Origin of the sequence: Wenzhouxiangella indolica (assembly GCF_042310355.1) — a bacterium.
GTDB lineage: Bacteria > Pseudomonadota > Gammaproteobacteria > Xanthomonadales > Wenzhouxiangellaceae > Wenzhouxiangella.
This window is the reverse complement of sequence record NZ_JBHJMR010000002.1, coordinates 230,686-461,371: the sequence shown is the minus strand read 5'-3', so window position 1 is coordinate 461,371 and position 230,686 is coordinate 230,686. Positions and strand designations below refer to the sequence as shown.

The following is a 230,686-nucleotide window of genomic DNA, read 5'->3' as shown; positions in this document are numbered from 1 at the left end:
CGATGGCTCACTACCGTTCCTCGAGCCGGATCAGCTGGCTGTTCGAACAGGCCCGCATGCAGTCCGCGCTCGAGCTGCACCACCTGCGGATGCCGCCCGGCGAAGTGCCGTTGGCCATGCAGTTGATGTCGGCCATGCTCGAACCGCAAGCGGAATGGCGGTGGAAGGGCGAACGGCCCGACGAGGCGCTGCAGTCGCTGCTGTGGTCGCGCGGCATCTCCGGCGACTGGCCCATCATTGCCGGCCTGGTGAACAACCGCGGCCACCTCGAACAGATCGAGCGCCTGGTGCGGGCGCACACCCTGATTTCGGGTCGGCAGCTGCGCTCGGACCTGCTGCTGATCGACGAGATGGCCGGTGGCTACGAACAGACCGGTCGGGACCGGCTGCAGGAACTGGTCGAATCCGTACGAGCGCGCACCCAGCGTGTGCTGCTGGGCCAGGTGACGGTCATTCCCGGTCGCGAACTCTCCGCCGACCAGCGCCGCGCGTTGCTGGCCGCTGCCAGCGTGGTGCTCGATCTCGACCGGCCCGACCTGCACAGCCAGCTTGTGGCGCCGCAGCCGGCCCGGCTGCCGCCGCTGGTGCCGTCGCGTGACGCCCGCGATGTCGACCAGGCGCTCCAACCGCTGGCGCGACCCGGCAACCTGCTCCAGGACAACGGCATCGGCGGTTTCAGCACCGACGGCCGCGAGTACATTATTCATCTCCAGCCGGGACAGCACACCCCGGCGCCCTGGTCGAACGTGTTGTCCAACCCCGATTTCGGCACCCTGGTGACCGAATCCGGCAGCAGCTTCTCCTGGGGGGGCAACAGCAGCGAGTACCGCCTGACCGCCTGGCCCGACGACCCGGTCACCGATCCTTCGGGCGAGGTCATCTACCTGCGCGACGAAGAGACCGGCCGGGTCTGGACGCCGACACCGGGGCCTCGACCGGGCCCCGGTGCCTGCCAGGTGCACCACGGCCTTGGCTACAGCCGATTCCTGCGTCACGACAGCGGTCTCGAGCAGGCACTGGATATCGATGTCGACAAGTCCGACCCGGTCAAGATCTGCCGGCTGGCGCTGACCAATCGCTGCGACTGGACGCGTCGGATCACGGCGACCTGTTACCTCGAATGGGTGCTCGGCAACCGACGCGGCGATACCGCGCTGCATCTCGACTGCGAGCTGGATCTCGAGCGCCATGCACTGCTGGCCTGCAACGGCTACGACCGCTTTGCCGGCCGGGGCCATGCCTTCGTCGCCAGCGATCACCCGGTGCACGGCTTCACCACCGACCGAAGGGAATTCCTGGGGCAGGGCGGCAGTATCGATCAGCCCGCGGCGTTGTGGCGAATCGGCCTGAGTGGCTCCCTGGGCGCGGGCTGCGATCCCTGCGCCGCACTCCAGGTTCACCTCGATATTCCGCCCGGCGAGACGCGTGTCGTGCACTTCGTGATCGGACACGGCGCCACGCGCGAGGCGGCCCTGGCGCTGGCCGAGCGATATATCGCCGCAGGGCAGGGCGAGAACAGCCGCAGGCAAAGCCGGAAGCACTGGCAACGGTTGCTTTCATCGGTGGAGATGGAAACACCGGACGAGACTTTCAACCTGCTCTACAACCGCTGGCTGCCTTACCAGGCGATCACCTCCAGGCTCTGGGGACGAACCGGTTACTACCAGTCCAGTGGCGGTTTCGGGTTCCGCGATCAGCTGCAGGACGTCATGGCCATGACCTGGCTGGCGCCGGATAGCGCCAGGGCGCATATCCTGCGCGCGGCTTCCAGGCAGTTTGCCGAAGGGGACGTGCTGCACTGGTGGCACGAGGGCCCGCTTCGCGGCGTGAGGACGCGTTGTTCCGACGACCTGCTGTGGTTGCCATTCGTGACCGCGCAGTACATCGAGGCAACGGGCGATCACGAGATCCTGGACGAGGAGGTGGCCTGGCTCGACGGCGCACCGCTGGTCGCCGCCGAAGCGGAACGCTATGCCGAGTTCGGCCAGAGCGAACGACGGGCCAGCCTGTTCGAGCACTGCTGCCGCGCGATCGACCGGGCCAGCATCGTCGGACCACACGGCCTGCCGGTGATCGGCAGCGGTGACTGGAACGACGGCTTCAACCGCGTCAGCACCACCGGCCGGGGCGAGAGCGTGTGGCTGGCCTGGTTCCTGGTCAGCGTCCTCGAGGCTTTCGCGCCGATCTGCGCATCCCGCGGCGAGAGCGAAAGCGCCACGCAGTACCGGCACCTGGCGAAACTCCTTCTCGGCCGGGTCGAGAACCATGCCTGGGACGGCCGCTGGTACCTGCGCGCCTGGTTCGACGACGGCACGCCGCTGGGCTCGGAAGAAAGCGAGGAATGCCGCATCGACCTGATCGCCCAGGCCTGGGCGGTGATCGGGCCGGCGCAGCCGCCCGAGCGTGCGGCGACCGCCATGGCATCGGCCCTGGAACAGCTCGTCGACGACGACGCCCGGCTGATTCAGCTACTTCGTCCGCCGTTCAATCGAATTCTGCATGATCCCGGCTATATCCGCGGCTATCCGCCCGGCATTCGCGAAAACGGCGCGCAGTACACGCACGCCGCCACCTGGGCACTTTGGGCGGCGGCCCGCCTGGGATGGTCGGGCGAGGTCGAACGACTGCTTGCGATTCTCGATCCGGTCAAACGCAGTTCGAGCGAGGAAGCGGCCCATCGCTACCGCCTGGAGCCCTACGTGCTGGCCGGAGATATTTACAGCCAGGGCGACAACCGCGGCCGGGGGGGGTGGAGCTGGTACACGGGCGCGGCCGCCTGGGCCTGGCGCGGGGCCGTGGAGGCCGTATTCGGTCTCCGGCGGCAGGGCGGCAAGCTGCGTATCGAGCCTTGCCTGCCGCCGGCCTGGAATCGCTGCCGCGTCACGCTCAGCGCCGGCGCCTCGCCCTATGTGATCGAATACAGGCAGGATGCCGTTCAGGCGCAGGGGCCGCGCCAGGCAAGCATCGAGGTCGACGGTCGGCAAATTGAAGGCACGCTGATCGACTTCACCGACGACGGCGACGCTCATCACGTCATCGTGACCATTCGTCGCCGCTGAGTCCGGAACCACTTAGTTGTCGGAAAGTCATAGACTTACGGGCATTTCCTCAGGCTACGGTAACCAGACCCGGGGCGTGCGCGGCGACCTTGGTGCTGACGCTGCCCATCAGCAGGGACTTGATTTTCGACAGGCCGCGTCGGCCCATCACCAGGTGCGTACCCAGGTTATCTTCCATGAAGGCGATGATCTCCTCGGCCGGATCGCCGCTCAGCACATGCTTGTTCGCAAACGGCTGTCCCAGGCGCTGTTCAGCCGCCTCGAAGATCTTCCGCGCTTCGCTGTCGCGCGCCTTCTCCAGGTTCTCTTTCGAAGTCTGTTCGTCCAGGCCCGACGGCGTGGCCGAAAAGCCCCGGTGGTGAGGGAAGACATAAAGCGCCGAGAGCTCGCGGCCCATGGCCCTGGCCAGGTCGCGGGCGGCATCGAGCGCCTCGAACGCGGGCTTTGACCCGTCCAGGGCGATGACCAGTTCCTTGGATTTGCTCATGGAATTCTCCTTGCGCGTCGTCAGAGTGTCCGACGAGGATTGCACAGGCCGAGGCTCAGGTTCTTGACCTTGATCAGAGCCGCTGCAGCGCCAGCGGTTGCGGCCTGTACATAACGAGAAATAGTCTCAGGAAGTAACTGTAACCAACGGATAATAAAGTGCTTCATAGAAGTGGTGGTCGGGGGCCCTGGAATTCACTTGCTGGGGCGGCCTGATCGCGAACTTTACATAATATACATTATGCGAACTACTGGCTCTCAAGTTGGAGGGCCCATAAGATTCCCCTCTCGACCAAATCCGCCCCTCCGAGTCTCATGAACCGCTTTTGGCAGCCTCGTCCAGGCCCACCGTTCGCGTCGGATACGTGAGCAGATAAAGCAACACCAGAATCCCGCCAACCGGCGCCAGGCTGATGAGCTGCCACCAGGGACTCAGGCCCGCATCACGCAGACGCCGTGTGCACGCGGCGATCCACGGCAGCAGAACCACGATGCCGGCCAGCTGCAACGGCAGCGCGCCCACGTACTCGGCCAGGATCTGAGCCAGCCCCAGGAACATCACCACGGCGAGCACGAACCACCAGAACTCCCCGCGCGGCGTGACGCCAGTGAAGTCCAGGCCGCGCATCACGCCCGCGCGAATGGCTCTGAGCGCAGGTTCGCTGGGCCCCGGTTCGCTTGCCAGCAGGCTTTCGGCCGGCACCTCGAACACGGCACAAAGCGCTCGCAGGGATTCCTGGGAGATCCTTGCACCCGATTCAAGGCGCTGGATCGTGCGCAGGTTCAAACCACTCAATGTGGCCAGCTGCTCCTGCGACCATTGCCGCGCAAGGCGCAGCTCTCGCAGTCGAACACTGTTGACGTGCATGGACATTCCTCATCGTGGGCTCCAAGGATTGGAATTATCGGCCCGGACGACGTCAATGCGTTACGACAGGGGCCTGACAGGTACGCGACAGCCGGCCGACTTCTATCGCTCTACGCGCCCAACATGACCATCATAACGAACCAAAGACAAAAGCATCCATGGGCAACACCCGGTATCGCATGCCGCCCTCCAAAACGCTGGTCGCCCCGGAACCTGCCGCGGCCGCAGCTACGACCAACGGCCAGAAGTGTTCGGGTGTCGGATGAGCTCGCTGCGCATGCGGCGCCTCTTCCAGGCCTGCCATCAGGCGCTCCAGCTGACCTGACCGAACCACTCGGCGAATCCACTCAACAAACTCCTGGGCGTAGCCCACGTCCTCGGCGCCCCGGAAAACTTCGTAGAGATTGTGTGTGAGACTCCCGGAGCCGATGACCAGCACGCCAAGCTCGGAAAGCGGCGCCAGCGACCGTCCCAATTGCCAGGCCCGCTCTCCGTCCAGGTCGCCCGGCAGGGAAACCTGCACCACCGGCACCGCCGCATCGGGAAACATGTGCAAGAGCGGCACCCACGCACCGTGATCCAGACCGCGCTGCCGTTCCGCCTGTGCCGTCCACCCTGCCCCATTGAGCTGCTCCAGGATCCGCTCGGCCAGAACGGGATCGCCCGGCGCAGGATACTGAAGTTCGTTCAGGGCCGGATCGAACCCGCCGAAGTCATGCATGGTCTCCGGTCTGGAACCGGCGGTGACGCCGATGACGCCCTCGCTGATCCAGTGTGGCGAGACAATCACGATCGCCTTGACCGGCGGCAATTGTCGACCCAGCGCATTGAGTTTCTCGCCAATGACACCGGGTTCGAGCGCGAAGGTCGGTGCACCGTGAGAGACGAAGAGACAGGGCAGACTTGAGCCACCTGCTATGTGCTCTTCTTTGCGATATGTCATAGCGCGTGAGCAAGCCAGTAAGTCATGATGGCTATGAAACCGCAGAGCAAGACGAATTGGGGCATTACTGTCTTGCACTTCAACGACCAGGCTGAACAAATTGCGCCTAGGATTCCCAGCGGGGCGAACATATTGACGCCGAAGATCGCTTGGCTTTCACAGTCAAGCCCCATGAATCTGCCGGAGCAATAGCCAGTGAACGGCCAGGCAGCCAAGGCGAGCAGAATGATCGATGCCACGACTTCGATCCAAGCTAATACTCTCAGCATTTTTAGTCAAAAAATTCAGAGCGGTGATTCGGTGTGGAAAGAGTCCTCATAGACCCAGAATCTGACATTTGTGCTTCTAGCGCGCATGGGATTCAAAGCTCTCGTGCTCAGGTACCGATCTACTGCTTAAGCCTCACAGGATCGGCCTGAACCCATCCAGTCAGGAATCAGGGATTTCGCCATACCGCCTCCCTTTTTACCCGGCCCTTTAGGTATGCATTCGCGCCAGTTCCCCCCTTTTACCGCGACAGGAACGACCATTGCAATCCCTGCCGCTGATCGTCTTCGAGTCCGATGGAATCGCGACCTGCATGCCCTCGCCTGGCACCCCCATCACCGACGTTTCAGATGCCGCGCCTGCGACACGCTGAACTCTTCCGGATCGAAATCATCCCCGCACTCTTCAGTCGGGCGGCGCCGGGCGCCGTCGCGTAGCCAGTGAATCCAGCCGGGATCGGCTGACACGTCGAAATCTTCGTCGTCTATCCGGTGGATCCAGTTGTCGCCGAGATCGTAGACCTATTGGAAAACCTCCCCGGGCACGGTGATTAGTTTCGACAGTCTTCTGGCCCTGGTCGAGTCCTCGCCTTCTACCCCTTCGTCCGGCTCTTCAATGCGCCTGTCGTCGATGTCGAATCCGCCGCCGTTTCCGCTATCCCGCCGACATCGGAAAGCCCGCTCTAACCCCCCTGATTCCTTGAAAATATCCCAGTTAAACTGTAAAATAATATAGTATTTTACGGAGGGCGAAATCATGGCGTTTACCACCCCGATCATCCCTGCCCTGCGCGATGATGAAATCCGGGCGCTGGAGGATCAGATCACCGAACTGGCGGCGCATATTCATGCCGCGAACTACCGCTTTCTGACCCTGATTCGGCGCTTTGACGAGACGGCCGGCTGGGCCGACCCCGGTATTCGATCGTGTGCCCACTGGCTCAACTGGAAATGCGGAATCGGGCTGAATGCCGCGCGCGAGAAGCTGCGAGTGGCGCATGCGCTGGCGGACCTGCCGAGGATCAGTGCGTCGTTTTCGAAGGGCGAGATCAGCTATTCCAAGGTCCGGGCGATGACCCGGGTGGCGACGGACGACAACGAGGAGTTTCTGCTGATGATCGCCCTGCACGGCACGGCCTCGCACATGGAGCGAGCGGTTCGTCAGTTCAGGCGGGCCAAGCGCAATGAGGCGCTGGATGCCGAGAACGAGCGGTACGAGCGTCGCCGGGTGGTCTGGCGCATGGACGAGGATGGTTGCCTGTCCCTGCATGCCCGCTTCACGCCGGAACAGGGCGAGCGCATCATGAAGGCGATCGATGTGGCCGTGGACGAGATCGAGGCCGAGCAGCGCAACGTTTCCGCGGAAACGTCGGCCGAGCCGGATTTCGACAAGCCGATGCCCTGCCCCATGGCTCAGAAGCGGGCGGACGCCATGGAGCGGCTGGCCGATGGTTTCCTGTCCGGGGAAGGCGGAAGCGTGAATGGTGGGGATCGGTGCACGGTGAATGTGCACACGGATCTGGATACCCTGCGTGCCGATGGCGAGGGGGCGGAATCGACGTTGGAGCGTGGCGGAAACGTTTCAGCGGAAACGTCCCGGCGCTTGGGGTGTGATTGTGGCGTGGTGCCGTGGGAGGAGTCCGAAAGGGGTGCAACCCTGGATGTGGGTCGCAGGACCCGCTCGATTCCGCCATCGATTCGGCGAGCATTGCAGCGGCGGGACCAGGGTTGCCGCTTTCCCGGCTGCACGGCGCACAAGCATGTCGATGCGCATCATGTGGTGCACTGGGCCGATGGCGGCGAGACGAAGCTCGATAACCTGGCCACCCTTTGCCGGCACCATCATCGCGCGGTGCACGAGGGCGGATTCGATGTGCAGATGGGGGCTGACGGCGTGCCGAAGTTCTACGATCGCCGCGGCAGGCTGATTCCCGAAGCGCCGCAGATGCGTTTCCGCGGTAACGTTTTTGCCCTGATGACCGCCAACCGCCGCGCCGGCGTGGACGTTTCAGCGGAAACGTGCATTCCGGACTGGCATGGCGAGCGCATGGATGATGATCTGGTGGTGGAGAGTTTGTACCAACTGCAGCGCTAGCGCGCCATTGTCCGTCTGAAGCAGTCTGGGCAGCCCTATTCTTTGAGCTGCCGTGCCCATTCCAGCGCGCCCAGCCGCTGCCACAGCGGCCTATACTCCTCGCGATAGATCCAGGCCTCGTCGTCGCCGCCGAGCTGGATGCTGGTCGGATCGATCTTCGGGCGGCGCATGCGGGACTTCAGGAGCGCCTCCAGGATTTTCGGGTAGGCTTCTGCAGCGCTGTCCAGCACTCCGCGCGCTTTTTCGGATCTATCAAGCGCGAACAGGGCCAGGGCATGGTTGTACTGCATCTCGGGCAGGTCGTCGGGATAGCGCTCGGCCAGGGCCAGGGCATCCTCGAATCGGCCCGTCTCGAGGTAACGTCGCGACAGGGGCATTCGCATGCCCTGATTGTCATGGGGGTTGAGTTGCAGCAGTCGCTCCAGGCGCTGAACATGTTCGGGGGTGGCCGGTCGATCGAGCTCGATGCCGATCCGCCAGGCCAGCAGATCCAGCGCGGGTCGATTCTCCCAGAACCCCCACTCAAGCCGGCACGCCGCCGCCCCGTTTGCCTCCAGCACGATTTCCAGCAGCGACTCGGCGCGCTGGAGCAGCGGCAGGATGACGGTTTCCTCGACGCCCGGGAAATCGAGGGCCCGTGCGGAATAGGCTATTTCCGCCAAGGCCTCGAAGCTGTGCCACAGTTCCGGATAGTCCTCGAGCAGCGCGATCATACGGTCGAGATCCGCGGCGGGGTCACTTCGACCGCGGCCGGCGCCGGGCGAATAGTTGACCGGATCAATTCGCTGTCGCCATGCGTCCATGGCACGCACCAGTCGCGCTTTGGGCGTGAGTGGACCGGTATCGCCATCGACGGGATCAAGGTCATACATGGACTTAGGTGCCGGCATGTCCTGCATGGCTGGCAGCAGATCGGCAGCCCCGGAACTCTCCGCCATGATCTCGCCGATGGCGGCCGAGCCGCGTTGCGCCACGTCGCGCAACCAGTCAACCAGGCCGGACAGTTCGGGGTGCCCTGCCCGGGCCAGGCGGCGGGACCAGAAATCGGCTCGCGTGCGCGCCTCCTGTTCGCGACCCTGTACCATCAGCGTGGCCACTTCCAGATGGGCCAGGCCGGGCGAGTCGGGATCGATCTGCTGCGCCTTGTTGAACATGGACCAGGCTTCATTGAACTTGCCCCGATCGGCCAGCACGCTGACCTGGCGTTGCATCGCGGCAGCGCGAATCGTGCGATCACCCTGCTCGATCGCCCGTTCAAGCAGCTTCGATTTTTTGCGCGGGTTGCCCAGTTCGGAGTAGGCATCGAGCAGAGCATCGAGCAGAAACTCATGTTGCCCCACGAACGCCGAGTCGCTGGCGAACCACGGCTCGAGCAGGCTCACCACGATCTCGAACTCGCCTTCCTCGAGCCACTGCTCGACGGTATGCGCCACCATGGACGGGTCGATCCGGCTGCCGGCCAGCTCTTTCCAGTACTTGCGCGGCATTACAGCGAGCAGGCTGGGCAGGAAATTGACGTCGCGAATCGGCACCTCGCGCGCCAGAGCCTGGCAGCAGACCTTGTACTTTCGTCCCGAACCGCAGTGGCAGCGCTCATTGCGTCCCGGTTCGGGCAGCTTCGGCAATGCGAATTCGAGCTCCGGATTGGGAATGCCCTGCCAGATGGCGCGCACCATCACCCGGAGAAGGCGTCGGCGCAGATCGCGGTCTTCGTGCAGCGCTCCGTGTGGAAGCGGCGGGAAGAAGACATCCAGACTGGATTCGATCCGGGTCAGCAGATCATCGAGCGGTTCACCTTGCACGATGGAGCGGCTGCACCGTTCAGCCAGGTGAGAAAGGTCTGGCCCTTGCGGGTTCGCGGTTTGGGTCGTCATGGGGCTATTCTACTCAGTAGCAACCGCAGCGCGCCGAAGAGATCCCGTCGGTTGGAAGGCCAGATAGCCGAGCTGTCTGCAAGGAGGGGCTTGTCTTAATTGTCCGTAATCATTAATATACTGACATACAGGACATGGGCTGGATCACCATGACTCACCGAACGAAGGAAGCTGGCGCGCAGTACATGGGCTACGGTGGGAAGAGCCGTCAGCAACTTTACGAGCGAGTCCGGCGCATTCTCGACCGATTGCCGGATTCCGAACTGGAAGATTTGCCGGCGCTTGACGATCTTGGGTTGCTCGGAGAAATGGAGAGCCGTTTGGCCGCACAGGCGGCCAGCGAGAGCGCAATTGGCAGAGCCCTTCTTCGCGGCCGCAAGGCGCGAACCCGACTAATGCGCACTACCGAGATGCTGCCGATCGAGCAAGTCGCAGATTTGCTGGATATTCGACCGGATTCGGTGCGCAAGCGCATTCAGCGCGGTGGGCTGTTGGCGGTCAAACAAGGGCAATCCATCCTGTTGCCGGCCTTTCAGTTCCGTGATGACCGGGTTGTCGATGGAATGAGCGATTGCCTGTCCGCGCTGGAAAGCGTCGGCGACTGGACGCGGCTGGACTGGTTCATGATGCCCCACCCGGATCTTGCAGAAAAGACACCGGCCGAATGTCTTGCGAGGTGCACTGAGCAGGTTATCGCCGCCGCAGAGCGTTTTGGACGACAGGGTGGTACCTGAAGAACTTGCAATTCGTGAGGTTGCTGTTGGCACGTTGTTGTACCGATGCCATGCAATCCAGCACGGCGTGCTTCATTTTGGCCGTTACGGTCGACACCGATTCGATGACCCGCGGAGAAAGTTTGGCGTTTGCTATCTATCGCTCTCGCCAAGCGGCGCATTTGCCGAGACCCTGATCCGAACGCCGACCGGCCAGATCCTTCAAAAATCGGACCTGCGCAACTATTGCCTAACTCGCATACAGACCCGAAAGACGCTGCGACTGGCACATTGCCATGGTGAGGGCCTTAAGCGAAACGGGCTGGATAGCCAAATATCATCGTACGTGGACCGAAGTTTGACTCAATCGATCGCACGTGAATTTCACGACCACAACGACAAACCCGATGGATTGGTCTATCGAGCCCGCCATGACGACGACCAGATGTCGATCGCCTTATTCGAGCGCGCGTCAGCGAAGCTCGCCGAGCCCGAACAACCCGTTTCCTGGATGAACGCAGGCTCAAATCTTGACGAAGTGCTGAACCGATACGGCATTGCCCTGATTGATGGTTGAATCAACCCATCCAGGCAACTGAGAAGCAGAGGTTGTCGCCCAGTACTCAAGCTACTGATTTATTCGGGTGTTCGTCCTTTTGCCACAGCCCGAAACCAGCGGCACGAGCGTCGCCGGGTGGTCTGGCGCATGCGCGAGGACGGTTGCTGGTCCTTGCATGCCCGCGTCACGCCGGGGAAGTGCGACCGTCAAGAGCGGCTCCGATACCCCGGGCAATCGATCGTGTTGTTGGTCTAGCGAGACGCCGCTTCGAAAGCGTCTCGGAAGACATCGTCCTCGGGCTTGCCGACGACCTCGACGGTTTCGGTCGCGGAGTCATTGTCGGCGACCGGATCGGTGACCGTGCTCGATGCTTGTGCCGTGGCCGCTATCAGGCCCGGGGTGGCCGATGCGGCAACGGTGGTTTCAACTTCCAGGGACGGGGCCATTTCCGATGCGGCGATGCTGGCCGAGAGTTCGCATTCGACGGTGCCGGCGCTCTCGCTGCATGTCCATTCCGGCACGGTGCCGCCCAGGGTGCGGTGATTGACGTACGCGGCCTCGGGTGGGAGGGAGAGCGTGATGCTCGGTTCGAGCGCGGTATCGGGGCCGAAGTTGGCGACCTGGGCGACCCAGGTGGCGGTCTCGCCCGGTTCCACGGTGGCGGGGACGGCGGTCAGGCCGATGCCCAGGTCGGCGCCGTCGGTGCCCGTGGTGCAGTTGACGCAAGCCAGCGCGAAGTCCTGGCTGTTGTCTTCGCCCGCGTTGGGCAAGGCGTTGGAGTTGATGTCGGCGGCCAGGATTTCCACCGTGATGCTGCCTTTGTGTTGCGCGGGTTGCAGGTACGCGCCTTCGGTATTGTTGCGGCCGTCGGCGCTGCCGCCGGTGGCCGACCAGCCGCTCTCGAAGACGTTGCCGAGGTATAGATCGGCGCCGGCGGTGACGCGCAGGTCGAGATCGTTGTTCCATGCCGGCGTGCTGCCGCCCAGGCCATGGCCGGGGGCGTCGGTCCAGACCAGCATCAGCTTCATCGGTTCCTGGGGATCGGCGGCATGGAAGGTCTGCTGCCAGGTCTGACCGGTATCGGTGAAGACATGGGACTGGTCGAGGTAGAACACCGGCAGCGTCGGTGCGAGCAACGGGCCCAGATGCATCCGGCCCCAGCCCTGCGTGCTGGTCGGACGCGCATCGATGGGGTTGTCGTCGGCGTCGTTGTTGCCCTCCAGGTCGCGCGTCTGCGCCAGGAACGCGGCCTTGATCAGGGCCGGGCTGGGCTCGCTTTTCCAGACATTGCGGTAGTGCTCGGTAAACAGCGCGGCCGCACCGGCGACGTGCGGGGCGGCCTGGCTTGTGCCGCCCTGCATGCCGTAGCCGCTGCTGCCGAGCGTCGAATCGGTAAAGCGGCTGTTGGCGATCATGTGCGGGATGAAGCGGCCATCCAGCGCGGGGCCGTGTGCGCTGTTGGCCGAGATGTCGTCGTTACGCATGTCCTGGGTATCGGCGTTGACCTGGGCCCAGGCCGAACCGATGGTGAAGACGTTCTTGGCCTCGTCCGGCGAGCCCTGGCTGCTGGTTCCGCCGAAACCGTTCATGAAAGCCAGCACGTAGGTCAGCGGCTGGTCGCCGGGCTCGTCGGCATCGGCGTCGCGCGCGCCCACGTCGACCTGGCGGGTGAGATTGTCGTAGCCCTGCGGCGTGCCCGAGGGGCCCCAGCTATTGTTCGAAATGCTGGCGCCGTTACGGACCGAGTCGCGCATCAGGTTCAGCAGCCAGGGCGTGCCGACCGAGTTGTTGCGCTGCTCGACGAGCCCGGCACCCGGCGCCATGCCCAGCCCACGCAGGAATCCGTCGGCATTTTCGGTACCCGAAGCGCCGTCGGCGACCATGATGCCGGCCACGTGCGTGCCGTGGCCGTCGGTCTGGGTGCCGTCGCCGCAGCTCGGCGCGCTGCACGGCAGCATCCGGTCGGCGATATCGGGGTGGTTGATCTGCGTGCCGTTGTCGACCACGGCCAGGGTGACGCCGCTGCCGTCGAGTCCCAGCGTGTCGAGAAAGTCGAGATAGCCCGGGAGGGCCGCGCCGCTGCCGTCGACGTTCTCGTGATTGATCTGGACGCTCATCTCGCTACGCGTGCCGCCGTCGGTGGGCACGGGTTGCACGCTGTAGACGCCGGGAATGCGAGCCAGCTCGGCCAGTCGGTCCTCGCGTGCCCACACGGTGGCCACATCGAAATGCCGGTCGAGCGCGCCCGAATCGATCACTTCGGCGCCGGCGCGGGCGGCAGCGGAAAGCGCGGCGTCCATACCCGAGCGGAACATCAGCGTGACTTCGATCGTTTCCCTGCCCTGCCGGTGAAAGATCGGCGGGTGACGGAACTCGGGTGCGAAGTCGCCCTGCCAGCGCACGGCATTCTGGCGCGACAAGGCCTGCATGGCGGCGGCATCCGACCACACCACGTAGGCATGGGGGTGGATGTACTGAACGGGCTCGACGCCTTGTGCGCGGAGTCCGGCCAGCCATTCGGCGCGAATCGGGCCCTGGAACTGCACCAGGCGCCAGTCCGGGCCGTCGGTGGTTTGCCGGCCGGCAGCCATCGAACTTGCCGGCAGGCCGTCGACCAGCGGATCGAATCGCGTACCACCCAGCTCGAGCTCGAAGGCCTTCTCGTGCAACTCGTACGGCTCAGCGCCGGTGTGTAGCATGGCGCGGGCTTGATCGTTCACCGGTGCCCAGAAGAAGGCACCGTAGTCGATCGCCCGCTCTTCATCGAGCCATTCGGGGAGGGATTCGGCGTGGATGCGCGCCCATGCCTCGCGCTCGTTGGCCTGTGCGTCGGGCCCGATTGCGAGCAGCAGCCCGCCGATGAGCACGGTCAGCAGCGCCGCGCGACAGTTCTTGATGGTCATTTGTGGATCGATCCCTCTGGTGAATGATTTCAGGACGGCTCAACTGTCGCCTTCGTCAATCTCTTCTATGGCGCGTTCTTTACGCTCGGCGGCCTCACGTGCTTGGTCCTCCACTTCACGGGCGCGCTCTAGCGACTGCTCGTATCCGGTCTTGGTGCGGTTCGATTCTTCGGTTACGCCATTCTCAGGCGCTGTTGATGGGTCGCTGCAGGCGCAGCAGATCATTGCTACCAGTATGACGGTGGGTGACCTCGGCATGATTTCTTGTCCTGTGATGACTCGGGCGCCTCGATTGTCGCCGGTCCGTGAATCGAGAGCAATTCCTTCCTGATGGGTCGCTAGGACTCGCCGCTTTTCCCGGCTGACTCGGCTGGCGCACTCAAGGGGTCAGCATTGGTCATCACCAATGCCGGGATTTCTCCGGGTGGGCGTGGACGCGAGAACAGGAATCCCTGCACCAGGTCGAATCCGATGTCGCGGGCGATGGCGAGTTGCTCGCGTGTTTCGATGCCTTCGGCGATGGTCAGCTTCTCCAGCGAGCTCGACAGCGCGATCATGCCGCGCGCCAGGCTCTGGCTGGACGGATCGGGCCCCAGGTTGGAAATCAGGGAGCGGTCGATCTTGATGATGTCGAAGGGGAAGCGGTCGAGATACGACAGCGATGAGTAGCCGGTGCCGAAATCATCGATGGACAGCGTGATCCCGAGCTTCTTGAGCTGGCGCAGCTGGAATCCGGTGCCCTCGAATGCCAATACGCTCTCGGTCAGCTCCAGGTGCACGAGTTCCGGCGGCAGTTGATGTCTTGCCAGGATGCTCTCGACGGTTCGGGCCAGATCCGGTCGCTCCATGTCACGCGCGGACAGGTTGACGGCGACGTGGAGCGGCTCCTGTCCCCGCGCCAGCGCGGTACTGCGCCACTCGGATGCGGCGCGGCAGGCCTGGTCGAGCACGAAGTCGGTGATGTCGTGGATCAGGTCGGTTTCCTCGGCCACGCCCATAAACTCGTCGGGCGGGATGTTGCCATGTACGGGATGCTCCCAGCGGATCAGGGCTTCCACGCCGACAAAGCGGCCGCTGGATATGGAATAGATCGGTTGGTACACCATGTGGAATTCGTTGCGGTCGAGTGCATTTCGAATGCGGTGTTCGATCTGCAGGGCATGCAGTTCGTCGGTAATGGGGCGGATCGAAGGCGCCAGCAGCCAGGCGGACAACTGCCCTATTCCGACAAAGAACGCCCCGCGGGTCAGCCACTGGAAGGTCTCCTGCGCCTCGCCCGTTGCGACGACTTCCGGCGTCATCGGTCCCGCCAGAAGCGTTGCTGAAATGCCGGTGATCAGGGCGATGAAAGGCCCGAATCGGGTGGCTGCGAACAGGATCGGCAGGTAGTAGAGATGCGGAACCAGCGCTCCCGCGCCCCCGGCCGCGTAGACGCAAAGCCAGGACGCCAGAAGCCCGAGTCCGATGATCGCCAGCGAGGTCAGCCGGGGTAAGCCGACGGAGGCGCGCAATGTTCTGTAGGCGAGCAGGTCGGCGGCATGGCCGCCGTTCACTACTCGCAACGAGAGATCGTGCTTGGTCACGATCGTTCTCCTTGCGATTTGTCAGATCATCCGGTTTACCCCTTCCCAAGAATTCAACCGGATGACCGAAACCGTATCACATCATCCGAAACCTTTCTTTCAGGGCGCGACGCGCTCGACTTCTCCGCCGATTTCCCCTTCGATGATCAACTCAACGCGGCTGTCGACGCGCACGTCGCCGGACACCACGCTGCCCGAAGCAATTTCGACCACGGGCAGTTCTTCGTCGTAGTCCGCGGCGAGGAGGAGGATGACGCTGCCGTCGACCTCGCTGCCGGCCAGGATCCGGATATCGCCGGCTTCCGGCCAGGAGGTGCTGCCGCCGAATCCGAAGAAGCCGCCATTGCGTCTGGCGTTCTCCTCGGTAATCTCGATGAGCAGGTCACCGCCCGAGCGGCTGGCGTTCTCGAGGATGATGTCGCCGGCGAGGGTCTGGATGCCTCTCTCCGCAGTCGCGCCATCGAGCATGACGCTGCCGTTGCGCGTCGTGATGCGGCCGGTGACGCGGCTGCCCGACGCCATCGAGACACTGCCATTGCGCGTACTGACCGCGCCGTCGACGACGGCGTCGGCGCCGATGGCGATGCCGCCGTTGCGCGAGTCTAGCGCGGCCGTGCGGCTTGACGCGCCGATCCGAATGCTGCCGTTTCTGGACTCGATGGTTTCGACACTGGAACCGTCGCCCAGCTGGATCCGGCCGTTGCGCGACTCGATCCGCCCGTAGCGGCCGTCGCCGCCCAGCTCGATGGCGCCGTTGCGGGTACGGACATCGCCGGCGGTGACCGACGAACCGGTCTCGATGCGGCCGTTGCGGCTGTCGAGCGAGCCCTCGATCGTGGCGTTGTCCTCGACGTGGATCGAGCCGTTGCGGGTTTCCAGATGGCCATCGTGCGAGGTACCGGCCGGGATGCGGATATTGTCGCTGGCCGCCGCCAGCGACGTCAGACCCAGAAGAAGCACGCTCGCCGTGTCCGTGAAAAATCGAATCGACATGTCTGCGTCTCGTGTGTGTGGAGTTGATTGCAATTCAATCACACAGGGCTCGGGAAAGCACAGTGCCAGAGGTAACGAGAGTCGGATCGTCGGCTTGCTTGTTCATTGACGCGGGTCAATGCGTCCGCGCGTGCGTAGGCGTAGTTTGGGTACGCAGTGTTCACTCGATATCGAGGAGGATGGACAATGACACTTCCCCGCAAGCGCCAGCGCGCGCAAGCTTCCAGCGGTAACGCCCTTCGTCGCCTGATGTCACTTGCCGACTGGCCCTTCGAAGACCTTCCCGATGACACGTTCTTCGGCGAATCCTGGGCGCCGGCCGTCGATCTCAAGGAGACCGGGAAGGCCTATATCGTCAAGGCCGATCTTCCCGGCGTCGATCCGGAGCACATTGATATCACGATGGACAACGGCATACTGACCGTGCGCGGCGAGCGCAAGGAGGAACATCGGGAAGAGGGTGAAAATCTCCACCGGGTCGAGCGCTTCTACGGCAGCTTTGCCCGCCAGTTCTCCCTGCCCGACGCGACTGACGACGGTATCGAGGCGAAGATGAAGGACGGCGTACTCGAAGTACATATCCCGAAATCCGAGAAAGCCGTGGCCAGAAAGATCGAAATCAAGCGTTGATATACACGACTCGAACCCATCGAACCGGAGAAGCAGTATGAGTGTCGCCAAGGTCGTAGAGATCACATCGGATTCCACCGAAAGCTTCGAAGACGCCATCCGCCGAGGCATCGAACGTTCGGAAAAATCGCTCAAGAACGTGCGCGGCGCATGGATTGCCGAACAGAAGGTTATTGTCGAAGACGGCAACATCATGCGTTATCGCGTGACCATGCGGGTAAGCTTCATCCTCGAGTAAGGCGCCTGGCCGTGTGGCGATGGACACCGGGAGCGAACAGACATGAGTGATTGCTGGGTCATCGTGGCCGACAGTGCCCGGGTTCGCCTGTTTCAGAAGGGCGAGGGGCAGTCGATCGAGGAGTTCGATGTCATGCTCAACCCGGACGTCAGGCTGCGTGAGCAGGATCTCGTTTCGGATGAGCCCGGGCGGGGGCTGAACCGTTCTCGCTCCTCACGGTTTTCCATGTCCGAGGTGGAGGGCCATCGCGAGCACGCCGAGAAGACCATGGCCATCGAGCTTGCCCGGCGGCTACGCCAGGCGCGCCTCGACGGCAGTCTTTCACGACTGCATGTCCTGGCGGCGCCGCACTTTCTCGGGCAATTGCGCAACAGCCTGGATGAAGAGACGCGCGAGTTAGTTTGCAGCGAGACGGCCAAGAACGTCTCGAGGCTGGATGCCCCGGATATTCGCAAGCAGTTGCCTGAATACCTTTGAGCTCGAGGTTGTCTGCAAGGGGGCGACCACACTGAGCGATCCCTCAATTCTTTCTACGTTGCCACCACTGGTCAGACAAGTTGCCGTTCCATTGACGCGCGTCATCGCATGCAGCATCCGGGGTCTCTAGTATTCACGGCATCGATTGCTGAAAAGGGCTTCTCGAAATGTGGCGCTCAATCCTGATTCTCCTGATCGTGCCGTTCTTCATGCTTTCCGGCTGTGCTACGGGTCCAAAAGAGGAAGCCGGCATGGTCATCGGCGGCATTATCGGTGGCGTGCTGGGCAGCCAGGTTGGCAGTGGACGAGGACGTACCACGGCGACCGTCATCGGCGCCCTGGCGGGCAGTGCCATCGGCAGTTCGATTGGACGCAATATGGACGAGCTCGACCGCATGAAGATGTCGGCCACGCTCGAAACCACTCGCACGGGCGTGGCGACGACCTGGACCAACCCCGATACCGGATACGACTACCGCATGGAGCCCACCCGCACCTACGAGTCCACAGAAGGCCCCTGCCGGGAATACGTCCTGGACGCCGAGATCGGCGGCCGGAGCGAACAGATCTACGGAACCGCATGCCGCCAGGCCGATGGTAGCTGGCGCGTCATCGATTAACCCAATCCCGAACGACCTCAGAGAGGAAGCGCCAATGTCTGGAAGTACAGAACCCTCAGGTCGGGCATCAGTGCCCGCTGGAAAAATGCTTGCCGGATTCCTGACCTGCCTTGTGGCCAGTAGTCTATCGGCACAGGACCCTGAGCCCGAGACTTACGTCGATGTACCCGTGCCACGGTTGACCCAGTGGAACAACGTCAACGCCAGAACGGTCATCGAGGACGCGGCATCGACTACGTCGGTCATACGTCACTCGCTGCAAAGCGAGGCAGCTCTCGGGCGCACCTACATCTATCCGGACCAGGATACCAAGGAAGCCGATACCGAGGGCACGGGCGTGGGTAGCGTGGCCTTCATTGCCTGGGCGCTCGACGACGGTAGTGGCCGCCCGCCGGGTATCCAGGCGATTACCGACGACTACGAGTTCCCGACGCACAACTGCATCATGGCTGCAGGCGAGCGCATTGACGAAGATTTCGGCGAACTCCTGCCCAAGACCTGCAGCGATCCGCAGGGCAGTTCGAAGCGCTACTTCCTGGAAGTCACCCAGGCGGATGTTCCGATCGACCTGGTCTTCGACACCGGTATGAAGGATATCCGCTACAAGGGCGTCAAGGACCCGGAAGATGACGGCGGCGCAGCGCTGGAAGCGTTTCGCGCCGAGTACGGAATCGGTCGGATTTATCGGGTCATACAGAAGTTCATCAACAACACCGACGAACGTATTGCCAGTCTGCGCGTGGAGCTCGGAACCGGCGTCGGTGACGAATTCCTGCCCTTGTCTTTCGAAGACGATGGCGTGGCCTTCGAGTTGCGCTCGACGGTGCCGCGCGAGTTCTTCGAGGGCGAAACCGGTGCCCCCGACCGTGTCGTGTGGCAGGAGAATCGCTACGCGACGTTTGCACCGAAGCTGTTCGACGACGGCTTGCGCCCCCGCTTTGACCCGGGCTTCTTCAGTGATCTTGCCGCCGGCTTCTTTCCCCCGCAGGATGTGGCGGGTCCCGAGAAAAGCCAGTATATCGACAGCGGTCTGGCACTGGCCGACGGTCGCCTGGGCGCCATAACCCTCAACTACTTCGACATGACGACCCAGCAAGCGGCCGGGGCCGGGCTGACCGGCAACCTGTTCGGCTACATGTTGCCCGACCTGCTGGTGCCCACCGTGATCGCCCTGCATGAGGACGGCAACCCCGAAACGGAATCGGACGCGGTCGTTGCCTGGTGGGACGGCAGCACCTGGCGCTACGGGCAGGAGGGGGATCCGGACGCCGAGCCCCCGATTGCGCCCTTTTCCGAAGTTTCGCAAAGCCAGCTGCAGCAATGGGCTTCCCAACTGCTCGGCCAGAACATCCCCGGCTTCCCTGACGAAGCGCGCTACGAAAGCTTGCTCAGCGACGATCTCAGCGGGTCCAACATGGACACATACATCTATATCGGCGAACAGATCGTCGACGAGGCCACGGGTCAGCCGCGTTACGACAGCCTCACCCTGCGCCTGATTCCCACGTCCGTCAGCAGCCTGGGGCTCGGTGAGATTGCCGGCAGCGAGGATCCGGAATGGGTACTGCCCGGAAACGAAGCGCCGCCTCTGAAAAGCTACATGCCCGAAACCGGAGTGCCGGTTGCCATCAACGACATTCAAGTCACCGAGTTCAATCAGCCGGTCAACATTGCTATTCTCGCCAATGACCTGCTCGACGGCGAGCTGGTCGATCCTGACCCGGCTGTCTCTACGGTCTCGATCACCAGCCAGCCGGTCAACGGGACGGCAACGCTGGATCCGGCGGACAACACCGTGGACTATATCCCGGATACGGATTTCTCGGGCGTGAACACGTTCACCTACACGCTGGAAATCGGCGGCGAGGTCTCGCAGGAAGCGACGGTGAGGGTCACGGTCAATCCCGAGCCGCAGCCGGATGCCCCGGTGGCCGAGAATGACTTCACGGTGACCTTCCGCGACATTCCGGTCACTATTGACGTTCTGGCCAACGATAGCTACCAGGGCGGTCCGATCCCCGAAGGCTCGAGCATCACCATTGTCGATGGCCCGCTTGCGGGTACGGCCTCGGTTGAAAGCGACGCCATCGTCTACACGCCGAGTGAAGGCTTCCTGGGTTTCGAACGATTCACCTATCGTGTGACCACTGAAGGAAACGATTCCAACCTGGCCCTCATCACGGTTCGTGTCGACGAGTGGCCCGAAGATCTCGACTTCATCTTCAGCGATCGTTTCGAGTTCACTACCGAGTGATTGAACGCAGCCTCCCGTCCTTGCCGGCGGGAGGTTTGCATATCCGGCCGCGGGAGTTACTGGCATGCGACTGATCAGGTTCATTGTGCTCTGCGCCCTTGTGCTTCCCGCCCCGGTGGCCCATGCCTGGTCCTACGGGGTGATCAACACCACCCAACGCCCCGGGGATTCGGGCAATGGCTGCGCCAGTTGCCACGGCTCGGTGCCCGGCGTCGTCGATGTGCGGGTTGAGGGCTCCAGCGCCGTGCTTCCGGGCGCCAGCGCTCGCTATGCCGTCATCATCGACGCAATCGGCAATGCAATGGCGCGGGGCGGCTTTACCGCAGCGATCACCAGGGATTCCGCAGGCCAGCCGGTCTTCACCAACGTGCCGGGCGAGCCGACGGCGACTGCCGACAGCGGCACGCAGATCGTCAACAACAACAGCAGTGTTCCCCTGCGCCTTCCCGACAACGGCCGGGTCACCTACTTGATCGATCTGTCCGTGCCTGCCGGTATCACCCTCGGAAACGAATACACGATTCACGCGGTCGGCGATGCCGGACACGGCACCAACCAGGTCGGCTGGAGCTTCGCGTCCCCGGTTACCATTGCCATCGGGCCGCCAGCACCGGACGCCCTGAGCGCGGATCAGGAAAACGCGAGCACCACCGAAATTGCGCTGGCCTGGACTGGATCGAGCCAGGGTGAGCACTTCCGGGTCTTGCGCAAGACTGGTGGTTATGCCGAGAGTCCAGGCGACGCTTCGGCCGAGCTTGTCTACGAAGGACCGGATGCCAGCGCCACTGCGATCGGCCTGACACCAGGTACGCAGTACTTTTTTTCCGCCTGGGGCAAGGTCCCGGACGAGGCGTTCTACTCCGGCGACTCGGCCCGTGCCGATGCCGCAAGCCTTCCGGACAACCCCGGTTCATTGACGATCCATCCGGTCTCGGGTAGCGAGATCGTGCTCGATTGGAGTGGGAACAGCAGCGCGTATCGCCTTTTGCGCAAAGTCGGCGAGTTCCCCTCTTCTCCGGAAGATGGCGATGCGACGCTGGTCTTCGAAGGTGATGGCAGCACGGCCAACGATTCCGGGCTGTCTTCCCATCTGGCATATCACTATCGCATCTGGAGCCAGGTCCCGGGAATGGACGTTTTCTCGGCGCAAAGCGCTCAAGCTGTCTGGATCGAAAGCATCCATCGCGATCGCTTCGAGACATGGCGCTGAAAGCCTGAATGGCCCTCCAGGCTCAGCGGGGTTGCACGCGGCGGCTCTGTCTATTCCCCAGCCGCTTTCTTCAGGGCATCATGGTCATTGACTCGAATCGCCCGGTTTTCCACCGACAGAGTGCCTTGATCCTGTAGTCGACCGAAGGCGCGCGAAAGCGTCTCTGGCGCCAGGCCGAGGAAACATGCAAGGTCACGGCGATTGAAAGGTAGCATCAGATCGGTGCAGCTTCGGCCCCGCAGAGCCTCGCTTCGAGAAAAGTCCATAAGAAACTCGGCCAGGCGCCGGTCGGCCGGATGACGATCGATGTACAGCAGCCTGCTCTGCCGCAGCATTTCTTCATACATGCCTTCGACAAGGCCGGCTATGCCGGCGGCGCTCAGCATCGCGGACAAGGCGGAATGATCCAGCGCGATGGATTCCACGCTAGCGATCTCCAGCGCCACCACGCTGCAGCCCGCGGGCTTGCCGATCAGCGCGTCGAAACCGATGGCATCGCCGGGTCCGTGCATTCCGAGGACCTGCTCCTCGCCGTCGCGATGCAGGCGATAGCTCTTGAGACGGCCGCTTCTAATCACGAAGGCCTCACAATGGAATTCGCCAGCTTGAAACAGGTGTTCTCCGGCCTGGAGAATGCGGCGCCCTGCTCCACTGCCCCATGTCCTCGCCTTGCGGAAAACCGATCGTCCCGCGGTGCCCCGTGCGTCTTCTTGCAGACTGCCCAATTGCCGGGCCATCCCTGCCTCCTCTCGAACCAAGACTGGATACTGCCAAATCAAACTCCGGCAGTCTGTACGCAATCGCACTGACGCCAGGTTTTAATCTAGCCGCTTCGAGCCGAACCGGCAATAAGGGGACCCCCTTATGAAAGTGCGGATCGGTCGGCGGGAGAAAGTGTCTCCTCGACCGCGCGCAGCCAGTCTCCGGGCGCGAAGGGTTTGGGCACGATTCGGATGGCACCGGCATCCAGGGCCCGCCGGGCCAGGTTGCTGTCGGGCCAGGCAGTCAGGACAATGGTGGCAATGTGCCATCCCGAGGCTGTCAGCGCTTCAAGCAGTTGCGCACCGTTCATGTCCGGCAACTGCAGGTCAAGAACCAGGCATTCCGGCCGCCCGGCCGGGGATGGTCTTTCGGCGAGAAAAGCGCGAGCGCTGGCATATGGCCTTACCTGCCAGCCGCGGGCTTCTCCGAGTCGCGCCAGGCTGCTGCGAATGGCTTCGTCATCGTCGACGACATGGATCAATGCCTGCTCCAACTGAATGCTCATGGGCCATTCCCGTGTGGTGGGTCTCACCAGCAGGAACAAGGCTCAATTGGAGCACGAAATTCGGAAATCCCTGATGATACGGATCAATGATTCGATAATGGGCATTGAGCTGCTTCCCTCGAGGCGAGCTCGTCGAATAGCGATTTCAGGCGGGCCAGATCGGCTGCCGTGCGCAAGCCCAACTTCTTCATGGCACGTCCGCGGTGAATCTCGACCGTGCGCTCGCTGATGCCGAGTTCCAGCCCGATCACCTTGTTGGTCATGCCGGCCGATGCCCGGTTCGCCACCTCGAGTTCTCGCCCGGTCAGGTGATCGAAACGTCGCCGCAGCCTCAGCCGAGATTCCCGTTTGGTGATCGCTTCTCGGTGTTGCTTGATGCACTGCTCGACCCTTTCCAGCAGCTCGGACGGCTGAAGCTGGTCTTTCTCAAGAAAATCCACCGCACCGTTCTTCAGGGCCTTGACGGCCGCGGCGACATCGCCGCGGCCGGTCAGGAAGATGATCGGGATTTCCCAGTGGGCATCGGCAAGCCTTTGCTGCAGCTCACACCCGTTCATGCCGGGCATTTCAAGGTCAAGCACCAGGCAGGCCGGGCCGCCCGGAGGCCCGCAATCGAGCAGGTGCTGGCCGCAGTCATGGCAACGCGTCGCGAAGCCCGCCGAGCTGAGCAGGAACGCCAGCGACTCCCGCACTGGCCCGTCGTCGTCGACGATCAAGACGGTTCCCTTGGGGTCGCATGCCTCATTCATCGCAGTGATCACCCAGGGGGAGCGTAAAGCTGAAGATCGCGCCGCCCTCCGGAGCGTTTGCGGCCTCGAGTTCACCGCCGTGGTGATCGATGATCGAGCGGCAGATTGAAAGCCCCTGCCCCAGTCCTTCGGTCTTGGTGGTGTAGAAAGGATGGAACAGCCTCGGGATGACCGCTTCGTCCAGGCCCGGCCCCGAGTCCCGCACTTCGATCCGACAGCGGCCGAGGTCGGGGAGGTGTCTGCTGCGGATTACGATACGACGGTCGCCGTGCACGCCGGCCAGGGCCTCGATGGCATTGCGGAGCAGATTGAACAGCACCTGCTCGACCTGAACCCGGTTGACCCGCAGCAGACAAAGGTCCGAGTCGAGGTCGCGCTCGATCGCGATGCACTCGGTTTCGAGATCGGCCCGCAGAAGACACAGAACGTCTTCGAGCAGTTCACCCACGTCGCAGCCGCTTCGACTGTCCTCCGGATCCTTGCGCATGAAGCTGCGCAGCTGCTGGATGATGCTGCGCGCGCGCCTTCCTTGCTCGGAAATTTCTTTCAGCGCCGGTTGCAGCAGAGCATCGCAAGATCCCGGATCGCGGGATAGCCGCATGAGGCAGGCTTCGGCCGACGCGGCGATTGCCGTCAACGGCTGGCTGATCTCGTGCGCCAGGCCCGCGGTCACCTCGCTGAGCGCTGCCACGCGTGTGACATGAGAGAGTTCAAGCAGGTGTGCCTGTGCCTCTCGCTGCGCTTCGAGGCGCTCCTCCACGAGCTTCTCGCGCAGGCGCTGCTGCTCGCTGAGGTCCACTGTAACGATGTAGAAGCCGTCGATTCCGGACGTTTCATCGAAGGCCGGAATGTAGGTGCCGTGAATGAAGCGCCGGGGACCGTGCCGGTAATCGATCTCTCCGTGATAAATGGCCCGGCGCCCCGACAAGGCTGCCCGGAAGTGCGGCTGCAGTCGCTCGAAGGCTGCCTCGCCGATGACATCGGCGATGGCGTGACCGATCAAGCCGCCGGGTTCGAGGTCGAACCACTGACGGTAGCCGTCGTTGGCGAATCGAATACGGAAGTCTTCGTCGACGTGTGCGATCAACATCGGCAGGGCATCGAGCAGGTAATGCCGCTCGTGCTCCCAATGCCAGCGTGCCTGAAGGGCACGCTCGCGTTCGGTGATGTCGATGCCGGTGCCTACGAGGCCGCACAGCTCGCCGTCGTCATCGCGCAGTGAGGCATTGCGCCACTGAATTAACCGCTTGTCGCCGTTCTTGGTCAGCCAATGGTTGATATGGGTATTGCTCGGCTCGCTCTCGCGCACCCGGCAGAAAACAGCCTGCACATCCGAGCGTTCATCTTCCGGAATCAGGCAGGCCCAAACGGGCCGCCCCAGTACATCGGCGGCTCGAAAGCCGGTCAATTCTTCACAGGCGCGATTGAAGCGCTGAATATTTCCGGACTCGTCAAGCACCACGACGAGCAGTCCGGAGACCTCCAGCAAGGTGTCCAGCAATGCCCCGTCGTACGCAAAATCAATCTCCATCTCGCCAGTCTGGTCGTTCATCCGCCAAGCCTCCTGGCCACCGTGCCAGTAACCTTAATCTAACCACGTAGTGTATGTGCATCTTTTGACTTCGATCAGATGCCCGCGAGCCGGCGGATGGGACGCTTGCGGCTCACAGGACGCGCCGCGGGCTCGAAGGGATGCCATGTATCCAGCCGCCTCGATTTCCGCTAACGTAGCGACAGGTAAGCAATTGGACTTGCAGCGTGTACACAGTGCGTATCGGCCTGTCGGCTTTGACCCTGCTGCTTTCGGCGCTCGCCGTCGGCGCGGATGGCGAGCGCCTCCACATGCTGGTGTTCGTCAGCGATTCGTGTCCGCACTGCCAGGCGCAGAAGCCGTTCATCGAGCGCCTTGACCAGGCCCACGATGGCCTCGAGGTGCAGGCGTTCGAGGTCCGGCGCAACGAGGACAACCGCAAACTGTTCCAGGAAGTCGCCCGGGCTCACGGCGTCGGAGCCGATTCGGTTCCGGCGGTGTTTGTCGGGGGCGGCGCATGGGTTGGCGACAGCGACCTGGTCCGTCGGCAGATTTCGGCTCGAGTACAGCTCTGCCTGGAGCGAGGCGATTGTCCCGATTCGCGCGCAAACCAAGGGCAAATCGAGCAGACCACCAGCGCGCGCGACCCGGCCCTGCTCGAGCTGCCCCTGGTCGGTCCCGTTGACCTGATGCTGCAGCCGGTCATGCTTTCTACCGCGCTGATCGCGCTGATCGACGGATTCAATCCCTGCTCGCTGTGGGTGCTGACCATCCTGCTGGCGCTGGTTATCCATTCCGGATCGCGCAAGCGAGTCTTGCTGGTCGGTTCGACCTTCCTGCTGGTGACGGCCACGATCTACGGCCTGTTCATCGCCGGGGTGTTCGGGGCACTCAATTTCATGCTGATGAGCGGCTGGATCCACTGGGTGGTCGCCTTGTTCGCACTGGTGTTCGCGGTGGTCAACATCAAGGATTACTTCTGGTTCCAGCGTGGCGTTTCGTTCACTATCGACGAAAGGCACAAGCCGGGGATCTACCGGCGCATGCGGGGGCTGCTGGCCGACGGGCGCTCGACGGCCGCACTGATCGCGGGAACCGCGCTGATGGCCGCCGGGGTTGCGTTGATCGAATTGCCCTGCACGGCCGGATTCCCCGTTATCTGGAGCGGCATCGTCGCCAGCCACGATGTCGGCTGGGCCTTCTTCGCAGTCTTGCTGTTGCTTTACCTGTTCATCTACCTGGCGATCGAACTGGTGATCTTCATCATTGCGCTGACCACCCTGCGCGTCGACCGCTTCGAGGAGAAGCATGGACGTGTGCTCAAACTGGTCGGGGGCGTCATCATGCTGGCTCTGGCGCTGGTTCTGATCATCGCGCCCGAGTTGATGCATGACGTGTCAGGCGCGCTCGGTGTATTCGCCGTCGCCCTGGGTGTCACCCTGCTACTCCTGGTGCTGCACCGGTATGTCCTGCCGAAATTCGGCGTGCACCTGGGAGACGAATCGCGATGAGGTCGACACGGCCTGATATGCTCCGCTTGGGTCTCATTGGTTGAAGGCAAGCATGGCGAGACTGGACAAGCTCGACCCCGGCGCTGCGATCGAGCGCGATCAGTACAAGAAGCTGCTCCGGCAGTGGCAGTTCGACCTGCTGACCCTGCAGCAGACCGTGCTGCGCAGCGGCGGGCGCATGATCGTCAACATCGAGGGGATGGACGCCGCCGGAAAAGGGGGTGCCATACGGCGCATGGTGGCGCGGCTCGATCCACGCAGCTACAAGGTCTACCGCATCGGCGCGCCCGAGCCCTGGGAACAGGATCGGCACTATCTCTACCGTTTCTGGACCCGGCTGCCCGCGCCCGGCGAGCTGGTGATCTTCGACCGGTCCTGGTACGGGCGGGTGCTCGTCGAGCGCGTCGAGGGCCTGGCGTCGGAAGCGCAGTGGCGGCGCGCCTACCGGGAGATCAACGAGTTCGAGCGCATGCTGGTCGACGACGGCGTGGTCGTGCGCTCGCTGTGGTTCCAGATCGACGCGGATGAGCAGCTGGCGCGCTTCGAACGGCGGCTGGCCGATCCGTTCAAGGCCTGGAAGATGACCGACGAAGACTGGCGTAACCGGGCGCGCTGGAACGATTACATCGAAGCCGCCGAAGAAATGTTCGACAAGACCGACACTGCGGAATCGCCCTGGACCGTGATCGCGGCCAACGAGAAGCGCCATGCGCGCCTGGCCGCCTTGCGGGCGGTGACCACGGCACTGGCCGAGTCGGTAGCGCCGGCGGATCTGCCCTCGAGGCTGCACATGCCGGCCTTCTGATTGTCCGTCTACCGGAGGCGCCATCCGGTATCCTGTGGCGCATGAGTGAAGCAGCAGTATCGGCCGCCCGACTGGCCCTGCGACTGATGGACCTGACACGCCTGGAAGCCGACGAGAACGACTCGGCGGTCCGGGCCCTGTGCCGTCGTGCCCGAACACCGTTCGGGTCGGTGGCGGCGGTCTGCGTCTACCCTCGCTTTGTCCGCGCCGCTCGAGAGGCGTTGGAAGCGGCGACCCCGGCCGCCCCCGTGCGGGTTGCCACCGTCGTCAATTTTCCGCAAGGCCAGAGCTCGCCCGACCAGGTGGTTTCGGAGATTCGGGACGCCCGCCAGGCGGGGGCCGACGAGATCGATCTGGTCTTTCCCTGGCAGTCGCTGCGCCAAGGCGACGCAAAGGCCGGGCGCAGCCTGGTAACCGCTGCCCGGGACGCTTGCGGTGATCACCTTCTCAAGGTAATCCTGGAAACCGGTGAACTGGCCGATCCCCCGCTGATCCGGGAGGCCGCTGAAATCGCCATCGACGCCGGGGGCGATTTCCTCAAGACCTCCACCGGCAAGGTGCCGGTCAACGCCACGCCCGAAGCCGCGCGCATCCTGCTCGAGTCCATCCGCGACAGCGAGAAAGTCGTCGGCTGCAAGGTCTCCGGTGGCATACGGACCACGGCGCAGGCGCGCGAGTATCTCGACCTGGCCGCGGAGCTCATGGGCGAGGACTGGATCACGCCGAGTCACTTCCGCTTCGGCGCATCGGGCCTGCTCGACGATCTCCTGGTCACGCTCGGCGGTAGCGAGCGAAACGATCCCGAGGCGGATTTCTACTGATGACCATTAGCGAGATCCTGCGGCGCAAGCGCGACGGCGAAGAACTCGATCGGGCGGCCATCGAAGAGCTCATTACCGGAATTGCCGACGGGACGGTCGGCGACGAGCAGCTCGGGGCCTTTGCCATGGCCGTTTTCCTCAACGGCATGGCGGACGACGAGTGCGCGGCGCTGACCGAAGCCATGCGCGATTCGGGTACGGTCATGCGCTGGCACGATCCCGCCCTGCCCGGCCCGGTGCTCGACAAGCATTCCACTGGCGGCCTCGGCGATGTCACCTCGCTGCTGGTCGCTCCCATCGTGGCGGCATGCGGCGGCTACGTGCCGATGATCGCCGGGCGCGGCCTGGGACACACCGGCGGCACGGTCGACAAGCTGGCCGCCATACCCGGCTATGACGTATCCCCCGCGCCGGCGGAATTTCGCCGCATCGTGCGCGAAACCGGCTGCGCCATCATCGGCCAGACGGCCGAACTGGCGCCGGCCGACCGGCGGCTGTATGCGGTGCGCGACGTCACCGCGACGGTCGAGTCGATACCGCTGATCGTCGCCTCGATCCTGTCGAAGAAGCTGGCCGAAGGCCTCGACGCGCTCGTGCTCGACGTCAAGATCGGCAACGGCGCGGTCATGACCGACTACGAGCAGGCTCGTCACCTGGCGCGCCGGTTGAGCGAAGTCGGCACGCGCGCCGGCGTTGCCACCCACGTGTTGCTCAGCGACATGAGCCAGCCGCTGGCCGACAGCGCCGGCAATGCCCTGGAGATCGCCGAAGTCCTGGACTGCCTTCGGGGTCGTCCGCGCCGCGATAGCCTGACGGCGCTCAGCTGCGAGCTGGCGGCCGAGATGCTCCTGGCCGGCGGACTGGCCGAAGGCCGTGATGCGGCGCGGCAACAGGTGGGCAAAGCGCTCGACAGTGGCCGCGCCGCCGAGAAGTTCGCCGCCATGGTGCGCGCGCTCGGCGGCCCGGCCGATCTCGTCGAGCACTCCGAAAATCATCTGCCGACGGCCCCGGTTGTCGAAGATGTGTTCGCCGATGGCGACGGTTACGTGGAATCGATCGACGTTCGCGCGATCGGCATGGCGGTCGTCGATCTCGGTGGCGGGCGCCGCCGCGCCGACGACCGCATCGACCCGGCCGTGGGGCTGACCGGCCTGGTCCAGATCGGCGACAGGATCGGCCCGAGTCGTCCCCTCGCAAGAATCCACGCGCGCAGCGATGACGAGGCCGCTCGCGCCGCCGAGGCCCTGCGACGCGCCTGCCGCGTCGGTGAACTACCGCCCGAAAGGCCGGAACTGATCACGCAACGACTGACGCCCGGAGTTCAATGACATGCCGCGCGCTGTTGTCATCGTGCTCGACTCCTTCGGCATCGGCGCGGCCGCCGACGCGGACCGTTTCGGCGATGCCGGTGCCGACACCCTGGGCCATATCGCCGAGTACCGGCAGCAGGCGGGCCGACCGCTGGCGCTGCCCAATATGGCGCGCCTGGGCCTGTTCCACGCCCACCAGTCCAGCACGGGACGGCTGGCCGCCGGCGTTGCCCTGCCCGATCGGGTCGACGGCGCCTGGGGCTATGCGAAGGAAGTCTCAAGCGGCAAGGACACGCCCTCGGGTCACTGGGAGATCGCCGGCGTGCCGGTGCGGTTCGAGTGGGGTTATTTTCGTGAAAAAGAGAACAGCTTCCCGCCGGAACTGCTTGCCGCCCTGATCGAGCGCGCCGACCTGCCGGGCGTGCTCGGCAACTGCCAGGCTTCGGGCACCGAGATCATCGGCCGCCTGGGCGTCGAGCATATCGAGACGGGCAAGCCGATCGTCTACACCTCGGCCGACTCAGTTTTCCAGATCGCCGTCCACGAGCAGTTCTTCGGGCGCAAGCGCTTGTATCGGCTGTGCGAGATCGCGCGCGAGCTGCTCGACGACCATTGCGGCGACCATCCGATCGGCCGGGTCATCGCCCGGCCCTTCGTCGGCAATCACGCCGGCGACTTCAAGCGCACGGGCAACCGCCGCGACTACAGCGTGCCGCCGCCGGAACCGACGCTGCTCGAGCGCCTGGTCGACGACGGCGGCGAGGTCGTCGCGATCGGCAAGATCGCCGATATCTATGCTCATCGCGGCATCAGCCAGTCGATCAAGGCCGACGGCAACGACGCGCTCGTCAATGCCACCCTGGTCGCCATGGACACGGCGAGCGAACGCAGCCTGGTCATGACCAACCTGGTCGATTTCGACATGGTTCACGGCCACCGGCGCGACCCGGAGGGCTATGCCCAGGCCCTCGAGCAGTTTGACAAGAAACTTCCTTGTCTCATTGAAAAGCTTGCGGATAATGATCTGATTATCCTGACGGCCGACCACGGCTGTGATCCCACCTTCCGGGGCAGCGACCATACGCGCGAGCACGTGCCGATCCTGGTGCTCGGCGGCGGACTCGCGGCCGGCGAGCTGGGAGCGCGCGAGAGCTTTGCCGATATCGGCCAGAGCCTGGCGGCGTTCTTCGGTCTGCCGGCCTTCGAAGACGGCCTGAGCTTCCTTCCCCCCAAACACGCCAGCGGAGAATCCGCATGACCGACAGCATCGGCCCTGAGCTGCTCACCGAACTTCGCCGATTGCGCGACTGCGCCTACGCCCCCTACTCCCGCCACCCGGTGGCCGTCGTGCTGGAGACGACGTCCGGGCGGCAATTTGGCGGCAGCAATGTCGAAGTCGCGCATTTCAAGAGCATCTGCGCCGAGGCCTCGGCGATTTCGGCCATGATCGCCGCCGGCGAGACGACGATCGCACGCCTGTGGGTGCTCGGACCGAGCGACCGACCCTGTCCGCCCTGCGGCGATTGCCGGCAGCGCATCCGCGAGTTCGGCCGCGGCAGTACGCAGTGCCTGGCCGTCGGCGATGGCGGTCGCGTCCTGCTGGTCCGAAGCCTCGATCAGTTGCTTCCCGATTCCTTCGGGCCGGATCACGTCGCGAGCTGAAGCCCGCTGCTGGCGGTCGCCCGCGATCCGGGTTAGTCTGACGGCAGGCGACCCAGGGAGGGTTGGTGTTGCTGCCAGCATTCACCCGCATGGCGCGGGCTTCAATCATTGCGATCTGGCTCGGCGCAGCGGGATACGCGCCGGCGGCCGACACCATCGTCGTGGGGGGCGAGGATGGCTATGAGCCCTACGAGACACTGAACGCCGACGGCGAACCGGTCGGCTTCAACATCGACTTGATGCGCGCCATCGGCAAGGCGACCGACAGCGAGGTCGAATTCCGGCTGGGCTCCTGGGAAACGATGCGCCAGGCGCTGCAATCCGGCGAGATCGACGTGCTGGGTATGTTCGTCTCCGATCGGCGCGAAGCGAGCGTCGACTTCGCCCGCCCGCACGTCATCGTGCATCACCGCATCTTCATCCCGGCCGGCGCGGAACCCATCAACCGAATCGAAGACCTGGCCGGCCGTTCGGTGATCGTCCAGCGCGAAGCCTGGAGCCACGAATTCCTGCGCCAGTCCGACCAGGAGATGGCTCTGACGCTGGTCGACTCCGATAGCGAGGGCCTGGCGCTCCTGTCCCGCGGCGGGCACGACGCTGCCCTGCTGACCGAGCATCGCAGTCGCCACACGATGCGTGAGAACCGACTCGACAACCTGACCGTTTCCGGCCCGCCCGTCCTGCCGGTGGAGTACGCGCTGGCGGTCCGGGAGGGTAACCAGGCCCTCCTGGCGCAGATCAACGTCGGTCTCGAGCGCGTGATGGCCAGCGGCGCGTTCGACCGAATCTATGCACGCTGGCTCCAGCCGCTCGACGGCAACGAAAGAGAACCCGGCGGCTACGGCGTGGCGATCTCAGCCATCATCGCGGTGGTCGTGCTCGCCGTTTTCGCCTGGTTGCTGTGGAAGTTGCTGGCGTACCGGCGTGACATGCGCCAGGCCCAACAGCAGATCGCCTATCTACGCGAGCACGACGCGCTGACCGGATTGCTGTCGCGGCACGCCCTCGAACAGCGCCTGGACAAGTTGTGCGAAGTCGACAGCGACAAGCGTCACAGCCTGCTCGAGATCAATGTCGATCAGTTCCGCGTCATCAACGAGACGGTCGGCCATGCCGCGGCCGATCGCCTGCTGCGCTCGCTGGGTACCAGGCTGCAGGAGCTGTTTCCGGCCGATGCCCTGATCGCCCGTCAGGGCGCCGACGAGTACGCCGTCTTGATGCCTGAAACGGATGAAGCAAGGGCCGCGGAACTCGGTCGTGAACTGCTCGACAGCCTCGACGAGAATCCGCTGGCGCCGCAGCGCGGCGCGGGCTCGCTGACGCTCAGCGTGGGCGTGGTCAGCTTCGATCATCGTGACGGCGGCATCGCGCGCATCCTGCGACGCGCCGACTGTGCCTGCCTGGCCGCCAAGGACGATGGTGGCAACCGGGTGCATGTCTGGCAACCGGACGACGCGCGCCTGGCCGAGAAGTTCGGCGAGCTGGGTTGGGTCGCCCGCATCCAGCAGGCGCTTGCCGAGGATCGCATGACGCTCTACTGGCAGCCCATTTCACCGACTTCCGGACCGCCCTTTCGAACCGTGGCGGTCGAAATTCTCGTGCGGATGCTGCCCGAGGTGGACGGTGAAGCGCCGATCACGGCCGCCGAGTTCATGCCGGCGGCCGAGCGTTATTTCATGACGACACAGATCGATCGCTGGGTTGTCTCGACGACACTGGAGTGGATGACGGCTCACCGCGACAGCATCGATCGACTCGATCGCGTCAATATCAACCTGTCGGGCCGCAGCCTGGGCGATCAGCGCTTCCTGGACTTTCTCGATCGGATCTTGAGGCGCCACGTCGGACTGCTGCCGCGACTGTGCCTGGAAGTAACGGAAACCGCCCTGATCAGCAACCTCGAGCAGGTCAGCCGGCTATTCCAGCGCCTCAACCGGGGCGGCTGCCGCATCGCGCTCGATGACTTCGGTACCGGCGTGTCCTCGATGAACTACCTGCGCCAGTTGCCGGTGGACTATCTCAAGGTCGACGGCAGCTTCGTCCGGGATATCGACCGGGATCCGTCGGCGTTGGAGTTCATCGCCGAGATCAATCGACTCGGTCAGTCGATGGGCAAGATCACGGTGGCCGAGTGCGTGGAGACCGAGTCGGTACAAGGCTGCCTGAAGTCGGTCGGTTTCGATCTCATGCAGGGCTACCTGGTCGGTCATCCTGCCCCGCTGGATGAGCTGATAGTCCACCTCACCCGCCCGCTACGAGTTGCCAATATCCCCTAAAAAGAAGGCCCCGCCGAAGCGGGGCCGAAAGGTGCTGCAATGGGTCTGTCTGTGAAGCTTGAAGCTTTTTCTTACTGGCCCAGCGGAGCGTTGCGGTCGAGACCGACCGTCCAGCCCTTGGTCCAGTCAGCGTCGGCACTGCGAATCGCGCCGGCGTAGTCGACGTTGTCGAAGAAGTCGTCTTCGAACGGAACCGCGCCGATGCCGATCGCCGGCGAGCTGGCGTTCGGGACGTAGTTGTTCAGGTTCGGGTCGGCTTCGACGTTGCCCGGGAAGCTGAAGAACCAGTCTGCGACGCTGAACAGGTCTTCGCCATCTTCGCTGAAGGTGGCACCGCAGCCGCCGACAACGCTGTTTTCGATGGTCAGGTTCTCTTCGTTCTGGAAGGTCGACTCGTTGTCGATGTCGAGGCAGAACTCGCCGAAGCCGGTCACGACGGTGTTGGCGATGTTGGCGCCGGTGCCTTCACGCAGCAGGATGCCGATATCGGTGTTGGACTGCCCGATGTAGGTCATGTTGGCCAGCATCGGCTTGGCGCGCGGCTCGGAGTCGTTGGCGTCGCCGTTGTTGTCGGCTTCGATGCCCTGGTCGCCGTTGTCGATGTAGTCCTTGGCCAGGACGTACTGGGCCTTGCCCTGCCAGCCCTGCGTCCAGTCGAGGCTGTCGTCGCCGATGCCGGTCAGGACCAGGTACCTGGCGTTGACCGTGCCGCCGAAGAACTCGACGCCGTCATCTTCGTTCAGGTGAACCTGGATGTACTCGACCGTGGTGCCGTCACCGACGCCCTGGAAAGCGATACCGTTGAGCTCGTTCTCTTCGCTGAACTGACGGCCGGCGTTCGAAACCACGACGTAGCGCATCACGCCACTGTTGTCGTGCGGGTCGTTGCCGCCGTAGGTGCCGGAGTTGCCTTCGCCCTGCGCGGTGCAGGGATCGGTGCCTTCCGAGCAACCGTTGATCGGGGCGAAGCCGTTGATGACCACACCGCCCCATTCGGCGCGCGTGGCGGCATCCGGGCCGCGCATGATGATCGGGTTGTTGGCCGTGCCTTCGGCGAAGACCTGACCGCCCTGCTTGACGATCAGGGTGTCGGTGTCGCCGAGCGTGCCCCCGATGAGTTCGGCGTTGGGCTGGATGGTGAGCGAAGCACCGTCGTTGATGACCAGCTGGCCCTGGATCAGCCAGGTGATCTCGTTGCTCAGCATGATGTCGTTGTTGACTTCACCGCCGACGATGCAGCTGCCTTCCAGCGGACCGGCCGAAGCAAAGCTCGGGCAGCTCGAGAATTCCTGCTCAACGACACAGTCGCCGCCCTGAATGACCGGCTGAAGGTCGAGCGAACCCGTGCCGTCGTTGCCGTTGTAGTCCAGGGAAACGGAATTGCAGCTGTTGAAGGTGAGCGTGCCCGTGCCCCAGGAAATGTTCGAGGCGTCGTCACTGACGAAGTCGGGACCGAAGGTTCCGCCTTCGACTTCCAGGAATTGCAGTTCGGCCGTGTTGGTGTTCTGGTCGATCGAGCCGGAGGCAACCAGCCACAGCGGTGCGCCGTCGCGGAAGGTGAACCACTGGGCAACGACGCCGTTGCCGAATTCCTGCTCACCGCCGTCGATGATGTCCAGGATCAGGCCGCGACCGTCTTTGCCCGCTTCGTTGTAGTTACCGGTGAACTGTTCGTTGACAACAAAGGCGTTGGCCGAGCCGATCACCATGGATCCGGCCGCCAGCGCCAGCAAGTTGCGCTTCATATTCTTGAGCATGCTTGTTTCCTCTGCTTTCGTTTAGCGAGTGAAGGACGATGAACTACCGTCATCGTGCTCATCGTATTGATCGTCGGTGTCAGTCCCATGACTCGAACATGACCGATTCTTGACAGGGATCAGAACTCCCAGCTCGCTCCCAGGCTGAACTCCCGGCCGCGCTTGTAGCGTTGCGTGATTTCTTCGCCCTGTCGCACTTCGAACTCGGAATCGAGCAGGTTGCCGAACTCCGCCTTGAAGTCGAACAGGTCGAGCCAGCGCCATCGAAGCACCAGGTCGAGTTCGGGCGCCGGCTGCTCGTACTTGTCCGGGGCACCGAGCACGCCGACTTCGACAATGCGCTCGCCCACGGTGTTGAACAGTAGGGTGGCGGACAAGTCCCGTTCCTCGTCGTCATAGCCGATCTGGAAGTTGGCCACATAGGGCGACTGGCCCTGCAAGGGGCGGGTTGCGTTGGTCAGGATGCCGAGATCCTCGATGAATATCTCGGACTCGATCCAGGAGTAGTTCCCCGCAACGTAGAGCCTGTCCCAGACCGCTTCCTTGCCGAGAAAGTCGCCAAAAAAGCCGAGACTCTTTCGCCACTCCAGTTCCGCGCCGAAGTTATCGGCCTCGTCGGCATTGGCAAAGGTCAGGCGTTGTTCGACCCCGGCTTCGACGGTCACTTCGATCGGGTCGAGGATGGACTTGTAGAAGAACCCGAGCGAAATCAACTCTGAAGGCTCGGGATAGTATTCCCAGCGCACATCCATGTGTTCGACTTGCGACGGCACCAGATTCGCGTTGCCGACCACCTCGCGGTTGAGTACCGGGTCGGTGAACGGGGCCGGCGAGAGCTCCTTGAAGTCCGGACGCACGATCGTTTCGGCATAGCTGGCACGAATCTGCTGGTTCTCGGTCATGTACCAGGTCGCCGAAAATGCCGGAAGCCGGTCTTCATCGGAAAGCTCGGCAACAACCGGGGTCGCATTCGGATTGAGTAACTCGAACGTCGTCGCGCTCTGCTCCCAGTCCTCGACGCGAACGCCGCCGGTCAGGCGCAGGCGTTCGAAGAAGGTCATGTCGAGATTGGCGTAACGGGCATCGACTTCGAGCAATGCCGTGTAGTTGTCCGTCTCGCGCGTGGCGTCCTTGATCACCAGGCCGTTCGGACCGATGAACTCCGGGTTCAGGAACGCTTCGGGGTTCTCGTCTCGGCGTATATCGAAAGGCAGACGGCTCGTGCCATCGAACTGGAAGCGTCGGATGCTGGAGTCGCGCGACTTGTCCAGGCGCCGAGCGCCGAAACTGACGTTGCCCGTCAGCCAGTCGAAGCCGAACGGCACGTTCAGGTCGATACCGTAATCGGTCGCCTCGTCCTTTAGCTTGGAGAAGCGCCGAACGAGATTGTCGGAACGACGCGAAAAGATGAAATCGGATTCGTTGTCCGGATCGTATCGATAGCGGCGCTGATCGGGCACGTCACGGCGTGCGCGCGAATCGGCGTAATCCCACTCCAGCAGGGTGTCGCCAAGAAACCCGAACGTGTGTTCCCCGCGCAGCTGGTGGGAAAGCAGATCACGCTCTTCCCACTCCAGTTCGGTAAACCGAACGATTCCGTCCTCGTCAAGGTTGAAGCCTTCCTGGATGGAGGTTTCGTCCTGGGTCTGCCTGAGGAGCATGGAGGTCAGGTCGATGCGGTGGTTATCGGCGTATTCGAGGCCGGCGGTGAGGAAACCGCTGAGTTCGATGTCCCGGGTGGAACGCTCGATCTCGTAGTCGTCATTGGATCGCAGGCTGCCGTCACCCAGAGGAATGAAGCTACGACGTTCTTCGGTGCGCGACTGGTAGGAATCCGACCACATCACCGCGGTGGTGATGCCCGCCGTCCAGTCGTCGTTGAACTCGAACAACTTGCCGCCTTCGACCGACACCCCCAGGTCCGGCCGGACCTCCTCGCGGTCCGCTTCGTAGATGACCGGGAAGGACTCGCCGAGCCTTTCGAGCTCTTCAGGCGGCAGTCCGTCAGGATTGAATGGCCCTGCAGCAGCCAGCGACCCCCCGTCGTCCAGGGCCTCGGCGAGCACCGACGGTAGCTCACGTGTTCCGTCGTCCATGCCCAGGAAGTCGCGGCCGCCGCCTTCGTAGGTCAAGCCGTCCTCGAAGGTCGTGCCGTCCCGACCGCCGAGCGACAGGCTCATCTTCAGGAAATCCTCTTCGGGGATGCCGCGGGTGCGAATCTCGACAACACCCCCGCCGAAATCCCCGGGCAGATCCGGCGAATAACTCTTCTGGACGCGGATCGATTCGATCACGCCGGTCGGAAACAGGTCGAGCGGAACGACCTTGCGCGTGGGGTCGGGGCTGGGCACGTTGGCGCCGTTGAGCAGGGTGCTCGAGTAGCGCTCGCCGAGACCGCGAATGAAGATGAACTCCCCGCCGACCAGGGTCAGGCCCGTCACGCGGGCCAACGCGCTGCCTGCATCACCGTCACCGGCGCGCGAGAACTGCTCGGTGCCGATGATATTGGAAACCCCCGAGGTTTCGCGCTGTTCCGCAATTACCGAGGTTACGCTGCCCTCGATGTAGGGCTCGACCACCACGTACTCGGCCAGTTCAAGACCGGACGGCGGCAATTCGAAGTCGCGCCGGGTCTCGTCGTCATCGCGTATGGCAACGCCGTCGACCGTGCGCGTGGCGAACTCGCTGTGCAGAACGGACACGGCGTATTCGCCGGTGGGCACTTCAACGCTGAACTGACCGTCCTCGTCGGTGCGGGCCTCGACCGGGGTTCCGCTGACGAACACCCGTGCGCCGGTCACCGGCGAGCCGTCTTCGGTCGAGACGACGCGACCGACGAGCAGACCGCTGCCCTGCTCGCCCGACGGCGCTTCCGGCGTTCCGCGCCGCGGCGCCTGCTGTCCTTCCTCGTGGGAACTCTCGATGCTGACCTGGGCCCGGCGATCGGGGCCGGTCAGGGTGATGATGTACCGGGCGACTTCGCCCTCGTGCACTTCCAGCGGCAGGGCAGCCAGGGCCAGGGCGTATTCGTAAACGGCCAGGCGTGTGCGGCCGGGTTCGACCTGGCCGCGCCAGGCACCGTCACTGTCAGTCAGGCCAAACTGCTCGCCGATTTCGATGCGAAGCCCGGGCACCGGCCGGCCGTCGGCGAACACGAGCACACTGATATCGGCCGCCGTATCGTCCTGGGCCACGGCGGATGTCGCGACGAACAGGATCAGCAGCACCGCAAGACGGGCAGCCTTGAATCGCCCAGGCGTCATCATCAATAACCTCGAAATCATTTGCGTATCAGCCGCACAGCCACGGCTCGTCGCGGCACTGTTCCATGGCTCGCCGTAGCTCGTTGGCCTTGCGGAAAAGCTCGTTCTGCGTCAGCAGGCTCAGGTGGGTCTCGGCCTGCTCGTAGCGGCCGGTCTTGAACAGCGCATAGGCCAGCGCATAGCGAATGTTTTCATCATTGAGCAACCCGGTTCGGACCAGGTCCGACTCCATGCCGGCGGCCTGGTCGAAGCGCCCCAGCTCGATGAAGATGGCCAGGCGCTGCTTGAGTTTTTTCGCCTGATCGATGACCCGGGCGTTGAGCGTGAGCGCCTGCATCAGCCAGCCGGCGCGGCGATAGAGCTCGGCTGCCTCGGACATCAGCGCCGGATCCAGGCGCGCGGCATCGTGAAGGATGTTGGCCGCCGGCAGGACGTGATCCCGATCCAGCCAGGTCTGCGCCAGTACGCGAGCCAGTCGGATGTTGTCGCCGTCTTCCAGGCGGGCAGCCTCGAGAATCCGAAGCGCCTTGTCTGTCTGCCCGGCCTCGCGCAGCGCATTGCCGATGGTCACAGCGTCGTCGACCGTCGCCTCCCCCTCGGCCAGGAAGCGCTGCCCGAGGGCGGCCGCTTCCTGATAGAGCCCTCGCTCCACCAGCAAAAAGACCTGCTGGCGCGTGAAGTCTCCGGCCCGGTCCGGGAAGCGCGCCGCGCCCTTCGAAAATACTTGCCAGGCCGACTCGAGATCACCCATCTGCCAGTGCGAGCGTGCGCGCATCTGGTAGACCGAGGCCAGCTCGGTCGTCTCGGTGCTGGCACCATCGAGTGCCTCGAGGGTGCCCGGGTAGTCCTCCTGGCCGAAGCGGGCCTGGGCCAGGTATAGCCAGATCACGTCCGGCGGCGGCTCCTCGCGTTCCTTGCCGGCCTCCAGCGCACGCTCGAAGGCGGCCTCCGCCCGGGCGAGTTCGTCCAGATTGAGGGCGACCAGGCCGTCGAGGCTGTGATACCGGACCTTGTCGAGCTCGGGGTTCTCGCGCTCGTCGACACCGGCCAATACGACGCGCGCACGCTCGTAGTTGCCGTCGCCGATCAACATGGCAGCGAGTGACAGACGATCCACCTCGTCTTCAGGCGCCGAAGCGGTCTCCTCCTGCGCCAGGGCCGTCGCCGACAGAGACAGGATCAGCAGTAGCCACAATGTGCGAAGCCCCTTCATGGATTCGGGTATCTCCTGCGAGTGCTCAGCTCAGATCGAATCGGATGCGCTGCTTGGCCCAGACCCGAACGTTGCGCCCCTGGTACTGGGCTGGATCGAAACGCCAGTTGCGCACGCCCTGAACGGCCGCTTCCTCGAACAATCCTTCGTGACTGGATTCGAGCACCTGGACCTTCTCGATCTCGCCGGCGGCGCTGATCAGCAGCGAGAGGACGACGTAGCCCTCCACGCCCTGCTTGCGCGCAGACGATGGATACGGCAGCGGCGTCTGGCGCGTCGGTCGCGGCGGCTGGTCGACCGAATCGTCGGTCATGACCACGTCCTGGGTGTCGCCGAGCAGATCGTCGCGCAGGCTGCCAAGGTCGTCGGCCGTCACACCCGGGATGCCCATGTCGATACCCGACAGCGAGGTGTCGAGGTCGACCATCGGCGGATTGACGTCGCGCGAGCGTCGCGGCTCGGGCTGTTCGCGCTTGACCACTTTCTTCGGCGGTTCGGGCTTGCGCTCGACACTGAAGCTGGTCTGCTTGGTCAGTTCCTGGGCTTCCGGTCCCTTGGCCAGGCGGTTGATCATCAGCAAGGTGCCGATGATCAGCACCGAGCCGATCACCATGAAGGCCAGGCCGTAGGTCCATTTCCTGATTTCTGAAGTCATGCGTCGTACTCCTGTGTTTAGGTCAGCCCCGGCCGGCTTCCTCGACCGTGGCCACGCCGACGTCGGCGGCGCCGGAGCGGCGCGCCTGGTCGACCACTTCGATGAGCTTCTGGGCGGGCACGTTGCTGTCGGTCACCACCAGGACCGACTGGGAAGTCGCACCCTGCAGCATGTCGCGCAGCTTGCTCTGGATTACCCAGGTGCGGATCGGCTGACCGTCGAGCCAGGTCTCGCCGCTGTTGTCGATGTAGAGGCGGATGGCCTTGGTCGATGCCTGCTCCGAACTGGTGGCGCTGGGGCGCTCGAGATCGAGCTTCATGTCCTTGACGAAGGTCGTCGAGACCATGAAAAAGATCAGCAGGATGAACACCATGTCGATCAGGGGCGAAATATCGACGGCCTGCTCGGTATTGGCGCGTTCGCGAAATCTCATGCCGGTCTACCTTTCTGCACGCTTGCGCAAAGAATGTCCTTGACCTGGGCCAGCTCGATCCGGATCACCGCGGCCCGCTTTTCGAGCAGGCCGCCGACGATCAGGCCGGGAATGGCCACGGCCAGGCCCATCTGGGTCGTGAACAGCGCCTGGGAAATGCCACCGGCGATACCGCCGGACTGGGCGAACAGCGACATGTCGCCAAGCGAATCGAAGGTTTCGATCATGCCCACGACGGTGCCGAGCAGGCCCATCAGGGGGGCGACGGCGACAATGGTCATGATCAGCTTGTGGAAACGCTTGACGTCGCGCTCGATCGGCCAGAAGGCGTCATCGAGAAGACGGCGCAGATCACCGTGATGCGAGCGCGCGATCTGCAGGCCCTGTTCGATGGCTTTCTCGATCACGCCGCGGGGCGGGTGATCGAGACCTTCGGGGTGCTTCTGGATGATTCGCCGCACCGATCGAAGGTTTCCCCGCTTGAGCGCGGCAATCCGGTAGCCGATGGCAAACCACAGCACCACCGTGGCCAGCACGAGCGGCGGCATGACGTAGCCGCCCACCTCGAAGTAGAACCGGAAGTCATTGACCAGTTCGTCGAACATCAGCCGCTGACCTGCTCGCTTTCACTTCGGGCTTCGAGATACTGGTTGGTCACGCGCAGCGTGGCCTTTTCCATGTCGTCCTTGATGCGCTCGGCCCAGCTCGAGAGCAGGTTGCCGAACAGCAGCGTGGGGATGGCCACGATCAGACCCAGTTCAGTGGTCACCAGGGCGATCGAGATGCCGCCGGAGAGCAGCTTGGGATCGCCGGTACCGAACTCGGTAATGACATCGAAGGTCGAGATCATGCCGGTGACCGTGCCGAGCAGCCCGAGCAGCGGAGAGACGGCGGCGATCACCATGATGAAGGAGCCGAAGCGATTCAGGTGGCCGCTCTCGTGCAGGATCGACTCGGACACGATGTCTTCGAGATGTTCGCGATCGCGATCGAGGTTGCGGATGGCCGAAGCCACCACCCGGGCGGTGGCACCCTGGCGCTTCTTGAGCATCGACAGCGCCGCTTCGCGGTCACCGCGACGAACCGGTGCCGAAACGTCATCGAGAATGCGGCCGGTCGAGGCGCCGGCACGCCACAGGAACACGGCCCGCAAGGCGACCAGCACGGCGGCCAGCAGGCCCAGGAAGAAGATGATCCAGCCGATCACCCCGCCGCTGGAGATGGTCTCGAATACGCCCTTGGCGCCCTTTTCTTCAACTTCCGAGCTGAGCGTTTCGTACACGAAGATCGGCAGGGGCGAGACCACCGTCCCGGCCGCCAGCGCGCGCGCGGCGTCCGCCGATTCCTCGTTCCAGAGCTTGAGTTCGCCCTCGCCGGCCGGTGCCAGTGCGCCGGCGCCGCGCTCGCTGATTCCGTAGCTGGCGATACGGCCCACGTGGATGATTTCTCCATCGACGCGCGTGCCGTCGGCCAGGAAGAACTCGCCGCTGTCGCGACGAACTTCGCCGCGGCGGGCCAGTTCTTCCCGGACGGTTTCGAACATCGCCGCCACGTCATCGGTCTGCGGCACCTCGTCGCCCTCCAGCTGCGGGGCTTCCCAGTCCTCGATGGTCGCTTCGGCCTGGAGGAACGTGTTGGCGAGCAGGTTGACGTTGTCGCGTGCCGACTCGACCGAGCGCTCGGACTCGATCACCTGTTCGTCGAGACGATCGCCGCGGCTGGTCAACTCGACCACCCGACGCTCGAGCGAGCGGATATCCGATTGAAGCTGCTGCAGGTCTTCTTCGCTGGTTGCCTCGAATTCGGCGATGCGCCGCTCGAGGTCACGCTTTTGGCCCTGCAGGAAGGCGAACTCGCGCTGGTAGGCCTGCTCAAGCGAAGGGGCCTGGGCTGCCACGGGCGGTGATTCGGGTTCGGCCTGCTCAGCCTCGGTGTCCGGCTCGTTCTGAGCGGCCGTTTCCGCAGCCTGTTCGGCCTCGGCCTGCGCCGCCTCGGACTCCTGCGCAATCGCCGGCGATGCCAGCCAGGCGGCGGCGAGCAGGATCAGGATGTAAGGAATGCGAATGCTCATTGTTCGGACTCCAGCCGGATGGCGCCGTTGGGCAGTTCGAAGTAGCCGGTGCGGATCTGCTTCTTGAGCGACTCGAACAGCTTGTCGATGCGCTGGACGGCCGCGCGGTCGTCCAGGCGAACGAAGCGCCAGTCGTCACCACTGCGTTCGGCCTGGCCGTACTCGCCATCCCGGGTCTGGAAGTACATTGCGACTGTCCCGAGCCGCGCTACGTCGGCCAGAACCTGTTCACCCTCGAGCCGGATGACCTGGCTGTAGAGCCCGTTCTCCCGCGTGAGCCGTAGCTCGTCCTCGTAGAAGCCCCAGAGACGATTGACGGCCCGTGGCGGCGCCAGTGCACCGGTTTCGAGCTGTGTCTGAATTTCGTCCAGCGCATCCATACGCTCCTGCGGCTTGAACGGCAGGGAGGTTTCGATGTGTCGCCGCAGGGAGGCGATCGCTTCTTCGGCAACGGGCACCAGCGATTCGCCGGCGATGCCCGCTTGCTCGGCGCGCTCGCGGTTGGTCTCGAGATCTTCTTCGAGCTGGTCCACGCGCAATTGCTCGCGCCGCAACGTGGCTTCCAGCTCACCCTTCTGGGCGGCCAGCGAGCTCATCTCGTTGCGGTGCCGGTCCTGCTTGCGGTTGAGCTCGGCATTCAGCGATTCAACCTCGCCGCGAATGCGCACCAGCTCTTCAGCCAGTGCTTCGAGAGAGTCGTTGTCGGTCTCGGGCTGGCCGACGGCCAGAATCGGCAACAGAAGCAAACCGGCCACCAGGCCGGCCGGGTAGAATCGCCTTTGCATGAACGCTCCAGTCGGGTGGTTGTCCACTCTTTGGTTGACGCCGCCAAAGATAACGAGCGTTCATGTCAGGTCGGTGACGCGAATGTGACGGCAAGATTTCGCCTGCATTGCGGGCCGTCATTTCGTTATCGTCCCGACATCCCGCTGCCACGGAACGGACATATGCCCTGCTACAGTCAAGCCACGTCAGCGCCCGCAAGCCACATACCTCGACCGTTCAATCTTCGGTTCGTCGTAGTCCTTCTAATACCGGCCCTGATTTTCGGCTGCGGCGGGCGGGATGATCAGGCCCAGGGCCAGGACGAATCCGAGAACAGCACGCCGGTTGCCGCCATGACCCTGACCAAACGCGATCTCTCGCGCCGCGTTCGCGTCGGTGCCCCGGTCGAGGCCCGGCAGACCATTCGCCTGGCCAGCCGAAGCGAAGGCACCCTGCTGGCCGTTCACGTCGAGGAAGGCGATGCCGTCGAGGCCGGCGAGGTTCTGGCCGAACTCGACATGTCCGAGCAGCGCGCCGAGCTGCGTCGCGCCGAGGCCCAGGCCGAGCGCGCCCGTCTGGATTACGAGCGCTTGCGCGAGCTGCTCGACCGCGACAGCATCAGCCAGGCCGACTACCAGCGAGCCCGCGCCGAACTGCGTATCGCCGAGAGCGAGCGCGACCTGTGGCAGACCCGCGTCGACTTCGGACGCGTCACCGCGCCGGTCGATACCGTCGTCACGCAGCGTCTGGTCGAACCCGGCGAAGCCGTGGATGCCCGCGACACGCTGTTTGAGCTGGCCGTACTCGAACAACTGGTCATCGAGCCGGGCCTGTCGGAGCTCGACGTGGCCCGGCTCGAGCCCGGCCGGACCCTGCCCGTGCGGCTCGACGCCCTGCCCGGCGAGACCTTCGAGGGCCGTCTGCAGCGCATCTTTCCGGCCGCCGATCCGCAGAGTCGCCTGGTGACCGTGGAGGTCGCCCTGCCCGGCGATGCCGCCGAGCGAGGCGTTCGGCCCGGCTACCTGGCTCGGCTCGAGTTCGAGGTCAACCGCCAACGCGACGTGCTGGCCCTGCCCGCCTCGATCGTCGGCAGCGACGACGAACGCGGCGGACGCTATGTTTACGTCATCGAGGACGGCCGACTGGTCCACCGGGAAGTCGCTACCGGCCTGAGCCAGGACGGCTGGATCGAAATCGCCGGCGGAATCGAACCGGGCGAGACGGTGCTGGCGAGCAATCCCATCGACATGCGCGACGGCCAGCGCGTGCGGATCGTGCAGCGCCGGGACGAACCATGAAACAAAGCGCCGAGGCGCCGGGCGGCATCACCAGTGCAGCCATCCGCCGTCCCGTCGGGACGCTGGCGATGGCATCGGTGGTGTTCGTGCTCGGCCTGTTCTTCGTCGAGCGCCTGCCCATCGATCTGCTGCCCAACGTGGTGCCGCCGCAGATCCGGGTGACCGTCAACTACCCGGGCACGGCGCCGGAGGTGATGGAAGAACAGATCACGCGGGTGCTCGAGCGCAACCTGGCCGCCACCGAGAACCTGGTCAAGATCGACAGCCGGGCCTCGGAAGGCCGCACCAACGTCAACCTGCACTTCGAGTACGGCACCAACCTCGACCTGGCCCTGCAGGATGCCTCGCGCTACCTGGAGCTGGCCAGGACGCAAATGCCCGAGGACATCGAGCCGCCGCGCCTGTACAAGTTCGACCCCGCGCAGGATCCGGTCTGGCAGGCGGGTTTCAGCTCGACCATCCGCTCGGAGGTCGAAGTGGCCGACTGGGTCGAGCATCAGCTCGCCCCGCAGCTGGTCGCCATAGCCGGGGTCTCGGGCGTGGAAACCGCCGGCGGCCTGGTGCGAGAGATGCAGGTCATCGTCGACCAGCAGCGGCTGCGATCCTACAGGCTGACCATGCAGGACCTGATCGAGGTGATCGGTTCGGAGAACGTCGACATCGCTTCGGGCTGGCTGACGTCGGAGTCTTTCGACGTGATGGCCAAGACCGACGGCCGCTTCACTTCGGCCGAGGACATCGCCAACGTACTCATCCCCCTGCCCGGACGGGCCGACCGGCGAATTCGGCTCGAGGAAGTCGCCGAGGTGCGCGACGGCCACGCCGAGCAGCGCCTGTTCGTGCGTCTCGACGGCGTGCCCGCCTCGCAGGTGTCGGTGTTCAAGCTGCCGGAAGCCAACACTGTCGAGGTGGTCGAGGCGGTGCAGGACGCCATGGCCCGGCTCGAGCGAAGCGGCTTCCTGCCCGAGGACATCCGCTACCAGGCGATCGGCGATACCGCCTACTTCATCCGCGGCGCGATCGCCAGCGTGGCCGGTGCGGCCCTGCTCGGCGGCCTGCTGGCCATGCTGCTGGTGCTCCTGTTCCTGGGCAGCCTGCGAAAGGCCCTGGTCGTCGGGGTGTCGATTCCCATTGCCATCATGGCCACCTTCGCGCTGATGGGCATCGGCGAGCTCACGCTCAATATCATCAGCCTGGGCGGCCTGGCACTGGGCGTGGGGCTGTTGCTCGACAACGGCATCGTGATGCTCGAAAACATCTACCGCCATCGCGAGGAACTCGGTCGCCCCCCCGACGAGGCTGCCATGGCCGGCGCGGCCGAGGTGCGCAGCGCCATTACCGCCGGCACGCTGACCAACCTGGCCGCGGTCCTGCCCTTCCTGCTGGTCTCGGGCATGGCGTCGCTGATCTTCACCGACCTGATCCTGACCATTTCCTTCGCCATACTGGCCACCCTGGCGGCAGCGCTGACCCTGATTCCGATGCTCGCCGCCCTGCTGTCAAAGGTGCGCTATCGCAGCGGCTTCGATCGCAGCCGCCTGCAGCGCGGATTCAATCACCTGGTCGAGCGCCTGCGCGGCGGCTACCGGAGCCTGCTCGCGCACATCCTTCGCTGGCGCTGGCTCGTGCTGGCCGCCACGGCCGCCGCCGTCGCCGGCGCGCTGCACATCGCCAGCGGCCTGGGAAACGAATTCCTGCCCCAGGTCGACGACGGCGGCACCTCGGTCTATATCCGCCTGCCCGCCGGCACGCCGCCGGCCGAGGTCGACCGCGTCACCCGCGAGGTCGAGGCGGTGATCGAGCGGATGCCGCACGTCGAGACCCGCTTCAACCTGGTCGGGGGGCACCTCGGCGGCGGCAGCATCAACGAGCGCCCCGGCACCTCGCGCATGCGCGTGCAGCTCGTCCCGGCCGGCGAACGGCCCGACATGAGCGCCGGGCGGTGGGTCGCCGAGGCCCAGGAACGTCTCGACGCGCTCGAGATCCCCGGCGCTTTCATCAGCGCATCGCCGCCGTCGATCCGCGGGCTACAGTTTTCCACCTCCGGCGATGACCTGGCCATCACCGTGGTCGGCCCGGAACTCGAGGAACTTCGGACCCTTGCGCGCGATATCGCCAATCAACTCGAGGGCATTCCCGGCCTCGAGGGCGTGGAGGTCGGGCGCGAATCGCGCAGCCCGCTGCTGCGCATCCGCGTGGATCGCGAACGGGCCGCCGACCTGGGCCTGAACGTCTCGGAAGTCGGTCAGGCCGTGCGCGATGCCGTCAACGGCGCGGTGCCGACGGAGTACATCGACGGCAGCGTTCAGTACGACCTGCGGGTCAAGCTGCCGCGCGAGGTGACCGCCTCGGCGGACACGCTGGGCAACATGCTGCTGTTTCGCGACGACGAGGGCGAACCGATCCTGCTGCGCGACGTCGCCCGCTTCGACCTGGGTACCGGGCCCTCGCATATCGTGCGCGAGAACCAGGGCCGGGTTCAGCGCGTGGTCGGCGACATCAACACCGAGGTTTCCGACGTCGGCACGATCATGCGCGAGGTCGAGGATAGGCTGCGTGGTTTCGAGCTGCCCGAGCGCTACAGCTTGATCTACGGCGGGCAGTGGGAAACCATCCAGGAAACCAACCGCGAGCTGACCAGCGTCATCGCCCTGGCGCTGTTCCTGGTCTTCGTGGTGCTGGCCGTGCAGTACGAGCGTCTGACCAATCCCCTGGTCATCCTGGCCGCCGCACCGCTGTCGCTGATCGGCGTGGTCGCCATGCTGTGGCTGACGTCAACGCCCATCTCGGCCCCGGTAATGATCGGCGTGGTGCTGCTCATCGGCATTGTGGTCAACAATGCCATCCTGCTGGTCGAGTACATCGAGCGCGAACGCGAACGGGGCGCCGAAAGCATCGAAGCGGCGATCATTAGCGCCGGCGGCATTCGCCTGCGCCCCATCCTGATGACCACCTTGACCACCGTGGTCGGCATGGTGCCGCTGGCCGCCGGGCTGGGCGAAGGCGCCGAGATCATGCAGCCGCTGGCCCTGACCGTCATCGGCGGTCTGCTCGGCGCCATGCTGCTCACGCTGGCGGTCATTCCCTGCCTGTACCTGGTCGGCAGCCGCGGCGCGCGCTGGCTCAAGCAGCGCCTGGTCGGCAGCCCGGAAGCGCCAACCAACCAGTAGTTCAGCCCGGACCGCGATCATCTCGGCTATCTTTTGCGAGGAGACAAGAATCGATGGAAAGCGAATTCTGGCACGAGCGCTGGCAGCGCGGAGAGATCGGGTTTCACCGATCCGACGTTCACTGGGCGTTGAGTGACTACTGGAAGGACATAGCCGGAGGCCGCGGCACAGGCGTGTTGGTGCCGCTGTGCGGCAAGAGCCTGGACATGCGCTGGCTGGCCGAGCGGGGCCATGCAGTAACCGGCATCGAACTCAGCAGGCAGGCCGTCGAAGCATTCTTTGACGAATGGGGCCGGCAACCGACGCGGGCGTCCGCCGGTGACCTGGTGTACCGGCGTGCCGGTGGCATTGAGCTGGTGGAGGGTGATTTCTTCGACTACGTTGCCGACCAATCCTTCGAACTCTTTTACGACCGGGCGGCCCTCATCGCGCTGCCCCAAGCAATGCGTCAGAGATATCTTGACCATTTGCGATCACTGCTGAGCAATGATGCCAGCGGCCTGCTGGTGACCTTCGAGTACGATCAGGAGCAAATGAGCGGTCCACCGTTCGCCGTCCCGGAGGAGGAGCTGCATAGCCACGCCGGATTGCGATTCCAGCTGCTGGAACGCCGCGAGGTTCTCGCCGTGCACCCTGGCTTTGCCGAACGCGGGCTGACCGTCCTGCACGAATGTGCGTGGTTGGTCAGCCCGAATCATTAAATCAGACCCAGCGATGCCGTGACGCCCAGGAACACCACGCATGCGCCGACTAAAAGGCTGTAGTGGATTCGATGCCTGCTGTTACACCAATGCTGTCTCCAGGATTGGATTGCGGCGAAGACACTCACCGCGGTCAATGCTGCGATCATCCATGGCAGGTAAAAGATCCACCCGAAGTCGCCCGACACGCCGAAAGCGGGTAGAAACGGGTTGATCGAGGCGGCATCCCGGATTGCGAACAGGAGTCCCGCGGTAAAACCCATCGCCAGGAAAGCGGCCAGAACGGCGGTCGGCCACGCAATCCGCTGCATTCCGGGCTCCTGCACAGTGCTGACACCACGAAATCGGCGGAACGCTGCGCCGATCGGCCAGCCGACAATGCCGGATAAAAGGACAAGTCCGATAAGCCCGGCGCCTGCAAGTGCTGGAATGGCCGGACCCTGCTGAATGCTTCGTGCGACCGGATAGACACCTCGGCTCACATGGACGTTGGTCACGAAGGAAAGCGACGGGAGTTCCGACACGCAACTCGTATCCAGTGCCCGGTCGGGATCTTCCAGGAACGCACTCACCAGATCACGGGTGCAGGCTGTGTGGGGTGTCACACCGTGGCCATGGGCCGGGGCCTCGACGAAAGTGCTGTTGGGGAGTGTTTCGGCGACAAGCCGACCGTACTCGGGGGGCGTGACGGGATCGAACTCGCCGCCGATAATCAGCGTCGGCAGTTCGCTTCGAACCGGCTCAAAATACGAGGAATCCGCCCGCTCGTCATGCCAGGCTGCACATTCGGCGTGACGGCTTCTCCCGTCGACGACCTCACCAATTCGCGGGTGCTCCCGTCGGGCTGCGTCAAGCAACTCCGGGGGATTGAAGGGGGCGACCTCATAACAGTTCACCGACAGGTTCAGACCCCGACTGATCTGTTCAGGGGGCCGGACCAAGCGGTCGGCCAGAACCCGCCATACATGCTCGTTTTCCGGTCCTCCCTCGTGGACCAGAAGTGGCAGAATCGAAGGAAACTGCCGGTTGTACAGTCCCTGGAAAACGCCCGATATGGCCACCGAGTGATCGACCACGAGCCGGCCCTCGGGGAAGCGGTTCGTGTCCTGCATGTTGAGTTCGACTGGATTCTGCTCCAGCCGATCGAGCCAGGCGTAGAACTTTGATTCCAATTCGGGAAAGGCGTCGCGGCAAGCCTCGTCGGACGCACATTGCGCAAACACACGCTCGATCAATTGGAGGAATATACCCGGACTCTCCACCCATATTCGAGCGTTGGGCGGAGACGTGGAGTCCAGTATCACGCTTCTGATACCTGAAGGTGACTCACGCATCGCGGTCAGCGCCAGTCTCGTACCGTAGGAGATTCCGAGCAGGTTCCACTGCTGGTAGCCCAGCGTTCGACGAAGATCATCCAGGTCACGGGCGCTGGTCTGGCTGTTGTAGGCGGAGAAATCGACTCCCTTCGCCAGCATCGCCTCTCGGCAGTCCCGCACGGCCTCAACGCGGCGGGCCTGTTCTTCTTCGGGCGGAAGCCCGAGAAACCTCGTCGTATAGAGAACCTGATCCAGCTCTTCGCAGAAATCAGGCTGGGAGTAACCGGTCCCGCGTTGATCGTAGAAAACGAGATCGCGGTCTTCCCGGTGGCGACTCCAGAAATCACTCTCGAGCCGTCTCGGCGTGTGATGCACGGAACGACCGCCGGGGCCGCCGGAGAGAAAAACCAACGGATCAGGCTCAGGCTCGTCGGCTGTACTTCGTAGAATTGCCACCGCGAGCCTCAGCGTGCCTTCCTCGTGACGCTCCCGGTTCTCCCAAACCACCAGTTCGCCGCAGTCGATGCCTTCCAGCGCCTCCTCGGTTTCGAAATGACAGTCCGCAGACTCGAAGCGCGGGACCTTGTCCTGTGCCACCGCACTGGTCAGCGCTACGAATCCGATCAGTACAAGAATGGTTCGTGCCGTCATATGAACCTCCTCAAGCACCCCGGCTCGAATTTCAGCAGTGTATCCGCAATGGGTGCCCAGCAAGAGCAGCACAATCAAGCCCTGGAGGTTTCCGGGCACAAGGACGCCCCCTAGCCAAGCCGCAGTCCGCGGGGAGCGCCCAACACCGGCCGATTCAAGTTCCGGTCTTTTCCCCCTTTAGCGGAGCAATTGTGCTATTGTTCGCCCCGCATTGGGCTGCTGCGCTTACCTGCAGCGGATGAACCGATGCCCTCTCGCGGATAGCATGTAGACCAAGGCCTCTCCCCGATTTGTAGCTCGCCCGACTGACGGGCCTTTCTTCGCCTTGGTTTACACAAGGAAATACAATGAATTTCGATTCCCTCGGCCTCAAGGCCGAATTGCTGCGTGCTGTCGGCGAACAGGGCTATACCCAGCCCACGCCCGTCCAGGTCAAGGCCATTCCGGTCATTCTCGAAGGCCGCGACATCATGGCCAGCGCCCAGACCGGCACCGGCAAGACCGCCGCGTTTACCCTGCCGCTGTTGCATCGCCTCAGCGAACGGGGTGGCCACCAGCGCCAGCCGCGTGCGCTGATCCTGGCGCCGACGCGCGAACTGGCTGCCCAGGTGAATGAAAACCTGCGCGCCTACGGCCGCCATGTCCAGCTTCGTTCGCTGGAAATCTTCGGCGGCGTGAACATCAATCCCCAGATCACCAAGCTGCAGCGCGGCATCGACGTGCTCGTCGCCACGCCGGGGCGCCTGATCGATCACATGCAGCGCGGCACCGTCGATCTGTCGAAGATCGAGTTCCTGGTGCTCGACGAAGCCGACCGCATGCTCGACATGGGCTTCCGCCCTGCTATCGATCGCATCGTCAAGGCCCTGCCGAAGCAGCGTCAGACCCTGCTATTTTCCGCCACGTTCTCGAAAGAGATCACCCAGATGGCGCACAACTTCCTCAAGAATCCCGAGCGCGTCGAGACCGCCCCACCGAACTCGACCGTCGAAGCGATCGCCCAGCAGGCCTTCCGGGTCGACCAGAAGCAAAAGCGCGAAGTGCTTTCGTTCCTGATCGGTTCCAACAACTGGCAGCAGGTGCTGGTGTTTACCCGCACCAAGCATGGGGCCAACCGCCTGGCCAAGCAGCTCGAAACCGACGGCCTGCCGAGTGCGGCCATCCACGGCAACAAGAGCCAGGGTGCGCGCACCAAGGCGCTGAGCGAGTTCAAGAAGAACAAGATCCGCGTACTGGTGGCCACCGACATCGCCGCCAGAGGCCTGGACATCGACCAGCTGCCGCACGTCGTCAACTACGACATTCCCAACGTGCCGGAAGACTACGTCCATCGTATCGGCCGCACCGGACGCGCCGGGCGCGACGGCCTGGCCGTCTCACTGGTGGCCGGTTCAGAGCATGGCCTGTTCGAAGACATCCGCAAGCTGGTCAAGACCGATATCCCCACCTACGGCGTCGACGGCTTCGAGCCGACCGAGCCCCTGTCCAGGGAAGCCGGCAAGACGCCTGCACGGCGCGGACGCGGTAATGGCGGCGGCGGCCGAGGCAACGGCAATCGCGGCGGCAACGGACCGCGCGGGCAGAAATCCGCACGCGGCAACAGCAGCGGCGGTCGTGGTCGCGGCCGGCAATCCCGCGCCGCTTGACGGAGGTATTTGCATCGACGGCGGCGACTTTTTCCGCCGTCGATGCATTGTTTGACCTGGAACAATAATCCGCCGTATTGCTGCGGTAGGATGCAGCGCTTCGCCCCACCCGAAGCACTGGTCAATGGACAAGTTTCGCCGAGAACGCGTCGTCAGCGTACGCCACTGGAACGAAGGCCTGTTCAGCTTTCGCACCACCCGCGATCCGGGCCTGCGATTCGACAGCGGTCAGTTCATCATGATCGGCCTGCTCGTCGACGGGAAGCCCCTGATGCGCGCCTACTCCTTCGCCAGCGCCTCATGGGAAGAGGAGTTGGAGTTCTTCTCGATCAAGGTGCCCGACGGGCCGCTCACCTCCCGGTTGCAGAACCTGCAGGTCGGCGACGAGATCCTGCTGTCGAAAAAGCCGACCGGAACCCTGCTGATCAGCGACCTGCACCCGGGCAAACGCCTGTACCTGCTCGGAACCGGCACCGGGCTGGCGCCTTTTCTTTCGATCATCAAGGACCCGGAAACGTACGAGCGCTTCGATACCGTGATCGTCGCACACGGGGTTCGACAGGTCGACGACCTCGCCTATCGCGCGACGATCAGCGAGGAACTGCCGCGCCACGAGTTGCTCGGCGACCTGATCAAGGGTCACCTGCTCTACTATCCGGCCGTGACCCGTGAGCCCTTCGTGCACAACGGTCGGCTCACCCATCTGTTCGACTCCGGCCAGCTCGCCCGCGACCTGGACCTGCCGCCCATCGACCCGAAGTACGACCGGGTCATGCTGTGCGGCAGCCCGGCCATGCTGAAGGACTTTCGCGAGTTGCTCGACCGGCGCGGATTCGAGGTCAGTCCATCGATCGGACGAGCGGGAGACTACGTTTTCGAGCGGGCATTCGTGGGTTGAGACGACAGCCCGCATTTCGGTTTGGATGCAATCCGGTTTAAACTCGAGATCCGCAACGCTGCTCCGAGGAACCCGGCCCATGCGCATTCTTCTGGTTCTTATCGCACTGGGTGTATCCGTCTCCTGCCCCGCCGAGGAACGTCGCATCGGTGCCGAAGACGACATCATTTCCGCGCTGCAGGGCTTGACGGCGGATTCGACCCTGACCATCGAGGGACTGCGGCTTGACTCAAGCCCGGACGCACTGTCCCTTGACCTGAAGCCAATGTCAGTTTTCAAGCCCGGCGCCCTTGTGGTCATCCACCAGGCGGACGGGACAACGCGCAGCGAGCCCCCACCGAATAGTCGCTGGTTTCAGGGCAGGATTCTCGAGTGGCCCGGATCCCGGGCGCTTGTTTCCCTGCACGCGGGTTCGGGGCTTCGCGGGCTGGTGTTCTCCCGGGACTCGAAGATCCACTTCCTGACCCGGGAAGCGCCCGATGAAGCGGGGCTGGAACGGGCGCTCACCGGCCACAGTATCGACAAGCAAGCGATCCAGCCCGACCGCCGGTTCGAATGCGGCAATTCCCATGCGCCCATCGATTTCCATTCCGCGGCACCCCAACCCGCCCTGAGGCTCGGAGCGGATGCGCTGCGACGCGCGGCGACGGCTCAGCCGGGACTGGGCGGCGGCGACCCAGGATACTGGGTCAACCTGGCGCTCGAGACCGACGCCGAGTACCTGCAGCTGTTCGGAGGCGATACCGGGGCGGCGGCGGAGTATGCGGGCGATCTGGTCGCCTACACCTCGCTGCGCTACCAGGACGAGACCGATACCGCCGTCGCGATCGGCCACCTGTCGCTCTGGTCCAGCCCGGATCCCTGGACGCAGTCGGGCGCGCTCTGCCAGATGCTCGAGTTCGGGCGCTACTGGAACGACAACAACGAGGCCGTCGAGCGCACCACGGCGCATTTTTTGAGCGGCCGCAGTCTCGAAGGCGGGATCGCCTGGGTCGGTGTATTGTGCAGCGGCTCGTTCAACTACAGCCATGGCGGCTCCTGCTCCAGCCTGTCGCCGCAGTCCGACAACTACGGCGGCGCCTACGGTGTATCGGGCTCGATTTCCGGCAATTTCGATATCGACAACCCGGATATCGTCTTCGACACCTATATCCTCGCGCACGAGCTTGGCCACAACTTCAATTCCCCGCACACACACTGCTACGCCGGTATCGGCGGCAGTTCCGAGCAAGTCGACGAATGCAGCAACGTCGAATGCGGCCAGGATGATTGCTTTTGCGGCACGCCAACCCTGCCGGACGGGCAATCACCGGGAACCGGCGCGGGCACCGTGATGAGTTACTGCCATACGCGCGTCGGTGGGCTAGGCAACATCGCCTGGAGTCTGGGCCAGAATCATCCCTACGGTGAGCAGCCCGAAAGGGTACCGAGCCGGATGATCGACCATGTCGTCAACCGGGCGGCCGCTTTCCCCGGCTGTCTGGACACACCCGTTGGCGAAGGGCTGATCTTCAGCGACCGCTTCGAGGAGCTGTTCCTTCAGGGCGTGCCTTGAGGCATTGATTCCTGGATGACCCCCTCCAGGGCTTCGAGATACCGCGCCGGCGCCTCGATATGGGGCAGGTGCCCGATGCCTTCGAAGCGCAGGACCTCGACCTCGGGAATCATTCCGGCCACCTTGTCGGTCAGGGCCGGATAATCTCCCATCCGTTGGGCGAGCTCGTCGTCGACCAGGCCGCGTCCGATGGCAGTGCGATCGCGCAGGCCGATCATCAGCACGGTGGGAACCGCAAGTCGGTCGAATTCGTAGACCACCGGCTGCGATAGCACCATGTCCGAGGTCAGTGCCATGTTCCACGCGAAGCGCTCGCCGCCCTCACCTTCATAAGCCTCGGCCAGCATGCGCGCCCAGGGCTCGTAGCGCTCTTTCCACTCCCCGTCGTAATAGCTGCTCCGCTGGTATGCCTTGATCGATTCGAAGTCCTTCTGAAGTTCGGCCTGGTAGATGCGCTCGATCGGCACATAGGGCACGCCCATCGCACGCCAGTCCTCCAGGCCGATTGGATTGAGCAACAGGAGTTGATCGACGAATTCGGGATACTGCAGGGCAAATCGCGTGGCCAGCATGCCGCCCATGGAATGGCCGATCACCCGCGCCGAGGCAACGTCCAGATGATCCAGCAGCGCACGGGTGTTGGCGGCGAGCTGGTCGAAGGTGAACTGGTAGTGCGCCGGCATGGACGAGCGACCGAAACCGACCTGGTCCGGAACCACGACGCGAAAGCCGCGCCCGACCAGAAAATCGATGGTCTGATGCCAGTAGGCCCCGTTGAAGTTCTTGCCGTGCAACAGCACGAAGGTGCTGCGCGGTTGTGTCTCGGGCATGACATCCATGTAGGCCATCGACAGCTCCTGACGCTGACTGTCGAAGTCGAAAGACTGCAGCTGGTGCGGGTAATCGCCGGCACGAGACAGGCCGCTGACGAAGAGCAGGACGACGACGGTGGCTATTCGCATGAGGTGCTCCGGGGGAATTCTTGTAGGGAGTCATCCAGTCTACAACCTGAACGGCGGCCTTCGCGTCGTTGTGCCGAAAAGGGCTGGATACCCCGACCCAGGCCGTGAAACGAACAAGAAAAGGAATTAGGTGTATATCATAACTATATGAACATAAAGACATAACTTAAACTTCCAGTAGTTTCGATTTGCGTTATATACCCCCCAGGGGTATGATGGTGTCCATGGCTCGACACCCCTCTCACCACGATCAGCTAAGGCGCCTGAACCGGGCGCGCGGGCAACTTGACGGTGTCGTGAAGATGATCAACGAGGAGCGCTACTGCATCGATATCCTCACCCAGCTTCGGGCGGCCCGGTCGGCCTTGCGTGCTGTGGAGGACGGTGTTTTGCGAACGCATGTCCAGCACTGCATCCAGGACGAGCTGGCGCGCGGTCACACCGACAAGCCCAACGAGCGCATCGACGAGCTGGTCGATGTGCTGACCCGCTACGGGCGCTGAAGCGCTCTCCCCTGTCCCCTTTCAATTTCAATTCACTCCGCGAGATCTGCGATGAGCGAACACGAGCATTCCCACGACAAGTCCGGCGAGCATCACTGCTGCCATTCCGATGACGGGTATCATCATTCCGACGGCAATCAGTCATCGGGCGACAAGGCGTACTACTGCCCGATGTGTCCGGGGGTGGAATCCGACGAGCCCGGCAACTGCCCCAAGTGCGGCATGGCGCTGGAGAAGGCGCAGTCCGGTCCGTCGACGAAGACTGAATACGTCTGCCCCATGCATCCGGAGGTCGTGCGCGACGAGCCGGGTGACTGCCCCATCTGCGGCATGGCGCTGGAACCGCGTACGGTCACGCTGGAAGAAGAAGACAATCCCGAGCTGGTCGACATGAGCCGGCGCTTCTGGGTCAGCGTGCCACTTTCGGCCATCGTGCTGTTCCTGGCCATGGGCAAGATGTTCATCCCCGGCCTGGACGAACTCATTCCACACCAGCTCGGCATCTGGCTGGAGCTGGTCTTCGCCACGCCGGTGGTCCTGTGGGCCGGCTGGCCGTTTTTCGTGCGCGGCTGGCTGTCGGTGCGCACCATGAACCTGAACATGTTCACGCTGATCGCGCTGGGCGTGGGGGTTTCGTATATCTACAGCGTGGTGGCGGCCGCGGCGCCAGGCATCTTTCCTCCGGCCATGGTCGGCGAGCACGGCACCGTGGGCGTGTATTTCGAAGCCGCGGCCGTAATCGTCACCCTGGTGTTGCTCGGCCAGGTGCTGGAACTGAAGGCGCGCTCGAAGACCAGCCAGGCGATCCGCGCCCTGCTCGGCCTGGCGCCGAAGACCGCGCGGCGTATCGACTCCGACGGCAACGAGGAAGACGTGCCGCTCGAGGACGTGCAGATCGGCGACCGACTGCGCGTGCGGCCCGGCGAGAAGATCCCCGTCGACGGCGAGGTAGTCGAAGGTCGCTCCAACGTGGACGAGTCGATGATTACCGGCGAACCGGTCAAGGTCGAGAAGTCATCGGGCGAGAAAGTCATCGGCGCGACGGTCAATGATTCGGGCACGCTGGTGATCGAGGCGAAGCAGGTCGGCAACGACACCGTGCTGTCGCAGATTGTGCAGATGGTGGCCGAGGCGCAGCGCTCGCGCGCGCCGATCCAGAACCTGGCCGATGTGGTGGCGAAGTATTTCGTGCCCGCGGTGGTCGCGGCCGCAGTTCTTGCGTTCTTTGCGTGGCTGAGTTTCGGCCCCGAGCCGAGACTGGCCTATGCCGTCGTCAACGCCGTGGCCGTGCTGATCATCGCCTGCCCCTGCGCGCTGGGCCTGGCCACGCCGATGTCGATCATGGTCGCCACCGGCCGCGGCGCGGGCATGGGCGTGCTGTTTCGCAATGCCGAGGCGATCGAAGTGTTTCGCGAGGTCGACACGCTGATCGTCGACAAGACCGGCACGCTGACCGAAGGCAGCCCGAAGCTTGCGTCCATCGAGGCCGCTGATGGCGTGGACGAGAACGAACTGCTCGGCGCCGTCGCCTCGCTCGAGCGCGCCAGCGAGCATCCGCTGGCCGAGTCGATTGTCGAGGGCGCAAAAGCGCGCGACATCGAGCTGACCGACGTATCGGATTTCGAGTCCGTCACCGGCCAGGGGGTGTACGGCCAGGTCGGCGAGCAGCAGGTCGCCCTGGGCAACCGCAAGCTGATGGAAGCGCTGGATGTCGACGTGGAAGCCTTGATCGACACCGCCGAGAAACTTCGCGCCAAGGGCCAGACCGCCATGTTCGCCGCCATCGACGGCAAGGCCGCCGGTCTGATCGGCGTGGCCGATCCGATCAAGGAGAGCACGCCCGACGCGATCAAGGCGCTGCACGCCGAAGGCCTGGAGATCGTGATGGTCACCGGCGATAGCGAAACCACGGCAAAGGCCGTCGCAAAGGAACTGGGCATCGACCAGGTCTTTGCCGACGTCGCCCCGAAGGACAAGGCCGAGAAGGTCAAGGAACTGCAGGAACAGGGCCGCACCGTGGCCATGGCCGGCGACGGCATCAACGACGCGCCTGCCCTGGCGCAGGCCCAGGTCGGCATCGCCATGGGCACGGGCACCGACGTGGCGATGGAATCGGCCGGCGTCACCCTGGTCAAGGGCAACCTCAACGGCATCGTGCGCGCCCGGCGCCTGTCGCGCGCAACGCTTGCCAACATCAAGCAGAACCTGTTCTTCGCCTTCATCTACAACAGCCTGGGCGTGCCCGTTGCCGCCGGCGTGCTCTACCCGTTCTTCGGCCTGCTGCTCAGCCCGATGATCGCGGCAGCCGCGATGAGCTTCAGCTCGGTGTCGGTGATCGGCAATGCGCTGCGGCTCAACAAGGTATCGATTTGAACGACGAATCCGCGCCATCTCCCCGGGAAGTCGCCGCACTATTGCGGCGGCCCGAGGGCGACCTGGCCGTCGAGGTCGGACTGCAGATGAACCGCGTCAATGCCGGCCTGAACCGGCAATGCATCGCTTGCCTGGATATTGCGCCCGGTCAGGAAGTGCTGGAAATCGGCCCGGGTAACGCAGCATTTGCCAACGAGATCACCGCCGGTGCCGAGGGTGTGCGCTACACCGGCCTGGACTGGTCGGCGGCGATGGTCACACAGGCGCGGATCCACCATCGTCGGGAAGTGGCCGCCGGTCGCATGCGCTTCGAGCAAGGCAGCACCCAGGCCCTGCCCTTCGAGCCGGCGTCTTTCGATCGCATCCTCGGCGTACACGTGTCCTACTTCTGGGAAGAACCGCTCGAGCACCTGCGCGAGATCCGGCGCGTCATGCGACCCGATGCCCGGCTGTGCCTGGCCATCGGTGAACGGTCTTTCATGGAAGAACTCCCGTTCACCAGCCACGGATTTCGTCTCTACAGCGAGCTCGAAGCCCGCGAAGTTCTGGTGGCGGCTGGATTCGACGTGCTCGAAGTCGAACGTTATCGCGAATCAGGCACGAGCAACGCCGGGGACTACGTCGATAAACAGGTCAACATCTACACTTGCTCCCCGGTCAGCAGAAAAGATTGATCAAGAAACCCGGCGTTGGAGATCCCGCTCGGCCATCAACCTCAGCACCGCCCAGGCCAGGCCGCTAAGGTTGTCGTCGGTCTCGAGCGCCTTGGTGGCCAGTTCCTCGTGGTCGGACATTGCGTCGAGCACGATCTGTTCGAGCAGGCGCGGGAATCGGCCGTGCATCACCTGCTCGGGGGTGTGGCTGCGGATCTGGTCGACCACGCCCTCGTCGCGGCTCATGCGGTCGGCCAGGTTGTCGGCGAACTGCAGTTGGTCACGGTCGTCGACCTCGGTTCCGAACAGGTCGTTGAGCCGGTCGATGATCTCGGCCAGGCGCTCCTTCTTCGGATCTTTCGGCTTGCCGGTGCCGACCTCCGAGACCGGGTCGAGACCGTACTCGCCCTGCTCTTCTCCCAACCGGATGCTCTGTTCGTTCTGCTTGTTGAGCCGGTAGTGGGTCAGGTCGAGCTCGGATAGATCGAGTTCCTCGTCGTCGAGCCGTTCGGTGCGAAGCAGCGGGTGCAGATGGCGTGCGAACACGCACAGTTTTTCCAGTTCGTCGTCGTCGTAGTCGACGATCTGGGCGAGAAACTCGTAGGTGCGGTAGAAGCTCTGCAGGTCGCGCCGGAACATATCGAGCGCGTCGCGCCGTTCGCCTGCCTCGGCCAGTTCGTGCTCGGCGCGCTGGCGGCCGTCGCGATCGCCGCTTTGCTCGGCACGCCGCTTTTCGGCCTGCCAGTGGCGCAGATCGGCCAGCACGTCGTTGTAGCGCTTTGTGAAACGCGCCACCGTCGGCGCGGTGTAATACGAAAGCGAAGATGACGCCACCTTCTTGTCGTGAAAGGCAAAAAAGAAGGATTCGACCTGGTGCCACTCGTAGATCCGCGCCTCATCGAGCTTGCGCTGGAGGTCAAAGACGATGTCGGGGTCGGACACGTCGGTCAGTTCGGCGGTGTTGTAGTACGGCTCGAAGGACGCGCGCACGTCCTCTGCGTCGTTGACGAAATCGAGCACGAACGGCGCTTCCTTGCCCGGAAAGCGACGATTGAGCCGCGAGAGCGTCTGCACGCAGTCGACGCCCTGCAGCTTGCGGTCGACGTACATCGCGCACAGCCGCGGCTGGTCGAAGCCGGTCTGGAACTTGTTGGCGACGATCATCACGTTGAAATCGCCGGTATTGAAGGCCTCGCGATGGTCGCGCCCCTTCAGCCCGGGATTCAGTTCGCCACTGGTCTCGGTGACTTCCGCGGGAATGTACTCGTCGGCAGCCACCGAGCCGGAAAACGCCACCAGCGGATGCACTTCTCGATAGCGTTTCTCTTCGATGTAGGCACGCATGGCCAACTGGTAGCGCACCGCTTCCTGACGGCTGCCGGTGACGACCATCGCCTTGGCCTGCTTGTCGAGCAGCGGATAGACCTTTTCGCGAAAGTGTTCGACGATGACCTCGACCTTCTGCTCGATGTTGTAGGGATGCAGCCGCACCCAGCGCGCGATGCGGGTGGAGGCGCGGCGGGCGTCGACCTGCCTCTCGTCGGCGTCGGGATGGGCCAGGCGAAAGGCGGTCTTGTAGGTCACATAGTTGTGCAGCACATCGAGAATGAAACCCTCCTCGATGGCCTGGCGCATGGAATAGACGTGGAACGCCACCGGCTTGTTGTCCTCGGCCGGCGGACGCTCCGGATCCGGACGGGTGCCGAACAGCTCCAGGGTCTTGCCCTTGGGCGTGGCGGTGAAGGCGTAGTAGCTGATCTCCTCTGAGGGCTTGCGCGCGGCGACGGCGGCGTCGAGCAGTTCCTCGGCGCTTAGGTCCTCGCCCTCGGGCCGATCGACGCCCAGCAGCGCCTTGAGTTTGGCCGCCGCCTGCCCGGTCTGGGAAGAATGGGCCTCGTCGGCAATGACGGCATAGGTGCCGGCCTTCAGATCCGGATGCTGGTCCAGCGCCTCGAACAGCGCCGGAAAGGTCTGGATGGTCACCACAATAATCCGCGTGCGCGCCTCGAGCGCTTCGGCCAGTTGATCGCGCTTGCTCTGCCCGCCTGTATCGCGGCTGATCGGACGGACCACGCCGGTAGCGTGCTCGAATTGGTAGATGGTGTCCTGCAACTGATCGTCGAGCACGGTGCGGTCGGTGACCACCACCACCGAGTCGAAGCGCTTGCTGCCGTCGTCGTTATAGAGCGCGGCGAGCTGATGCGCCGCCCAGGCAATCGAATTGGACTTGCCCGAGCCCGCACTGTGCTGCACCAGGTAGCGCTTGCCCGGGCCATCATTGCGGGTGGCATCCAGGAGCTTGTTGACCACGTCCCACTGGTGATAGCGGGGAAAGATCATTGTCTCCTTCTTGTGCCACTTGCCGTGGAAGTCCTGCTCGGACTTGACCTCCAGGTGCAGGAAGCGCGCGAGAATCTTCAGCCAGTTGTCCGGGGCGAAGACCTCGTCCCAGAGATAACCGGTGGCATAGTTGTTTTCGCTCGCCGGCGGCGGATTGCCCGAACCGCCGTCGGGCGTGCCCTGGTCGAAGGGCAGGAACACCGTGTTGTTGCCCGCCAGTTTGGTGGCCATGGCCACCTGCGCCTGGCTGACGGCAAAATGCACGAGCGCGCCGCGCTTGAAGGTCAAAAGCGGCTCGGGCTTGCGGTTGTTCGGGGCGCGCACGGGGCGGTCGCGGCGATACTGACGCTGGGCGCGTTCCAGGGCCTGCTTGAACTCGCTCTTCAATTCCAGCGTGGCGGTGGGAATGCCGTTGACGAACAGCACCATGTCCAGGCGCGGATTGTACTCACCGGCCCGTGCATGCGGTGAATACGACACCTCCGGCACCACGCGCAGGCGATTGGCGCGATAGCGCGCCAGGGTGTCCTCGTTCATCCCGTGGTCGGGCTTGAAGGTGCACAGGCTCACGCGAGCGCCAGGCACTTTGAACCCGTGACGCAGCACATTCAGCGTGCCGGCCTTGTCCAGCTCACGCGCGACCTTGTCGAGCAGCGCCGATTCGGGATCGCGCTCATTGCGCTTGCAGAACCGCTCCCACTGATCCGGATGCGCTTCTCGGTAGTAGCCGACCACGTCCTCGGCATACAAGGCCCGGGCGCGGTCATACCCCTCCGAACGGCCCACCAGCCATCCGCCGGCGGCCATGGCATCGACTATGTCCTGCTGAAATTGCGCTTCGCGCGGATCGGCCAACGTCCCGCCCCTTTCCTCATGTAGGCGAGGCCCATGCTAGCGGGCGAGAACCCGGGGCACAAGAACGACGACCCTCAAGCCCTGTAATCGGCTGCGCCTTCGCTGACCTGCTCGGGCCGGCTGTTGCGCCTCAGCCAGTCGGCCAGTTCGTCTTCACCGACCGTGCCGTCCGCCAGACCCAGAAATACCGGGTACAGGTCGGCGTCCTCGGCCAATAGAAGGTATCCGTTCAACTCCAGAAAGACTTCGCAGAGCACCGCGGCTGTTCGCTTGTTGCCGTCGACAAAGGGATGATTCCTGGCCAGTCCGAAGGCATAGGCCGCCGCCAGCGCCGGCGCATCCACTTCGCTGCCACCATAGGCGGCCAACTGCCGAGGCCGGGCCAGGGCCGACTCGAACATCCCGCGATCACGCAGCCCCGACGGCCCGCCGTGTTCGGACAACTGCCGTTCGTGAATCGCTTCGGCCAATTCTCCCGAGATCCAGATCCAGTCACTCATGGCCTACTCCGCCAACTTCTTGAGCAGATTTCGGCGACGGCGCATGACGCGCTCGGCCACGTCCATCTGGCGGGAAAACTCCGGATCGAACGCCGTCAGCGTAATGCCGTCCGGCGTCTCGAGCACCATCACTTCGTCGCCACGCTGAACGCGCAACTTCTCGAGCAACTCTTTGGGCAACACCACCCCGGTGGAGTTGCCGATGGCCGTGAGTTTCAGTTTGCGGGTCATGGAAAGTCCTCCTCGTTTCGACCAGGCCATTATAACGCCTGTAATAACGAATGTAATAACGCCGTGTCTACCTGCCTGAAAGCGCTCCAACACCCTGAAAACATGCGGTATTTCTGGACTTTCCTGGCTTTAAACTGTATACTTGTACAGTATCCAGAAGAGGGCTTCATCATGGCGTTGACAACCCCAATTACCCCCACCCTGTCGCAATCAGAAACCCGCGGACTCGAGGACCGGATCACCGAGCTGGCGGCCCATATTCACGCCGCCAGCTACCGGCTGCTGACCCTGATCCGGCAGTTCGACGAAGCCGCCGGCTGGGCCGATCCGGATATACGCTCCTGTGCACACTGGCTCAACTGGAAATGCGGCATTGGCCTGAACGCGGCGCGCGAGAAGGTCCGGGTAGCGCATTCGCTGGGGGATCTGCCGAAGATTAGTGCGTCGTTTTCCAAGGGCGAGATCAGCTATTCCAAGGTCCGCGCCATGACCCGTGTGGCGACACCGGAGAACGAGGAATTCCTCCTGATGATCGCTCTGCACGGCACCGCCTCCCACGTCGAACGCGCCGTGCGCCAGTTCCGCCGGGCAAAGCGCAACGAGGCACTCGAAGCGGAGAACGACCGGCACGAGCGCCGGCGCGTGACCTGGCGCATGGACGAGGACGGTTCCTTCCTGCTCCACGGCCGCTTCACGCCGGAACAAGGCGAGCGCATCATGAAGGCCGTCGACGCCGCCATGGACGAGATCGAGGCCGAGCAGCAGGACGTTACCGCTGAAGCGTCACCCGAACCGGATATGAGCAAGCCACTGCCCTGCCCGATCGAGCAGCGACGGGCCGATGCGCTGGAACGCCTGTCCGACGCCTTCCTGTCCGGTGACCACGGCACGGTCAGCGGCGGCGACCGCTGCACGGTGCACGTGCATACCGATGTGGACACCCTGCGCGAGAATGGCGAAGGTGCCGAATCCACGCTGGACAACGGCGGAAACGTTTCAGCGGAAACGTCCCGGCGCCTGGCCTGCGACTGCGGAATCGTGCCGTGGGCGGAATCCGACGACGGCGAGACCCTTAATGTGGGCCGCAAGACCCGCTCGATCCCGCCGGCGATTCGCCGCGTACTCCAACGACGCGACGGCGGCTGCCGATTTCCGGGCTGCACGGCGCACAAGTACGTCGACGCCCATCACATCGTCCACTGGGCCGACGGCGGCAAGACCAAGGTCGACAACCTGGTCACCCTGTGCCGCCACCATCACCGCGCCGTGCACGAAGGTGGTTTCGACGTCCGCATGGGTGCCGATGGCCAACCAGAATTCACCGATCGCCAAGGCCGGCACATTCCCGAGGCGCCGAAACCACGTTTCCGCGGTAACGCCTTTGCCCTGATGACGCAGAACCGCCGCGCCGGCGTCGACGTTTCAGCGGAAACGTGTGTGCCAGCCTGGGACGGCGAGCCGATGGATGATGATCTAGTGGTGGAGAGTTTGTACCAGATGGAATCGGCAGGGACAGGCTAGTCGTTCAAGCTCCTTTGTTGGCGGTCAGCGTGACTCGGGCCAGGAGCACGGTCCGGAGGATCGCCACACCGGCAGCCAGACCGCCGCTGATGGTCAACATCCATGCCAGGTCTGGTGCGAACAGAAATACGCCCCAGAGCGTCGTGTCATTCAAGTTGGGAAGGGCGACCAGTAAGCCATAGCAAAGCAAGAGCAGCAGACCAATGGGAACACCCACCCTCCAGAGCAATTCCCGGACATCGAACGGATATTTCAGCGCGTTCAGGGAACCCGTTGCATAGCTTCGAATGAGCTTGATCGCCCATACTGCCAGGGCACCAATCAGGATCACGAGAAACAGCAAGAACGCCAGGTCCTTCGTGCCCGGGCCGTCTTTGCCCGGCTCGCTTCCGACAATCATTTGCAACGGGCCTTGCGTCAGTGCACCGACTCTCGAAAAATGAAACCCGCCACTGCGGGCATTGGCCATGACGGCCAAAGCCGTCCTTTCCTCCGGAAAGATCGTCATGACATTCGTGGCGCCCGGGCATTGTCCGGTATGCCAGAACACTGCATTCCCATTGGGTTCCGAGTACCGCCACCCCATTTCACCCGGGCCGGATCCATTCTCACGCACGGTATCGAAGAGCAGCTCGAACGTTTCAGCGGAGAGCAATCGGGAATCCTGATTCATCCGCTCCCGCTCTACAGCTTTCCTCTGAAATACTGGGAAGGCCGCTGAGATATTCCTTGCACCTTGAGATATAAACGAATGCCTAGTTTTGTTAGCGAGAGCTCAAGATGATTGCTCCAGGCACCATCGGATCCACTTTGCCAAACATCAAAGGCATCCTGCTCTACAGAGTCATAGGACTCCCTTCTTCCCTCGGATAGATCTGTTTGGCAGATCGTTAAACCTAGCAATTCGAGGTGTGCAATTGCTTCATCGACATCCTCAAAATGCTTTAGTCCGGACATCCGCCTCAATTCACCTGGCTCAGTGAATACGGGAAGCGCCTCAACCAGATTCTCCGCTCTTGTGATCCTCCACTCACTATTATTGCAAACGTATCGAAAGATGCGCGCCTCAGCGACGGATACTTTCGACAGTATGTCGAGGTAGAAAACTCCAGCATCGACACCATCATCAAAGCAAGATGCAGCGAACAGCCCTGCCCACATTTTCTGAATATCTTCATCATCAGACCACGACCCTTCTTCATAGATCTTGTGTAAAATTCTTGGATGAATGTTTGGGTTCTGGTCCGTTCCCTGCTGCTCGACGAGTTTTTCAGCCTTCTGAGCGATTCGGACAAAGTTTTTGTTTCGCCAGTGCTTTACAGTGTCGCGTAGCATCTCCCCGAACTCTTCAGCGGCCGGGAGACAAATTCGGCTGAGGAATGCGCCCGTGCCATCAACGGCGCCCTTCGCAACGGTATTTAAGGGTTTATCGCTCGCGTTCGCCATCTCAACCTCCTCGGAAATCCAACGCTTTAGCCAAGCAACGCATGTTTTAGTGAACTATTCGAACCTCCATCATTTCATTCATACAGTCAACTTGAAGATGATAGGAACTACCGTCCTGCCAAACCTTAGCTTTAGGGCGATACTTGAACCGCCCCGGGTTTCGCGGAGGCTCGTTGGTTTAAGTCAGGCTTCAATAGCGGCCTGACTGTTTAACTGCCGGTAGTAGTTTGCCTCAACTTCTGCCGGCGGGATATATCGCAGCGGTTCCATCAGCCGCTGGTGGTTGAACCAGGATACCCATTCCAGCGTGGCCAGCTCTACAGATTCCATGGTTTTCCAGGGGCCGCGCCGATGGATCAATTCCGCTTTGTACAGACCGTTGATGGTCTCGGCCAGGGCATTATCGTAGCTGTCGCCCTTGCTGCCCACCGACGGATCGATGCCGGCCTCGCCCAAGCGTTCAGTGTAGCGGATCGACACATACTGCGAGCCTCTGTCGGTGTGGTGAATCAAGTTCTCAGAGTCGCCAGGCTGACGGGCATAGAGCGCCTGCTCCAGCGCATCCAGCACGAAGTCCGTGGTCATGGTGCGACTGACGCGCCAGCCAACGATACGCCGGGCAAAGACATCGTTAACGAAAGCCACATACAACCAGCCCTGCCAGGTGGAAACGTAGGTGAAGTCCGATACCCAGAGCTGGTTCGGACGATCTGCGGTAAACTGTCGGTTGACCCGATCCAGCGGACAGGGCACCGATCGATCGGGCACGGTGGTGCGAACCGTCTTGCCACGACGCGCGCCCTGCAGGCCCAGACGGCGCATGAGCCGCTCCACGGTACAGCGCGCCACGGGAATGACTTCGCGGTTCATCTGCTTCCAGACCTTATCGGCGCCATAGACCTGCATGTTGGCATCCCAGACACGCTCGATGTGCGGAATCAGCACTTCATCGCGCTTGGCCCGGTCACTACGCAGCTCTGGATTGCGCTGCCGGGCCGCATGGCGCCGGTAAGCGGACGGGGCAACCTGCAACACTCGGCAGATCGGCTCGACCCCGTAGGTATCCCGGTGCTGATCGATGTAGGCGTTTATGACCTCAATTTGCGGTCGAGCTCTGCCTGGGCGAAAAAAGCGCTGGCCGTTCGCAGGATGTCATTGGCGCGCCGTAATTCCTTGTTCTCGCGCTCCAGTTCCTTCATGCGCTGCGCCTCGGCCGTCGTCGTCCCGGGCCGCTCACCCGCATCGACCTCGGCACGCTTGACCCATTCCAGCAGCGTCTGTGGCATGCAGCCAATTTTTGGGGCAATCGACTCTACGGCCGCCCACAGCGACGGATACTCGCCACGGTGCTCTTGCACCATCCGCACCGCTCGCTCTCGGACCTCAGGGGAAAACTTCTTTGATTTGTTCATGGCTCCATTCTCTCAGATACTGGAGTCTCCTCAAAACCCGGGGCGGTTCAGTGCCCGGTTGAACCCTTTCCTAGGCCGATCATTCTGGTTACCGCCGAGGATCAATGCGGCGCAATGAATTATGGCGACGAGGCTTTTGCACTGCGACCTCCGTTTTTGTGATGAGTACTTCTTGAAGCGCATTCTGGGACGGATTGAAATGTATACTCACGAAGGACGTGAGGTTACGCTTAGAGTACTCTTCGACAACTCTCAGAAAATCCTCATTCAGATCGAATGCGTTTGCAATCTTTCTCGCTGCGTCTCTTGCGTCTTCGCTGGTGGCCTCGCCACTACTGAACCTCCGCAATTCTTCAACTATGGTTTCTGCGAGATTCCGCACTAAGTGTTCATTTTTCCTTAGTACTTTCTTGACCTCCTTAGTAACGCGATTGAGTTCTCGCTCATTCATACCGCTGCTCGAAGGCTGTTGTTCGCCCAACAACGGGAAACGAGCCTTCCCAGGGCTATTGTGAAGCCTCTTCTCAAGATGAACGTTTTCCCAGTTGGTGCTTTGACCATCACCCGCTTGGTGAGTGTCAAATGTCACGTCTTGCCCGTTAATTAGCCCGCCAAGCTTCGTCATTTCGCAAGATATTCCTAGCCTATATAATAATCAAGTTGTGAAGGTGTCTTATATCGACATATACAGTCATTTAGCCTCATAGTGCGAGCTTGTAATTCGACTTTCCGTTTTTGCCTGCATTCGGTGCCGGTCGAGGGTGTAGCGCAGTCGGGTTCAGTGGTGGTGACTGGTGCTGTGTGGAGTGGTGGAAACTGATGGGACCCCATGTCGGTGTCAATTCCCTGCTTGGTTCAATTTTGCCGGAAAGGGATTGTTGACGCAAATCACTTCTGTGGCGCTCCGTGGGTGGCCGGAATAGGCTGGTGGCGGGAAGTTGCGGAGTCATGTTGATGGCGCCTGGGTCATGGCTCTTGGGCCTCGTAGGTGGCGGGGGATTCGGCGGCCATGGGAAGTTCATCCCCGGTGTCGGTTTCCGGTTGCCAGTCGCGGACGTCGATCTTGCCGGTGACGGCGGCGGATATCAGGGCAGAGCGGCGTTCGTTGAGAAGCGAGATCGCGTCATTGGCTTCTTCGATTAACGCTTGGATGCCCCGGAGAGTCTTTGACGTTAGATCAAGAATTTCCCTCTGTTCAGAGACCGGCGGAACCGGTACGAGACAGGACATCACGTTGCTCGAGGAAATGGATGCTAGGTTCGTGCTCTGCTTCGAGTACAAGTAGAAATAGGCTCGCGCTGAGGTGCTCCGGGAGAAGGTTGTCACCGCCTTCGTTCATCAGGACATCCCCCCGTTGTAACGAGTACCGATCAACTTCAGTCTTCGATACCTGAACCCTCTTGAGTTCGGTCAAGTCGACATATCCATCTTGTACATTGGCAACCCTCAAATATGCGGCTTCAACCAATTGTTCTGTCGAAGGGTATCGTTTACCAATGGCGATCCCACCCCTTATCTCAGCGAAGTGGCGCAATGCTGAAACAGACCAATGCGCCGGCACTTCACCCAGCCACTCCACGCCGGAGTCTTTCATTGGAGCGTCGGAGTCGAGGCCTTTGGTGACGGCGTGGGAGTTGACGGCCTGGCGTTTTTCCTTGAGCAATTCGATCAGGCGTTGCTGTTCTCCGATCAGGGCGTCGATCTTGGCGGTTTCGTGGTCGAGGAACTTACAAATCGCCGCTTGCTCGTCCTTTGGCGGCACTGAAAGCAATATCTCACCAATCAAAGTGCCATTGAGGTTGGCCAAACCAGTCGTAGAGCTAGATAGAAAATCGAGTTGCTGACGTGCAACATCGTTGTTCATGAAATACCAGGCGAGGCGTGGCTTTAGCGAATCGGTTGTACGAATCCGCTGCATGAAGTTTCCAAAGCAGCACTGTAATTCGGCCACTTCTGAATCGACCAGTGTCGTTTTACCAATGTGCTTGGAACTTCCACTGGACTTGGTGACCAGCAAATCACCCAATTTTAGGCGACTTGAGTACATTTCTAAAGTTGTGAGACTCCGTAAAGCAGGATCTTTGATGCACCAGTGGCCATCAACTGTCTGCTCTGTCGATCTAAGAACAATGGCATCATTTTCTCCAGTTGGATCATTGCCCCATACCCCGCCGTCGTTGCTTTCTATGACCCACTTGAATGGCATTGCCTGCCAGTGACAGGGGACCTCTCCCAAGCGTGGATTACCAGATTCCTTGTACTCCGGATACCTTGAAAAACTCACACCGAAATCTCCTCGATCATCTGCTTGATGCGGTCGGTGCAGGCTTTCAGGTCGGCGTCGATCTCCTCCAGGGGGCGTGGGGGGACGAATTTGTAGAAGTGGCGGTTGAAGGGGATTTCGTAGCCGACGATGCCGGGCTGGTTGTCGTGGGGGTCGCGTTTTTCTTCGTCGATCCAGGCATCCGGGACGTGGGGTTTGACCTCGCGTTGGAAGTAGTCGTGGATGTCCTGGTCGAGCGGGACGTTTTCGTGGTCGCGCAGGTCGGTGTCGGGTTCGGGGTTGCCGTGCTTGTCGGTGCAGGTCTCGGCCGTGTCGTCGCGTTCGGACAGGGCGTTTAGGACGGCCTTCTTGACCGGGGCTCGGGGCTTGGTGCCCTGCTCTTTCAGTGCGGCTTCGAGGTCTTTGGTGAACGCCTCACGGTTCTTGTAGACGGTTTCGGGGTTGAGGCGGCGGCAGGCAGCTTCGATGGCTTGCTGCTCTTTGTCTTCGAGCTTTTCGATGGTGCGTTCACTGGCCAGGCGGGCCAGGCGTTCTTCGCTGGCCTGGAAGTTGAGCTTTAGCGGGCGTTCGACGGTGATGCGGCGGTAGCCGAAGGTTTTGGTGTCGAAGATTCTGCTTTCCTCGCCTTCGGCGAAGTCGCCGTAGCGGCGGACGATGGTCTCGATTTCGGGTTCGTCGAGCCAGCGGCGCTTGGCGCCGAGGGACTTGCGCATTTTCGAGTAGTGGTCCGTTGCGTTGATGAGCTGGACCTTGCCGCGGCGCTTTCTGGGTTTTTTGTTCGACAGGATCCACACGTAGGTGGCGATGCCGGTGTTGTAGAACATGTCGGTGGGCAGGGCCACGATGGCCTCGACGAGGTCGTGTTCGAGCAGGTAGCGACGGATTTCGGACTCGCCGCTGCCGGCCCCGCCGGTGAACAGCGGTGAACCGTTGAGGATGATGCCGATACGCGCCGGACCCTGGGCGGCGTCGTCCATCTTGCTGACCAGGTGCAGCAGGAAAAGCAGCGAGCCGTCGGACACGCGAGGCAGGCCGGGGCCGAAGCGGCCATCAAAGCCGTCGTGCTTGTGCTCACGCTCGACCTCGCGGCGCACGGCCTTCCAGTCCACGCCGAAGGGCGGATTGGCCAGCAGGAAATCGAAGCGCTCGCCTTCGTGCTGGTCGTCGGAGAGCGTGTTGCCGAGCTTGATGTTGTCGATGACCTGGCCCTTGATCAGCATGTCGGCCTTGCAGATGGCGTAGGACTCGGGGTTGAGCTCCTGGCCGTGCAGGGAGACGTCGACGTCTTCGCTGATCTGCTTGATGTAGGCCTCGGATTCCGACAGGAAACCGCCGGTGCCGGCGGCCGGGTCGTAGATGCGCACGATGGCGCCGGATTTGAGGCGCTTTTGCTGGTCGGTGAAGACCAGCGAGGTGGTCAGGTGGACCACATCGCGCGGGGTGAAGTGCTCGCCGGCGGTTTCGTTGGAGTCCTCGGCGAACTTGCGGATGAGCTCCTCGAAGACCACCCCCATGGTGAAGTTGTCGAGGCGCTCGGGACTGAGGTCGGTGGCGGCAAAGCGCTGGACGACGGGATAGAGGATGTTGGCGGCGTCGAGTCGATCGACGAATTCCTCAAACTTGAAGTATTCAAAAATCTCGCGGGCCTCGGGACTGAAGGACTCGACGTAGGCCATCAGGTCGTCATGGGTCTGGGTTTCCGACAGCGTGCCCAGGCGGAATTCGGACTCGTTGTAGAACTCGCGGCCGGCGGCGCGCTTGAGCATGCGGTGGCGGGTGCCCTCGGGCTTGCCCTCGGCCAGCGCGGCTTTCTTTAGGACCTTGTTGCGGGTGGGCTCGAGCACGCATTCCAGGCGCCGCAGCACGGTAAACGGCAGAATAACTCGACCGTACTGAGAGCGCCTGAGCGTGCCGCGCAGCAGGTCGGCGACGGTCCAGATGAAGCCGGCGAGATTTTCCTGGTTCAAGGTTTTGGTCCCCGTTAGTGCGCCCGTGATTGTTGCCGATCGTGGCGGCGGCTTGCAATGGCCGGAGCGGCTATTGTCGACCCGATGGGTGCGCTGACCGGCTCCAGGCGACCAGGCCCGCCAGGGCGAGCAATGCCGCGATGTCGAGCAGCCACCACGAATGCGGGAACAGCAGGACGGTGGAAAGCACGGCGAGCAATCCTCGCGACGGCAACGAGAGCGGACCCTCCAGCCAGCCCTCGAACACCCCGGCCATGGCGTAAAGCCCGGCCAGCGCGAATCCGGCGACGATCAGCACTTCTGGCCAGTCGCCATGAATCAGCGGGGTGTAGGCGAACAGCAGCGGAATGATGTAGAGCCCCTTGGCCAGTTTCCAGGCGGTGAATCCCGTGGCCATCGGCTTTTCGCCGGCGATGCCGGCCGCCGTGAAGGCGGCCAGGGCCACCGGCGGGGTCACGTTCGAGTCCTGGCTGAACCAGAACACGATCATGTGGGCGGCGAGCAGTGCGCCGGTCAGGACGGCCGGGTCGAGCAGGTCATCGGCGACGGCTCGCTGCAGTTCGGGTGTCAGCGCCGTGACCAGCTCGCGCGCCTGGTCGGGCGGCATGGGTGAGCCCAGCAGGCCCTCCACGCCCGGCCGGGCCATGACGATGGCCTCGCGCGCCATTGTGGTGATTTCGCCGCGAACCAGCGCCTCGACCAGGTCGGTCTGGAGCATCAATCCGTAGAGCGTCGGCGCCGAGATCGCCGCCAGCACGATGTAGGCGGCGGTCACCGGCAAGCCCATGCCGAGGATCAGCGAGGCCAGCGCCACCAGCGCCATTGCCACGAGCAGACTGGCGCCGGCCCAATCGCCGATCATGATCGAGAAGGTATTGCCGATGCCGGTGGTGGTGAGCACGTTAACGATCAGGCCTACGGCAATGAGCAGCATTGCGGTCGGCGCCATGGTGCGCGCCCCGGCGCCCAGCGCCTCGACGATGGCCAGCGGCCCCATGCGCACCGGCGTCAGCCAGGACGCGGCGATCACCGCCACGATGGCGATGCCGGCGGCATAGACTGGCGTGAATCCGGCCATCAACAGCCCGATCAGTACCGCCAGCGGTAGCAGCAACGGCCAGCCCCGGCGCATGGCCTGCCCGATCGGGACACCGTCGTCGTCGTTTTGGGGTGCGAGGTCGAGCCGGCGCGCGCGGATGCGAACGAAGAACCCGAGCGAGAGAAAGTAGAGCAAGGCCGGGACGAGTGCGGCGGCGATGATGGATAGATAGGGAATGCCGGTGAAGTTCGCCATCAGGAAGGCCCCGGCGCCCATGACCGGCGGCATCAGCTGCCCGCCGGTCGAGGCGGCTGCCTCGACCCCGCCGGCGAAGCGCGGCGAAAAGCCGGCGCGCTTCATCATCGGAATGGTAATGACGCCGGTCGAGGCGGTATTGGCCACGGCCGAGCCGGTGATCGAGCCCATCAGGCCCGAGGAAGCCACCGCCACCAGCCCCGGCCCGCCGGTGATCCGACCGGCCGCGGCGCGCGAGAGCGCGATGATGAAGTCCCCCGCCCCGGAGCGCAGCAGGAACGCGCCGAGCAGGATGAACATGAACACGTAGCTCCAGGAGATGCGGGCGATCGAGCCGAACATGCCGTCGGAGGTGTAGACCGCGCGAAACAGCATGGTTTCCAGGCTCAGGCCGGGAAACGCGAACACCCCGCCGATAAGATCGCCCCACCACACCGCATAGCTCAGCAGCAGAACGATCAGAAGCGGAATCAGCCACCCGGCCGTGCGCCGGGTCAGTTCGATGGCCAGGACGACCACGCCCAGGCAGGCCAGCCAGTGGCCCCAGTCAAAGCGGAGCCCGCGCTCGTAGAGCGGGGTCTCGAGCCACACGACGGCGACGACGCAGACCACGAGGACCAGCCCGGCCGCGATATCCAGCCAGGCGAGTCGACCGGCACGGCCGCGCACGGCTCCGCCGGCCGGAAACAGCACCAGCGCCAGCGTCCCGAAACCGACGAAGTGGAACGCCGCCACCCACAGGTCGGGCAGCATCACCACGGTGTTGATCACGATATGCAGCGCAGCGACCAGCGCGGCATATACGAACACCGCCACCGACACGGCCGGCGGCAGATCGCGCCCGCCGTCGAGCCCGCTGCGCCGCGCGCTGTCGGTCAGTGCCTGCCACCCCTTCGAGCTCACGGCCCGTCCACGGCGAGTTCCGGCGGCAGGAGCCGTTCGGGAATGTCGAGCCCGATCTCGCGGTAGAAGCGCACCGCGCCGGGATGCAGCGGCACCGGCAGGCCGTCGAGCGCCGTCTCCGGCTGCATGACGCGGGTGGCGGCATGGAAGGCGTGCAGGAACGAGAGATTGTCGTAGAGCGCGCGCAGCACGCGGTAGACGTGCTCTTCGGGCACCTCAGCGGTGGTCGCCAGCAGGTTGGCCTGGCCGATGGTGCGCACGTCGCGGTCCTGGTGCGGATAGGTGCCGGCCTCGATCTCGACGAAGCGGTAGAGCCCCGGGTAGTCACGGTTGACGGCGGCCAGGTGCGACTGGCCGAAACCGAGCAGCACGGCCTCGTCACCACTGGCGGCCATCACGCGCGTGACTGCGCCGACGGGCACGCCGGCCGGCGTGTTCATGCCGTCGATCATGCGGTTGCGAAAAGCGTCGGCGCTGGCGCCGTAACCCTGGTAGACCAGGTCGAAGCGCTGGTCGGGGTCGAGCTCCAGCGCGGACAGGATATGTCGGTTGGAGCCCTCGGTGCCCGAATAGCGCGCGCCGATGGAAAAACGCCGACCGGTCAGGTTCGCCAGGTCGGCGACCGTTTCGGTTTCGGCGAACTCGCGCCGGATGACGAAGTGTTCGACGTTGGGCCACAGGGCCGTCACGCTGCGCAAACCGTCAAACGGTTCTTCGCCGGAAAGCCGGCCGCTTCCGTTCCAGGCCCAGGCGCCGTAGAGCCCCTGGAGAATGGCGAACTGCGCCTCGCCCGAGCGCATCAGCCGCAGGTTTTCCTGCGAACCCGCGCTGCTGATCGCCGCCAGCGCCACCCCGTGAGGCTCGGCCAGCACCTGCTTCGTGAGCGTGGCGATGGCGACACCGACCGGGTAAAAGGTCCCGCCGGTCGTGGCGGTGGCCAGGATATAGGTACGCGAATCGTCGCGCTCGGCGCCACCCTGCCCGGCCAGGCCTGCCGCGATCAGCGCCCCCGCGACCACGAAGACCAGCAGAAAAACAATTCGACGTTGCATGCGGGCATTCTGTCTGGAATCTGGCGAGAAAGCACGCACGCCATCGGCCCCGACTTCAGTCCTGCCCGGCCAACTCCCGCACCCGCCGGTTAACCCAGGCCCGGGTGGCATCCGAGCAGCTTCGCGGGGCGTGGTCCGGGTTGGGCCGGTGGCGCGGGGGTGGCATCAGGTGCAACGGGGTGAGCTCCGAGGTCGATCCAGCCTCTCGGAAAAAGTGTGCGGCCCGGCCCAGATCCCGCATCAGCGAGCGGCGGCTTATCTCGCTGATCGGCAGGTCGTTGATCCGCCAGTAGAGCAGCTCGATGCCGCAATCGAGGTCTCGCCAGAAGTCGATCGCGGCCCGCCTGCGTTTGCCGTCGTCTCCGTCAAGCCAGGCATCGATACGCTCAAGCGTCGGCATGGCGCTTAGCGGCCGAATAACGCGATCGGGCGACCCGACGCGGTGGCGTTCGCGCAGGGCCAGCTCCCAGGGCTCAGTCAGGCTGCAATGGCTGGCCTTCGGCGCACCTTCATCGTTTCCCCGCGCGAACACCAGGTAGATTCGATCCATGCGGAATGGATAACCGCAGGAAGCCTGTGAAGCCATGGTCTCAAGGTCGAAGCGATCCCCTACCTCGCCCTTCCAGACAGCGTGAATTTCGAACGTATAGGTTTCGGGGGCATCGCTGCGGTAAATCCGTCGGGCTCTGCCGTTGGCGATCTGCCAGCGCGCTTCCTGCTCCTGGTAATCGACAACCCGTCCGGCAAACACTGCTACCGATCGCTCGAATTCGGCTTGCCACCCGAAGCCTTGAACGTTGGGTCGGCAGCTGCAACCGATGGCCGACCCGGCAACGAGGATCGCGGCCGATGTAACCAGGAGCCGGGCAAGAGTACGTCTTTTCATTGAAGCAGCAAAAACAGCCAATGTAAACCGACGCTACCGGCTGAGCGCGCGAGAGTCAAAACGGGCAGCGCGGGGAAGTCCGTCATGGTCGGCACGGACGGCAGCGCGTGAGTTCTCAATCGGAATACGCTTCCCCGGATTCCTGCAGTCGGGAACCGCACAAGGGATTGGCGTAGTCCACTCCCCCGAAGCGGCGGAAGTCGTGGTCGGCTGAATACAGCGTGGCGTTGTACTCGATCGCCAGGGCGGCCAGGCGGGCGTCATTGGTCAGGTTGCCGGCCGTGCCGTAGCGCCGGAGTAGTCGCGGGACTGCCCTCGCGTTCGAGCGCACCCAATGAGCCGAGCGAGGCTGGAAACCGACCCTGCGGTAGAATCCGGTCATGGAGCCCGTTATGGAAATCGGAGTGCTGTCGGCCGTGATGGCCGGCATTTGCTTGAGTGCCGCGGCCGGGCTGCGCGTGTTCATTCCCATCCTGGCGCTCGGCCTGGCCGGGCGCTTCGAGCTGCTGCCGCTGGGCGAACAGTTCGCCTGGATGACTTCCGAGCCGTTCCTGGTAATTGTCGGCGTCGCGGCATTGCTGGAGGCCGGCGCTTACTACGTACCGCTGGTCGACAACATGCTCGACCTGCTAGCCACACCTGCCGCCCTGGCCGGCGGGACGGTGATTGTGTCTTCCCTGCTGCCCGAGATGAATCCGATGGCGCAGTGGAGTGCGGCCGCGCTCCTGGGTGGGGGTACCGCCGGCATCGTGCAGGGTTCGACGGTGGTGGCCCGCGGGCTTTCGACCGCCTCGAGCGGCGGCCTGGCCAACCCGCTGCTGTCGACCGGCGAGACCGGGGGAAGCATGCTGGCCGTGGCGCTGGCGCTGCTGGTGCCGGTGTTCTTCGGTGTGGTCGTGATCATTGCCCTGGGGGCGCTGGTGGTCTGGGGCCTGAGTTGGCTCGCCGGGTCTCGATCGCGTGGCCGAGAGGGTGGCCTGGAAGATTGAACCGGGCCGTCCAGCCGAGTATCGCCGATGGCATGATTCGGGTGCTTGGCGCGTATTGGTGAGGAGAATGTGGAATCAGTCAGGAGAGTTGTTGTGATCAGGGAAATTCCAGTTCGTCGGGCGCTTGCCGCCTTGGTGATGGCCGCATGGCTGCCCATGGCAGCCCAGGCTGAACAGGGGCAGGCGGAGAAGTCCATTCTCGTGCTCGACGCCTCCGGCTCGATGTGGGGTCAGATCGAGGGCGAGCCGAAGATCGCGATCGCGCGGCAAGTCATCGACGACCTGCTCGATTCCATGCCGCCGGAACGTTACCTGGGCCTGAGCGCCTACGGGCATCGCGAGAAAGGCAACTGCGCCGATATCGAACTGCTGGTGCCGCCCGGCCCGGATACGCGCGATGCCATCCGCGAAGCGGTGGCCGGGCTGAATCCGCGCGGCAAGACGCCGCTTTCCGACGCCGTGGTCGCGGCCGCCGAGGCCTTGAAATACGAGGAGGAGAAGGCTTCCGTGATCCTGATCTCCGACGGGCGCGAGACCTGCGATCAAGACCCCTGCGAAGTGGGCCGGCGCCTGGACGAACTCGGCATTGATTTCACCGCCCACGTGGTCGGCTTCGATGTCGAGGACAGCGAGGACCAGGCCCAGTTGCGCTGCCTGGCCGAGAATACCGGCGGACGCTTTTTCAGCGCGGCCGACGCGAGCGAACTCTCCGATGCGCTCGAGGCAGTCAGCCAGCCCGAGCCCGAGCCGGCCGAAGCGAGCCTGACCGCACCGGAATCCGGCCTTGCCGGCGGCACGGTCGAGATCGAATGGACCGGCCCCGACGAGGAACGCGACTATATTGCGATCGCGCACAAGGAGGAGTCGGCCAACCGGCACATCAATTTCACCTACACCGAGGAGGGTTCGCCCCTGACGGTGACCCTTCCGCCGGAAGAAGGCGAATACGAGCTTCGCTACATCCGGCGCCAGGGGCGGCAGATCCTGGCGCGTGAGTCCATCACCGTCGAACCGGTCGAGGCCAGCGTCTCCGCGCCCGATTCCGCCCCCGCGGGTGAACACATCTCGGTCGAATGGCGGGGACCGGACTACGAGAACGACTATATCGCCATCACCCGGCCCGACGACCGGCCCGGCAAGCACATCAACTTCACCTACACCAGGGAGGGCTCACCGCTCGAGCTGGCGATGCCGCCCGAGGCCGGCGACTATGAAATCCGCTATGTCCAGCGCCAGGACCGCACCATCCTGGCACGCCGGCCCATTACCGTAGAACCGGTCGAAGCCAGCCTCACTGCGCCCGACACCGCCGCTGCCGGGGACGACATCACGGTCGAATGGCAGGGTCCGAACTACGAGCGCGACTACATCTCGATCACGCGGCCCGACGACACGGCCGGCAAGCACATCAACTTCACCTACACCGGGGAAGGCTCACCGCTCGAACTTCGGATGCCGCCGGACCCCGGCGAGTACGAGATCCGCTACATCCAGCGCCAGGACCGAACCGTGCTGGCGCAGCGCACCATCACCGTCGAGCCGGTCGAGGCGAGCCTGTCGGCGCCCGAGACCGCCGCCGCGGGCGATAGCATCACGGTCGAATGGCAGGGCCCGGACTACCAGCGCGACTACATTTCGATCGCGCGGCCCGGCGACAAGTCCGGCAGCCATATCAACTTCGGCTACACCAGCGAGGGCTCGCCGCTGGAGTTGACGATGCCGCCGGAGGCCGGCGATTACGAGATTCGCTATATCCAGCGTCAGGACCGCACCGTGCTGGCGCGACGCACCATCACCGTCGAGCCGGTCGAGGCGAGCCTGTCGGCGCCCGAGACCGCCGCCGCGGGCGATAGCATCACGGTCGAATGGCAGGGCCCGGACTACCAGCGCGACTACATTTCGATCGCGCGGCCCGGCGACAAGTCCGGCAGCCATATCAACTTCACCTACACCAACGACGGCTCACCGCTGGAACTGACGATGCCGCCGGAAGCCGGCGATTACGAGATCCGCTACATCCAGCGTCAGGACCGCATCGTGCTGGCGCGACGCGCCATCACCGTCGAGCCGGTCGAAGCGAGTCTTTCGGCGCCCGAGACCGCGGTTGCCGGGGATGACATCGCGGTCGAGTGGCAGGGCCCGGACTACCGGCGCGACTACATCGTCATCGCCAGGCCCGGCGCCGATTCCGGCGACCACATCAACTTCGCCTACACCAACAAGGGCTCGCCGCTCGAACTCGAGATGCCCTCGGAGCCTGGCGACTACGAGATTCGCTACATCCTGCGCCAGGATCGCAGCATCGTGGCGCGCCGGCCCATCACCGTTGAAGACAGCGATCAATGAGCGCAGACTGACCTTCATGAACGCAGAATCCCGGTCGGCCTGGGTCGTCTTTCTGGCCCACCTGCTGTTCGTGCTGGCCGCCTGGTCGGTGTTCATCAAGTACGTTTTTCCGGTTGCCTTCGCCCTGTCCAATGGCCTGCCCTGGCACGCGCACGTGTTCTGGGACCTTTGGCCCGTGGCTCATGTCTGGCTAGGCTGGGCGCTGCTGGCGCAGCCGTGGTACACGCGCTGGCTGGCGGCGGGCATGGCGGTGGTCGAGATCATCATCATCGTGACCCTGTTCGTGCTCTTCCTGGCGGAGCCGGAATGGTCGATCTGGCGAACGAACTGGTTCGTGAACAAGGTGTTCGTGCTCACGGCCTTCGCACTGATTCTTGCTACGGTGGTCTACAGGCCCGAACGCTTCGCCACGAGGTCGCAATGAGCATTCGCTTTTCACGTCGCAACGCAATCAAACTGCTTGGCGCCGGCATGGCGGGCGCCTGGCTCGCGCCGCAGCTGGGCCTTGCCCGCTCCAACGAACTGCTTCACAAGCCCATCCCCGGCGGCGGGAGATTGCCGGTGATCGGACTGGGCACCTGGCAGACCTTCAACGTCGGCAGCGATCCAAAGTTGCTCGATGACCGTACCGAGGTGGTGCGCGCGTTCTTCGAGCACGGCGGCGGGCTGGTCGACTCCTCGCCCATGTACGGCTCCGCCCCGGACGTGATGGGCCATGCGCTCGACAAACTCGGACGGCCCGATTCGCTATTTGCCGCCGAAAAGGTCTGGAGCCCGGCCGGCGGATCCACGCGCGAGCAGGTTGCCGAACTCGCCGAACGCTGGGGCGTCGAGCGCTTCGAGCTTGTGCAGATCCACAACCTCAGCGACTGGCGCGAGCACCTGGAAGTGCTGCAACAGATGAAGGCCGACGGCGAGATCGACCATATCGGCATCACGACCTCCCACGGCCGCCGACACGACGAGTTCGAGCGCATCATGCGCGACCACGATATCGATTTCGCGCAGTTGACCTACAACTTGACGCACCGCGAGGTCGAGAACCGGCTGCTGCCGCTGGCCCGGGAGAAAGGCATTGCCGTGATCGCCAACCGTCCCTACGACGGCGGCAGCCTGATCAAGGGTATCCAGGGCCGGCACGAAGTGCCCGACTGGGCGCGGGAGGAATTCGATTGTCGCAACTGGTCCGACTTCCTGCTGAAGTTCATCGTCAGCCACCCGGCGATCACCTGCGCCATTCCGGCCACGACGAGCGTCGACCATGTCATCGAGAACATGCGCGCCGGGCACGAGCCCATGCCGTCGCAGGAAATGCGAGAGCGCATGATTCGTCACGTCGAATCACTGTAGGGACGCGATGCCGGACTGGCAGTCCTATCGTCTCGAGGATTTCGTGCCGTTCACGGCGGAGGTCTACCTGCGCTTGATCGAACGCGCCAACGAGGCCTTCTGGCCCCTGCACTGGGCAACCCTCGCCCTGGGTGTAGTGGTTCTATTATTGAGTTTGCGTGGTCACGGTCGTCTTGCTCTCGCGCTTTTGGCGCCGGCCTGGCTGGCCAGCGCCTTCGTCTTTCACTTCGACCACTATGCCGAACTCAACTGGGCGGCATCATGGTTCGGCCGCGCCTTCGTCGTCCAGGCTATGCTTGTGCTGGTCGTGGCGGCACGCCCTGCCCTGCCCCTTGAAGAACGCAAATCCGGCTGGCCTGCAAGCATCGCTGGAACGGCGCTCGCCGCGCTGGGAACGGTCGGCTACCCGGTCGTCGCCGTGATCGCCGGATCGGGCTGGACCCAGGCCGAGTTCTTCGGTCTGCATTCCGACCCCACCGCCATCGCCACGCTCGGCATTGTCATGCTCGTTCAGCGCGGCATCGCTCAGGCTTGCCTGCTCGTGATCCCGGTTGCGGCCTGCCTGGTCGCAACCGCCACGCTGATCCCGCTCGAGCTCGCCTGGGCCCTGCTGCCGTTGAGCGCGGTCGTCGCCTGCTTCCTGGCGCTTGTGCTCGACGCCGTTATCCGGCGTCGAGCTGCCCCCGGGCGGCCGGCTTGACGTAGGTCAGCCGGACCGCCGGGTCACTTCCGAACGCGCAGGCGTTCGCTGCGAATGGCTACGATCAGCATCATCAGGGCCAGCAAGGCCATCGCCCATTGCGTCAGCGAAGGGACAGGCGCGGTGATGCCGGGCGGCTCGACGGGCGGCTCGCCGGTGGTCCCGCTTTGCACCTGCACGTTCTGCTGTGATTGGGCCGTACCGGCACCGAAGTTCAAGCCGCCGGAAGACGGCGCGGATACCGTCGCCTGATTGTCCACCGATACGACAGACGCCGGCATGATGGCCTGGTAGGTAAACTCCAGCGCGGTATTGGGGCCGAAAGTCGCGATTGTCGCCTCGAGCCCCGTCGGGTCGCTGGTGATGGACGGGCATACGGCCGTGCCCTGCGGGTTCGGAACGAAGCCCGAATTGCTGATATCGCTGCAGCTCACATTGACGTAGCCGCCGGGATTGGCCGGCAACAGCGCGGGCGGCAAGGGATCGACAAGCACCGCACCGTCGGCGGGCGCCGAACCGATATTGACCACCGTGACCGTGTAGGTAACGGTATCTCCGGGCTCGGCGATTTGCGGCGACACGGTCTTCTGGACGCTCAGTTCCGGCGCCGGCGGCGGGCAGCTGGTGGCGGAATCTTCCGCTGGAACCCAGCCATTCGGATCGTTCGGGGCGTTGAACTTGGCCTGGTTGAAGACGCAGCCGAACATGTTGGTCGGGTTGGCCAGTTGCGCGGTGATCACGAACTCGATGCTGCCCCCGGGCGGGAAGGTGTTGTCACCGACAGCACCCCACTCGTGGTCGATGTGCAGCGGGCTGGACAACGGCGACGTGGGGCCCGAGGCCGGCGTCTGTACACCCGGAACCACCGGCGTGGACGGACACTGGGCACCGCCGGAAAGCACGCTGCAGTCCACGCTGACAATCGAGGCGTTGACCCCGAAGGCATACGTCTCGTCAACGAAACGCGCGATATCCAGGGTTTCGCTGGCCGATGCATTCGTCAACGTGACGCTCCAGCTGATCTCGCCGCTGATCGGGATACTCGTGTCGGTCGCCGGCGGCAGGATGGCCTTCTCGATTTCCAGCGCGCCCGGTGTACACGGCGGCATGCCGATGTAGTGATCGACGACACTCTGCGGCGTCGACACCAGGTCGCCGGCGGCGTTGACATAGCTTGCCGTCACGTTGTTGCTGGTCAGTTCCGGGTCGTGGCAGCGGTTGAGGTGGACCGGCATGGTGAAAGGCACGATGTAGGTCAGCGTGCCTTCCGGCGCCAGCGGCACCTCGCTGTCTCCGCCGTGCAGGGCCGGATCGTAGCTGAGCGTGAACGTGTTGGTATAGCCCGTCGTGGTGAAGCTGCTTGCCACCTCATGGCAGGTCTCGCTGGCTGGCGCCGCGGTGCAGCTAATGCCCCAGTCGGACAGGTCGTTGCCGCTGTGCACGAAGCCGCTCGGTGGCGTGGTGGCCAGGCCGGGCAGGTTGAAGTTGAAGTCATTGAGGTCGCCGAGCGGAACGGCATTGACCGTGTTCGGATTGGTCACCTCGATCTTGTAAAACACCTCGGTGCCGTCGGTGATGAAGTCGACCGGCGATTGCCCGATGAGCGGCGTGCCCGCGGCCGCGTCGGCGGCGCTGGCGTAGGGGCCGGTCTTCTCGACCTCGATGAACGCCTGCGCTGAACCACCCGGACACACGTCAAGGCCGGTGACGGGCACCATGGCCTGCAGTCCGTTGTTGCCGAAGAACGGGTTACTGCCCGGGGTGAACGGCGGCGGCTCGGGTGGCGTCACCGGGCTGTAGATCGGGTCGTGCAGTGCCGGCGACGGCGACGCCTGCCCACTCAGATTAATCTCGGCGGTGTTGCTGCCCCAGCAGGTCGTGCGCGTGATGTCGACCGGCAGGGAAACGGTGACCGAGCCGCCCGGCGGCAATGAGTCGATCAGCGACGCAAAGCGGAAGTGGCTGCTGCTGGTCGAAATGATTCCATCGTTGAGCGCTGTTGGCGACGGACACAGACCGCCGGGTGAAGAGGTGCAGGAGAGCGCACCGAAGCTGTGGGCGAACGCCAGGCTGTGGTGCTCGAACTCGAAGTCCACGTCGGTGGCCGTGCCGGCCGAGGGCCCGGTGCTCAGGTTCGTGACCGTGACCTCCTGGACCCAGCTTGCATCGCCATTGCCGTCCAGGGACGGGTTTGCCGGGACTGACTCGGTGGTGAACTCGATATCGGCGACTTCACAGTTGCCGGGCACCTCGGTAACCACCGTGTCGGTATTGTCGGCCGGACCGGGTGGGACCTGGTCGGTTCCCTGCAAGCCCTGGACGCTGAACTCGAAGACCAGGTCGCGCACGCCGGACTCGGGCGCATCGACGCATACCGGGTCGCCGACGAGCACCTCGGCCCGGAAACGCATCACGCCACCGCCGGCCGGGCCGTCGAGCGTGCCGGGCAGGTTCGCCAGGAAGTCGCCGGTGGGAAAACCGGTCACCGGCGTATTGTTCTGCGGACTGGCGGGTGTCGGAATCGGGATCAGGCCGGTCGACGGACAGGTTTGCCAGGGCGCCGGCGAGGCGGGGAAAACCGAGCCTGGCGGAAAGCTGCCGAGTGACGCTGACAGACAATCAATGCTCAATAGCTCGGTATTCGGCAAGGTTGAACCGTCGGCGCCGTAGGGATTGTTGGAAACGCTCAATGGCGTCATGCTGCCGGCTTCGCCCCGGATCTCGATACCCAGGTTCAAGAGGTCGGAGGGCTGAAGGCCGAAGCTGTAGAGTTCGAACTCGTACTCGACCACCGATCCGGGCGTGGCCGTGGTCGGCGCCTCGACGATCTCGACGGCGTATTGCACGTCGGGCGGATACAGGAAGATATTGGTCGTGCTGCCGTTGGTCACATCGTTGCTGTCGGTCTCGGCTGCCGCGACATCGGCCGAAACGAGGAAATTACCGGTCGGCACCCCGACACAGATCGGCTCGCCGGCATTCGTTGAGGGACAGTGCACCTGCGTGTCGAAGTCGATCCGCGCCTGGCTGAGCGCGGGGATCTCGGGCAACGTGACGCTGAAGGTCTGTCCGTTGCGCACGAATGCCGCCGAAGGTGCAGTGCCCGATCCGGGTGGGCACACGGCCGGCCCATTCGGATTGGCGCCGGTAAGGGCCTGGCAGGTGGCGCTGTCTTCGAACGGTGTCTCGGCGATCGGGTGCTCGACCACCAGTTCCACATTGGTGGCCGTATCGGGACCGTTGTTTGAAATGGTGACCGAGAACGACTGCAGGTCCTGCGCCATGTAGGCGGGCTGGTCGCCGGTGACATTGACCACCAGGTCGACGTCCTGGGCGCGGCCTTCATCGGCGGTCAGGATACTTGCAAGAAGGACGATCGGAAGAATGACGGTCGCCTGGACCGAAAATGTTGTTGTGCGCACGTGACTCCCTCATGGTGCGACGACGAGTGCAGCATATGAAGTCCCGATGCGCCCGCCTTGCCGGTTCGAGTTGTTGGATGTTGCAATCGATACTACCCGGAACTCGGCGCACAGCCGGGTGTCTGCAGCAAGATTCGGACAAACGGTATCGGCCGTGCGACGTATGGAACCCTTCGGCCCCCCGGATACGAAAATCCCGGCGGGCGCCGGGATTCTCGATCATGCGTTTCGGTACGGAAGGGTCGAAGATCAACCGCCGCCGGTCGCGTCGTCGACTTCGTCCTCGGCCTCATCGGCCGCATCTTCCATGCTGTCGCCGGCCTCTTCCATGGCTTCGTCGATGTTCTCACCAGCTTCTTCGGCCGGACCCTGATCCTCACAGCCGGCCAGCATGCCAACCGAAAGCGCCAGCAGCAGCGCGAAGAGGACGTTGAAAATCCTGTTATTGATGAGCTTTCTCATGAGTTCATCCGCTCCTTTTATCCACAAGGGAAATTTAACAATCAACCAGTTGTTAAGTCACCAGCGTAGTCGTCCCTGCCGTCAATGTCCACAACACAGGTTAAAGACGAGGAGTCCTGTGGCATACTTTCGGGACAGTTACTCGAACCGTATTCGCTTGCATGGCAGATACCGATCAGAGCACGCCCGGTTGCACGATTTGCGGCAACGGCATCGATCCAGGGTTCAAGATCTCAATGGCGTTCCAGCCGATCGTCGACGCGAAGCAAAGAACGGTCTTCGCGCACGAGGCGCTTGTGCGGGGCCCGGCCGGCGAGCCGGCCGGCGTCGTGTTCGAAAAGGTCAACAATGGCAACCGCTACAGTTTCGACCAGGCTTGCCGCATCAAGGCTATCGAATGGGCGGCGAAGCTGGGCATGCAGTCATCCCTGAGCATCAACTTCATGCCCAACGCCGTCTACGAGCCGGAACGTTGCATCCAGACAACCCTGGAAGCCGCCAGCACGCACGATTTCCCGACCGACCGGATCATTTTCGAGATCACCGAAGGGGAGCGCATCGAGGATCCCGACCACCTCGACAAGATCATCCGCTACTACCAGGCCCAGGGCTTCCAGACGGCGATCGACGACTTCGGTGCGGGCTATGCCGGCCTGAGCCTGCTGGCCGACTTCCGCACGGATCTGGTCAAGCTCGACATGGGCTTGATACGCGACATCGACAGTCAGGCCAGCCGTCAGGCCATCGTCAAGGCAACACTATCGGTATGCGGCAGCCTCGGCATCCGGGCGATCGCCGAAGGCGTCGAAACCCGCGCGGAACTCCAGACCCTCAGGGGCATGGGCGTGGATCTGATTCAGGGATACCTGTTGGCGCGCCCGGCTTTCGAGGCCCTGCCAGAGATCGATTGGTCGGAGCTGGACTGAACCAACGGACATCGGGAATCCGTAACCCGGGCCATCCCGAACGAGGAGCGTTCCGCGAATGCTAAGACTGCTCGGCAACATCATCTGGTTCGTTCTCGGCGGTTTCTTCATGGGCCTGGCCTGGTGGTTCTACGGTCTGGTGTGCTTCATCAGCATCATCGGCATTCCCTGGGGCCGGGCCTGTTTCGTGCTCGGCAAGTTCATGTTCTGGCCGTTCGGGCGTGAAGCGGTCGATCGCAAGGCACTGACCGGCAAGGACGACCTGGGCACTGGCTGCCTGGGCGTGGCCGGCAACGTCATCTGGTTCGTGCTCGCCGGCATCTGGCTGGCCATCGGCCACCTGTTCTGGGCGCTGGTATTGTTTATCACGATAATCGGCATTCCCTTCGGCATCCAGCACGTCAAGCTAGCCGGCATCGCGCTGTTTCCGATCGGCAAGTCGGTGGTCCTGTCCGAGGTCGCCCATGCCACCCGTGCAGCAAACAGGAACTGAACCGGCTTGAACATCCTGCTCGATCTCGACGGCACCTTGACTGACCCGCGCGAAGGCATCACGCGCTGCATTCAGCATGCCTTGCGGCGGCTCGACCAACCCGTGCCTGAGCAGGAAAGGCTTCTCCACTGCATCGGCCCGCCCCTGCGCGAGAGCTTCGTGGCGCTGCTCGGCGGCGATGAATCGGCGGCCGATCGGGCCGTCGATTTGTACCGGGAGCGCTTCGGTCGGATCGGCCTGTTCGAGAACGGGCTCTACCCCGGCATTGAACAGGCCCTGGTCGCACTGCGCGACGCTGGTGCGCGCCTGTACCTGGCCACTTCCAAGCCGACGGTCTATGCGCAGCGCATCGTTTCGCACTTCGGTCTCGATGGCAGGCTCGAAGCGGTTTTCGGCAGCGAACTCGACGGCACTCGTGCCGACAAGTCCGACCTTCTGGCCTGGATTGTCAAACGCCTTTCGCTCGATCAAACCGACACCACCATGATCGGCGATCGCCGGCATGACATGATCGGGGCTCGGGCCAACGGCATTCTTCCCGTGGGCGTGACCTGGGGCTATGGCTCGCGCGGCGAGCTGCTGGAGTCCGGCGCAGCCCGCTTGCTCGACCGCCCCGGCGAACTGGCCGATCTGAATGCCGGTGAACCTGTTCGGGATCCGAGCTGGTAACCCGGCGGAGGTGACGTCATCGAGAAGTTCCTTCAATTTCTGTTCGAGCTACCGCCTGTCACCGTCTATATCCTGATCGGGATATTCTGCTGGACGGAGGCTGCGTTCTTCCTCGGTTTCGTCACGCCCGGGGAGCTTGCCGTGGTCACCGGCGGCATCCTCGCATCGCGCGGACAGATCGAACTGGGTCCCCTGCTGGCGGTCGTGACGGTTGCCACGATCACGGGCAACGCGACGGGTTTCTACGTCGGTCGACGCTGGGGCGGGAGAATGCTTGGATGGGCTCCGCTGCAGCGCCTGCTCGGACCCTCGATCCAGCGCGTGCAGGACTTCATGCGGCGACGGGGTGAATGGGCGATCGTGCTGGGTCGGGTATCGACTCCGACCCGCGTCATCGTTCCCTTCCTGGCCGGTGCTTCACAGGTTCCCTATCGCCGTTTCGTTCTGTTCGATATACCTGCGAGCCTGGTCTGGGCCGCGGTGTTCGGTACGCTCGGTTACTTGCTGGGGGAGTCCTGGGGCCTGATCAGGGAGTTGACCGGAACAGCGGCACTGCTGATCCTGATCCTGTTCATCCTGGCCCTGCTGATCCGCTGGGTTGCCGCTCGAATCGCAGCGAATCGTCGCCGGGTGCAGGCCCTGTTCCGGCTGACGCTCCGCTGGACGGGCACTCGCGGCATCGCTCGCGTGCTTGCGCCCGGATTCCGCTGGATGAGCCGCCGGCTGGATCCGCGCCTGGCCCAGGGGCTGAGCCTGACGCTCTGCTTTTTCGTGCTCCTGGCCGCGGCCGGCGGCGTCGGTCTGGTATTCAGCCAGACGCAGGCGGTTCAGGGCCTGGCCCTGATCGACTTTCCCGTGCTCGAGTGGATGGGCAATGTTCGAACGGACGAGGCCGTCTCTATCGCCCGCGGCGGACTACACGCGTTTCACTGGCCCGGCGTGCTGGCCGTGGCGATTCCGATGATGGGGTTCTTTCTGTGGCGCGCTGGATGGATCGCGGCGCTGCGGGTCGGCGTCGGGCTCGTGGGCGCTGCGGGCGGCGCCTTTCTCCTCGACCGCTTTGTGCTGGAGGGCCACGTCCCTAACGCGGAGTTCCCGTCGGTGCCGGTTGCGGTGGCAGCCGTTCTGTTGATCCACACCACGGCGTTGACGGCTCGAGCGCTGAGCTGGGCGTCAGCCGTGGGCTTTGCCGCCATCGGCACCTTCGTTCTCTGCACCGTCGCGCTGGGCACGATTGTCGCCGGCTGGGCGGCGCCATCGGGAATCGCGCTCGGGCTGGCGCTGGGACTGGCCTGGGCCGCAGCCCTGGAACTGCCCGGCACCGCGCTGAGGTCAAAGCGTGGGCCGGAACATGGGGAAATGGGCGGCCCACCCCCGCAGGATCCGGACGAAGCCTCCTCCGCCTGACGGCGGGCACGAGGCTCAGAAGCTGTACTTGCCCGTGAACTGCACGCGATCCAGGCGGCCGCTGTCGCCGGTCTCGATTTCGCGCTCGGCGGTGAGGTACTCGATGCCGAAGCTGAGCGAATCGACCGGATCGTAGAACAGGTTGATCTGGCCGCTCCAGTTACCGCTGTTGACGCCGGTTCCGGTGTACTCGACCGGATTGTCCACGTCCAGGTAACCGAACACCGCGGTCGAACGCAGGCGTTCGCTCCACCAGTGTCGGTAGGCGACGAATCCGCCCGTGGTCGAGATCGGCTCGAGCTCGCCGGTGTCGGTCAGCACCGCTGCGTTGACGAAGTTCAGGCCGATGTGGCGGCCCAGGCCGTCGCCGTGGTGCAGCATCCAGCGGATATCGTCGCGACCGATCGTAAACTTGCCCGACAGGCTCGCGCCCCAGCTCATTTCGTCGTCGTCGATGCCGGCCGCCTTGTCCTCATAGGCGAGCTGGCGCAGCATGCCGCCGAGCTGGACATGGCCCCAGTCGCCCTTCCAGGTGTAGCGGGCGGCCAGTTCGGGCAACAGGTGGTCGTCGCTGACGATTCGACCGCCACCGCCGAAGGGGGTGATCGTGGTCTCGGGGTTTTCGAGCGCAATCGCGAAGTTGCCGTTGTCGAAGCGGATCTGGGTCTGGCGGCCGAAGCTGGTGCTGCCCGCCGGGCCGATGAAGTCGACGCTTTCAGGCAGCGTGCCGACATCCATGAAGGTGTTCCAGGTCTGGCCGATCAGCCAATTGTTCCAGGTCACGAAAGCATGCCGCATCCGCGGCGAATAGGAGTTGCTGACCCGCTCGTCACCACCGGCGGTGGCCAGGAAATCGAACTCGACGAAGGCGCCCAGCTTGTTGTTTTCGTCGACCTGGTGGCGCAGGCCGAAGTTGACACGGCTCTGACGCGCATGAAGGTCGGTAACGGCGCCCTCGCCTTCGCCGCCGACGGGAATGGTGCTGGCGACGAAGAAATCGCGGCCAATGCTGCCGGGCGCAACCTCACCGTCTGAAAAGTCCGAAACGATCGCGTCGGCCTTGATGAAGCCGCCCCAGTAGAACTCGGGACCCTCGGCTGCTTCCTCGGCGGCGGCCAGTACCGGCTCGGCGCGCGATTTCATCGCTTCGACCATCTCGCGGGTTGCGCGAGATTCCTCGACCACGCGCTCGACTTCGGGGTCCGAGCCGCGTCCGTCACCGCGTTCATCGAGCAGCGTGCGCACCATGGCCTCGAGATCGGCCACGCGCTGCTCGAGTTCGGCGACCCGGTCGCCGTCGTCCGCCAGTGCCGGGCCGGCGGCACACGCCAGGGCCACGGAAAGCGCCAGCAGACTGCGACGCAGGGGCAACGAGCCTCTCGCATTCGTGGAATCGACAGTCGGTCGAAAGAACATAGGAATCTCCCTCTGGTGTCAGGCATCTTCGGTCAATGCCGAACATGTTTCGTCGAATGCCCTTCTACGACAATTAGCCTTTAGTCGTTAGACCAAAGTCGTAGCACCCGGAGGCGGCCCCCGCTTTACAAGCCCACGACCTTCGGAGACACTGAACAGCGGCACTCAAGACGCATCGGAAAAGAGGAAGAGCACCCATGTCAGAGCAGCACTCCAAGGCCCAGACTCATCCCGTTCCCGACGAGATCGCACGCAGCGCGCACCTCGACCGGGAAGGCTTCGAGCAACTCACGCGCGAAGCGGGCGAAAACCAGGATGCGTTCTGGAAGCAGATCGGCCGGCGCCTTGACTGGATCAAGCCTTTTTCGCGCATCAAGGACGTCAGCTTCAATCTCGACGACCTGCATATCCGCTGGTACGACGACGGCACGCTCAACGTCTGTGCCAACTGCGTGGACCGTCACCTCGAATCCCGCGCGGACCAGGTAGCCATCCTGTGGGAAGGCGACGACCCCGAGCGCGACGAGAAGATCACCTACCGCCAGCTGCACGAGCGCGTCTGCCGCTTCGCCAACGTGCTCAAGCACCTGGGCGTGGTCAAGGGCGATCGCGTCACCCTCTACATGCCCATGATTCCCGAAGCCGCCGTGGCGATGCTGGCCTGCGCCCGCATCGGCGCCGTTCACTCGGTGGTCTTCGGCGGCTTCTCGCCCGACGCCCTGGCCGGGCGCATCGTCGACTGCGATTCCAAGTGCGTGATCACCGCCGACGAGGGCGTGCGCGGCGGCAAGGCCACGCCGCTGAAGAAGAACGTCGACCGCGCGCTGACCAACGAAGAAGCGGCCGGGCGAGTCGAGTCGGTACTGGTGGTCAGGAACACCGGCGGCGATATCGAGTGGAACGCGGGCCGGGACCACTGGTTGCACGAGGCGGTCGAACAGGTCGATGCCGACTGCGAGCCGGAGGAGATGAATGCCGAGGATCCGCTGTTCATCCTCTATACCTCCGGCTCGACCGGCAAGCCCAAGGGCGTGCTGCATACCTCCGGCGGCTACCTGGCCTGGGCCAGCTGGACGCACGAAGTCGTGTTCGATTACCACGACGGCGACATCTACTGGTGCACTGCCGACGTCGGCTGGGTGACCGGCCACAGCTATATCGTCTACGGCCCGCTGGCCAACGGCGCGACCACCCTGATGTTCGAGGGCGTGCCCAACTACCCCGACAACAGCCGCTTCTGGCAGGTGGTCGACAAGCATCAGGTCAACATCTTCTACACCGCGCCGACGGCCATCCGGGCGCTGATGCGCGGTGGCGACGAACCGGTCACGAAAACCAGCCGCGAGTCCCTGCGCATCCTCGGGACGGTCGGCGAGCCGATCAACCCGGAAGCCTGGGAGTGGTACTACAAAGTCGTCGGCGATGGCCGCTGCCCGATCGTCGACACCTGGTGGCAGACCGAGACCGGCGGCATCCTGATCAGCCCGCTGCCCGGCGCCACCGATCTCAAGCCGGGCTCGGCGACCCGACCCCTGCCCGGCATCAAGCCGGCCCTGCTCGATGCCGACGGCAAGGAACTGACGGGCGCGACCTCCGGCAACCTGGTGCTGACCGACAGCTGGCCGGGGCAGATGCGCACCGTCTACGGCGATCACAAGCGCTTCGGTGAAACCTATTTCTCGGCCTATCCCGGACGCTACTTCACCGGCGACGGTGCCAAGCGCGACGAGGACGGCTACTACTGGATCACCGGCCGGGTCGACGACGTCATCAATGTCTCCGGTCACCGCCTGGGTACCGCCGAGGTCGAGTCGGCCCTGGTCGCCCACTCCGCCGTGGCCGAAGCGGCCGTCGTCGGCTTTCCGCACGACATCAAGGGCCAGGGTGTGTACGCCTACGTGACGCTGATGGCCGGTCGCGACGGCGACGACGAGCTGGCGAAGGAACTGATCCAGTGGGTGCGCGAGGAGATCGGACCGATTGCCACAATCGATCACCTGCAGTGGGCGCCGGGCCTGCCCAAGACGCGCTCGGGCAAGATCATGCGCCGCATTCTCAGAAAGATCGCGGCCAACGAACCCGACCAGCTGGGCGATACCTCGACCCTGGCCGATCCGGACGTGGTCGAGAACCTGATCGAGAACCGGCGCCAGGTCTGATCCGCGCATGAACCTCCAGGCGGCCGAGCACATGGTGGTGGTCGACGACCACCCCCTGTTTCGCGAAGCCCTGGCGGGTACGCTGCGACGACTTCACCCCGACTGCCGGGTATCCGAGGCGGCTTCGTTCGAACAGCTCCAGGACCTGCTGGAGGCCGATGCCGCATTCGACCTCGTCCTCCTCGACCTGCACCTGCCCGGCCGGCACGGCCTGTCGGCCCTCGCCTGGCTGCGCGGCCGCTACCCGGAAATCCCGGTACTACTGATTTCCGCCCACGACGACGCGCGCATCATTCAACGCGCTCTGGCCGACGGTGCGGCCGGCTTCCTGTCCAAGTCGGCGGACTCCGAGACCATCGAGCAGGCCATCGACCGCGTGCTCGAGGGCGATACCTGGATACCCGCCGGGCTTGCCCCCCACGAGCGATCGCGCGATGAAGCCGACCTTGTGCGCCGAATCGGGGAGCTGACGCCGCAGCAGTACCGCATCCTGCTGATGCTCGGCGACGGTCTGCTCAACAAGCAGATCGCCTGGGAACTCGAGATCACCGAGGCGACAGTGAAGGCGCACATGACCGCCATCATGCGCAAGCTCGAAGTTTCCAATCGCACCCAGGCGGTTACCCTGCTCAACCGCCTTCAGATTCCCCCGCGCGAACTGGACGACTCGGCCTGATCGCCCCGCTCAGGCGTCGTCGAGCAGGCGACGCATCACCGCCCGCAGCGCCGCCGGCTTGATCGGCTTGAGCAGCCGCCGGAACCCCAGCGCCCCGACACGCTCGAGCAGCTCTTCGCCGCGGTCGGCGGTGACCACCAGCACCGGGATGGCCCGGCCGCTTTCGGCCCGGATGGCGAGGGCCGCATCCAGGCCGTTGTCCTGACCCTCGAGGTGGTAGTCGACGATCATCAGGTCGGGGTTCCGGTGAATCTGTGCCGCCGCCGCGGCCCGGTCGGTCGCCGTGAAGACCTCGCAGCCCCATCGCTGGAGAATCGCGCGCATGCCGTCGAGCACGTCGGGATCATCGTCGAGGCAGAGCACCCGCCTGCCGGCGAACTCGCGCGGCATCTCTGCGGCCTGCGGCGCACGCTGGCCCTCGTCCCATCGGCCCGCCGGCGCGACCGGAACCGTCACGGAGAAAACGCTTCCCCGTCCGATTTTCGAGCGCAGGTTCAGGGGCGTATCGAGCATCAGGCTGATGCGCTGACAGATCGCCAGCCCCAGTCCCAGGCCCTGGTCCGCGAAATGGGGCTCGTCCTCGCCGGCGAGGCGTTCGAACTCGTCGAACACGCGCTCGCGATCGGCTTCGGCAATGCCGGGGCCTGAGTCCCATACTTCGACCGCGACCTGGTCGTCGTGCCGGCGGCAACCGACCAGCACGCCGCCTTCGCGCGTGTAGCGCAAGGCATTGCCGACCAGGTTGGCCAGGATGCGCTGTAACAGCTTCTGGTCGCTTCGTACCCAGATGCCGCTCCGACGCAGGCGCAGTTTCAGCCCCCTTCGATTGGCCAAGGCGGCGAACTGCCGTTCGAGCTTGTCGAGCAGCACCTGCACCGGAAACTCCGACCAGCGCGGCTGCAGCGCTCCCTGGTCGAGACGGCTGATATCGAGCAGGGCCGATAGAAGATCCTCGGCCACGCTCAGGCTGTGGTCGACACGCCGGCTGAGATTCGCCTCCTCGGCCGGAAGATGATCGGCGGATTGGCGCAAGGTGGAGGAAAACAGGCGTGCGGCGTTGAGCGGCTGCAGCAGGTCATGGCTGGCGGCCGCCAGGAAGCGCGACTTGCTCTCGTTTGCCGCTTCGGCTTCGCGCTTGGCCGCCGCCAGGGCTTCCATCGCCTGGTTGAGTTCGCGCGTGCGTTCAGCCACCTGCTGCTCCATCGTGCCGTAGGCCTGCTTGAGCTCGTGCTCGGTTCGCTTGAAGCTGGTGATGTCGGTGTAGGTGGTCACGTAGCCGCCCTGCGGCATCGGGTTGCCGCGGATCTCGATCACCCGGTCCTTGCTGTGCTGGCGCTCGAAGACATAAGGTGTGCGCCGCTTCATGTGGTGCATGCGGCGGTTGACGCCCGCCTCGATCTTCGAAGGCGCGCCGCCGTGCCAGCGCTCGAGGTTGAAACGGATCAGCTCCTCGACCGGGCGACCGATATAGACCATACCCGGGGGATAGTCGAACAAGTCGATATAGGCACGATTCCAGCTCACCAGTCTCAGGTCGGCATCGACCACGCTCACGCCCTGGCTGATGTGATCGAGCGTGGCGTCGAGCAGGTCGCGGTTGAACTGGATGGCGCTGGAAGTCTGCTCGAGCAAGGCGAGCGCATCGTCGGGCTGCATGCCGCTACGCCGCAGGCCCGCGGCGAGCACCGTCCGCGCCGACGCCGAGCCGATACAGCCCGACAGCAATCGCTCGGTAAAGCCGATGAGATCGTGATCGGCGGGTTCCTCCTCGTCGATGGTCCGATCATCGCTTCCGAGCGCACTGGCAAAGGCGGTATCGACCCGTTCTCGACCGATGAAGCCGGCGGCCAGCTCACGCAGTTCGCCGATGGTGACCGGCCTCGCGGTGCGGCTACCCAGCAGCCTCGGCAGAACCGGCCGGCGACGCCTCACCCACAGCGAGACCAGGACCAGCGCTGTCACGTTGCCGAGCAGGCCCAGGAGCGTGGCGCGATACAGGCCGGGTTCGAGCCAGGCTGGCCAGTCAGTGAGCATCGAGGGCATGAAGATCATCGACAGCCACACGCCGAGGCCGAACAGCAGGCCGGTCATGGCGCCCTCGCGACTGGCGCCCCGCCAGTACACGCCGATGACCAGCGCCGGGGCGAACTGGATGACGGCGGCGAACGACATCAGGCCGATCGCGGCGAGCCGGTCGGTAGCCTGAAGCACCAGATAGTAAAGCCAGGCCATGACGGCCAGCGCAATGATCGTGATGCGCCGGGCATTGAGCACCACCTGGCTGAAATCCTCGCCGCGACGGGACTTCTTCAGTCGCAGCAGCATGGGAACCAGCAGGTCGTTGCTGACCATGGTCGCCAGCGCCACCGTGGCGACGATCACCATGCCGGTCGCCGCCGAAAACCCGCCGAGAAAGCTCAGCATCGTCAGCCAGCCCTGCCCTTCGCTCATCGGCAGGGTGAGCACGAAGGTGTCGGCATTGAAGTTGCCCGCGCCCAGCCGCTCCATGCCGGCCAGCGCGATGGGAATCACCAGCAGGGTGAACGCGATCAGGTACAGCGGGAACAGCCAGCGCGCGGTGCGCAGGTCGCTCTCCTCCTCGTTCTCGACGAAGCTGACCTGGAACTGCCGCGGCAGGCAGAGGATGGCCGCCGCCGCCAGCAGGGTCTGCACCCAGAATCCCTCCGGCAGGGCCGAAGGCAGGAACAGCTCGCGGTACTCGGCCTGCGCGCCGATGCGCTCGACCATGCCGGCCGGGCCGTCGAGAACGGCGAACAGGGCCCACAGACCGACGGCGGCGAAGGCAACGAGCTTGACCAGCGACTCGAAGGCCACCGCGAGCACCATGCCGCGATGGTGCTCGCTTGCCTCCAGGCGCCGGGCGCCGAAAAGCACGGCGAACACACCCAGCCCCAGCGCCAGCAGCAAGGCCAGCGCCTGCTCGGAAAGCCCGCCGCGCCCGTCGCTGATCGCCACCAGGCCCATCGTGACGGCCTTGAGCTGAAGCGCGATGTAGGGAATGGCGCCGACCACCGCCGCCAGGGTCACGGCCACCGCCAGCGGCCGGGATCGACCGTAACGGTGGGCGATGAAATCGGCGATCGAGGTCAGCCGCTGCTGACGACTCTGGCGCAGGATGCGCTGCATGAGGTCATGGCCGAAGATCAGCACCAGCACCGGGCCGAGGTAGATGGTGGCGAACAACCAGCCGTTCTCCACTGCGCTTCCAACCGCGCCGAAGAAGGTCCAGGACGTGCAGTAGACCGCCAGTGACAGCGAATAGATCACCGCACGGGTCCGGCCACCCAACGGAACGGCGACAACCCGGTCGCCCCACCAGGCGATGGCGAACAGCAGGCCGACGTAGGCCAGGGACAGCGCGGCGATCAGGGGTGGTGAAAACATCCGGGATCAGGGCGAGAACCACGCTCATCATAGCAATTTACCCGCCTGGCCCCGCACCGTCATCGACTAAAGTCGAAAGGCAGTCGACGGGCGACGTTGCTACATTCCCCTCGTGGTCAATCCAACCAAGAGGGAAACATCGACATGTCCGATCAAGCAACCCGCGATCGCTACTGGAAGGCCAACCTCAGGCTGATGGCGATCTGCCTGATCATCTGGTTCACCGTCTCCTTCGGCTTCGGCATCCTGCTCGTCGACGTGCTCGACCGGTTCCAGTTGTTCGGCTACCCACTCGGATTCTGGTTCGCCCAGCAGGGTTCGATCTATACCTTTCTCGGTCTGATCCTGTTCTACGCCTGGCGCATGAACAAGCTCGATCGCGAACACGACTTCCACGAAGAGTAAGGAGCCGACATGGACCTGCAAACACTGACCTACATCGTCGTCGGCGCCACCTTCGTGCTCTACATCGGCATCGCGATCTGGTCGCGCGCACACTCGACCGGCGACTTCTACGTGGCCGGCAAGGGCGTCCACCCGGTAGCCAACGGCATGGCGACCGGCGCGGACTGGATGTCGGCCGCCTCGTTCATCTCGATGGCCGGCCTGATCGCCTTTCTTGGTTACGACGGCTCTGTCTACCTGATGGGCTGGACCGGCGGCTACGTGCTGCTGGCCCTGCTGCTCGCGCCCTACCTGCGCAAGTACGGCAAGTTCACCGTGCCGGAGTTCATCGGCGACCGGTACTATTCGAGGACGGCGCGCGTTGTCGCGGTCATCTGCCTGATCTTCATCTCCTTTACCTACGTGGCCGGGCAGATGCGCGGGGTCGGCATCGTCTTCTCGCGCTTTCTCGAGGTCGACATTCTCACCGGCCTGCTGGTGGGCATGGGTATCGTGTTCGTCTACGCCGTTCTCGGCGGCATGAAGGGCATTACCTATACCCAGGTCGCGCAGTACTGCGTGCTGATCTTCGCCTATACCGTGCCGGCGGTGTTCATCTCCATCCAGCTGACCGGCAACCCCCTGCCCCAGCTCGGCCTGGGGTCGACCGTCAGCGGCGCCGAATCGACCTGGCTGCTCGAGCGGCTCGACTCGGTCGTGCAGGATCTCGGCTTCGGTGCCTACACCGACGGCTCCAAGGCGAAGATCGACGTGTTCTGCATCACGCTGGCGCTGATGGTCGGCACGGCCGGGCTGCCGCACGTGATCGTGCGCTTCTTCACCGTGCCGAAGGTCAGCGATGCGCGCCGCTCCGCTTTCTGGGCCCTGTTCTTCATCGCCCTGCTCTACACGACCGCGCCGGCCGTGGGCGCCATGGCGCGCCTGAACCTGATCGAGACCATCTGGCCGGGTGGCACCAGCGAGGAAACCCAGCCCCTGGCCTACGAGGAACGCCCGGACTGGTTCCGGACCTGGGAGGAAACCGGCCTGCTCGGCTTCGAAGACAAGAACGGCGACGGCCTCATCCAGTACTACAACGACGCCAACGATCAGTTCGCCCCGGTGGCCGACTCACGCGGCTGGGATGGCAACGAACTGACGGTCGACCGCGACATCATGGTGCTGGCCAACCCCGAGATCGCCAACCTGCCCAACTGGGTCATCGCCCTGATCGCCGCCGGTGGCATTGCCGCCGCACTCTCGACGGCGGCCGGGCTATTACTGGTAATCTCCTCGGCGGTCTCGCATGACCTGGTCAAGGGGATATTCAAGCCCGACATGAGCGAGCGCGGCGAACTGTTGACCGGCCGTATCGCCGCGGCGGTCGCCATCTGCATTGCCGGTTACCTGGGCTATAACCCGCCCGGCTTCGTGGCCCAGGTGGTGGCGTTCGCGTTCGGGTTGGCAGCGGCCTCGCTGTTCCCGGCCATCATCATGGGCATCTTCTCGACCCGCATCAATCGCGAGGGCGCCATTGCCGGCATGCTGACCGGCCTGTTGTTCACCTTCGGGTACATCCTCTACTTCAAGGGCATCTTCATCACGCCCCTGGCGGAGAACATCCCCGAGAACTGGCTGTTCGGCATCTCGCCGGAAGGGATCGGTGTCGTCGGCGCCCTACTCAACGTGATCGTGGCCATGGTGGTGAGCAAGCTCACCGCACCACCGCCGGCCGAGATCCGTCACCTGGTCGAGGATATCCGGGTGCCCGGCGGAACCCCGGCCGCTCTCGACCACTGAGCGTCGGCTCTCCCCCGTTGATCCTTCTCCCTCCGGAAGGATCGTTGTGGCCGGCAGTGCGAACTGCCGGCCTTTTTTTCGAGCCGCCGAAAGGGATAATGACCGCATGACACAGGTACCCGCCGACATCACCGACTTTCTCGCCCGGGTCGTACCCTTCGACGAGCTGCCGGGCGATGCGATCGAGCGACTGGCCGGCCAGCTCCGGATCCACTATTTCCGCCGCCGTGACGAGGTCGCGCGCTTCGACCCGCCGGGACGAGCCGGCCTGTTCATCGTGCGCAAGGGCGCCGTGGCCCTGGTCGACGAACAGGGGCATGCCCTCGAGCAACGCGGCGAAGGCGAGTTGTTCGGCCACCGCATCGTCTTCGATCCGCCGGTCGATCGCTACACGGTCCGGACGATCGAGGACAGCCTGGTCTGGGAGCTGGAACAGGCGAACATCGACCGCCTGCTCGAGCAGCACGCCGGCGTCGCGCGTTTTCTGGCCGGGGGCCCGGGCGCGCGCCTGGCCGCCGGGGGCGAGTCGGCCAGCGCCGACACCATTGCCGAGCTGTCGCTGCGCCCGCCTGTCACGACCCGGACCGGACAATCGATCGGCGACTGCGCCCGGCTGATGGCCGAACACCGCATCAGCTGCCTGCCCGTGCTCGAGGACGGGCGCCTGGTCGGCATCATCACAGACCGGGATCTGCGCAACCGGGTCCTGGCCCGGGAAATACCGAGCAGCACGCCCGTCGGCGAGGTGATGACCCCAAGCCCGGCCACAATCGCGCTTGCGGCCGCCCCGGCCGCGGCAATGGTCGAGATGATGCGCCTGGGCATCCACCACCTGCCCGTTGTCGGTGACGGGGGAGAACTGGCGGCCGTGGTCAGCTCCAGCGACCTGATGCGGGCCCAGGTTCCCGATCCGCTGCGACTGGTACGCGACATCGGGCGGGCCGAAGATGTCGAGGCTGTCGCCGGCCTCGCCCGCCGCGGACCGGCGCTGCTCGCGGGCCTGGCACGCAGCGGTACCACGGCGACGGAGATCGGGCGCATGGCCGGGCGGATCACCGACGCCTGTACCGGCCGCCTTCTGGCGCTGGCCGAAGACGAGCTGGGCACCGCGCCCATGGCCTGGACCTGGCTGGCGTTCGGCTCCCAGGCGCGCCTGGAGCAAGGCCTGGTCAGCGACCAGGACAACGGGCTGCTGCTGGCCGAGGAGCCCGATCAAGCCAGCTCGGAGTACTTCCTTCGCCTGGCGGAGTTCGTCTGCGGCGGTCTCAACGACTGCGGCTACATTTTCTGCCCCGGCGGCGTCATGGCCCAGGGCGAGTGGCGAATGTCACGGCGTGCCTGGCGCAGCCGCTTCGACCGCTGGATGCGCGAACCCGAGCCGAAGTCGGTCATGCACTGCAGCATCTTCTTCGACATGCGCGCGGTTCGCGGCGACCTCGAGCTGGCAGAATCCCTGCACCGGGACGTCCTCGAACAGGCGAGCGACAGCGACATCTTCCGGCGCTTCCTGGCCGCCGAGTCGATGAGCCACCGCCCGCCGCTGGGCTTGTTTCGGCAGTTCGTGCAGGAGCGCGGCGGCAAGCAGAGCAAGGGCCTCAACCTCAAGAAGCGCGGAGTGATCCCCATCGTCGACCTGGCCCGGGTACACGCCCTGGAAGGCGCCCTGGACGCCGTGCACAGCGAGGAAAGAATACAAGCGGCCGGCCAGGCCGGCATCATGACCGCGGCAGACGCCGACGACCTGATCCACGCGCTGCGTTTCATCGGCAACGTGCGGCTGCGCCACCAGGCCCGGCAGCTCGAGCGCGGTGAACCGCCCGATCACCTGGTCGATCCCGACGAGCTCTCCAGCCTGCACCGCCGCTACCTGCGCTCGGCCTTCAGCATCGTGACCTCGGCCCAGCGCGCCATGGCCCAGCATTACATGCTGTGAACCCGGCACTCTGGCATCCGCTGCGCTGGTGGCGCTGGCAACGCGCCGCCAGGCGATCAGGCGACGATTGGCCGTTGCCCGCCCTGCGCGTGGATGCGGCGCCGCTTCTGGCCGTCGACCTGGAGATGACCGGCCTCGACCCGGCTGCCGACGAGATCATCAGCATCGCCTGGGTACCGATCGATGCCGGCGTTATCGTGCTCGCGGACGCGCGGGAAGTCCGGCTCGCCCGGCGCCGGCGCGAAACCGTCGGCAACTCGGCCACCATTCACGGTCTGCGCGATTGCGACCTGCTCGGGGCTTCCGGGCCCGCGGAAGGACTGGAGCAACTGCTTGCGGCAGTGCGCGCTCGCGTGGCGGTCTTCCACCACGCACCGCTCGACCTCGCCTTCCTCGAACGCGCACTTTGCGAGTACCTGGGCCGCAGCTGGCAGGCCCCGGTGATCGACACCCTGAGCTGGCAGCGCCGGCGCCTGGCGCTTTCCGGTCGGGGGGCTTCGAACCCGAACCCGGCAACCCTGGAAGCGTCCGTGCGCGACCATGGCCTGATCGTGCGCAGCCAGCACAATGCCCTGGCCGACGCGCTGTCATGCGCCGAGCTGGTGCTGGCGCTTTCGCGCAGCAGCCGCGCCACGCTGCTGGAGACGGCCACGCCGCCGCGTTGCTGAATCCGCCCTATTCCCCGGCCAGGGCTTCGGCGTGGTAGCGCAGGTGCTCGTCGATGAAGCTGGCGATGAAGAAATAGGAATGGTCGTAGCCCGGCTGCATGCGCAGATCGAGCTCGACGCCGCGTTCGTTGCAAGCGGCTTGCAGCGCCTCGGGCCGCAGCTGTCCGTCGGCGAGAAAATTGTCCTCCTCGCCCTGATCAACCCGGATGCGACCGTCGTAGCCGTCCCGCCGGATCAGCTCGCAGGCATCCCAGTCCAGCCACTTGGCGCGGTCGTCGCCGAGATAGCCGCTGAAGGCCTTCTCGCCCCAGGGGCAGCGCGTCGGGTTGCAGATCGGCGCAAAGGCCGAGACCGAACGGTAGCGACCCGGGTTGCCGAGCGCGCAGAGCAGCGCGCCATGGCCGCCCATGGAGTGACCGGAAATCGACTGCCGGTCGTTGAACGGAAGATGGGCAGCCACCAGGGCGGGAAGCTCGGCGGTGACGTAGTCGTACATCCGGTAGTGGCGGTTCCAGGGCGAGCGCGTGGCGTTTACGTAGAAACCCGCTCCGGAACCGAAGTCGTAACTGTCGTCCTCACCCGGCAGACCGACATTGCGCGGGCTAGTGTCGGGGCAAACGATGGCCACGCCGAGTTCGGCCGCCAGGCGATGCGCCCCGGCTTTCTGCATGAAGTTCTCGTCCGTGCAGGTCAGGCCCGACAACCACCACAATACCGGCACGCGGCCGGTTTCCGCGGCTGGCGGAAGGTAGGCTGCGAACACCATGTCGCAGCCGAGCACCTCGGAGCGATGCCGGTAGCGTCGATGCCAGCCGCCGAAGCTGCGGTTGGCCGAAACCTGCTCGATCCTGTCGCTCATATCCACGGCCTTAAGATTTCAGTAGTGCAAGACGGTGCGGATGCTCTTGCCGGCGTGCAGCAAGTCGAAGGCTTCGTTGATCTTCTCGAAGGGCATGTCCTGGGTGATGAACTCGTCGATCCGGATCTCGCCGTCCATGTAGCGCTGCACGTAGTTGGGCAGCTCGCTGCGGCCCTTGACGCCGCCGAAGGCCGAGCCACGCCACACCCGCCCGGTCACCAGCTGGAACGGCCGGGTCGAGATCTCCTCGCCGGCCCCGGCCACACCGATGATGATCGACTCGCCCCAGCCCTTGTGGCAGCACTCGAGCGCCGAACGCATGACGTTGACGTTGCCGATGCACTCGAAGGAATAGTCCACGCCGCCGTCGGTCAGCTCGACGATCACTTCCTGGATCGATTCGTCATAGTCGCGCGGATCGACGAAGTCGGTTGCGCCGAACTGCCGGGCCAGCTCGAACTTGTCGGGGTTGATGTCGATGGCGATGATGCGCTCGGCACCGGCCATGACCGCACCCTGGATCACGGCCAGGCCGATCGCGCCGAGTCCGAACACCGCCACCGTCGAGCCGGCCTCGACCCGCGCGGTGTTGAGCACCGCGCCGATGCCCGTGGTCACGCCGCAGCCGAGCAGGCAGATCTTGTCCAGCGGCGCTTCCTTCGACACCTTGGCCAGGGAAACCTCGGGCACGACGGTATAGCGACTGAAGGTCGACGTGCCCATGTAGTGATGCAGCATCCTGCCGTCGACGGAAAAACGCGAACTGCCGTCGGGCATGAGGCCCTTGCCCTGCGTGGCGCGTACGGCCTGGCAGAGATTGGTCTTGCCCGAGGTGCAGAACTTGCACTTGCCGCATTCGGCCGTGTAGAGGGGAATCACGTGGTCGCCCTCGCGAACGCTGGTCACGCCCTCGCCCACTTCGCGCACGATGCCGGCACCCTCGTGGCCGAGCACCGAGGGAAACAGGCCTTCCGGATCGGCCCCCGAAAGCGTGTAAGCGTCGGTGTGACAGACGCTGGTCGCCACGATCTCGACCAGCACTTCGCCGGCGCGAGGTCCGGCAACGTCGATCTCGGTCAGCTCGAGCGGCTTCCCGGCTTCGCGGGCGACGGCGGCGATCGATTTCATGATGATTTCTCCAGTGCCTGACTTCAAACGGCTATTAGAACATTCAAGGCTCGACAAGTCCCACGACCCGGACCGGTGAGTGGTTGCTCACGCCAGGTCGCGGTAACACTCGGGTGTGAAACGCGGTGTGCAAAGCGCCAGGAAAACCAGCTCCTCGTCACCGATATTGGCAATCCGCTGCGCCTGTCCGGGCTCGATGATCACCACGTCTCCGGCCGACACCGCCTCCGGGCCCTCGCGGCCGAGTTCGACGTGACCATGTCCCGACAGAATCACATAGCGCTCGGTGATGCCGTCGAGCGCGTGCCAGCGTGTGGTATCGCCCGGCGCGACGCGGGCGCGTGCGATGGACAGTTGCTGGTCGTCGCGATGGTTGCTCAACTCGGCAATCCAGCAGCCTTCCTCGAACCAGTATTCCGGGCAATCCTGAGCGCGTCTGATCGTCATTCTGGCTCCTTCTGTCGGGGATGCGGTACTTAGCTTCGGCCGAGATTGTCCATCTGCGCCAGGATCCAGCGCTGGCGGTCCCGAACGAAGGTGTCGGGCTGCGCTGCAGAAAGACGCCTGGGCGCGGGCAGCACGGCGGCGAGCGCGGCGGCTTCGGAGCGGGTGAGCGCGGCGGCCGGCTTGCCGAAATAGTGGCCGGCGGCGGCTTCGGCGCCGTAGATGCCCTCGTCGAACTCGGCGATGTTGAGATAGATCTCGAGCAGGCGGTGCTTGGGCACGAACAGCTCCAGCGGTACGGTCAGGCCCGCCTCGAGCCCCTTGCGAACCCAGTCGCGGCCGGGCCAGAGGTAGAGATTGCGCGCCAGCTGCTGGGTAATCGTGCTGGCGCCGCGCAAGCGACCACCGTCCAGTCGGGTGTCGACCGCCTGGCGGATCTGCTCGAGATCGAAACCGAAGTGGTGCGGAAACTTCTGGTCCTCGGCGGCGATCACGGCCAGCTTGAGATGGTCGGAGATGCGCTCGTAGGGTACCCAGGACTGGCGCACGACCCGATCGTTGCGCCAGGCGTCGAGCGCCATGTAGGCCGATGTTGCAGGATCGACCCAGCGCAGCGGCAGGGTCAGGCCGACCAGAACGATCAGCAGCAGCAAGGCCAGGCGCAGCAGCCACTTCAACATCGAGCGCAGCGGCGACTTCACCATTCGCCCCGCTGGCGCAGACGGGCGCAAAGCCGCCGAAAATCCGCACGATCCATCTGTTCGCGAAAGACCCCGAGCGAGCGCGGCAGACGCCGCCCCTTCTCGTGCCAGCGAAATCCCACGTAGACCGGTGACACGAACGGAGTGCCAACGAGGGCGCCGGAAGCACGATCTCCGCTTGCCGCGCGAACATGAACGTTGTCACCGTCGATTCCGAGACCGGCAAGGGGCGGTCGTAGAAGCCGCAGCAGCGCGAGACCGCCCAGCACGACAATCGCGAGCGCGACGGCAATCTGAACGTAGTGGGGAGCACCGTTGCCAAAAGCGGCCGCCAGGCCCAGGACAATCAATCCGGACACGACGGCGCCCGATCGTCGCGCCGGCCCGACCGGCCAGTCATTGCGCGGCTGGTCCGAAATGCCTTGCACGAATCTCCCTGACGATCTCTTCCAACCCGGATTCAGGGCACGAACGGCCCAGCAGCCAGTCCCACAAACGGTCGTCCTCGATTTCGAGCAGCCTTTCGAAGGCTTCACGGTGCGCGCTGCCGGCCGCCGGCCAGCATTGCTCCAGCCAGCCGCCCAGCATGACATCGAGCTCCTGCATCCCGCGCCGACAGCGCCAGCGCAATCTCGCCGGGGGGCTTTGTGGGTCCATGCCGCTCACTTCTCCATTACCGCGGCAACCCTGCGCAATACCTTGGCAGTACCTCGACCGTTTGGATCATTCGAATTTCCGTCATTCGAATTTGTTTGGTACTTGGTGCTTGAGATTTGAAAATTTTTAGTCTCGAGCCATCACCGCAGGGCGGGCAGCTTCCGGGCGCTTCCGGAAGGACTAAAGACCCCTCCTCGCCAACATCATCTTCTTGATCTCAGCGATCGCCTTGGCCGGATTCAGGCCCTTGGGACAGGTCTTGGTGCAGTTCATGATGGTGTGGCAGCGATACAGCCGGAACGGGTCCTCGAGATCGTCGAGGCGTTCGCCCGTGGCTTCGTCGCGCGAATCCACCAGCCAGCGGTAGGCCTGCAACAGGATGGCCGGCCCCAGGTAACGTTCGCCGCTCCACCAGTAGCTCGGACAGGCGGTCGAGCAGCAGGCGCACAGGATGCACTCGTAGAGACCGTCGATGTGCTTGCGATCCTCGGGCGACTGCAGGCGCTCCTTGTCCGGCGGCGCGGGGCTTTGCGTGCGCAGCCACGGGCGAATCGATGCGTACTGGGCGTAGAAGTGGGTGAGATCGGGCACCAGGTCCTTGACCACCGGCATGTGCGGCAGCGGGTAGATATTGACGTCACCCTTGATCTCGTCGATGCCCTTGGTACAGGCCAGCGTGTTCGTGCCGTCGATGTTGAAGGCGCAGGAACCGCAGATGCCCTCGCGACATGATCGGCGGAACGTCAGCGTCGGATCGATCTCGTTCTTGATCTTGACGACGGCATCGAGCACCATCGGACCGCAATCGTCGAGATCGATCTCGTAGGAATCGATGCGCGGGTTCTCGCCGCTGTCGGGCTCCCAGCGATAGATGCGGAAGGTCTTGACGTTCTTCGCCCCTTCCGGCGCCGAATGGTTCCTGCCCTTCTTGATCCGGGAATTCTTCGGAAGTCTGAACTCTGCCATTAGTACGTCCGTGCCTTGGGCGGAATGACCTCGCAGTCGTCGGTCAACGTGTGCATGTGAACCGGCCGGTAATCGATCTTTGTCTTGCCGGTCCCGTCCATCCAGATCAGCGTGTGCTTCATCCAGTTGTCGTCGTCGCGATCGCCGTAGTCTTCACGCGCGTGCGCACCGCGACTTTCGGTGCGGTTCTCGGCCGCAACCATGGTCGTCACGGCGTTGCCCAGCAGGTTGCGCAACTCCAGCGTCTCGACCAGGTCGGAGTTCCATACCAGCGAGCGATCGGTGACCTTGACCTGATCGAACTTGCCGGCCACATCGGCGATCTTGCCGCAGCCTTCCTCGAGCGTTTCGCCGGTACGAAAGACGGCGGCATTGTTCTGCATGACCTGCTGCATTTCGCCGCGAATCTCGGCGGTCGGAAGATCACCGTCGGAATGGCGCAGGCGATCGAACTCGTCGAGCAGCTTGTCGAGCGTGCCCTCGGGCAGCGGCTTGTGCGACTGGCCCGGTTCGATGGTCTCGCCACAACGTTGCGCAACGGCGCGTCCGAAGACGATCAGATCGAGCAGGGAATTGGAACCGAGGCGGTTGGCGCCGTGCACTGAAACGCAGGCAGCCTCGCCGATCGCGTAAAGCCCCGCTACGGGACTGTCGGGATCGCCGTCGGCCAGCGTGACCACCTCACCGTGATGATTGGTCGGAATCCCGCCCATGTTGTAGTGCACGGTCGGCAGCACCGGAATCGGCTCGCGGGTGACGTCGACCCCGGCGAAGATGCGCGCGGATTCGGCGATGCCCGGCAGGCGTTCGTTGATGACGTCCGCGCCGAGGTGCTGCAGGTTCAGGTGGATGTGGTCCTTGTTCGAGCCCACGCCACGCCCTTCGCGAATCTCGATCGTCATCGAGCGCGAGACAACGTCGCGCGAAGCCAGGTCCTTGGCGTTGGGCGCGTAACGTTCCATGAAGCGCTCGCCCTCGGAGTTGGTCAGGTAACCGCCCTCGCCTCGCACGCCCTCGGTGATCAGGCAGCCGGCACCGTAGATGCCGGTCGGGTGGAACTGCACGAACTCCATGTCCTGCAGCGGCAGGCCGGCTCTGAGCACCATGCCGTTGCCGTCGCCGGTACAGGTGTGCGCCGAGGTGCAGGAGAAGTAAGACCGACCGTAGCCGCCGGTGGCCAGGATGACCGCGTGGGCGCGGAACTCGTGCAGGGTGCCGGTTCCGAGATCCCAGGCCAGCACGCCGCGGCAAGCGCCGTCGTCGTCCATCAGAAGGTCGATGGCGAAGTACTCGATGAAGAACTGCGCGTCGTGCTTGAGCGACTGCTGGTAGAGCGTATGCAGGATGGCGTGGCCGGTGCGGTCAGCCGCCGCGGCGGTGCGCTGGGCCGTGCCCTCGCCGTAGTGCGTGGTCATGCCGCCGAAAGGACGCTGGTAGATCTTGCCCGCCTCGGTGCGTGAGAACGGCACGCCGAAATGCTCGAGCTCGATGACCGCCTGCATGGCGTTCTTGCACATGTACTCGATCGCGTCCTGGTCGCCGAGCCAGTCGGACCCCTTGATGGTGTCGTACATATGCCAGCGCCAGTCGTCCTCGCCCATGTTGCCGAGCGCGGCACTCATGCCGCCCTGGGCGGCCACGGTATGCGAGCGGGTCGGAAAGACCTTGGTAATGCAGGCAGTATTCAGGCCCGTGGCGGCCAGGCCCATGGTGGCGCGCAGACCGGCACCGCCGGCGCCGATGACCAGCACGTCGTACTCGTGCCGGGTGATGTCGTAGGCATTGCTCAACTTCAGACTCCCAAAGCCAGTTTGAGAATGGCGAGTACGGCCAGCAGGCCGCCGAAAATGGCCAGCGCCTTGATGGCGACCAGCAGAAATACGGCCAATGCGCGACCATGAACGTAGTCTTCCACCACCACTTGCAGGCCCAGCTGCCCGTGGTAGAAGCCGGTGGTTACGAACAGGATCGCCATGGCTGCATGAAAAGGATGCGCCAGGAACGCACCGGCCGCGGCATGATCGGCACCGACCAGGGCGGTCAGCGCCCAGACCAGCCAGACAGTCAGCAGCACCAGCAGGATGGCGGAAAAACGCTGCGCCCACCAGTGGCCGACGCCATCGCCAGCCGATCCGTGATTGTGGGCGCGCTCGAGCGGGTTGCGAAGTTGATTCACAGCAGCCCTCCCCAGACGATGGCGGTCAGGACGACGGTCAGGACGACCGTCGCCCATCCGGATGCATAAGCACCCTTGAGTTCGAGCAGCCAGCCGGCATCCCAGAGCAGGTGGCGGATACCGTTGAGCAGATGGTAGAAAAGACTGATGGTCCAGAGCAGCAACGCGCCCAGGCCGATCGGGCTTGCCAGCCAGTCGTTAAAACCCGCGAAAGCCGCCGGGCCAGCCGCCAGGGCCACCAGCCAGGCCGTCACCAAGACCATGCCGAGGCTCAGCAGGAGGCCGGAAATGCGATGCGAAATCGACATCACCGATGTCAACTGCGGACGATACACCTGCAGATGCGGTGATAAGGGACGATTGTCGGTCACCATGGAATCGTTACTCCCGGTTTGAGGTCCAGGTCAGAAATCAATGCAGCGGCCGTCCTTTTCCCAGTCGCCGTAGCGGGTCGGCTCGAGGCCGTTCCTGCGCCCCCCGTATTCACGTTGACGGTCGGACCCGGGCGCCCCGGAGGCGGCCTGGTCGGAATCCCCTTCCCGTCCGGTCTCTTCGGAGGCCTTGGCGGTGCGCTGGTTTGAGGTCGTGCCTGACGATGTAGAATTGTACCCGTTCATGACGCTCCATTTTACCCGGCATGTCGAAACAGTTTTCACTTGATCATCTGGTGTCCTTCTCGATCGAAGGATCCGATGCGCGCGAGTTCTCTCAATCCCAGTTTACCGTCGGCGTCGATAGCCTGACCCGCGATCGCTGGTTTCCGCTGGCCTGGTGTGAACCCAGGGGACGTGTTCTGGCGTTCATGATGGGCCGGGCAAGTGAAAATGGTGTCGATCTGGTGCTGCCGGCGAGCCTGGCCGATTCGGTGAGCAAGCGACTTGCCCTGTTCACCATCGGGCGAAGCGTTGAGATCTCGGCACCCGCGCCCGTGGCCGGAAGCTTCGACGCCGACTCGGACATGCCGCCGCTGGCAAACGATGAGAGTCGCGCAATGAGCACAGGCGCGCAAGCGCCCGCCGACGCCGCTGAGCTGCATCGTTGGCGGACGCTCGATCTCTGCCAGGGCCTGCCCTGGCTGGAACCGGACAGCAGCGCACAGCACCTGCCCCAGTGGCTGGGCCTGGAACGACTGGGCGCGCTGGTCTACGACAAGGGCTGCTACCCGGGGCAGGAAGTGATCGCGCGCCTGCATTACCGGGGCTCACTCAAGTACCGCCTCGCCGGGCTGCGCCTCGATTCGAACGCGGCCATACCCGCCCAAGCGCGCATTACCGATAAGCAAGGCAACGTTGCCGGTCACTGGCTGGACGGGCTGGAACAACGCGGGGTGACGATCGGCCTTGGAGTGATCTCGACCCGGATCGAAGATGGCATCGGCGTACTGATCCAGCTCGGCGACCGCGAGCAATTCGCGCGAGTGACGCCGCCGGAAACCCTGTGCTAACATCGCGAAAGCAGCAAAAGAAAACCGCAAATCATGAATTTAGAGGGGTCAGTTCAATGAAAACTTCAATCAGGCTGCCGGCGCTCGTTCTGGGGCTGATCCTGGCCGCATCCGCCTGGGCACAAGAGGAAGAGCAGCAGGCGACCGAAACGTCCACCCCTGAAGAGGTGGAAATCTTTGCCGAATCTGCAGCAGAGGATGCCGAGCCGGCGGATACCGAAGCCGCTAGCGACGGCGAAGCCCAGGCAGAGGTAAGCGAACAGGCAGAGGCAACCGAAGAAGAGGCCCCGGCCGCGACCGATGAATCGACGCCTGAGTCGGCCGAAGCCGGTTCGGATGGCGCCGAAATATTCACCTTTCAGGCGCACCCGATCTTTCCGCCGCGAACCGCCGAGCTGGTCTATCGGCCGCTTGTCGACTATCTCAACGACGCGCTGCCCTACCGCTTCGAGCTCAAGCTCGCGCCCGATTACCACCGCTACTGGTTGAGCACTCGCCGAGGCGAGAACCCGCATCTGGTGCTCGAAGAACCCCATCTCACCGCTTATCGCATGAACCAGTACGATTTCACGCCGCTGGTTCGTGCCGTCGAGCCGATCACGTACTCCCTCCTGACCTCGATGAACAATACCGAGTCGAGCGTGCAGGATTTCATCGGCCGGCGCGTGTCGACCATGCCGGCGCCCAGCCTCGGCTACCTGGTTCTTGCGAGCTGGTTCGACAACCCGATGCAGCAGCCGCTCATCCAGTCCAACGCAGCGTCCTGGCTGGACGCCGTCGAGATCGTCTTCTCGCAGGAAGCCGACGCGGCCATCGTGCCGCATAACCTGGTATCGCGCTACGTCAACATGGCCAACGTGCTGACCTCACAGGAGTTCCCGGGCGTGACGATCGCCGCGAGCGCGGAGGTACCGATCGATATCCAGGAGGAGATTCGCGCTGCCCTGTTGCGACTGCACGAGGATGATGAACACTTTGCCGCCCTCAACGAACTCGATATCGACCAATTCGTCGAGGCGCGTCCGTCCCAGTACGAGGACCTGGACGAGTGGCTCAGCCTGGTCTACTCGATACTGTAAGAGGCGCTCCCGCGGGTCGGCGGCGCGCTCAGCGCCTCGCGACCAGGTAGCAGATCCAGCCGGCATCGGCGTCGCCGGTGTCGGCCGGCTCATAGATGCCGTTGCCTTCCCCGGACCCCTCGTCGGTACCTTCCCAGTAGACCTCGACCGAGGAATAACCCGCCTCCACCAGCAACTCCCGGACCTCGGGCAGCGTCCAGAGTCGCCAGTGGTACTCGAAGGCCCGCCTGATCTCCGAGCCGTCGGGAAACTCGAAGTGAATCTGGCAGGTCATGGCGTGCTGGATCGGGTCGAAACTGGCCTGATCCCAGACGTAGGTGAAATCGTCGTACTCGGTTCGCTCCTCCAGTTCACGGTGCGCGTCGTAGCCGCCGAAGGCGTCGAGAAACAGCACGCCGTCGTCGACCAGGGCCTCGCGGGCGCGCTCGAAGTAGCTGCGCAAACTCTCGCGCGTGGTGAACAGGTAGTAGCTGAAGTTCATGGCCAGCAGCGCGTCCACCCGCGGGGTGTCGACGCTCATGACGTTGCCTTCAACGAGCTCGATGCGTGAACGCTGCTTCGAACTCAGCGCATCGAGGTGATGCGCCCTGCCCCAGGCGAGCACCTCCGGGTCGAGGTCGACGCCCACGGCGCGATGATCCTTGCCGTCGCTCACCCAGTAGCAGGCCGTGTTGGCGGTTCCGCAGAAGTCCTCGCGAATGAATTTCAGGGGCCGCCCGGTCAGCGTCTCGAAGGTCTCGGACACGAACTCCAGCTCGCTTTCGGGATCCTGAACGCTTTCTTCATAGAGCGCATGGCGGTCGGCGCGACCGGCCAGCGTGGTTTGCTTGCTTGCTTGACGAGACATGAGTCAGGCTCCGGTTGAATTCGAGGATCCGGCGGGCTCGCCGGTTCAGGACTGCTCGCGCACCGCCGGCCAGGCAGCCCGCAGGTAAATGCACATCGACCAGATCGTCAGTGCGGCGGCAACGATCAGAAGCCAGCGACCGATCTCCAGCACCGGGATGAAGAACAGCGGCTCGCCGTAGAGCAGGAAACCGATGGCTACCATCTGCAGGATGGTCTTGATCTTGCCGACCCAGGCGACCTTGACGCGACCGGCCTCGCCCAGCGCGGCCATCCATTCACGGAGCGCGGAAATGGTGATCTCGCGCCCGATGATCACCGCCGCCGACAGGGCGATACCGATCTCGGGGTGTCGCTGCACGATCAGCAGCAGGGCTGCCGTCACCATCAGCTTGTCGGCGACCGGATCGAGAAAGGCGCCGAAGCTGCTCGTCATGCCCCATCGCCGCGCGATCCAGCCGTCAAGCCCGTCCGTGACGGCCGCCAGGATGAACAGCGCGACGGTCAGCTGGTTGGCCGCCTCGAACGGCAGGTAGAACACCACCACGAGCACCGGGATGAGCACGATGCGCAGCAGCGTCAGCAGCGTCGGGATGGTCAAGGGCAAGAGCTTGCTCCGAAAACGGGTAACAGGTCATTATCCCGCAACATCGCCTCGAGCGGAACCTTCACGCCCCGAGGTGCTCGACAACCGATTGGGCGAGCTTGCGGCTGATGCCGCCGACGCGGACCAGCTCGTCGACGCCGGCTTTGCGAATACCCTGAAGGCCGCCGAACGCCTTCAGCAGGGCCTGACGTCGCTTCGGGCCGATGCCTGGCACCTGCTCGAGCGGAGAAGCCTGGGCGCGCTTCTGGCGCCGCTTGCGGTGGCCGGCGATGGCGAAACGGTGAGCCTCGTCGCGGATCTGCTGAACCAGGTGAGACGCCGGATGATGCGGGCCGGGCACGGCCTCACGCTCACCCATGATCAAGCGTTCGTGACCGGCCCGACGCGCCGGGCCCTTGGCAACACCGAGCAGCGGAATCGCGTCCAGCCCCAACGCTTCCAGGACTGTACGCGCGCGCGAGAGTTGACCCTTGCCGCCGTCGATGACAACGAGATCCGGCAGGGTCCCGGATTTCTCCAGAACGCGGCTGTAGCGGCGCCTGAGCACCTGCTCCATGGCCGCGTAGTCGTCGCCGGGCTCGATATCGCTGATATTGAAGCGACGATACTGCTTCTTTTCGGGCCCGGCCGGCCCGAACACCACGCAGGAGGCGACCGTTTCGGTGCCGGAAATATGCGAGATATCGAAACACTCCAGTCGTTCGGGCGGGCTGGCCATTTCCAGCATCTCGGCCAGCGCCGCCAGTCCCCTTCCGACCTGGTCACGCTCGGCCAGGCGCCGCCTGAGGGCGTCGGCGGCGTTGGCCACCGCCAGTCGCACCCATTCGGCGCGCTGCGAGCGCAGGCGCCAAGACAGTGTCACGGCCGATCCGCGGCGCGAGGCCAGGGCTTCCTCCCAGAGGTCGGCGTCAGCCGGCTGTTGTGACAGCAGGATCTCCGACGGCGGCGTGCGATCGGCGTAGTACTGCCCCAGGAAAGCACCGAGAACCTCACGCGAGCCCATGTCGGCGTGCAGGTTGCCGGGAAAGTAGCTGCGCCCGCCGACGTTCCGGCCGTGCCGGAATTCCACCACGTGCACGCAGGCCTTGCCGGCCTCGGCATGCATGCCGATCACGTCCATCTCGCCCGTCCCGCCGGTGACGAACTGGCTGCCGCGGACCTGCTGGACGGCGCGAATGCGATCGCGGTAAGCGGCGGCCCGCTCGAACTCCAGGGCCTTCGAGGCCTGCTCCATGCGCTCGCCCAGGTGCTCGATGACCTCATCGTTGCGCCCTTCCAGAAACTGCACGGCCGCGCGCACGTCGGCCGCGTAGTCCGCCTTGTCGATATAGCCCACGCAGGGCGCGCTGCAACGATTGATCTGGAACTGCAGACAGGGTCGACTGCGGTTCTCGAAGACCGTGTCGCGGCACTGGCGCAGGCCGAACAGACGGTAGATCTGGTTGAGCGCCTCGCGCACCGCGCCCGCGCTGGAAAACGGGCCGAAGTAGCGATGCGGCGGCTTGCGGCTGCCGCGGTAGAAGCCGATGCGGGGATAGTCGTGCCCGCTTTCGAGCCGAATCCAGGGGTAGCTCTTGTCGTCCCGCAAGCTCACGTTGAAGCGGGGCCGGTGGGCCTTGATCCACTCGTTCTCGAGCAGCAGCGCCTCGGCCTCGGTTCGGGTCAGGCTGACTTCCATGCCGGCGACCTTGCGCACCAGCAGGTTCAGCCGCGGCCCGAGGTCGCGCCGGCTGAAGTAGCTGGCCACGCGCCGGCGCAGGTTGCGCGCCTTGCCCACGTAGAGCACCTTGCCATCCCCGTCGTGCATCAGGTACACCCCGGGCCCGGTGCCGAGACTTCGGGCGAAGGCGCGGCCGTCGAATTCGCTCATCGCCGCGGCGCGCTGAGATCCTCGACCAGGCGGTCGGCGGCGGCTTCCAGCATGTCGATCACGCGCTGGAACCCGTCTTCACCACCGTAGTAAGGATCCGGCACTTCGGCAAGACCGTAGTCCGGCGCCAGCGCCATGACCAGGTCAAGCCGGCAATGGCTGTCGTCGGGGCGCATGGCTGCGAGCGCATCGAGGTTGGAACGATCCATGACGAACACCGCATCGAAGCGCAGGAAATCCTCCGGCGTGACGATTCGCGCGCGCTCGCTGGAAATGTCCAGCCCCCGCTGCCTCGCGATGCGCTGGGCGCGCGGATCGGGCGGGCTGCCGGCGTGGTAGCCGGTGGTACCGGCTGAGTCGGTCTCGATCACCAGGCCGGCCTGGCGGATTTTCCAGTCGAACACGGCCTTGGCCGTGGGGCTGCGGCAGATGTTTCCCAGGCAGACAAATAGTATTTTTTCCATCAACTTATCGACTTGAATTCAAGTAATTATTCATGCATGCGGCAGGTCAGCCGGCCGAGAATCTGCTCACCGCCGCAGCCAGGTCTTCGGGCGTATCGATACCGGACGGCACCGGGCATTGCGCTTGCGCACAGGCAATGATCCAGCCGGCCGAAAGCGCCCGCAATTGTTCGAGCGACTCCAGCCGCTCGAGTTCCGATGCTGGCAGCGAGCGCCAGGCTTCCAGCGCGCCGGCCCGGTAGGCGTAGAGGCCCAGATGCGCGCGGGCCGCCGGACCGGGCCAGCCGCCGTCGCGCACGTGCGGGATCGGGCTGCGCGAGAAGTACAGCGCCCTGCCGCGACCGTCGACGACCAGCTTGACGATGTTGGGATCGCCCCACTCCGCCGCATGGCCGAGGGCGCGCCACAGGGTTGCCATCCGCGCCTCGGGCTGCGCATCGAGCAGGCCGGCGACCTGGCGCAGGCAGGCTGACGGCATCTCCGGCTCGTCGCCCTGGAGATTGACCACGATGTCCTCACCGGCCAGGCCCAGCAAACCGGCGGCCTCGGCCAGGCGGTCGGTGCCCGAGCGATGATCGTGGCGGGTCATGACCACCTCACCACCGTCGCTGCGCACGAGCTCGGCCACTTCCTCGCTGTCGGTGGCCACATGCACGCTGGCCGCACCGGCCAGCCGGGCCCGATCGCATACGCGCAGGATCAGCGCCCGCCCGGCCAGGTCGGCCAGGGGCTTGCGCGGCAGGCGCGTGGACGCCAGGCGCGCCGGGATCAGGACATGAAAATCGCTCATGGACGGAATTCTCGCACATGCTCGAGCACGGCCTCGCAAACTGCCTCGGGCAAGCGGGCCTCGATCGGCAGCACCCAGGTTTCCGGCGCCCGGTCGAGGCGCTCGAGCTTGACCGCGTCCTTCTCCGTCACGATCAGCGGTCCGCGCAGCTGCGCCAGTTCGTCCGATGTGAAGACGTGATGGTCGGAAAAAGGCCTGCGGCGGAATCGAAATCCCAGGGCCTCGAGCAGGGCAAAGAAGCTGTCGGGATTACCGATCGCACACACGGCATCGAATTCCATCCGCGGCACCGTCAGCCCGCCATCGGCCTGTGCTCCCAGTCGGTAAGGCCGGCCCGGCACGACGGCAAAGGGCAACCCCCCGGATTCGGATTCCTCGCCGCGCTCGCCACTGTTCTTGACCAGGATCGAGTCGATCGATTCCAGCCGATCGAGCGGCTGGCGGAGTGGCCCTGCCGGCAACAGCAGACCGTTGCCGAAGCCCCGCAGGCCGTCGACAACGCAGATCTCGTAGCTCCTCGGTAGCGCGGGGTGCTGGAGGCCGTCATCGGCGAGCACCACGTCGGCCCCGCCGGCGCAGGCGGCCTGCAGGGCGGCGCGCCGATCGCGGCAGACCCACACGGCGCAACCCGCCCGTCGCGCCAGCAGCACGGGCTCGTCGCCGACTTGCCCGGGATCGCTTGATGCGGTGACCGCCCGCGGTTGATCGGTGGCACGGCCGCCATAGCCGCGGCTGATGACCGCCGGAGCGTAGCCGGAGCGGGCGAGCAATCTCGCCAGGGCGGCCACCACCGGCGTCTTGCCGCTGCCGCCGACGGTGATATTGCCGACGACGATGACCGGGCACGGCGGCCGTTCCAGCGGCCTGCGCCAGCGCCTGGCCGAAACCGCACGGTAGAGGGGAACGAGCGCGCGCAGCCACAGCGGCGACCGGCGCCGCGCGTACCACTGCCCGGTCAGGTACCGCTCGAAGTGCGCCCTCACTGCCGGTCAGGCACCGGCAAGCTGAAGCCGGTGCAAGTAGCGGTAAAGGCCATCGTCGCGTTCGAGCAACTCGGCATGCGAGCCCGACTCGACCACGCGGCCCTGGTCGAGCACGACGACCTGGTTGGCCTTCTGGACGGTGGCAAGGCGATGCGCGATGACCAACGTGGTGCGGTTTTCCATCAGCACCTCGAGTGCATCCTGCACGGCCTGCTCCGACTCGGCGTCCAGCGCCGATGTGGCCTCGTCGAGTATCAGGATGGGCGCGTCCTTGAGCACGGCGCGGGCGATCGCGATGCGCTGGCGCTGGCCGCCCGAGAGCAGGGATCCGTCCTCGCCGATCGGCGTATCCAGTCCACGCGGCAGCCGCTCGATGAACTCCATGGCATGCGCGGCACGGGCGGCTTCCTCGATCTGTTCGCGCGTGGCGCCGACCAGTCCGCCGTAAGCGATATTGCGTCCGATGGTGTCGTTGAACAGCACCACGTCCTGGCTGACCAGCGCGATACGGCTGCGCAGCGCAGCCAGCCCGAAGTCGCGAATATCGACGTCGTCGATCAGGATTCGGCCGGCCGCCGGCTGGTAGAAGCGCGGCAGCAGCTTGACGATCGTGCTCTTGCCCGAGCCCGAACGCCCCACCAGCGCGGTCACCTGGCCGGCGGGAATGTGCAGATCCAGTTCGACCAGCGCCGATTCGCTCGCGTCCGGATAGGAAAAGGACACGTTCTCGAAGCGGATATCGCCGTGCACCCGATCCGGCTCGTAGTTGCCCTGGTCGGGTTCTCCGGGCGTGTCGACGACCCGGAAGATGCTTTCGGCGGCTGCCACGCCGCGCTCGATGGTGACGTGCATCTTCGTCAGGCGCTTGAGCGGCGGAATGGTGGCCGCCAGCGCTGCCAGTACCGACATGAAGATACCGGCGGTGACGGTGTCGCCCATCAGCTCGCTGGCGGCGACCACCAGCAGGACCACCAGGGCCACACCGGCCGCCATCTGCACCAGCGAGGACGACAACAGTTGCGTGCCGACCAGGCGAAGATGCAGCCGTCGATTGCTTTCGTTGATGCCGTGAAACTTGTCGCGTTCGTGCTGCTGGCCACCGAAGACCTTGACCACCTGGTGTCCGTTGACCGCCTCCTCGGTGATGTGAGTGACGTCACCCATGGAGTCCTGGATGTTGGTCGATATGCGCCGGAAGTGCCGGCTGATCACGAAAGCGATGACCGCAATCACCGGCAGCAGCAGCAACAGCGACAGCGTCAGTCGCCAGGACTGGATCAGCATGACGCCGAACAGCGCCACGACGGTCATGACATCACGCGATACGCCGATCAGCGCCTTGGTCGCCGCCTCGGCGACCTGTTCGGTGTTGTAGGTCACCCGCGAAATCATCTGCCCCGAGGACTCCCGGTCGAAGTAGGCGGCCGGCAACTCGAGGTAGCGATCGAACAGCGCATTGCGCAAATCCGCGATCAGTTTGCGCCCGACCCACTGCATGCCGAACTCGCCGCCGAAATTACCGATCACGCGCAGGATCAGCGACAGAAAGACGAGCGCCGGCAGCAGGTAATTGAACTCCGGATTGGGGTTGGCGATGGTGTCGTCGATCAGCGGCCGCAGCAGGTAGAAAAACAGGCCCTGCCCGGCCGCATCGAGCGCGACCGCGAACAATGCCAGGCCGAAGATCAGGCGGTGCTTGAGCACCATGCTCAGCAAGCGGCGATAGACCTGCCCGCCGGTCATGCCGGTCGACTCGGTCATTGCGTCGCCTCCTCGACGGCGGCGATGCTCACCCTGCGGATGCCTTCGGCAGCGGCCGAATCGAGCACTCGCACGACCAGCCGGTGCGGGGCCTCGGCGTCCGCGCGGATGACCAGCACGGCTTCGGGATTGTCGCGAAAACGCTGCGCGATGGCGGCCTGAACGGTCGCCTGGCGCTCGTCGACCAGCTCTTCGTCGCCGACGAACAGGCGCCCGTCATCGGTCACGATGAACTCGACCACATCCGGCACCGATTCGGTCTCGGCCGTGCTCGCTTCCGGCAGATCGAGACGCAGCAGGGACTGCCGCTCGAAAGTGGTCGAAACCATGAAGAAGATCAGCAAAAGAAACACCACGTCGATCAGCGACGTGAGATTGATCTCCGGCTCCTCGTATTCTTCCTTCTGCAGTTTCATGCCTGTTGCTTTCAGACGGCGGCTTGCGGACGCTTGCGCTCGATGGTGTGCAAAAGCTCCATCGACTGCTGTTCCATCTCGACGACGTAGGCGCGAACCAGGCCGCGAAAATAGCGATAGAAGAAATAGCTCGGGATCGCCACGGTCAGACCCGCGGCGGTGGTGATCAGCGCCTGCGAGATGCCGCCGGCCAGCTGGTTGGGATCACCCACGCCGTGAATCATGATCGCGGAGAAGACTTCGATCATGCCGATGACCGTACCCAGCAACCCCAGCAAAGGCGTGATGCCCGCGATGGTGCCAAGCGTATTGAGAAAACGCTCGAGTTCGTGCACGACGTGCCGACCGGTGTCCTCGACCGAGTCCTTGATCACCTCGCGCTCGCGCCGGCGGTTGACCAGGGCCGCGGCCAGAACCCGGCCGAGGGGCGAACTGCGCTGGAGCTGCTCGATATGCTGCCGGTCCAGTTCACGCTGCGCCGCCCACTGCCGAACCCGCTCGAGGATTCCGGCGGGCAGCACGCGTTTGCGGCGCAGGTTGACGAATCGTTCGATGATGATGGCGGCGGCGATGATGGAGCAGGCCAGAATAGGCACCATCAGCCATCCACCCGCGAAGACGATTTCGAGCATTTTCGGAGATTGTCCCGACGGTCGGCTTGTCCAGCGCGCATGATAACGGGTTTGAACCGTATTCGTCGCGTCGCCTCAGGGGCAGCCGGCGCGCATTTTCCAGAAGCGCGGCCTGAGCGTGGCAAGCGACCTTGCAATAGGCGCGCGCCCCGGCTGCAACACAACGCGCACGGCACCGCAGCGCCCCGTGGTCACCCAGTCGATACCCAGGGATTCGAGCCGATCCCGGGTTTCGGGGTGCACGCGGCCGAAGCGGTCGTAACGGGCGACCGAGGCCAGGGCCAGCCGTGGCCGGACGGTCGCGAGGAACACCGTGCTACTACCGTCCCGATGACCTCCGGCGGGCAACTGCAGGACATCGGCCGGCGGGCCGCTCCACTGCGTCACCAGGCGCGCTTCGACATCCGCATCGATGCCGCCGGTCAGCAGCAACCCACCGCCGGGACCGCTGACGTGCAGCACGCACGACGAGTTTCCGCCGAGATCCGGCAACGCCGCGCTGGGGTGCAGGAAGCGGAAGCGATAGGCGCCCGAGGTCCAGCCGCCGCCGATTCGGCAGGGCCGTGCCCCCTCGATCCCGTTGCCGAAAACCGTCGTCCCCTCGCCCGTCACGGAGGCCAGGCCGCCGGCGTGGCCCCGGTGATCATGCGAAACGACAACGCGGTCGACGGCGTCGATCCGCCACTGCTGCATGGCCTCGGGAAGAATCCTGGAAATCGCGTCACCGCCCGCCCCGTCTCCCGGCCCGGTGTCGTAGAGCAGGGTTTCGTCCTGCGTCCGAACCAGCACGGCAAGGCCGTTGCCAACGTCGAGAAACCACGCATCGAGCTGATCATCGACCGCCTTCGGTCCCGCCGGCCACAGCAAGGGCAGCAGCAAGACGGCACCCAGTCCGCGCGCCGGCCACCCGCTTGGCGCGATCAGCCAGGCCGCGCCCAGGGCCGCGAGCGGAACGCTCCAGGCCGGCCCGGCGGACAGCGGCACGTGGGTGGCCGTCAGACCCTGCAACCATTCCAGCACGGCCAGCAAGACCGCCAGCCCCTCGTCGGCCAGAGCAGCCACTCCAAACGCCGGCAACCCGGTGAGCATCGTCACCAGGTCGACCAGCAGGGCTGGCAGGATCACCAGGCCCATCAGCGGGATTGCAACGAGATTCGCCAGCAAGGCGCCCGGAACGAGCTGACCGAACAGGCCCACGTTCAGCGGCAGCAAGCCCACGAGCAGGATCAATTGTGCGCGAAACAGGCCCGCCAGCCACGATCCCGGGCCCGACGGTCGCCAGGCGAAGGCCCAGATCAGAACGGCCACGGCCGCGAAGGACAGCCAGAAGCCCATCGCCAGGGGTGAGAGGGGATCGAACAGCAGCACCGCAAGCAGCGCCAGCAAGAGCGCGTGACCGGGCGGCACCGATCGCCTTGCCAGAAGTGCCACGGCGAGAACGGCCAGCATCACCAGGGCGCGCTGGGTCGGCAGCGTGAACCCGGCCAGGCCGGCGTAGACCAGCGCCGCCGCCAGTCCAGCCAGGACGCCCACCCGCCGGCGATCGACCCGCCCGGCCCACAAGCCCAGCGGCGCCGCCAGCCAGCCGGCCACAAGCCCGACCAGGCCCGCCACCATGCCGATGTGCAGCCCAGAGATGGCCAGCAGATGGGCCGTGCCCGTCTGCCGAAGGCGTTCGGACAGTTCCGGACGCATGCCGGAACGATCGGCGATGCCGAGCGCGCGCTTGAGCGCAGCAACGTCGCGGTCGGTGGTTTCTGACTGGAGAATGTCGCTCAGGCGCTGGCGCTGGCGGTCGAGCCAGCGCTTGCCGGGATCATTCGCCAGCAGCCGCGGCTGGCCGCGCACGCTGCCCACGGCGCCGACCCGCTGCGCCATCAGGTAGCGCTGGTAATCGAATCCGCCGGGGTTGTCCCGGCCCGTCGGTGGCTTGAGCCGGAGATCCATGCGCCAGCGACTGCCTGGCTCCAGCCGCCTGAAGGGGCGATACCAGCGCACCTGGACCCGCTCGGGCGGCGCGTGCACACCCTGCCATTCCTCGACCGCCAGCACGAAGCGCTGGCTTTGGCCCGCGCGCCGCGGCAGATCGACGATCGTGCCGGTCACTTCGACGACCTCGCCGGCAAGCTCGCTCGGCCATTGCCGATCGATCTGCCACTGGGCCGCGGCAAGAAACCACAAGGCGCCCAGGACGAATACAGCGGTCAATCGGGTGGCGTCGAAGGCGCAGAAGATGCCGACCACGACGGCCAGCAGCAGCAGGCTACCGAGTCCCGGCAGCGACGGCAGCCAGGAGGCAAGCAGGCAGCCGCACACGAAGGCCAGTGCCAGACGCCCGCCCCCGCCGAGCATGGATCAGTCGATGGGAACGAGCTGACCGCCGGTCATCTCCAGGCGCCGATCCATGCGTCCGGCCAGCTGCGGGTCGTGGGTGACGAGAACGACGCTGGTGCGAAACTCGCGGTTGAGCTCGAGCATCAGCTCGTAGACCTGGGCGGCATTGCGTTCGTCGAGGTTGCCGGTGGGCTCGTCGCCCAGCACGCAGGCCGGGCGGTTGATCAGCGCCCGCGCGACCGCCGCGCGCTGGCGCTCGCCGCCGGACAGCTCGCCCGGCTTGTGGGTCAGGCGCTCGCCCAAGCCGACACGCTCGAGCAGTGCAGTAGCCTGCGCCTCGGCCTCGCCGGCGCTACGGCCGGCGATCAACAGCGGCATGGCCACGTTCTCGAGCGCGGTGAATTCCGGCAGCAGATGGTGAAACTGGTAGACGAACCCCAGGTGGCGGTTGCGCAGCACGGCCCGGCGCGACTCGTCGGCTCGCGCCATATCCTCGCCGGCGACCTCGACGGTTCCCGCGGTCGGCTTGTCGAGCCCGCCGAGCAGGTGCAACAGCGTGCTCTTGCCGACGCCGGAGGCGCCCAGAATCGCCACCTGCTCACCGGCACGAATATCGAGATCGACGCCGCTGAGCACCTGCAGTTCGCTGCGGCCCTGGACGAAGGTCCGGGTCAGACCCTGCGCCCGGATGACGAGTTCACTCATGGCGCAGCGCCTCCACCGGTTCGGTCCGTGCCGCCCGCCAGGCGGGATAGATGGTCGACAGCAGCGACAGCACCAGGGCAACCCCGCCGAACTTGAACACGTCGCCCCAGCGCAGTTCCGAGGGCAGGTCGCTGATGTAGTAGACCTCGGCGGAGAGAAAATCGGTGCTCAGAAACGCCTCCAGGGCAGCGACGAGATCCTCGACGTTGAGCGCCAGGGCGACCCCGGCGACGATGCCCAGCAGCGTTCCGATGATGCCGATCAGCGAGCCCTGCACGATGAAGATGCCCATGATGCTCCTCGGCCCGAGCCCCATGGTCTTGAGGATGGCGATGTCGGCCTGCTTGTCGGTGACCACCATGACCAGGGTGGAGATGATGTTGAACGCCGCCACGGCGATGATCAGCGACAGGATGATGAACATCACGGTCTTCTCGGTCTTCACGGCGCGGAAGAAGTTGGCATGCTGCTGCGTCCAGTCACGGACGCGGTGCATGCCGCCGAGCTGATCGCTCAGTTCCCAGGCGATCGAACGAGCCTGCATCATGTCATCGAACTTCAGCCGGATGCCACCGACCTGGTCCTCGAGGCGGAACAGCCGCTGGGCGTCGCGGTAATGCATGACGGCCAGGGCCGTATCGTACTGCTGCACCCCGGCCTCGAATATACCGGCGACCTCGAATCGCCGAACCTGCGGTACCACGCCGGCCGGCGTGGCCCGGATCTCGGGGGCGAAGATGGTCACCGAATCCCCTTCGCGCACTCCAAGGCGCGTGGCCAGGCCGGCCCCGAGTATCACACGCCACTCCCCCGGCACGAGCGTTTCCAGCCCGCTGTGGCGCATCAACTCGCCGATCTCCGAGACCTGCGGCTCCCGCTCGGGATCGATGCCGCGGACCTGCGCGCCGGCCGTACTGCGCCCCTTCATCAGGGTTTCCTGCTCCACGTAGGGTGCGGCACCGACGACCGAGGGGTGTCGCTCGACCTGTTCGAGCAGTGACTGCCAGCCCGGCAGGCGCCGCTCCTGCCCCTCGATCGTGGCGTGCGAGATCATGCCGAGGATGCGCTCGCGCAGCTCCTGCTCGAAGCCGTTCATCACGCTCAGCACGGTGATCAGCACCATCACGCCCAGCGCGATGCCGCCCATGGAGATCAGCGAGATGAAGGAGATGAAGTGATTGCTCCGCTTGGCGCGCAGGTAACGCAGGCCGACGAAGATGCTCAGGGGCTGGTACATTCGCTAGCGATTTCCTGTTTCAGGCTCAGCCTTGGCCCGATCGGAGTCGGTCGAGCACGGCCGAGAGTTCGTCGGGCAACGGAGCGGAAAAGACCTGCTCCGAGGGCCAGGGCAGCTTGAGATAGTGCGCATGCAGGAACAACCTGCTCAGACCCTCCGGCGCTGCGTGCTGATTGTACCGCTCGTCACCGGCCAGGGGATGATCGATGCTGGCGGCGTGCGCCCGGATCTGGTGCGTGCGGCCCGTTTCGATGCGAACCTCGACGTAGCTGTATCCCCCAAGCCGCTCGAGCACCTTGAAGTGCGTAAGCGCCGACTGGCCGTCGGGCGCGGCGATGACGCGGCGCTGACCGCTGGCGTCCTTCACCTTCTTGAGCGGCGCATCCACGCTCAGGCGGTCTTGCGGCAGCTCCCCGTGCAGGAGCGCAAGGTAGCGCTTTTCGACCGCATGGGAGGCAAAGGCCCGCTGCAGTTCACGCGCGGCCCGGTGATTTCGAGCGACCGCGAGCACGCCGCTGGTTGCCCGGTCGAGGCGATGCACCGGCCGATAGCCCTGCCCCATGCGCGCCAGCACATCCATCAAGCCCCAGTTGAGCCCACTGCCACCCTGCACCGCCACACCGGCCGGCTTGTCCAGCACAAGGACATCATCGTCCTGCGCAATCACGCAGGCACGGATCCGGGCAGCCATGCCGTCGGGAACGCGACGCGCTTCCGGGGGCTCGCTCGCGACGGGTGGAACCCGGATCTCGTCGCCGGACTTCAGCTTCTGCATCGGTTTGGCGCGGCGGCCGTTGACGCGGACCTGGCCGGTCCGTACCAGTCGATACACCAGGCCGCGCGGCACCGAACCCAGCTCGCCCATCAGGAAATTGTCCAGCCGCTGGCCAGCACGATCGTCGCCGACGGCCACGTGCCGGACGCCCGGACCCTTCTTGCTGCCGTTCATCGAGCTCCCGCTGTGTGGTGGATTGGCCGATCGACGATGGCTATCGTCGCAAAGCGATCAATGATAAAATAACAAGATCAGGCGCATGTGTGGTCTTGCCGATACGTTCGGCCGAACAAGTTCGGACCCGCATGAACCCGATCGCGGATGCTGTCACACCCGCCCATGCCGACACAAGCGGCATCGGCACGGCCCCGAGAGGCCAGGTGCGGCTTTCGCCACCAGAACCATTTGCTCAACTCCCGACCGGCCAGGGGCCAGATCCGGGAGCGGTCCGGACAGGACCATTTCGATTTGCACGGCCACCGGGTCCGATTCGGCCCGGTTGCGGCAGATAGACAACGCGCGCCGCCGGTTTCCGCGAAAGATGCGAGAGCTTCCGGCGGCCTGAAACGAAGATTATGCGCTCCCGGACCGGCCGAAGCACGGTCACCGGGTGCAGTGTCGGATTTTGCAGGCCAGCGCCTCGCGCGGCCGCATGCAGACCAGGCTCGCCGCAGCGCGAATGCGGCGACTCGAGCAAGTACTTGGGCCGCAAGGCCCGGTGACAATCGATACAGGCTGGTTTGCCCGCTCCGGTTTCGCTTTGCGGAACCCGGCCCTATCCGGCAATGCTTCTCCAAGACCCCTGCTCGTGGCGGTCGGGAGCGCCGGAGGAACAATAATGAAACGCATGCTGATCAACGCGACTCAGCCGGAAGAGTTGCGCGTAGCCATAGCCGATGGCCAGACCCTGCTCGACCTCGACATCGAGGTGCCCGCCCAGGAGCAGAAGAAATCCAACATCTACAAGGGCCGAATCACGCGGGTCGAGCCCAGCCTCGACGCCTGCTTCGTGGAGTTCGGCTCCGAGCGGCACGGTTTCCTGTCGATGAAGGAAATCAGCCGCGAGTACTTCAGCGAAACGGCGATCAAGGCGCTCGAGGCCGGTGAACGCATCGAAATCAAGGATGCGGTGCAGGGCGGCCAGGAAGTGATCGTCCAGGTCGACAAGGAGGAACGCGGGACCAAGGGCGCCGCTCTGACCACCTTCGTTTCCCTGGCCGGGCGCTACCTGGTGCTGATGCCCAACAATCCGCGTGCCGGCGGCGTGTCGCGCCAGATCACCCGTGACGAGCGCAAGGAACTGCTCGACACGATCAAGGAGATCGAGATCCCCGGCGGCATGGGCTGCATCGTGCGCACCGCAGGCGTCGGCCGCGAGCGCGACGAGCTGCAGTGGGACCTCGACTACCTGCTGCAGCTGTGGGGCGCCATCAAGGAAGCCGCCAGCAGCAAGAAGTCGCCCTTCCTGATCTACCAGGAAAGCAACCTCATCATTCGCGCCCTGCGCGATTACCTGCGCGACGATATCGGCGAGATCCTGATCGACGACGAGAAGGTCTTCGAGGATGCGCGCGAATTCATGCAGCAGGTCATGCCGCACAACCTGCGCAAGCTCAAGCTCTATCGCGACGACACGCCCCTGTTCTCCCGCTACCAGATCGAAAGTCAGATCGAATCGGCTTTCGCGCGCGAAGTGCGTCTGCCTTCCGGCGGCGCTGTCGTGATCGACCATACCGAGGCTCTGCTTTCGATCGACATCAATTCGGCGCGCGCCACGAAAGGGGCAGACATCGAGGAAACCGCGCTTCAGACCAACCTGGAGGCCGCCGACGAGATTGCGCGGCAGTTGCGCATACGCGACCTGGGCGGCCTGATCGTGATCGACTTCATCGACATGATGAGCAAGGACGCCCAGCGCCAGGTCGAAAACCGCCTGCGCGAGGCGATGAAAATGGACAAGGCGCGCGTTCAGATCGGCCGCATCTCGCGCTTCGGCCTGCTCGAGATGTCGCGCCAGCGCCTGCGTCCATCGCTGGGTGAATCGAGCTATATCACCTGCCCGCGCTGCGACGGCTACGGGGCCATTCGGTCGATCGAGTCGCTGGCCCTGTCGATCCTGCGCCTGGCCGAGGAAGAATCCATGAAAGAGAACACCTCGCGCGTGATCGTTCAGTCGCCGATCGAAGTGGCCAACTTCCTGCTCAACGAGAAACGACAGGCGACCGAGGAGATCGAAGGCCGGACCAAAGTCGGCATCACGGTCGTCGCCAACCGCTGGCTGGAAACGCCACGCTTCGAGATCCAGCGGCTTCGCACCAGCGAGTCGATCGAAGAGCCGAGCTATGCCCTGCCCAGCGGCGAGGAAATGGAGTCACTGCCGGCGCAGGTCGAAGCCCAGCCCGGCCCGGCCCCGACACCGGCTGCGGTCAGCGGCATCCAGCGCACCGCCCCGGCACCTGCACGCAAGAGCGAGCCGGCCGGCTTCGGCGCCTGGCTGAAGTCCATTCTTGTCCGACTCTTCGGCAGTTCGGACGACGACGGTCAAGATCGCAAGCGCGGCCGTCCGCAGCCGCACAAGCACGGCGGCAAACGCAGCGACAAAGCGGTCGGAAGCCCGCATCGCCACCAGGGCAAGCCGGGCGCGGGCGGCAAGAAGAAAAAGAAGAAGCCCCAGTCCGGGGGCAAAAAGAAAACGGGCGGCAAGCCGCCCAGCGATCAGAACGGCCCGCCGCAGAAGCCGGGTGACGAAAACCCGAGCCCGGACGGCGGCAGCAAGAAGAAGAAAAAGCGTCGGCGCCGGGGCGGCAAGAAGCGCCGCGGCCGCTCGGGCAGCCAGCCGCAATCACAAGATCAGAACAGCGATCGCAAGCCCGACGGCGGCACGGAGCAGAAGCCCGAGCAGAAGGCTGGACCGAAGCCTGAGCAGAAGCCCGAGCAGAAGCCTGAGCAGAAGCCTGAGCAGAAGCCCGAGCCGAAGCCCGAGCCGAAGCCCGAGCAGAAGCATGAGCAGAAGCCTGAGCAGAAACCCGAGCCGAAGCCCGAGCCGAAGCCGAAGCCTGAGCCGAAGCCTGAGCCGAAGCCTGAGCCGAAGCCTGAGCCGAAGCCTGAGCCGAAGCCTGAGTCGAAGCCTGAGCAGAAGCCCGAACAAAAGCCCGAACAAAAGCCCGAGCCGAAACGGGAGAGAAGGCCCGAGCGGGCTCCGGACGAACAGGGCGGAAACCATCGCGAAACGCGCGACGGAACGTCGGACGGCGGCTCGGACGAGTCTTCGAAGAAGTCGGAAGAAGGCCGCCGCAGCAAGGGCGCTGTTCCCGAGGGCGGGGGCATCTATCGCATCAAGGACGAGGACTGACGATCCCGCAGTGCACCCCGGTCGGGCCGCACCGCGGCCCGGCCGGGATTCAAACCTCCGAAATCAGGCCGTGGCGTAACGCCATGCGCAGCAACTCGACTTCACTGCCTACGCCCACCTTGTCGTAAATCCGGTACTTGTACGTCGCCACGGTCTTGGGGCTGACGTTGAGCACCTCGCCGATGGAATGCATCTTCATGCCCTGGGTCAGCATCAGGGCGATCTCCAGCTCGCGTCCGGTCAGTTCCTGGAATGGTGACTGCGGCGTTCCGGGCAAGAGCGATATCGCCAGTTGCTGCGAGATATCGGCGCCGATGTAGCGTTCACCCTGCACCACCTTGCGCACCGCCCGGAGCAGTTCGGCAGCATCGCAGGCCTTGGTCAGGTAACCCGACGCACCGGAATCGAGAAGTCGTGCCGGCAAGGGCGGTTCGCTGTGTGCCGTCAGCACGATCACACGCGAATCCGGTTGCGCCTTGAGCAGCCGTTCGGTGGTTTCGAGCCCCGACAGCCCTGGCAGGCCCACATCCATAAGCACCAGGTCCGGATCGAGTTCGCGCGCGAGACGAATAGCTTCCTCTCCGGTGGCCGCCTCGCCGACGACTTCCAGGTCGGGCGCACCCGCGAGTATGTTCTTCAGTCCTGTTCGAACCAGATCGTGATCGTCGACAATCAGGATTTTGGTCAATTGCCTGTCCCCGTGTTTCAGACTACCCTCCCCAAGTATCACGTTAACGCAAATGACTTTGCGAGTGAAGCACACTTGCACGCCAGTCGGTGGGCCCGACCTGACCCGAGCGCCGTGAAGAACAGAAACCACCGGACGAAAATACGGCCATGAACGAGACCGACAAGCACAACCGACCCCTGCTGGTGGCTCTGACCGGCGGCGTGGCCAGCGGCAAGACGAGCGTATCCGACCGCCTCGCCGAAAAGGGGGTTCCCGTGATCGATACCGACCTCATCGCTCGTGATGTGGTCTCGCCGGGGCACCCGGGACTGGAACGCGTCGTCGAGGCCTTCGGGTCGGAAATTCTGGACGAATCCGGCGCGCTCGACCGGCGCCGCCTGCGCGAACGCGTCTTCGCCCGACCCGAACAGCGACAGCGGCTGGAGTCCATCCTGCACCCGCTTATCGAGGAAGACGCACGGCGGCAGATCGCCGGGCACGAGTCGGCCGACTACGTAGTGCTGGTCGTTCCGCTACTGGTCGAATCGGGCCTGTTCGAAGATGCCGACCTGGTCGTGGTCGTTGATGTACCCGAATCGATACAGGTTCGCCGGCTGCTCGAACGCGACGGCGTCGATCAAGAACAGGCCGAGGCCATGCTCGCGGCACAGGCCAGCCGTGCCGAGCGACTGGCGATCGCCGACGAGGTGATCGACAACAGCGGCTCGCTGGCCGCGCTGATGCAGGCCAGCGATGCCCTGCACGATCGCCTGCGCTTGCTCAGTCGTCGCCGGGTTTCGCTTCGTGGGCCTTGATCAACTCGGCTTGCTCGTTCGAGGGCACGGCTTCGTAGTGCGAGAACGACATCGTGTAACGCCCTTCCCCGCCGGTGAGGCTCTTGAGTTCGGTCGGAAACTCGGCCAGGGCCGATAGCGGAATGGCGACCGAGATCGTGGTCAAACCGCTGCGCAGGCTTTCGGTGCCCTGAATACGCGCACGCTTGGACGCCAGCGATCCGGTCACGTCGCCCATGGCGCTGTCGGGGACGGTCACCTCCAGCTCCACCATCGGCTCGAGGATCTGGGGACCGGCGTTGGCCACGGCATCCAGAAAGGCCTTGCGTCCGGCGATCACGAAAGCCACCTCCTTGGAGTCGACCGGGTGATGCTTGCCGTCGTAGACGATCGCTTCGATGTCCTGCAGCGGATAGCCGGCGATCGCACCTTCCTCGAGCAATTGCCGCACCCCCTTTTCCACGGCGGGGATCAGGTTGCTCGGGATGGCCCCGCCTACGACCTCGGAGCTGAACTTGAAGCCCTCGCCGCGCCCGAGCGGACGCACCCGCATGAACACCTCGCCGAACTGCCCCGCTCCGCCGGATTGCTTCTTGTGACGGTAGTGCCCCTCCGCCGGCCGGGTGATGGTCTCGCGATAGGCCACGCGCGGGTTGCGCGTTTCCACATCCACGTTGTAGCGCTGCTTCAGTCGTTCGAGCATGACGCGCAGATGCATCTCGCCGAGGCCGCGAACGACGGTCTCGTTGAGTTCCTGGTTGTGCTCGACCACGAAGCAGGGATCCTCTTCGGCCAGGCGGGCCAAGGATGACGCGAGCTTCTGCTCGTCGCCGCGGGCCGTGGCCTGCACCGCAAGGCCGAACATCGGCTGCGGAAAATCGATCGGCTTGAGGTAGTAGTGATCTTCCTCGTGATTGTCGTGGAGGATGGCGTCGTAGTGCACTTCATCGACCTTGCCCAGCGCACAGATGTCGCCGGGCAAGGCCTGGTCGATCTCGATGTGCTCCTTGCCCTGGATGCGATAGAGATGCGCTGCCTTGATCGGCTTGCGGCCGTCGCCCACGTAGAGCTGCGTATCGGGCCGGATCGTGCCCTGGTAAACCCGAAAGATGCTGAGTTTGCCGGCATACGGGTCATTGGTGATCTTGAATACATGCGCGAGAACATGATCGTCGGGTTCGAGGCTCGCCGTGACGCGCTCACCGTCCGGCCCCTTGCGAAACGGCGGCGGGTTGCCTTCGAGCGGGCTCGGCAGGAGATGCCGGCAGATGCGCAGGAACTCGCCACAACCGGCGCCGGTCTGCGCCGAGGTGAAGCAGATCGGCACCAGGTGACCCTCGCGCAAGGCCTTTTCGAACGCGTCGTGCAGCGCCTGGGGGTCGATCTCCTCGCCGTCGAGGTAGCTCGACATCAGTCCCTCGTCGACTTCCACAACCTGGTCGACGATTTCGGTGTGGGCATCGCCAACGGAAAAGATATCGGTCTCACCGTCATGCTTGAAGAAGCAGTCCCGAACGCTCGCTCCATTGTCGGTCGGAAGATTGATGGGCAGGCATTCGTCGCCGAATTGCTTGCGAATATCCCGAACGAGCTGCTCGAGGTCGGCGCCCTCGGCATCCATGCGATTGATGACGATCATGCGGCAGCGCTTGCGCTGGCGCGCGCGCCGCATCAGTCGCCGAGTCGACATCTCGATGCCGGCGGCGGCGTTGATCACGATGGCAGAAGTTTCGGCCGCACTCATGGCCGCCAGCGCCTGTCCGCGAAAATCCGGGTCGCCGGGCGTATCGATGAAGTTGACGTGGGTGCCTTCGAGGGAAAGCGAGGCGATGGAAGCGTTGAGCGAATGCTGGTAGGCCTTCTCCAGGGGATCGAAATCGCTGAGCGTCGTGCCCCGCTCGAGCGAGCCCGGCTCCCCCAGCACGCCGGCCTTGACCAGCAAGGCCTCCAGCAGCGAGGTCTTGCCCGAACCCGAGTGCCCCAGCAGGGCCACGTTGCGTATTGCGCTGGTCTCGTGCTCCGCCATGCTTGTCTCCTTCGAAGCGGTAGCTGTTGCTGCATCCTAATCCAGCGGTGAGGGAATCGGCAAACGCCGTCGACCGGAAACACGACCTCACGCGCGGGTATTCAGAATCGATTCAGCGGCCACCGAATAAGCTCTCCTGCAACGCTGGATGACAGCGTTTTCCCAGTTCACGGAGATCACGATGATGAAAACGAGATGCCTGATCATGGCCGTCACGCTGGCGGCGAGCGGCCTGGTCGTCGCAGGCGGCGGTGACTACGACATGGCGCGGGTCGTCGACGTCGAACCAATTCGCGAACTGCATCGCACGCCGGTCGATCGCGAAATCTGCCGGGAGGAGACGGTCTACGTCCAGGAACGCCGTCGCTCCCACACGCCGACCGTCGTGGGCGCGATTATCGGCGGCGTGATCGGCAACCAGTTCGGTAGCGGCAGCGGTCGCGATGCCGCCACGGCCGCCGGCGCACTGCTGGGAGGATCCATCGGCCGTGACGCGTCGAAGGAACGTCGTGATCGCGCACGGCCGGTGACGCGTGAGCGCTGCGAATTCGAGCGCGACTGGCGCGAGCGAACGGTGGACCGGGGTTATCGCGTGACCTACGAGTACGGCGGCCGACTGCATCGCACGACGATGGCCCACCACCCCGGCGACACGATCCGGGTTCGCGTCTCCGTCGATCCGATCGATTGAGCCGTCGATGATGGGGCCGGGCCACCCGGCCCGGCCCCCTGATTCCTTTCTATTCGAAGGGCCCGTAGTCGAGCTCATGCGGCGGCGGATCACCGCCCTCCCCCTTGAGGTAGTGATTCATCCAGCGCATCAATCTCAGGCTGTAGTCCCAGCGGCTCGCGGCCCGGCGGTTGCCGTGTCCCTCACCCGGATAGAGCACCAGGCGCGCCGGCGGCGGATCTTCCTGCAGGGTGAGATAGCGGTAAAGAATGCGCGACTGGGTCGGATCCACGCGCGGATCGGCCGCGCCGTGCATGATCAGAATCGGCGTTTGCGCCCTCTCCACGTAACGAATCGGGCTGGCGTCGCGATACAGATCCCAGTCCTCCCACGGCCAGGTGCGGTAGTGCACCTCGTAGAGCTCCTGCGGGATGTCGGAGGTGCCGAGCATGGCAATCTTGTCGGACAGGCCGACGTTCATGACCGCTGCCGCGAATCGCTCGGAATAGTAGGTCGCACCCCAGGCGGTCGCGTAGCCGCCGTAGGACCCGCCGGTGATGCCAACGCGATCGGCGTCGACCCAGCCTTGCTCGATGAGGTGATCGACGCCGTCGACCAGGTCGTCGAACTCTTCCTTTGCCGGCCGGCCCTGGGAACTCAGGGCGAACGCCACGCCGCGCCCGGTGCTGCCGCGGTAGTTGGGGTAAAAGGTGAAATATCCCTCGGCCGCTGCGTGCTGCGCCGGCAGGTTGTAGCTGGTCAGCCAGCCGTTGGAGTAGTGGCTTTCCGGGCCGCCGTGCACTGCCAGGATCAGCGGGTAGCGCTGGCCGGCCTCGTAGTCGAGCGGCCGCACCAGCAGCCCCTGGATGACGAGACCATCGCGGGCGGTGTACTCGATCACCTGCTGCCGGGCCAGCGCCACGTCGGCCAGCCACGGGTTGCTATCGGTCAGCCGCTCGGCGCCCGTCTCGCCCAGGGCATGGAGCTCGCTGGGGTGGCGCGGCGTGGAAGCCGGAAACACGACTCGACCGCCTTGTGCCGCCACCGAACTCGCAATCAGGCCCTCTTGCGCTAGCAGGGTTTCCGGGCTGCCACCCTCGGCCGGGATGCTGCCAATGCGAGACTCGACACCCTCGTGGCTGACGAAGACAATGTCGTCGCCCTTGAAGTCGATCGCGATGACGTGCCCCTCGAGCTCGGGCATCAGGTGCCTCCACGCGCCGCCCTCATCGCCGGTGACCAGCAGCCGGCCGGCCCGGGTGTCCTTGATCGTCTCGGTCGCGATCAGGGCCAGGTGAGCGCCGTCGTCGCTCCAGGCCAGGCCGGCCAGCTTTCCGGGATTGTCGACACGACCGAGTTCTTCACCGCCCGGAGAAACGATACGAACGCGCTGGAACATGAGCGTATCGTCGACGAGCTCGCGCGGGGTCACGCGCAGGGCCAGCCGATCCCCGGCCGGGGACCAGTCGACGGCCTGGACCGAACCCTCGACTTCGACCTGGCTAGGCTCCTCGTCGCCGTCTAGGTCGTGAATCCACAGCTGTCTCGGGCGCCACTGCTCCTCGAACACGATGGCATCGAAGCCCTTCTCCCGCCGCTTCTCGACGGCTTCGGGTTCGGGCTGACCGGCCACGAGCGCCACCGAAGCGCCATCGGGCGAGAAACTGTAATCGGCCACACCGGCACCGACCGAAACGATGCGGCTCGCCTCGCCGCCGTTGACCGGAATGCCGTAAAGCGCGGCGTGCTCGTCGCCGTCTCGCTTGTCGATAAAGGTGATCGCCGAACCGTCCGGGGTCCAGCCGATGCCGCCGACATTGACTTCACCGGTGATGAAGCCGCGAACCCGGCCGCTTGCGTCGACAAGATGAAGCTCGGTCCACGCCGGCCCGTCCTCGGATTCGTCCAGGTCGCGGGGCACTTCGCGGGTAAAGGCAATGCGCTGGCCGTCCGGGGAAAGCGCAACTTCGCGAACCTGCTGGAGCTGCGCGATCTGTTCGAGCAACAGGCCCTCGGCGTGCAGCGATGAGCTGGCCAGCAGAACCAGCAGCGCAATCGTGAATCGAGTCATGTATCGGGCACCGGGTATTGGAAAGCAGGAATAAGAAGATACCAGAGACATGACATGCCGGTGTGGCCGGGACTCGGTTACACTTTTCGACCATGAAGACTTCCGCCATCTTGCTGATTGCCACGCTGACCGTTTGTGCGCCCGCCCTGCCGCTCTTCGCCCAGTCGAACGGGGAAGAAGCGACGGAAAAGGCCTTCTACCGCGTCGAGGCGATCGTGTTCACGCACGCCTCGGGACAGTCCGACGACTGGCCCATCACCGCACCGGCCGACCATACCGACGCAATCGATCCGGCGTGGCGCGCCTTCGCCCGTGACGGGCGGCTCGAACGTGCCGGCGAGGAAGCGTCCGCTTCGGATTCGGAGCTCGCAACCGCCCTGAACATCGTCGACACGCTCGCCCAGCTCGAACGTGGCGATCGCGACCTCGGCAGCGCCCTGCTCTACCCGGAACCATGGCTCGCGCTCGACGAGTTCTCCGAGACGATGCAACAAGCCCGCGACCGACTGGAACGCTCGGGCGCCTACCGGGTTCGTGCCGCACTCGCCTGGCACCAGGGCCTCGACCGGGCGGCGCAACGCCAGGCCGTCAGGATCCACGACGATCAAATCCTGAAGGCCGAATGGATCGAGCTGGCGCCGACGGGGCGGCCGCTTCGCAACGGTCGTCCCGTCCGTAACGTCTCGGAGCTCGTCCCCGCGTTCCACTACCGGCTCGACGGCAGTATTCGCCTGCGCCAGCGCCAATTCATGCACGCCGACATCGAACTACACTGGCGCGCGGGTGAGCGGGTCGGACCCGCTGCCTGGCCGCTGCCCGGCCTCGACGCGGACTACGCCGTTCATCGGCTCGCCCAGAGCCGCACCATCCGGGCCGAACGGATCGAGTATTTCGATTCCGACTGGCTCGGGCTGCTGCTAAGGGTCACCCGCCACGAACTCGATCCGGAGTCGGACGTTGCGGATACGGACGATCCGGCGCGGGAGGATTTCGACCCGAATACGCCAAGCCCATGAGATCGCGGATCTTCTCCAGCAACAGCCTGGATGAGATTTACCGGAAGCTGGTCAACGAAGAGGACGCAAGGGTTTGCCGGGACATCGACGAAGATGCCTGTCGCGTGGTGCCGGGCAACTTCTTCCTGCAGGTTCTCACGCAGTTCTTCACCAAGCTCGGCGACGCGATCGCCAACCCCAAGACCGTTCTCGCCTGGCTGCTGTCGGCGCTGGCGGCACCGGGCGTGTTTACCGCCTTCCTGGTGCCGGTGCGCGAATCCGGCTCGCTGATTCCACAGCTGGTCATCGCCAGCTTCGTGCGCCGCCAGCCCGTGCGCAAGTGGACCTTCGTGCTCGGCGCCGTACTGCAGGCGCTGGCGGTGCTGGCCATGGCGGCCGTGGCGGTCACGCTGACCGGCACGGCGGCCGGCTTCGGCCTGCTCGCGGCCCTGATCATGTTCAGCCTCGCGCGCGGCCTGTGCTCGGTCGCGTCGAAGGACGTGCTCGGCAAAACGGTGCCCAAGACCCGCCGCGGAAGGGTCGGCGGCTGGTCGGAGACCCTGGCGGGCCTGATCACCGTCGGTGTCGGCACCGTGCTGCTATTCGACGGCGGTGAATCCGGCAGCACCGGCCTGTTCCTGACGCTGCTGGTCCTGGCTGCCGGGCTGTGGCTGCTCGCCTCCGTCTCCTACGCGATGATCCGCGAGTTTCCCGGCGCGACCGAGGGCGGCGGCAACGCGCTGAGCGAAGCCCTCGAGCGCCTCGACCTGCTTCGAACCGAGCCTGACTTTCGTCGCTTCGTCCTGGCGCGTTCGCTGCTGCTGTGCTCGTCGCTCAGCGCCCCCTTCTTCATCATGCTCGCGCACGAACGAACCGAGGGCGCTGTGCTCGTACTGGGCCTGTTCGTGATCGCCGACGGCGTCGCCAGCGTTTTGTCGGCACCGTTCTGGGGCCGGTTCGCCGACGTCTCGAGCCGGCGCGTGATGATCCTGGCCGGTTCGAGCGCCGCACTGGTCGGCATGTTGCTGGTCGCCACGGTAACCGGCCTGCCGCCGCTTGCCGACAGCCCCTGGCTCTATCCCCTGTTCTTCTTCTTGCTGGCCATCGCCCATTCGGGCGTGCGGCTGGGACGCAAGACCTACATCGTCGACCTGGCCGGCGGCAACAAGCGCACGGACTACGTCGCGGTGAGCAACACCGTCATCGGCGTGGTGCTGTTGCTGACCGGCAGCGTGGGCGCCCTGACCACCGTCCTGCCCACTTCCGGCATCATCCTGATCCTGGCCGCCATGGGCCTGGCCGGCGCCTGGCTCAGCAGCCGCCTGCCCGAAACCCAGCAAGCTTGACCCACGGGATTCCGGCTTCCTCGTTGCGAAAGCAACTCGCTGTTTCGAGCATTCGGGTTTCGAACATTCGAATTTGTTTCGAATTTGGTGCTTGGAACTTGAAAATTTCGCCCCGCAGCTTGCCACCAGCCTCGACAAGCGGCACTCCCTTACGGCAAGCCCCGAGGCAACCGACACCTCACCCAGGCGGCCAGTTCATCTGGCGGCCGCCGAGCAGGTGCAGGTGAATGTGGTAGACCGACTGGCCGCCGTGCTCGTTGCAGTTGAACACCAGGCGGTAGCCATCACTGGACAGGCCTTCGTCGGCAGCCAGTTTTCTGGCGGCCAGCACCATCCGGCCGACCAGGGCAGCATCGTCGTCGCCCAGGTCATTGATGGTTGGGATGCGCCGCTTCGGCACGATCAGGATATGCACCGGCGCCTGCGGATTGATGTCGCGAAAGGCCAGCAGCTCGTCGTCTTCGAAGACGATGTCGGCGGGAATCTCGCGCTCGATGATCTTGATGAATAGGTCGTCCGACATGTTTACAGCTCCTCAGGAATCGGGCCTGCCCGTATCGGCGGCATCGGCAACCGCCGCGATGACCTTGTCGGCGGCGGTGGCGGCGTCGGGCAGATTCTCGGGCGAATCCGAAGGCCAGGCTGCCACCCGCAGCCGACTGTAGAAAGGCCCGGGGTCGACTTCGATCACGCGTGGCTGGTTGCGGGCACGGTCTGCCTCCAGAATACGCGCCATCTGCCGCCGCCCGGCCTGGGCCACGCCGAACGCGCCCCAGCCGCCAGGGTGCTCCAGGCAGTGACGGTCGCCGACGAACACGATACGGGAATCGCGCCCCATCAGCGGTGCGAGTACGGCGCTGAGCATGTACGGGGCGGTCAGGCTGGTCTGAAGCGTTTCGAGCCATTCCCCGGGCTGCTGCTGCAGCATCGGCCGCAGGGCCTGGAACGCGGCGGCGTTGTGGACCAGCACGTCGACGCGACCGAACTGTGATTCGATCACCTCGGCCAGTTGCTGGTAGTCTTCGGGGCCGGCGCCGGCCAGGTCCATGGGCATCAGCGCCGGCGCCCTGCCCAGGCTTTCATGCAGTTCGTCGTGCAGGGCATCGAGTTCCCGTGCGCGGCGATCGAGGGCGATGCAGTCGGCACCGTCTTCGAGCAAGCGCCGCACCAGGGCGCTTCCCAGGGCCCCGGCGGCGCCGGTCACCAGCCAGACGGGCGTTGCAGAATCACTCATCCGAAGTTTCCTATTCGACGATTTCGATCGCCAGCGATGAACAGGGCGCATTGTCGCAGATTCGATTCCCGGCCGGGCCGATTCACGCGCGGCGGCGCGTGGCGGTAGAATGGTCATATGCCCTTCTACGAATACATCAGCACCGAGCCGCAAGCCGGCTGCGACTACTGCAGTCAGCCGGTGACGATCCTTCAGAAGATGGATGATCCGCTGATGCGGAAATGTCCCTACTGCGGACATCCGGTGCGACGGCTGATCAGCCCCCCCAACCTCGCCGGTCAGAACTCGCGCGCGCCCACGGCCGGCGAGGCCGAGAAGGCCGGCTTCACGCAGTACCGCAAGATCGGAAAGGGTGTTTACGAGAAGTCGGCCGGCAAGGGCCCCGACATCATCAGTTCCGACTGACCCCGACCTTCGCTGCCCGGGCGAGGCGACGCGCCTCGCGCCAGGCCTCCCAGACGTTGCCGATGTGGCCGGGCTGCACACGCTGCTCGAGCAAGCGGCGCGGACGCCTCGCCAGCACCCGAGCCAGGCGTTGATCGAGCGCGTGTGAGACCAGAAGATGGCGCTGCCGCCAGCACTGCCCGGGCGGCAGGGCCGCGAGCGCGTCACCGGCCCGCCGGCTGCCATCGGCAAGCCAGGCCCGCACCATGCCGTCGAAACCGCGTGAAACGGACCCGCCGACGACGTCCTGTCGGGCAACCTGGTACTCGGCCTGCAGGTCGAGGGGAACCGGCCAGCGATTGGCACGCGCATCGATGCCGAGATCACGCACCAGGCGCACCAGGTAGGCGAAACCGCCCAGCGCCGCCCAGTCGTCGGTCGATTCGGCGTCGGGCTCGACCAGTGCCGCTTCCAGGCTGGCCGCCGGTCCGCCCAGGGCCAGGCAGTGCGCCCAGGCATCGTCGCTGAGCTCGAAGCGCGGGGCCTCGAGCGTCGCGGCAACCCGGGCAATGAGCGGCTGGAAGCGCTCGGGATCCAGCCGGTCGGCCGCGCCGCTGGTCACCAGGTCCTCGATGGCCGGATGACTCGCCCTGCGTCGCAGCGCGTCGCCCCACCAGGCGAGCTTCCTGCGCCCGACCTCGGGATCGCTGACCGTGTCGGGCACCGCCGCGATTTCGGAGATGACAGCGCGCAGGGCCACGATGGCGTCCTGCAGTGACTGCGGCGCAAACGGCAATGAAGCCGCCAGGGGGCTGGCGCGTCCGAGCATGCGCGAGCGGCTCCACTCGACCGAGCCCGCCATCAACCCGTCTCCCGTGAATCGAGCAGATCGATCAGCTCGCGCGGATGCGCAATGACGGCATCGGCGCACCAGTCCCGCGGACGCACATCCTCCGGCAGGTAACCCCAGGCGGCCACGACCGTCGCCGCGCCGGCCGCGCGGCCGGCCAACACGTCGCGACGGTCGTCGCCGACGAACAGGGTCCGGGCCGGCTCGACCCCCAGCTCCCGGCAGGCGGCCAGCACGGACTCGGGATCGGGCTTGGGATGATCGACGCGATCACCGCTGATCAGGCAACCGAAGTGATCGCCCCAGCCCGCCCGGTCGACGATGGGGTCGGCGAAGCGGCTGACTTTGTTGGTGACGACGCCCATCCGCAGTCCGCGGGCGCGCAGATCGCCGAGTAGCGCCTCGATGCCCTCGAAAGGCGCAGAATGCACCCAGCAGTGTTCGGCGTAGTAATCGAGCAGTTCCCGGCGGGCGCGCTCGCGCGCGCCCTCGCTCAGCGCGTTCCAGCCCGGCATGCCGGCGGCCAGCAAGCCGACGGCACCGCGGCTGACATGCGACCTCAAACGCGCATGATCGGCGCCGGACTGGCCGAGGCCGGCCAGGACCTGGTCGAGCGCGGCCAGGAGATCGGGCGCGGAGTCGATCAGGGTGCCGTCGAGATCGAACAGCACGGCGCGGGGCATCGGCGCGGTCGCCACCCCTTTCACTCCGGCCGCTTGGCGTGCAGGAAATAGTTGATGCGCGGTGCGCCGCCGATACGCACGCTGCGCGAGACCGGGTTGTAGCTCAGGCCGGTGATCTCGCGCACTTCCAGGCCGGCCTGGCGGCAGGTCGCGGCCAGTTCGGCGGGGCGAATCAGGCGGTCGTAGCGATGGGTACCACGCGGCAGGAGCCCCAGGACATACTCGGCGCCGACGATCGCGGTCGCCCAGGCCAGCGGCGAGCGGTTGATGGTGCTCAGCAGCAGGGTCCCGCCCGGCCGGCAAAGCCCGGCGCAGGCCCGGACCGTGCTGGCCGGATCGGGTACATGCTCGAGCACTTCCAGGCAGCAGACCACATCGAAGGCTGCCGGCTCGTCGGCGGCCAGTGACTCGGCGGTCACGTGGCGGTAGTCGATATCCAGGCCTGACTCGAGCCCGTGCAGGCGTGCCACTTCGAGCGCCCGCTCGGCGGCATCGATACCGGTCACGCTCGCTCCCAGCGCGGCCAGGGCCTCGCTGAGCACGCCGCCGCCGCAGCCGACGTCGAGGACGCGCCGACCCTCCAGCTTCACGCGTTCGGCCAGGAACTCGACGCGCGGCGGGTTGATGTCGTGCAAGGTCTGGAAATCGCCTTCCGGATCCCACCAGCGTGCGGCCAGCGCATCAAACTTGCCGGACTCAAGCGGGTCGACGTTGCGCGACTCGCCCGCCGTGCCGGTCACGAGCCCGCTCCGTCGGCGCCGGCGGAATCGCTCGCGCGCAAGCGTCGGCCCCAGTGTTCGGCCTCCACGGCGGTGCGCTCGGTATCCAGCGTGGTCAACTCGCCCCGCTCGACGACGCGGCGCCCCTCGATCCAGACATCACTGACCTGATCACGCGAGGCGGCGTAAACCAGCTGCGAGACAACGTGGTGAACCGGAGCCGTCTTGAGACCCGACAGATCGACGGCGGCCAGGTCGGCGCTCTTGCCGACTTCGATCGAACCGATTCGGTCTTCCATGCCCAGCGCCCGGGCACCGTTGATCGTGGCCATCGACAGGGCGCGCTCGGCCGGCACCGCTTCGGGATCGCCACTCGCCCCCTTGGCAAGCAGGGCCGCCAGCCGCGTCTCGGCGAACATGTCGAGCGTATTGTTGCTGGCCGCGCCGTCGGTGCCGATGGCAACGTTGACGCCGGCGGCGTCGAGATCCGCCACTCGGCAGATGCCGCTGGCCAGCTTCAGATTGGAAGCGGGACAGTGCAGGATGTGAACGCCGGCGCGCGCCACCCGCGCGATATCGGCATCGTCGAGCTGGGTCATGTGCACGGCCAGCAGGCGATCGCTGAGCAGGCCGAGTGATTCCATGCGATCGAGCGGGGTCAGGCCGTACTGATCGAGGCTGCCCTGGATTTCCCCGGCCGCCTCCAGCAAGTGCAGGTGGACGGGAATGTCCATTTCCTCTGCCAGCGATCGAATGCGGTGAAAAGCCTGGTCCGTGACCGTGTAGGGCGCATGCGGTGCGAATGCGGAGGAGACCAGCGGCATGTCGAGCAGCTGCTGGTGCATTTCCAGGCCGCGGCGGAAGTACTCGTCCTCGGTCTGGGCCCAGGCGGTCGGCACGGAAATGACCGGAATGCCGATGACCGCGCGCATGCCCGCCCGATCGGCCGCCGCAGCCGTCACGTCGGGGAAGAAGTAGTTGTCGTTGAAGCAGGTCGTGCCGCCGGCAAGCATCTCGGCCATGGCCAGGTCGGTACCCACCCGGACGAACTCCGCGCCGACCCAGCGCTGCTCGGTCGGCCAGATATGATCCTCGAGCCAGCGCATCAGCGGCAGATCGTCGGCCAGGCCGCGCATCAGCGCCATGGCACTGTGCGTATGAATATTGACCAGGCCCGGCATCAGGGCGTGGTCCGGCAGGCGCGTGACGCCGGCGTCCGGATGCGACTTGACCAGCTCGTCGGCGTCCGCGACGGCGGCGATGCGGCCGTTCTCGATCAGCACGCCGTGATCCTCGAGGACGGCGCCCTCGGGCCGGACCGGAACGATCCAGCGCGGCAGCAGGATTTCAGCGGCCGGGTCCATCGGCATCAATCCTTGACCCGCGACATGTACTCGCCGGTACGCGTGTCGACCTTGATGACTTCGCCTTCCTGCACGAACAGGGGCACGCGCACCGTCGCCCCCGTCTCGAGCGAGGCCGGCTTGCCGCCGCTGCCGGAAGTATCACCGCGCAGGCCCGGGTCCGTCTCGACGATCTTGAGCTCCACGAAGTTCGGCGGCAGGATCTGGATCGGCGAGCCGTTCCACAGCGTGACCTGGCACATGGCCTCTTCGACCAGCCACTGCGCCGCATCGCCGACCACCTTGTCGTCGGCGGCGAGCTGTTCGAAGGAGTCGGGGTCCATGAAGTGCCAGAACTCGCCGTCGCTGTAGAGGTACTGCACTTCCTTCTCGAACACGTCCGCCGCTTCGACCGACTCACCCGACTTGAAGGTTCGCTCGATCACGCGCCCGGTCAGAAGGTTGCGCACCTTGACCCGGCTGAAGGCCTGGCCCTTGCCGGGTTTGACGAACTCGTTCTCGACGATGTTGTACGGGTCGCCGTCGAGAATGATCTTCAGGCCCGACTTGAACTCGTTGGTACTGTACGTTGCCATGTTGTCTCCGGATTACAATGACGCCCCGGCCCGGGCGGGCGGGGCGATGACTTCTCGGGATACCAGCGAAGCTGATCAATGAATCCACATAGTTTAGCGCGAACGGCGTTTGCACCCAAGCGACCCGCCTGGCGCGAACAGTTGCGAACGGCGCTGCGCGCGCCGGCGGAATTGCTGCATCGACTCGACCTTCCCAGCGGGGACGAGCCCGAGCGCAGCCGCTTTCCGATGTTCGTGCCGCAGGCTTTCGTCGAGAGAATGCGACCGGGCGACCGCCGCGACCCCTTGCTGCTGCAGGTCCTGCCCGAGCGCAGCGAATCCGAACGCGTTGCGGGCTTCAGCGACGATCCGGTGGGAGATCGCGCCAGCTCGGCCGGAGCGGGGATCCTGCACAAGTATCACGGTCGCGTCCTGCTGGTGGCCACCGGCGCCTGCGCCGTTCACTGCCGCTACTGTTTCCGGCAGGCCTTTCCCTATGCCAGCGAACGCGCCGACGCGGGTCAGTGGCAGGCGGCGGTGGACCATGTCGCCTCTGATCCGAGCATCGAGGAAGTCATTCTCTCCGGCGGCGACCCGCTGATGCTGCCGACGCAACGCTTGCGCGCGCTGACCGACCGCCTGGCCGGCATCGATCACCTCAGGCGCCTGCGCATCCATACGCGCCTGCCGATCATCCTGCCCGACCGGGTGACCGACGATCTGCTCGACTGGCTCGAAAACCTCCCCTGGCCGGTCGTGATCGTCATCCACGCCAATCACGCCAACGAATTCGACGCGTCCGTCGCCGCTGCGCTCGAGCGCCTGCGGCGGGCAGGCGTTCACCTGCTCAACCAGGCCGTGCTGCTGGCCGGGATCAATGATTCCTCGGCGGCGTTGAGTGCGCTGATGCGACGTGCCTTCGAAGCCGGCGCCCTGCCCTATTACCTGCATCTGCTCGACCCGGTCTCCGGCGCACAGCGATTCGAGACCGACCGCGAACGCGCCTTGGACATGATCGAAACGCTGCGACGAGATCTATCGGGGTATCTTGTACCCAGGCTCGTTCGCGAAGTGGCCGGCGAGCCGTACAAGCTGCCGATACTTTAATCGATCGACCAGCGGCGATAAGATTCCAGACGACATTCGACACAGGCTTCCCCAGATGGCCAACCAGCCGACCGAAATTCGCATACTGACCGTAACCGACGACCCGTCCGCGCCGCGGCAGCTGCAGCAGATGCTCGGCGACGACGCCGGCGTACGCACCCTGTTCGCAGACACCGGCAACGCCGTCTCGCGCACCTTCGAATCCGATCGCGTCGACATGGTGATGGTCAACGTCGACTCGGCCGACCTGCAGTTGTTCGAGGCCAGCGTGCGCGCCGCTCGCGAGCAGGATCGCTACGTGCCGGTCGTGGCGATGATCGACGAAGAAGACAGCGAGGCCGCGATGGCCGTTGCCGCCGTCGGCGTCGAGGGCTTCGTCAACCAGGCCGGGTTGCGCCAGCTCAAGCGCCTGGCGATCAGCCAGGTCGAATCGCTGCGTGCACGCAAGGATGCCGAACAGGCGCTCAGGAGCCTGGCCGACATCGAGGATCGCTACACGCTGCTGCTCGACAGCTCGAGCGAGGCCATCGCCTACATCCACGAGGGCCTGCACATCTACGCCAACCGGGCTTATCTCGAGCTGTTCGGCTTCGACACCTTCGAGGAACTCGAGGGACTGTCGATGCTCGACCTGCTCTCGCCCAGCGACGAGGTGCCCGACCTCAAGCAGGTTCTCAAGGCGATTGCCCGCGACGACCTTCCCGACAACGCCCTGCAGCTCAATGCCCATCGGCAGGACGGGTCGGCGTTCACCGCGTCGGTGGACTTCTCGTCGGCACGCTATGGCGGCGAGTACTGCGCGCAGATGCTCGTCCGGGAAAAACTCTCCCAGGCCGACCCGGAACTCGAGGAGGAGTTGCGCAAGCTCAAGACCTCCGACCTGCTCACCGGAATGCTCAATGCGCCGGCTTTCATCAGCCTGCTCAACGAAACCGTCGACGGCCGCGCCGATTCGGCCGGGCTGTCGGTCATGGCCCTGTCCCTGGATAACCACGACGACCTGCTCGACAAGGTCGGCGTCGGCGCCACCGACGACCTGGTTCGCGGCACGGCCGAGCTGTTCAGGGAGGTGGTGGGCGAGGGATACACCATGGCGCGACTGCGCGATCACACCTTCGCCCTGATCGCCGACAGCGCCGACCGCAGCGAAGCCGAGAAGATCGCGAGCGACTTCGTCGAGAACTGCTCGGGCCGCATCATCGACGTGCGCGACAACAGCCTCACCGTCTCGGCCAGCGTCGGCCTGGCGATCGCGGGCAGCGAGCTTCCCCACCCCGAGGCCCTGATCGAGCAGGCGGAATCAGCGCTGGCGGAGGTCCTGCGCGCCGGCGGCAACGGATTCGTCCGCTACCGTCCGCGCGTGTCCGCCGACGGCGAGGAAGACGATACGGCCTGGGCCGAACGCCTGCGACACGCGCTCGACCACGACGAGTTCGGCCTGGTCACCTCTCCCATCACCAGCATGGAAGACGACGAGTTCCTGATCAGCGAGGTCGAAACCCGGCTGCGGCCGGAAGACAGCGATGAAGTCGTGCTGCCCTCGGTGTACATGCACATCGCATCAAGGGTCGGCCTGGCGCCGAGGCTCGATGCCGACATGATGGACCGGCTGCAGGCCCTCGCCGGCGAACGCCGGGACGACAGCGGCCAGTGGCTGGTCCCGCTGAGCCTCGAGACGCTCAGCGACGAGCAGGCGGCGCTCGACCTGTTCAAGCGCCTGGGCGACCCGGCACTCAATCCCAAGCGGATGATCCTCGGCTTCCGGGAAGCCGAGATTCGTGAAAAGCTGCGCCCGGTTCAGTCCTTCATCGAACGCTTCCGCGAAAGCGGCTGTCGCTTCGCCCTGTGCGACGTCGGCCCCGAGGCACCGGCCGAGAGCCTGCTGCGTCACCTCGACCTGGACTTCATCCGCCTGGCCCCGGAGATGATCCAGGACCTCAGCGGCAACGACAACCTGCGTCAGAAGCTTTCCACGCTGGTCAGCCACGCCCGCGAACACGACACGCGCATCATCGCCCCCAAGGTCGAGAACACCGGCGACCTGGCCACCTTGTGGCAGTTCGGCATCATCCTCGTCCAGGGCGAATTCGTGCGGGAAGAGGCCTCGGTCTAGAGTCAGCGCGCCCCTTCGGACAGCGCCCGGATGCGCTCTTCCAGCGGCGGGTGACTCATGAGCAGGCGCTTGAGGCCGGCGCCGACCCGGCCGCGGATGCCGAAGGCTTCGACGGATTCCGGCAACTGGGCCGATCCGTGCACCTGGCCGAGCCGCTGCAGCGCCGCGATCATGTTCTGGCGCCCGGCCAGTTCGGCGCCGCCGGCATCGGCGCGGAATTCGCGCCAGCGTGAAAAGGCCATGGTGATCATGCTCGCCAGGATGCCGAGCACGATCTGCAGCACGATGACCGAGATGAAATAGCCGGGGCCGTAGCCACGCTCACTTCGAAAGACCGCTCGGTCGATGATCTGCCCCAGAACCCGCGAGAGCAACAGCACGAAGGTGTTGAGCACGCCCTGCAGCAGGGTCATGGTCACCATGTCGCCGTTGGCCACATGAGAGACCTCGTGGGCGAGCACGGCCTCGACTTCGTTCTGGCGCATATGCCTGAGCAGCCCGCTGCTGACGGCAACCAGGGCATTGTTGCGCGATGCCCCGGTCGCGAACGCGTTGGGCTCGGGCGCATCGTAGACGGCCACGTCGGGCATGCCGATGCCGGCTGCCCTGGCCTGCCTCGCCACGGTATCGACCAGCCATCGCTCAGTGGCGTCGCGCGGCTTGTCGATGACCTTCGCACGCGTGCTCATCAGCGCGAGCTTCTTCGACATCAACAGGGAAACGATGGCGCCCCCCATGCCGAAGACCACGGCGATGATCAGGATGGCCGCGTTGTTGACGTTGATGCCCTGCCGCACGAGCCAGGGCTCGAGCAGGTTCATGACGATACCGAGAACCACGAGAACGGCCAGGTTCGTGGCCAGGAAAAGCGCAACTCTTCGCATGACGATCCTTTTAGCGGGATACCTTGATCCGAACGGTAAAATGGCGCCATGCCACGCAATTTCCAAGTCTGCCCATGAGCATCGCAGCCGACCATCCGTCGGGCTACACCGGCCGCTTCGCGCCCTCTCCCACCGGCGCGCTGCATTTCGGCTCGCTGGTCGCCGCCGTGGGCAGTTTCCTGCGCGCGCGCAGCCTCGGCGGTCGCTGGCTGGTACGCGTCGAGGACATCGACCCGCCGCGCGAAGTCGCGGGTGCGGCCGAGGAACAGATCGCCACCCTGGCGGCATTCGGACTGTTGCCGGATGCCCCGGTGAGCTACCAGAGCGAATCGTCAGGCTTGCACGAACGCGCGCTCGAGCAGCTGCTGGCCAGCGGCGCGGCTTTCCGGTGCGGCTGCAGCCGGCGTCACCTGCCGTCAGACGGCGTCTATCCCGGCACCTGTCGAAACGGGATCCCGTCCGGGCGCCAGCCACGCAGCGTCCGGATGCGGACCGACAACGCCGAGGTCGAGTGCTTCGAGGATGCTGTCCAGGGAAGGTATTGCGATCACCCGGGCCGGATCAGCGGGGATTTCATCATCCGCCGCGGCGACGGCCTGATCGCCTACCAGCTCGCGGTCGTCGTCGATGACGCCGCAGCGGGCATCACCGAAGTGGTTCGCGGCGCCGACCTGATCGACTCGACGCCGAGGCAGTTGCTCGTCTACCGTCGTCTCGGCCTGAACCCGCCGGACTGGATGCACCTGCCCGTGGTCACCGACGACAACGGGCGCAAGCTGAGCAAGTCCGACAACGACGATCCGGTCTTCGCCCGCCCGCACGCGGAAGCCCTCCGCCTGGCGCTGCGGGCACTCGGCCACGAGCCGCCGGCCGGCGCCCGCCTGCTGGAAACGCAGCTCGACTGGGCCCGGTCAAATTTCGACATCGGCCGGATCCCGCTCGGCCCCGTCGCCGTCGGGGTTCATCCGCGGTAACCGGAACGTTATACTCACGGATTGACCAGCGGCCACGATCGACGACCGAATGAACCCCAACTACCTCGATTTCGAACAGCCCATCGCAGAACTCGAAGCCAAGATCCGCGAGTTGAGAAACGTCGGATCCGGCGTGTCCATGAACCTGGAGGAGGAAATCCAGCGCCTCGAGCAGAAGTGCCGGGAGCGGACCGAGACGATCTTTTCGGAACTGAGCGACTGGCAGATTTCGCAACTCGCGCGTCACCCCCAGCGCCCCTACACGCTCGATTACGTGCCGATGGTCTTCGACCGTTTCGAGGAACTGCACGGCGACCGCCACTTCGCCGACGATCACGCCATCGTGGGTGGCCCGGCCATGCTCGAGGGCCTGAGCGTCATGCTTATCGGCCATCAGAAGGGTCGCGACACGCGCGAGAAGGTCTACCGCAATTTCGGCATGCCGCGCCCGGAAGGCTATCGCAAGGCCCAGCGCCTGATGGAAACGGCCGCACGCTTCGGCATGCCGATCGTCACCTTCATCGACACGCCGGGCGCCTACCCCGGCGTCGGCGCCGAAGAGCGCGGGCAGTCGGAGGCCATTGCCCGCAACCTGGCCGTGATGTCGCGTCTTCCGGTTCCGATCATCTGCTTCGTCATCGGCGAGGGCGGATCGGGCGGCGCGCTGGCCATCGGCGTGGGCGATCGCACCAGCATGCTGCAGTACAGCATCTACTCGGTCATTTCCCCGGAAGGCTGCGCATCGATCCTGTGGAAGAGCGCCGACAAGGCGCCGGTGGCGGCCGAGGCGATGGGCCTGACGGCCAGGCGGCTCAAGAAGCTCGAGCTGATCGACAAGATCATCAAGGAGCCGGCCGGCGCTGCCCACCGATCTCCGCAAGAAGTTGCCGTTCGCATACGCGAGACCATCGTCGCCCAGATCGACTACCTGTCCAGCCAGCCGGTGGACACGCTCCTGTCGGAACGCTACGAGCGCCTGATGGCCCACGGGGCGTTCGAGCAGGCCCAGTAGCACGCGCGCCGGCGATGCCGAGCGCGCACCTCGATCCTGGCACCCTGCCCGGCCACGGACGGGTGATCGTCGCCTTCAGCGGCGGCCCCGACTCGGTCTGCCTGCTGCACCGGCTCGGACTGGCCCGACTCGATCGCGCGATCGAATGCGTGCATATCGATCACGGCCTCGATGCCGAAAGCCCACGGCGCGCCGAACGAGCCGTCGAGATCGCCGAAGGGCTCGGATTCCGCTGCCGTGTCATCCGTGTCGAAGTGGGCGCCGGCCGCGGCCCCGAGGCATCCGCCCGCGACGCCCGCTACCGAGCGCTCGAGCAGTTGGTCGGCCCCGGCGACCTCCTGGTCACCGCCCACCACGCCGACGACCAGGCCGAAACGATTCTGCTCAGGCTGGTCCGCGGCGCCGGGCCCGAAGGCCTGGCCGGCATCGCAGCCTTGCGTCGTTTCGGGCAAGGATGGCTGTCGCGCCCGCTGCTCGAGCGGCCCCGGGCGGAAATCGAGCACTGGCTTGATCAGCACGGGCTCGACTGCATCCGCGACCCGGCCAACGACTGCCCCGACTTCGACCGCAACCACCTGCGTCATGAGGTTCTTCCAAGGCTACGCGAACGATGGCCCGGCGTGGACGCCGCCATGCGACGAAGCGCCAGGCTTTGCCGGGGCGCGGCTGATTTCCTCGCCAGCCGGGTCGCATCCGACCTGGAGCGCGCCGACGCGCCCGGCGAGCCCCTCGCACTGAACCGGCTGGCCGATGACGGCGCCTACTATCGGGGTGCCGTCATTCGCGCCTGGTGCCTTCGCCAACGGGTGGAACCCCCACCCGGCCGGCGCCTGGACGCCTTTCTCGAACAGCTGACTCGCGCCGGCAGCGACCGCTGCCCCGAACTGCGCTGGGGCGGGCAGGTGCTGCGGTGCTGGGACGAGCGACTGTGGCTCGAGAACGAGCGGGCAACGATGCCCGAATGGGCCATGCAGTGGGACGGCGACGCAGCGCTTGAATTGCCTGCCGAACTGGGAACGCTCGAGCTGCGTGGACCGTCCGGCCCGCGACTCGCGCTGGAAGTGCGCTCCGGAAGGCCGGGGGATGCCCTGCAGCCTGCCGGCCACGCGCATCACCGCGACTGCAAGCGTCTCCTGGCCGAAGCCGGCGTACCGCCATGGCAGCGGTACCTTTGGCCCAGGCTGTGGCTGGACGGTCGGCTCGTGGCGCTGGGCACGCGCTGGCGAACGGCCGAGTTCGACCAGCTCCTCGATCAGCGCAGGCAATCCCTCGTGTGGGAGCCGGGTGCACGCCGAATAGCCACCACTGCGGTAGAATCGCGATCATGAGCAAGCAAAACGAAGCCACCAAGGAACAGGCTGGGAAGAAGCCGGATTTCGAAGCCTCGCTGGAGGAACTCGAAGGACTGGTCGAAGCCCTGGAGTCGGGCGACCTGACCCTGGCGGAATCGCTCGAGCGCTTCAAGCGCGGCGTCGAACTGTCCAAGCACTGCCACGAGATGCTCGACCAGGCGCGCCAGTCGGTCGAAATCCTCACCCGGCCGGAAGACGAGAATTCGGCGGAGGCGTTCGACCGGCCCGAGCCGTAAAAACCGCTTGTCCGCTTTGCCGCGGCATTAGCCGGGAGAGAGGCCATGAAATACCAAGTCACGCTGGCGATCATCACCTTGCTGATCGCGGTTGACGCCTCGGCCCAGATCTATCGTTGCGAGGCCGACGGCGTGGTTGCCTTCTCCGATCGTCCCTGCGGCCCCGATTCGGCACCGCACAGCAGCGGGGATGGCGTCAGTTTCATCGCACCCGATGAAAACCTCCCTGCCCTGGCCGAGGCCGCCCGGGTTTTCATCCGTGAGCGGCGGGAACGACTGGCCCGTCGGGCCCGGGCCGAACAGCAGACACCGACGCCCCGACAGACGGCTCCGGAGAAGGCCCAAACCGTATACGTTCCATGGCCGGTAAGTCGGCACAGGACGGATAAAGGGCGCCTCAAGAGACCGGACGGACCGCCGCCCAACATCGCCGACAACGATCGCTACTCTCCGCTATCCGGTCCGATGCTCGGCACGAGACGGGATGGCTGGCGGTACGAGCCCTCGATCCGCCGCAGAGACGAAGGGCGTCGAAAATGAGCCGGGCGCTGGCATTCCTGGCCCTCTTGCTCGGCTTGTCGCTGGTGCTGTCCGGACTCGATTCATCGCCGTCCGGTCGCCTCGAAGAATCGGCGCCCGAAGCCAGCAACGAGCGAACCCTTCCCGAGCCTTTCATTCCCTGGAGAATCGAGTCCGCGACCGGTTCCGATCGCACCGCAGGGGTCGACGCCTCCAGGCTGGACGACGAAGAGATTCCACTCGTGCCGACCGGGCTTTCCCGATCCACGCCCCGGCGGATGGCGCTGCCCTTGCCCGGCGGCGGGACTTTTGATGCCGCGGTGAGCACCGTCCACGAGCACGCCAACGGCGACATCAGCCTGGTGGGAGAAGACCGAACCGGGCATCGCGCCCTGGTCACCGTCGGCCGGGCCGGGGTGTTCGCGCGCATCCGAACCGACCAGGCCGTTTTGCAGGTAGCCACCGATCACCGCGGCAGCTGGCTACTCGATCTGTCGAACCCCGATTTCGAGGTCGACCAGTTCGGCGAGGACGCCCTCGCCGCCGACTCCGCCAGAATGGAGCCACCCGGCAAGACCGCTCAGCCGCCGGCGGAAACCTCCGGGCACGACGACGAGGCCATGACGCTGATCGACGTGATGTTCCTGCACACCCCCGAGATGTCGGAGCGATATCCCGACGGATTACTGGATACACGGCTCAATCACCTGGTGGCCATCGCCAACCAGGCGCTGGTCGACTCCCGCGTATCGGCCCAGGTACGCCTCGTCCATCACGAACAGACCCGCTACGATCGTCATCAGGCCAACAACATGGCCCTGGCCGACATGCGTGACGCAGCCGCCGACGATCCCGTGCCGGGCTTGTCCACCCTGTCCGAGAAGCGCAGGCAACATCGCGCCGACCTGGTCATCCTGACCTGGCCGCACGACATCGAAACCCGCGGTTCCTGCGGTATGGCGTACTTTCCCCAGACCGACGACGACGGGCAACCCCGAAGGGAGTTGGGCGTTCATATCGCCAACGACGGCCGAAGCAACTGGTCGGTCTGTTCGGATGCCGTCTTCGCCCATGAACTCGGGCACAACCTCGGCGCCGGGCACCAGCGCAGTGCGTATGGATCGACGGATCCGCAGGCCCGGAATTTCGCCTGGACGCATTCCGGCCGCTGGCACACCGTCATGGGCAGCTTCGCTACCGGCCACGTCGATCGCTACCACCGGCTCGATATCTACTCCAACCCGTCGATCCGGTGTGCCGGCGAACCCTGCGGCTCGACCACGCCCGGCGATCGAGCCGACAATGCCGGCCACATGAACGGCCTCGCTTCACTGGTCGCTGGCTACTTCGGCGGCCAGGCGACCACGACCGACCATCCGGATGTCTCACAGAACGATCAGGACGACGACGGGATCCCCGACCGCGATGACGCCCACCCCTTCGACCCCTACAACGGCGCCGGGCCGCCTGAGCCAGCTCCCGAGCTGATGTTCTCGCCGCGGCGACAGAGGACGCCCGAGAACGACGACGACTGGGAGCTGCTGGTCGTCAGCAGCGGTAACGACCGGGTGCTTTCCTGGGGACTGGACGGGCGCTTCCGCGGCGTGGTCGCCGCTCCCGAGCCGGTCAACCGGGGTCCGGTGTTGACCGAGCACTCGGACATGCTCGTCGACGATGAGGGCCGTCTGTACCTGCTCGCTTCGGAAGACGTGCGCAGATTCGACCGGCTCAGCGGCCGGCTGATCGACGTGTATCTCGATTCGCAACTGCCCGAGCCGCGCACGCTTCAGAGTTCGTTTCCGCGCGCCCTGCAGTGGCTCGGCGACGACCGGCTCGTGGTGCTGGGCGACCGGGCGATCGAAGTCTACGATCGCCAAGGCGAGCACCTGAACCCGCTGACCGACCCCGAGCCCACCGACGAGCCAAGCGCCTGGGACGACACCCTGGCCCTGCCGCTGCGAGCCGCGGCCGAGAGCAACGAGCGATTGCTTGTCGCCGAGGGCGGCGAGAACCGCATCATGAGCTTCTCCCTGCCCCGGGGCCTGCGCGAGGTCGATGTCGCCACTGCGGGCAACGGTGGCCTGAGCGACCCCCGCGACATGGTGATCGGCCCCGACAAGCTGCTGTACGTGGCCAACGGCAGCGGCAACAATGTGCTGCGTTTCGATCCGGTGCAACGAACATTCGTCGACGAGTTCGTCGCCGCCGGCCGCGGCGGGCTTGATTTCGCGCGCGCGGTGGCCTTCGGTCCGAGCGGTGATCTGTTCGTCGCCAGCCGGAACAGTCACGCGGTGCTGCGCTTCGACGGCGAGACCGGGGCCTACATCGATACCGTGGCGGATACGGGGTCCGGCCCGCTCGATTCCCCGCAGAGCCTCGCCGTCGTCCCGGTTCTCGACCAGGTGGGGCCGGGACACAGCGGCCACTATTTCGTCCCCTCGCGCTCGGGCGAAGGCTGGCTTCTGGAAGTACTCGACGAGCATCAGGCCGCGATCAGCTGGTTTACCTATCCCCCGGCGAACGCCGAAAGCGCCGAGCAGGCCTGGGTGATCGGCGTGGGCGAGATCAGCGGCGGTCGCATCGTCTTCGACGACATGCTGGCAACGCGACTGGTCGACCCCGATGCGCCGATCGAGGACGGCAACATCAGCCTGTTGCCCTGGGGAACGCTGACGCTGGAATTCGGCCACTGTGACCACGGTCGGGCGAGCTACGACAGCCCGCTGTTCGAATCTTCCGGCGAGCTCGATTTTGTTCGCCTGCTTACCATCGAAGGCCTGCCCTGCGGCAGCGCCCCGAAGTCACCCAGCGAGGCTGCCCCTGGCATCAGCGGCCATTGGAGCGACACGGACCTAAGCGGCCAGGGCTGGTTCTTCCAGGAGCTGGGCGAGAGCCGGGTCTTTACCGCGTGGTTCACCTACGACGAAAACGGCGAGCAGGCCTGGGTGGTCGGCGAGGGCCGCCTGGACGGCAATCGCCTCCTGTTCGAGGAACTGGCCCTGACCGGCGGTACGCGCTTCGGCGGCGACTTCGATGCCGACGATGTCGAACGCCGCCCATGGGGGCGGCTCGAGTTCGTTTTCGACAACTGCAACGAAGCCAGCGGCAGCTACGACTCCCTGCTCCCGGAGTTCGGGCAAGGTCAGCTGGCGCCCGAGCGCCTGACGCGGCTGGACGGGCTGGACTGCGACCCGGAAAGTTTCCGAGCTCAGTAGCCCTCGAGCAAGTCGACGCCTTCAGGCACCGAGAAGCTGAAAGTCTCCGACTCGAGCTCGGGGTTGCGCTCGAGGTCCATCAGGTCGAGCCGCGTGACCTGGCCGAAGCTGTCTTCGAGCTCCAGCTGCCGCGGCATTCCCCCACGAAAGTAGAGCGTTCCTTCCACGATATCGCTGCCCTCCTCGAGCGGCTCGAACTCGATCGAGTCCTCGCCCGAGTGGGTGACCCGGTAGAAGCGATCCAGCAACTCGGGACGCGTCAGCACCAGCAGGGGCGACTCGGCGGCAGACGGCTGCTCGCGCACGGTCACCTGCTCGAGCGAGACGTCGTAGTGCCACAACTGTTCGCCGTCGGCGACGATTTCCTGCGGAAAAGGCTCGTCGTAGCTCCAGCGGAAGCGGTCGGGCCGCGAGAAATACAGCGCGCCGGACGATTCTTCAGTGACCCGGCCGTCCGCGTCGACGGTGACCTGCTCGAAGCGGCCGGAGAGTGTTTCGAGACCCTCGGCAAAGGCGTCGAGCTGGGCACGACCGTCCTGCGGCGCGCCGGATGTCGATACCGCCAGCAAGAGGGCGGCCAGCCAGTCCATGATCATGTCGCGATTGCTCCTTTGGGAGGGTTGAAGTGCGAGTGTGCACCGGGTGCACTGAACCGCGGCTGACTCAGTCGCGCGGCGGCGGCTTGGGCGCGAGCACCTCGCGCTGGCCGTTATGCTCGGGCGGGCTGACCACGCCCTGGGCCTCCATGTCCTCGACCAGGCGCGCGGCCCGGTTGTAGCCGATCCTGAGCTGACGCTGAACGCTCGAGATCGAGGCCCGGCGACTTTCCAGCACGTAGGCGACCGCCTTGTCGTAGAGTTCATCTTCGGAATCGCCGCTGCCGCCCTCGGGCAGGCCGGTTGCGCCGATCTGCTGGCCGTCCGCCATGGTCTGGGTATCGGCCAGCACCTCGTCGAGATAGTCCGCCGGGCCCTGCTGCTTGAGCGACTCGACCACGGCGTGCACTTCGTGGTCGTCGACGAACGCACCGTGTATGCGCTCGGGCAATCCCGAACCCGGCGGCAGGTAGAGCATGTCGCCGTGACCGAGCAGCTGCTCGGCACCCTGCTGGTCGAGAATGGTGCGCGAATCGACCCGCGACGACACCTGGAAAGCCATGCGCGTGGGGATATTGGCCTTGATCAGGCCGGTGATCACGTCCACCGACGGTCGCTGGGTGGCCAGGATCAGGTGGATGCCCGAGGCACGCGCCTTCTGCGCCAGCCGGGCGATCAGCTGCTCGATCTTCTTGCCCACGATCATCATCAGGTCGGCGAATTCATCGACCACCACCACGATGTAGGGCAGCATCTCCAGCCGGGGCGGTTCCTCGCCCTCGGCCAGCTGCGAGGGATCGACGAAGGGATCGGGGATCGGCTGCCCCTTGTCGGCCGCCTCCTTGATCTTGCGGTTGTAGCCGGACAGGTTGCGAACCCCCAACGAGGCCATCAACTTGTAACGACGTTCCATTTCGGCCACGCACCAGCGCAAGGCGTTGGCGGCATCCTTCATGTCGGTTACCACCGGCGTGAGCAGGTGCTGGATACCCTCGTAGACCGACAACTCCAGCATCTTGGGGTCGATCATGATCACGCGAACCTGGTCGGGCGTGGCCTTGTAGAGCAGGCTCAGGATCATGGCGTTGATCGCCACCGACTTGCCCGAACCGGTCGTGCCGGCGACCAGCAGGTGCGGCATGCGCGAAAGGTCGGCGACCAGGGGCTTGCCCGCGATGCTCTTGCCCAGGCCCAGGGTCAGTGGCGAGCCCGAGCGCGCGTAGGCTTCCGAGGCCAGGATCTCGCGCAGGTAGACGATCTCGCGATTCTGGTTGGGAATCTCCAGGCCGATGACGCTCTTGCCCGGAATCACGTCAACCACGCGCACGGAGATCACGCTCAGTCCCCGCGCCAGGTCCTTGGAAAGATTGGAGACCTGCGCACCCTTCACGCCGGGAGCCGGCTGCAGTTCAAAGCGTGTGATCACCGGCCCCGGGTGGACGGCAACCACTTCGACCTCGACGCCGAAGTCGGCCAGCTTGAGCTCGACCTGGCGACTCATCGCCTTGAGCGCTTCCTCGGAGTACCCGGCCCGCTTGGTCGGCGCCTCGTCGAGCAGCTCCAGCGGCGGCAGTTCGCCCGGAGAGAGATTCTTGAACAGCGGCTGCTGGCGCGCCTTCTTCTCGGCCGGCTTGCTCAGCTTGGGCTCCACCCGCGGCTCGATGCGCACTTCCTTGCGCGACTTGCGCTTGATCGAGTCCCGCTTGCGCACCTCTTCGCGTTCGGCCCGGGCCCGGCGCCCGGCGATCCAGTCGCGTCCCAGCGCGATCTTCTTGATCGACCAGGCGAACGCGGCCAGCGCAAACCGGCCGGTGCGATCGACCGCGTCGATCCAGGACAGGCCGGTAAACAGCGTGATGCCGCCGAGGAAGATGCTCAGGCTGATCAGCACCCCGCCGGTCAGCCCGAGCGTGGACATCATGGGCGCGGAGAGCACGTCTCCGATCACCCCGCCGCCGGGATGCGTGCCGGCCTCAAACGCCTGCATCGACAGCAGCATGCAGCCGGTCAGAACCGCCAGCAGCAGACCACCGGTGCGCACCGACCACTCGGCCAGGCCGGCCGGCTCGCCGCGTTCGCTCAGGACCCGGAAGCCGGCAAAACCGATCAGCAGGGGCGCGATATAGGCCATGTAGCCGAACAGCACCAGGAACAGATCGGCCAGCCAGGCGCCGAAAGCACCACCGAGATTGTCGATCTCGGAACCGGCCGACGATCGCGACCAGCCGGGATCCGACGGATCGTGGCTGACCAGGCACAGCAACAGGTAGACGGCAGCGACGAGGATGAGCAGGAACAGCGCCTCGGACAGGCGCCGTCTCATGGCCAGCGCGGACTGATCGACCGTATCGCTCTTTTTCGCGCGCTGACTCACCTTCTAACCTGCATCAATTATATTTCCCAATTACTTGATTATGCTTGTTTCAGGGCCGGATGCACAAGCTCGCCACCGCGCAGGTTAACGCCGCGCGAAAGCGCCTTGACGCCTTCCCAGTCCGGCCGGGCCATATGCTGCACGTAGGGCAGGATGGCCGCCGACAATGCCTGGCTGGACGTGCGCGGCACGGCACCGGGCATGTTGGTAACGGCGAAATGCGTCACGCCGTCGACCTGGTAGGTCGGGTCGGCGTAGGTGGTCGGGCGCGTGGTCTCCACGCAGCCGCCCTGGTCGACCGAAATATCGACCACGACCGCGCCCTCGTTCATCGACGCGATCATCTCGCGCGAGATCACGTGCGGCGCACGCGCGCCGGTGACCAGCACCGCGCCGATGACCAGATCGGCCTTGGAGACAAACTCGGCCACGGTCTCTCCGTAGGGGTACAGGGCGGTGACGTTGGGGCCGATGGCCATCATCTCGGCCAGGCGATCCTGGCGCTTGTCGAAGACGGTCACGCGCGCCCCGGACGAGGCCGCCAGGCGGGCGGAGTTGCCGCCAGCCGCGCCGGCACCGAGCACCACGACGTGGCCGCGGTCGGCGGCCGGCAGACCGCCCAGCAGAACGCCGCGCCCGCCCTCGGGCTGATGCAGCAGGTGCGTGCCCACCTGCACACCGATCCGGCCGGCGATATTGCTCATGGGAGCGAGCAGCGGCAGGGAGCCGTCGGCCTCCTCGACCGTCTCGAAGGCGACGCCGGTCAGGCCGATCTCGAGCAGGCGCTCGGTCAGCTTCGGCTCGGCCGCCAGATGCAGGTAGCAGAACAGCAAGTGATCGGAGCGCAGGTGCTGCAGGTCACCCTCGATCGGCTCTTTGACCTTGACCAGCAACTCGGCCTTGCCGTAGAGCGCCGCGGCGTCGGGCAAAACCTCGACGCCGACCTGCTGGAAGTCCTCGTCGGAAAAACCGCTCTTGCTGCCCGCCCCGGCCTCGATGAAGACCTCGTGCCCGGCCTGGACCAGGTCACCGCAGGCCGCCGGTACCAGGGCCACGCGCCCTTCCAGGGTCTTAATCTCGCGGGGAATTCCGATTCGCATCCTTCAAGCTCCTTCAGAAGTGCCAAAATAAACTGCCAAAATAAAAGGACCGATCGACGATCGGCCCGCCTTGGATTGCGAGGCGGGCGACCTCACGTCTGTGCCTTTGATGCGCCCGGCTCTTGAACGGAGAAATTATACATGTCCGACCCCCGCCATTTCCGCCTGCTGATTCTCGGATCCGGTCCTGCCGGCTACACCGCGGCCATCTATGCCGCCCGCGCCAACCTGAGCCCGGCGGTGATCACGGGTATCGAACAGGGCGGTCAGCTGACCACCACCACCGACGTGGAGAACTGGCCCGGCAGCTACCCCGACCTGCAGGGTCCGGAGCTGATGCAACAGATGGGGGCCCACGCCGAGGCCTTCGACACCGAGATCATCTTCGACCATATCCACACGGCGGACCTGTCGAGCAAGCCCTACCGGCTCGAAGGCGACAGCGGCGTCTACACCTGCGATGCCCTGATCATCGCCACCGGCGCTTCGGCCCGTTACCTGGGGCTGCCGTCGGAGGAAGCCTTCAAGGGGCGCGGCGTGTCGGCCTGCGCCACCTGCGACGGCTTCTTCTACCGCGGCAAGCCCGTGGCGGTCATCGGCGGCGGCAACACGGCAGTCGAAGAGGCCCTTTACCTGGCCAATATCGCCAGCAAGGTCACCCTCGTGCACCGCCGTGAAGAGTTGCGCGCCGAGAAGATCCTGCAGGAGCGGCTGTTCCAGAAGGAAGCCGAAGGCAAGGTCGAGATCCGCTGGAACCACGTTCTCGACGAAGTGCTCGGCGACGACGATGGCGTGACCGGCATGCGCATCAAGCACGTCAGCAGCGACGAGACCGGCGACATCGAGCTCGACGGGGTCTTCATCGCCATCGGGCACGATCCCAACACGAAGATCTTCGACGGCCAGCTGAAAATGAGCGACGGATACATCCACATCACGACCGGCCAGGACGGCATGGCCACGGCTACCTCCGTGCCGGGGGTGTTCGCCGCCGGCGACGTGGCCGACCACGTCTACCGGCAGGCGGTGACCTCGGCCGGATTCGGCTGCATGGCCGCGCTGGACGCCGAACGCTATCTTGACGAGCAACAGGACTGATTCGCTGGAAATCGAGCGGCCGTTCTCGACCCTCGACGAGGCGGACTGGAACGGTCTGTGTAAAACCGGGCCGTTCGCCGACTGGCGTTTCCTCGCCAGCGCCGAGGAAACCGGCTGTACCGGCGCGCTGTCGGGCTGGCGCCCCCTGGCGATGACCGAAACTGGTAACGGCCGGATGGCGTGCGCGGCGCCGGCCTGGCTGAAGGATCACTCCCACGGCGAGTTCGTCTTCGACTTCGCCTGGGCCCAGGCCTCGCAACAGGCTGGAATGCCCTGGTATCCCAAGCTGCTCGTCGCGGCCCCCTTCACCCCGGTAACCGGCCCCCGCCTGCTCGGCAGCGAACGAGACCCGCAGGCCGCGCTCGGGCTGGTTCGGCGCATGGAATCGCTGGTCGAGGAGCTCGACCTGTGGTCGGGGGGCGTCAACTTCTGCGCCCCCGCCGACGCGGCCGTGCTGCGAGAGGCCGGCTGGCTGGAGCGCTTCGACTGGCAGTATCACTGGCAGAACGACGGCTACCGTGACTTCGACCACTTCCTCGAACAGCTCAAGCGCAAGCCGCGCAAGAATATCCGCGCCGAGCGACGGCGCGTCCACGAGGAAGGCTGGCGCTTTCGCTGGCGCGACGGCAACGAGCTCGAGCCGACGGAACTCGCGCTGGTCGATCGCTGCTACCAGACCACCTTCGCCCTCTACGGCAACCTGCCCTCGCTCAACCGCGACTTCTTCGAGCGGGCCGCGGCGCGCTTCGGCAGCGACTTTCTGGTGTGCATCGCCAGCCACGGCGGCGAGGACCTGGCCTGCGCGGTGTTCTGGCGCGACGGCAAGCGGCTCTACGGACGCTACTGGGGAAGCCTGGTCGAGACCCGCGACGTGCACTTCGAAACCTGCTACTACCAGGGCATCGACTACTGCATCGCCAAAGGCCTGGAGTGGTTCGAACCCGGCGCCCAGGGCGAGCACAAGATCCGGCGCGGCTTCCTGCCGCGCAGAACACGGTCGTTCCACTACATCCGTCACCCGGGGTTGCGCGAAGGCATCCGGCACTGGCTGCAGGCGGAAGCCGGCTTTCTCGAGCGCCGCCGCGAGCAACTCGAGCAGTTCAACCCCTTCAAGCAGGCATGATGCAATCTCCCATCCCCCGCCTGGGTGACGCGCCCGAAAGCCCGTTCCCCGATCCGCTGGCGAATCCGCGCGAAGACGGCCTGCTGGCCTGGGGCGGCGACCTCCATCCGACCCGGCTCCTGGCCGCCTACCGCCAGGGAATCTTCCCCTGGTACGAGGCGCCGGGACCCGTGCTGTGGTGGTCGCCGGAACCGCGCGCGGTCATGCTGCCCGGCGGCATGCACCTGTCGCGCCGATTCAAGCGAACGCTGCGCCAGGGGCGCTATCGGGTCGGCGCCGACCAGGCCTTCGACGCGGTTGTCGCCGCCTGCGCCGAACCGCGCGACGCGCAGGACGGCACCTGGATCACGCCCGAGATGCGCGCCGCCTACGGCAGGCTCCACGCCATGGGCCATGCCCACAGCATCGAAATCCGCGACATCGACAGCGATGCGCTCATCGGCGGTCTCTACGGGGTCTCGATCGGTCGCATCTTCTTTGCCGAATCCAAGTTCCACCGGCAGCGCGACGCCTCAAAGATCGCGCTTGCGGTGCTGATGCGCGCCCTGGGCGAATGGAACTTCATCCTCTGCGACTGCCAGCTGTGGAACCCCCACCTCGAGCGCCTGGGCGTAAGCATGCTCTCCGGCGACCTGTTCCAGGCCGCCCTCGCCCGCGGTGTGGCCGAAGCGGCGGCGGTCGACGACTGGGCCCGGGCGATCGGGCGCATCGACTTCAGTCGCTGGTAGGCGCGAACAACGCCGCCAGCGCGCGGTCGCCAGCGCGTTCACCACGTTTTACCTGCGCCAGGTCGAGGGTGGCCAGGCCCAGCTCGGAAAACAGCCGGAGCTGACGTTCATTCAGCCCTGCGGCGGCCGTCAACAGGCGCCGGCATGCCGCCTCGTCGCCGCGCTCGATCGGACCGGTCAGGACCTCGCGCGGCGAGCGTTCGCGAAGGCCCTCGAGCGTACCCAGCTGCAGGTCGCACAGGACCTCGGCCGCCTGCGCCTCGGGCAGGCCGGCCTGGTCGGCCAGCTCGCGCGCCAGCGCCTGTGTCGTGACGAGGAAATTGCTGGCCGCCACGGTCGCCGCATGCCAGGCCGCCTTGTCCCGGGCGGCAAAGGCCAGCCAGCGGCCGCCGGCGGCCTCGAATACCGGGCGCAGCACCTCCAGCGCAGCGTCATCGCCCTCGGCCACGCACCAGGTCCCGGCAAAATGCGCGGCAGCGTGTTCGGGGTCGGAAAAGGCGCGAACGGGATGCACGGCCGCGACCGGCGCGCCGGCAATTCTCAGCACCGCCGCCTCGACCGAGCCCGACAGGTGAAAGACCAGCCCCGGCGGCGCGGCAAGATCACCCACCAGGTCTTCGAGCGAGTCAACCAGAACGCCGTCGGGCAGCCCCAGCATCAGCCAGTCGCCGGCGATGCGCGCGTCCAACTGCGCGGCCGCTTCGCCGCCGCCGATGAATGCCGCCGCCCGGCGAGCGCTCTCGACGCTGCGGTTGACGATCAGGCCCGGGCGCGCACGCCCGGTGTCGATCAGGCGACGAGCGACCGCGACCGCGGCCCGCCCGCAGCCGAGCACGTGCAGCCGCGGTTGCCCGCTCATTCTCCGCCGGCCAGGTCTTCGGGCAGCGCCGGAACGCGCCCCGGGGAACGCGCGAGGTACTCGTCGAGGCGTTCGAGGCCTTCCCGGTAATCACGGCCGACCAGTCCCGGCAGCATCAGCCCGACGTAGCGGCCCACCAGGTCGAGAGCACCGAACTCGATGCGCATGCCCCAGCGAACCACGCGACCGCCCTCGCCATCGCTGACCTCGAACCAGCTGTCGGCCTCGTTGCCACCGAGCTCGAGTTTCATGTCGACACGCCGCGGACGCTCTACGCCGACGATCCAGAGGCGACTGGCTTCGGCCTCGGGTGTTTCCTTCCACACCAGCGTGGCGCCGACGCCCTCAGCCGGCCCCTCGAGCCGCCAGGTCATTGCCTCGTGCCGACCGAGCCAGGGCGCCCACTGGGTAAAGTGCCGAAGATCCCCGAGCACTTCGAACACGACATCGTGCGAATGCTCGACCACCCGCTCGCGCTCGACCGTGACCGTCGTCGGCAGCAGGAAGCCGATGACGATCAGTGCCACGATCAAGGCCAGCAGTATTCCGAAAAGTTTTCTGATCATGCTTGCTCGCTTGGATAATTCCTCGTCACGGCCAGCGCTCGTTGCGGCCGGCTTCGTCGGGATCGTCGGACGAATCATCGAAAGGATCGTCGAAGGGCTCCTCGAATTCCTCGTCCCACTCCCAATCGTAGCGCTTGACCGGCGGCAGATCCTGGTTGCGGAAGACGAAGGCGAGAATCACGCCGATGATCATGCCGCTGGTGTGCAGCTCCCAGCTGGTCGAATTGTCGATCGGCAGCGCCCCCCAGATCATCGAACCGTAGAGAAACCAGACCAGCAGCGACACGCCCACCGACCGCAGATCGCGCTTGAGAATGCCGGAAACGAAGACGAAGGCAAGGATGGCATAGACCAGTCCACTGGCACCGATATGCAGGCTCGGACGCCCGAAGACCCAGGCGACGGCGGCGCTTCCGACATACATGATCGGCAACGCCTTGAGCGCCGAGTTGGGATACAGGAACAGCATCGCCACGCCGCCGATGAACAGGGGCACGGTGTTCGAAGCGATGTGACCCAGATGCGCGTGCAGCAGCGGCGTGGTGGCCAGGCCCAGCAGGCCCACGCCCTCGCGCGGGCGCAGTCCGAAACGCGCCAGGTCCAGGGCCGCGAGGCTGTCGAACAGGAACACCGCCCACATCACGGCCACGAATCCCGCGGTCAGACGCATGGCCAGCCAGAAATTGCGGCGCGCGCGTTCCGAGCCGGCGTACTCGGGATCGGGACGATGCAGGTGCATCAGGAAGCGCTGCCCTGCGGCAGAGCGCCGGCGACCAGGGCATGGCATCGGCGCTGCAACTGCCCGATCTCGCCCGTGCCCAGCCCGACGGTTTCCTGCGGCGGGTGGATCACCAGCCGGACGCGACCGGGCCGGATGCGAAGGCTCTTCGCCGGCAGGATATCGCGGGTGCCGATGATCGTCACCGGCAGAATCGGCAGCTGCTGGTCGACGGCCACCCGGAAGGCGCCCTTCTTGAACGGCAGCAGCTCACCCGTGCGGCTCCGGGTTCCCTCGGCGAAGAACATCAGGCCGGTACCCGATTTGAGTCGGCCAACGGCGCGGTTGATGGCCGTCCGGGCCTGGTCGGGATCGGCCCGATCGATGAAGATGTGCCCGATGGCGCGACATCCGGCCGCCACAAAGGGAATGCGGCTGAGTTCGGCCTTGGCGACCCAGCGCAGGTCCAGGCCGATCCAGCCGTAGACCACCGGAATATCGAACTGGCTCTGGTGATTGGCCACGACAACGTAGCTTCGTCCGGGGTCGATCTGATCGAGCCCGTCGACGACGACGCGAACGGGCGCCAGGCAGGTCAGAACGCGCCCCCAGGTCACCGCAACCCACAGGTTGGCCAGGCGCGGGGACAGCAGCAACGCCACCGGCACGGCGAGCAAGGCGCCGAGCAGTGTGGTCAGCGCCACCAGGGGAATGTAGACCAGCCACTGGTAAAGCGGGTAGAGATTCAGCCACGCCGGCTGTTGGGTCGAGTCGGAAGTGCTCATGAGCGCCAATGCTACACAAAAAAGGGGCGCCCGAAGACGCCCCTGTCCGTGTCGATCACGGCTGCGAGCGACAGGGCTCAGGCCGCCTGCGCGGACTTCTGCTCCTGGTTCTCGATCACGCGGCTATCATCGCCGCTGCCGATCTCGATCTTGCGCGGCTTCATCCGTTCCGGCAACTCGCGCTGCAGCTCGATGTGCAGCAGACCGTTTTCCAGATCGGCGCCCACCACCTTGACGTGGTCGGCCAGCTGGAAACGCCGCTCGAAGGAACGATTGGCGATCCCGCGATAGAGAAACTCGCGCTCGCCGTCCTTGTCCTCGGCGGAATCGGACTTGCTGCCGGAGACGGTCAGCGTGTTCTGCTCGGACACGATATCGAGTTCGTCGCGGCTGAAGCCGGCCACCGCCATGGTAATGCGGTAGTTGTCCTCGCCGAGCGACTCGATGTTGTAGGGCGGATAGCCGTTGCTGTCGACGCGCTGCGCGTTCGAAAGCATGTCGGCCATGCGGTCGAAGCCGATAGCCGTGCGGTACAGGGGTGAAAGATCGAATGTGGTCATAACCGTATCCTCCTAGTGAAGCAATCGGTGTGTTTCGGTTGTTTGCCCGCCTGTCTCAGGCCGGGCTCGGTGAGATCCCTTGCGGCGATCTCGTCAATAGAAATAGGTATCAGCGGGGGCGGTTTCAAGGGGAAGCGAAGGCGACTTGCGCGGGCCTAGTGTACCCCGTAGTCGACGGCGACCACCTCGAGGAGCCGATCGCCGGTGGGCGTGTGCACGCTCACCTCCTCGCCCACCGCCTTGCCCAGCAGCGCACGGGCGACGGGGGAATCGACCGAGATCCAGCCCCGCCCGGCGTCGGTCTCGTCGGCGCCCACGATGCGGTAGCGCACTTCGCTGCCGTCGTCCTCGGCCAGGGTCACGGTGGCTCCGAAGAACACCTTGCCCGGGTTGTCGCTGCGCGGCGGCACCGGCCTGACTTCGTCGAGGCGCTTTCGCAGGTAGCGAACGCGCCGATCGATTTCCCTGAGCTGTTTCTTGCGGTAGATGTACTCGGCGTTCTCCGAGCGATCGCCCTCGGCCGCCGCGGCCGTCAGCGCCCGGGTGACCTTCGGGCGCTTTTTCTCCCACAGGTACTTGAGCTCGTCCTGAAGCTGTCGGTGGCCGTCCGGCGTGATGTAGGGGCTGTATGCCAGGACTAGAGCCCTCCGCGCGTGAGCTTGACCGGGTCGAGCAGGGCCTCGAGCTCTTCGCGCGAGAGATCGGTCATCTCGGCGGCCACATCGAGAATGGGGCGGCCTTCGGCATAGGCCTTCTTGGCCGCCGCCGCACCCTTTTCGTAGCCGATGACGGGATTGAGGGCCGTCACCAGGATGGGATTGCGCGACAGCGCCTCGTCGAGATTGTCCTCGCGCACCTTGAAGCTGGCGATCGCCCGGTCGGCGAGCAGGCGCGAGGCATTGCCGAGAATATCGAGACTGTCGAGCAGGCTGGCGGCGACCACCGGCAGCATGACGTTGAGCTGGAAATTGCCCGACTGACCGGCCACGGTGATGGTGCTGTCGTTGCCGATCACGCGAGCGGCCACCATGCAGACCGCTTCGGGGATCACCGGGTTGACCTTGCCCGGCATGATCGAGCTGCCCGGCTGCAGGGCCTCGAGCTCGATCTCGCCCAGGCCGGCGAGCGGACCGGAGTTCATCCAGCGCAGATCGTTGGCCATCTTCATCAGGGCCACGGCCAGTGTCTTGAGCTGGCCCGAAAGCTCCACCGCGGCATCCTGGCTGGCAATGCCCTCGAACTTGTTGTCGGCCGAGGCGAACTCGAAACCCGTGGCCCTGGCCAGACGCGCGGCGAAGCGCTGACCGAATTCCTCGTGCGCATTGATGCCGGTGCCCACGGCCGTACCGCCCTGGGGCAGGTAGCGCATGCGCGAGAGCGCGTCGCGAATGCGCTGTTCGGCGCTGGCGATCTGTGCGGCCCAGGTTTCGAGCTCCTGACCGAGGGTGACCGGCATGGCGTCCATCAGGTGCGTGCGACCGGTCTTTGCCACCCCGGCCAGGGCCTGCGAGCGCTTGCGCAAGGTCGTGTGCAGATGGTGCAGGGACGGCAGCAGGTGCTCGGCCGCCATCAGGCAGGCGCTCACCTGGATGGCCGTGGGGATCACGTCGTTGGAACTCTGGCCCATGTTGACGTGGTCGTTGGGATGCACGTCCGACTGGCCGTCGGCAGCGGCGAGGTGGGCGATCACCTCGTTGGCGTTCATGTTCGAACTCGTTCCCGAGCCGGTCTGATAGACGTCGACGGGAAAATGATCGTCCACTTCGTTGCCCGCCACCCTGGCAGCCGCCCGGACAATCGCCCGCGCACGGTCGGCATCGAGCAGTTCAAGCTCCTCGTTGGCCTTTGCGCAGGCCGCCTTGATCAGGCCCAGGGCACGAATGAACGGCGCCGGCATGCGCTGCCCGCTGATCGGGAAATTGTTGACGGCGCGCTGGGTTTGCGCACCCCAGAGGGCATCGGCGGGCACTTGCAACTCGCCCATGCTGTCTTTTTCGATACGGTATTCGCTCATGACTTCGGGTCCAGTTTGCTGCGATGCTAATCCGTCAATTATAACCGCCTGCCGCATCCCTTCCGCTGCCGTCGGGCGTCCAACATGAGATACTTCGCGCCATGTTCAAAAAGCTGATCGCTTTGCTGCGCATCGTCGCGGCCAGCCTGCTGCTGGCGGCCAATTCCGTGGTCCATATCCTTCCCCTGCTGGTCGTCGCGCTGGTCAAGCTTGTCTTGCGCTTCGCGCCAGTCACCCGCGGCTGCAATCACATCCTGTCGGCGCTTGCGGCGAGCTGGATCGGCTTCAATTCCTGGTTGTTCGACCACCTGACATCGACACGGGTCAACGTCGACGGCCTGCCCGACGCGGACATGCGCAGCCAGGTGCTGTTGATCTGCAACCACCAGAGCTGGGTCGATATCCCGGTGCTGCAGAAACTGTTCAACCGCCGCCTGCCCCTGCTGCGCTTCTTTCTCAAGAGCCAGCTGATCTGGGTGCCGCTGCTGGGGCTGGCCTGGTGGGCGCTCGACTTCCCTTTCATGAAGCGCTACTCCCGCGCCCAGATCGAACGCCGCCCGGAACTGGCCGGGCGCGATATCACCGCCACCCGCCGCGCCTGCCGCAAATTCCGACACATGCCGGTGGCCATCGTCAACTTCGTCGAGGGCACGCGCTTCACGCCGGACAAGCACGCCGCGCAGGGCTCGCCCTACCAGCGCTTGCTCAAGCCGCGCGCCGGCGGCACGGCCTTCACGCTCGATGCCATGGGCGATGCGCTCGACACCCTGGTCGACGTGACCATCGCCTATCCCGACGGGCGGCCCAGCCTGGCCGACCTGTTCGCCAACCGCGTGCGCGAGATCCGGGTCCGCGTCCGGACCCTGCCCATCCCCGCCGACCTGCGCGGCGGCGACTATCAGGCGGACCCGGAATTCCGGCGGCGATTCCAGGAGTGGATCAACCAGCTGTGGCTGGAAAAAGACGCTTGCCTGCAAGAGCTGGAGGCGCCATAAACGGCGCGCCCGAGCAGACGGAGTCCTTGCGCGGCATCCGGGCATGTGAGCACAATGCCCACTGCCCCCAAAGAGAACCTGCCATGTCCAAGCTCGCCCTGATCGCGGTCCCGGCACTGCTACTCGCTTCCGCCGTCCAGGCCCAGTCCTCGCCGGCAGCCTGGCACGAGTACATCGATGAAAGCGCCGCCGCGCTTCAGCAGCAGGTGGTCGACTGGCGGCGGCATTTTCACACCCACCCCGAACTTTCGAACCGGGAGTTCGCCACGGCCGAGACCGTCGCCGATTTCCTGCGTTCGCTGGACATGGAGGTGACCACCGGCATGGCCCACACCAGCGTGGTGGGCGTGCTTCGCGGCGGCCGCCCCGGCCCCGTCGTCGGGCTGCGCGCCGACATGGACGCCCTGCCCGTTCCCTCCCGCGCCGGCCTGCCCTACTCGCCGGACGTGACCAGCGAGTACCTGGGCGAGGAGGTACCCGTCTCCCACGCCTGCGGCCACGACTCGCACATGGCGATGCTCATGGGGGTGGCGCAGATGCTGGCCGAGCGTCGCGATGAACTGCCCGGCACCGTCAAGTTCATCTTCCAGCCGGCCGAGGAAGGCACGCCGCCCGGTGAGGACGGCGGCGCCGAAATGATGGTCGCCGAGGGCGTGCTCACCGATCCGAACGTCGACGTGATCTTCGGCCAGCACATCTGGGCGCCCGCGCCCGCCGGCCAGATCGGCTACCGCCCGGCCGGCACCATGGCCGCCTCCGATCAGTTCAACATCACCGTCCAGGGCAGCCAGACCCACGGCTCGACGCCCTGGACCGGCGTTGACCCGATCACCACCGCCGCGCAGATCATCCTCGGGCTCAACACCGTGGTCAGCCGCCAGACCGAGCTGACCAAGGCGGCCGCCGTGATTTCAGTCGGAAGGGTCCGGGCCGGGGTGCGCAACAACATCATTCCCGAAGAGGCCGAACTGATCGGCACCATCCGCACGCTCGACCCGGGCATGCGTGACAAGATCCATGCCGACATCACGCGCACGGCCGAGCACATCGCCGCCAGCCAGGGCGCGCAGGTCACCGTCGACATCCAGCGCGGCTACCCGGTGACCTACAACGACCCCGAGCTGACCGAGGCCATGGCGCCCAGCCTGCAAAGAGTCGCCGGCGAGAAGGCCGTGCGCATCGATGCGCTGACCGCCGCCGAGGATTTTTCCTACTTCCAGCGCGAGGTGCCGGGCCTGTACTTCTTCCTCGGTGCCGCGCCCGAGGACATCCCGATCGAAGAAGTCGCGCCGCACCACACGCCCGATTTCAGGATCGAGGAGTCGGCCATGCAAACGGGCGTACGCGCCCTGGCCACGCTGACGCTGGACTACATGTTGAGCCGCGCGGATTAATTAGGCTCTGTTAATATACGCTCGAATTTGACCACGAAGCATCGCAGCCCATGTCTCGCGTCACCATCATCGGATCCGGCTTTGCCGCCCTCACCGCCGTTCGCGAGTTGAGAAAGGCCGATACCGATCTCGGAATCGACCTGGTCTCCCCCCGCGCGGAGCTCGTCTACTACCCGGGAACGATCTGGATTCCCACCGGCAAGCGCCGGCCCGAGGACCTCGTCGTGCCGCTGGGCCGATTCTTCGAGCGCATGCGCGTCGATCATCACCCCACGCGCGCAACCGGGTTGTCCGACGACGGCAGAACGCTGCACACCGAGGCCGGGGACATCGCCAACGAAGGCCTGATCATCGCCTGCGGGGGGCAGTTCCTGGACAAGCTGCCGGGCATCGAGCACAGCTTTCTGCCCTGTGGCGGCCCGCAGGAAATCGCCCGACTGCGCGATCGCCTGCACGCCATGGAGAGCGGCTCACTCGCGTTCGGCTTCGCGGGCAACCCCAGGGAGCCTTCGGCCATGCGCGGCGGGCCGGTGTTCGAGTTCCTGTTTGGGATCGACACCTGGCTGCGCAAGCACCGCGAGCGCGACCGCTTTACCCTGCACTTCTTCAGCCCGGCCGAGAAGCCGGGACAGCGGCTCGGCGGCAAGGCCGTCGACCGCCTGCTCGGCGAAATGCGCAAGCGCTCGATCCGCACCCACCTGGGTCACAAGCCAAAGCGCTTCAGCGAGGACGGGGTGGAAACCGAGTCCGAGTCCTTCCGCGCCGACCTGATCCTGTTCATGCCCGGCATGAGGGGCAACGACTGGTTCGACGACACCGCCCTGCCGCGCTCCGACGGCGGCATGATCCGCGCCGACGAGCATTGCCGGGTCGGGGGCTTCGAACGGGTCTATGTCGCCGGCGATGCCGGGTCGTTTCCCGGTCCGGGCTGGATGCCCAAGCAGGCGCACATGGCCGACCTCCAGGCAGCGGCCGCGGCGAAGAACCTGCTCGCCGAGCGGGCGAACCGGCCGGTCGAGACCACCTTCAAGAGCGAATTGATGTGCATCGTCGACCTCTACGACCGCGGCATTCTCGTCACGCGCAACGAAAGCGGCAACCGCGTGCTGCCGCCGATGCGGCTGATGCACTGGGCCAAGCGCCTGTTCGAGTGGCGCTACCTGCGCCAGTACCGCTGATTGGCGGCATGGCCCACCAGGCCTGAACCAAGGGACAATGGCCGCGGGGGCCGAACCGTGGCAGGCTTGCGACAGACTCCAACCCGGCCAACGCCCATGCTACGAATCGCCCTGATCGCGAGCCTGCTCGCCTGCGCCCCGGCCCTGGCCGACGAGCTGATCGTCGACAAGCGGGAATTCGTTACCGAAGGCTTCGAGACCTTCGCCGGCGAAACCATCCCCGAGGTTCGCGTCGGCTGGGAAGCCTACGGTGAACTCAACGAGGCGCGCGACAACGTCATCCTCGTCACCCACTTCTTCTCGGGCAGCTCGCACGCAGCCGGCCGCTACCACTCGGACGACCCGGATCCCGGCTACTGGGATGCCATCATCGGCCCCGGCAAGGCCATCGACACCGAGCGCTTCTACGTCATCAGCGTCGATACCCTGGCCAACGCCAACGTCCACGACGAACACGTGATCACCACCGGCCCTGCAAGCATCAACCCCGATACCGGTAAGCCCTGGGGGCTCGACTTCCCCGTCGTGACGATCCGGGATTTCGTCGAGGTCCAGCGCCTGCTGCTCGACTCGCTCGGCATCGATCGCCTGCATACCGTCATTGGTGCCTCGATGGGCTCCTTCCAGGCCCTGGAATGGGCGGTCACCTACCCCGAGCGCGTCGAGCGCATGGTCTCGGTGATCGGCGCCGGACGCATGGGCGCATGGGAAGTCGCGCTGCTGGAGACCTGGGCGCGCCCCATTCGTCTCGATGCCAACTGGCGCGGCGGCGACTACTACGATCACGAGCGTCCGCTCGAAGGGCTGACCAACAGCCTGATGCTGATCACCCTCAACGCGCTCAACCCGGCCTTTTTCGAGATGCAGTTCCCGCAGCACGACAATCTGCCGGAAGCAGCGCTTGCCGACATCGACGGCGGCTTCGCCGTCACCGACTGGCTAGAACAGCGAGCAAAGCAGCGCGCCCTGGTCTCCGACGCCAACCACATTCTCTACCTCGCGCGCGCCAGCCAGCTCTTCGTGGCCGGCCACGACAGCGACCTGTCGGGCGCGCTGGAACGCGTTCAGGCCCGCTCCCTGTTCCTGCCGGCCGCCGGCGACCTGCTGCTGCGCCCGGCGCTGGCCGAGCAAGCCCATCGCAGGCTGCTCGAGCATGACAAGTCGTCGACGCTCATGACGCTCGACGGTCCGATGGGACACCTCGACGGCATCGCCGGAATCGACGCGCGCGCCGAAGAACTCCGGGCCTTCCTCGAAGATTGATCCCACGCGCGGCCTGTGTCACGCATTTCGCTTTTCGGCACGGATCATGCTTGACCCAAGGCATGGATAGCGAGAACTCGTTCTTTTTCCGCCTGCGCAAACGCACTCACCTGGTGGTTGGCGGGTTCGCCCTGCTCATGCTGGCGGCGTTCCCGTTTCTGCCACCGCAGGTCGCCGCCCTGTTCAACGTGGCCCTGGTGGTACTGGCCAACCTGCTCGGCTTCTGGCGCTGGGGGCTGCTGGCCACCGCCTGGACCATCATCATCACCTGGTTGATGGACAGCCTGTTCTGGCAAGTCGGCTTCGATCCATCGGTCTACATTGCCGGCGGCTTGTTCAATCTCGGCATGACCCTGATTTTCGGCACCACGCTCGCGGTGAAGAACCGACAATCGATCACCGACCGCCTGACCGGCCTGTTCAACGACGGCTACTTTCGCAGCGCCCTGAGCTGGGAAGTGGACCGGGCCAATCGCTACGGTCGCCCACTCGCCCTGGTCATGATCGATCTAGACAGTTTCAAGCCGCTCAACGACCGCTACGGCCATCCCGCCGGTGACCACGTTCTGCGCGAGTTTGCACGCCTGATCCAGCTCACCCGCCGCGACTGCGACCTGGCGGCCCGCTATGGCGGTGACGAATTTGCGCTCATCCTGCCCGAAACGGACATCGGCGGCGCTCGCTGCCTGATGCAGCGACTGCGCGAGCGCATCGAGGCGGCGCCGTGGCAATTCGACGGCCATCCGGTTGAAGTGACAGCAAGCATGGGCGCCGCAGCGCTTCGCACGGGCCAGACCGACGGTCAGATCCTGCGCGAAGCCGACCGGGCCCTGTACGCCGACAAGCAGCGTCGCAAAAACACGGATGCCTCCAGGTCCGGCTGAATCGGACCCCGGCAGACCGCCATGCCTGCGGTATCATTGCCGTTTGCCTTGAACCAGCACCGAGACCCGATGGAAACCCATGCCCTGACCGCCCTGTCGCCGCTCGACGGCCGCTACGCCGGCAAGCTTGCCGGGCTGCGTTCGATTGCCTCCGAAGCCGGCCTGATCCGACAGCGCGTTCGGGTGGAGGTCGCCTGGTTCCAGGCCCTGGCCGACTGCGAGGACTTCACTGCCCTGCCCGCGCTCTCCGGCGGCGATCGCAAGTATCTCGACCGCCTGGTGGCCGAGTTTTCCGACCAGGACGCGGCTGCTGTCAAGGCCATCGAGAAAACCACGAACCACGACGTCAAGGCGGTCGAGTACTGGCTCAAGGAACGCCTGGCCGAGCACGAATCGCTCGAGCCTTACACCGAGTTCATCCATTTCGCCTGCACCTCCGAAGACATCAACAACCTGGCCTGGGCGCTGATCATCCGCCACGCCGTGGTCGAGCAGCTCGATCCGCTGCTGGCCCGGCTCGACGACCGCCTCGCCGGCATGGCCCGGGACACCGCGGAGCTGCCGATGCTCTCGCGCACCCACGGCCAGACCGCCTCGCCCACCACCCTGGGCAAGGAAATCGCCAACGTCGTGTTCCGGCTGCGCCGCCAGCGCCGATTGCTGGACCAGGTCGAAATCAACGGCAAGATCAACGGCGCGGTGGGCAATTTCAACGCCCACAGGGTCGCCTGCCCCAACGTCGACTGGCCGGCGCTGGCGCGCGACTTCGTCGAGGACCTGGGGCTGGTCTGGAACCCCTACACCACCCAGATCGAGCCTCACGACATGATCGCCGAGGTCGCGCATGCGCTGATGCGCGTCAACACGGTGCTGCTCGATTTCGCGCGCGACGCCTGGGGCTATGTATCGCTGGGCTATTTCCGGCAGAAACTGGTCGAAGGCGAAGTCGGCTCCTCGACCATGCCGCACAAGGTCAACCCGATCGACTTCGAAAACGGCGAGGGCAACCTGGGGCTGGCCAACGCCCTGCTCGGCCATCTCGCCGGCAAACTGCCCATCTCCCGGTTCCAGCGCGACCTGACCGATTCGACCGTGCAGCGTTCGCTCGGCTCGGCGTTCGGCTACTGCGCACTGGCCTGGCAGTCGATTCTCAGGGGGCTCGATCGCATCGCGGCCAACGAGGAACGCCTGGCCGAGGACCTCGAACGCGCCTGGGAAGTGCTGGCCGAAGCCGTTCAGACCGTCATGCGCCTGCACGGCGTGCCCGAACCCTACGAGAAGCTCAAGAGCCTCACCCGCGGGCGTGGCATCGACCGCGAGCGCCTGCGCACGTTCATCGAGAATCTCGACATTCCGCAAGCCGATCGCGACCGCCTGCTCGAGCTCACGCCGTCGACCTACATCGGCAATGCCGCGGAAATGGCCCGCGATATCGATCGCTTCGTATAGGTTCACGGGGCAATATCGACACATTCGGCCCAATCAAATGCCCGCCGCCGTTATAATCATCCGTCTTTGACCGGGACGCGACCCGAGCCGCGCTTGCAATGACCGATTTCCTTCAGGAGCAGTACCGGAACTCCCCACTTTCCGGCGGCAATGCCGACTACGTCGAAGCCTTCTACGAGGCCTGGCTGGATGACCCGCAGTCGGTTCCCGAACACTGGCAGCAACTTTTCGGTGAACTGGCCGAATCGGTCGACACCGAGACCCGCCATCGTCAGATCGAGGCCCACTTCCAGGCCCTGGCCGCGAACGGCCACTACAGCGCCGCGACGGCCGCCGAGGACTTCAAGCAGGCCGGCGTCCTGCGCCTGATCAACGCCTACCGCGTCCGCGGCCACCAGCGGGCGGAACTCGACCCGCTCGGCATCAGCGAACGACCCAAGGTGCCCGACCTCGAACTGGGCTTCCACAGCCTCAGCGAGGCCGACCTGGAAACCAGTTTCCACACCGGTTCCCTGGCCGGCCCGGACCACCTGCCGCTGAAGGATATCGTCGAAACCTGCCGCGAAACCTACTGCGGCAGCATCGGTATCGAGTACATGCACATCACCGATACCAACCAGCGTCGCTGGTTGCAGCAGCGCCTGGAAGGCACGCGCGGCCATTACACGCCCGAAACCGAGGAACGCCGGCGCCTGCTCGACAAGCTGAGCGCGGCCGAGGGCATGGAGAAATACCTGCACTCGAAGTACGTGGGCCAGAAGCGCTTCTCGCTCGAAGGCGGCGAGAGCATGATTCCGCTGCTCGATACCCTGATTCGCCACACCGGCAGTCAGGGCGTGCGCGAAATGGTCATCGGCATGGCCCACCGCGGCCGGCTCAACGTGCTGGTCAACATCCTCGGCAAGAGCCCCGGTGACCTGTTCGCCGAATTCGAGGGCAAGATTTCCCGCGACGACCCCAGCCGCACCGGGGACGTCAAGTACCACATGGGTTTCAGCTCGGACGTACCCACCCCGGGCGGCCCGATGCACCTGGCCCTGGCCTTCAATCCCTCGCACCTGGAAATCGTCAATCCGGTCGTGGCCGGCTCGGCCCGCGCCCGCCAGGCTCGTCTACGCGACGACCGGCGCGAACAGGTGCTGCCTGTGCTGATCCACGGTGACGCGGCCATCGCCGGCCAGGGCGTCAACATGGAACTGCTCAACATGTCCCAGGCGCGCGGTTTCGCCGTCGGGGGCACGTACCATGTGGTGGTCAACAACCAGATCGGCTTCACCACGTCCAACCCGCTCGACGCGCGCTCGACGCTTTATTGCACCGAAGTGGCCAAGATGGTCCAGGCGCCGATCCTGCACGTCAACGGCGACGATCCCGAAGCCGTACTGTTCGCCACCCGCGTCCTGGCCGACTTCCGGCGCGAATTCAAGAAGGACGTGGTGCTCGACCTGGTCTGCTATCGCCGCCTCGGCCACAACGAAGCCGACGAACCGGCGGCGACGCAGCCGCGCATGTACGATGTCATCCGAAAGCTCGACACCGTGCGCAAGCAGTACGCCGACCGGCTCATCGGCGAGCGACTGGTCGACGAGAAAACCATCGAAAAGGCCAACAAGGATTACCGCGACAAGCTCGACGCCGGCGAACCGGTCGTCGACCTGCTGAGCGAGGACGAGGCGGTCGAGACGGTCGACTGGGACCCCTATCTGGAAGGCGAATGGCGCGAGTCGGTGCAGACCGGCGTCGACGCGGCGACCATCCGCGAGCTGTCCGAGCGAATGACCACCCTGCCCGAGGGCTTCGAACTGCACAAGCAGGTCCAGCGCATCGTCGACTCGCGCAAGCAGATGGCAACCGGCGAGAGCCCGATGGACTGGGGCTTTGCCGAAACGATGGCCTACGCCACGCTCGTCGACGCCGGTCACGGGCTGCGCATGGTGGGACAGGATTCCGGCCGCGGCACCTTCTTCCATCGTCACGCCGTACTGCACAACCAGGCCGACGGCTCCTCGATGCTGCCGCTGCAGCAGCTGCACGAGGACCCGCGCCGGGTCACGGTCATCGATTCCCTGCTGTCGGAAGAAGCCGTTCTCGGCTTCGAGTACGGCTTCGCCACGGCCGAGCCCTCGACCCTGACCATCTGGGAGGCGCAGTTCGGCGACTTCGTCAACGGCGCCCAGGTCGTCATCGACCAGTTCATCGCCTCGGGCGAAGCCAAGTGGGGCCGCCTGTGCGGCCTCGTGATGTTCCTGCCGCACGGCTACGAGGGCCAGGGCCCCGAGCACTCCTCCGCGCGGCTCGAACGTTTCATGCAGCTTTGTTCCGGCGCCAACATCCAGGTCTGCGTGCCGACCTTGCCGTCGCAGATGTTCCACATGATGCGTCGCCAGATGCTGCGCCGCTTCCGCAAGCCGCTGATCGTGATGACACCCAAGTCGCTGCTGCGGCACAAGGCGGCGACCTCCTCGCTCGATGATCTCGAGAACGGTCACTTCCAGTTGGTCATCGACGATCCCGCCGGCCCCGATCCGAAGAAGGTCGAGCGCGTGGTCTTCTGCGCCGGCAAGGTCTACTTCGACCTGGCCAAACAGCAGCAGGAAGACGAAATCGGCAATGTCGCGCTGGTGCGCGTCGAGCAGCTCTACCCGTTCCCGCGTGAGGAGGTTCAGGAAATCATCGCGCGCTACGACCAGGCCACCGAGGTGGTGTGGTGCCAGGAAGAACCCATGAACCAGGGTGCCTGGTTCCAGATTCGGCATCACCTTCAGGCCTGCGTCCGCGACGGCCAGGAACTCGGCTACGTCGGTCGCCACGGTTCGGCCTCGCCGGCCGTCGGCTACTATCAGGTCCACCTCGAACAACAAAAGCGCCTGGTCGGCGAGGCGCTGACAACAGGCAAATTCACGGAGTAAGTCACCCATGAGCGTTGAAGTCAAAGTCCCCAACCTGCCCGAATCCGTTTCGGACGCCACGGTCGCCAAGTGGCACAAGAAGCCCGGCGACGCGGTCGAGCGCGACGAGAACCTGGTCGACCTGGAAACCGACAAGGTCGTGCTTGAAGTTCCGGCACCGGCCGACGGCGTGCTCGAGGACATCAGCGCCGAGGAAGGCGAAACCGTCACCGAGGGACAGCTGCTCGGGAAGATGAAGGAAGGCGAAGCGCCGAGCAAGTCCGAAGGCGACGAGTCGGAGGACGAAGACAAAGCCGAAAACGACTCCGGTAAGTCTGACCAAAAGGACTCCGGAGACGACAAATCCGGGAAGAAGTCCGACACGAAGCAGGAAAGCAAGTCCGGATCATCCGGGAGTTCCGGCAAGGACCTGCCGCCGTCGGCCCGGCGCATGGTCGCCGAGAACGACCTCGACGCGAGCCAGATCGAAGGCAGCGGTCGAGGCGGCCGAGTGACCAAGGGCGACGTGATGAGCCACATGGCCGGCGGCGCCACCGGGCCGCGGCCGGAAGAGCGCGTGAAGATGTCGCGGCTTCGCTCGCGCATCGCCGAGCGCATGAAGGAAGCCCAGAACACCGCCGCCATCCTGACCTCCTTCAACGAAGTCGACCTCAAGGCGGTCATGGACATCCGCAGCCGCTACAAGGAAGACTTCCAGAAGCGCCACGACGTCAAGCTCGGTTTCATGTCCTTCTTCGTCAAGGCCGCCTGCGAGGCGCTTCAGAAGCATCCGGTGGTCAACGCCTCGGTCGACGGCGACGAAATCATCTACCACGGTTACCAGGACGTCGGCATTGCCGTTTCCACCGACCGCGGCCTGCTCGTGCCGGTCATCCGCGACGCGCATCGCATGGGCCTGGCCGAGATCGAGCAGAGCATCGCCGAATACGCCGAGAAGGCGCGCAAGGGCTCAATCCAGCTCGAGGACCTGCAGGGCGGCACCTTCACCATCACCAACGGCGGCGTGTTCGGCTCGCTGCTGTCGACACCGCTGCTCAACATGCCGCAGTCGGCGATCCTGGGCATGCACACCATCAAGGAACGCCCGGTGGCGATCGACGGCGAGATCGTCGTGCGCCCGATGATGTATATCGCCCTGAGCTACGACCACCGCATCATCGACGGCAAGGACGCCGTCCAGTTCCTGGTGGCCCTGAAGGAAGCCCTCGAAGACCCGGCCCGCATGCTGCTGGGACTGTGAATTGGCAAGGGATCGGAGATAAGGGACCAGGGACTAGGGACCAGGGACCAGGGACTAGCGAAATCGAAGATCGGAGCCAACTGGTCCCTAGTCCCTAGTCCCTAGTCCCTAGACAAAACCGACTACAAGCTCAAAGGAAAAGAAATGTCCGACAAGGAATTCGACGTAATCGTGATCGGCGGCGGCCCCGGCGGGTACGTGGCCGCCATCCGCGCCGCGCAGCTGGACCTGAAGGTCATGCTGGTCGACGACCGGCAGAACGACGAGGGCAAGCCCGCGCCCGGCGGCACCTGCCTGAACATCGGCTGCATTCCGTCCAAGGCCCTGCTCGACTCGTCCAAGCACTTCGCCCACGTACGCGACGACTACGCCGAGCACGGCATTCAGGTTGAAAACGTCAGCATCGACGTCGGCAAGATGATCGAGCGCAAGGATGCCGTGGTCAAGCAGCTCACCGGGGGTGTCAATCAGCTGCTCAAGGCCAACAAGATCGAGTTCGTCAACGGCCGCGGCAAGCTGCTCGCCGACCGCGAAGTCGAACTGAAGCCCCACGAGGGTGATGCCTACACCGCCAGGGGCAAGCACGTCATCCTGGCCGCCGGTTCGGTGTCGTTCTCCATTCCCAACGTCGAGATCGACAACGAGACCATCGTCGACAACATCGGCGCGCTCGAGTTTTCCGAGGTGCCCGAGCGTCTCGGCGTGATCGGCGCCGGCGTGATCGGCCTGGAAATGGGCAGTGTCTGGTCGCGCCTGGGCAGCGAAGTGATGCTGTTCGAAGCCCTCGACGAGTTCCTCCCGGCGATCGACAAGGACATGTCGCGGGCGGCCGCGCGCGAGTTCAAGAAACAGGGCCTCGACATCCGCCTGGGCACCAAGGTTTCCGGCGCCGAAGTCTCCGACGGCAAGGTCACCGTGACCTACGAAGGCAAGGACGGCGAGGCGAGCGAAACCTTCGACAAGCTGCTCGTCGCCGTCGGCCGCAAGGCCGCCACGGACAGCCTGCTGGCCGAAGACTCCGGGGTGAAGATGACCGACCGCGGCCAGATCGAAGTCGACGATCATTGCCGCACCGCGGCCGAGAACGTCTGGGCGGTCGGCGACCTGGTTCGCGGCCCCATGCTGGCGCACAAGGCTTCCGAGGAAGGCATCGCGGTGGTCGAAACGATCGCCGGCGGTCACGGTCACTTCGGCCACGACACCGTGCCCTGGGTGATCTATACCGACCCGGAAATCGCCTGGGTGGGCAAGACCGAAAAGCAGTTGAAGGAAGAAGGCGTGGAATTCCGCGCGGGCAATTTCCCGTTCGCCGCCAGCGGTCGCGGCCTGACCATGGGGCACGCACCGGGGTCGGTCAAGGTGCTCGCCGACGCCGAAACCGACCGGGTTCTGGGCGTTCAGATCGTCGGCCCCTCGGCCTCGGAGCTGATCGCCGAGTGCGTGGTGACGATGGAGTTCGCCGGCGCCAGCGAAGACCTCGCCCGCATCATCCACGCCCACCCGACCCTGTCGGAAGCCGTCCACGAAGCCGCCCTGGCAGTGGACAAGCGGGCGATTCACAAGGCGAATTGAGGGACTAGGGACTAGGGACTAGGGACCAGTCGGCGCCGAGCTTCTACCTAGTCCCTGGTCCCTAGTCCCTGGTCCCTGCCCCTCGTCCCTTCAAACAAGAGCGTAGCCGATGAGTCAGAGTACCCCCGACACCTTCCGCGCCTTCCGCATCAACGACGACGAGAACGGCTACCGGGCCGGGCTGGTCGAGCAGTCGATCGACGAGCAGGCGCAAGGTGATGTCGTCGTCAAGGTCGCCTATTCCAGCGTCAACTTCAAGGACGCCCTGGCGGGCACCGGCAAGGGCAAGATCCTGCGCTCGTTTCCGCTCAACGGCGGCATCGATGCCGCCGGCACGGTGGTTGCATCCGAAAGCGCCGATTTTCGCGAAGGCGATGAGGTGCTCATCACCGGCAGCGGTCTGTCGGAAACCCGCGACGGCGGCTACAGCGAATACCTGCGGGCGCCTTCGGAATGGCTGGTGCCGCTGCCCGGGGGCCTGAGCCTGCGCGAGGCCATGATCCTGGGCACGGCCGGATTCACCGCCGCACTTGGCCTGTGGCGCATGGAAGCCAACGGGCAAACCCCCGACATGGGCGCCATCGCCGTCACCGGTGCGTCCGGCGGTGTCGGCTCCCTGGCCGTCGACATCTACAGCCGGGCAGGCTACGACGTCAGCGCCATCTCGGGCAAGGAAGACGAGTTCGAGTGGCTGCACGAGCTCGGCGCAAGCCAGTGCATATCCCGCCATGACCTCTACTGGCCCGAATCCCCGCTGGCCTCGGCCCGCTTCGCCGGCGCACTCGACAACGTCGGTGGCGATACCCTCTCCGGCCTGACGCGCGTGATCAAGCCCTGGGGCAATATCGCCTCCTGCGGCATGGCCGGCGGCATCGGACTGAACACGACCGTCATGCCCTTCATCATTCGCGGCATCGGTCTTCTGGGCATCAATTCGGCCGGCTGCCCTTACGCCATCCGCAGCGAGATCTGGCGGCGACTGGCAGACGACTGGCGCCCCCGTCATCTCGATCGCATTGCCGCTCCGGAAATCGACCTCGACGGGCTGCCGGACGCCTTCGAGCAACTCCTCGGCGGAGGCGGCCGGGGCCGAATCGTGGTGCGCGTCACAGGGTCTGAAGAATGACTTCCGCGGGGGACCGCCGACGCCAGTTTCGGGTATGATGGTGCGGATTCGAGCTTGAGCAACAAAACAGTCAAGAAGGGATTTCCATGGCCAAGATTCTGATCGTAGACGACTCCGAGACCCACCTGTACTCGCTCCAGAAGATCGTCGAGGGGGGCGGGCACGAAGTCATCACCGCCTCCAGCGGCGAAGAAGGCGTCGAGCAGGCCAAGGGGCACGTTCCCGACGTCATCCTGATGGATATCGTGATGCCCGGTCTCAACGGCTTCCAGGCCACGCGCCGCATTGCCAAGGATGACGCGACTTCCAGTATTCCGATCATCTTCGTGACCACGAAGGATCAGGAAACCGACCGGATCTGGGGCATGCGCCAGGGTGCGGCCGCCTACATCACCAAGCCTGTCGACAAGAAGGAACTGCTGAAGGCCATCGACAGCGCGCTGGGCGCCTGAACGTGACGGCAACCGTCGGAGACGAGGTGCCCGAGGCGACTCTGACGGTCATGACACCAGAGGGGCCCGCGGGCCAGTCCACGAGCACCCTGCTGGGCGCCGGAACCAGCGTCCTGTTCGCGGTCCCCGGCGCCTTCACGCCGACCTGCTCGGCCCGGCACCTGCCCGGCTTTGTCGAACGCGCGCCGGAAATCCGCTCCGCGGGCGCCGACCGCATCGTCTGCATGGCGGTCAATGACGTGTTCGTCATGGACGCCTGGGGCAAGTCCGCCGGCGTGGGTCAGTCCGTCGTGATGGCGGCCGACGGCAACGGCGAGTTCACGCGCGCGCTCGGCCTGGAGATGGATGCCAGCAATTTCGGCATGGGCCAGCGCTGTCAGCGATTCGCCATGATCATCACCGACGGGGTGATCCGCCACCTGATGGTCGAGGGACCCGGGGAATTCCGCGTATCCAGTGCCGACAGCGTTCTCGACAAGCTAGCCTGACCCGCCGCCGGGGTAGCGCACAGGATTGACGCCCTGCGGCTCGATCCATCCGAGCTGGAAACCGACCCAGAGCAGAATGACCAGTCCGAGAGACAGGCCGACACGCCAGCTCAGGCGCTTGACCGTGCGTTCACCTTCCCCTGAATCCGTAACCAGAAAATAGAAGCTCGAAGCCAGGGTATAGAGGATCACGAGGAACCCGCCGATGATCAGGACTTTGCTGAGCAAGGAAATACTCCGGGGAGAATGTGCCATCAATTATAATGCCGCCCCGTCATGAGCAGGTCTTCATCTCTTCTTGTTCGCTGGTTGCCGCACATCGCCGCGGTTCTGGTGATCCTGATGTGCGCCCGCCTGGCGGCATGGCAGTTCGACCGTGCCGACGAGAAAAGGGACCTGCTGGCGAACTGGGAGCAGGCCGCACCCGCCGCCCTTGACGAGGCTGACCGACAGGACAGGCTCTACGCACGAACTCGCGCCAGCGGCCGCTTCGATCCGGACCGGCACGTGCTGCTCGACAACCAGGTTCGCGGCGGGCGGGTCGGCGTGCACGTGTTCACCCCGTTCCGGCCCGACGGCATGGACCGAACCTGGCTGGTCAACCGCGGCTGGCATCCGCTGGCTTCGCGCCAGGCCGCGCTGCCCGAAATCGACACGCCGGATGAGGCCCTGACGATTTCCGGCCGCCTGGCGGATCCGCCGAGGGTCGGCAGGCAGCTGGGCGAGGCCGGCGCGCTTGACGCCGAACAATGGCCCAACCTGGTCACCTACCTGGACCTGGATCGAGTCGAGACGGCGCTCGGCGACGAGCTGGCAGCGCAAGTCATTCTGCTCGACCCCGGCCACGCCGCGCACCTGAGCGGGGACGAATGGCAGCCGGTCAACTTCGGACCCGATCGCCATCTCGCCTACGCGTGGCAATGGATCACGATGGCGGTCGTGGTCTTTCTCATCTGGGTCGCCTTGACCTGGCGCAGCCTCCACAAAACTGAACAGCCTTCCCGAGGATCATGAATAAATCCACCCTTTTCGCCGTCCTGGCGCTTTTTCTCGCCCCCGTGGTCATCGCGGTCTTGCTCAACAGCCAGTGGCTCGACTGGCGGCCGGGCAGCACCCGCAACCACGGCGAGCTGCTCGAGCCGGCCGTTCGCCTTCCCGATTCCAGCTGGGAGACACTCTCGGGCGAGACCGTCTCGCGCGACGCGCTCGAAGGCCAATGGCAACTGCTGCACTACCGGTCGAGCGGCTGCGACGAGGCCTGCCTCGAGGACCTCTACTGGCTGCGCCAGATCCGGCTGGCGCAGGATCGCCACCAGCCCGAGATCGCGCTGATGTTCGTGACCCCCGGGGAAGTGGATTCCAGGGCCGTCGAGCAGATCCGCGAACTGGCCGACGACTACCGGATCTTCAGCGAACAGGCGGGGCACTCGCTCGCGACCGCGCTTCCGGATTCCGGGCTGGAGGCAATCAGCTACATCGTTGACCCCGGTGGGCATATAATATTGCGCTACCCGCAGGACGCGGACTTCAACGGCATGCGGCGCGATCTCTCGCGCCTGCTCACCTGGACGAAGACCGGGCCCGAGTAGCCCGCGCAAGCCTGTACCATCCACCTTTCCCGACGAGCGCACATGACGGCAGCGACTGCATCAATCTGGCAGCGAACGCAGTTCTTTCTCGGCCTGTGCAAACTTCGGGTCGTCGCGCTGATCGTGTTCACGGCGATCGTCGGCATGGCCCTGGCCGTGCCCGGCATGATCCCGCTCGACGCGCTGGTCTGGGGCACCCTGGGCATCGGCATGGCGGCGGCGTCCGCGGCCGCCATCAATCACCTGCTCGACGAGCGCGCCGACCGCATCATGGCGCGCACCCGCAATCGCCCGCTGCCGACCCGGCAGCTCAATCGCCGCCAGGCCCTGATCTTCGCGCTCGCGCTGGCGCTGGTTTCGATGCTGATCCTGACCCTGCTGGTCAATCCCCTGACCGCGGCCCTCACCTTCGCCAGCCTGATCGGTTATGCCGTGATCTACACCGCCTGGCTCAAGCGCGCAACGCCGCAGAACATCGTCATCGGCGGCGCGGCCGGGGCCGCGCCCCCGGTGCTCGGCTGGGTGGCCGTCACCGGCGAGATCCACGCGCACGCCCTGATCCTGTTTTTGATCATCTTCGTCTGGACCCCGCCGCATTTCTGGGCGCTGGCCATTCACCGGCGCGAGGACTACGCCGCCGCCGACGTGCCCATGCTGCCGGTCACCCACGGCGTGGCCTTCACGCGCTGGCAGATCCTGTTCTATACCATCATTCTGGCGCTCGTGACGCTGCTGCCCTGGCTGACGGGCATGAGCGGTCTGGCCTACCTGGTCGGCGCCGTGATTCTCAATATCGGCTTTCTCGGCTACGCGATTGCGATCATGCGCTCGAGCGACGAGCAACTGCCGATGAGCATGTTCAACTACTCGGTGGTCTACCTGATGGCGCTGTTCGCCTTTCTGTTGATCGACCACTACCTCTTCAAGACTTCCGCGCAAGGACTGCTTCTGCAATGACCGACAACCGGAACGCCACCTCGCCGCTGCACCGCTTCGAATCACACGACGATTTCGTCGCGCGCCATATCGGTCCCGACGCGAACGAGATCCGGCAAATGCTCGACACCGTCGGCAGCGACTCGCTCGAGTCCCTGGTCCTCGAGACCATGCCCGGCAGCATTCGCAGCGATCGACCGCTGGACCTGCCCGCCGGCGACAACGAGGAGCGGGTGCTCGAGCAGATTCGCGAGATGGCCGACCACAATTCGACCGCGCACGCCATGATCGGCCTGGGCTACCACCCCACCCTGACGCCGCCGGTCATCCTGCGCAACGTGCTCGAGAATCCCGGCTGGTACACCGCCTACACGCCCTACCAGGCCGAGATCTCCCAGGGCCGCCTGGAAGGCATGCTCAACTTCCAGCAGATGATCATGGACCTCACCGGCATGGAGTTGGCCAATGCGTCGCTGCTGGACGAGGCAACGGCAGCCGCCGAAGCCATGGCCATGCTCAAGCGGGTCAACCGCAAGAACAAGAGCGACGTCTTCCTGGTCGACGCCAACTGCCTGCCGCAGACCATCGACGTGGTCATCAATCGCGGACGGCACCTGGGCATCGACGTGCAGGTGCGCGACAACCTGACCGCGGCCCTGGCCGATACCGACTGTTTCGGTGCCCTGGTCCAGTATCCCGGTGCCAACGGCGTGATCGAGCCGCTCGACGAACTGATTGAAACGGCTCACGCACGCGGCGCGCAGGTGGCGGTCGCCACCGACCCGATGGCGCTCGTCATGCTCGAGTCACCCGGCAAGGCCGGCGCCGACGCGGTCGTCGGCAGCGCCCAGCGCTTCGGCGTTCCCATGGCCTACGGCGGCCCGCACGCCGCCTTCTTCGCCACGCGCGAGGACTACCGGCGCAGCGTGCCGGGCCGCATCATCGGCGTGTCGAAAGACCGCCACGGCAACCCCAGCCTGCGCATGGCCCTCCAGACACGCGAGCAGCACATCCGCCGCGAGAAGGCCATGAGCAACATCTGCACGGCGCAGGCCCTGCTGGCGGTCATGGCCGGCTTCTATGCCGTCTGGCACGGCCCCGACGGCCTCAGGAAGATCGCCCGCCGCATCCACCGCCAGGCCTGCATCCTCGGCCGCGGCATCGTCGATGCCGGCTTCGAACTCGAAAGCGAGCATTTCTTCGACACCCTGTCGGTGCGCGTCGAGGAACCCGAACGCCAGGCGCTGCTGCACCGTGCCCACCAGGCCGGCATCAACCTGCGCGCCGACCGCGACGGATTCGTCGGGATCTCCGTCAACGAGCAGACGCGTCGCCGGCACCTGTCGAGCCTGCTGGGTATCTTCCGCGGCAACAAGGCCGACGACATCGCCACCCTCGACCAGGCGCTCGACGACGACTTCCAGGCGATCCCCGACGCGCTTCGCCGCCGCTCACCCTTCCTCGAGCACGAGGTCTTCAGCCGCTACCATTCCGAGACGGAAATGCTGCGCTACCTCAAGCGCCTGGAAAACCGCGACCTGAGCCTGGCGCACGCCATGATCCCGCTCGGTTCCTGCACCATGAAGCTCAACGCCACCGCCGAGATGATCCCGATCACCTGGACGGAGTTCGCCGAGCTGCATCCCTTCTGCCCCTGGGACCAGGCGCGCGGCTACCACCAGCTCATCGGCGAACTCGAGGGCATGCTGCGCGAGATCACCGGCTTTGCCGCCGTCTCATTGCAGCCCAATGCCGGCAGCCAGGGCGAATACGCCGGCCTGCTGGCGATCAAGGGCTGGCACGAGCACAACGGCGATCGGGAACGAAACGTCTGCCTGATACCTTCGTCGGCCCACGGCACCAATCCCGCCAGCGCGCAGATGACCGGCATGGACATCGTGGTGGTCAAGTGTGACCGCCAGGGCAATATCGATCTCGATGACCTCGCCTACAAGATCGAGGTGCACAAGGATCGCCTGGCCGCCCTGATGATCACCTACCCCTCCACGCACGGCGTGTTCGAGGAAGACGTCGTCAACATCTGCGAGCAGGTGCGCGCCGCCGGCGGCCTGGTCTACCTCGACGGCGCCAATCTCAACGCCCTGGTCGGCTGGTCGCGCGTCGCGCAGTACGCCGACGTCTGCCACCTCAACCTGCACAAGACCTTCTGCATTCCGCACGGCGGCGGCGGGCCCGGGATCGGTCCGATCGGCGTGCGCGAGCACCTGATCCCGTTCCTGCCCGGCCACGGCAGCGGCCTGCTCGGACCCGAGTTCGGCGCCAACCCGCCGATCGCCGCCGCACCCTGGGGCAGCGCCGGCATCCTGCCGATCCCGTGGGTCTATATTCGCCTGATGGGCGGCAACGGCCTGACGCGCGCGACCGAAGTGGCGATCCTCAACGCCAACTACATCGCCAAGCGCCTGGAAGGCCACTACGACATCCTCTACACCGGCCGCAACGGACGCATCGCGCACGAGTGCATCATCGACCTGCGCCCGTTCAAGGACAGCGCCGGCATCACCGAGGAAGACGTGGCCAAGCGCATGATCGACTACGGCTTCCACGCACCGACCATGTCCTGGCCGGTGCCCGGCACGCTGATGATCGAACCGACCGAAAGCGAATCCAGGGCCGAGCTGGATCGATTCATCCAGACCATGATCGCGATCCGGCGCGAGATCGAGCGCGTCGCCGGCGGTGAATGGGACGCCGAGGACAACCCGCTCAAGAACGCGCCCCACACCATCCAGGAGCTGGCCAGCGACGACTGGCCCCACGCCTACAGCCGCCAGGACGCCGGCTGGCCGGTCAAGGAACTGCGACTGGGCAAGTTCTTTGCCCCGGTGGGCCGCGTCGACAACGTCTTCGGCGACCGCAACCTGATCTGCTCCTGCCCGCCGATGGAAGACTGGCTGGAGGCGGGGTGAGGCGAGTTGCGGCCTGCTGATTGCGGCCGATTGCCTGCTTCAGTTCGACGCGGTGGCGAGGCCCTCAGCAGGCAATCGGCCGCAATCAGCAGGCGGGGCGAATTATAAGGTTGGAAGAACCAATAGAGCGTTTGTCCCGGTCGGGTGATATCCGCTGAAGGCCTCGCCACCGCGTCGAACTGAAGCGGATATCGCCCGGCCGGGGCAAACGCGGCCCCGACCGGGCGACTGATTATTTCACCTTCACCGGCGGTTCCGGGCGCTCGGGGAAACGCGGGGGATCGGCCTCGATCTGCTTCATCACCTCGTCGATGGCCCGTTCGAGCTGCGGGTCCTCGCCGGCGATGACGCTGGCCGGATCGTTCTCGACCTCGATGTCGGGCGCCACGCCCTCGCCCTCGATCACCCACTCGCCGTTGACGTCGAGGAAGCCGAACTCGGGCACGTTGACCGAACCGCCGTCGATGACCGGCCCGTGACTGGTAATACCGATCACGCCGCCCCAGGACTGCTTGCCGATCAGGGGACCCAGGCCGGCGTTGCGGAACTGCCACGGGAAGATATCGCCGTCGGAGGCCGAGTTCTCGTCCAGGATGGCCGCCATGTGGCCGTTGAAGGCCTCGTTCGGGTAGGTCGACACGTTTTCCCGGGTGCGCGAGTAGCCCAGGGCCAGCGGCTTGCGCGAAAGCCGCTCGATCAACATCTGCGAGACGTTGCCGCCGCCGTTGGAGCGCACGTCGATGACCAGGCCGTCCTTGCGGATCTGACCGTAGAACCACTTGATGAACTCGCGGATGCCGTCCGGCCCCATGTCCGGCACGTGCAGGTAACCCACGCGCCCATCGGTCGCCTCGGTGACGCGGCGATGGTTGTCCAGCACCCAGGCCAGGTAGAAGAGCTTGCTTTCGCCGTCGACCGGATCGACCAGCACTTCGCGCGTCTCGCCGCCGGAAGCGCGCGAGGAGACGGTCAGCGCCAGCGCCTGGTCGGCGGGCAGGGTCAGGCGGCGGTAGATGTTGTCGTCGGCGGTCAAAGCCTGGCCGTTGATCGCCAGGATGTAGTCACCTTCGGAGACATCCAGCCCCGCTTGGGTCAGCGGCGAGCGATAGCGCGGCTCGTCGTTCTGGCCTTCCAGGATCCGGGCAATTCGATAGCGACCGTTGTCAATCTCGAAGCGCGCCCCGAGCAGGGCGACGGACGGGCGATCCGGCAGGCCCTCGTCGCCGCCGGAAATATAGGCGTGCGAGACATTGAGCTCGGCGATCATCTCGCCGATGACGTAGTTGAGATCGCTGCGGTGGGCGACGTGCTCGAGCAGCGGACGATAGCGCTCGCGCAGGGCCTCCCAGTCGTAGCCGTGCATGTTGGCCACGTAGAAGTGGTCACGGAATCGCCGCCAGACCTCGTCGAAAATCGTCGCCCACTCAGCCACCGGATCGACGCGCGCCTGCATCCCGGAGGTCGAGACGTCCTCGCTCTCGCCGCCTTCCTTGGCGATCGGGTAGACCTTCCAGCTGCTGCCGCTTCGAATCAGCACCTGCTGCCCGTCGAGGCTGGTATCGGCCGAGGCGATGTCGGTGGCGAAGTCCGCGACCTTCTCGTCCTCGAACTTGAACAGCTTCAACCGCGGCGGCACGGCCGGCGAGCGCCCGTAGTAGAAGGCGTCGCGTTCGCCGAACAGGATGCCGTTCTCGGCCACGCTCAGCGCCATGTAGTTGCCGGCTTCGACCGGCACGCGAACGATGCGCGCCGACAGCCCATCGAAGTCGATGCGGGTTTCGGGGGCGTCGCTGTCTTCTTCGCCGTCATCCCCGTCGCCCGCTGCTTCGTCGCCGCCGGAAATCCCTTGCTCGTCGGCGTCCTCGGGGGCGAAGGGATGCTCGGCCGACGCATCCAGCATGAAGGCGTAGATGCCGGTAGTGCGATTGGTGGCGTAGTTCCACTCGTGGCCGGAGATCTGCGGGGCGAACTCCCGATCGGCCAGGAAGTACAGGAACTTGCCGTCGGGCGAGAAGGCCGGGTTGTACTCGGAGAACAGGCCTTCGCTCAGGCGACGCGTGTCGCCCTCGTCGACCGAGTAGAGGTGCAGGGCCCGCAAGCCCGAATCCTCGCTCAGACTGAACGCCAGCCACTGGCCGTCGGGCGACCAGGTGTAGTCGCGATTGCGCCAGCCATCGTCGCGCGCCACGCGCTCGAGATCACCGCCGTCGGCGGCAACGACGTAGATGATGCCGTCCTTGTCGGCAACGGCGATGTGCTCGCCGTCAGGCGAGAAACGCGGGTCGTAGAATCGCGTCTCGTTGCCCGAGGTCAGCGCCCGCGGCGCTTCGCTGCCGTCGGCGGGAACGATGTAGAGCTCTTCCTCGCCGTCGGCGTCGGAGACGAACACGATATGCTGCCCGTCCGGCGACCAGTCGGCCTCCCGGTCATGGGCGCTAGAGCGGCTGGTGAGATTGCGCGCTACGCCCTCGCCCACCGGCACGTTGAAGAGGTTGCCGCGGGCCTCGAACAGCACGCGCTTGCCGGTCGGGCTCAGGCGCGCCGACTGGATCTGGCCGGACACGTCGACCACCTTCTCTCGCCGGTTGATGCCGTCGTTCGGCACGGTGATCTCGATGCCGGCATCGCTGCCGTCGCGCGTGTCGAACACGCGCAGTCGTCCGCCCAGCTCGTAGACGATGCGACCGGCCGCATCCGCGCTGGCCCAGCGCACGTCGAGCTCGTCGTGGGTCGTGAGCTGCTCGGTCTCGCCGCTGTCGGGGTCGACCCGGTAGAGATTAAGGGTGCCCTCGCGGTCGGAGACGAAATAGCCCTGTCCGTCGATCCACATCGGATCGCGCTCGGTTCGCGCGTGATCGGTGATCTGGCGTGCCTCGTTGGCATCGAGATCGAACAGCCACAGGTCCTGCGCCCAGCCGCCCTCGTAACGTTTCCAGGTGCGGAAATCGCGGAACAGCGGCGAGTAGAACACCTGTTCGCCGTCGTCGGTGAAGGTTCCGGCGCCGGAAACCGGCATCGGCAGCGCCTCCGGCAGACCACCTCGGCGCGGCACGGTGAACAGCTGTGCCGTCGACGATCCCCAGGCATCGCGCTGGGAGCGAAAGAGCACGGACTCGCCGTCCGGCGTCCAGCCGTAGACCTGGTTGTCGTAGCCCCAGCGCGCCGGCAAGGGTCCGTTGGCCGGATACCAGGTCAGCTGTTCCGGCTCGTCGCCTGATGAGGGCATGACGTAGACCTGCTCATCACCACCGTACTGGCCGGTGAAGGCGATCCAGCGCCCGTCGGGCGAGAACTTGGGAAACAGCTCGAGGCCCGGGTGCGCGGTCAGACGCCAGGCCGCGCCGCCGTCGATGGGCGCCGACCACAGGTCGCCGCCGTAGCTGAACACGACGCGTTCGCCGTGCACATCGGGAAAACGCAGCAGCCGGGTGTCGGCCTGCGTCGCGGCGCTGGCCAGCAGCGAGAAGGCGATCAGCGAAGCGCTCAGAAGGGGTTTCCACAAGCTGTCGGGGGTCAATGCAATTCTCCATCCGGATGGCAACAAGCCGATGGTATACCAGGAACGCTTCGCGAGCGCGTGACGAAAGTCATGGCCCCGGGGCCATCGCTGGGCGGCGTGAAATGACCGGATCGTTCATGTATGATTTAGCGCGACGTGAAGCGCGCGCTGTCGTTCACGGTCGGCCGGAGGGAGTGAGATCGGGGGCATTTCGGCACCGACGAGACACTACGGATCGCGCGGCGTCGCCCAACTCACGACAAGCTGAAGAGACCCCGATCATGACCGTTACCCCCGCTCTGCGAGGTCCGGCCTCGTCCGGCCCGATCGCCCTGCTTTTCCTGCTCCTGCTCCTGTGCCTGCCCGCGGCCGCCGAAGACGGCGACGCCTGGGTGCGCATCCATCATGCCGCCGACACGGCCGCGCTGCAGTCGATCCAGCTCGACGGACAGCTCGAGGACTACGGCAGCTTTCTGTGGGGCCGGATGTCGCGCCAGGAGGCCGAGCGCCTCAAGCAACGCGGGCTGAGCCTCACCGTCAGCCGCAATCCCTTCGAGCTAACCCTCGGCGGCGAGCGCTTCGATCCGGCGGCGATCGAGAACCAGCGCAATATCGAGGCCGCGAACCCCGACGGCGGCTTTCACCTGGTGCAGTTCCAGGGCCCGATCCGCAGCCGCTGGCTGGCCGATCTTCGTGCCACCGGGATCGAGGTCGCGCAGCCCCTTCACCCCTTCAGCTATTATGTCTGGGCCACGCGGTCGCAGATGAACGCGCTGCGCAGCCTCGACAGCGTGCGCGCTACGCTCCCCCTGCAGCCGGACTGGAAAGTCCAGCCGCACCTGCGCGAGTTCGACGGCGAGATCCGGCCGACCATGGCCCTGGCCAGCGCCCACGTCGACGAGAGAACCCTGCAGGACCAGCTCGAGCAATTCGGCACGGTGCACCGCATCACGCCCCTGAGCCGCCACTTCCGCGTCGTTCACATGGACCTTGCCGGCGATCTCTACGGCCGACTGTCCGAACTGGGCGCGATCTACACCGTGCAGTACATTCAGCAGGATGCCGGCCCGCGTAGCGAAATGGCCAACCAGTCGATCGTCGGCGGCATCGACGGCGAAACCATCCAGCCCGGCTACCTCGACTGGCTCAACGACATCGGCCTGGACGGAGCGGGCGTGACGGTCGGTATCGTCGACGGCGGCGTACAGGAATCGCACCCCGACCTGACCGACAACATGGTGCCCTGCACCGGAACCGAGGGCAGCTGCACCGGCGCTTCCGACTCCCACGGCACCCACGTGGCCGGCGCGGTCGGTGGTACGGGCGCCTCCGGCACCACCGACAGCAATGGCTTCCTGCGCGGCCAGGGGGTGGCGCCCGGCGCCAGCCTGGTCAACCAGGCCTATTCGCCCTTTACCGGTGCCGGATCCGGCGGCATGGTGCCCGAAGGCATGCTCAGCATTTACAAGGATTCCGCCGAAAGCGGTGCGTTGCTGACCAACAACTCCTGGGGACCGACCGGCTCACCGCAGGGCTACGATATCCCGACCATGGAGATCGACTACATTTCCCGCGACGCCCTGCCCGAAGAACCCGGCGCTCAGCCCGTGCTCGCGGTCTGGTCCGTCATGAACGGCAACGGCGATTCCGGCGGCAGCTGCTCGCCCAGCTCTCTCGGCTCACCCGACGAGGCCAAGAACCTTTTTGCCGTAGGGTCCACCGGGCTGCAGAGCGGATCGGGTGCCCAGGTAGCGATCGACGAAGTCTTCAGCGTTTCGAGCAACTCCGGTCACGGTCCGGCCTGCGACGGACGCCGGCGGCCGGACATCGTCGCCCCGGGCTGCTCGACCGACAGCACCGACACGGGCAGTTCGTACAGCCTCAAGTGCGGAACCTCCATGGCCTCGCCGGTTGTTTCCGGCGCCATCGCGCTGTGGGCCGAAGGCTATATCGCGCAGACCGGCAACAACCCCAGCCCGGCTCTGATGAAGGCCAGTTTCATTGCCACGGCCCGCGATCTCGAGGGCGGCACCAACGCCGACGGCGGCATCATGGGCCACCGCCCCGACCGCTTCCAGGGCTACGGTCGCCTGGATCTCGACGCGACCATGAACCCCGCCGGCGACGAGGTCTACCTGATGGACCAGGAACAGATCTTTACCGAAACCGGCCAGGAATGGGGCATGGCGCTCAATGCCGCCGACCCGTCCCAGCCGATGCAGGTGGTCCTGGCCTGGACCGACGCCCCCGGCCACGGCCAGGGCGGCACCACGCCGGCCTGGGTCAATGACCTCGACCTGCAGGTCAACGCGCTCGACGGCAACACCTATCTCGGCAACGTGGTCGGCAACGACGGGTGGTCCGATTCCGGTGGTTCGCCCGACGGCATGAACAATACCGAGGCGGTCTGGCTGCGCCCCGACCAGCACCAGGGCGGCATCGACCTGAGCGTGCTCGCCACCGATATCGCCGGCGACGCGCTCAACCCCTGGAACCCGGCCGATCCGAGCCAGGACTTCGCCATCGCCTGCTACAACTGCATCGTCGGCGACCCGACCTTCTCCGTCTCGGCCACGCCCGATTCGCTGGAAGCCTGCGTTCCCGAAACGGGCAGCAACGACTACGATATCGCCGTGGACGTCAGCGCCATCGGCGCCTACACCGGCACGGTGGATCTCGCGACCACGGGCGAACCCGCCGGCATCAGCAGCGTCGTCGATCCCGACAGCGTGAGCGTGCCGGACAGCTCGGTCTGGACCGTCACGGTCGACGAGAGCGCGTCCGCCGGCAGCCTGCTGCTGCGCGTCGAAGGCGACGACGGCAGCGACATTCACGATGCCGAAGTGTCGGTCACCCTCGACGACTACCTGAACGATGCACCGCCGCTGGTCGAACCGGCCGACGGCGCGAGCGACACCTCGCTGACGCCCGTCTTCGGCTGGGACGGCCTGACCGATATCGAGGAGTACCGCATCCAGATCGCGACCGACGCCGGGTTCGGCGATATCGTCGTCGACGAGACGGTGGCGGAGACGACCGGTTTCATGCCCGCGGCGGAACTGGCGCTGGGCACCGAGTACTTCTGGCGCGTACAGGGCAGCAACCTCTGCGGCGGCGGTGAATGGAGCGAGACCCGCAGCTTCAGCACGCGCCTCGAGCCCGAGGCGGATATTTCCGCCACGGCCATGAGCTTCAGCGTGCCCCAGGGCTACGGCGACGAGCAGACGATCCAGCTCGGCAATGCCGGCACGGGCAACCTCACCTTCGAGATCAGCAGCGACGAACCGGAAGCCGGCCCGCTGATGCGCGACCAGCACGATCCCGCTCGCGACGAGGTGCTCGAGCTGGCAGACTTCGCCCTGCCCGGCGGCGGCAGCGCGAGCGAAACGGTCGAGGCCGGAATCGCGACCAGCGGCCAGGTCGTCGGCTTCACCTTCGAGGGAACGGTCTCGAACCTGGGCAGCGGCGCCTGGGCCTCCGACATGTCCCTGACCCTCACGGCCCCGGACGACAACGCTTACTCGGTCGGCGGTTACCAGACGTCCTACCCGGATTGGGAATTCCAGGGTTCCGGTTCCGGCAGCGCGGGCACCTACAGCAGCACGCATATCGGCACCGACATCTTCGGCGCTGAAGGCGCCGCCGACGAAGGTGACTGGCAGTTCGACTTCGTCGATGAATGGACCGGCGGCATGGACTGGGCGGACGTGACCATCACGCTGCACAAGACGGCCCCGCCCTACTGCGGTGACGAGCCGGTATCGGCAGACTGGCTTTCGGTCAGCCCCACTTCCGGCAGCATCGCCGAGGGCGAAGCCGACGAGCTGACCATCGCCGTCGACACCGCCAGCCTCGCCGAGGGCGAATACACGGCCTGGCTCTGCCTGGCCACCAACGATCCGAACGCCGAGATGATCCCGGTCGAGGTCAACCTGACGGTGACCGAGTTCGTCGAAGACGAGGTCCACGAGGACCGCTTCGAACAGACCGCGCGCTGATTGGCGCTTCGCCCCAATCCTCCCGGCCGGCCTTCCGGCCGGGGGTTCCAGCACCAGCAAACAGGATTTCTTCATGTTCAATCGACTGCTTGCGCCTGCCGCAATAGCCCTGCTGTTGGCCACCGCCGGCCACCCGGCCCTGGCCGACGAAGTCATCCGCGTCGCCGACGTGCCGCGCGATCAATACCAGCAAATGCACGAGATGGGCGACTTCTGGAGCGTCGACTCCAAGACCGGCGAAGTCGTCATGTACGTCAGCGAGCGCCAGCGTGCCGCGATCGAGGCGCTGGGCTACGAAGTGCGGCTCGACGAGGCGCGCATGCGCTCGCTCGAGTACGCCCGCTCGATCGACGCCGAGGCCTGGGAAAGGTCGGGCGTCGGCGGCATTCCGGGTTTTGCCTGCTACCGCACGGTCGACGAAACCAAGACCGACCTGTCGGCCATGGCCGCCCAACGCCCCGAACTGGCACGCTGGGAATCGATCGGCGAGACCTGGCGCGAGGCCAACGGCGAAACCGGCGGCGATGAACTCTATGCCCTGGTCCTGGGCAACCAGAACAGCCCGCACGAGCAACCGCCCTTCGTGCTCATGGCCGCGCAGCACGCGCGCGAGCTGACCACCGCAGAAACCGCCACGCGCTTTGCCGAGTGGCTGTTCGACAACTACGACACCGACCCGACCGCCCGCTGGCTGCTCGACCACCGCGAGATCCACATCATTGCCCAGCAGAATCCCGACGGCCGGCGTGAGGTCGAGGAAGGCCAAAATATGTGGCGCAAGAACTCCAACCTGAACGCCTGCCCCAGTGGGACGACGGGCGTGGATCTCAACCGCAATAGTGACTATAACTTCGGTAAACCCGAGTCCAGCGGAATTGCTTGCGATCAGGACTATCGCGGCAGTGAACCACATTCCGAACCCGAAACCCAGGCCATACAGAACCACATGCACCAGGTTTTCGAACAGCATCGGCCTGGCTCGCCGGATGACTTGCCCACCGATCCGGCGCCTGCCGATGCCCAAGGCTTGTTCATCTCGCTCCATTCCTTCAGCGAGTTCATTTTGTTCCCTTGGGAGGGCTCAGGCAGTGGCGCTGAAAACCGCGCCCCGAATCACGATCAGCTGGCTTGGTTGGGCCGACGATTTGGCTTCTTCACCGGCTATGAAGTTGGTAGAGAGGTGATCTGGTACCAAGCGGGCGGCACAACCACGGACTACGCCTACGGCGAATTCGGCGTCGCCGCCTACACCTACGAGATCGGCACGGCCTTCCAGGAAAGCTGCGACACGTTCGAGAACGAGCTCTGGCCCGACCTGCTCGAGTCGCTGATCTACGCGGCCAAGGCCACCGCCCGCCCCTACCAGGCCCCGTCCGGACCCGACGTGGTCGACCCGCTCGGCGTGGTCAATACCCAGGACGACACGCTGCACCTCAGCGGCGTGCTCGACGATACCCGCTTTGACCGCGGCGGAGCGTCAGAAGGCCCGTCCGACGATCCGGTCGAAGACGTCGTCGAACTGCGCGTGAGCCTCGACGAGCCGCCGGAGCAGGCTGGCTCCTGGTTCACGATCGATCCTGAAAGCGAAGCGCCGGTCACCGGCTTCGACGCCGAGATCGCGCTCGAAGAGACGATCACCTTGCCGCGCCTGGTGTTCTTCCAGGCCGTAGACAGCGCCGGCCATGTCGGCGTGCCCGAGGCTGCCTGGCTGAGCGAGCAGATTGCCGCCGTTTCCCCCGGCAGCCTGGAGACGACCCTCACCGGCGGTCAGAGCACCGTGGAGACGGTCACGATTTCCAACATCGGCAGCGAAAGCCTGGACTGGTCGGCGCAAGCCGATCTTCCCGCCGCTGCCCGCGACGGCCACGACCCGGGCCTGGATGAAACGCTGAACCTGTCCGATTTCTCGCTACCGGGCGGCGGCAGCGCCAGCGAAACGGTCAGCGCGGGTATCGATTCCCGTGGTCAGGCGGTCGGCTTCAGCTTCGAAGGCACGGTAGCGAATCTCGGCGGCAGCGCCTGGGCTTCGGATATGGCGATGACGATCACGGCCCCCGACGGCGAGTCATTCACGGTCGGCGGCTACGAGTCGTCCAATCCCGACTGGGATTTCCAGGGCAGCGGCTCCGGCAGTGCGGGCACCTACAGCAGCACGCATATCGGCAGCGACATCTTCGGCGCCGAAGGCGCGCTCGACGAAGGCGACTGGGCGTTCAACTTCCAGGATACCTGGGAAGGCGGCATGGACTGGTCGGATGTGACGGTCACGCTGCACAAGCAGGAGCCGCCGACCTGCGTCGATCCGGCCGGGGTGGCCTGGCTGAGCCTGGATCAGTCCAGCGGCACGCTCGCGCCGGGAGAGGATGAGGAAATCGCTGTAACCTTCGACGCCGCCGGCCTGGATGCTGGCGAGTACGAGGCCCTGCTGTGCGTGACCACGAGCGATCCTTCCGCCGAGTTGATCGAGCTGGGCGTGTCGCTCCAGGTCATCAGCGGCGACCCGCAGATTTTCCGCGATCGCTTCGAGACAGATAGCGCTGCCGACTGAGTTCGTCGACAGCGTCGGCCCGGCCGACTGAAACGCTTCAGTCGGCCGGCTCTTCCCCGTCGTCTTCGCCGGCGTCCACTTCGTCTTCGTCCGAGGCCGCGACGCGGGCCATGCCGATCAACTGCTCTTTCTTGCCCAGACGGATCAGCGTCACGCCCTGGGTATTGCGGCCCAGACGCGAAATCTCGGCGGCGGAGGTTCGCACCAGGGTGCCCGCATTGGAGGTCAGCATCACGTCGTCGTCTTCCTGGACGGCCAGCGCTGCGACGAGCGGGCCGTTACGGCCCTCGGTCTGGATGCCGATCACCCCCTGCCCGCCGCGCTTGTGCACCGGGAACTCTTCCAGCGGGGTGCGCTTGCCGTAGCCGTTGGCGGTGCCGAGCAGTACGTCGCCTTCGTCGGCGACGAACATCGAGACCACTTCCTGGTCCTGCTTTAGCCGGATACCGACCACGCCACGCGTCTGACGCCCCATGGAACGGGCATCGGTTTCGTGGAAGCGAACCGTCTTGCCCGAGGAGGAAAACAGCAGGATGTCGCGGGAGCCGTCGGTGAAGGCCACGTCGACCAGCTCGTCTCCCTCCTCGAGCAGCACCGCCCAGATGCCGTTCGATCGGATGTTGGCAAAATCCGACAGCGGCGTCTTCTTCACCCGCCCGCGCCGGGTAGCGAAGAACACGAACCAGTCGTCCGGGAACTCGCGCGTGGGCAGCACGGCATTGATGCGCTCGCCCTCGTCGAGCGGCAGCAGGTTGACCATCGGTCGGCCGCGGCTGTTGTGGCCGGCCTGAGGCAGTTGGTAGACCTTGGTCTTGTAGACCTTGCCGGCGGAGGTAAACACCAGCAGGGTGTCGTGGGTGTTGGTCACCCAGAAGCGCTCGACGAAGTCCTCGTCCTTGGTCTTGGCCGCCGAACGGCCGCGGCCGCCGCGTTTCTGGGCGCGGTAACGCTCGAGTGGCTGGTACTTGGCGTAGCCGGCGTGCGAGAGCGTGACCACCACGTCCTCGGGCGTGATCAGGTCTTCCATCGTCAGGTCGAGGTGATCGCGCATGATCTCGGAGCGACGCGGGTCGTCGAACTGATCGCGCAGCGCCACCAGCTCATCCTTGATGACCTCCATCAGCGCGTCAGGCTCGGACAGGATCCGCATCAGTTCGCGGATGGTGTCGAGGATGCCCTCGTATTCTTCCGAGAGCTTATCCTGTTCCAGGCCGGTGAGCTTTTGCAGGCGCAGGTCGAGAATGGCCTGGGCCTGCTGCGGCGAGAGCTGGTAACCGCCCTCGCCCAGGCCGTACTCGGGCAGCAGGTCTTCCGGACGCGACAGCTCGGCGCCGGCCTGCCCCAGCAGGGCTTCGACCAGCCCGGCATCCCAGCGCCGGGACTGCAGGGACTCGCGCGCATCGGCCGGCGTCTTTGACGCCTTGATCAGCGCAATCACTTCGTCGAGGTTGGCGATCGCGACGGTCAGCCCTTCGAGAATGTGGGCGCGCTCGCGCGACTTCCTGAGTTCGTAAAGGCTGCGCCGGGTGACCACCTCGCGGCGATGCTTGAGGAAGGCCGACAGCATCTGCTGAATGTTGAGCAACCTGGGCTGGCCGTCGACCAGGGCGACCATGTTGATGCCGAAGACCGACTGCATCTGGGTCAGCTGGAACAGGTTGTTGAGCACCACCTCGGCCACTTCACCGCGCTTGAGCTCGATGACCATGCGCATGCCGTCCTTGTCGGACTCGTCGCGCAGCTCGGAGATGCCTTCGAGGCGCTTCTCCTTGACCAGCTCGGCGATCTTCTCGAGCAGCCGGGCCTTGTTGACCATGTACGGCAATTCATTGACGACGATGCGCGTCCTGCCGGTGTCCTCGTCGGTCTCGATCTCGGTGCGCGAGCGCAGGTAGATCCTGCCGCGGCCGGTGCGGTAGGCCTCGTCGATACCCGACGCGCCGTTGATGATGGCCGCCGTCGGGAAATCCGGCCCCGGAAGATGCTCCATGATCTCGTCGATGCCGATATCGGGATCGCGGATCATCGCCAGCAGCGCGCTGATCACCTCGCCCAGGTTGTGCGGCGGAATGTTGGTCGCCATGCCCACGGCGATGCCCGATGCGCCGTTGATCAGCAGGTTCGGCACGCGCGCGGGCAGGACGGTCGGTTCGTGCTCCGACTCGTCGTAGTTGGGGATGAAGTTGACCGTTTCCTTGTCGATATCGGCCAGCATCTGGTGCGCGATCTTGGCCATGCGCACCTCGGTGTATCGCATGGCCGCGGCCGAGTCGCCGTCGATCGAGCCGAAATTGCCCTGACCGTCGACCATCATGTAGCGCATGGAAAACGGCTGCGCCAGTCGTACGATGGTGTCGTAGACGGCGCTGTCGCCGTGGGGATGGTACTTACCGATCACGTCACCGACCACGCGGGCCGATTTCTTGTAGGGCTTGTTGAAGTCGTTGCCCAGTACGTGCATCGCGAACAGCACGCGCCGGTGAACCGGCTTGAGGCCGTCGCGGACATCCGGGAGCGCCCGGCCCACGATCACGCTCATGGCGTAATCGAGGTAGGACTGGCGCATTTCGTCTTCCAGGTTCACCTGGAGCACTTCGCGTGCCATTTCCGCCATCTACGGTAACCCCGTAACTGCTTTAATTTGTTTTAGTAAGATCCTGAAAATAAATACTTTCAGGGCGGTCCCCGCGAACCCGGAAAACGCGATCCGGCAAGGCGCAACAAACCGCAAATCTTACCACAGACAACTGATTTCAGGGGCTTTCATCGCCTGCCGCCGGCGTGAAGCGGTAGGGCGGGAAGTGGGCGCCCCGATCGGTCACGATGCAGTCAACCAGGCTTGCCGGGGTGACGTCGAAAACGGGGTTCCAGGCATCGAAACCGGGGGGCGCCTGCTCAAGGCCGGCGGCTTTCCAGATCTCGCCGGCGTCGCGCTGCTCGATCTCGATATCCGAGCCGGAAGCCAGCTGCGGATCGACCGTCGACGAGGGCGCCACGACCATCATGCGCACGCCATAGTGGCGCGCCAGCACCGCCAGCATGCAGGTGCCGATCTTGTTGGCCACATCACCGTTGGCGGTAATGCGGTCGGCACCGGTAATCACCCAGTCCACGGCTCCCGAGGCCATCAGCGAGGCCGCCGCGCCCTCGACAATGACGCGGAAGGGAATGCCCAGCCGCGCCAGTTCCCAGGCCGTCAGGCGCGAGCCCTGCAACCACGGGCGTGTCTCGTCGGCATAAACCCGCTGGATGCGCTCCTGGCGCCATCCCTCGGCGATGACGCCGAGCGCCGTGCCGATGCCGCCGGTCGCCAGCGAACCGGTGTTGCAGTGCGTGAGCACGCCCGAGCCGGCCTCGATCAACCCGGCGCCGGTGCGCGCCATGGTTCGATTGGCCGCGATGTCGCTGGCGTGGATATCGCGCGCTTCGGCGAGCAGGCGCTCGGGATCGGCGCCGCCGGCACGCTCGACGCACTGGCGCATCCGGCCCAAGGCCCAGGCCAGGTTGACCGCCGTGGGCCGCGCCCGCTCAAGATCATCGAGATCCTCGCGCCAGGCCACCGTGTCGCCGGCCCGGTGCCGGGCCGCCAGGACCGCGGCGTAGGCGGCCGTGATGCCGATAGCGGGCGCACCGCGCACGACCAGGTCGCGGATGGCATCGGCAGCTTTGCCGACGGTCTCTATCACCAGCCACTCTTCGCGCTCCGGCAGCTTGCGCTGGTCGAGCAGGCGCAGCCTGCCGTCCTCGTACTCGATCACCTGGAAACCGGTTGCTTCCTCGCCTGTCTGCATGACGTCCTTCGCTGACATTCCGTGCCCAAAACCGTATTATGAGCGATTGCACAAGCCAAGGAACACCGACCACTCATGAGAACCCTCATCGCCCTGTTGCTGCTCGTCGCCCTGCCCCTGTCCGCGCAGGAAGACGAACAGGCCAGTCAAGCCACGAACGAATCCGAAACCCGGGAGAACCCCACCTTGATCCTGCACACCAATTTCGGCGCCATCACCGTCGAACTGTTCGAAGACGAAGCGCCGGAGTCAACGGCCAATTTCCTCCAGTACGCCCGCGACGGCCACTACGACGGCACCATCTTCCACCGCGTGATCGACAACTTCATGATCCAGGGCGGCGGCTTCGATACCGACTTCAACCAGAAGGAAACGCGCGAGCCGATCCAGAACGAAGCCGACAACGGCCTGGAGAACAAGCGCGGCACGCTGGCCATGGCGCGCACCAACGATCCGCATTCCGCCTCGAGCCAGTTCTTCATCAACGTGAGCGACAACGCCTTCCTCAACCACCGCAACAAGGCCTCCGGCCAGACCTGGGGCTATGCCGTGTTCGGCCGAGTGGTCGACGGCATGGACGTGGTCGACGAGATTCGCGCCGTTGAAACCACCAGCCAGGGGATGCACCGCGACGTGCCCGCCGAGCCGGTGATCATCGAGCGGGTCGAGCTCCCTGAGTAAGGCGACACCCTCAAGCTACCTGATCGCCGACCTGCACCTGCACGACGAGCGGCCGCAGACCACCCGCCTGTTCATCGATTTCGTCGACGGACCGGCGCGCGACGCGGACGCGCTCTACATCATCGGCGACCTGTTCGAAGCCTGGATCGGCGACGACGCACCCGGCGAGCTCGGCCGCCGGGTTGCGCGCCACCTGGCCGACCTGGCCGCGAGCGGCACCGCGATTCGGTTTCTGTGCGGCAACCGCGACTTCCTGGTGGGCGACCGATTCTGCCGGGAAGCCGGCATGCAGCGCCTGGAGGAACCCCAGTTCGTGGACCAGTCGGGCAAGCCCGTGCTGCTGCTGCACGGCGATACGCTGTGCACGGACGACGAGTCCTACCAGCGATTTCGCCGCAAGGCCCGCGACCCGGCCTGGCAGCGGCGCGTACTGGCCAAGCCGGTCTGGCTGCGCCGCCTGCTGGCCCGGATGGCGCGCTGGTTGAGCCGCCGCCACACCGGCAGCACGGAAGTAAGCATCATGGACGTCAACCCGGGCGCCGTCGCGGCCGCCTTCCGCGAGCAAGGCGTGCGCCGGATGATCCACGGCCATACCCACCGCGAGGCGATCCACGACCTGAGGGTCGATCAGCAGCACTGTCAGCGCATCGTGCTGGGGGATTGGCATGAAACGGGCAGCGTCCTTCGCATGGAGGGCGAAGAAATGGCGATGATGTGTGTCGCGCGCAATGATGCCGGTAGCGTGGAACTGCTGCTGCGCGAAACCGCCGCGCCGCTGGCCGGCGACGGCCCGGAATGGAACTAGAGTAGCGTCGCCAGACGCTTGGCCGCGGCCATCCCGCTGATCCAGGCGCCTTCAACACGCTCTCCCGCGCACCAGTCCCCGGCCAGCACCAGCCGCCTCGCGTCCTCGGCCAGGATCGGCCCCGACAGGGGCGAATCCGCCCGCGCATAGCGCCAGCGATGGGCGATGTGCAGCGCCGGGGGCGCATCGAAGGCGGCATCCAGTTCGATCATCGCCGCGTGCAGCGACGAGGCCACGGACTCCGGGCTGTCTTCGATGTGTTCCTGCGACCACGCCGAGTCGGCGTGCCCGATCCAGGCCGGCGCGCCCCGGTCGCCGGGCTTGGCGTCGTTGCGCGCAATCCATGACAACGGGCCGTGGTTGACGAAGGCCGCGTCCCAGGACAGCGAAGGCGCTTGTTCAAACCCCAGCATGACCGCCCAGGAGGGCCGCATCCGGACCGCGGAAAGCGTCGCCGACAGCGGATGGGTCTCGCCCAGCAGCGCACTCGCCTGCGCCGGCGGTGCGGTCAGCAGCAGCGAGCGCGCGCGAAGGACCTCGCCGTCGGCCGAGCGCACCCGCCACTCACCCGCGCCGAAATCGATTTGCTCGGCCTGCCAGCGCCAGCGGCAATCCAGTCCCTCGGCCAACCGATGGGGAACCGCATTCATGCCGGGCACGCCCACCCAGCGATCCGAAGGCGCCTGGCCGGCATCGCCGGGCCGACGCCCGAACACCTTCAGGCGCGGGCGCCAGGGCGCCAGCAGCCCGGCCCGGGTCCACGCCTTGACCTGGCGGGCGAAGGCGTCGCTGCGGGCCGTGAGGTACTGGGCGCCGTGATCGAAGGAAAAGCCGTCTCGTCGCCGCGTGGCGCTGCGCCCGCCCGGACCGCGCGATTTCTCGACCACCACGACCGCGTGCCCGCGGGACGCCAGCCGGCTGGCCGCGGTCAGGCCGCTCCAGCCGGCGCCAACCACCAGTACATCGATCATCGGTTCTGCTCCGTTGTCTGCAGGGCGCTGACATCGAAGCCCTGCCGCCGGGCGCGTTCGACCAGGTCCTCGAAGACGGCCGGGGGAAGCTCGGGTTCCCGCGACAGGATCCACAGGTACGCGCGATCGTCGCTGCCGACCATCGCGTGCCGGTAATCCTCGTCCAGCACGATGACCCGGTATTCGCCCCAGACGAAGGGCAGGAAGGACAGCCAGCGCGGCGCGAAACGCACTTCCAGCGCGGCCGCGCGATCGTCCGATGCGTCGCGCCTTGCAATGCCCCTGGCCTCGCTCCAACTGCCGTCGGGCCGCCGGCAGCGATTGGTGACCTGCACGCGACCGTCCTCGAGCAGTTCATACTCGGCGCTGACCTCCCCATCGCACTGGTCCTGGAAGCGGTTGGGCAGGCGCGCGATCTCGTACCAGCGCCCCTGGTAGCGCTCCAGGTCGATCGAGTCGACGAGTTCCAGCGGTTCGTTTGCATGGGCCATGCCGGCCATCGTGGCCGACAGCAGCAGCGCGATCAAGTATCCGGGTTGACGTGACATGTGCAGATTCTAGTCCCCGCCGCTCCGCCCGAGAGTGAAAGCCCGACGGATTGGTGATAGGATTTCGACTCGCGCTTTTGACTTGCCTTGAAAACCTAAGGGGGTGATGAGGAAGCGAAAAATGACTGGAACGACCAAGACCCCCTGCCGCCAGCACCCGCGGCAGACCGCCGCCTGGCACTGCCCCACCTGCAAGCTCGACCTGTGTACCGAATGCAAGCCCTACGCTGAACGGCTACCCATCGAGGTCAGTTGTCCCTTGTGCGCGGGCGCAATGCACGAACATCGTCCGCCCTTCAGTCCGTGGCAGTCGATCCGGCGCCTGTTTTCGTTACCGGCAGGGTGGACATCGCTGACCGTCACCGGCCTGCTCGCGCTGGTCGCCTGGCTTCCGGCGCCGGGCGTGGTGCGCTTGATGGTCGCCCTCCCCTTGCTGGCGCTGCTGCTGACCTGGCTGGGTATCCTGGCACGGGCTGTAGCCGAGAAGCGCGAACTGCCGGCGGGCAGGCAAGCCCTGCTCGACCCCGACGAGCTCGAGTACGGCCTGCGCACACTCGTCGTAATGACACCCCTCGCCGCCGTCCTGGCGATCGCCTTTGTCGCCGGCGGCATGATCTGGCCGCCCGTCGCCATCGTTTCGGTCGCCGCGATCATGCCGGGCGTCCTGGCGGCCTTTGTGCTCAAGGACCGTATGGCAGCGGCCCTGCATCCTGACGCGATACGCGATATTGCCACCGTCAGCTGCGGCGACTACGCCCCCGCGGCCGTCGCCGCCGTACTGGCCGCGGGCCTGGCGCTGCCGGCGGCTACACTCCCCGCCGGCTCGCCGGTCGCGGCGGCAAGCGCTTTTCTCGGTGCCTGGCTGATGCTCATCGCCGCCGGCCTGGCCGCCGCAATGCTGCGGCGCCATCGCCGCCCGCTCGGCTACCACGGCGGCGTGCCCGCCATCGATCGCCCGAAGCCCATCCCGCAAGCGCGCTACGAGCCGGCCCTGCTGGCGGCCGACGCCGACATTCTGCGCGCACACGGCAAGGCGCGGGCCGCCCGCCTTCACCTCGGCGAGGCGCTGAGCCGCTACCCCGACGACCCGGGCCTCAACCGGCGCTTCGACGACCTGGTGCACGACTGCGCCCGGCGCAAGGACTTCCGCAACCACCTCGGGCGCCGCCTCAAGCGCCTGATCGCCAACGGCCAGTTCGCGCCGGCCGCCGACCTGTGGCAGCGCTACAGCCCCGAGCTCGGCGAGTGGATGCCGCGGGATGCGCACACGCGCCACCAGCTCGCCCTGGAAATCGACCAGCGCGGCGAGCACGACACCGCGTTTCGCATGCTGATCGGCCTGTCACCGGAAAAGCCGCGCTTCGACAAGGCCGGCGACGCCTGGCTGGAAGCGGCCCGCATCCTGGCCGATCACCTCGACGATGGCGACAAGGCGCGCGAGCTGAGCCGGGTGGTGGCCATGCGTGACCCGGCCGCCGCACGACGCTGGCGCAACGCTCGCGGAAGCCTGCCCGGCGAATCGCGATCGGACGCAGCGACGGCGCCCGCCGCCGAACCGGCATTGGCCCGCGGCAGCCAAATCGGTTAGTCTCTTTGCGACCCAACCAGCACACGACAACCAGGTTCACGAACAATGACAACATCTTTTTCTCGGCTGGCCTTCCTCGCCGGCCTGGTCGCCGCCCTCGGCTGGCACGCCGTGGGCAGCGCCGAATCCATCGATGAACGCCAGATCTGGTCGGCCGGCAGCGGCCAGATGGAACTGGAAATCCGCGGCGACTACCTGCCCGATTTCGGGATCGAAATCCTGCACCACGGCGAGCCGATCACGACCCGCAAGCGCATTCGCTTCGAAGTCAACGAGATCGACCCTTTTCGACTTCACGCACCCTGGGGCAATCTCGAATCGCTGCGCCAGGATAGTGGCCGATTGGCCGCCCGCACCGGACTGGTGTTTCGATACGACGGTCGCGAAGTGAGCCTGGATCGCATCGAGCTGCGGCCCGGCGAAGACAGGGGGCATCCGCACTTCATCGCCATCGACGAGTCCGGCAACGAGCTGTTCCGGCTGACCCACATGCACATGCTGGCCCACCCCGAGACCAACCTCCTGACCGTGGCCAATGCCGAAGTCATCGCCTCAGGTGCTCTCGCTCAGCGACTCGGCCTGGATGCCCTGGACCGCATGCCCATCGCCCTCGGCTGGCTGGATCTGGCCCTGGACGTTCCGGCCGGCGCGCAGACTGACGGCGAGGCACCGGGATCGAGAGGTCGGCCGATCTGGCCGCAGGACGGCGAGTTCGAAGCCGACGTCACGCTCATCGACATGGGCACCGTGGCCTATCAAGGCACGCAGAACGACACGGGCCTGGTCAAGACAGCGCCGTCGGCCACGCTGAAGAACGAATCCCTCGCCGATGTGCCCTGGATCGCCCAGTTCAGCAGTCACCCGCAGTACTCTTACTCACCGGGTGACCAGCATCCATTCCTGGTCTGGAACATTTATCGGATCGAAAACAATCGCATCCGCATGCTGGCTGATTCCGGCGTGAAGCACGCTTTTCTCACGCTCAACTTCGACTGCGACATCAACCCCGGCGACGGAAACATCCTCGGGCCGGGCTGCGAGGATGTCTATTCGAGCGGAAACAACGATTCAAGCACCCACCTGGGCCCCCGGGACGAGATCGAAGCCAGCATTGGCAAATGGGAGAACTGCAATTCGTTCTTCGATCCGAACTGCACCGGAAGCCAGACGCAGTATTCCGGCCAGTGGCTCAATCGGCTCCTGATCGATCCGGCCGAGTTCGAGGCGTCGCGTGGCGGCACCCTGTACATGGATGCCTGGTACGTTATCCAGTACGACGTCAATATCTGGAACACCATGGGCTACCGGCCGATCGATCCCTCGCCCTCCGGCGGCGGCTGGTCGATGAACCCCGGTCCTTACGATCAGGGCCCGGTCATCTCGCAGTGGGTGCCCGAGGACACCAGCGACCCGATGGCCGATCACGCCGTGATCGAGGTGCCGTCGGAAACACCAGAGGCGGACTATCCGGACAACATGCCCCAGGGCCATCTGCGGCTGCTGGTGAAGGTCACCGAGACCGAGCCGGGTCGCTACCGCTACAACTACGCCCTGCAGAACTACGATTTCGATCGGGCGATGGAGGGCTTGCGCATCGACCTGCCCGAGGGCACGACGGTGCACGACACCTTCTTCGGCGACATCGATGACGACGCGGGCAACGACTGGAACGTTACCGTCAATAGCGACCACGTCCTGTTCGAGGCGCCCGAGGGCAACCCGCTGACCTGGTTCACCCTGTTCAACTTCGAAATCGAGGTCGATGCCGAACCGGTCGAAAGCCAGGTCGTGCTCGATCTCGGCAGCGATGCGGTGATGCAGGAAATGAGCGTCGACACGCTCGGACCGGCGGCGATGATGGGCATGCTCTTCCGCGATCGCTTCGAGGCGACCGCCAGCAACTGATCGCGTTTTCTCAGGTTACGCCGGCCCGGGCCGACCCGGGCCGGCAGCTCAGGCCTCGGGCTTGAGGTAGGGGAAGAGCAGCACGTCGCGGATCGAGGCCGAATCGGTCAGCAGCATGACCAGGCGGTCGATCCCGATGCCCTCGCCCGCCGCCGGCGGCATGCCGTACTCCAGCGCACGAATGTAGTCGTGGTCGAAGTGCATCGCTTCGGCATCGCCGGCGTCGCGCGCTTCGACCTGGGCGCGGAAACGCTCGGCCTGGTCTTCCGGGTCGTTGAGTTCGGAGAAGCCGTTGGCGATCTCGCGCCCGGCGACGATCAACTCGAAGCGATCCGCAAAATCCGGATCATCCTCGTTGCGGCGCGACAGCGGCGAGACCTCGATCGGGTACTGGGTGACGAAGGTCGGCTGGATCAGCCGGTGCTCGACGCCCTCCTCGAACAGCTCCATCAGCAGGCGGCCCCAGCCCCAGCTGTCGTCGACGTGGATCTCGCGCGCCCGGCACAGCTCGCGCAGCCGATCGGCGTTCTTGATTTCGTCGGCAGAGAGCTCCTCGTAGTGCCCGACCACGGCGTCGGCCACCGTGATGCGATCAAAGTCTCCGCTGAAATCGATGGTCTCGCCCTGGTATGCCACCTTGCCGTCGGCCATGCCGGGCAATTCGGTAACCAGGCCGTTGAGCAGGTCCTGGGTCAGGCGAATCAGGTCGTTGTAGTCGGCGTGCGCCCAGTAGAACTCGAGCATGGTGAATTCGGGATTGTGCCGGGTCGACACGCCCTCGTTGCGGAAGTTGCGATTGATCTCGTAGACCTTCTCCAGGCCGCCGACGAGCAGGCGCTTGAGGTGCAGCTCGGGGGCGACGCGCAGGTAGAGTTCGAGATCGAGCGCGTTGTGATGGGTCGCAAAGGGCCGCGCCGTGGCGCCGCCGGGGATGTGATGCATCATCGGCGTCTCGACCTCGAGAAAACCGTGCGCGTCGAAATAGTGCCGGATCGCGCGCACGATCAGGCTGCGCCGCACGAAGGTGTCGCGCACCTCGGGGTTGACGATCAGGTCGACGTAGCGCTGGCGGTAGCGGGTCTCCTGGTCGGACAGGCCGTGCCACTTCTCCGGCAGCGGCCGCAGTGACTTGGTCAGCAGCACCAGGTCGCTGGCATGCAGGCTCAGCTCGCCGGTGCGGGTGCGCATCAGCTTGCCCGTGACGCCGACGATATCGCCGATATCCCACTGCTTGAACGCCTTGTAGACGCCCTCGGGCAGGTCGTCGCGGCGCAGGTAGAGCTGAAAGCGCGCGCCGGAACCATCCTGGATGTGGACGAAGCTGGCCTTGCCCATGATCCGCCGCGACAGGATCCGCCCGGCCAGGCGAAAGACCTCGTCGTGCCCTTCCAGGGCGTCCTGGTCCCAGGTGTCGGCGTCGTCGAAGCGCTCGAGCAGATCGGCCGCCTCAGCGGTCACCCGGAAATCGTTCGGGTAGGCGTCGCCCTGCTCGCGCAGCGCATGCAGCTTCTCCCGCCGCTCGGCGATCAGGCGGTTCTCGTCCACCTCGGAAGCTGCAGCGCTGGTGGCTTCGGTCTTGTCGTGTCGTTCAGTCATGTGTGTCTGCCGTCTGTGATTCATTAGGGACTAGGGACTAGGGACCAGGGACTAGCACAATCCACCGCCGGACCCTAGTCCCTAGTCCCTAGTCCCTGGTCCCTGGTCCCTCAACCTCACTCCAGCCCCGCCTGGAGCTGGGCGGCGGCGAATTCGTCTAGGTCGCCGTCGAGCACTTTCTGGGTGTCGCTTCGCTCCACGCCCGTGCGCAGGTCCTTGATGCGCGACTGGTCGAGCACGTAGTTGCGGATCTGGCTGCCCCAGCCGATGTCGGCCTTTTCGTCTTCGGCCGACTGCGCCTTGTCCTTCTGCTTTTGCAGCTCGTGCTCGTAGAGCTTGGCGCGCAGCTGCTTCATGGCCTGGTCCTTGTTGCTGTGCTGCGAACGGCCCGACTGGCACTGCACGACGATACCCGTGGGCTCATGCGTGATGCGCACGGCCGACTCGGTCGTGTTGACGTGCTGGCCGCCGGCGCCGGAGGCGCGGTAGACATCGACGCGCAGGTCCGACGGGTCGAGGTCGATCTCGATGTTGTCGTCGATCTCCGGTGACGCGAACACGCTGGCGAACGAGGTATGCCGGCGGTTGCCCGAATCGAAGGGCGACTTGCGCACCAGGCGATGCACGCCTGTTTCGGTCTTGCACCATCCGAAGGCATGGTCGCCCTCGATGTGCAGGGTCGCGCTCTTGATGCCGGCGATGTCGCCCTCGGATACCTCGACCAGCTCGGCCTTCCAGCCGCGATGTTCGGCCCAGCGCAGGTACATGCGCAGCAGCATCTCCGCCCAGTCCTGGGCCTCGGTGCCGCCGGAACCGGCCTGGATGTCGATATAACAGGGTCGATCGTCCATCTCGCCGGAAAACATGCGCTGGAATTCGAGATCAGCAACCTGCTTTTCGATGCGCTGCAAGTCGGCGGCCACGCTGTCGAGCGTTTCCTCGTCGTCTTCTTCCTGCGCCAGCTCGAACATGTCGGCGGCATCGCGCACGCCCTCGATCACCGTCCGCTGGGCCGTGACCGAGCGATCCAGGTCGGAACGTTCCTTACCCAGTTTCTGGGCGTGCTCGGGCTCGTCCCAGACGGACGGATCCTCGAGCTCGCGGGTAACCTCTTCGAGTCGTTCTACTTTGCCATCGTAGTCAAAGATACCCCCTCAGCGCCCGCACACGGCGCTCCAGGTCGTCCATAAGATTCTTGATTGCAGTCTGTTCCATGATGACTTGCGTCCTTGTTGCAGGTGAATTGGCAAAGCCGGTTATTGTAACGCTGCGTCGGCACGGGAAGCCAGCTTGCCGGTGGCGGTCGGGCTCATGCGCGACCGCCACGGTCCTCGAGAGATTCCACCAGGTAGCGCACGCGCATCTGCGGCGTCACCCTCCCCTGCCAGCGATTGATCTCCAGGCTGTAGACCACCCCGAGGGGATCGGGCAGTTCCTGGTGACAGAGGCCACCCGCGCCGAAGGCAATGGCGTCGAGCACCGGACCGCCGCCCTCGTGCTGCAGCCTGAGCTTGAGATGGCGCGCGCCGACGACGCGACGCTCGAGCACCCGGAAGCGGCCGTCGAACAGCGGTTCGGGCCAGGCCTGGCCCCAGGGGCCGGCCTCGGCCAGCGCCGCGGCCGTCTCCAGCGACAGTTCCTCAGCGCTGAGGCTGCCGTCGGTGTAGACGATATCGGGCTCGAAGACCCGCTCGGCCAGCTGTTCGTGAAAAGCCTCGCGAAAGGCGTCGAGGCGTTCGGCGTCGAGCGACAGGCCGGCCGCGCGCGCGTGGCCGCCGAAGCGTTCGATCAGGCCCGGGTGCGCGGCATCGATATCGACCAGCAGGTCGCGCATGTGCACGCCCGCGGGGCTGCGCCCCGAACCCTTGAGTTCGCTGCCGCCGGCCTCGGCCGGCGCGAACGCGATGACCGGGCGCTGCAGGCGCTCGACCAGGCGTCCGGCGACCAGGCCGACCACGCCCTGATGCCAATCGGCGTCGAAGACGCAAAGCCCGGGCAGGTCGCCCTCGACCGACTCGCTCAGCGCCTGTGCCTGCGCCTCGGCGTCTTCCTGCATGTCGGCCTGCAGCGACTGGCGCTCACGGTTGAGCGCGTCGAGTCGGCCGGCCAGTTCCACCGCCTCGGCCTCGCTGTCGGCCAGCAGGCAGCGGATGCCGATCCCCATGTCCTCGAGACGCCCGGCAGCGTTCAGGCGCGGCCCGGCAGCGAAACCCATGTCGGAGGCGTCGACGTGACGCAGGTTGCGGCCGGCCACTTCCAGCAGGGCGCGAATACCCGGCAGGCAGCGGCCGGCGCGAATGCGCAGCAGTCCCTGCTGGACCAGGCGGCGGTTGTTCTCGTCGAGCGGCACCAGGTCGGCGACCGTCCCCAGGGCGACCAGGTCGAGCCACTGGTCCAGGCGCGGCTCCCGGCCGCGCTGGAACTGCCCCTGTTCGCGCAGACGCGATCGCAACGCCATGAGCAGGTAGAACATCACGCCCACACCGGCAAGCGCGCCGGACCCGAAGCTCTCGCCGGGCAGGTTGGGATTGACGATGGCGTCGGCCGCTGGCAGCGTCTGCCCGGGCAGGTGATGGTCGGTCACGATCACGTTCATGCCGGCGCCCCGGGCGCGCGCGATCCCGTCGTGCGAGCTCACCCCCTGGTCGACCGTCACGACCAGGTCCGGCTTCAGTTGTTCGAGTTCCTCGACCAGGGCCAGGCCCAGTCCGTAGCCGTGGCGAAAGCGGTCGGGCACCCGCCAGTGCAGGTCGCCAGCCCCCATCGCCCGCAGGCCACGCACCGCAAGCGCCGTACCGGTGGCGCCGTCGGCGTCGAAATCACCGACGACGACGATGCGCCAACCCTCGGCGATGGCCCGCGACAGCAGATCGCAGGCGGCTTCGAGCCCGCCCAGGGTGGGCGGCAGGAGTTTCGCCAGCGAATAATCGGGAACCTGCTCGGCGCCGCGCGCGGCCAGCACCCGCCCCGCCACGGGATGCAGGCCGGCGATCGATCCGCCCAGGCCCGCGCGACGGCGCACATGGACCCGGCGGATCACCGCCACACCCGCCAGGCATCCCGGCTCGTGCAGCGATAGCGGGTCGTCATGCCGGCCAGCTCGAGTTCGCGGATGCCGCCCCGGCGCAGCCGGCGCCAGGCCGGGCGCAGGGCGCGCTGGAGCCTTTCGAGGTTGCTGTCGGCATCGTCGGCGTGCCGGGCGGGCCACTCGACCAGGTCGCCGCCGAGCCAGTCCAGCGATTCGTGGGACTCTAGGCGCTCGAGACCGAGCCAGTCGGCCAGGCCGCGCAGCACCGGGTCGTCGGCGACGATGCGCCGCACGCGCGGATCCACGCTGCCGGCCGCCGGCAGGGAGCCGGCGCCCCAGAACCACAGGCTACCCGGAACCGCCGCCGGGTTCTCGGCAGCGCGGCGATACTGCGTCAGATAGACCTGCGTGTCGTTGAGCAGCCGGCGCCAGCGCCGGGCGTCGGGCCCTTCAGGCAGGCAGTGCTCGAGGCTCGTGCCGGCCAGGGACCAGGGCGGCGCGAAGCGGCACTCGGGAACCGTATCGAGGCGGATATAGCCGCGCCCACCACCGGTCAGCTCGAGCGCCAGCCCTTCCTCGCCGAGCATTTCGGACAGGCCGTGGAACCATTCGCCGGGCTCGAAGACGGTCTCGGCCTGCAGCCAGACCGCCGCCAGGTCGGGCTGCAGGCCGATCGGATCGGCCCGCATCCACGCGCCCCGGGCATCGTCCGGACGGTCGATGCGCCGGGTGAGCGCCGCCGCCGGCAACGCCCGCCCGACAAGCAGTTCGGACTGGGGAGATTGTGGATCGAGGTCGCGTGACCGACCCCGCTCGACCAGTGCCCGAACCAGGGGCGGAAGCGACCCGGCCTCCCGCAGCAGGGCTTCGAGCTGGGGGACGTGGACGACGAGGCGCTTGTCAGGAGTCGTAACGGACCTCGACGATTTCATACGACCGCTTGCCGTTGGGTGCCTCGAACTCGACCGAGTCGCCTTCTTCGTGTCCGATGAGCGCGCGCGCAAGCGGGGCGGAAATGGCCAGGCGGCCCTGGGTGGAATCGGCCTCGAGATCGCCGACGATCTGCCAGGTCACTTCCGGGGCGTCGTCGGAATCCTCGACCAGCACGACCGTGGCCCCGAAGACCACCTTGCTGCCGGCGTTGAGCGAGGCGACGTCGATGATGCGCGAATTACCCAGGGCGGCCTCGAGGTCGCGGATGCGCGCCTCGATGAAGCCCTGCTGTTCGCGCGCGGCATGGTACTCGGCGTTCTCCTTGAGATCGCCGTGCGCACGCGCCTCGGCAATCGCCTCGATCACGGCCGGACGTTCCTTCTTCTTGAGCCGATCGAGCTCGGCACGCAGGCGCTCGGCGCCCGCCTTGGTCAGTGGCGTCTGACTCATGTTGTCTCCTCAGGAATTCGTTTCATGCAGCTCGGACAGGCTGCGCACCCCACGTTCGTGCCAGTGATCCATGGCCCTGAGCGTGGCCCGGGCACCGGCGATCGTGGTCGAGTAGTTCACCTTGCGCTGCAGCGCCTCGCGCCGAATCGAGAAGGAGTCGGCGATGGCCTGCCGCCCCTCGGTGGTGTTGACGATGTAGTCGATCTCGTCGTTCTTGATCAGGTCGACGATGTGCGGTCGGCCCTGAATCACCTTGTTGACGTAGTCACACTCGATGCCGTTTTCAACCAGGTGCTGCCAGGTGCCCTGGGTGGCAATCAGGGTGAAACCGCGCTCGACGAGTTCGCGCGCAACCGGCAGCAGGCGTTCCTTGTCGGCATCGCGCACGCTCAAGAAGACCCGGCCGGAGAACTTGACGTTGATGCCCACGCCCTGCTGGGCGCGCGCCACCGCGGACCCGAAGCTCCTGCCGACGCCCATCGCCTCCCCGGTCGAGCGCATTTCCGGGGTCAGGATCGGGTCCACGCCCTGGAACTTGATGAACGGGAAGATGGGCTCCTTGATGGAATAGAACGGGCTCGAAAGATCGCCTTCAATGCCTTGTTCTTTCAGTGTTTTTCCGACCATGCAATGGGCAGCAACCCGGGCCATGGCCACGCCCGTGGCCTTCGACACGAAGGGCACGGTGCGCGAGGCGCGCGGATTGACCTCGAGCACGAAGATATCGTCGCCCTGCACCGCGAACTGGACATTCATCAGGCCGACGACGTTGAGCGCCAGCGCCATCTTGCGGGTCTGGTCGCGGATCTCGGCAACCGTGGCGTCGTCGAGCGAGAACGGCGGCAGGCTGCACGACGAGTCCCCCGAATGCACGCCGGCCTCCTCGATATGCTCCATTACGCCGCCGATGACGACCTGCTCGCCGTCGCAGACGGCATCGACGTCGACCTCGATGGCGTGATCGAGAAAATGATCGAGCAACACCGGCGAATCGTTGGAGACCTTGACCGCCTCGTTCATGTAGCGCTTGAGCTCGTCCTCGCCGTGGACGATGTCCATCGCGCGGCCGCCGAGCACGTAGGAAGGCCGCACCACCAGCGGATAGCCGACCTCGCGCGCGAGCACCAGCGCCTCGTCGGGATCGCGCGCGGTCCGGTTGGGCGGCTGCTTCAGGCCCAGGCGGTTGAGCAGGTCCTGGAATCGCTGCCGGTCCTCGGCCAGGTCGATGCAGTCCGGCGTGGTGCCGATGATCGGTGCGCCGGCGGCCTCGAGGTCGCGGGCCAGCTTCAGCGGCGTCTGCCCGCCGAACTGGATGATGATGCCCTCGGGCTTTTCGACCTCGACGATCGACAGCACGTCCTCGAGCGTGAGCGGCTCGAAGTAGAGCCGGTCGGAGGTGTCGTAGTCGGTCGAGACGGTCTCGGGGTTGCAGTTGACCATGATGGTCTCGTAACCGAGATCGCGCATGGCCATTGCGGCATGAACGCAGCAGTAGTCGAACTCGATGCCCTGCCCGATTCGATTCGGTCCGCCGCCGAGCACCATGATCTTGCGCTTGTCGCTGGGCCGGGCCTCGCACTGCTCACCCCAGGTGGAATACATGTAGGCAGTGCTCGTTGCGAACTCCGCCGCGCAGGTGTCGACGCGGTGATAACCGGGAACGACGCCGAGCCGATGGCGCAACTTGCGCACCGAGCGCTCGCTCACCCCGGCCAGTGCGGCGATACGGGCATCGGAGAACCCGTAGCGCTTGACTTCGAGCAGGCGATCGGCATCGAGCCCGGCCACGCTGTCTTCGACCAGGGTCTGCTCGACCTCGATCAGCTCCTGGATCTGGTCGAGGAACCAGGGATCGATGCGCGTGAGGCGATGGATCTCCTCGAACTCGAGACCGCGGCGGAACGCTTCGGCGACGTAGAGCAGGCGATCGGGCCCAGCCTCGCGCAGCTCGCGCCGGATCAGGGTGAGTTCGTCGAATTCCTCGTTCTCGAATTCGATCGGATCGAGGCCTTCAAGCCCGGTCTCCAGGCTCCGGAGCGCCTTCTGCAGTGACTCCTGGAAAGTTCGCCCGATGGCCATCGCCTCACCGACCGACTTCATCTGGGTGGTCAGGCGATCATCGGCGGCCGGGAACTTCTCGAACGCGAAGCGCGGAATCTTGGTGACCACGTAGTCGATGGTTGGCTCGAAGGACGCCGGCGTGGCGCCACTGCCCGCGCTGGTGATCTCGTTGTCGAGCTCATCCAGCGTGTAGCCGACCGCCAGCTTGGCCGCGACCTTGGCGATCGGGAAGCCGGTGGCCTTCGATGCCAGCGCGGATGAACGCGACACGCGCGGGTTCATCTCGATGACGTGAATCTGGCCGGTCTCCGGGTTGACCGCAAACTGCACGTTCGAGCCGCCGGTGTCGACGCCGATCTTGCGCAGCACCGCAATCGCCGCATCCCGCAGGGACTGGTATTCCTTGTCGGTCAGGGTCAGCGCCGGCGCGACGGTGATCGAATCGCCGGTATGCACGCCCATCGGGTCGATGTTCTCGATCGAGCAGACGATGATGCAGTTGTCGGCCTTGTCGCGCACGACCTCGAGCTCAAACTCCTTCCAGCCCAGCACGGACTCTTCCAGCAATACCTCGTTGGTCGGCGACAGATCCAGGCCGTGCTCGACGATGCGCTCGAATTCCTCGCGGTTGTAGGCGATGCCGCCGCCCGAACCGCCCATGGTGAACGACGGCCGGATGATGGTCGGGAAGCCGATGCGCTTCTGGATGCCGATCGCTTCCTCGAGCGAATGCGCCACCCAGGCCTCGGGCACGCCCAGACCGATCGAGCGCATGGCATTCTTGAACTCGTCGCGATCCTCGGCCATGTCGATGGCCTCACGCGAAGCCCCGATCATTTCCACGCCGAACTCGGCCAGCACGCCCTCGCGCGCCAGGTCGAGCGCGCAATTGAGCGCCGTTTGCCCGCCCATGGTCGGCAGCAATGCGTCGGGGCGCTCCTTCTCGATGACGTCGCGCACCACGTCCCAGCGAATCGGCTCGATGTAGACCACATCGGCGATTTCCGGGTCGGTCATGATCGTCGCCGGGTTGGAGTTGACAAGGATGACCCGGTAGCCCTCCTCACGCAGCGCCTTGACCGCCTGCACGCCCGAGTAGTCAAACTCGCAGGCCTGCCCAATGACGATCGGCCCGGCGCCGATGATGAGGATGGATTTGATGTCTGTTCTTTTGGGCATGAAAAGGGACCAGGGACTAGGGACCAGGGACTAGGGAGTCAAAGGACCAGTTTTCTGATCCTTCAGAGATTTTCGAGGCCGCGTAAGCCTTCAGTTTTCGTTCAAGAGCAATCAACATCTTGCTAATCTCCTCGCACTCAGCCAGTAAATCTTGAGCCCAATTGGAGGTCAAAAGATTCAGTCGCATGGCAATTTCAATTTGAGTCTCGATCTCTGCAATCGAGCCCAGAGCAATGGCAACGAAACGCGCGTAGTCCTTGGTTGATCGGCGCGCGTTTCCTTCTGCGATATTGGAAGGCACCGATACTGCAGCGCGTCGCAGCTGGGACACGAGACCGAAACGCTCGTCCGGACCAAAATCAGCAGTCGCGGCGTAGACCCGCTCCACTAAATCAATAGACCGCTGCCAAACAATCAAGTCCTTGTAGTGACTCACCGCCATATAAAGTCATCTCTCATATTCGCAATCCCAGTCCCTAGTCCCTAGTCCCTAGTCCCTAGTCCCTAGTCCCTAGTCCCTAGTCCCTAGTCCCGATTCCAGAGCCTCGGCAGACTGCCCGCCCGCCATCAGCTCGACGAAGCGGGCAAACAAAGGCCGCAGATCGTGCGGTCCCGGGCTGGCTTCGGGGTGGCCCTGGAAGCCCATCGCTGGCTTGTCCTTGATGCGGATGCCCTGCAGGCTGCCGTCGAACAGGGAGCGGTGGGTCGGGATCACGGTTTCAGGCAGGCTTGCCTCGTCGACCGCGAAGCCGTGGTTCTGGCTCGTGATGAGCACCTGGCCGGACGCGAGATCCTTGACCGGGTGGTTGGCACCGTGGTGTCCGAATTTCATCTTGACCGTCTTCGCGCCGCCGCCGAGCGCCAGCAGCTGGTGCCCGAGGCAGATGCCGAAGGTCGGCACGCTCTTCTCGAGCAGGCCGCGGATCGCTTCGATGGCGTAGTCGCAGGGCTCGGGATCGCCGGGGCCGTTGGAAAGCATGACGCCGTCCGGCTGCATGGCCAGTACCTCTTCGAGGCCGGTGCGGGCGGGAACCACCGTCACCCGGCAACCGGCATCGACCAGCATGCGCAGGATGTTGTGCTTGACGCCGTAGTCGTAGCACACCACGTGATGGCGCCCCGTGCCGCGGCGGAACTCGCCCGCCTCGAGATCCCAGCTGCCCTCGCTCCATTCGCTCACGCGATCGGTCGTGACGGTGCTGGCCAGGTCCTGCCCGCGCATCGGCGCGCAGTCGCGCGCGCGCTCGACGGCCTGTTCAGCATCGACATCGTCGCCCACCAACAGGCAGGCGTTCTGCGCGCCCTTGTCGCGCAGCAGGATGGTCAGCGCACGGGTGTCGATTCCGGAAATCCCGGAAGCATCGTTGTCGGCCATCCAGTCGGACAGCGACTGGGTGGCCCGCCAACTGCTGTGGCGTCGCGGGCTATGGCGGATAATCAGGCCGGCAGCGTGAATGCGGCCGGATTCCACGTCCTGTGGATTGACGCCGGTGTTGCCGACGTGGGAAGCGGTCAGCGTGACGAGCTGACCGGCATAGCTGGGATCGGTGAGGATCTCCTGGTAGCCGGTCATGGCGGTATTGAAGACCACCTCACCGACCCGCGCGCCCGGCGCGCCGAGACCCCGCCCGGAAAACGTCGTGCCGTCTTCCAGCGCCAGAATTGCCTGCATTGAAGATCCTCCGGGTACACAAAGCGGGCCGAAGCCGTTGGTAAGCCACGCGGCCAATGAGACAAGACTCAGGCGCCGCACATACGCAGTGGGAAACGGCTGAGCGTTGCCTAATTGGCCGCGTGGCCCACCAGGACATGGCCCGCTTGACGCTTGCCGGACCGCGTGCCCGGCATCCGGGCGTCTATTTTAAACGAAGCGGGTCGGTCAGACCAGCCAAATTCCCGCGCCCGATCAGGCTTCGGGCGCTGCGGTGCCGGTGGCGGCGCAAAACTCGCCGGCCGGACGCATGGTCTCGGCCCCGTGACCCTGGGCGATGAGGTAGTCGACCCACTTGAGCAGGGCCCGGTTGAGGCGCCAGCTGCGCGCGACCAGCCCGTTGATCGCCAGCTCCGGCCCCGCGAAGCGCTGAATGCCCTGCTGCGGACTGAAGGCCGTCGCCTCGGCCATGGCGGCGTCGTGGTAGATGCGCACGTGGGCATTGGGGTTGTGCGAGCGTTCGACGCCGATGATGTAGGACAGGCGCACGAAGGTCGTGTAGGGGTGCCGCTCGATGACTTCCAGGTACAACTCCGGGCCCGAACCCAGCTGGGAAACGAGGTGATCGCTTTCGGCCAGCGCGTCCGGCAACAGCACGTTGAGCGCGCGGTAGAGCGCGCTGTGCAGTTCCGGAAGCCGGCGGGCCAGGATGCGACTCGAAGGCTGGAGTTGACGCGTCGTGGTGAGCATGGCCGGCGAGAATATCACACCGGCAGGAAACTGCCACCCCCGTTAAAATTCAAGCACCAAATTCCAATTTTCAAATATCAAACAAATTCGAATGACCGAAACTTGAATGACCCAAACAGGCTACCGCTCCGTGGCGCATTAGCGCATTTCGCGATTGAGGCCCAGCTCGAGCAGGATTCGGCTGGCCAGTTCCTCCACGGAAGCCTCGGTCGAGGACAGCGACGGCACTCCTTCGGCGCGCAGCATGGCTTCGGCCGCCTCGACCTCGTAGCGGCACTGCTTGAGGGAGGCGTAGCGACTGCCGGGGCGGCGCGTTTCGCGAATCTGCGACAGGCGCTCGGGGTCGATGCTCAGGCCGAACAGCTTGCGCTTGTGCTCGCGCAGGAAGGCCGGTAGCCGCGACTGCTCCAGGTCTTCCTCGGTCAGCGGGTAATTGGCGGCCTTGACCCCGAAATGCAGCGCCATGTAGAGGCAGGTCGGTGTCTTGCCGGATCGCGAGACACCAACCAGGATCACTTCGGCGGCATCCAGGCGCTTGGAAATGCCGTCGTCGTGGGTCAGGGCATAGTTGGTGGCCTCCATGCGGTCCTCGTAGCCCTGGCTGTCGCCCATGCCGTGCGCCTGGCCCACGCGCGGCGAGCGTTCCGCGCCGAGCGCCTGCTCGAGCGGCTGCATGAACGTCCCGAACATGTCGAACAGGTGGCCCCTGGATTCATCGAGAATCCCGCTGACCTCCGGGTCGACGATGGTGCTGAAGATGATCGGGGGCTGCCCCCCTTCCGCCTCGGCCGCGCGATCGATCAGCGACACGGCGTCGCGCGCCTTGCTTGGCGTATCGACGAACGGCAGGCGGACCTGCCGGAACTCGACGGTTGAAAACTGCGTCATCAGGCTGTGACCGAAGGTCTCGGCGGTGATCGCCGTGCCGTCGGAGATAAAAAATACCGTTCTTCTCATAAGTTTCCAGGCGGTTACAATAAGCAGCTAATCAAACACTGCCGCTGTGGGAGTTCGAGTGTCCGAGTATATCCTTTGGCTCGATGAGCTTGGTATGGGCGACCTGGAAAAGGTCGGTGGAAAGAACGCCTCGCTGGGGGAAATGATCAAGCATCTCAGCGACCTGGGGGTAAACGTCCCGGGCGGATTCGCGACCACGGCGGATGCCTTTCGCCAATTCCTGGAACAGTCGGGTCTGGCCGGCCGGATCGGCGAGGCGCTCGACGCACTCGACGCCGACGACACCCGAGCGCTGGCAAAAACCGGCGGCGAGATCCGGCAGTGGATCATGGACACGCCGCTGCCCGCCGACCTGGAACAGGCCATTCGCGACGCCTACGTGCAGATGCAGGAGCGCTACGGCTCGGACCTGGCCGTTGCGGTGCGCTCATCGGCAACCGCCGAGGACCTGCCCGACGCGTCCTTTGCCGGGCAGCAGGAGACCTTCCTCAACGTCTGCGGCATCGAGTCGGTCCTGGAAAAGATCCACGAGGTGTTCGCCAGCCTCTACAACGACCGAGCCATCGCCTACCGTGTCCACCAGGGCTTTGCCCACGCCGACGTTGCCTTGTCGGCCGGCATCCAGTTGATGGTGCGCGCCGGTTCGGGCGCCGCGGGTGTGCTGTTCACGCTCGATACCGAATCCGGTTACCGCGACGTGGTCTTCATCACCTCGAGCTACGGTCTGGGCGAATCGGTCGTCCAGGGCGCGGTCAACCCCGACGAGTTCTACCTGTTCAAGCAGAACCTGCGCGCCGGCAAGTCCGCGGTGCTTCGCCGCACGCTCGGCTCCAAGGCCACGCGCATGATCTACGGCGACGGCGAGGGCGGCGGCGTCCACACCGAGGACACGCCGGAGACCGACCGCCGCGAGTTTTCCATCTCCGACGCCGAGGCCACCGAACTGGCGAAAATGGCGCTGACCATCGAAGAACACTACGGCCGGCCGATGGATGTCGAGTGGGGCAAGGACGGAGAAACCGGCGAGCTGTTCATCCTGCAGGCACGCCCCGAAACGGTGAAGAGCCGCGCCGGGCAGTCGATGGAACGCTTCCGCCTCGAATCCACCGGCCAGATCCTGGCCGAGGGCCGCGCGATCGGCCAGCGCATCGGCCAGGGCAAAGCCCGCGTGATCCAGTCGCTCGACCAGATTCACGAGGTCGAGGAAGGCGACGTGCTGATCACCGACATGACCGACCCCGACTGGGAACCGGTAATGAAGCGCGCCGCTGCCATCGTCACCAACCGCGGCGGGCGCACCTGCCACGCGGCCATCATCGCGCGCGAGCTCGGTATTCCGGCGGTGGTCGGATGCGCCGATGCCACCGAACGCGTCCCGCACGAGGCCGAAGTTACCGTTGCCTGCAGCGAGGGCGACACCGGGCGCATCTACGAGGGCAGGCTGGAATTCAGCGTCAGTGAGGACTCGCTCGACGACATGCCCGAAGCCCCGCTGAAAATCATGATGAACGTCGCCAACCCCGACCGCGCCTTCGATTTCGCCATGATCCCGAACCACGGCATCGGCCTGGCGCGGCTGGAATTCATCATCAACCGCATGATCGGCATTCACCCCCTCGCCCTGCTCGACTATGACGGGCAAAGCGACGAGGTCCGGGCCGAGATCGACCGGCGCACGTCCGGCTACGACGACCCGGTGGGCTTCTACGTCGACAAGCTGGCCGAAGGCATTTCCACCATCGCCGCACCCTTCGGCCCCAACCCGGTGATCGTGCGACTGTCCGACTTCAAGTCCAACGAGTACGCCAACCTGATCGGCGGCGAGCGCTACGAGCCCGACGAGGAAAACCCGATGATCGGCTGGCGCGGCGCCTCGCGCTACGTCGACGAAAACTTCAAGCCCGCTTTCGAGCTCGAGTGCCGCGCCCTGAAAAAGGTTCGCGAGGAAATGGGGCTCGACCACGTCTGGGCCATGATCCCGTTCGTACGCACCGTCGACGAGGGCCGCGAAGTGATCGAAGTCATGAAGAAGTTCGGCCTCGAGCGCGGCAAGGACGGTCTGAAAATCATCATGATGTGCGAGCTGCCCTCGAACGCGCTCAGCGCCGAAGCCTTCCTGGAGCACTTCGACGGATTCTCGATCGGATCGAACGACATGACCCAGCTGACCCTCGGCCTCGACCGCGACTCCGGCCTGGTGGCCCACCGTTTCGACGAGCGCGATCCGGCGGTCAAGGCGATGCTGGCGATGGCCATCGAGGCCTGCCGCAAGCAGGGCAAGTACATCGGCATCTGCGGCCAGGGCCCGTCGGACTACCCTGACCTGGCCGAATGGCTGATGGACCAGGGCATCGAGAGCATGTCGCTCAACCCGGATACGGTGGTGGATACCTGGCGGAAGCTGGCGAAGCACAAGGGCTGAGGGACTAGGGACTAGGGACTAGGGGCCAGCGGAAGTCTACCTCCGGGTTTCCTAGTCCCTAGTCCCTGGTCCCTAGTCCCTGGCCCCTAATCCCTCGCTCCACCGCCCAGCGCCCCCATGAACCGCCGATAGTAGCGAAGCTCGTCGACCGAATCCCTGATATCCTCCAACGCCTGGTGGCTGGATTCCTTCTTGAACCCTTCGGCCACCCCGGGCGCCCAGCGCCGTGCCAGTTCCTTGAGGGTCGAGACATCGAGATTGCGGTAGTGAAACCAGGCTTCCAGATCGGGCATCAGGCGCGCCAGGAAGCGGCGATCCTGGCAGATGGAATTGCCGCACATTGGCGAGGCTCCGGCCGGCACGTGCTGCTCCAGGAAGGCGATGGTCCGCCGCTCGGCTTCGGCCAGGTCGATCTCGGATTCCAGGCAGCGTCGCACCAGTCCCGACTCGGTGTGCGTGCGGGTGTTCCACTCGTCCATGCCCTCGAGCAAGGGGCGCGGCGTGGCGATGGCCAGTTCCGGGCCCACCGCAACCTCGTTCAACTCGGCGTCGGTGACCAGGGTGGCGATCTCGATGATGGTGTCGGTGGCCGGATCGAGGCCCGTCATTTCCAGGTCGATCCAGATCAGGTTGTTCTCGTTCATGGCCGGTCGCGGTGTCTGAAATCGGGCTGGGCACTATACCAGCAAGGGCCTGCGCGATGACGAGCGGCCCGGTTCGCCTGATCCAGGCGCATGCCAATCACGGCGTGGCCGCCGTCGACGGTGAACTGCGGCGCGTGCACTTCCCCAGGCGGATCGAACGTCCACTACCCGGCGACCTGGTCTTCATCGATTCAGCCGGCACGCTGACCGAGGTGACCGAACGGCGCAGCCTGTTCGGACGCGGCGATCCACGCGGGCGCTTTCGCCCCATCGCCGCCAACCTCGACCGCGCCCTGATCGTGATCGCCCCCGAACCACCGCCCAGCCGCGACCTGCTCCACCGTTACCTGACCGCCTGCCTTATCTGCGGCGTCGAACCGCTGGTGGTGGTCAACAAGGCCGACCTGCAGCGGCCCGACCAGGCGCCGTTCGTCGAGCTCGCCGACCTGGCCGCCCTTGGCTTCGAGTCGGTCGAGACCCGCTGCCGGCCGGAACCGGACGTCTCGGCACTGCTGCCAAAAATCGACCAAGGCGTGTCGCTGTTCGCCGGTCAGTCCGGGGTCGGCAAGTCTTCTTTGCTCAATGCCCTGATTCCCGACCTGGACGCGCAGACCGGGGAGCTCTCGCGGGTCACGGCCAAGGGCACGCACACGACCACCACCGCCACCGTCCACCGCTACAGGGATTCGGCCTGGCTGGTCGACACCCCGGGCGTGTGGGAATACGGCTTGTGGAAAATGGATCCCGCCACCCTGCAGCGCGGTTTTCCCGAGTTTTCAGAGCACGCCGCCGGCTGCAAGTTTCGCGACTGCCGGCACAACTCGGAGCCGGGCTGCGCCGTCATCGCCGCGGTCGAAGCCGGCACCGTCCCCGCCTTCCGCCACCAGGCCTGGCTGCGCCTGCTGTCCGAGCAGGAGCGGTTTCGTTAATGCAAAGCATCCACAAGCGCCAGCCGTAGCTCAAGGGCCCGTTTTGGTCATTCGATTATTGTGCATTTCGGGTTTGTTTGGGATTTGGTGCTTGGAGTTTGGAATTTGAATCATCCCTACCAGGGCAAGGTCTCGCCGTTGGCGTGGCGGAAGCTGCCGGTGGTGTCCATGCTCAGCTCGTCGATGCGCTCGACCAGGCCGGCGGCGGCTTCGGCCGGATCGACGTGGCCCTGGCCGCCGGTCATCCCCGTGCGCACGAAACCGGGGTGCAACAGGCCGACGGCGATCTCGCGGTCCCGGAGCTCGTGGGCCAGGTTGACGCCGGCCATGTTCACCGCCGCCTTCGACATGCGGTAGGCCCAGGCGCCGCCGGAGCCGTTGTCCGCCATCGAGCCGACCCGCGAGGAAACGATGGCCACCTTGCCGCCGTCGTTGAGGTGGTTGATCAGAGCGTGGGTGACGCGCAGTGGCGCCAGGGAATTGACCTCGAACTGCGCCCGCCAGTCGTCGAGCTGGTCCTCGATGCCGTCGAAGCTGGTCGGGATCAGCAAGCCGGCGTTGTTGACCAGCAGGTCGATCCGCGTGCCGCGCAGGCGGTCGGCGAGCGCCTCGAGGCTACCGCGGTCGGTCAGCTCGATGCCCTCCTCGACCTGCACTTCCAGGGCCTTGAGCTCAGGCGAGGCTTTTCGGCACACGGCGATGATGCGGTAGCCCCGATCGCCGAGCTGCCGCGCCAGTTCCAGGCCGATGCCCCGATTCGCTCCCGTGATGACGGCTGTTTTCATGATTGCGAGAATCCGCTTTGAGTCTGTGTCTTATGCTACTATTTTTGCGAATTCTTGCCGAGAGAATCACGGCAAGCCGAGGGCATAACCAGAGGATCTGCCATGAAGCGCGAAACACTGGGCAAGCTGGTTTGGGGGACGGCATTGGTTGCAATGACAGGGATCGCCATGGCCGGCGACGTCCTGCTTATCGAGAAGGTCGAGGAGCGCATGCTGCGCGACCTGCCGCAGAACGGGCTCACCACGGCCCAGGTCGAGTCCCGTTTCGGACCGCCCGAGCAGAAGCACGCGCCGGTGGGAGACCCACCGATCTCGCGCTGGGTCTACGACGACTTCAACGTGTACTTCGAGTACGACCTGGTGATCGAAAGCGTGCTCCACCACGACGCCATCATGCGCGAGCTCGAGGCTCGGAGCGAGCGCTGAAGCGCCCGTTTCATGTCGCATACCGATTACCGTCTTCCGGCCGAGTGGGAATCGCAGAGCGCGACCCTGCTCGCCTGGCCGCCCACGGCTTCCGACTGGCAGCCACGGCTAGCCTCCATCCATGCCGAGTATCGCCAGCTGATCGAGGCGATCCTGGCGTTTCAACCGGTCGTTCTGCTGCTGCCCGAGGGCGAGCCCGCCCCGCAGGACCTGCCCGACAGGCCCGACCTGCAGCGCATCGAGACGCGGTACAACGATACCTGGTGCCGCGACTACGGCCCGATCACGCTGGTGTTCTCCGGCTACCGCCTGGCCCTGGATTTCCATTTCAATGGCTGGGGCGGCAAGTATCCGGCATCGCTGGACAATCGCGTCAACACCCACCTGTCGAGAGACGAACGCTTCGCCAACCTGCAGTTCCGGCAGTACCTGTTCGAACTCGAGGGCGGCGCCATCGACAGCGACGGTCGCGGCCGCTTGCTGGTCAACTGGCACTGCCTGCGCACCCGCCTCCCGCACCTGACCGATGGTGAAATCGAATTCGAGCTACACAACCTGCTCAACGTCGACCGGGTGCTGGGAATCGATGTCGAGCCCATGCCGGGCGACGACACCGACGGCCATATCGATACCCTGGCTCGCTTCGTCGATCACGACACGATCGTCTACCAGGAGCAGGCCGACCCCGACCGGACCGACCGAGTGCGCCAGCAGCTCGAATCGCTGCTCACCCGCGACCAGGCCGGGTATCGCCTGGTCGCCCTGCCCCGGCCGGACGATCTCGACGACGCGCTGCCGGCCAGCTACGCGAACTTCCTGTTCGTCAACGGCGGCTGCCTGGTGCCCGCCTACGGCAGCCGGCACGACGAATCGGCCCGCGCGATCCTGGCCGACCTGCTGCCCGACAGACGCGTGGTCGCCGTACCCGCTGCGGTTATGATCACCCAGTCCGGCGGCCCGCATTGTGCCAGCATGCATATTCCGGCGGCACTCGGATGAGCGAGCGCCGCCTGGAAATCGCCCTGGTGCAACATGCCATGGGCCCCGACCTCGACGAGAACCGCGCAAGCACGGCCGACGGCGTCGCGCAGGCCGCCGAACTCGGGGCCGATCTCGTCGTGTTGCCCGAACTGCACGCCAGCGAGTATTTCTGCAAATATCAGGATCCGGCCCTGTTCGACCTGGCCGAGCCGCTCGACGGACCGACGGCGCAGATGCTGTCGAAGGCCGCCGCCGATCACAACGTTGTGCTGGTGGGTTCGATCTTCGAGCATCGCGCCCAGGGGCTGGCCCACAATACCGCGCTGGTGTTCGAGCGCGACGGGCGTCGCGTCGGAATCTACCGCAAGATGCACATACCCGACGATCCGGGCTACAACGAGAAGTTCTACTTCACCCCGGGCGACCTTGGCTTCGATCCGATCGATACCTCGGTGGGCCGTCTCGGCGTCCTGGTCTGCTGGGACCAGTGGTACCCGGAAGCGGCCCGCCTGATGGCACTGGCCGGGGCCGAGCTGCTGCTCTATCCCACTGCCATCGGACTCGACCTGAACGACGACGAGGCCGAGCAGCTTCGCCAGCTCGACGCCTGGCGCACCATCCAGCGCAGCCACGCCGTGGCCAACGGCATTCCCATGGTCACCTGCAACCGCGTGGGCTTCGAGCCCGACCGCTCCGGCGGCGACCACGAGGCCGAATTCTGGGGCCACAGCCTGATCGCCGGCCCGCAGGGCGAAATCCTGGCCGAGGCCGGCAGCGAAGCCGAAGTGCTGTTCGCCAGCCTGGACATGAACCGCAGCGAACAGGTCCGACGCATGTGGCCGTTCCTTCGCGACCGTCGCATCGACGCCTACGGCGACCTACTCAAGCGCTGGCGCGACTGAAAGCGCCGACAGGGGCCGCAAGACGCGGCCCCGGCACCTACCAGTGGATACCGCGCATTAGTGAGGCAAACGCCACCTGCTCCTGCGTCGGCTTGACCTCACCTTCATCCTCCCGCCCCTGGGCGGCAGCTGAATCCGGGAACATCCGGAAGGCGGAATTGAGCACGATCTCCGAGACCTTGGGCGCCGTGGCGTGGAGAATCTGGGCGAAGATTCCAAGACGCGTGGCGATCCGCTGCGGCCGGTAGATGACCGCCTGCTTGATCATGTCGGCGGCGTCTTCGGGCGTGATCGTCGGCACATGCTCGTACATCTTGGTCGGCGCGATCATGGGTGTGCGCACCAGCGGCATATTGATCGTCGTGAACGACACCCCGGTGTCGGCGAACTCCGACGCCGCGCAGCGCGAGAACGCGTCCAGCGCGGCCTTGGAGGCCACGTAAGCGGAGAAGCGAGGCGCGTTGGAGAGAACCCCGATGGAGGAGATGTTGATGATCTGCCCGCCACCACGCTCGACCATCACGGGCAGAAAGCCCATGATCAGCTTGAGCGAACCGAAGTAATTGAGCTGCATGAGTCGCTCGTAGTCATGGAAGCGCTCGTAGGAAAGCTGAATCGAGCGCCGGATCGACCGGCCGGCGTTGTTGACCAGGATATCCACCGCGCCGTGGTCGGCCAGCACCTTCTCGACGAGCTGCTCGCCCTCCTTCATGTCGGCCAGGTCGGCGGTGTAGTAGAAGGCCTGCCCGCCGTCGGCTTCGATCTCGGCCTGCGTTTCCTTCAGCCCCTCCTCGCCACGCGCGACGATGACGACCCGGGCACCGGCCCGGCCCATCATCAGTGCCGTGGCCTTGCCAATCCCGGACGAGGCGCCGGTGATCAGCACGACCTTGTCACGGACTTGCCCGGACAGGGAGCGATCGATGAACAGCTCGGGATCCAGGTGGCGCTCCCAGTAGTCCCACAGCACCCAGGCATAATCCTCGAGCGGCGGCACCGAGATGCCCGAGCCCTTGAGCGCCTTCTCGGCGTCCCGGTTGTCGAAGCGGGTGGGGTAGCTGAAAAAGCTGAGCATGTCCTTGGGGATGCCCAGATCCTCAAGCACCTGTTTTACGATGCGTCTGACCGGCGGCAGCATCGTCAGCCCCTGCTTGACGGGCGCGGGAATGAAGCTGAACAGTCGCGCGTCGATGCGCATCGACATCAACGGCGCATGCGCGGCCTGGGCAAACAGATTCATTACTTCGCCGATCCGCTTCGGACTCGGGTCGGTCAGGTGAAAGCACTGTCCATCGAGTTTCGGTTTGTGCGCGATATGATCCATCGCCTGCGCCACGTAGTCGACCGGAACAATGTTGATGCGGCTGCCTTCCAGGCCCAGGGTTGGAACCCAGGGCGGCAGCATCCGGCGCATTTTCTGGATCAGCTTGAAGAAATAGTACGGCCCGTCGATCTTGTCGATCTCCCCGGTCTTCGAGTGCCCCACGACGATCCCGGGCCGGTAGATGCGCCAGGGAACGGGACAGGTCCGCCGGACCAGCCCTTCGGACTCGTGCTTGCTCCGGAAATACGGATGCTGGAGGCCGGTTGCCTCTTCGAACATGTCCTCACGGAAGGTGCCCGGATAGAGTCCGGCAGCGGCGATCGAGGAGGTGTGGTGGAAACACTTGACCTTGATCTTCTCGGCCAGCTGAATGGCGTGCTTCGTACCCCCGATATTGGCCGCCTCGTTGCTTTCGGCATCTGCGGCCAGGTCGTACACGGCAGCCAGGTGGAAGAAATGCCTGATCTTGCCGTCCAGCTTTTCGAGGTCGGCCTTTCGCACGCCCAGCGCCGGCTTGGTCAGATCCCCGCTGATGGCCACGATGCGTCGCTTGTGATCTCCCCATCGCTCAGCCACCAGGTTGTTGAACTTGGTCTTGGAGCCTCGCCGCACCAGGACGTAGATCGTCCCCTTGCGCTTGACCAGCTCGTCAATCAGATTGCGGCCGATGAATCCGGTTCCCCCGGTCACGAAATAGCTCATTGCGGCACTCCCTCCGGCATAATTGTCATGACCCCCAAAGATACCGACTCGAAGGCGATTCCGCCACCGTCGGCGCGACCGGGATCGGTCGGCGTTGACCTACCGGGGACCGCATGCTAGAAAGACCGAAACCGCGACCACAAAAGGGAACCCCAAGCAATGAGCGACCTGGAGACCAGCTTCAAACAGGCTGCCGACAATGCCCAGAACCTCGATGAACGGCCCGACAACGACACCCTGCTGAAGCTCTACGCGCTTTACAAGCAGGGATCCGAGGGCGACGTCTCGGGGGAGAAACCGGGCTTTTTCGATTTTGTCGGCGTGGCCAAGTACGAAGCCTGGGAAAAGCTCCAGGGCATGGATCGCGACGAGGCCAAGCAGAAGTACGTCGACCTGGTCGAATCGCTGCGAAGCTGAGCACACCGCACCGGTCCGGGCCGGCATGAGCCGGAACACGCGCGAGCGCATACTGCAAGCCGCCCTGCTCCTGTTCAACGAGCATGGCGAGCCGCACGTGCCGACCAACCGCATTGCCGACGAGCTCGACATCAGCCCGGGCAACCTGCACTACCATTTCCGCACCAAGGGCGATCTCATCCAGGCCCTTTTCGCGGCCTACGAGCACCGGATGCTCGAGTTGCTGGCCACACCCGAAGCCCGGGATGTCCACGTGGAGGACATCTGGCTGTTCCTGCACCTGGTTTTCGAGACGATCGGCGAGTACAGGTTCATCTATCGCGACCTGAGCGACCTGTGCGGACGCTTCAGGTACGTGCAGCAACGCTTTCAGGGCATCATCAAGCTGTCCATGCAGACCGCCCGCCACCTCAGCGAAGGCCTGAGCGAGCAGGGGCAGCTGAAGGCCACTGAAGAGGAACTCGATGCGCTGGTCCGCAATATCGTGCTGGTCTCGACTTTCTGGCTTTCCTTCGACCAGGTCGCCGAACGCGAAGCCGAGCCCCGACCGGAACGTGCCGCCTGGCAGGTAATGAGCCTGATCAGCCCGTACCTGGTCGGGGGAGCGCGGGAGGAACTATCCGAGCTGGCCAGGGCTTATCGGGTGCCCGGGCTGTAAGCAACTCCCCGTGAATCGTGAATGGAACAACACTGAACGAAGCCGCTCGATTTACGATTCCCGATTTACGAAGGTCCGGCTAGCGCCCTAAAGCCAAGGTCCGCCGCCCGAGTTTTCGGCCTCCCCGGACAAAAAAAGACCCGGACAGGGTCCGGGTCAAGTAGCAGCTGGTTCCGGGCCGAGGGAGGTAGCCCGGGCTGCTTCGGGGTAGTCTGGAGGAGTCGACTACAACAAATCGATCACGATGCAGCCGAGTCGCTCTTGCTTTCAGCGGCCTTGGCCGTGGTCTTCTTGCTCGCGGTCTTCTTGCTGGCCGTACCCGCAGCCTTCTGCTGCGCGGACAGGGAACGAACTTCCTTGTTCAGTTCGGCGACGCGATCGCTGAGCTGCTTGATCTCGTCGGAAGTCGGAACGCCGAGGCGGGAAAGTGCCCGGGCCACGCGCTGCTCGAAGACCTTTTCGAGCTTGTCCCAGTTGCTCTGGGCAGTGTCCCGCACCTTGCCAACGCGGCTTTCAACATCGTCGCGCACGCCAGTGACGGTTTCGTTGACCGTCTTGCGGCCCTTGCCTTCAAGCTTGCTGCCTTCCTTGACCAGGCGGTCGAACAGCTTGTTGCTCTCGCCGAGCACCTTGCTGCTGGTTTCCTCGACGGACTTGCGGCTGTTCTCGAACAGCTTGCCGCCTTCCTGCTGCGCCATCGAAAAGGCGCCGAGGCCGGCCAGCCAGATCTCGTGGGCATAATCCTGAGCCTGCGAAGTGGCGGTCTTGCGAGCAGCCGTCTTGCGCGTTGCGGTCTTCTTGGCCACCTTCTTCTTGGCGACCTTCTTTTTGGCAGTCTTCTTAGCCATGTCTTAACAACTCCTTTTTCACCGCCTTCGGGCGGGATGTGTCGTGTGAACTTGAGTTGTAAGATAGACCCAGTTTCTAGAGTGGACACACTAATCATGGATACCGCCAACTGGGCCGCCTTCGACAACGCCGACAAGGCTTTTCAGTATCCCGGCAAGAAGCTATCGAGCGCCTGGCCCACGCTTCACCGCGGCGACACCGAGCCGCTTCCCGACGACGAGCGCCTGCTCGACGCCTGGCGCCACTTTCACGCCGGTGACTTCGCCGGCGCGGTCGAACTGGCCGAGTCGATCGGCCTCGAG

The 230,686-nt window shown here is 65.1% G+C and carries 196 protein-coding genes and 1 other annotated feature (2 of these 197 running past the window's edge); of the genes, 91 read left to right on the top strand and 105 right to left on the bottom strand.

Annotated features, from left to right (window positions below; genetic code table 11):
* A protein-coding gene (locus ACDC67_RS05110; RefSeq protein WP_376691162.1) for a GH36-type glycosyl hydrolase domain-containing protein crosses the window boundary here: on the top strand, positions 1-3,059 show its 3' portion. It extends 5,413 nt beyond the left edge of the window; the window shows 3,059 of its 8,472 coding nt (coding positions 5,414-8,472); the start codon falls outside the window, past its left edge; its stop codon occupies positions 3,057-3,059.
* 49 nt (positions 3,060-3,108) lie between these two features.
* On the opposite strand, the gene ACDC67_RS05105 is transcribed toward ACDC67_RS05110, so the two are convergent.
* The 4 genes from ACDC67_RS05105 to ACDC67_RS05090 all read right to left on the bottom strand — a co-directional run bounded on the left by ACDC67_RS05105 (position 3,109) and on the right by ACDC67_RS05090 (position 6,090).
* On the bottom strand, positions 3,109-3,546 hold the full coding sequence (locus ACDC67_RS05105) for a universal stress protein (RefSeq protein WP_376691160.1): 438 nt from the start codon (positions 3,544-3,546) through the stop codon (positions 3,109-3,111).
* Between the two features lie 312 nt (positions 3,547-3,858).
* The gene (locus ACDC67_RS05100) at positions 3,859-4,419 is read right to left on the bottom strand and encodes a DUF805 domain-containing protein (RefSeq protein ID WP_376691158.1); all 561 of its coding nucleotides are present in this window, start codon (positions 4,417-4,419) and stop codon (positions 3,859-3,861) included.
* Between the two features lie 124 nt (positions 4,420-4,543).
* Positions 4,544-5,356, bottom strand: coding sequence for a DODA-type extradiol aromatic ring-opening family dioxygenase (locus ACDC67_RS05095; protein WP_376691157.1), 813 nt, complete (start codon positions 5,354-5,356; stop codon positions 4,544-4,546).
* A 602-nt stretch (positions 5,357-5,958) separates the two neighbouring features.
* Entirely contained in the window at positions 5,959-6,090 is a 132-nt protein-coding gene (locus ACDC67_RS05090) for a hypothetical protein (protein WP_376691155.1), read from the bottom strand.
* Positions 6,091-6,379: 289 nt separating this feature from the next.
* Between ACDC67_RS05090 and ACDC67_RS05085 the strand changes: the two genes are divergently transcribed.
* A complete protein-coding gene (locus tag ACDC67_RS05085) occupies positions 6,380-7,717 on the top strand; it encodes an HNH endonuclease (RefSeq protein ID WP_376691153.1) in 1,338 nt (445 codons plus the stop codon).
* A 35-nt stretch (positions 7,718-7,752) separates the two neighbouring features.
* On the opposite strand, the gene ACDC67_RS05080 is transcribed toward ACDC67_RS05085, so the two are convergent.
* Positions 7,753-9,519 carry an SEC-C metal-binding domain-containing protein gene (locus tag ACDC67_RS05080; protein ID WP_376691151.1) on the bottom strand — a complete coding sequence of 589 codons (1,767 nt, stop codon included), beginning with the start codon at positions 9,517-9,519 and terminating at the stop codon, positions 7,753-7,755.
* Between the two features lie 206 nt (positions 9,520-9,725).
* On the opposite strand from ACDC67_RS05080, the gene ACDC67_RS05075 reads away from it, so the two are divergent.
* A complete protein-coding gene (locus ACDC67_RS05075; RefSeq protein WP_376691149.1) occupies positions 9,726-10,325 on the top strand; it encodes a hypothetical protein in 600 nt (199 codons plus the stop codon).
* Positions 10,303-10,881: an RES family NAD+ phosphorylase gene (locus tag ACDC67_RS05070; protein ID WP_376691148.1), complete on the top strand. Its 579-nt coding sequence runs from the start codon at positions 10,303-10,305 to the stop codon at positions 10,879-10,881. The genes ACDC67_RS05075 and ACDC67_RS05070 overlap by 23 nt, the downstream gene beginning before the upstream one ends.
* Positions 10,882-11,114: 233 nt before the next feature.
* Here the strand turns inward: ACDC67_RS05070 and ACDC67_RS05065 are convergent, their stop codons facing one another.
* From ACDC67_RS05065 to ACDC67_RS05055, 3 genes are all read right to left on the bottom strand, one after another.
* Positions 11,115-13,766, bottom strand: a complete 2,652-nt coding sequence (locus ACDC67_RS05065) for a S8 family serine peptidase (protein ID WP_376691146.1) — start codon at positions 13,764-13,766, stop codon at positions 11,115-11,117.
* A gap of 338 nt (positions 13,767-14,104) precedes the next feature.
* A complete protein-coding gene (locus ACDC67_RS05060; protein ID WP_376691145.1) occupies positions 14,105-15,349 on the bottom strand; it encodes a putative bifunctional diguanylate cyclase/phosphodiesterase in 1,245 nt (414 codons plus the stop codon).
* A gap of 99 nt (positions 15,350-15,448) precedes the next feature.
* Positions 15,449-16,342 (bottom strand): DUF4097 family beta strand repeat-containing protein, encoded by an 894-nt coding sequence (locus ACDC67_RS05055; protein ID WP_376691143.1) that lies wholly within the window; start codon positions 16,340-16,342, stop codon positions 15,449-15,451.
* Positions 16,343-16,528: 186 nt separating this feature from the next.
* Between ACDC67_RS05055 and ACDC67_RS05050 the strand changes: the two genes are divergently transcribed.
* The 6 genes from ACDC67_RS05050 to ACDC67_RS05025 all read left to right on the top strand — a co-directional run bounded on the left by ACDC67_RS05050 (position 16,529) and on the right by ACDC67_RS05025 (position 21,771).
* The gene (locus ACDC67_RS05050; RefSeq protein WP_376691142.1) at positions 16,529-16,972 is read left to right on the top strand and encodes an Hsp20/alpha crystallin family protein; all 444 of its coding nucleotides are present in this window, start codon (positions 16,529-16,531) and stop codon (positions 16,970-16,972) included.
* Positions 16,973-17,009: 37 nt separating this feature from the next.
* On the top strand, positions 17,010-17,210 hold the full coding sequence (locus ACDC67_RS05045; protein ID WP_376691141.1) for a dodecin family protein: 201 nt from the start codon (positions 17,010-17,012) through the stop codon (positions 17,208-17,210).
* Positions 17,211-17,252: 42 nt separating this feature from the next.
* Complete coding sequence (locus ACDC67_RS05040; RefSeq protein WP_376691139.1) at positions 17,253-17,687, top strand: host attachment protein; 435 nt, start codon at positions 17,253-17,255, stop codon at positions 17,685-17,687.
* A 167-nt stretch (positions 17,688-17,854) separates the two neighbouring features.
* A complete protein-coding gene (locus tag ACDC67_RS05035) occupies positions 17,855-18,307 on the top strand; it encodes a glycine zipper 2TM domain-containing protein (RefSeq protein WP_376691137.1) in 453 nt (150 codons plus the stop codon).
* Between the two features lie 169 nt (positions 18,308-18,476).
* Positions 18,477-20,561, top strand: a complete 2,085-nt coding sequence (locus tag ACDC67_RS05030) for a choice-of-anchor F family protein (RefSeq protein WP_376691136.1) — start codon at positions 18,477-18,479, stop codon at positions 20,559-20,561.
* 64 nt (positions 20,562-20,625) lie between these two features.
* The gene (locus ACDC67_RS05025) at positions 20,626-21,771 is read left to right on the top strand and encodes a choice-of-anchor V domain-containing protein (protein ID WP_376691134.1); all 1,146 of its coding nucleotides are present in this window, start codon (positions 20,626-20,628) and stop codon (positions 21,769-21,771) included.
* Positions 21,772-21,821: 50 nt separating this feature from the next.
* On the opposite strand, the gene ACDC67_RS05020 is transcribed toward ACDC67_RS05025, so the two are convergent.
* The 4 genes from ACDC67_RS05020 to ACDC67_RS05005 all read right to left on the bottom strand — a co-directional run bounded on the left by ACDC67_RS05020 (position 21,822) and on the right by ACDC67_RS05005 (position 25,339).
* The gene (locus ACDC67_RS05020) at positions 21,822-22,571 is read right to left on the bottom strand and encodes a Crp/Fnr family transcriptional regulator (RefSeq protein ID WP_376691132.1); all 750 of its coding nucleotides are present in this window, start codon (positions 22,569-22,571) and stop codon (positions 21,822-21,824) included.
* A gap of 62 nt (positions 22,572-22,633) precedes the next feature.
* Positions 22,634-23,038, bottom strand: coding sequence for a response regulator transcription factor (locus ACDC67_RS05015; RefSeq protein WP_376691130.1), 405 nt, complete (start codon positions 23,036-23,038; stop codon positions 22,634-22,636).
* Positions 23,039-23,121: 83 nt separating this feature from the next.
* Positions 23,122-23,754: a response regulator transcription factor gene (locus tag ACDC67_RS05010; RefSeq protein WP_376691128.1), complete on the bottom strand. Its 633-nt coding sequence runs from the start codon at positions 23,752-23,754 to the stop codon at positions 23,122-23,124.
* A gap of 25 nt (positions 23,755-23,779) precedes the next feature.
* On the bottom strand, positions 23,780-25,339 hold the full coding sequence (locus tag ACDC67_RS05005; protein ID WP_376691127.1) for a PAS domain-containing sensor histidine kinase: 1,560 nt from the start codon (positions 25,337-25,339) through the stop codon (positions 23,780-23,782).
* A 206-nt stretch (positions 25,340-25,545) separates the two neighbouring features.
* On the opposite strand from ACDC67_RS05005, the gene ACDC67_RS05000 reads away from it, so the two are divergent.
* The 7 genes from ACDC67_RS05000 (at position 25,546) to ACDC67_RS04970 (ending at position 33,703) form a co-directional block, all read left to right on the top strand.
* Complete coding sequence (locus ACDC67_RS05000) at positions 25,546-26,829, top strand: thioredoxin (protein WP_376691125.1); 1,284 nt, start codon at positions 25,546-25,548, stop codon at positions 26,827-26,829.
* A 52-nt stretch (positions 26,830-26,881) separates the two neighbouring features.
* Complete coding sequence (locus ACDC67_RS04995) at positions 26,882-27,634, top strand: polyphosphate kinase 2 family protein (RefSeq protein WP_376691123.1); 753 nt, start codon at positions 26,882-26,884, stop codon at positions 27,632-27,634.
* A 41-nt stretch (positions 27,635-27,675) separates the two neighbouring features.
* Positions 27,676-28,455: a deoxyribose-phosphate aldolase gene (gene deoC / locus ACDC67_RS04990; protein WP_376691122.1), complete on the top strand. Its 780-nt coding sequence runs from the start codon at positions 27,676-27,678 to the stop codon at positions 28,453-28,455.
* On the top strand, positions 28,455-29,783 hold the full coding sequence (deoA, locus tag ACDC67_RS04985) for a thymidine phosphorylase (protein WP_376691120.1): 1,329 nt from the start codon (positions 28,455-28,457) through the stop codon (positions 29,781-29,783). The genes deoC and deoA overlap by 1 nt, the downstream gene beginning before the upstream one ends.
* Position 29,784: 1 nt before the next feature.
* Entirely contained in the window at positions 29,785-31,023 is a 1,239-nt protein-coding gene (locus ACDC67_RS04980; RefSeq protein WP_376691119.1) for a phosphopentomutase, read from the top strand.
* A complete protein-coding gene (locus ACDC67_RS04975) occupies positions 31,020-31,427 on the top strand; it encodes a cytidine deaminase (protein WP_376691117.1) in 408 nt (135 codons plus the stop codon). The genes ACDC67_RS04980 and ACDC67_RS04975 overlap by 4 nt, the downstream gene beginning before the upstream one ends.
* 65 nt (positions 31,428-31,492) lie before the next feature.
* Entirely contained in the window at positions 31,493-33,703 is a 2,211-nt protein-coding gene (locus ACDC67_RS04970; RefSeq protein WP_376691115.1) for an EAL domain-containing protein, read from the top strand.
* A gap of 71 nt (positions 33,704-33,774) precedes the next feature.
* Here the strand turns inward: ACDC67_RS04970 and ACDC67_RS04965 are convergent, their stop codons facing one another.
* The 8 genes from ACDC67_RS04965 to ACDC67_RS04930 all read right to left on the bottom strand — a co-directional run bounded on the left by ACDC67_RS04965 (position 33,775) and on the right by ACDC67_RS04930 (position 43,880).
* Positions 33,775-35,460, bottom strand: coding sequence for a hypothetical protein (locus ACDC67_RS04965; protein WP_376691113.1), 1,686 nt, complete (start codon positions 35,458-35,460; stop codon positions 33,775-33,777).
* Between the two features lie 119 nt (positions 35,461-35,579).
* Complete coding sequence (locus ACDC67_RS04960; RefSeq protein WP_376691111.1) at positions 35,580-38,726, bottom strand: TonB-dependent receptor; 3,147 nt, start codon at positions 38,724-38,726, stop codon at positions 35,580-35,582.
* 25 nt (positions 38,727-38,751) lie between these two features.
* Complete coding sequence (locus ACDC67_RS04955; protein WP_376691110.1) at positions 38,752-39,936, bottom strand: tetratricopeptide repeat protein; 1,185 nt, start codon at positions 39,934-39,936, stop codon at positions 38,752-38,754.
* Positions 39,937-39,961: 25 nt separating this feature from the next.
* Complete coding sequence (locus ACDC67_RS04950; RefSeq protein WP_376691108.1) at positions 39,962-40,591, bottom strand: energy transducer TonB; 630 nt, start codon at positions 40,589-40,591, stop codon at positions 39,962-39,964.
* 22 nt (positions 40,592-40,613) lie between these two features.
* A complete protein-coding gene (locus tag ACDC67_RS04945) occupies positions 40,614-41,024 on the bottom strand; it encodes an ExbD/TolR family protein (RefSeq protein ID WP_376691107.1) in 411 nt (136 codons plus the stop codon).
* Positions 41,021-41,629 (bottom strand): MotA/TolQ/ExbB proton channel family protein, encoded by a 609-nt coding sequence (locus ACDC67_RS04940; RefSeq protein WP_376691105.1) that lies wholly within the window; start codon positions 41,627-41,629, stop codon positions 41,021-41,023. The genes ACDC67_RS04945 and ACDC67_RS04940 overlap by 4 nt, the downstream gene beginning before the upstream one ends.
* On the bottom strand, positions 41,629-43,095 hold the full coding sequence (locus tag ACDC67_RS04935; RefSeq protein WP_376691103.1) for a MotA/TolQ/ExbB proton channel family protein: 1,467 nt from the start codon (positions 43,093-43,095) through the stop codon (positions 41,629-41,631). The genes ACDC67_RS04940 and ACDC67_RS04935 overlap by 1 nt, the downstream gene beginning before the upstream one ends.
* Positions 43,092-43,880, bottom strand: coding sequence for a DUF3450 family protein (locus tag ACDC67_RS04930; RefSeq protein ID WP_376691101.1), 789 nt, complete (start codon positions 43,878-43,880; stop codon positions 43,092-43,094). The genes ACDC67_RS04935 and ACDC67_RS04930 overlap by 4 nt, the downstream gene beginning before the upstream one ends.
* A 204-nt stretch (positions 43,881-44,084) precedes the next feature.
* On the opposite strand from ACDC67_RS04930, the gene ACDC67_RS04925 reads away from it, so the two are divergent.
* The 3 genes from ACDC67_RS04925 to ACDC67_RS04915 are packed head-to-tail and all read left to right on the top strand — an operon-like array spanning position 44,085 to position 49,029.
* A complete protein-coding gene (locus ACDC67_RS04925) occupies positions 44,085-45,158 on the top strand; it encodes an efflux RND transporter periplasmic adaptor subunit (protein ID WP_376691187.1) in 1,074 nt (357 codons plus the stop codon).
* On the top strand, positions 45,155-48,328 hold the full coding sequence (locus ACDC67_RS04920; protein ID WP_376691099.1) for an efflux RND transporter permease subunit: 3,174 nt from the start codon (positions 45,155-45,157) through the stop codon (positions 48,326-48,328). Before ACDC67_RS04925 ends, ACDC67_RS04920 begins: the two co-directional genes overlap by 4 nt.
* Positions 48,329-48,381: 53 nt before the next feature.
* Positions 48,382-49,029, top strand: coding sequence for a thiopurine S-methyltransferase (locus tag ACDC67_RS04915; protein WP_376691097.1), 648 nt, complete (start codon positions 48,382-48,384; stop codon positions 49,027-49,029).
* Here the strand turns inward: ACDC67_RS04915 and ACDC67_RS04910 are convergent.
* Positions 49,026-51,068 (bottom strand): alpha/beta fold hydrolase, encoded by a 2,043-nt coding sequence (locus ACDC67_RS04910; protein WP_376691185.1) that lies wholly within the window; start codon positions 51,066-51,068, stop codon positions 49,026-49,028. The two genes, ACDC67_RS04915 and ACDC67_RS04910, sit on opposite strands and share 4 nt — an antisense overlap.
* 275 nt (positions 51,069-51,343) lie before the next feature.
* Between ACDC67_RS04910 and ACDC67_RS04905 the strand changes: the two genes are divergently transcribed.
* The 3 genes from ACDC67_RS04905 to ACDC67_RS04895 all read left to right on the top strand — a co-directional run bounded on the left by ACDC67_RS04905 (position 51,344) and on the right by ACDC67_RS04895 (position 55,095).
* Positions 51,344-52,642, top strand: a complete 1,299-nt coding sequence (locus ACDC67_RS04905; protein WP_376691095.1) for a DEAD/DEAH box helicase — start codon at positions 51,344-51,346, stop codon at positions 52,640-52,642.
* Between the two features lie 124 nt (positions 52,643-52,766).
* Entirely contained in the window at positions 52,767-53,540 is a 774-nt protein-coding gene (locus tag ACDC67_RS04900; protein ID WP_376691093.1) for a ferredoxin--NADP reductase, read from the top strand.
* 79 nt (positions 53,541-53,619) lie between these two features.
* The gene (locus ACDC67_RS04895) at positions 53,620-55,095 is read left to right on the top strand and encodes a M12 family metallo-peptidase (RefSeq protein ID WP_376691092.1); all 1,476 of its coding nucleotides are present in this window, start codon (positions 53,620-53,622) and stop codon (positions 55,093-55,095) included.
* On the opposite strand, the gene ACDC67_RS04890 is transcribed toward ACDC67_RS04895, so the two are convergent.
* On the bottom strand, positions 55,080-56,057 hold the full coding sequence (locus ACDC67_RS04890; protein WP_376691090.1) for an alpha/beta fold hydrolase: 978 nt from the start codon (positions 56,055-56,057) through the stop codon (positions 55,080-55,082). The genes ACDC67_RS04895 and ACDC67_RS04890 overlap by 16 nt on opposite strands.
* 224 nt (positions 56,058-56,281) lie before the next feature.
* On the opposite strand from ACDC67_RS04890, the gene ACDC67_RS04885 reads away from it, so the two are divergent.
* Genes ACDC67_RS04885 through ACDC67_RS04875 form a run of 3 tightly spaced genes read left to right on the top strand, consistent with a single transcriptional unit; the run spans position 56,282 to position 59,607 of the window.
* On the top strand, positions 56,282-56,560 hold the full coding sequence (locus ACDC67_RS04885; protein WP_376691088.1) for a metal-sensitive transcriptional regulator: 279 nt from the start codon (positions 56,282-56,284) through the stop codon (positions 56,558-56,560).
* Positions 56,561-56,611: 51 nt separating this feature from the next.
* Positions 56,612-58,933 carry a copper-transporting P-type ATPase gene (locus ACDC67_RS04880; RefSeq protein WP_376691086.1) on the top strand — a complete coding sequence of 774 codons (2,322 nt, stop codon included), beginning with the start codon at positions 56,612-56,614 and terminating at the stop codon, positions 58,931-58,933.
* On the top strand, positions 58,930-59,607 hold the full coding sequence (locus ACDC67_RS04875) for a class I SAM-dependent methyltransferase (protein ID WP_376691084.1): 678 nt from the start codon (positions 58,930-58,932) through the stop codon (positions 59,605-59,607). The genes ACDC67_RS04880 and ACDC67_RS04875 overlap by 4 nt, the downstream gene beginning before the upstream one ends.
* On the opposite strand, the gene ACDC67_RS04870 is transcribed toward ACDC67_RS04875, so the two are convergent.
* The 3 genes from ACDC67_RS04870 to ACDC67_RS04860 all read right to left on the bottom strand — a co-directional run bounded on the left by ACDC67_RS04870 (position 59,608) and on the right by ACDC67_RS04860 (position 63,512).
* Positions 59,608-62,781, bottom strand: coding sequence for a type I restriction endonuclease subunit R (locus tag ACDC67_RS04870; protein ID WP_376691083.1), 3,174 nt, complete (start codon positions 62,779-62,781; stop codon positions 59,608-59,610). It lies immediately after the preceding gene.
* Between the two features lie 74 nt (positions 62,782-62,855).
* Positions 62,856-63,281, bottom strand: coding sequence for a type II toxin-antitoxin system death-on-curing family toxin (locus ACDC67_RS04865; RefSeq protein WP_376691081.1), 426 nt, complete (start codon positions 63,279-63,281; stop codon positions 62,856-62,858).
* A gap of 3 nt (positions 63,282-63,284) precedes the next feature.
* The gene (locus tag ACDC67_RS04860; protein ID WP_376691080.1) at positions 63,285-63,512 is read right to left on the bottom strand and encodes an AbrB/MazE/SpoVT family DNA-binding domain-containing protein; all 228 of its coding nucleotides are present in this window, start codon (positions 63,510-63,512) and stop codon (positions 63,285-63,287) included.
* A gap of 171 nt (positions 63,513-63,683) precedes the next feature.
* Between ACDC67_RS04860 and ACDC67_RS04855 the strand changes: the two genes are divergently transcribed.
* Positions 63,684-65,033 (top strand): HNH endonuclease signature motif containing protein, encoded by a 1,350-nt coding sequence (locus tag ACDC67_RS04855; RefSeq protein ID WP_376691078.1) that lies wholly within the window; start codon positions 63,684-63,686, stop codon positions 65,031-65,033.
* 4 nt (positions 65,034-65,037) lie between these two features.
* On the opposite strand, the gene ACDC67_RS04850 is transcribed toward ACDC67_RS04855, so the two are convergent.
* The 11 genes from ACDC67_RS04850 to ACDC67_RS04805 all read right to left on the bottom strand — a co-directional run bounded on the left by ACDC67_RS04850 (position 65,038) and on the right by ACDC67_RS04805 (position 76,659).
* Positions 65,038-65,706 carry a serine hydrolase domain-containing protein gene (locus tag ACDC67_RS04850; protein ID WP_376691077.1) on the bottom strand — a complete coding sequence of 223 codons (669 nt, stop codon included), beginning with the start codon at positions 65,704-65,706 and terminating at the stop codon, positions 65,038-65,040.
* Between the two features lie 11 nt (positions 65,707-65,717).
* The gene (locus ACDC67_RS04845) at positions 65,718-66,479 is read right to left on the bottom strand and encodes an Abi-alpha family protein (protein WP_376691076.1); all 762 of its coding nucleotides are present in this window, start codon (positions 66,477-66,479) and stop codon (positions 65,718-65,720) included.
* Between the two features lie 183 nt (positions 66,480-66,662).
* A protein-coding gene (locus ACDC67_RS04840) for an IS3 family transposase (protein WP_376691075.1) occupies positions 66,663-67,891 on the bottom strand; the annotation gives its coding sequence in 2 pieces (ribosomal slippage) (positions 66,663-67,612 and positions 67,612-67,891; 1,230 coding nt in all).
* Positions 67,497-67,613 (bottom strand) — a sequence feature (AL1L pseudoknot). (Overlaps the previous gene by 117 nt.)
* 88 nt (positions 67,892-67,979) lie before the next feature.
* Positions 67,980-68,516, bottom strand: a complete 537-nt coding sequence (locus tag ACDC67_RS04835; protein ID WP_376691074.1) for a hypothetical protein — start codon at positions 68,514-68,516, stop codon at positions 67,980-67,982.
* Positions 68,517-68,857: 341 nt separating this feature from the next.
* Positions 68,858-69,121, bottom strand: coding sequence for a hypothetical protein (locus ACDC67_RS15900; RefSeq protein ID WP_459117371.1), 264 nt, complete (start codon positions 69,119-69,121; stop codon positions 68,858-68,860).
* Positions 69,087-70,175, bottom strand: coding sequence for a restriction endonuclease subunit S domain-containing protein (locus ACDC67_RS04830; RefSeq protein ID WP_459117370.1), 1,089 nt, complete (start codon positions 70,173-70,175; stop codon positions 69,087-69,089). Before ACDC67_RS04830 ends, ACDC67_RS15900 begins: the two co-directional genes overlap by 35 nt.
* On the bottom strand, positions 70,172-72,142 hold the full coding sequence (locus ACDC67_RS04825; protein WP_376691072.1) for a type I restriction-modification system subunit M: 1,971 nt from the start codon (positions 72,140-72,142) through the stop codon (positions 70,172-70,174). Before ACDC67_RS04825 ends, ACDC67_RS04830 begins: the two co-directional genes overlap by 4 nt.
* A 70-nt stretch (positions 72,143-72,212) precedes the next feature.
* On the bottom strand, positions 72,213-74,339 hold the full coding sequence (locus tag ACDC67_RS04820; RefSeq protein WP_376691070.1) for a TRAP transporter permease: 2,127 nt from the start codon (positions 74,337-74,339) through the stop codon (positions 72,213-72,215).
* Complete coding sequence (locus ACDC67_RS04815; protein ID WP_376691069.1) at positions 74,336-75,391, bottom strand: TAXI family TRAP transporter solute-binding subunit; 1,056 nt, start codon at positions 75,389-75,391, stop codon at positions 74,336-74,338. The genes ACDC67_RS04820 and ACDC67_RS04815 overlap by 4 nt, the downstream gene beginning before the upstream one ends.
* Before the next feature lie 55 nt (positions 75,392-75,446).
* Positions 75,447-76,277: a hypothetical protein gene (locus tag ACDC67_RS04810; RefSeq protein ID WP_376691067.1), complete on the bottom strand. Its 831-nt coding sequence runs from the start codon at positions 76,275-76,277 to the stop codon at positions 75,447-75,449.
* Between the two features lie 115 nt (positions 76,278-76,392).
* Entirely contained in the window at positions 76,393-76,659 is a 267-nt protein-coding gene (locus ACDC67_RS04805) for a PIN domain-containing protein (RefSeq protein WP_376691065.1), read from the bottom strand.
* 10 nt (positions 76,660-76,669) lie between these two features.
* On the opposite strand from ACDC67_RS04805, the gene ACDC67_RS04800 reads away from it, so the two are divergent.
* From ACDC67_RS04800 to ACDC67_RS04780, 5 genes are all read left to right on the top strand, one after another.
* The gene (locus ACDC67_RS04800) at positions 76,670-77,266 is read left to right on the top strand and encodes a DUF4126 domain-containing protein (RefSeq protein WP_376691063.1); all 597 of its coding nucleotides are present in this window, start codon (positions 76,670-76,672) and stop codon (positions 77,264-77,266) included.
* Between the two features lie 156 nt (positions 77,267-77,422).
* Positions 77,423-79,612 (top strand): VWA domain-containing protein, encoded by a 2,190-nt coding sequence (locus tag ACDC67_RS04795; protein ID WP_376691061.1) that lies wholly within the window; start codon positions 77,423-77,425, stop codon positions 79,610-79,612.
* Positions 79,613-79,628: 16 nt separating this feature from the next.
* Positions 79,629-80,036, top strand: a complete 408-nt coding sequence (locus tag ACDC67_RS04790) for a hypothetical protein (protein WP_376691059.1) — start codon at positions 79,629-79,631, stop codon at positions 80,034-80,036.
* Positions 80,033-80,962, top strand: coding sequence for an aldo/keto reductase (locus ACDC67_RS04785; protein WP_376691057.1), 930 nt, complete (start codon positions 80,033-80,035; stop codon positions 80,960-80,962). The genes ACDC67_RS04790 and ACDC67_RS04785 overlap by 4 nt, the downstream gene beginning before the upstream one ends.
* Before the next feature lie 7 nt (positions 80,963-80,969).
* Entirely contained in the window at positions 80,970-81,662 is a 693-nt protein-coding gene (locus tag ACDC67_RS04780; protein WP_376691055.1) for a DUF6064 family protein, read from the top strand.
* Between the two features lie 23 nt (positions 81,663-81,685).
* Here ACDC67_RS04780 and ACDC67_RS04775 read toward each other — a convergent pair whose 3' ends face one another.
* On the bottom strand, positions 81,686-85,084 hold the full coding sequence (locus tag ACDC67_RS04775; protein WP_376691052.1) for a COG1361 family protein: 3,399 nt from the start codon (positions 85,082-85,084) through the stop codon (positions 81,686-81,688).
* 249 nt (positions 85,085-85,333) lie between these two features.
* Positions 85,334-85,546, bottom strand: a complete 213-nt coding sequence (locus ACDC67_RS04770; protein ID WP_376691051.1) for a hypothetical protein — start codon at positions 85,544-85,546, stop codon at positions 85,334-85,336.
* Positions 85,547-85,707: 161 nt separating this feature from the next.
* On the opposite strand from ACDC67_RS04770, the gene ACDC67_RS04765 reads away from it, so the two are divergent.
* Genes ACDC67_RS04765 through ACDC67_RS04750 form a run of 4 tightly spaced genes read left to right on the top strand, consistent with a single transcriptional unit; the run spans position 85,708 to position 89,041 of the window.
* On the top strand, positions 85,708-86,472 hold the full coding sequence (locus tag ACDC67_RS04765) for an EAL domain-containing protein (protein WP_376691049.1): 765 nt from the start codon (positions 85,708-85,710) through the stop codon (positions 86,470-86,472).
* A gap of 58 nt (positions 86,473-86,530) precedes the next feature.
* Positions 86,531-86,965 (top strand): YccF domain-containing protein, encoded by a 435-nt coding sequence (locus tag ACDC67_RS04760; RefSeq protein WP_376691047.1) that lies wholly within the window; start codon positions 86,531-86,533, stop codon positions 86,963-86,965.
* Between the two features lie 6 nt (positions 86,966-86,971).
* Positions 86,972-87,634: an HAD family hydrolase gene (locus tag ACDC67_RS04755; RefSeq protein ID WP_376691045.1), complete on the top strand. Its 663-nt coding sequence runs from the start codon at positions 86,972-86,974 to the stop codon at positions 87,632-87,634.
* A gap of 18 nt (positions 87,635-87,652) precedes the next feature.
* Positions 87,653-89,041, top strand: coding sequence for a DedA family protein (locus tag ACDC67_RS04750; RefSeq protein WP_376691183.1), 1,389 nt, complete (start codon positions 87,653-87,655; stop codon positions 89,039-89,041).
* 15 nt (positions 89,042-89,056) lie between these two features.
* Here ACDC67_RS04750 and ACDC67_RS04745 read toward each other — a convergent pair whose 3' ends face one another.
* Positions 89,057-90,412: a DcaP family trimeric outer membrane transporter gene (locus ACDC67_RS04745; RefSeq protein ID WP_376691043.1), complete on the bottom strand. Its 1,356-nt coding sequence runs from the start codon at positions 90,410-90,412 to the stop codon at positions 89,057-89,059.
* Between the two features lie 242 nt (positions 90,413-90,654).
* Here ACDC67_RS04745 and acs point away from each other — a divergent pair, with 242 nt between their 5' ends.
* On the top strand, positions 90,655-92,616 hold the full coding sequence (acs, locus tag ACDC67_RS04740) for an acetate--CoA ligase (protein WP_376691042.1): 1,962 nt from the start codon (positions 90,655-90,657) through the stop codon (positions 92,614-92,616).
* A gap of 7 nt (positions 92,617-92,623) precedes the next feature.
* On the top strand, positions 92,624-93,292 hold the full coding sequence (locus tag ACDC67_RS04735) for a response regulator transcription factor (protein WP_376691041.1): 669 nt from the start codon (positions 92,624-92,626) through the stop codon (positions 93,290-93,292).
* Positions 93,293-93,301: 9 nt separating this feature from the next.
* Here the strand turns inward: ACDC67_RS04735 and ACDC67_RS04730 are convergent, their stop codons facing one another.
* Positions 93,302-96,697, bottom strand: a complete 3,396-nt coding sequence (locus tag ACDC67_RS04730) for a hybrid sensor histidine kinase/response regulator (protein ID WP_376691039.1) — start codon at positions 96,695-96,697, stop codon at positions 93,302-93,304.
* 144 nt (positions 96,698-96,841) lie between these two features.
* Here ACDC67_RS04730 and ACDC67_RS04725 point away from each other — a divergent pair, with 144 nt between their 5' ends.
* The 4 genes from ACDC67_RS04725 to ACDC67_RS04710 all read left to right on the top strand — a co-directional run bounded on the left by ACDC67_RS04725 (position 96,842) and on the right by ACDC67_RS04710 (position 101,482).
* Positions 96,842-97,102: a DUF4212 domain-containing protein gene (locus ACDC67_RS04725; RefSeq protein WP_376691037.1), complete on the top strand. Its 261-nt coding sequence runs from the start codon at positions 96,842-96,844 to the stop codon at positions 97,100-97,102.
* 9 nt (positions 97,103-97,111) lie between these two features.
* Positions 97,112-98,881, top strand: coding sequence for a sodium:solute symporter family protein (locus ACDC67_RS04720; protein WP_376691035.1), 1,770 nt, complete (start codon positions 97,112-97,114; stop codon positions 98,879-98,881).
* Positions 98,882-98,987: 106 nt separating this feature from the next.
* The gene (locus ACDC67_RS04715) at positions 98,988-100,814 is read left to right on the top strand and encodes a putative nucleotidyltransferase substrate binding domain-containing protein (protein WP_376691033.1); all 1,827 of its coding nucleotides are present in this window, start codon (positions 98,988-98,990) and stop codon (positions 100,812-100,814) included.
* On the top strand, positions 100,811-101,482 hold the full coding sequence (locus ACDC67_RS04710; protein WP_376691032.1) for a 3'-5' exonuclease: 672 nt from the start codon (positions 100,811-100,813) through the stop codon (positions 101,480-101,482). The genes ACDC67_RS04715 and ACDC67_RS04710 overlap by 4 nt, the downstream gene beginning before the upstream one ends.
* Positions 101,483-101,489: 7 nt before the next feature.
* On the opposite strand, the gene fghA is transcribed toward ACDC67_RS04710, so the two are convergent.
* The 11 genes from fghA to ACDC67_RS04655 all read right to left on the bottom strand — a co-directional run bounded on the left by fghA (position 101,490) and on the right by ACDC67_RS04655 (position 109,030).
* Positions 101,490-102,341, bottom strand: coding sequence for an S-formylglutathione hydrolase (fghA, locus tag ACDC67_RS04705; protein WP_376691030.1), 852 nt, complete (start codon positions 102,339-102,341; stop codon positions 101,490-101,492).
* Between the two features lie 18 nt (positions 102,342-102,359).
* Positions 102,360-103,469: an S-(hydroxymethyl)glutathione dehydrogenase/class III alcohol dehydrogenase gene (locus ACDC67_RS04700; RefSeq protein WP_376691028.1), complete on the bottom strand. Its 1,110-nt coding sequence runs from the start codon at positions 103,467-103,469 to the stop codon at positions 102,360-102,362.
* 87 nt (positions 103,470-103,556) lie between these two features.
* Positions 103,557-103,916, bottom strand: a complete 360-nt coding sequence (locus ACDC67_RS04695) for a cupin domain-containing protein (RefSeq protein ID WP_376691026.1) — start codon at positions 103,914-103,916, stop codon at positions 103,557-103,559.
* A gap of 29 nt (positions 103,917-103,945) precedes the next feature.
* Positions 103,946-104,617, bottom strand: a complete 672-nt coding sequence (gene mtgA, locus ACDC67_RS04690; protein WP_376691024.1) for a monofunctional biosynthetic peptidoglycan transglycosylase — start codon at positions 104,615-104,617, stop codon at positions 103,946-103,948.
* Positions 104,611-105,042: a YgfX family protein gene (locus tag ACDC67_RS04685; protein ID WP_376691023.1), complete on the bottom strand. Its 432-nt coding sequence runs from the start codon at positions 105,040-105,042 to the stop codon at positions 104,611-104,613. Before ACDC67_RS04685 ends, mtgA begins: the two co-directional genes overlap by 7 nt.
* The gene (locus tag ACDC67_RS04680; protein ID WP_376691021.1) at positions 105,011-105,271 is read right to left on the bottom strand and encodes an FAD assembly factor SdhE; all 261 of its coding nucleotides are present in this window, start codon (positions 105,269-105,271) and stop codon (positions 105,011-105,013) included. Before ACDC67_RS04680 ends, ACDC67_RS04685 begins: the two co-directional genes overlap by 32 nt.
* A 180-nt stretch (positions 105,272-105,451) precedes the next feature.
* Complete coding sequence (locus tag ACDC67_RS04675; RefSeq protein WP_376691019.1) at positions 105,452-106,237, bottom strand: succinate dehydrogenase iron-sulfur subunit; 786 nt, start codon at positions 106,235-106,237, stop codon at positions 105,452-105,454.
* Positions 106,237-108,027 carry a succinate dehydrogenase flavoprotein subunit gene (gene sdhA, locus ACDC67_RS04670; protein ID WP_376691018.1) on the bottom strand — a complete coding sequence of 597 codons (1,791 nt, stop codon included), beginning with the start codon at positions 108,025-108,027 and terminating at the stop codon, positions 106,237-106,239. The genes ACDC67_RS04675 and sdhA overlap by 1 nt, the downstream gene beginning before the upstream one ends.
* Before the next feature lie 2 nt (positions 108,028-108,029).
* The gene (gene sdhD, locus ACDC67_RS04665) at positions 108,030-108,413 is read right to left on the bottom strand and encodes a succinate dehydrogenase, hydrophobic membrane anchor protein (protein WP_376691016.1); all 384 of its coding nucleotides are present in this window, start codon (positions 108,411-108,413) and stop codon (positions 108,030-108,032) included.
* Positions 108,410-108,787, bottom strand: a complete 378-nt coding sequence (sdhC, locus tag ACDC67_RS04660) for a succinate dehydrogenase, cytochrome b556 subunit (protein ID WP_376691015.1) — start codon at positions 108,785-108,787, stop codon at positions 108,410-108,412. Before sdhC ends, sdhD begins: the two co-directional genes overlap by 4 nt.
* Before the next feature lie 30 nt (positions 108,788-108,817).
* Entirely contained in the window at positions 108,818-109,030 is a 213-nt protein-coding gene (locus tag ACDC67_RS04655) for a DUF1674 domain-containing protein (protein WP_376691014.1), read from the bottom strand.
* Positions 109,031-109,080: 50 nt separating this feature from the next.
* Between ACDC67_RS04655 and ygfZ the strand changes: the two genes are divergently transcribed.
* Positions 109,081-109,857 carry a CAF17-like 4Fe-4S cluster assembly/insertion protein YgfZ gene (gene ygfZ, locus ACDC67_RS04650; RefSeq protein WP_376691012.1) on the top strand — a complete coding sequence of 259 codons (777 nt, stop codon included), beginning with the start codon at positions 109,081-109,083 and terminating at the stop codon, positions 109,855-109,857.
* 56 nt (positions 109,858-109,913) lie between these two features.
* The gene (locus tag ACDC67_RS04645) at positions 109,914-110,936 is read left to right on the top strand and encodes a phosphate/phosphite/phosphonate ABC transporter substrate-binding protein (protein WP_376691010.1); all 1,023 of its coding nucleotides are present in this window, start codon (positions 109,914-109,916) and stop codon (positions 110,934-110,936) included.
* Positions 110,937-110,964: 28 nt separating this feature from the next.
* Here the strand turns inward: ACDC67_RS04645 and ACDC67_RS04640 are convergent, their stop codons facing one another.
* From ACDC67_RS04640 to ACDC67_RS04580, 13 genes are all read right to left on the bottom strand, one after another.
* Positions 110,965-111,783, bottom strand: coding sequence for a class I SAM-dependent methyltransferase (locus tag ACDC67_RS04640; RefSeq protein WP_376691008.1), 819 nt, complete (start codon positions 111,781-111,783; stop codon positions 110,965-110,967).
* A gap of 45 nt (positions 111,784-111,828) precedes the next feature.
* Positions 111,829-112,389, bottom strand: coding sequence for a CDP-diacylglycerol--glycerol-3-phosphate 3-phosphatidyltransferase (pgsA, locus tag ACDC67_RS04635; protein WP_376691006.1), 561 nt, complete (start codon positions 112,387-112,389; stop codon positions 111,829-111,831).
* Between the two features lie 61 nt (positions 112,390-112,450).
* On the bottom strand, positions 112,451-114,259 hold the full coding sequence (uvrC, locus tag ACDC67_RS04630; protein ID WP_376691005.1) for an excinuclease ABC subunit UvrC: 1,809 nt from the start codon (positions 114,257-114,259) through the stop codon (positions 112,451-112,453).
* On the bottom strand, positions 114,256-114,723 hold the full coding sequence (locus ACDC67_RS04625; protein ID WP_376691003.1) for a low molecular weight protein-tyrosine-phosphatase: 468 nt from the start codon (positions 114,721-114,723) through the stop codon (positions 114,256-114,258). The genes uvrC and ACDC67_RS04625 overlap by 4 nt, the downstream gene beginning before the upstream one ends.
* Before the next feature lie 46 nt (positions 114,724-114,769).
* Positions 114,770-115,513: a 3-deoxy-manno-octulosonate cytidylyltransferase gene (gene kdsB / locus ACDC67_RS04620; protein WP_376691001.1), complete on the bottom strand. Its 744-nt coding sequence runs from the start codon at positions 115,511-115,513 to the stop codon at positions 114,770-114,772.
* Positions 115,510-116,496, bottom strand: a complete 987-nt coding sequence (lpxK, locus tag ACDC67_RS04615; protein WP_376691000.1) for a tetraacyldisaccharide 4'-kinase — start codon at positions 116,494-116,496, stop codon at positions 115,510-115,512. Before lpxK ends, kdsB begins: the two co-directional genes overlap by 4 nt.
* A gap of 6 nt (positions 116,497-116,502) precedes the next feature.
* Positions 116,503-118,257, bottom strand: coding sequence for a lipid A export permease/ATP-binding protein MsbA (msbA, locus tag ACDC67_RS04610; protein ID WP_376690999.1), 1,755 nt, complete (start codon positions 118,255-118,257; stop codon positions 116,503-116,505).
* Complete coding sequence (locus ACDC67_RS04605; protein WP_376690997.1) at positions 118,254-118,673, bottom strand: ExbD/TolR family protein; 420 nt, start codon at positions 118,671-118,673, stop codon at positions 118,254-118,256. Before ACDC67_RS04605 ends, msbA begins: the two co-directional genes overlap by 4 nt.
* An 11-nt stretch (positions 118,674-118,684) precedes the next feature.
* Positions 118,685-119,305 carry a MotA/TolQ/ExbB proton channel family protein gene (locus ACDC67_RS04600; RefSeq protein WP_376690996.1) on the bottom strand — a complete coding sequence of 207 codons (621 nt, stop codon included), beginning with the start codon at positions 119,303-119,305 and terminating at the stop codon, positions 118,685-118,687.
* 75 nt (positions 119,306-119,380) lie between these two features.
* The gene (locus ACDC67_RS04595; protein WP_376690994.1) at positions 119,381-121,657 is read right to left on the bottom strand and encodes a DNA internalization-related competence protein ComEC/Rec2; all 2,277 of its coding nucleotides are present in this window, start codon (positions 121,655-121,657) and stop codon (positions 119,381-119,383) included.
* 3 nt (positions 121,658-121,660) lie between these two features.
* On the bottom strand, positions 121,661-122,344 hold the full coding sequence (gene lolD, locus ACDC67_RS04590) for a lipoprotein-releasing ABC transporter ATP-binding protein LolD (protein ID WP_376690992.1): 684 nt from the start codon (positions 122,342-122,344) through the stop codon (positions 121,661-121,663).
* Positions 122,337-123,581 carry a lipoprotein-releasing ABC transporter permease subunit gene (locus ACDC67_RS04585; RefSeq protein ID WP_376690990.1) on the bottom strand — a complete coding sequence of 415 codons (1,245 nt, stop codon included), beginning with the start codon at positions 123,579-123,581 and terminating at the stop codon, positions 122,337-122,339. Before ACDC67_RS04585 ends, lolD begins: the two co-directional genes overlap by 8 nt.
* Positions 123,582-123,606: 25 nt before the next feature.
* Positions 123,607-124,530 (bottom strand): RluA family pseudouridine synthase, encoded by a 924-nt coding sequence (locus tag ACDC67_RS04580; RefSeq protein WP_376690988.1) that lies wholly within the window; start codon positions 124,528-124,530, stop codon positions 123,607-123,609.
* Positions 124,531-125,194: 664 nt separating this feature from the next.
* On the opposite strand from ACDC67_RS04580, the gene ACDC67_RS04575 reads away from it, so the two are divergent.
* Complete coding sequence (locus tag ACDC67_RS04575) at positions 125,195-127,708, top strand: Rne/Rng family ribonuclease (protein ID WP_376690986.1); 2,514 nt, start codon at positions 125,195-125,197, stop codon at positions 127,706-127,708.
* 49 nt (positions 127,709-127,757) lie between these two features.
* Here the strand turns inward: ACDC67_RS04575 and ACDC67_RS04570 are convergent, their stop codons facing one another.
* Positions 127,758-128,396 carry a response regulator gene (locus tag ACDC67_RS04570; protein ID WP_376690984.1) on the bottom strand — a complete coding sequence of 213 codons (639 nt, stop codon included), beginning with the start codon at positions 128,394-128,396 and terminating at the stop codon, positions 127,758-127,760.
* 149 nt (positions 128,397-128,545) lie between these two features.
* Between ACDC67_RS04570 and coaE the strand changes: the two genes are divergently transcribed.
* Positions 128,546-129,193, top strand: coding sequence for a dephospho-CoA kinase (gene coaE, locus ACDC67_RS04565; protein WP_376690982.1), 648 nt, complete (start codon positions 128,546-128,548; stop codon positions 129,191-129,193).
* On the opposite strand, the gene fusA is transcribed toward coaE, so the two are convergent.
* The gene (gene fusA, locus ACDC67_RS04560; protein WP_376690981.1) at positions 129,159-131,198 is read right to left on the bottom strand and encodes an elongation factor G; all 2,040 of its coding nucleotides are present in this window, start codon (positions 131,196-131,198) and stop codon (positions 129,159-129,161) included. The two genes, coaE and fusA, sit on opposite strands and share 35 nt — an antisense overlap.
* 181 nt (positions 131,199-131,379) lie before the next feature.
* Between fusA and ACDC67_RS04555 the strand changes: the two genes are divergently transcribed.
* Positions 131,380-131,889, top strand: a complete 510-nt coding sequence (locus tag ACDC67_RS04555; RefSeq protein WP_376690979.1) for a glycine zipper 2TM domain-containing protein — start codon at positions 131,380-131,382, stop codon at positions 131,887-131,889.
* A 49-nt stretch (positions 131,890-131,938) separates the two neighbouring features.
* Here the strand turns inward: ACDC67_RS04555 and ACDC67_RS04550 are convergent, their stop codons facing one another.
* Complete coding sequence (locus ACDC67_RS04550; RefSeq protein WP_376690978.1) at positions 131,939-133,939, bottom strand: S9 family peptidase; 2,001 nt, start codon at positions 133,937-133,939, stop codon at positions 131,939-131,941.
* A gap of 92 nt (positions 133,940-134,031) precedes the next feature.
* Here ACDC67_RS04550 and ACDC67_RS04545 point away from each other — a divergent pair, with 92 nt between their 5' ends.
* Both ACDC67_RS04545 and ACDC67_RS04540 read left to right on the top strand, forming a co-directional pair.
* The gene (locus tag ACDC67_RS04545) at positions 134,032-134,955 is read left to right on the top strand and encodes a CsiV family protein (RefSeq protein ID WP_376690976.1); all 924 of its coding nucleotides are present in this window, start codon (positions 134,032-134,034) and stop codon (positions 134,953-134,955) included.
* Complete coding sequence (locus ACDC67_RS04540; protein WP_376690974.1) at positions 134,952-136,280, top strand: MFS transporter; 1,329 nt, start codon at positions 134,952-134,954, stop codon at positions 136,278-136,280. The genes ACDC67_RS04545 and ACDC67_RS04540 overlap by 4 nt, the downstream gene beginning before the upstream one ends.
* A gap of 178 nt (positions 136,281-136,458) precedes the next feature.
* Here ACDC67_RS04540 and ACDC67_RS04535 read toward each other — a convergent pair whose 3' ends face one another.
* Together ACDC67_RS04535 and ACDC67_RS04530 are read right to left on the bottom strand one after the other, a co-directional pair.
* The gene (locus ACDC67_RS04535; protein WP_376690973.1) at positions 136,459-136,803 is read right to left on the bottom strand and encodes a histidine triad nucleotide-binding protein; all 345 of its coding nucleotides are present in this window, start codon (positions 136,801-136,803) and stop codon (positions 136,459-136,461) included.
* Between the two features lie 12 nt (positions 136,804-136,815).
* A complete protein-coding gene (locus ACDC67_RS04530) occupies positions 136,816-137,514 on the bottom strand; it encodes an SDR family NAD(P)-dependent oxidoreductase (RefSeq protein WP_376690971.1) in 699 nt (232 codons plus the stop codon).
* 117 nt (positions 137,515-137,631) lie between these two features.
* On the opposite strand from ACDC67_RS04530, the gene ACDC67_RS04525 reads away from it, so the two are divergent.
* Entirely contained in the window at positions 137,632-137,919 is a 288-nt protein-coding gene (locus ACDC67_RS04525; protein ID WP_376690970.1) for an FmdB family zinc ribbon protein, read from the top strand.
* Here the strand turns inward: ACDC67_RS04525 and ACDC67_RS04520 are convergent.
* From ACDC67_RS04520 to efp, 5 genes are read right to left on the bottom strand one after another with little or no spacing between them, the layout of a single operon-like run.
* Positions 137,906-138,760, bottom strand: a complete 855-nt coding sequence (locus ACDC67_RS04520; RefSeq protein WP_376690968.1) for a squalene/phytoene synthase family protein — start codon at positions 138,758-138,760, stop codon at positions 137,906-137,908. The two genes, ACDC67_RS04525 and ACDC67_RS04520, sit on opposite strands and share 14 nt — an antisense overlap.
* Entirely contained in the window at positions 138,760-139,446 is a 687-nt protein-coding gene (locus tag ACDC67_RS04515) for an HAD-IA family hydrolase (protein ID WP_376690966.1), read from the bottom strand. The genes ACDC67_RS04520 and ACDC67_RS04515 overlap by 1 nt, the downstream gene beginning before the upstream one ends.
* A gap of 5 nt (positions 139,447-139,451) precedes the next feature.
* Positions 139,452-140,171, bottom strand: a complete 720-nt coding sequence (gene ubiG / locus ACDC67_RS04510; protein ID WP_376690964.1) for a bifunctional 2-polyprenyl-6-hydroxyphenol methylase/3-demethylubiquinol 3-O-methyltransferase UbiG — start codon at positions 140,169-140,171, stop codon at positions 139,452-139,454.
* Positions 140,168-141,514, bottom strand: coding sequence for a TRZ/ATZ family hydrolase (locus ACDC67_RS04505; RefSeq protein ID WP_376690962.1), 1,347 nt, complete (start codon positions 141,512-141,514; stop codon positions 140,168-140,170). Before ACDC67_RS04505 ends, ubiG begins: the two co-directional genes overlap by 4 nt.
* Positions 141,515-141,519: 5 nt before the next feature.
* On the bottom strand, positions 141,520-142,089 hold the full coding sequence (gene efp / locus ACDC67_RS04500) for an elongation factor P (protein WP_376690960.1): 570 nt from the start codon (positions 142,087-142,089) through the stop codon (positions 141,520-141,522).
* 78 nt (positions 142,090-142,167) lie between these two features.
* Between efp and epmB the strand changes: the two genes are divergently transcribed.
* Positions 142,168-143,175, top strand: coding sequence for an EF-P beta-lysylation protein EpmB (gene epmB / locus ACDC67_RS04495; RefSeq protein ID WP_376690958.1), 1,008 nt, complete (start codon positions 142,168-142,170; stop codon positions 143,173-143,175).
* A gap of 55 nt (positions 143,176-143,230) precedes the next feature.
* Positions 143,231-145,288: an EAL domain-containing response regulator gene (locus ACDC67_RS04490; RefSeq protein ID WP_376690957.1), complete on the top strand. Its 2,058-nt coding sequence runs from the start codon at positions 143,231-143,233 to the stop codon at positions 145,286-145,288.
* A 2-nt stretch (positions 145,289-145,290) separates the two neighbouring features.
* On the opposite strand, the gene htpX is transcribed toward ACDC67_RS04490, so the two are convergent.
* A complete protein-coding gene (gene htpX, locus ACDC67_RS04485; protein WP_376690955.1) occupies positions 145,291-146,172 on the bottom strand; it encodes a protease HtpX in 882 nt (293 codons plus the stop codon).
* Positions 146,173-146,246: 74 nt separating this feature from the next.
* Here htpX and gluQRS point away from each other — a divergent pair, with 74 nt between their 5' ends.
* Genes gluQRS through ACDC67_RS04455 form a run of 6 tightly spaced genes read left to right on the top strand, consistent with a single transcriptional unit; the run spans position 146,247 to position 153,480 of the window.
* The gene (gluQRS, locus tag ACDC67_RS04480) at positions 146,247-147,146 is read left to right on the top strand and encodes a tRNA glutamyl-Q(34) synthetase GluQRS (protein ID WP_376690954.1); all 900 of its coding nucleotides are present in this window, start codon (positions 146,247-146,249) and stop codon (positions 147,144-147,146) included.
* 49 nt (positions 147,147-147,195) lie between these two features.
* On the top strand, positions 147,196-148,158 hold the full coding sequence (locus tag ACDC67_RS04475) for an acetyl-CoA carboxylase carboxyltransferase subunit alpha (protein ID WP_376690952.1): 963 nt from the start codon (positions 147,196-147,198) through the stop codon (positions 148,156-148,158).
* Between the two features lie 14 nt (positions 148,159-148,172).
* A complete protein-coding gene (gene tilS / locus ACDC67_RS04470) occupies positions 148,173-149,486 on the top strand; it encodes a tRNA lysidine(34) synthetase TilS (RefSeq protein ID WP_376690951.1) in 1,314 nt (437 codons plus the stop codon).
* The gene (locus tag ACDC67_RS04465) at positions 149,483-149,746 is read left to right on the top strand and encodes an exodeoxyribonuclease VII small subunit (RefSeq protein WP_376690950.1); all 264 of its coding nucleotides are present in this window, start codon (positions 149,483-149,485) and stop codon (positions 149,744-149,746) included. The genes tilS and ACDC67_RS04465 overlap by 4 nt, the downstream gene beginning before the upstream one ends.
* 45 nt (positions 149,747-149,791) lie before the next feature.
* Positions 149,792-150,286 carry a DUF4124 domain-containing protein gene (locus ACDC67_RS04460; RefSeq protein WP_376690949.1) on the top strand — a complete coding sequence of 165 codons (495 nt, stop codon included), beginning with the start codon at positions 149,792-149,794 and terminating at the stop codon, positions 150,284-150,286.
* The gene (locus ACDC67_RS04455; RefSeq protein WP_376690947.1) at positions 150,283-153,480 is read left to right on the top strand and encodes a reprolysin-like metallopeptidase; all 3,198 of its coding nucleotides are present in this window, start codon (positions 150,283-150,285) and stop codon (positions 153,478-153,480) included. The genes ACDC67_RS04460 and ACDC67_RS04455 overlap by 4 nt, the downstream gene beginning before the upstream one ends.
* On the opposite strand, the gene lolA is transcribed toward ACDC67_RS04455, so the two are convergent.
* The 3 genes from lolA to ald form a co-directional block, all read right to left on the bottom strand.
* Positions 153,474-154,076: an outer membrane lipoprotein chaperone LolA gene (lolA, locus tag ACDC67_RS04450; protein WP_376690945.1), complete on the bottom strand. Its 603-nt coding sequence runs from the start codon at positions 154,074-154,076 to the stop codon at positions 153,474-153,476. The genes ACDC67_RS04455 and lolA overlap by 7 nt on opposite strands.
* A gap of 67 nt (positions 154,077-154,143) precedes the next feature.
* Complete coding sequence (locus ACDC67_RS04445) at positions 154,144-156,399, bottom strand: DNA translocase FtsK (protein WP_376691181.1); 2,256 nt, start codon at positions 156,397-156,399, stop codon at positions 154,144-154,146.
* Positions 156,400-156,488: 89 nt separating this feature from the next.
* The gene (gene ald, locus ACDC67_RS04440) at positions 156,489-157,550 is read right to left on the bottom strand and encodes an alanine dehydrogenase (RefSeq protein WP_376690944.1); all 1,062 of its coding nucleotides are present in this window, start codon (positions 157,548-157,550) and stop codon (positions 156,489-156,491) included.
* Positions 157,551-157,691: 141 nt separating this feature from the next.
* Between ald and trxB the strand changes: the two genes are divergently transcribed.
* From trxB to aat, 3 genes are read left to right on the top strand one after another with little or no spacing between them, the layout of a single operon-like run.
* Complete coding sequence (gene trxB / locus ACDC67_RS04435; protein WP_376690942.1) at positions 157,692-158,648, top strand: thioredoxin-disulfide reductase; 957 nt, start codon at positions 157,692-157,694, stop codon at positions 158,646-158,648.
* Positions 158,629-159,771, top strand: a complete 1,143-nt coding sequence (locus tag ACDC67_RS04430) for a GNAT family N-acetyltransferase (protein WP_376690940.1) — start codon at positions 158,629-158,631, stop codon at positions 159,769-159,771. The genes trxB and ACDC67_RS04430 overlap by 20 nt, the downstream gene beginning before the upstream one ends.
* Positions 159,768-160,499 (top strand): leucyl/phenylalanyl-tRNA--protein transferase, encoded by a 732-nt coding sequence (gene aat, locus ACDC67_RS04425; RefSeq protein ID WP_376690938.1) that lies wholly within the window; start codon positions 159,768-159,770, stop codon positions 160,497-160,499. Before ACDC67_RS04430 ends, aat begins: the two co-directional genes overlap by 4 nt.
* Here the strand turns inward: aat and ACDC67_RS04420 are convergent.
* The 7 genes from ACDC67_RS04420 to ACDC67_RS04390 all read right to left on the bottom strand — a co-directional run bounded on the left by ACDC67_RS04420 (position 160,486) and on the right by ACDC67_RS04390 (position 166,001).
* Positions 160,486-161,358, bottom strand: a complete 873-nt coding sequence (locus ACDC67_RS04420; RefSeq protein ID WP_376690937.1) for a DUF2520 domain-containing protein — start codon at positions 161,356-161,358, stop codon at positions 160,486-160,488. The two genes, aat and ACDC67_RS04420, sit on opposite strands and share 14 nt — an antisense overlap.
* Positions 161,355-161,924: an SRPBCC family protein gene (locus ACDC67_RS04415; protein ID WP_376690935.1), complete on the bottom strand. Its 570-nt coding sequence runs from the start codon at positions 161,922-161,924 to the stop codon at positions 161,355-161,357. The genes ACDC67_RS04420 and ACDC67_RS04415 overlap by 4 nt, the downstream gene beginning before the upstream one ends.
* A gap of 25 nt (positions 161,925-161,949) precedes the next feature.
* Positions 161,950-162,663 carry a rhomboid family intramembrane serine protease gene (locus ACDC67_RS04410; RefSeq protein ID WP_376690934.1) on the bottom strand — a complete coding sequence of 238 codons (714 nt, stop codon included), beginning with the start codon at positions 162,661-162,663 and terminating at the stop codon, positions 161,950-161,952.
* Entirely contained in the window at positions 162,663-163,427 is a 765-nt protein-coding gene (locus ACDC67_RS04405; protein ID WP_376690932.1) for a lysophospholipid acyltransferase family protein, read from the bottom strand. The genes ACDC67_RS04410 and ACDC67_RS04405 overlap by 1 nt, the downstream gene beginning before the upstream one ends.
* 77 nt (positions 163,428-163,504) lie before the next feature.
* Positions 163,505-163,987 carry an Hsp20 family protein gene (locus tag ACDC67_RS04400; protein ID WP_376690931.1) on the bottom strand — a complete coding sequence of 161 codons (483 nt, stop codon included), beginning with the start codon at positions 163,985-163,987 and terminating at the stop codon, positions 163,505-163,507.
* Positions 163,988-164,142: 155 nt separating this feature from the next.
* Positions 164,143-164,604, bottom strand: coding sequence for a transcription elongation factor GreB (gene greB, locus ACDC67_RS04395; protein ID WP_376691179.1), 462 nt, complete (start codon positions 164,602-164,604; stop codon positions 164,143-164,145).
* Positions 164,605-164,624: 20 nt separating this feature from the next.
* Complete coding sequence (locus tag ACDC67_RS04390) at positions 164,625-166,001, bottom strand: class II fumarate hydratase (RefSeq protein WP_376690930.1); 1,377 nt, start codon at positions 165,999-166,001, stop codon at positions 164,625-164,627.
* A gap of 101 nt (positions 166,002-166,102) precedes the next feature.
* On the opposite strand from ACDC67_RS04390, the gene ACDC67_RS04385 reads away from it, so the two are divergent.
* From ACDC67_RS04385 to ACDC67_RS04330, 12 genes are all read left to right on the top strand, one after another.
* The gene (locus tag ACDC67_RS04385; RefSeq protein WP_376690929.1) at positions 166,103-166,996 is read left to right on the top strand and encodes an acyltransferase; all 894 of its coding nucleotides are present in this window, start codon (positions 166,103-166,105) and stop codon (positions 166,994-166,996) included.
* A gap of 83 nt (positions 166,997-167,079) precedes the next feature.
* The gene (locus ACDC67_RS04380; RefSeq protein WP_376690928.1) at positions 167,080-168,390 is read left to right on the top strand and encodes an amidohydrolase; all 1,311 of its coding nucleotides are present in this window, start codon (positions 167,080-167,082) and stop codon (positions 168,388-168,390) included.
* Between the two features lie 50 nt (positions 168,391-168,440).
* Positions 168,441-169,568, top strand: a complete 1,128-nt coding sequence (locus ACDC67_RS04375) for an NAD(P)/FAD-dependent oxidoreductase (protein WP_376690927.1) — start codon at positions 168,441-168,443, stop codon at positions 169,566-169,568.
* A 96-nt stretch (positions 169,569-169,664) separates the two neighbouring features.
* On the top strand, positions 169,665-170,831 hold the full coding sequence (locus tag ACDC67_RS04370; protein WP_376690926.1) for an E22 family MetX-like putative esterase: 1,167 nt from the start codon (positions 169,665-169,667) through the stop codon (positions 170,829-170,831).
* A gap of 62 nt (positions 170,832-170,893) precedes the next feature.
* Positions 170,894-171,715, top strand: coding sequence for a GGDEF domain-containing protein (locus ACDC67_RS04365; RefSeq protein WP_376690924.1), 822 nt, complete (start codon positions 170,894-170,896; stop codon positions 171,713-171,715).
* A gap of 69 nt (positions 171,716-171,784) precedes the next feature.
* The gene (purB, locus tag ACDC67_RS04360; RefSeq protein WP_376690922.1) at positions 171,785-173,164 is read left to right on the top strand and encodes an adenylosuccinate lyase; all 1,380 of its coding nucleotides are present in this window, start codon (positions 171,785-171,787) and stop codon (positions 173,162-173,164) included.
* 98 nt (positions 173,165-173,262) lie between these two features.
* Positions 173,263-176,073: a 2-oxoglutarate dehydrogenase E1 component gene (locus ACDC67_RS04355; RefSeq protein WP_376690921.1), complete on the top strand. Its 2,811-nt coding sequence runs from the start codon at positions 173,263-173,265 to the stop codon at positions 176,071-176,073.
* 7 nt (positions 176,074-176,080) lie between these two features.
* Positions 176,081-177,313: a 2-oxoglutarate dehydrogenase complex dihydrolipoyllysine-residue succinyltransferase gene (gene odhB / locus ACDC67_RS04350; protein WP_376690919.1), complete on the top strand. Its 1,233-nt coding sequence runs from the start codon at positions 176,081-176,083 to the stop codon at positions 177,311-177,313.
* Between the two features lie 144 nt (positions 177,314-177,457).
* Positions 177,458-178,885: a dihydrolipoyl dehydrogenase gene (gene lpdA / locus ACDC67_RS04345; RefSeq protein WP_376690918.1), complete on the top strand. Its 1,428-nt coding sequence runs from the start codon at positions 177,458-177,460 to the stop codon at positions 178,883-178,885.
* A gap of 109 nt (positions 178,886-178,994) precedes the next feature.
* Complete coding sequence (locus tag ACDC67_RS04340) at positions 178,995-180,011, top strand: oxidoreductase (protein WP_376690917.1); 1,017 nt, start codon at positions 178,995-178,997, stop codon at positions 180,009-180,011.
* 86 nt (positions 180,012-180,097) lie between these two features.
* Positions 180,098-180,463 (top strand): response regulator, encoded by a 366-nt coding sequence (locus tag ACDC67_RS04335; protein ID WP_376690914.1) that lies wholly within the window; start codon positions 180,098-180,100, stop codon positions 180,461-180,463.
* A gap of 2 nt (positions 180,464-180,465) precedes the next feature.
* The gene (locus ACDC67_RS04330) at positions 180,466-180,951 is read left to right on the top strand and encodes a peroxiredoxin (RefSeq protein ID WP_376690913.1); all 486 of its coding nucleotides are present in this window, start codon (positions 180,466-180,468) and stop codon (positions 180,949-180,951) included.
* Here the strand turns inward: ACDC67_RS04330 and ACDC67_RS04325 are convergent.
* A complete protein-coding gene (locus ACDC67_RS04325; RefSeq protein WP_376690912.1) occupies positions 180,943-181,179 on the bottom strand; it encodes a DUF2909 domain-containing protein in 237 nt (78 codons plus the stop codon). The genes ACDC67_RS04330 and ACDC67_RS04325 overlap by 9 nt on opposite strands.
* Before the next feature lie 48 nt (positions 181,180-181,227).
* On the opposite strand from ACDC67_RS04325, the gene ACDC67_RS04320 reads away from it, so the two are divergent.
* Genes ACDC67_RS04320 through gcvP form a run of 4 tightly spaced genes read left to right on the top strand, consistent with a single transcriptional unit; the run spans position 181,228 to position 186,406 of the window.
* Positions 181,228-181,965 (top strand): SURF1 family protein, encoded by a 738-nt coding sequence (locus ACDC67_RS04320; RefSeq protein WP_376690911.1) that lies wholly within the window; start codon positions 181,228-181,230, stop codon positions 181,963-181,965.
* Positions 181,962-182,540 carry an SCO family protein gene (locus ACDC67_RS04315; RefSeq protein WP_376690910.1) on the top strand — a complete coding sequence of 193 codons (579 nt, stop codon included), beginning with the start codon at positions 181,962-181,964 and terminating at the stop codon, positions 182,538-182,540. The genes ACDC67_RS04320 and ACDC67_RS04315 overlap by 4 nt, the downstream gene beginning before the upstream one ends.
* 42 nt (positions 182,541-182,582) lie before the next feature.
* Positions 182,583-183,497: a heme o synthase gene (gene cyoE / locus ACDC67_RS04310; RefSeq protein ID WP_376690909.1), complete on the top strand. Its 915-nt coding sequence runs from the start codon at positions 182,583-182,585 to the stop codon at positions 183,495-183,497.
* Positions 183,494-186,406, top strand: a complete 2,913-nt coding sequence (gene gcvP / locus ACDC67_RS04305) for an aminomethyl-transferring glycine dehydrogenase (protein WP_376690907.1) — start codon at positions 183,494-183,496, stop codon at positions 186,404-186,406. Before cyoE ends, gcvP begins: the two co-directional genes overlap by 4 nt.
* A gap of 232 nt (positions 186,407-186,638) precedes the next feature.
* Here gcvP and ACDC67_RS04300 read toward each other — a convergent pair whose 3' ends face one another.
* Positions 186,639-189,923, bottom strand: a complete 3,285-nt coding sequence (locus ACDC67_RS04300) for a S41 family peptidase (RefSeq protein ID WP_376690906.1) — start codon at positions 189,921-189,923, stop codon at positions 186,639-186,641.
* A 263-nt stretch (positions 189,924-190,186) separates the two neighbouring features.
* On the opposite strand from ACDC67_RS04300, the gene ACDC67_RS04295 reads away from it, so the two are divergent.
* Together ACDC67_RS04295 and ACDC67_RS04290 are read left to right on the top strand one after the other, a co-directional pair.
* Positions 190,187-193,903, top strand: coding sequence for a S8 family serine peptidase (locus ACDC67_RS04295; RefSeq protein WP_376690905.1), 3,717 nt, complete (start codon positions 190,187-190,189; stop codon positions 193,901-193,903).
* Between the two features lie 73 nt (positions 193,904-193,976).
* Positions 193,977-196,451, top strand: a complete 2,475-nt coding sequence (locus ACDC67_RS04290; RefSeq protein WP_376690904.1) for a M14 family zinc carboxypeptidase — start codon at positions 193,977-193,979, stop codon at positions 196,449-196,451.
* Between the two features lie 37 nt (positions 196,452-196,488).
* Here the strand turns inward: ACDC67_RS04290 and gyrA are convergent, their stop codons facing one another.
* Together gyrA and mtnA are read right to left on the bottom strand one after the other, a co-directional pair.
* On the bottom strand, positions 196,489-199,065 hold the full coding sequence (gyrA, locus tag ACDC67_RS04285) for a DNA gyrase subunit A (protein WP_376690903.1): 2,577 nt from the start codon (positions 199,063-199,065) through the stop codon (positions 196,489-196,491).
* Positions 199,066-199,204: 139 nt separating this feature from the next.
* Complete coding sequence (mtnA, locus tag ACDC67_RS04280) at positions 199,205-200,242, bottom strand: S-methyl-5-thioribose-1-phosphate isomerase (RefSeq protein WP_376690902.1); 1,038 nt, start codon at positions 200,240-200,242, stop codon at positions 199,205-199,207.
* Between the two features lie 75 nt (positions 200,243-200,317).
* Between mtnA and ACDC67_RS04275 the strand changes: the two genes are divergently transcribed.
* Both ACDC67_RS04275 and lpxH read left to right on the top strand, forming a co-directional pair.
* Positions 200,318-200,923 carry a peptidylprolyl isomerase gene (locus tag ACDC67_RS04275; protein ID WP_376690901.1) on the top strand — a complete coding sequence of 202 codons (606 nt, stop codon included), beginning with the start codon at positions 200,318-200,320 and terminating at the stop codon, positions 200,921-200,923.
* Entirely contained in the window at positions 200,916-201,728 is an 813-nt protein-coding gene (lpxH, locus tag ACDC67_RS04270; protein WP_376691177.1) for a UDP-2,3-diacylglucosamine diphosphatase, read from the top strand. The genes ACDC67_RS04275 and lpxH overlap by 8 nt, the downstream gene beginning before the upstream one ends.
* Here the strand turns inward: lpxH and ACDC67_RS04265 are convergent.
* Positions 201,725-202,699: an NAD(P)/FAD-dependent oxidoreductase gene (locus tag ACDC67_RS04265; RefSeq protein ID WP_376690899.1), complete on the bottom strand. Its 975-nt coding sequence runs from the start codon at positions 202,697-202,699 to the stop codon at positions 201,725-201,727. The two genes, lpxH and ACDC67_RS04265, sit on opposite strands and share 4 nt — an antisense overlap.
* Positions 202,696-203,247: a lipocalin family protein gene (locus tag ACDC67_RS04260; protein WP_376690898.1), complete on the bottom strand. Its 552-nt coding sequence runs from the start codon at positions 203,245-203,247 to the stop codon at positions 202,696-202,698. The genes ACDC67_RS04265 and ACDC67_RS04260 overlap by 4 nt, the downstream gene beginning before the upstream one ends.
* Positions 203,248-203,368: 121 nt before the next feature.
* Between ACDC67_RS04260 and ACDC67_RS04255 the strand changes: the two genes are divergently transcribed.
* Together ACDC67_RS04255 and ACDC67_RS04250 are read left to right on the top strand one after the other, a co-directional pair.
* Entirely contained in the window at positions 203,369-204,835 is a 1,467-nt protein-coding gene (locus ACDC67_RS04255) for a hypothetical protein (RefSeq protein ID WP_376690896.1), read from the top strand.
* 45 nt (positions 204,836-204,880) lie between these two features.
* Positions 204,881-206,740, top strand: coding sequence for a hypothetical protein (locus ACDC67_RS04250; RefSeq protein WP_376690895.1), 1,860 nt, complete (start codon positions 204,881-204,883; stop codon positions 206,738-206,740).
* A 48-nt stretch (positions 206,741-206,788) separates the two neighbouring features.
* On the opposite strand, the gene lysS is transcribed toward ACDC67_RS04250, so the two are convergent.
* From lysS to ppsR, 10 genes are all read right to left on the bottom strand, one after another.
* A complete protein-coding gene (gene lysS, locus ACDC67_RS04245) occupies positions 206,789-208,336 on the bottom strand; it encodes a lysine--tRNA ligase (RefSeq protein ID WP_376690893.1) in 1,548 nt (515 codons plus the stop codon).
* Positions 208,337-208,452: 116 nt separating this feature from the next.
* Positions 208,453-209,551, bottom strand: a protein-coding gene (prfB, locus tag ACDC67_RS04240) for a peptide chain release factor 2 (protein ID WP_376690892.1) whose coding sequence is annotated in 2 segments (ribosomal slippage) — positions 208,453-209,478 and positions 209,480-209,551 — 1,098 coding nt in all. Because the reading frame shifts where the segments join, the coding sequence is not laid out codon by codon here.
* A 94-nt stretch (positions 209,552-209,645) separates the two neighbouring features.
* Complete coding sequence (gene recJ / locus ACDC67_RS04235) at positions 209,646-211,382, bottom strand: single-stranded-DNA-specific exonuclease RecJ (protein ID WP_376690890.1); 1,737 nt, start codon at positions 211,380-211,382, stop codon at positions 209,646-209,648.
* Positions 211,373-212,296: a hypothetical protein gene (locus ACDC67_RS04230; protein WP_376690889.1), complete on the bottom strand. Its 924-nt coding sequence runs from the start codon at positions 212,294-212,296 to the stop codon at positions 211,373-211,375. Before ACDC67_RS04230 ends, recJ begins: the two co-directional genes overlap by 10 nt.
* Positions 212,265-212,747, bottom strand: a complete 483-nt coding sequence (gene greA / locus ACDC67_RS04225; protein ID WP_376690887.1) for a transcription elongation factor GreA — start codon at positions 212,745-212,747, stop codon at positions 212,265-212,267. Before greA ends, ACDC67_RS04230 begins: the two co-directional genes overlap by 32 nt.
* 9 nt (positions 212,748-212,756) lie before the next feature.
* On the bottom strand, positions 212,757-215,987 hold the full coding sequence (carB, locus tag ACDC67_RS04220) for a carbamoyl-phosphate synthase large subunit (protein WP_376690885.1): 3,231 nt from the start codon (positions 215,985-215,987) through the stop codon (positions 212,757-212,759).
* 16 nt (positions 215,988-216,003) lie between these two features.
* Positions 216,004-216,429, bottom strand: coding sequence for a four helix bundle protein (locus tag ACDC67_RS04215; protein ID WP_376690884.1), 426 nt, complete (start codon positions 216,427-216,429; stop codon positions 216,004-216,006).
* A 69-nt stretch (positions 216,430-216,498) separates the two neighbouring features.
* Positions 216,499-217,659 (bottom strand): glutamine-hydrolyzing carbamoyl-phosphate synthase small subunit, encoded by a 1,161-nt coding sequence (gene carA / locus ACDC67_RS04210; RefSeq protein WP_376690883.1) that lies wholly within the window; start codon positions 217,657-217,659, stop codon positions 216,499-216,501.
* 234 nt (positions 217,660-217,893) lie between these two features.
* Complete coding sequence (locus tag ACDC67_RS04205) at positions 217,894-218,388, bottom strand: DUF1249 domain-containing protein (protein ID WP_376690882.1); 495 nt, start codon at positions 218,386-218,388, stop codon at positions 217,894-217,896.
* Positions 218,389-218,526: 138 nt separating this feature from the next.
* The gene (gene ppsR / locus ACDC67_RS04200) at positions 218,527-219,345 is read right to left on the bottom strand and encodes a posphoenolpyruvate synthetase regulatory kinase/phosphorylase PpsR (RefSeq protein WP_376690880.1); all 819 of its coding nucleotides are present in this window, start codon (positions 219,343-219,345) and stop codon (positions 218,527-218,529) included.
* Between the two features lie 58 nt (positions 219,346-219,403).
* Between ppsR and ppsA the strand changes: the two genes are divergently transcribed.
* Positions 219,404-221,767, top strand: coding sequence for a phosphoenolpyruvate synthase (ppsA, locus tag ACDC67_RS04195; protein WP_376690879.1), 2,364 nt, complete (start codon positions 219,404-219,406; stop codon positions 221,765-221,767).
* 86 nt (positions 221,768-221,853) lie between these two features.
* Here the strand turns inward: ppsA and orn are convergent, their stop codons facing one another.
* A complete protein-coding gene (orn, locus tag ACDC67_RS04190) occupies positions 221,854-222,411 on the bottom strand; it encodes an oligoribonuclease (protein ID WP_376690877.1) in 558 nt (185 codons plus the stop codon).
* A gap of 56 nt (positions 222,412-222,467) precedes the next feature.
* Here orn and rsgA point away from each other — a divergent pair, with 56 nt between their 5' ends.
* Positions 222,468-223,340, top strand: a complete 873-nt coding sequence (rsgA, locus tag ACDC67_RS04185) for a ribosome small subunit-dependent GTPase A (protein WP_376690875.1) — start codon at positions 222,468-222,470, stop codon at positions 223,338-223,340.
* 116 nt (positions 223,341-223,456) lie between these two features.
* Here rsgA and ACDC67_RS04180 read toward each other — a convergent pair whose 3' ends face one another.
* The gene (locus tag ACDC67_RS04180) at positions 223,457-224,125 is read right to left on the bottom strand and encodes an SDR family oxidoreductase (protein WP_376690874.1); all 669 of its coding nucleotides are present in this window, start codon (positions 224,123-224,125) and stop codon (positions 223,457-223,459) included.
* 102 nt (positions 224,126-224,227) lie between these two features.
* Here ACDC67_RS04180 and ACDC67_RS04175 point away from each other — a divergent pair, with 102 nt between their 5' ends.
* From ACDC67_RS04175 to ACDC67_RS04165, 3 genes are read left to right on the top strand one after another with little or no spacing between them, the layout of a single operon-like run.
* Positions 224,228-224,551, top strand: coding sequence for a hypothetical protein (locus ACDC67_RS04175; protein WP_376690872.1), 324 nt, complete (start codon positions 224,228-224,230; stop codon positions 224,549-224,551).
* Between the two features lie 12 nt (positions 224,552-224,563).
* The gene (locus tag ACDC67_RS04170; RefSeq protein WP_376690870.1) at positions 224,564-225,550 is read left to right on the top strand and encodes an agmatine deiminase family protein; all 987 of its coding nucleotides are present in this window, start codon (positions 224,564-224,566) and stop codon (positions 225,548-225,550) included.
* Positions 225,547-226,434: a carbon-nitrogen hydrolase gene (locus ACDC67_RS04165; protein ID WP_376690869.1), complete on the top strand. Its 888-nt coding sequence runs from the start codon at positions 225,547-225,549 to the stop codon at positions 226,432-226,434. Before ACDC67_RS04170 ends, ACDC67_RS04165 begins: the two co-directional genes overlap by 4 nt.
* 37 nt (positions 226,435-226,471) lie before the next feature.
* Here ACDC67_RS04165 and ACDC67_RS04160 read toward each other — a convergent pair whose 3' ends face one another.
* Positions 226,472-228,460, bottom strand: coding sequence for an SDR family oxidoreductase (locus tag ACDC67_RS04160; protein WP_376690867.1), 1,989 nt, complete (start codon positions 228,458-228,460; stop codon positions 226,472-226,474).
* 159 nt (positions 228,461-228,619) lie between these two features.
* Here ACDC67_RS04160 and ACDC67_RS04155 point away from each other — a divergent pair, with 159 nt between their 5' ends.
* On the top strand, positions 228,620-228,877 hold the full coding sequence (locus ACDC67_RS04155; protein ID WP_376690865.1) for an acyl-CoA-binding protein: 258 nt from the start codon (positions 228,620-228,622) through the stop codon (positions 228,875-228,877).
* A gap of 25 nt (positions 228,878-228,902) precedes the next feature.
* Positions 228,903-229,535 (top strand): TetR/AcrR family transcriptional regulator, encoded by a 633-nt coding sequence (locus ACDC67_RS04150; protein ID WP_376690863.1) that lies wholly within the window; start codon positions 228,903-228,905, stop codon positions 229,533-229,535.
* A 239-nt stretch (positions 229,536-229,774) separates the two neighbouring features.
* Here ACDC67_RS04150 and ACDC67_RS04145 read toward each other — a convergent pair whose 3' ends face one another.
* The gene (locus tag ACDC67_RS04145; RefSeq protein WP_376690861.1) at positions 229,775-230,383 is read right to left on the bottom strand and encodes a phasin family protein; all 609 of its coding nucleotides are present in this window, start codon (positions 230,381-230,383) and stop codon (positions 229,775-229,777) included.
* A gap of 96 nt (positions 230,384-230,479) precedes the next feature.
* Between ACDC67_RS04145 and ACDC67_RS04140 the strand changes: the two genes are divergently transcribed.
* On the top strand, positions 230,480-230,686 hold the 5' end (the start) of the coding sequence (locus tag ACDC67_RS04140; protein ID WP_376690860.1) for a tetratricopeptide repeat protein. It continues 570 nt past the right edge of the window; the window shows 207 of its 777 coding nt (coding positions 1-207); its start codon is at positions 230,480-230,482; its stop codon lies off the right edge, out of view.

Coding starts and splice junctions, on each gene's coding strand:
- ACDC67_RS05105 (WP_376691160.1), bottom strand. CDS start 3,546: ATGAGCAAATCCAAGGAACTGGTCATCGCCCTGGACGGGTCAAAGCCC.
- ACDC67_RS05100 (WP_376691158.1), bottom strand. CDS start 4,419: ATGTCCATGCACGTCAACAGTGTTCGACTGCGAGAGCTGCGCCTTGCG.
- ACDC67_RS05095 (WP_376691157.1), bottom strand. CDS start 5,356: ATGACATATCGCAAAGAAGAGCACATAGCAGGTGGCTCAAGTCTGCCC.
- ACDC67_RS05085 (WP_376691153.1), top strand. CDS start 6,380: ATGGCGTTTACCACCCCGATCATCCCTGCCCTGCGCGATGATGAAATC.
- ACDC67_RS05075 (WP_376691149.1), top strand. CDS start 9,726: ATGGGCTGGATCACCATGACTCACCGAACGAAGGAAGCTGGCGCGCAG.
- ACDC67_RS05065 (WP_376691146.1), bottom strand. CDS start 13,766: ATGACCATCAAGAACTGTCGCGCGGCGCTGCTGACCGTGCTCATCGGC.
- ACDC67_RS05055 (WP_376691143.1), bottom strand. CDS start 16,342: ATGTCGATTCGATTTTTCACGGACACGGCGAGCGTGCTTCTTCTGGGT.
- ACDC67_RS05050 (WP_376691142.1), top strand. CDS start 16,529: ATGACACTTCCCCGCAAGCGCCAGCGCGCGCAAGCTTCCAGCGGTAAC.
- ACDC67_RS05045 (WP_376691141.1), top strand. CDS start 17,010: ATGAGTGTCGCCAAGGTCGTAGAGATCACATCGGATTCCACCGAAAGC.
- ACDC67_RS05040 (WP_376691139.1), top strand. CDS start 17,253: ATGAGTGATTGCTGGGTCATCGTGGCCGACAGTGCCCGGGTTCGCCTG.
- ACDC67_RS05035 (WP_376691137.1), top strand. CDS start 17,855: ATGTGGCGCTCAATCCTGATTCTCCTGATCGTGCCGTTCTTCATGCTT.
- ACDC67_RS05025 (WP_376691134.1), top strand. CDS start 20,626: ATGCGACTGATCAGGTTCATTGTGCTCTGCGCCCTTGTGCTTCCCGCC.
- ACDC67_RS05015 (WP_376691130.1), bottom strand. CDS start 23,038: ATGAGCATTCAGTTGGAGCAGGCATTGATCCATGTCGTCGACGATGAC.
- ACDC67_RS05005 (WP_376691127.1), bottom strand. CDS start 25,339: ATGAACGACCAGACTGGCGAGATGGAGATTGATTTTGCGTACGACGGG.
- ACDC67_RS04995 (WP_376691123.1), top strand. CDS start 26,882: ATGGCGAGACTGGACAAGCTCGACCCCGGCGCTGCGATCGAGCGCGAT.
- deoC (WP_376691122.1), top strand. CDS start 27,676: ATGAGTGAAGCAGCAGTATCGGCCGCCCGACTGGCCCTGCGACTGATG.
- deoA (WP_376691120.1), top strand. CDS start 28,455: ATGACCATTAGCGAGATCCTGCGGCGCAAGCGCGACGGCGAAGAACTC.
- ACDC67_RS04980 (WP_376691119.1), top strand. CDS start 29,785: ATGCCGCGCGCTGTTGTCATCGTGCTCGACTCCTTCGGCATCGGCGCG.
- ACDC67_RS04975 (WP_376691117.1), top strand. CDS start 31,020: ATGACCGACAGCATCGGCCCTGAGCTGCTCACCGAACTTCGCCGATTG.
- ACDC67_RS04965 (WP_376691113.1), bottom strand. CDS start 35,460: ATGCTCAAGAATATGAAGCGCAACTTGCTGGCGCTGGCGGCCGGATCC.
- ACDC67_RS04960 (WP_376691111.1), bottom strand. CDS start 38,726: ATGATGACGCCTGGGCGATTCAAGGCTGCCCGTCTTGCGGTGCTGCTG.
- ACDC67_RS04955 (WP_376691110.1), bottom strand. CDS start 39,936: ATGAAGGGGCTTCGCACATTGTGGCTACTGCTGATCCTGTCTCTGTCG.
- ACDC67_RS04950 (WP_376691108.1), bottom strand. CDS start 40,591: ATGACTTCAGAAATCAGGAAATGGACCTACGGCCTGGCCTTCATGGTG.
- ACDC67_RS04945 (WP_376691107.1), bottom strand. CDS start 41,024: ATGAGATTTCGCGAACGCGCCAATACCGAGCAGGCCGTCGATATTTCG.
- ACDC67_RS04940 (WP_376691105.1), bottom strand. CDS start 41,629: ATGTTCGACGAACTGGTCAATGACTTCCGGTTCTACTTCGAGGTGGGC.
- ACDC67_RS04935 (WP_376691103.1), bottom strand. CDS start 43,095: ATGAGCATTCGCATTCCTTACATCCTGATCCTGCTCGCCGCCGCCTGG.
- ACDC67_RS04930 (WP_376691101.1), bottom strand. CDS start 43,880: ATGCAAAGGCGATTCTACCCGGCCGGCCTGGTGGCCGGTTTGCTTCTG.
- ACDC67_RS04920 (WP_376691099.1), top strand. CDS start 45,155: ATGAAACAAAGCGCCGAGGCGCCGGGCGGCATCACCAGTGCAGCCATC.
- ACDC67_RS04915 (WP_376691097.1), top strand. CDS start 48,382: ATGGAAAGCGAATTCTGGCACGAGCGCTGGCAGCGCGGAGAGATCGGG.
- ACDC67_RS04905 (WP_376691095.1), top strand. CDS start 51,344: ATGAATTTCGATTCCCTCGGCCTCAAGGCCGAATTGCTGCGTGCTGTC.
- ACDC67_RS04900 (WP_376691093.1), top strand. CDS start 52,767: ATGGACAAGTTTCGCCGAGAACGCGTCGTCAGCGTACGCCACTGGAAC.
- ACDC67_RS04895 (WP_376691092.1), top strand. CDS start 53,620: ATGCGCATTCTTCTGGTTCTTATCGCACTGGGTGTATCCGTCTCCTGC.
- ACDC67_RS04890 (WP_376691090.1), bottom strand. CDS start 56,057: ATGCGAATAGCCACCGTCGTCGTCCTGCTCTTCGTCAGCGGCCTGTCT.
- ACDC67_RS04885 (WP_376691088.1), top strand. CDS start 56,282: ATGGCTCGACACCCCTCTCACCACGATCAGCTAAGGCGCCTGAACCGG.
- ACDC67_RS04880 (WP_376691086.1), top strand. CDS start 56,612: ATGAGCGAACACGAGCATTCCCACGACAAGTCCGGCGAGCATCACTGC.
- ACDC67_RS04865 (WP_376691081.1), bottom strand. CDS start 63,281: ATGAGTGACTGGATCTGGATCTCGGGAGAATTGGCCGAAGCGATTCAC.
- ACDC67_RS04860 (WP_376691080.1), bottom strand. CDS start 63,512: ATGACCCGCAAACTGAAACTCACGGCCATCGGCAACTCCACCGGGGTG.
- ACDC67_RS04855 (WP_376691078.1), top strand. CDS start 63,684: ATGGCGTTGACAACCCCAATTACCCCCACCCTGTCGCAATCAGAAACC.
- ACDC67_RS04850 (WP_376691077.1), bottom strand. CDS start 65,706: ATGAATCAGGATTCCCGATTGCTCTCCGCTGAAACGTTCGAGCTGCTC.
- ACDC67_RS04845 (WP_376691076.1), bottom strand. CDS start 66,479: ATGGCGAACGCGAGCGATAAACCCTTAAATACCGTTGCGAAGGGCGCC.
- ACDC67_RS04835 (WP_376691074.1), bottom strand. CDS start 68,516: ATGACGAAGCTTGGCGGGCTAATTAACGGGCAAGACGTGACATTTGAC.
- ACDC67_RS15900 (WP_459117371.1), bottom strand. CDS start 69,121: ATGTCCTGTCTCGTACCGGTTCCGCCGGTCTCTGAACAGAGGGAAATT.
- ACDC67_RS04815 (WP_376691069.1), bottom strand. CDS start 75,391: ATGCAACGTCGAATTGTTTTTCTGCTGGTCTTCGTGGTCGCGGGGGCG.
- ACDC67_RS04810 (WP_376691067.1), bottom strand. CDS start 76,277: ATGAAAAGACGTACTCTTGCCCGGCTCCTGGTTACATCGGCCGCGATC.
- ACDC67_RS04805 (WP_376691065.1), bottom strand. CDS start 76,659: ATGACCGGATTCTACCGCAGGGTCGGTTTCCAGCCTCGCTCGGCTCAT.
- ACDC67_RS04800 (WP_376691063.1), top strand. CDS start 76,670: ATGGAAATCGGAGTGCTGTCGGCCGTGATGGCCGGCATTTGCTTGAGT.
- ACDC67_RS04795 (WP_376691061.1), top strand. CDS start 77,423: ATGGCAGCCCAGGCTGAACAGGGGCAGGCGGAGAAGTCCATTCTCGTG.
- ACDC67_RS04790 (WP_376691059.1), top strand. CDS start 79,629: ATGAACGCAGAATCCCGGTCGGCCTGGGTCGTCTTTCTGGCCCACCTG.
- ACDC67_RS04785 (WP_376691057.1), top strand. CDS start 80,033: ATGAGCATTCGCTTTTCACGTCGCAACGCAATCAAACTGCTTGGCGCC.
- ACDC67_RS04780 (WP_376691055.1), top strand. CDS start 80,970: ATGCCGGACTGGCAGTCCTATCGTCTCGAGGATTTCGTGCCGTTCACG.
- ACDC67_RS04770 (WP_376691051.1), bottom strand. CDS start 85,546: ATGAGAAAGCTCATCAATAACAGGATTTTCAACGTCCTCTTCGCGCTG.
- ACDC67_RS04765 (WP_376691049.1), top strand. CDS start 85,708: ATGGCAGATACCGATCAGAGCACGCCCGGTTGCACGATTTGCGGCAAC.
- ACDC67_RS04760 (WP_376691047.1), top strand. CDS start 86,531: ATGCTAAGACTGCTCGGCAACATCATCTGGTTCGTTCTCGGCGGTTTC.
- acs (WP_376691042.1), top strand. CDS start 90,655: ATGTCAGAGCAGCACTCCAAGGCCCAGACTCATCCCGTTCCCGACGAG.
- ACDC67_RS04735 (WP_376691041.1), top strand. CDS start 92,624: ATGAACCTCCAGGCGGCCGAGCACATGGTGGTGGTCGACGACCACCCC.
- ACDC67_RS04730 (WP_376691039.1), bottom strand. CDS start 96,697: ATGTTTTCACCACCCCTGATCGCCGCGCTGTCCCTGGCCTACGTCGGC.
- ACDC67_RS04725 (WP_376691037.1), top strand. CDS start 96,842: ATGTCCGATCAAGCAACCCGCGATCGCTACTGGAAGGCCAACCTCAGG.
- ACDC67_RS04720 (WP_376691035.1), top strand. CDS start 97,112: ATGGACCTGCAAACACTGACCTACATCGTCGTCGGCGCCACCTTCGTG.
- ACDC67_RS04715 (WP_376691033.1), top strand. CDS start 98,988: ATGACACAGGTACCCGCCGACATCACCGACTTTCTCGCCCGGGTCGTA.
- fghA (WP_376691030.1), bottom strand. CDS start 102,341: ATGAGCGACAGGATCGAGCAGGTTTCGGCCAACCGCAGCTTCGGCGGC.
- ACDC67_RS04700 (WP_376691028.1), bottom strand. CDS start 103,469: ATGAAATCGATCGCCGCCGTCGCCCGCGAAGCCGGGAAGCCGCTCGAG.
- ACDC67_RS04695 (WP_376691026.1), bottom strand. CDS start 103,916: ATGACGATCAGACGCGCTCAGGATTGCCCGGAATACTGGTTCGAGGAA.
- mtgA (WP_376691024.1), bottom strand. CDS start 104,617: ATGGTGAAGTCGCCGCTGCGCTCGATGTTGAAGTGGCTGCTGCGCCTG.
- ACDC67_RS04680 (WP_376691021.1), bottom strand. CDS start 105,271: ATGGACCCACAAAGCCCCCCGGCGAGATTGCGCTGGCGCTGTCGGCGC.
- ACDC67_RS04675 (WP_376691019.1), bottom strand. CDS start 106,237: ATGGCAGAGTTCAGACTTCCGAAGAATTCCCGGATCAAGAAGGGCAGG.
- sdhC (WP_376691015.1), bottom strand. CDS start 108,787: ATGGTGACCGACAATCGTCCCTTATCACCGCATCTGCAGGTGTATCGT.
- ACDC67_RS04655 (WP_376691014.1), bottom strand. CDS start 109,030: ATGAACGGGTACAATTCTACATCGTCAGGCACGACCTCAAACCAGCGC.
- ACDC67_RS04645 (WP_376691010.1), top strand. CDS start 109,914: ATGAAAACTTCAATCAGGCTGCCGGCGCTCGTTCTGGGGCTGATCCTG.
- ACDC67_RS04640 (WP_376691008.1), bottom strand. CDS start 111,783: ATGTCTCGTCAAGCAAGCAAGCAAACCACGCTGGCCGGTCGCGCCGAC.
- uvrC (WP_376691005.1), bottom strand. CDS start 114,259: ATGAGCGAATTCGACGGCCGCGCCTTCGCCCGAAGTCTCGGCACCGGG.
- ACDC67_RS04625 (WP_376691003.1), bottom strand. CDS start 114,723: ATGGAAAAAATACTATTTGTCTGCCTGGGAAACATCTGCCGCAGCCCC.
- kdsB (WP_376691001.1), bottom strand. CDS start 115,513: ATGAGCGATTTTCATGTCCTGATCCCGGCGCGCCTGGCGTCCACGCGC.
- msbA (WP_376690999.1), bottom strand. CDS start 118,257: ATGACCGAGTCGACCGGCATGACCGGCGGGCAGGTCTATCGCCGCTTG.
- ACDC67_RS04605 (WP_376690997.1), bottom strand. CDS start 118,673: ATGAAACTGCAGAAGGAAGAATACGAGGAGCCGGAGATCAATCTCACG.
- ACDC67_RS04600 (WP_376690996.1), bottom strand. CDS start 119,305: ATGCTCGAAATCGTCTTCGCGGGTGGATGGCTGATGGTGCCTATTCTG.
- ACDC67_RS04595 (WP_376690994.1), bottom strand. CDS start 121,657: ATGCTCGGCGGGGGCGGGCGTCTGGCACTGGCCTTCGTGTGCGGCTGC.
- lolD (WP_376690992.1), bottom strand. CDS start 122,344: ATGAGTGAACTCGTCATCCGGGCGCAGGGTCTGACCCGGACCTTCGTC.
- ACDC67_RS04585 (WP_376690990.1), bottom strand. CDS start 123,581: ATGTACCAGCCCCTGAGCATCTTCGTCGGCCTGCGTTACCTGCGCGCC.
- ACDC67_RS04580 (WP_376690988.1), bottom strand. CDS start 124,530: ATGAACGGCAGCAAGAAGGGTCCGGGCGTCCGGCACGTGGCCGTCGGC.
- ACDC67_RS04575 (WP_376690986.1), top strand. CDS start 125,195: ATGAAACGCATGCTGATCAACGCGACTCAGCCGGAAGAGTTGCGCGTA.
- coaE (WP_376690982.1), top strand. CDS start 128,546: ATGAACGAGACCGACAAGCACAACCGACCCCTGCTGGTGGCTCTGACC.
- fusA (WP_376690981.1), bottom strand. CDS start 131,198: ATGGCGGAGCACGAGACCAGCGCAATACGCAACGTGGCCCTGCTGGGG.
- ACDC67_RS04555 (WP_376690979.1), top strand. CDS start 131,380: ATGATGAAAACGAGATGCCTGATCATGGCCGTCACGCTGGCGGCGAGC.
- ACDC67_RS04550 (WP_376690978.1), bottom strand. CDS start 133,939: ATGACTCGATTCACGATTGCGCTGCTGGTTCTGCTGGCCAGCTCATCG.
- ACDC67_RS04545 (WP_376690976.1), top strand. CDS start 134,032: ATGAAGACTTCCGCCATCTTGCTGATTGCCACGCTGACCGTTTGTGCG.
- ACDC67_RS04540 (WP_376690974.1), top strand. CDS start 134,952: ATGAGATCGCGGATCTTCTCCAGCAACAGCCTGGATGAGATTTACCGG.
- ACDC67_RS04535 (WP_376690973.1), bottom strand. CDS start 136,803: ATGTCGGACGACCTATTCATCAAGATCATCGAGCGCGAGATTCCCGCC.
- ACDC67_RS04530 (WP_376690971.1), bottom strand. CDS start 137,514: ATGAGTGATTCTGCAACGCCCGTCTGGCTGGTGACCGGCGCCGCCGGG.
- ACDC67_RS04525 (WP_376690970.1), top strand. CDS start 137,632: ATGCCCTTCTACGAATACATCAGCACCGAGCCGCAAGCCGGCTGCGAC.
- ACDC67_RS04520 (WP_376690968.1), bottom strand. CDS start 138,760: ATGGCGGGCTCGGTCGAGTGGAGCCGCTCGCGCATGCTCGGACGCGCC.
- ACDC67_RS04505 (WP_376690962.1), bottom strand. CDS start 141,514: ATGGACCCGGCCGCTGAAATCCTGCTGCCGCGCTGGATCGTTCCGGTC.
- efp (WP_376690960.1), bottom strand. CDS start 142,089: ATGGCAACGTACAGTACCAACGAGTTCAAGTCGGGCCTGAAGATCATT.
- epmB (WP_376690958.1), top strand. CDS start 142,168: ATGAATCCACATAGTTTAGCGCGAACGGCGTTTGCACCCAAGCGACCC.
- ACDC67_RS04490 (WP_376690957.1), top strand. CDS start 143,231: ATGGCCAACCAGCCGACCGAAATTCGCATACTGACCGTAACCGACGAC.
- htpX (WP_376690955.1), bottom strand. CDS start 146,172: ATGCGAAGAGTTGCGCTTTTCCTGGCCACGAACCTGGCCGTTCTCGTG.
- gluQRS (WP_376690954.1), top strand. CDS start 146,247: ATGAGCATCGCAGCCGACCATCCGTCGGGCTACACCGGCCGCTTCGCG.
- ACDC67_RS04475 (WP_376690952.1), top strand. CDS start 147,196: ATGAACCCCAACTACCTCGATTTCGAACAGCCCATCGCAGAACTCGAA.
- tilS (WP_376690951.1), top strand. CDS start 148,173: ATGCCGAGCGCGCACCTCGATCCTGGCACCCTGCCCGGCCACGGACGG.
- ACDC67_RS04465 (WP_376690950.1), top strand. CDS start 149,483: ATGAGCAAGCAAAACGAAGCCACCAAGGAACAGGCTGGGAAGAAGCCG.
- ACDC67_RS04460 (WP_376690949.1), top strand. CDS start 149,792: ATGAAATACCAAGTCACGCTGGCGATCATCACCTTGCTGATCGCGGTT.
- ACDC67_RS04455 (WP_376690947.1), top strand. CDS start 150,283: ATGAGCCGGGCGCTGGCATTCCTGGCCCTCTTGCTCGGCTTGTCGCTG.
- lolA (WP_376690945.1), bottom strand. CDS start 154,076: ATGATCATGGACTGGCTGGCCGCCCTCTTGCTGGCGGTATCGACATCC.
- ACDC67_RS04445 (WP_376691181.1), bottom strand. CDS start 156,399: ATGAGACGGCGCCTGTCCGAGGCGCTGTTCCTGCTCATCCTCGTCGCT.
- ald (WP_376690944.1), bottom strand. CDS start 157,550: ATGCGAATCGGAATTCCCCGCGAGATTAAGACCCTGGAAGGGCGCGTG.
- trxB (WP_376690942.1), top strand. CDS start 157,692: ATGTCCGACCCCCGCCATTTCCGCCTGCTGATTCTCGGATCCGGTCCT.
- aat (WP_376690938.1), top strand. CDS start 159,768: ATGATGCAATCTCCCATCCCCCGCCTGGGTGACGCGCCCGAAAGCCCG.
- ACDC67_RS04420 (WP_376690937.1), bottom strand. CDS start 161,358: ATGAGCGGGCAACCGCGGCTGCACGTGCTCGGCTGCGGGCGGGCCGCG.
- ACDC67_RS04415 (WP_376690935.1), bottom strand. CDS start 161,924: ATGATCAGAAAACTTTTCGGAATACTGCTGGCCTTGATCGTGGCACTG.
- ACDC67_RS04410 (WP_376690934.1), bottom strand. CDS start 162,663: ATGCACCTGCATCGTCCCGATCCCGAGTACGCCGGCTCGGAACGCGCG.
- ACDC67_RS04405 (WP_376690932.1), bottom strand. CDS start 163,427: ATGAGCACTTCCGACTCGACCCAACAGCCGGCGTGGCTGAATCTCTAC.
- ACDC67_RS04400 (WP_376690931.1), bottom strand. CDS start 163,987: ATGACCACATTCGATCTTTCACCCCTGTACCGCACGGCTATCGGCTTC.
- ACDC67_RS04390 (WP_376690930.1), bottom strand. CDS start 166,001: ATGAGCGAATACCGTATCGAAAAAGACAGCATGGGCGAGTTGCAAGTG.
- ACDC67_RS04385 (WP_376690929.1), top strand. CDS start 166,103: ATGTTCAAAAAGCTGATCGCTTTGCTGCGCATCGTCGCGGCCAGCCTG.
- ACDC67_RS04380 (WP_376690928.1), top strand. CDS start 167,080: ATGTCCAAGCTCGCCCTGATCGCGGTCCCGGCACTGCTACTCGCTTCC.
- ACDC67_RS04375 (WP_376690927.1), top strand. CDS start 168,441: ATGTCTCGCGTCACCATCATCGGATCCGGCTTTGCCGCCCTCACCGCC.
- ACDC67_RS04370 (WP_376690926.1), top strand. CDS start 169,665: ATGCTACGAATCGCCCTGATCGCGAGCCTGCTCGCCTGCGCCCCGGCC.
- ACDC67_RS04365 (WP_376690924.1), top strand. CDS start 170,894: ATGGATAGCGAGAACTCGTTCTTTTTCCGCCTGCGCAAACGCACTCAC.
- purB (WP_376690922.1), top strand. CDS start 171,785: ATGGAAACCCATGCCCTGACCGCCCTGTCGCCGCTCGACGGCCGCTAC.
- ACDC67_RS04355 (WP_376690921.1), top strand. CDS start 173,263: ATGACCGATTTCCTTCAGGAGCAGTACCGGAACTCCCCACTTTCCGGC.
- odhB (WP_376690919.1), top strand. CDS start 176,081: ATGAGCGTTGAAGTCAAAGTCCCCAACCTGCCCGAATCCGTTTCGGAC.
- lpdA (WP_376690918.1), top strand. CDS start 177,458: ATGTCCGACAAGGAATTCGACGTAATCGTGATCGGCGGCGGCCCCGGC.
- ACDC67_RS04340 (WP_376690917.1), top strand. CDS start 178,995: ATGAGTCAGAGTACCCCCGACACCTTCCGCGCCTTCCGCATCAACGAC.
- ACDC67_RS04335 (WP_376690914.1), top strand. CDS start 180,098: ATGGCCAAGATTCTGATCGTAGACGACTCCGAGACCCACCTGTACTCG.
- ACDC67_RS04320 (WP_376690911.1), top strand. CDS start 181,228: ATGAGCAGGTCTTCATCTCTTCTTGTTCGCTGGTTGCCGCACATCGCC.
- ACDC67_RS04315 (WP_376690910.1), top strand. CDS start 181,962: ATGAATAAATCCACCCTTTTCGCCGTCCTGGCGCTTTTTCTCGCCCCC.
- cyoE (WP_376690909.1), top strand. CDS start 182,583: ATGACGGCAGCGACTGCATCAATCTGGCAGCGAACGCAGTTCTTTCTC.
- gcvP (WP_376690907.1), top strand. CDS start 183,494: ATGACCGACAACCGGAACGCCACCTCGCCGCTGCACCGCTTCGAATCA.
- ACDC67_RS04295 (WP_376690905.1), top strand. CDS start 190,187: ATGACCGTTACCCCCGCTCTGCGAGGTCCGGCCTCGTCCGGCCCGATC.
- ACDC67_RS04290 (WP_376690904.1), top strand. CDS start 193,977: ATGTTCAATCGACTGCTTGCGCCTGCCGCAATAGCCCTGCTGTTGGCC.
- gyrA (WP_376690903.1), bottom strand. CDS start 199,065: ATGGCGGAAATGGCACGCGAAGTGCTCCAGGTGAACCTGGAAGACGAA.
- mtnA (WP_376690902.1), bottom strand. CDS start 200,242: ATGCAGACAGGCGAGGAAGCAACCGGTTTCCAGGTGATCGAGTACGAG.
- ACDC67_RS04275 (WP_376690901.1), top strand. CDS start 200,318: ATGAGAACCCTCATCGCCCTGTTGCTGCTCGTCGCCCTGCCCCTGTCC.
- ACDC67_RS04265 (WP_376690899.1), bottom strand. CDS start 202,699: ATGATCGATGTACTGGTGGTTGGCGCCGGCTGGAGCGGCCTGACCGCG.
- ACDC67_RS04260 (WP_376690898.1), bottom strand. CDS start 203,247: ATGTCACGTCAACCCGGATACTTGATCGCGCTGCTGCTGTCGGCCACG.
- ACDC67_RS04255 (WP_376690896.1), top strand. CDS start 203,369: ATGACTGGAACGACCAAGACCCCCTGCCGCCAGCACCCGCGGCAGACC.
- ACDC67_RS04250 (WP_376690895.1), top strand. CDS start 204,881: ATGACAACATCTTTTTCTCGGCTGGCCTTCCTCGCCGGCCTGGTCGCC.
- lysS (WP_376690893.1), bottom strand. CDS start 208,336: ATGACTGAACGACACGACAAGACCGAAGCCACCAGCGCTGCAGCTTCC.
- ACDC67_RS04230 (WP_376690889.1), bottom strand. CDS start 212,296: ATGAAATCGTCGAGGTCCGTTACGACTCCTGACAAGCGCCTCGTCGTC.
- greA (WP_376690887.1), bottom strand. CDS start 212,747: ATGAGTCAGACGCCACTGACCAAGGCGGGCGCCGAGCGCCTGCGTGCC.
- carB (WP_376690885.1), bottom strand. CDS start 215,987: ATGCCCAAAAGAACAGACATCAAATCCATCCTCATCATCGGCGCCGGG.
- ACDC67_RS04215 (WP_376690884.1), bottom strand. CDS start 216,429: ATGGCGGTGAGTCACTACAAGGACTTGATTGTTTGGCAGCGGTCTATT.
- carA (WP_376690883.1), bottom strand. CDS start 217,659: ATGCAGGCAATTCTGGCGCTGGAAGACGGCACGACGTTTTCCGGGCGG.
- ACDC67_RS04205 (WP_376690882.1), bottom strand. CDS start 218,388: ATGCTCACCACGACGCGTCAACTCCAGCCTTCGAGTCGCATCCTGGCC.
- ppsR (WP_376690880.1), bottom strand. CDS start 219,345: ATGAGAAGAACGGTATTTTTTATCTCCGACGGCACGGCGATCACCGCC.
- orn (WP_376690877.1), bottom strand. CDS start 222,411: ATGAACGAGAACAACCTGATCTGGATCGACCTGGAAATGACGGGCCTC.
- rsgA (WP_376690875.1), top strand. CDS start 222,468: ATGACGAGCGGCCCGGTTCGCCTGATCCAGGCGCATGCCAATCACGGC.
- ACDC67_RS04180 (WP_376690874.1), bottom strand. CDS start 224,125: ATGAAAACAGCCGTCATCACGGGAGCGAATCGGGGCATCGGCCTGGAA.
- ACDC67_RS04175 (WP_376690872.1), top strand. CDS start 224,228: ATGAAGCGCGAAACACTGGGCAAGCTGGTTTGGGGGACGGCATTGGTT.
- ACDC67_RS04170 (WP_376690870.1), top strand. CDS start 224,564: ATGTCGCATACCGATTACCGTCTTCCGGCCGAGTGGGAATCGCAGAGC.
- ACDC67_RS04165 (WP_376690869.1), top strand. CDS start 225,547: ATGAGCGAGCGCCGCCTGGAAATCGCCCTGGTGCAACATGCCATGGGC.
- ACDC67_RS04160 (WP_376690867.1), bottom strand. CDS start 228,460: ATGAGCTATTTCGTGACCGGGGGAACCGGATTCATCGGCCGCAATCTG.
- ACDC67_RS04155 (WP_376690865.1), top strand. CDS start 228,620: ATGAGCGACCTGGAGACCAGCTTCAAACAGGCTGCCGACAATGCCCAG.
- ACDC67_RS04150 (WP_376690863.1), top strand. CDS start 228,903: ATGAGCCGGAACACGCGCGAGCGCATACTGCAAGCCGCCCTGCTCCTG.
- ACDC67_RS04145 (WP_376690861.1), bottom strand. CDS start 230,383: ATGGCTAAGAAGACTGCCAAAAAGAAGGTCGCCAAGAAGAAGGTGGCC.